At 44.1% G+C, this 230,686-nt stretch carries 203 protein-coding genes, 2 tRNA genes and 1 riboswitch (1 of these 206 cut by a window edge); of the genes, 89 read left to right on the plus strand and 116 right to left on the minus strand.

Annotated features, from left to right (window positions below; all coding sequences use genetic code 11):
* Positions 1 to 110: 110 nt before the first annotated feature.
* On the minus strand, positions 111 to 893 hold the full coding sequence (truC, locus tag KJB35_RS21400; protein WP_005391793.1) for a tRNA pseudouridine(65) synthase TruC: 783 nt from the start codon (positions 891 to 893) through the stop codon (positions 111 to 113).
* Positions 894 to 897: 4 nt separating this feature from the next.
* The gene (locus KJB35_RS21405; protein ID WP_042521408.1) at positions 898 to 1,212 is read right to left on the minus strand and encodes a YqcC family protein; all 315 of its coding nucleotides are present in this window, start codon (positions 1,210 to 1,212) and stop codon (positions 898 to 900) included.
* 76 nt (positions 1,213 to 1,288) lie between these two features.
* On the opposite strand from KJB35_RS21405, the gene KJB35_RS21410 reads away from it, so the two are divergent.
* Both KJB35_RS21410 and KJB35_RS21415 read left to right on the plus strand, forming a co-directional pair.
* Complete coding sequence (locus KJB35_RS21410; RefSeq protein WP_085569849.1) at positions 1,289 to 2,326, plus strand: DUF3549 family protein; 1,038 nt, start codon at positions 1,289 to 1,291, stop codon at positions 2,324 to 2,326.
* Positions 2,327 to 2,339: 13 nt separating this feature from the next.
* Positions 2,340 to 2,639, plus strand: coding sequence for a DUF3301 domain-containing protein (locus KJB35_RS21415; RefSeq protein WP_005380315.1), 300 nt, complete (start codon positions 2,340 to 2,342; stop codon positions 2,637 to 2,639).
* On the opposite strand, the gene KJB35_RS21420 is transcribed toward KJB35_RS21415, so the two are convergent.
* A complete protein-coding gene (locus tag KJB35_RS21420) occupies positions 2,599 to 3,084 on the minus strand; it encodes a GNAT family N-acetyltransferase (protein WP_025768243.1) in 486 nt (161 codons plus the stop codon). The two genes, KJB35_RS21415 and KJB35_RS21420, sit on opposite strands and share 41 nt — an antisense overlap.
* A 931-nt stretch (positions 3,085 to 4,015) precedes the next feature.
* Here KJB35_RS21420 and KJB35_RS21425 point away from each other — a divergent pair.
* The 8 genes from KJB35_RS21425 (at position 4,016) to KJB35_RS21460 (ending at position 11,180) form a co-directional block, all read left to right on the plus strand.
* Positions 4,016 to 4,309 (plus strand): hypothetical protein, encoded by a 294-nt coding sequence (locus tag KJB35_RS21425; RefSeq protein ID WP_033905520.1) that lies wholly within the window; start codon positions 4,016 to 4,018, stop codon positions 4,307 to 4,309.
* Entirely contained in the window at positions 4,306 to 4,755 is a 450-nt protein-coding gene (locus KJB35_RS21430) for a YaiI/YqxD family protein (protein WP_005380310.1), read from the plus strand. Before KJB35_RS21425 ends, KJB35_RS21430 begins: the two co-directional genes overlap by 4 nt.
* Before the next feature lie 194 nt (positions 4,756 to 4,949).
* The gene (locus tag KJB35_RS21435) at positions 4,950 to 5,939 is read left to right on the plus strand and encodes a ketoacyl-ACP synthase III (RefSeq protein WP_005385334.1); all 990 of its coding nucleotides are present in this window, start codon (positions 4,950 to 4,952) and stop codon (positions 5,937 to 5,939) included.
* Positions 5,936 to 6,922 carry an NAD(P)-dependent oxidoreductase gene (locus KJB35_RS21440; protein WP_238843111.1) on the plus strand — a complete coding sequence of 329 codons (987 nt, stop codon included), beginning with the start codon at positions 5,936 to 5,938 and terminating at the stop codon, positions 6,920 to 6,922. Before KJB35_RS21435 ends, KJB35_RS21440 begins: the two co-directional genes overlap by 4 nt.
* The gene (locus KJB35_RS21445; RefSeq protein ID WP_017820759.1) at positions 6,891 to 7,754 is read left to right on the plus strand and encodes an MBL fold metallo-hydrolase; all 864 of its coding nucleotides are present in this window, start codon (positions 6,891 to 6,893) and stop codon (positions 7,752 to 7,754) included. Before KJB35_RS21440 ends, KJB35_RS21445 begins: the two co-directional genes overlap by 32 nt.
* Positions 7,742 to 9,010: a F390 synthetase-related protein gene (locus KJB35_RS21450; RefSeq protein ID WP_182016220.1), complete on the plus strand. Its 1,269-nt coding sequence runs from the start codon at positions 7,742 to 7,744 to the stop codon at positions 9,008 to 9,010. Before KJB35_RS21445 ends, KJB35_RS21450 begins: the two co-directional genes overlap by 13 nt.
* Entirely contained in the window at positions 8,998 to 10,110 is a 1,113-nt protein-coding gene (locus tag KJB35_RS21455; RefSeq protein ID WP_182016221.1) for an ATP-grasp domain-containing protein, read from the plus strand. Before KJB35_RS21450 ends, KJB35_RS21455 begins: the two co-directional genes overlap by 13 nt.
* Positions 10,107 to 11,180 (plus strand): hypothetical protein, encoded by a 1,074-nt coding sequence (locus KJB35_RS21460; protein WP_213908247.1) that lies wholly within the window; start codon positions 10,107 to 10,109, stop codon positions 11,178 to 11,180. Before KJB35_RS21455 ends, KJB35_RS21460 begins: the two co-directional genes overlap by 4 nt.
* Before the next feature lie 106 nt (positions 11,181 to 11,286).
* On the opposite strand, the gene KJB35_RS21465 is transcribed toward KJB35_RS21460, so the two are convergent.
* From KJB35_RS21465 to KJB35_RS21475, 3 genes are all read right to left on the minus strand, one after another.
* Positions 11,287 to 12,873 carry an AbgT family transporter gene (locus KJB35_RS21465; RefSeq protein WP_182016223.1) on the minus strand — a complete coding sequence of 529 codons (1,587 nt, stop codon included), beginning with the start codon at positions 12,871 to 12,873 and terminating at the stop codon, positions 11,287 to 11,289.
* A 229-nt stretch (positions 12,874 to 13,102) separates the two neighbouring features.
* Positions 13,103 to 13,228 (minus strand): type B 50S ribosomal protein L36, encoded by a 126-nt coding sequence (gene ykgO / locus KJB35_RS21470; RefSeq protein ID WP_005380299.1) that lies wholly within the window; start codon positions 13,226 to 13,228, stop codon positions 13,103 to 13,105.
* 3 nt (positions 13,229 to 13,231) lie between these two features.
* On the minus strand, positions 13,232 to 13,492 hold the full coding sequence (locus KJB35_RS21475) for a type B 50S ribosomal protein L31 (protein ID WP_005380295.1): 261 nt from the start codon (positions 13,490 to 13,492) through the stop codon (positions 13,232 to 13,234).
* A gap of 123 nt (positions 13,493 to 13,615) precedes the next feature.
* On the opposite strand from KJB35_RS21475, the gene tsaA reads away from it, so the two are divergent.
* The 5 genes from tsaA to KJB35_RS21500 all read left to right on the plus strand — a co-directional run bounded on the left by tsaA (position 13,616) and on the right by KJB35_RS21500 (position 17,493).
* Positions 13,616 to 14,311: a tRNA (N6-threonylcarbamoyladenosine(37)-N6)-methyltransferase TrmO gene (tsaA, locus tag KJB35_RS21480; RefSeq protein ID WP_025768239.1), complete on the plus strand. Its 696-nt coding sequence runs from the start codon at positions 13,616 to 13,618 to the stop codon at positions 14,309 to 14,311.
* A 111-nt stretch (positions 14,312 to 14,422) separates the two neighbouring features.
* Positions 14,423 to 16,138, plus strand: coding sequence for a proline--tRNA ligase (locus KJB35_RS21485; RefSeq protein ID WP_025768238.1), 1,716 nt, complete (start codon positions 14,423 to 14,425; stop codon positions 16,136 to 16,138).
* A gap of 177 nt (positions 16,139 to 16,315) precedes the next feature.
* Positions 16,316 to 16,984, plus strand: a complete 669-nt coding sequence (locus KJB35_RS21490; RefSeq protein ID WP_005380291.1) for a tellurite resistance TerB family protein — start codon at positions 16,316 to 16,318, stop codon at positions 16,982 to 16,984.
* A gap of 111 nt (positions 16,985 to 17,095) precedes the next feature.
* Entirely contained in the window at positions 17,096 to 17,302 is a 207-nt protein-coding gene (locus KJB35_RS21495) for a YaeP family protein (protein ID WP_005391765.1), read from the plus strand.
* Entirely contained in the window at positions 17,302 to 17,493 is a 192-nt protein-coding gene (locus KJB35_RS21500) for a DUF4250 domain-containing protein (RefSeq protein WP_005380289.1), read from the plus strand. The genes KJB35_RS21495 and KJB35_RS21500 overlap by 1 nt, the downstream gene beginning before the upstream one ends.
* A gap of 104 nt (positions 17,494 to 17,597) precedes the next feature.
* Here the strand turns inward: KJB35_RS21500 and KJB35_RS21505 are convergent, their stop codons facing one another.
* The gene (locus KJB35_RS21505; RefSeq protein ID WP_005391763.1) at positions 17,598 to 18,962 is read right to left on the minus strand and encodes a sodium-dependent transporter; all 1,365 of its coding nucleotides are present in this window, start codon (positions 18,960 to 18,962) and stop codon (positions 17,598 to 17,600) included.
* A 378-nt stretch (positions 18,963 to 19,340) separates the two neighbouring features.
* Between KJB35_RS21505 and KJB35_RS21510 the strand changes: the two genes are divergently transcribed.
* Positions 19,341 to 21,887 (plus strand): Ig-like domain-containing protein, encoded by a 2,547-nt coding sequence (locus tag KJB35_RS21510; RefSeq protein WP_033905532.1) that lies wholly within the window; start codon positions 19,341 to 19,343, stop codon positions 21,885 to 21,887.
* Between the two features lie 90 nt (positions 21,888 to 21,977).
* Here the strand turns inward: KJB35_RS21510 and KJB35_RS21515 are convergent, their stop codons facing one another.
* Together KJB35_RS21515 and KJB35_RS21520 are read right to left on the minus strand one after the other, a co-directional pair.
* On the minus strand, positions 21,978 to 22,721 hold the full coding sequence (locus KJB35_RS21515; RefSeq protein ID WP_005380283.1) for a YggN family protein: 744 nt from the start codon (positions 22,719 to 22,721) through the stop codon (positions 21,978 to 21,980).
* Positions 22,722 to 22,782: 61 nt separating this feature from the next.
* Positions 22,783 to 23,262 carry a GreA/GreB family elongation factor gene (locus KJB35_RS21520; RefSeq protein WP_005380280.1) on the minus strand — a complete coding sequence of 160 codons (480 nt, stop codon included), beginning with the start codon at positions 23,260 to 23,262 and terminating at the stop codon, positions 22,783 to 22,785.
* Positions 23,263 to 23,338: 76 nt separating this feature from the next.
* On the opposite strand from KJB35_RS21520, the gene KJB35_RS21525 reads away from it, so the two are divergent.
* Positions 23,339 to 25,264 (plus strand): ATP-dependent DNA helicase RecQ, encoded by a 1,926-nt coding sequence (locus tag KJB35_RS21525; protein WP_005380279.1) that lies wholly within the window; start codon positions 23,339 to 23,341, stop codon positions 25,262 to 25,264.
* On the opposite strand, the gene dinB (KJB35_RS21530) is transcribed toward KJB35_RS21525, so the two are convergent.
* Both dinB (KJB35_RS21530) and dinB (KJB35_RS21535) read right to left on the minus strand, forming a co-directional pair.
* Positions 25,261 to 26,262 (minus strand): DNA polymerase IV, encoded by a 1,002-nt coding sequence (gene dinB, locus KJB35_RS21530; protein WP_242612560.1) that lies wholly within the window; start codon positions 26,260 to 26,262, stop codon positions 25,261 to 25,263. The genes KJB35_RS21525 and dinB (KJB35_RS21530) overlap by 4 nt on opposite strands.
* Positions 26,263 to 26,442: 180 nt before the next feature.
* Positions 26,443 to 27,504, minus strand: coding sequence for a DNA polymerase IV (gene dinB, locus KJB35_RS21535; RefSeq protein ID WP_285357421.1), 1,062 nt, complete (start codon positions 27,502 to 27,504; stop codon positions 26,443 to 26,445).
* 655 nt (positions 27,505 to 28,159) lie between these two features.
* Between dinB (KJB35_RS21535) and KJB35_RS21540 the strand changes: the two genes are divergently transcribed.
* From KJB35_RS21540 to KJB35_RS21550, 3 genes are all read left to right on the plus strand, one after another.
* Entirely contained in the window at positions 28,160 to 28,372 is a 213-nt protein-coding gene (locus tag KJB35_RS21540) for a cold-shock protein (protein WP_005379019.1), read from the plus strand.
* Positions 28,373 to 28,491: 119 nt separating this feature from the next.
* On the plus strand, positions 28,492 to 28,692 hold the full coding sequence (locus KJB35_RS21545) for a hypothetical protein (RefSeq protein WP_005379017.1): 201 nt from the start codon (positions 28,492 to 28,494) through the stop codon (positions 28,690 to 28,692).
* A 238-nt stretch (positions 28,693 to 28,930) separates the two neighbouring features.
* Positions 28,931 to 29,089 carry a hypothetical protein gene (locus KJB35_RS21550; protein WP_005379015.1) on the plus strand — a complete coding sequence of 53 codons (159 nt, stop codon included), beginning with the start codon at positions 28,931 to 28,933 and terminating at the stop codon, positions 29,087 to 29,089.
* A 155-nt stretch (positions 29,090 to 29,244) separates the two neighbouring features.
* On the opposite strand, the gene KJB35_RS21555 is transcribed toward KJB35_RS21550, so the two are convergent.
* The 4 genes from KJB35_RS21555 to KJB35_RS21570 all read right to left on the minus strand — a co-directional run bounded on the left by KJB35_RS21555 (position 29,245) and on the right by KJB35_RS21570 (position 30,880).
* Positions 29,245 to 29,475: a hypothetical protein gene (locus KJB35_RS21555; protein WP_285357424.1), complete on the minus strand. Its 231-nt coding sequence runs from the start codon at positions 29,473 to 29,475 to the stop codon at positions 29,245 to 29,247.
* Between the two features lie 414 nt (positions 29,476 to 29,889).
* Positions 29,890 to 30,045, minus strand: coding sequence for a hypothetical protein (locus KJB35_RS21560; protein ID WP_162836310.1), 156 nt, complete (start codon positions 30,043 to 30,045; stop codon positions 29,890 to 29,892).
* A gap of 201 nt (positions 30,046 to 30,246) precedes the next feature.
* A complete protein-coding gene (locus KJB35_RS21565) occupies positions 30,247 to 30,456 on the minus strand; it encodes a cold-shock protein (protein WP_005380677.1) in 210 nt (69 codons plus the stop codon).
* Between the two features lie 265 nt (positions 30,457 to 30,721).
* A complete protein-coding gene (locus tag KJB35_RS21570) occupies positions 30,722 to 30,880 on the minus strand; it encodes a hypothetical protein (protein ID WP_285469850.1) in 159 nt (52 codons plus the stop codon).
* Positions 30,881 to 31,180: 300 nt separating this feature from the next.
* On the opposite strand from KJB35_RS21570, the gene KJB35_RS21575 reads away from it, so the two are divergent.
* The 3 genes from KJB35_RS21575 (at position 31,181) to KJB35_RS21585 (ending at position 35,578) form a co-directional block, all read left to right on the plus strand.
* Complete coding sequence (locus tag KJB35_RS21575; protein WP_285357427.1) at positions 31,181 to 32,212, plus strand: P-loop NTPase fold protein; 1,032 nt, start codon at positions 31,181 to 31,183, stop codon at positions 32,210 to 32,212.
* Positions 32,213 to 32,256: 44 nt separating this feature from the next.
* Positions 32,257 to 34,467 (plus strand): hypothetical protein, encoded by a 2,211-nt coding sequence (locus KJB35_RS21580; protein ID WP_285357429.1) that lies wholly within the window; start codon positions 32,257 to 32,259, stop codon positions 34,465 to 34,467.
* Between the two features lie 865 nt (positions 34,468 to 35,332).
* On the plus strand, positions 35,333 to 35,578 hold the full coding sequence (locus tag KJB35_RS21585; RefSeq protein WP_062730570.1) for a DUF1040 family protein: 246 nt from the start codon (positions 35,333 to 35,335) through the stop codon (positions 35,576 to 35,578).
* A 62-nt stretch (positions 35,579 to 35,640) separates the two neighbouring features.
* Here KJB35_RS21585 and KJB35_RS21590 read toward each other — a convergent pair whose 3' ends face one another.
* The 5 genes from KJB35_RS21590 to KJB35_RS21610 all read right to left on the minus strand — a co-directional run bounded on the left by KJB35_RS21590 (position 35,641) and on the right by KJB35_RS21610 (position 40,780).
* Positions 35,641 to 35,817, minus strand: a complete 177-nt coding sequence (locus KJB35_RS21590) for a hypothetical protein (RefSeq protein ID WP_153904563.1) — start codon at positions 35,815 to 35,817, stop codon at positions 35,641 to 35,643.
* A 305-nt stretch (positions 35,818 to 36,122) separates the two neighbouring features.
* Entirely contained in the window at positions 36,123 to 36,590 is a 468-nt protein-coding gene (locus KJB35_RS21595; protein WP_053307026.1) for a Mov34/MPN/PAD-1 family protein, read from the minus strand.
* The gene (locus tag KJB35_RS21600) at positions 36,580 to 38,358 is read right to left on the minus strand and encodes a ThiF family adenylyltransferase (RefSeq protein WP_053307027.1); all 1,779 of its coding nucleotides are present in this window, start codon (positions 38,356 to 38,358) and stop codon (positions 36,580 to 36,582) included. The genes KJB35_RS21595 and KJB35_RS21600 overlap by 11 nt, the downstream gene beginning before the upstream one ends.
* A 5-nt stretch (positions 38,359 to 38,363) precedes the next feature.
* Positions 38,364 to 39,689: a cyclic GMP-AMP synthase DncV-like nucleotidyltransferase gene (locus KJB35_RS21605; protein WP_053307028.1), complete on the minus strand. Its 1,326-nt coding sequence runs from the start codon at positions 39,687 to 39,689 to the stop codon at positions 38,364 to 38,366.
* Positions 39,686 to 40,780 (minus strand): CBASS cGAMP-activated phospholipase, encoded by a 1,095-nt coding sequence (locus KJB35_RS21610; RefSeq protein ID WP_053307029.1) that lies wholly within the window; start codon positions 40,778 to 40,780, stop codon positions 39,686 to 39,688. Before KJB35_RS21610 ends, KJB35_RS21605 begins: the two co-directional genes overlap by 4 nt.
* A gap of 698 nt (positions 40,781 to 41,478) precedes the next feature.
* On the opposite strand from KJB35_RS21610, the gene KJB35_RS21615 reads away from it, so the two are divergent.
* Complete coding sequence (locus tag KJB35_RS21615; RefSeq protein WP_054574412.1) at positions 41,479 to 41,772, plus strand: hypothetical protein; 294 nt, start codon at positions 41,479 to 41,481, stop codon at positions 41,770 to 41,772.
* Positions 41,773 to 42,034: 262 nt separating this feature from the next.
* Here the strand turns inward: KJB35_RS21615 and KJB35_RS21620 are convergent, their stop codons facing one another.
* Positions 42,035 to 42,445 (minus strand): hypothetical protein, encoded by a 411-nt coding sequence (locus tag KJB35_RS21620; protein ID WP_285357440.1) that lies wholly within the window; start codon positions 42,443 to 42,445, stop codon positions 42,035 to 42,037.
* A gap of 72 nt (positions 42,446 to 42,517) precedes the next feature.
* Here KJB35_RS21620 and KJB35_RS21625 point away from each other — a divergent pair, with 72 nt between their 5' ends.
* Positions 42,518 to 43,591, plus strand: a complete 1,074-nt coding sequence (locus tag KJB35_RS21625) for an SUMF1/EgtB/PvdO family nonheme iron enzyme (protein WP_285357442.1) — start codon at positions 42,518 to 42,520, stop codon at positions 43,589 to 43,591.
* A gap of 33 nt (positions 43,592 to 43,624) precedes the next feature.
* On the opposite strand, the gene KJB35_RS21630 is transcribed toward KJB35_RS21625, so the two are convergent.
* From KJB35_RS21630 to tssI, 3 genes are read right to left on the minus strand one after another with little or no spacing between them, the layout of a single operon-like run.
* On the minus strand, positions 43,625 to 46,186 hold the full coding sequence (locus KJB35_RS21630) for a LysM peptidoglycan-binding domain-containing protein (RefSeq protein ID WP_285357444.1): 2,562 nt from the start codon (positions 46,184 to 46,186) through the stop codon (positions 43,625 to 43,627).
* Between the two features lie 12 nt (positions 46,187 to 46,198).
* The gene (locus tag KJB35_RS21635; RefSeq protein ID WP_065645817.1) at positions 46,199 to 46,792 is read right to left on the minus strand and encodes a DUF4123 domain-containing protein; all 594 of its coding nucleotides are present in this window, start codon (positions 46,790 to 46,792) and stop codon (positions 46,199 to 46,201) included.
* Positions 46,774 to 49,032: a type VI secretion system tip protein VgrG gene (tssI, locus tag KJB35_RS21640; protein ID WP_285357446.1), complete on the minus strand. Its 2,259-nt coding sequence runs from the start codon at positions 49,030 to 49,032 to the stop codon at positions 46,774 to 46,776. Before tssI ends, KJB35_RS21635 begins: the two co-directional genes overlap by 19 nt.
* Positions 49,033 to 49,444: 412 nt before the next feature.
* Between tssI and KJB35_RS21645 the strand changes: the two genes are divergently transcribed.
* Entirely contained in the window at positions 49,445 to 50,272 is an 828-nt protein-coding gene (locus tag KJB35_RS21645; protein ID WP_285357449.1) for a restriction endonuclease, read from the plus strand.
* A 239-nt stretch (positions 50,273 to 50,511) separates the two neighbouring features.
* Here KJB35_RS21645 and KJB35_RS21650 read toward each other — a convergent pair whose 3' ends face one another.
* A complete protein-coding gene (locus tag KJB35_RS21650) occupies positions 50,512 to 50,997 on the minus strand; it encodes a hypothetical protein (RefSeq protein ID WP_285357451.1) in 486 nt (161 codons plus the stop codon).
* A gap of 125 nt (positions 50,998 to 51,122) precedes the next feature.
* Between KJB35_RS21650 and KJB35_RS21655 the strand changes: the two genes are divergently transcribed.
* Entirely contained in the window at positions 51,123 to 51,392 is a 270-nt protein-coding gene (locus tag KJB35_RS21655; RefSeq protein WP_085344056.1) for a helix-turn-helix domain-containing protein, read from the plus strand.
* A gap of 1,071 nt (positions 51,393 to 52,463) precedes the next feature.
* On the opposite strand, the gene KJB35_RS21660 is transcribed toward KJB35_RS21655, so the two are convergent.
* Positions 52,464 to 53,633 (minus strand): MFS transporter, encoded by a 1,170-nt coding sequence (locus KJB35_RS21660; protein WP_285357453.1) that lies wholly within the window; start codon positions 53,631 to 53,633, stop codon positions 52,464 to 52,466.
* Between the two features lie 191 nt (positions 53,634 to 53,824).
* Complete coding sequence (locus tag KJB35_RS28455; RefSeq protein WP_080992724.1) at positions 53,825 to 54,160, minus strand: IS1-like element transposase; 336 nt, start codon at positions 54,158 to 54,160, stop codon at positions 53,825 to 53,827.
* Between the two features lie 328 nt (positions 54,161 to 54,488).
* On the opposite strand from KJB35_RS28455, the gene KJB35_RS21665 reads away from it, so the two are divergent.
* Positions 54,489 to 55,463, plus strand: a complete 975-nt coding sequence (locus tag KJB35_RS21665) for an alpha/beta fold hydrolase (protein ID WP_285357455.1) — start codon at positions 54,489 to 54,491, stop codon at positions 55,461 to 55,463.
* Between the two features lie 209 nt (positions 55,464 to 55,672).
* Here the strand turns inward: KJB35_RS21665 and KJB35_RS21670 are convergent, their stop codons facing one another.
* Positions 55,673 to 56,566: a LysR substrate-binding domain-containing protein gene (locus KJB35_RS21670; RefSeq protein ID WP_005378547.1), complete on the minus strand. Its 894-nt coding sequence runs from the start codon at positions 56,564 to 56,566 to the stop codon at positions 55,673 to 55,675.
* Positions 56,567 to 56,778: 212 nt separating this feature from the next.
* On the opposite strand from KJB35_RS21670, the gene KJB35_RS21675 reads away from it, so the two are divergent.
* Positions 56,779 to 57,546: a carbohydrate deacetylase gene (locus KJB35_RS21675; protein ID WP_285357457.1), complete on the plus strand. Its 768-nt coding sequence runs from the start codon at positions 56,779 to 56,781 to the stop codon at positions 57,544 to 57,546.
* A gap of 108 nt (positions 57,547 to 57,654) precedes the next feature.
* Complete coding sequence (locus KJB35_RS21680) at positions 57,655 to 59,502, plus strand: hybrid-cluster NAD(P)-dependent oxidoreductase (RefSeq protein WP_285357459.1); 1,848 nt, start codon at positions 57,655 to 57,657, stop codon at positions 59,500 to 59,502.
* Between the two features lie 123 nt (positions 59,503 to 59,625).
* On the opposite strand, the gene KJB35_RS21685 is transcribed toward KJB35_RS21680, so the two are convergent.
* Positions 59,626 to 60,549, minus strand: a complete 924-nt coding sequence (locus tag KJB35_RS21685) for a LysR family transcriptional regulator (RefSeq protein WP_005378550.1) — start codon at positions 60,547 to 60,549, stop codon at positions 59,626 to 59,628.
* Between the two features lie 119 nt (positions 60,550 to 60,668).
* Between KJB35_RS21685 and KJB35_RS21690 the strand changes: the two genes are divergently transcribed.
* From KJB35_RS21690 to KJB35_RS21700, 3 genes are all read left to right on the plus strand, one after another.
* Entirely contained in the window at positions 60,669 to 61,421 is a 753-nt protein-coding gene (locus tag KJB35_RS21690; protein ID WP_238966624.1) for a 3-oxoacyl-ACP reductase family protein, read from the plus strand.
* Between the two features lie 357 nt (positions 61,422 to 61,778).
* The gene (locus KJB35_RS21695) at positions 61,779 to 62,552 is read left to right on the plus strand and encodes a TerC family protein (RefSeq protein WP_285357464.1); all 774 of its coding nucleotides are present in this window, start codon (positions 61,779 to 61,781) and stop codon (positions 62,550 to 62,552) included.
* A gap of 232 nt (positions 62,553 to 62,784) precedes the next feature.
* Positions 62,785 to 63,381 carry a tyrosine-type recombinase/integrase gene (locus KJB35_RS21700; protein WP_285357467.1) on the plus strand — a complete coding sequence of 199 codons (597 nt, stop codon included), beginning with the start codon at positions 62,785 to 62,787 and terminating at the stop codon, positions 63,379 to 63,381.
* A gap of 188 nt (positions 63,382 to 63,569) precedes the next feature.
* On the opposite strand, the gene KJB35_RS21705 is transcribed toward KJB35_RS21700, so the two are convergent.
* The 11 genes from KJB35_RS21705 to KJB35_RS21755 form a co-directional block, all read right to left on the minus strand.
* Positions 63,570 to 63,827, minus strand: coding sequence for a YjhX family toxin (locus tag KJB35_RS21705; RefSeq protein WP_268672957.1), 258 nt, complete (start codon positions 63,825 to 63,827; stop codon positions 63,570 to 63,572).
* Positions 63,828 to 64,081: 254 nt separating this feature from the next.
* The gene (locus tag KJB35_RS21710; protein ID WP_239449865.1) at positions 64,082 to 64,588 is read right to left on the minus strand and encodes a GNAT family N-acetyltransferase; all 507 of its coding nucleotides are present in this window, start codon (positions 64,586 to 64,588) and stop codon (positions 64,082 to 64,084) included.
* 89 nt (positions 64,589 to 64,677) lie between these two features.
* Entirely contained in the window at positions 64,678 to 65,220 is a 543-nt protein-coding gene (locus tag KJB35_RS21715) for a TetR/AcrR family transcriptional regulator (protein WP_285357474.1), read from the minus strand.
* A 223-nt stretch (positions 65,221 to 65,443) separates the two neighbouring features.
* The gene (locus KJB35_RS21720; RefSeq protein WP_285357476.1) at positions 65,444 to 65,893 is read right to left on the minus strand and encodes a GNAT family N-acetyltransferase; all 450 of its coding nucleotides are present in this window, start codon (positions 65,891 to 65,893) and stop codon (positions 65,444 to 65,446) included.
* A gap of 169 nt (positions 65,894 to 66,062) precedes the next feature.
* Positions 66,063 to 66,605 carry a GNAT family N-acetyltransferase gene (locus KJB35_RS21725; RefSeq protein ID WP_285357478.1) on the minus strand — a complete coding sequence of 181 codons (543 nt, stop codon included), beginning with the start codon at positions 66,603 to 66,605 and terminating at the stop codon, positions 66,063 to 66,065.
* Between the two features lie 10 nt (positions 66,606 to 66,615).
* Positions 66,616 to 67,794 carry a methyltransferase domain-containing protein gene (locus KJB35_RS21730; RefSeq protein ID WP_285357480.1) on the minus strand — a complete coding sequence of 393 codons (1,179 nt, stop codon included), beginning with the start codon at positions 67,792 to 67,794 and terminating at the stop codon, positions 66,616 to 66,618.
* Between the two features lie 391 nt (positions 67,795 to 68,185).
* Complete coding sequence (locus tag KJB35_RS21735) at positions 68,186 to 68,728, minus strand: hypothetical protein (protein WP_171345840.1); 543 nt, start codon at positions 68,726 to 68,728, stop codon at positions 68,186 to 68,188.
* A complete protein-coding gene (locus KJB35_RS21740; protein ID WP_285357483.1) occupies positions 68,715 to 71,522 on the minus strand; it encodes a hypothetical protein in 2,808 nt (935 codons plus the stop codon). The genes KJB35_RS21735 and KJB35_RS21740 overlap by 14 nt, the downstream gene beginning before the upstream one ends.
* An 11-nt stretch (positions 71,523 to 71,533) precedes the next feature.
* Entirely contained in the window at positions 71,534 to 73,780 is a 2,247-nt protein-coding gene (locus KJB35_RS21745; RefSeq protein ID WP_285357485.1) for a hypothetical protein, read from the minus strand.
* Entirely contained in the window at positions 73,773 to 74,993 is a 1,221-nt protein-coding gene (locus KJB35_RS21750) for a site-specific integrase (protein ID WP_171345837.1), read from the minus strand. The genes KJB35_RS21745 and KJB35_RS21750 overlap by 8 nt, the downstream gene beginning before the upstream one ends.
* Positions 74,994 to 75,212: 219 nt before the next feature.
* Positions 75,213 to 75,446 (minus strand): DUF2789 domain-containing protein, encoded by a 234-nt coding sequence (locus tag KJB35_RS21755; RefSeq protein ID WP_005380277.1) that lies wholly within the window; start codon positions 75,444 to 75,446, stop codon positions 75,213 to 75,215.
* A gap of 187 nt (positions 75,447 to 75,633) precedes the next feature.
* On the opposite strand from KJB35_RS21755, the gene KJB35_RS21760 reads away from it, so the two are divergent.
* Complete coding sequence (locus tag KJB35_RS21760; RefSeq protein WP_064368726.1) at positions 75,634 to 76,851, plus strand: response regulator; 1,218 nt, start codon at positions 75,634 to 75,636, stop codon at positions 76,849 to 76,851.
* 158 nt (positions 76,852 to 77,009) lie between these two features.
* On the opposite strand, the gene nqrM is transcribed toward KJB35_RS21760, so the two are convergent.
* From nqrM to bolA, 9 genes are all read right to left on the minus strand, one after another.
* On the minus strand, positions 77,010 to 77,243 hold the full coding sequence (nqrM, locus tag KJB35_RS21765; protein ID WP_005380273.1) for a (Na+)-NQR maturation NqrM: 234 nt from the start codon (positions 77,241 to 77,243) through the stop codon (positions 77,010 to 77,012).
* Positions 77,244 to 77,265: 22 nt separating this feature from the next.
* Complete coding sequence (locus KJB35_RS21770; protein ID WP_005380272.1) at positions 77,266 to 78,270, minus strand: FAD:protein FMN transferase; 1,005 nt, start codon at positions 78,268 to 78,270, stop codon at positions 77,266 to 77,268.
* Positions 78,271 to 78,427: 157 nt separating this feature from the next.
* Positions 78,428 to 79,651, minus strand: a complete 1,224-nt coding sequence (gene nqrF / locus KJB35_RS21775) for an NADH:ubiquinone reductase (Na(+)-transporting) subunit F (protein ID WP_005380271.1) — start codon at positions 79,649 to 79,651, stop codon at positions 78,428 to 78,430.
* 33 nt (positions 79,652 to 79,684) lie between these two features.
* A complete protein-coding gene (gene nqrE / locus KJB35_RS21780; protein ID WP_005380270.1) occupies positions 79,685 to 80,281 on the minus strand; it encodes an NADH:ubiquinone reductase (Na(+)-transporting) subunit E in 597 nt (198 codons plus the stop codon).
* Positions 80,282 to 80,288: 7 nt separating this feature from the next.
* Positions 80,289 to 80,921, minus strand: coding sequence for an NADH:ubiquinone reductase (Na(+)-transporting) subunit D (locus KJB35_RS21785; protein ID WP_005380269.1), 633 nt, complete (start codon positions 80,919 to 80,921; stop codon positions 80,289 to 80,291).
* Positions 80,921 to 81,691, minus strand: coding sequence for a Na(+)-translocating NADH-quinone reductase subunit C (locus KJB35_RS21790; RefSeq protein ID WP_005380267.1), 771 nt, complete (start codon positions 81,689 to 81,691; stop codon positions 80,921 to 80,923). The genes KJB35_RS21785 and KJB35_RS21790 overlap by 1 nt, the downstream gene beginning before the upstream one ends.
* Positions 81,681 to 82,925 (minus strand): NADH:ubiquinone reductase (Na(+)-transporting) subunit B, encoded by a 1,245-nt coding sequence (locus KJB35_RS21795; protein WP_005380265.1) that lies wholly within the window; start codon positions 82,923 to 82,925, stop codon positions 81,681 to 81,683. Before KJB35_RS21795 ends, KJB35_RS21790 begins: the two co-directional genes overlap by 11 nt.
* Before the next feature lie 5 nt (positions 82,926 to 82,930).
* Positions 82,931 to 84,271 (minus strand): Na(+)-translocating NADH-quinone reductase subunit A, encoded by a 1,341-nt coding sequence (locus KJB35_RS21800; protein ID WP_213908246.1) that lies wholly within the window; start codon positions 84,269 to 84,271, stop codon positions 82,931 to 82,933.
* Between the two features lie 473 nt (positions 84,272 to 84,744).
* Entirely contained in the window at positions 84,745 to 85,053 is a 309-nt protein-coding gene (gene bolA, locus KJB35_RS21805) for a transcriptional regulator BolA (protein WP_005380262.1), read from the minus strand.
* Between the two features lie 243 nt (positions 85,054 to 85,296).
* Here bolA and KJB35_RS21810 point away from each other — a divergent pair, with 243 nt between their 5' ends.
* From KJB35_RS21810 to KJB35_RS21825, 4 genes are all read left to right on the plus strand, one after another.
* Positions 85,297 to 86,451, plus strand: coding sequence for a methyltransferase (locus KJB35_RS21810; protein ID WP_005380260.1), 1,155 nt, complete (start codon positions 85,297 to 85,299; stop codon positions 86,449 to 86,451).
* A gap of 32 nt (positions 86,452 to 86,483) precedes the next feature.
* Positions 86,484 to 87,053, plus strand: coding sequence for a YajG family lipoprotein (locus tag KJB35_RS21815; RefSeq protein WP_005380259.1), 570 nt, complete (start codon positions 86,484 to 86,486; stop codon positions 87,051 to 87,053).
* Positions 87,053 to 87,598, plus strand: coding sequence for a peptidylprolyl isomerase (locus tag KJB35_RS21820; RefSeq protein WP_005380258.1), 546 nt, complete (start codon positions 87,053 to 87,055; stop codon positions 87,596 to 87,598). The genes KJB35_RS21815 and KJB35_RS21820 overlap by 1 nt, the downstream gene beginning before the upstream one ends.
* A gap of 71 nt (positions 87,599 to 87,669) precedes the next feature.
* Positions 87,670 to 89,022, plus strand: coding sequence for an MFS transporter (locus KJB35_RS21825; RefSeq protein ID WP_005380257.1), 1,353 nt, complete (start codon positions 87,670 to 87,672; stop codon positions 89,020 to 89,022).
* 63 nt (positions 89,023 to 89,085) lie between these two features.
* Here the strand turns inward: KJB35_RS21825 and KJB35_RS21830 are convergent, their stop codons facing one another.
* Genes KJB35_RS21830 through KJB35_RS21845 form a run of 4 tightly spaced genes read right to left on the minus strand, consistent with a single transcriptional unit; the run spans position 89,086 to position 92,322 of the window.
* Positions 89,086 to 89,745, minus strand: coding sequence for a ChrR family anti-sigma-E factor (locus KJB35_RS21830; RefSeq protein ID WP_005380256.1), 660 nt, complete (start codon positions 89,743 to 89,745; stop codon positions 89,086 to 89,088).
* Positions 89,742 to 90,326, minus strand: a complete 585-nt coding sequence (locus tag KJB35_RS21835; RefSeq protein ID WP_285357491.1) for an RNA polymerase sigma factor — start codon at positions 90,324 to 90,326, stop codon at positions 89,742 to 89,744. Before KJB35_RS21835 ends, KJB35_RS21830 begins: the two co-directional genes overlap by 4 nt.
* Positions 90,327 to 90,370: 44 nt before the next feature.
* Positions 90,371 to 91,729 carry a DUF4397 domain-containing protein gene (locus KJB35_RS21840; protein ID WP_005380254.1) on the minus strand — a complete coding sequence of 453 codons (1,359 nt, stop codon included), beginning with the start codon at positions 91,727 to 91,729 and terminating at the stop codon, positions 90,371 to 90,373.
* Entirely contained in the window at positions 91,726 to 92,322 is a 597-nt protein-coding gene (locus tag KJB35_RS21845) for an LON peptidase substrate-binding domain-containing protein (RefSeq protein ID WP_005380253.1), read from the minus strand. Before KJB35_RS21845 ends, KJB35_RS21840 begins: the two co-directional genes overlap by 4 nt.
* Before the next feature lie 323 nt (positions 92,323 to 92,645).
* Between KJB35_RS21845 and KJB35_RS21850 the strand changes: the two genes are divergently transcribed.
* From KJB35_RS21850 to csdA, 4 genes are all read left to right on the plus strand, one after another.
* Positions 92,646 to 93,443, plus strand: coding sequence for an outer membrane protein OmpK (locus KJB35_RS21850; protein ID WP_005385292.1), 798 nt, complete (start codon positions 92,646 to 92,648; stop codon positions 93,441 to 93,443).
* 108 nt (positions 93,444 to 93,551) lie between these two features.
* Positions 93,552 to 94,442 (plus strand): 2-dehydropantoate 2-reductase, encoded by an 891-nt coding sequence (gene panE / locus KJB35_RS21855; RefSeq protein ID WP_017820775.1) that lies wholly within the window; start codon positions 93,552 to 93,554, stop codon positions 94,440 to 94,442.
* Positions 94,439 to 95,038, plus strand: coding sequence for a DJ-1 family glyoxalase III (locus tag KJB35_RS21860; protein ID WP_006742560.1), 600 nt, complete (start codon positions 94,439 to 94,441; stop codon positions 95,036 to 95,038). The genes panE and KJB35_RS21860 overlap by 4 nt, the downstream gene beginning before the upstream one ends.
* The gene (gene csdA / locus KJB35_RS21865; RefSeq protein WP_213908245.1) at positions 95,038 to 96,249 is read left to right on the plus strand and encodes a cysteine desulfurase CsdA; all 1,212 of its coding nucleotides are present in this window, start codon (positions 95,038 to 95,040) and stop codon (positions 96,247 to 96,249) included. Before KJB35_RS21860 ends, csdA begins: the two co-directional genes overlap by 1 nt.
* A 33-nt stretch (positions 96,250 to 96,282) precedes the next feature.
* On the opposite strand, the gene KJB35_RS21870 is transcribed toward csdA, so the two are convergent.
* The 5 genes from KJB35_RS21870 to KJB35_RS21890 all read right to left on the minus strand — a co-directional run bounded on the left by KJB35_RS21870 (position 96,283) and on the right by KJB35_RS21890 (position 100,702).
* Positions 96,283 to 97,203, minus strand: a complete 921-nt coding sequence (locus tag KJB35_RS21870) for a GGDEF domain-containing protein (protein WP_238843113.1) — start codon at positions 97,201 to 97,203, stop codon at positions 96,283 to 96,285.
* Between the two features lie 309 nt (positions 97,204 to 97,512).
* Positions 97,513 to 97,941 carry a cysteine desulfurase sulfur acceptor subunit CsdE gene (gene csdE, locus KJB35_RS21875; protein ID WP_064354248.1) on the minus strand — a complete coding sequence of 143 codons (429 nt, stop codon included), beginning with the start codon at positions 97,939 to 97,941 and terminating at the stop codon, positions 97,513 to 97,515.
* A 19-nt stretch (positions 97,942 to 97,960) separates the two neighbouring features.
* The gene (tcdA, locus tag KJB35_RS21880; protein WP_005380241.1) at positions 97,961 to 98,770 is read right to left on the minus strand and encodes a tRNA cyclic N6-threonylcarbamoyladenosine(37) synthase TcdA; all 810 of its coding nucleotides are present in this window, start codon (positions 98,768 to 98,770) and stop codon (positions 97,961 to 97,963) included.
* Positions 98,771 to 98,869: 99 nt separating this feature from the next.
* Positions 98,870 to 99,973 carry a murein transglycosylase A gene (mltA, locus tag KJB35_RS21885; protein WP_012841480.1) on the minus strand — a complete coding sequence of 368 codons (1,104 nt, stop codon included), beginning with the start codon at positions 99,971 to 99,973 and terminating at the stop codon, positions 98,870 to 98,872.
* Between the two features lie 273 nt (positions 99,974 to 100,246).
* Positions 100,247 to 100,702 carry a DUF2850 domain-containing protein gene (locus tag KJB35_RS21890; RefSeq protein ID WP_213908243.1) on the minus strand — a complete coding sequence of 152 codons (456 nt, stop codon included), beginning with the start codon at positions 100,700 to 100,702 and terminating at the stop codon, positions 100,247 to 100,249.
* 162 nt (positions 100,703 to 100,864) lie between these two features.
* On the opposite strand from KJB35_RS21890, the gene argA reads away from it, so the two are divergent.
* Positions 100,865 to 102,202 carry an amino-acid N-acetyltransferase gene (argA, locus tag KJB35_RS21895; protein ID WP_136976875.1) on the plus strand — a complete coding sequence of 446 codons (1,338 nt, stop codon included), beginning with the start codon at positions 100,865 to 100,867 and terminating at the stop codon, positions 102,200 to 102,202.
* A gap of 416 nt (positions 102,203 to 102,618) precedes the next feature.
* Positions 102,619 to 102,807 (plus strand): hypothetical protein, encoded by a 189-nt coding sequence (locus tag KJB35_RS21900; RefSeq protein WP_005380230.1) that lies wholly within the window; start codon positions 102,619 to 102,621, stop codon positions 102,805 to 102,807.
* A gap of 48 nt (positions 102,808 to 102,855) precedes the next feature.
* Here the strand turns inward: KJB35_RS21900 and KJB35_RS21905 are convergent, their stop codons facing one another.
* The 5 genes from KJB35_RS21905 to recC all read right to left on the minus strand — a co-directional run bounded on the left by KJB35_RS21905 (position 102,856) and on the right by recC (position 113,425).
* Positions 102,856 to 103,227 (minus strand): hypothetical protein, encoded by a 372-nt coding sequence (locus tag KJB35_RS21905; RefSeq protein ID WP_031780957.1) that lies wholly within the window; start codon positions 103,225 to 103,227, stop codon positions 102,856 to 102,858.
* 26 nt (positions 103,228 to 103,253) lie between these two features.
* Positions 103,254 to 103,628, minus strand: coding sequence for a hypothetical protein (locus tag KJB35_RS21910; RefSeq protein WP_170890496.1), 375 nt, complete (start codon positions 103,626 to 103,628; stop codon positions 103,254 to 103,256).
* A 156-nt stretch (positions 103,629 to 103,784) separates the two neighbouring features.
* On the minus strand, positions 103,785 to 105,932 hold the full coding sequence (gene recD, locus KJB35_RS21915; protein WP_213908242.1) for an exodeoxyribonuclease V subunit alpha: 2,148 nt from the start codon (positions 105,930 to 105,932) through the stop codon (positions 103,785 to 103,787).
* Positions 105,932 to 109,606 carry an exodeoxyribonuclease V subunit beta gene (gene recB, locus KJB35_RS21920; RefSeq protein ID WP_213908250.1) on the minus strand — a complete coding sequence of 1,225 codons (3,675 nt, stop codon included), beginning with the start codon at positions 109,604 to 109,606 and terminating at the stop codon, positions 105,932 to 105,934. The genes recD and recB overlap by 1 nt, the downstream gene beginning before the upstream one ends.
* Before the next feature lie 327 nt (positions 109,607 to 109,933).
* On the minus strand, positions 109,934 to 113,425 hold the full coding sequence (gene recC, locus KJB35_RS21925) for an exodeoxyribonuclease V subunit gamma (protein ID WP_285357507.1): 3,492 nt from the start codon (positions 113,423 to 113,425) through the stop codon (positions 109,934 to 109,936).
* Between the two features lie 252 nt (positions 113,426 to 113,677).
* Between recC and KJB35_RS21930 the strand changes: the two genes are divergently transcribed.
* Positions 113,678 to 115,501 carry a DUF3413 domain-containing protein gene (locus tag KJB35_RS21930; RefSeq protein WP_285357510.1) on the plus strand — a complete coding sequence of 608 codons (1,824 nt, stop codon included), beginning with the start codon at positions 113,678 to 113,680 and terminating at the stop codon, positions 115,499 to 115,501.
* A 75-nt stretch (positions 115,502 to 115,576) separates the two neighbouring features.
* Here KJB35_RS21930 and KJB35_RS21935 read toward each other — a convergent pair whose 3' ends face one another.
* The gene (locus KJB35_RS21935) at positions 115,577 to 116,551 is read right to left on the minus strand and encodes a TDT family transporter (RefSeq protein ID WP_285357511.1); all 975 of its coding nucleotides are present in this window, start codon (positions 116,549 to 116,551) and stop codon (positions 115,577 to 115,579) included.
* Between the two features lie 109 nt (positions 116,552 to 116,660).
* Here KJB35_RS21935 and KJB35_RS21940 point away from each other — a divergent pair, with 109 nt between their 5' ends.
* The 5 genes from KJB35_RS21940 (at position 116,661) to dapD (ending at position 121,434) form a co-directional block, all read left to right on the plus strand.
* Positions 116,661 to 117,587, plus strand: coding sequence for a LysR substrate-binding domain-containing protein (locus KJB35_RS21940; protein WP_017636009.1), 927 nt, complete (start codon positions 116,661 to 116,663; stop codon positions 117,585 to 117,587).
* A gap of 128 nt (positions 117,588 to 117,715) precedes the next feature.
* Positions 117,716 to 118,015, plus strand: a complete 300-nt coding sequence (locus KJB35_RS21945) for a YebG family protein (RefSeq protein ID WP_005380208.1) — start codon at positions 117,716 to 117,718, stop codon at positions 118,013 to 118,015.
* 156 nt (positions 118,016 to 118,171) lie between these two features.
* A riboswitch (Fluoride riboswitch) is annotated at positions 118,172 to 118,247 on the plus strand.
* A gap of 132 nt (positions 118,248 to 118,379) precedes the next feature.
* A complete protein-coding gene (locus KJB35_RS21950; RefSeq protein WP_005380206.1) occupies positions 118,380 to 119,072 on the plus strand; it encodes an iron-sulfur cluster assembly scaffold protein in 693 nt (230 codons plus the stop codon).
* Between the two features lie 23 nt (positions 119,073 to 119,095).
* Positions 119,096 to 120,079 (plus strand): GGGtGRT protein, encoded by a 984-nt coding sequence (locus tag KJB35_RS21955; protein WP_213907992.1) that lies wholly within the window; start codon positions 119,096 to 119,098, stop codon positions 120,077 to 120,079.
* Between the two features lie 323 nt (positions 120,080 to 120,402).
* Positions 120,403 to 121,434, plus strand: coding sequence for a 2,3,4,5-tetrahydropyridine-2,6-dicarboxylate N-succinyltransferase (gene dapD, locus KJB35_RS21960; RefSeq protein ID WP_017636007.1), 1,032 nt, complete (start codon positions 120,403 to 120,405; stop codon positions 121,432 to 121,434).
* An 81-nt stretch (positions 121,435 to 121,515) separates the two neighbouring features.
* Here dapD and glpQ read toward each other — a convergent pair whose 3' ends face one another.
* Together glpQ and glpT are read right to left on the minus strand one after the other, a co-directional pair.
* A complete protein-coding gene (glpQ, locus tag KJB35_RS21965; protein ID WP_005380201.1) occupies positions 121,516 to 122,571 on the minus strand; it encodes a glycerophosphodiester phosphodiesterase in 1,056 nt (351 codons plus the stop codon).
* 56 nt (positions 122,572 to 122,627) lie between these two features.
* On the minus strand, positions 122,628 to 123,992 hold the full coding sequence (glpT, locus tag KJB35_RS21970) for a glycerol-3-phosphate transporter (protein WP_005380199.1): 1,365 nt from the start codon (positions 123,990 to 123,992) through the stop codon (positions 122,628 to 122,630).
* An 896-nt stretch (positions 123,993 to 124,888) separates the two neighbouring features.
* Between glpT and KJB35_RS21975 the strand changes: the two genes are divergently transcribed.
* The 5 genes from KJB35_RS21975 to KJB35_RS21995 all read left to right on the plus strand — a co-directional run bounded on the left by KJB35_RS21975 (position 124,889) and on the right by KJB35_RS21995 (position 131,238).
* Positions 124,889 to 125,743, plus strand: a complete 855-nt coding sequence (locus KJB35_RS21975) for an MIP/aquaporin family protein (RefSeq protein ID WP_005380195.1) — start codon at positions 124,889 to 124,891, stop codon at positions 125,741 to 125,743.
* A gap of 59 nt (positions 125,744 to 125,802) precedes the next feature.
* Entirely contained in the window at positions 125,803 to 127,320 is a 1,518-nt protein-coding gene (gene glpK / locus KJB35_RS21980) for a glycerol kinase GlpK (protein WP_213907993.1), read from the plus strand.
* A 159-nt stretch (positions 127,321 to 127,479) separates the two neighbouring features.
* Entirely contained in the window at positions 127,480 to 128,271 is a 792-nt protein-coding gene (locus KJB35_RS21985; RefSeq protein ID WP_005380192.1) for a DeoR/GlpR family transcriptional regulator, read from the plus strand.
* A gap of 177 nt (positions 128,272 to 128,448) precedes the next feature.
* Positions 128,449 to 130,008, plus strand: coding sequence for a glycerol-3-phosphate dehydrogenase (gene glpD / locus KJB35_RS21990; RefSeq protein ID WP_005391703.1), 1,560 nt, complete (start codon positions 128,449 to 128,451; stop codon positions 130,006 to 130,008).
* 276 nt (positions 130,009 to 130,284) lie between these two features.
* A complete protein-coding gene (locus tag KJB35_RS21995; RefSeq protein ID WP_005391702.1) occupies positions 130,285 to 131,238 on the plus strand; it encodes a CorA family divalent cation transporter in 954 nt (317 codons plus the stop codon).
* Between the two features lie 73 nt (positions 131,239 to 131,311).
* Here the strand turns inward: KJB35_RS21995 and KJB35_RS22000 are convergent, their stop codons facing one another.
* Positions 131,312 to 132,496, minus strand: a complete 1,185-nt coding sequence (locus KJB35_RS22000; protein WP_213907994.1) for an NnrS family protein — start codon at positions 132,494 to 132,496, stop codon at positions 131,312 to 131,314.
* Between the two features lie 182 nt (positions 132,497 to 132,678).
* On the opposite strand from KJB35_RS22000, the gene KJB35_RS22005 reads away from it, so the two are divergent.
* Positions 132,679 to 133,230, plus strand: coding sequence for a gamma-glutamylcyclotransferase family protein (locus tag KJB35_RS22005; RefSeq protein ID WP_025768214.1), 552 nt, complete (start codon positions 132,679 to 132,681; stop codon positions 133,228 to 133,230).
* 38 nt (positions 133,231 to 133,268) lie between these two features.
* Here KJB35_RS22005 and KJB35_RS22010 read toward each other — a convergent pair whose 3' ends face one another.
* On the minus strand, positions 133,269 to 133,856 hold the full coding sequence (locus KJB35_RS22010) for an outer membrane beta-barrel protein (protein ID WP_017820436.1): 588 nt from the start codon (positions 133,854 to 133,856) through the stop codon (positions 133,269 to 133,271).
* 420 nt (positions 133,857 to 134,276) lie between these two features.
* Here KJB35_RS22010 and ebgR point away from each other — a divergent pair, with 420 nt between their 5' ends.
* The gene (gene ebgR, locus KJB35_RS22015) at positions 134,277 to 135,263 is read left to right on the plus strand and encodes a transcriptional regulator EbgR (protein WP_025768213.1); all 987 of its coding nucleotides are present in this window, start codon (positions 134,277 to 134,279) and stop codon (positions 135,261 to 135,263) included.
* A gap of 170 nt (positions 135,264 to 135,433) precedes the next feature.
* Here ebgR and KJB35_RS22020 read toward each other — a convergent pair whose 3' ends face one another.
* Positions 135,434 to 136,375, minus strand: coding sequence for a LysR family transcriptional regulator (locus tag KJB35_RS22020; RefSeq protein ID WP_213907995.1), 942 nt, complete (start codon positions 136,373 to 136,375; stop codon positions 135,434 to 135,436).
* 88 nt (positions 136,376 to 136,463) lie between these two features.
* Here KJB35_RS22020 and chrA point away from each other — a divergent pair, with 88 nt between their 5' ends.
* The gene (gene chrA / locus KJB35_RS22025; protein WP_017820434.1) at positions 136,464 to 137,603 is read left to right on the plus strand and encodes a chromate efflux transporter; all 1,140 of its coding nucleotides are present in this window, start codon (positions 136,464 to 136,466) and stop codon (positions 137,601 to 137,603) included.
* Positions 137,604 to 137,726: 123 nt separating this feature from the next.
* On the opposite strand, the gene KJB35_RS22030 is transcribed toward chrA, so the two are convergent.
* A complete protein-coding gene (locus KJB35_RS22030) occupies positions 137,727 to 138,371 on the minus strand; it encodes a helix-turn-helix transcriptional regulator (RefSeq protein ID WP_005380169.1) in 645 nt (214 codons plus the stop codon).
* 568 nt (positions 138,372 to 138,939) lie between these two features.
* On the opposite strand from KJB35_RS22030, the gene KJB35_RS22035 reads away from it, so the two are divergent.
* From KJB35_RS22035 to KJB35_RS22050, 4 genes are read left to right on the plus strand one after another with little or no spacing between them, the layout of a single operon-like run.
* A complete protein-coding gene (locus KJB35_RS22035) occupies positions 138,940 to 139,869 on the plus strand; it encodes a hypothetical protein (protein ID WP_005391691.1) in 930 nt (309 codons plus the stop codon).
* 20 nt (positions 139,870 to 139,889) lie between these two features.
* On the plus strand, positions 139,890 to 140,213 hold the full coding sequence (locus KJB35_RS22040) for a hypothetical protein (protein WP_005380167.1): 324 nt from the start codon (positions 139,890 to 139,892) through the stop codon (positions 140,211 to 140,213).
* Between the two features lie 5 nt (positions 140,214 to 140,218).
* Positions 140,219 to 140,896 carry a C39 family peptidase gene (locus KJB35_RS22045; RefSeq protein ID WP_033905563.1) on the plus strand — a complete coding sequence of 226 codons (678 nt, stop codon included), beginning with the start codon at positions 140,219 to 140,221 and terminating at the stop codon, positions 140,894 to 140,896.
* Between the two features lie 54 nt (positions 140,897 to 140,950).
* Positions 140,951 to 141,517 carry a hypothetical protein gene (locus KJB35_RS22050; protein WP_005380163.1) on the plus strand — a complete coding sequence of 189 codons (567 nt, stop codon included), beginning with the start codon at positions 140,951 to 140,953 and terminating at the stop codon, positions 141,515 to 141,517.
* A gap of 224 nt (positions 141,518 to 141,741) precedes the next feature.
* On the opposite strand, the gene KJB35_RS22055 is transcribed toward KJB35_RS22050, so the two are convergent.
* A complete protein-coding gene (locus KJB35_RS22055) occupies positions 141,742 to 142,737 on the minus strand; it encodes a transporter (protein ID WP_005380160.1) in 996 nt (331 codons plus the stop codon).
* A 477-nt stretch (positions 142,738 to 143,214) separates the two neighbouring features.
* Here KJB35_RS22055 and KJB35_RS22060 point away from each other — a divergent pair, with 477 nt between their 5' ends.
* A complete protein-coding gene (locus KJB35_RS22060; RefSeq protein ID WP_005391687.1) occupies positions 143,215 to 144,906 on the plus strand; it encodes an AMP-binding protein in 1,692 nt (563 codons plus the stop codon).
* A gap of 68 nt (positions 144,907 to 144,974) precedes the next feature.
* On the opposite strand, the gene KJB35_RS22065 is transcribed toward KJB35_RS22060, so the two are convergent.
* A complete protein-coding gene (locus tag KJB35_RS22065) occupies positions 144,975 to 145,184 on the minus strand; it encodes a DUF1127 domain-containing protein (RefSeq protein WP_005380156.1) in 210 nt (69 codons plus the stop codon).
* 97 nt (positions 145,185 to 145,281) lie between these two features.
* Between KJB35_RS22065 and KJB35_RS22070 the strand changes: the two genes are divergently transcribed.
* Positions 145,282 to 146,229: a LysR substrate-binding domain-containing protein gene (locus tag KJB35_RS22070; protein WP_017820432.1), complete on the plus strand. Its 948-nt coding sequence runs from the start codon at positions 145,282 to 145,284 to the stop codon at positions 146,227 to 146,229.
* 118 nt (positions 146,230 to 146,347) lie between these two features.
* Here KJB35_RS22070 and fusA read toward each other — a convergent pair whose 3' ends face one another.
* Both fusA and radA read right to left on the minus strand, forming a co-directional pair.
* Positions 146,348 to 148,438 (minus strand): elongation factor G, encoded by a 2,091-nt coding sequence (gene fusA / locus KJB35_RS22075; protein WP_005386444.1) that lies wholly within the window; start codon positions 148,436 to 148,438, stop codon positions 146,348 to 146,350.
* A gap of 215 nt (positions 148,439 to 148,653) precedes the next feature.
* The gene (gene radA, locus KJB35_RS22080) at positions 148,654 to 150,033 is read right to left on the minus strand and encodes a DNA repair protein RadA (RefSeq protein WP_005386443.1); all 1,380 of its coding nucleotides are present in this window, start codon (positions 150,031 to 150,033) and stop codon (positions 148,654 to 148,656) included.
* Between the two features lie 136 nt (positions 150,034 to 150,169).
* On the opposite strand from radA, the gene KJB35_RS22085 reads away from it, so the two are divergent.
* Entirely contained in the window at positions 150,170 to 152,518 is a 2,349-nt protein-coding gene (locus tag KJB35_RS22085; protein ID WP_149192407.1) for a PilZ domain-containing protein, read from the plus strand.
* Positions 152,519 to 152,581: 63 nt separating this feature from the next.
* Here the strand turns inward: KJB35_RS22085 and serB are convergent, their stop codons facing one another.
* Positions 152,582 to 153,562 carry a phosphoserine phosphatase gene (gene serB, locus KJB35_RS22090; protein ID WP_005386439.1) on the minus strand — a complete coding sequence of 327 codons (981 nt, stop codon included), beginning with the start codon at positions 153,560 to 153,562 and terminating at the stop codon, positions 152,582 to 152,584.
* Between the two features lie 91 nt (positions 153,563 to 153,653).
* Here serB and KJB35_RS22095 point away from each other — a divergent pair, with 91 nt between their 5' ends.
* Positions 153,654 to 154,259, plus strand: a complete 606-nt coding sequence (locus KJB35_RS22095) for a YtjB family periplasmic protein (protein ID WP_005391677.1) — start codon at positions 153,654 to 153,656, stop codon at positions 154,257 to 154,259.
* 95 nt (positions 154,260 to 154,354) lie between these two features.
* Here KJB35_RS22095 and deoD read toward each other — a convergent pair whose 3' ends face one another.
* The 4 genes from deoD to deoC all read right to left on the minus strand — a co-directional run bounded on the left by deoD (position 154,355) and on the right by deoC (position 158,709).
* On the minus strand, positions 154,355 to 155,074 hold the full coding sequence (gene deoD, locus KJB35_RS22100; protein WP_005380140.1) for a purine-nucleoside phosphorylase: 720 nt from the start codon (positions 155,072 to 155,074) through the stop codon (positions 154,355 to 154,357).
* A 143-nt stretch (positions 155,075 to 155,217) separates the two neighbouring features.
* On the minus strand, positions 155,218 to 156,438 hold the full coding sequence (locus KJB35_RS22105; RefSeq protein WP_085569826.1) for a phosphopentomutase: 1,221 nt from the start codon (positions 156,436 to 156,438) through the stop codon (positions 155,218 to 155,220).
* A gap of 68 nt (positions 156,439 to 156,506) precedes the next feature.
* A complete protein-coding gene (gene deoA, locus KJB35_RS22110; protein ID WP_213907997.1) occupies positions 156,507 to 157,835 on the minus strand; it encodes a thymidine phosphorylase in 1,329 nt (442 codons plus the stop codon).
* A gap of 97 nt (positions 157,836 to 157,932) precedes the next feature.
* Positions 157,933 to 158,709 (minus strand): deoxyribose-phosphate aldolase, encoded by a 777-nt coding sequence (gene deoC / locus KJB35_RS22115; protein WP_005380133.1) that lies wholly within the window; start codon positions 158,707 to 158,709, stop codon positions 157,933 to 157,935.
* Between the two features lie 90 nt (positions 158,710 to 158,799).
* On the opposite strand from deoC, the gene KJB35_RS22120 reads away from it, so the two are divergent.
* Positions 158,800 to 158,934, plus strand: a complete 135-nt coding sequence (locus KJB35_RS22120; protein WP_005391675.1) for a hypothetical protein — start codon at positions 158,800 to 158,802, stop codon at positions 158,932 to 158,934.
* Positions 158,935 to 159,292: 358 nt separating this feature from the next.
* On the opposite strand, the gene KJB35_RS22125 is transcribed toward KJB35_RS22120, so the two are convergent.
* The 6 genes from KJB35_RS22125 to KJB35_RS22150 all read right to left on the minus strand — a co-directional run bounded on the left by KJB35_RS22125 (position 159,293) and on the right by KJB35_RS22150 (position 164,577).
* A complete protein-coding gene (locus KJB35_RS22125; protein WP_005380131.1) occupies positions 159,293 to 160,576 on the minus strand; it encodes a NupC/NupG family nucleoside CNT transporter in 1,284 nt (427 codons plus the stop codon).
* Between the two features lie 204 nt (positions 160,577 to 160,780).
* Positions 160,781 to 161,554 carry a TatD family hydrolase gene (locus tag KJB35_RS22130; RefSeq protein ID WP_005380129.1) on the minus strand — a complete coding sequence of 258 codons (774 nt, stop codon included), beginning with the start codon at positions 161,552 to 161,554 and terminating at the stop codon, positions 160,781 to 160,783.
* The gene (locus KJB35_RS22135; RefSeq protein ID WP_005380125.1) at positions 161,541 to 161,738 is read right to left on the minus strand and encodes a DUF5363 family protein; all 198 of its coding nucleotides are present in this window, start codon (positions 161,736 to 161,738) and stop codon (positions 161,541 to 161,543) included. Before KJB35_RS22135 ends, KJB35_RS22130 begins: the two co-directional genes overlap by 14 nt.
* Before the next feature lie 94 nt (positions 161,739 to 161,832).
* Entirely contained in the window at positions 161,833 to 163,422 is a 1,590-nt protein-coding gene (gene prfC, locus KJB35_RS22140; RefSeq protein ID WP_005380123.1) for a peptide chain release factor 3, read from the minus strand.
* A 285-nt stretch (positions 163,423 to 163,707) separates the two neighbouring features.
* A complete protein-coding gene (gene rimI, locus KJB35_RS22145; protein ID WP_005380122.1) occupies positions 163,708 to 164,163 on the minus strand; it encodes a ribosomal protein S18-alanine N-acetyltransferase in 456 nt (151 codons plus the stop codon).
* A gap of 12 nt (positions 164,164 to 164,175) precedes the next feature.
* The gene (locus KJB35_RS22150; protein WP_005380121.1) at positions 164,176 to 164,577 is read right to left on the minus strand and encodes a DNA polymerase III subunit psi; all 402 of its coding nucleotides are present in this window, start codon (positions 164,575 to 164,577) and stop codon (positions 164,176 to 164,178) included.
* Positions 164,578 to 164,736: 159 nt separating this feature from the next.
* Here KJB35_RS22150 and KJB35_RS22155 point away from each other — a divergent pair, with 159 nt between their 5' ends.
* Positions 164,737 to 165,183 carry a hypothetical protein gene (locus tag KJB35_RS22155; RefSeq protein WP_213870452.1) on the plus strand — a complete coding sequence of 149 codons (447 nt, stop codon included), beginning with the start codon at positions 164,737 to 164,739 and terminating at the stop codon, positions 165,181 to 165,183.
* Between the two features lie 62 nt (positions 165,184 to 165,245).
* Here KJB35_RS22155 and KJB35_RS22160 read toward each other — a convergent pair whose 3' ends face one another.
* Positions 165,246 to 165,749 (minus strand): GNAT family N-acetyltransferase, encoded by a 504-nt coding sequence (locus KJB35_RS22160; RefSeq protein WP_005380119.1) that lies wholly within the window; start codon positions 165,747 to 165,749, stop codon positions 165,246 to 165,248.
* Complete coding sequence (locus tag KJB35_RS22165) at positions 165,733 to 166,260, minus strand: SCP2 domain-containing protein (RefSeq protein ID WP_005394645.1); 528 nt, start codon at positions 166,258 to 166,260, stop codon at positions 165,733 to 165,735. Before KJB35_RS22165 ends, KJB35_RS22160 begins: the two co-directional genes overlap by 17 nt.
* Positions 166,261 to 166,623: 363 nt before the next feature.
* Here KJB35_RS22165 and KJB35_RS22170 point away from each other — a divergent pair, with 363 nt between their 5' ends.
* From KJB35_RS22170 to KJB35_RS22180, 3 genes are all read left to right on the plus strand, one after another.
* Entirely contained in the window at positions 166,624 to 168,663 is a 2,040-nt protein-coding gene (locus tag KJB35_RS22170; RefSeq protein WP_005380112.1) for a bifunctional diguanylate cyclase/phosphodiesterase, read from the plus strand.
* Between the two features lie 133 nt (positions 168,664 to 168,796).
* Positions 168,797 to 169,810, plus strand: coding sequence for a peptidase U32 family protein (locus tag KJB35_RS22175; RefSeq protein ID WP_213870455.1), 1,014 nt, complete (start codon positions 168,797 to 168,799; stop codon positions 169,808 to 169,810).
* 20 nt (positions 169,811 to 169,830) lie between these two features.
* Positions 169,831 to 170,709: a U32 family peptidase gene (locus KJB35_RS22180; protein WP_213870471.1), complete on the plus strand. Its 879-nt coding sequence runs from the start codon at positions 169,831 to 169,833 to the stop codon at positions 170,707 to 170,709.
* A 51-nt stretch (positions 170,710 to 170,760) separates the two neighbouring features.
* On the opposite strand, the gene KJB35_RS22185 is transcribed toward KJB35_RS22180, so the two are convergent.
* From KJB35_RS22185 to rlmE, 17 genes are all read right to left on the minus strand, one after another.
* A complete protein-coding gene (locus KJB35_RS22185; RefSeq protein ID WP_005386425.1) occupies positions 170,761 to 172,107 on the minus strand; it encodes an MATE family efflux transporter in 1,347 nt (448 codons plus the stop codon).
* 123 nt (positions 172,108 to 172,230) lie between these two features.
* Complete coding sequence (locus KJB35_RS22190) at positions 172,231 to 172,653, minus strand: MarR family winged helix-turn-helix transcriptional regulator (RefSeq protein ID WP_005380103.1); 423 nt, start codon at positions 172,651 to 172,653, stop codon at positions 172,231 to 172,233.
* Between the two features lie 99 nt (positions 172,654 to 172,752).
* Complete coding sequence (gene nlpI / locus KJB35_RS22195; protein ID WP_005380101.1) at positions 172,753 to 173,673, minus strand: lipoprotein NlpI; 921 nt, start codon at positions 173,671 to 173,673, stop codon at positions 172,753 to 172,755.
* A 178-nt stretch (positions 173,674 to 173,851) separates the two neighbouring features.
* Positions 173,852 to 175,987, minus strand: coding sequence for a polyribonucleotide nucleotidyltransferase (gene pnp, locus KJB35_RS22200; RefSeq protein ID WP_054574827.1), 2,136 nt, complete (start codon positions 175,985 to 175,987; stop codon positions 173,852 to 173,854).
* A gap of 292 nt (positions 175,988 to 176,279) precedes the next feature.
* Entirely contained in the window at positions 176,280 to 176,549 is a 270-nt protein-coding gene (gene rpsO, locus KJB35_RS22205) for a 30S ribosomal protein S15 (RefSeq protein WP_005380094.1), read from the minus strand.
* Positions 176,550 to 176,690: 141 nt separating this feature from the next.
* The gene (gene truB, locus KJB35_RS22210; RefSeq protein WP_017820421.1) at positions 176,691 to 177,644 is read right to left on the minus strand and encodes a tRNA pseudouridine(55) synthase TruB; all 954 of its coding nucleotides are present in this window, start codon (positions 177,642 to 177,644) and stop codon (positions 176,691 to 176,693) included.
* Complete coding sequence (gene rbfA, locus KJB35_RS22215; protein WP_005380087.1) at positions 177,644 to 178,039, minus strand: 30S ribosome-binding factor RbfA; 396 nt, start codon at positions 178,037 to 178,039, stop codon at positions 177,644 to 177,646. Before rbfA ends, truB begins: the two co-directional genes overlap by 1 nt.
* Before the next feature lie 114 nt (positions 178,040 to 178,153).
* Positions 178,154 to 180,865, minus strand: a complete 2,712-nt coding sequence (gene infB, locus KJB35_RS22220; RefSeq protein WP_005380086.1) for a translation initiation factor IF-2 — start codon at positions 180,863 to 180,865, stop codon at positions 178,154 to 178,156.
* A gap of 22 nt (positions 180,866 to 180,887) precedes the next feature.
* A complete protein-coding gene (nusA, locus tag KJB35_RS22225; protein WP_005380084.1) occupies positions 180,888 to 182,375 on the minus strand; it encodes a transcription termination factor NusA in 1,488 nt (495 codons plus the stop codon).
* A 36-nt stretch (positions 182,376 to 182,411) separates the two neighbouring features.
* Positions 182,412 to 182,867 carry a ribosome maturation factor RimP gene (gene rimP, locus KJB35_RS22230; RefSeq protein WP_005386424.1) on the minus strand — a complete coding sequence of 152 codons (456 nt, stop codon included), beginning with the start codon at positions 182,865 to 182,867 and terminating at the stop codon, positions 182,412 to 182,414.
* A 225-nt stretch (positions 182,868 to 183,092) separates the two neighbouring features.
* A tRNA-Met gene (locus KJB35_RS22235) sits at positions 183,093 to 183,169 on the minus strand.
* 56 nt (positions 183,170 to 183,225) lie between these two features.
* Positions 183,226 to 183,309, minus strand: a tRNA-Leu gene (locus KJB35_RS22240).
* A 16-nt stretch (positions 183,310 to 183,325) separates the two neighbouring features.
* Positions 183,326 to 183,664 carry a preprotein translocase subunit SecG gene (gene secG, locus KJB35_RS22245; RefSeq protein ID WP_005380080.1) on the minus strand — a complete coding sequence of 113 codons (339 nt, stop codon included), beginning with the start codon at positions 183,662 to 183,664 and terminating at the stop codon, positions 183,326 to 183,328.
* A gap of 220 nt (positions 183,665 to 183,884) precedes the next feature.
* Positions 183,885 to 185,225, minus strand: a complete 1,341-nt coding sequence (glmM, locus tag KJB35_RS22250; RefSeq protein ID WP_005388992.1) for a phosphoglucosamine mutase — start codon at positions 185,223 to 185,225, stop codon at positions 183,885 to 183,887.
* Between the two features lie 19 nt (positions 185,226 to 185,244).
* Complete coding sequence (gene folP / locus KJB35_RS22255; RefSeq protein WP_017820419.1) at positions 185,245 to 186,075, minus strand: dihydropteroate synthase; 831 nt, start codon at positions 186,073 to 186,075, stop codon at positions 185,245 to 185,247.
* A 52-nt stretch (positions 186,076 to 186,127) separates the two neighbouring features.
* On the minus strand, positions 186,128 to 188,101 hold the full coding sequence (ftsH, locus tag KJB35_RS22260; protein WP_017635895.1) for an ATP-dependent zinc metalloprotease FtsH: 1,974 nt from the start codon (positions 188,099 to 188,101) through the stop codon (positions 186,128 to 186,130).
* A gap of 108 nt (positions 188,102 to 188,209) precedes the next feature.
* The gene (rlmE, locus tag KJB35_RS22265) at positions 188,210 to 188,839 is read right to left on the minus strand and encodes a 23S rRNA (uridine(2552)-2'-O)-methyltransferase RlmE (protein ID WP_005388985.1); all 630 of its coding nucleotides are present in this window, start codon (positions 188,837 to 188,839) and stop codon (positions 188,210 to 188,212) included.
* A gap of 138 nt (positions 188,840 to 188,977) precedes the next feature.
* On the opposite strand from rlmE, the gene yhbY reads away from it, so the two are divergent.
* Positions 188,978 to 189,274, plus strand: coding sequence for a ribosome assembly RNA-binding protein YhbY (gene yhbY / locus KJB35_RS22270; RefSeq protein WP_005380066.1), 297 nt, complete (start codon positions 188,978 to 188,980; stop codon positions 189,272 to 189,274).
* An 84-nt stretch (positions 189,275 to 189,358) separates the two neighbouring features.
* Here yhbY and greA read toward each other — a convergent pair whose 3' ends face one another.
* Positions 189,359 to 189,832, minus strand: a complete 474-nt coding sequence (gene greA / locus KJB35_RS22275; RefSeq protein ID WP_005380065.1) for a transcription elongation factor GreA — start codon at positions 189,830 to 189,832, stop codon at positions 189,359 to 189,361.
* Between the two features lie 545 nt (positions 189,833 to 190,377).
* Here greA and KJB35_RS22280 point away from each other — a divergent pair.
* Positions 190,378 to 191,400, plus strand: coding sequence for a porin (locus KJB35_RS22280; protein ID WP_005380064.1), 1,023 nt, complete (start codon positions 190,378 to 190,380; stop codon positions 191,398 to 191,400).
* Positions 191,401 to 191,586: 186 nt separating this feature from the next.
* A complete protein-coding gene (dacB, locus tag KJB35_RS22285) occupies positions 191,587 to 193,008 on the plus strand; it encodes a serine-type D-Ala-D-Ala carboxypeptidase (protein ID WP_005380063.1) in 1,422 nt (473 codons plus the stop codon).
* On the opposite strand, the gene KJB35_RS22290 is transcribed toward dacB, so the two are convergent.
* Together KJB35_RS22290 and tyrS are read right to left on the minus strand one after the other, a co-directional pair.
* Entirely contained in the window at positions 192,987 to 193,832 is an 846-nt protein-coding gene (locus tag KJB35_RS22290; RefSeq protein WP_005380062.1) for a magnesium transporter, read from the minus strand. The genes dacB and KJB35_RS22290 overlap by 22 nt on opposite strands.
* Positions 193,833 to 194,250: 418 nt before the next feature.
* Entirely contained in the window at positions 194,251 to 195,438 is a 1,188-nt protein-coding gene (gene tyrS / locus KJB35_RS22295) for a tyrosine--tRNA ligase (protein ID WP_005380061.1), read from the minus strand.
* Between the two features lie 130 nt (positions 195,439 to 195,568).
* Between tyrS and KJB35_RS22300 the strand changes: the two genes are divergently transcribed.
* Positions 195,569 to 196,861, plus strand: coding sequence for a peptidoglycan DD-metalloendopeptidase family protein (locus KJB35_RS22300; RefSeq protein WP_005386530.1), 1,293 nt, complete (start codon positions 195,569 to 195,571; stop codon positions 196,859 to 196,861).
* A gap of 64 nt (positions 196,862 to 196,925) precedes the next feature.
* Here the strand turns inward: KJB35_RS22300 and vmeK are convergent, their stop codons facing one another.
* The 3 genes from vmeK to erpA all read right to left on the minus strand — a co-directional run bounded on the left by vmeK (position 196,926) and on the right by erpA (position 201,602).
* On the minus strand, positions 196,926 to 200,030 hold the full coding sequence (gene vmeK / locus KJB35_RS22305) for a multidrug efflux RND transporter permease subunit VmeK (protein ID WP_042521357.1): 3,105 nt from the start codon (positions 200,028 to 200,030) through the stop codon (positions 196,926 to 196,928).
* Positions 200,031 to 200,039: 9 nt separating this feature from the next.
* Positions 200,040 to 201,155, minus strand: a complete 1,116-nt coding sequence (locus KJB35_RS22310; protein WP_005386537.1) for an efflux RND transporter periplasmic adaptor subunit — start codon at positions 201,153 to 201,155, stop codon at positions 200,040 to 200,042.
* 105 nt (positions 201,156 to 201,260) lie between these two features.
* On the minus strand, positions 201,261 to 201,602 hold the full coding sequence (gene erpA / locus KJB35_RS22315; RefSeq protein WP_005380031.1) for an iron-sulfur cluster insertion protein ErpA: 342 nt from the start codon (positions 201,600 to 201,602) through the stop codon (positions 201,261 to 201,263).
* A gap of 246 nt (positions 201,603 to 201,848) precedes the next feature.
* Here erpA and hemL point away from each other — a divergent pair, with 246 nt between their 5' ends.
* The 14 genes from hemL to KJB35_RS22385 all read left to right on the plus strand — a co-directional run bounded on the left by hemL (position 201,849) and on the right by KJB35_RS22385 (position 224,623).
* A complete protein-coding gene (hemL, locus tag KJB35_RS22320) occupies positions 201,849 to 203,144 on the plus strand; it encodes a glutamate-1-semialdehyde 2,1-aminomutase (protein ID WP_005380032.1) in 1,296 nt (431 codons plus the stop codon).
* 345 nt (positions 203,145 to 203,489) lie between these two features.
* Positions 203,490 to 204,575 (plus strand): AI-2E family transporter, encoded by a 1,086-nt coding sequence (locus KJB35_RS22325; protein ID WP_005386541.1) that lies wholly within the window; start codon positions 203,490 to 203,492, stop codon positions 204,573 to 204,575.
* A gap of 76 nt (positions 204,576 to 204,651) precedes the next feature.
* Positions 204,652 to 205,677 carry a 16S rRNA (guanine(1207)-N(2))-methyltransferase RsmC gene (gene rsmC, locus KJB35_RS22330; RefSeq protein ID WP_025768200.1) on the plus strand — a complete coding sequence of 342 codons (1,026 nt, stop codon included), beginning with the start codon at positions 204,652 to 204,654 and terminating at the stop codon, positions 205,675 to 205,677.
* Between the two features lie 226 nt (positions 205,678 to 205,903).
* A complete protein-coding gene (locus tag KJB35_RS22335) occupies positions 205,904 to 209,290 on the plus strand; it encodes a response regulator (protein ID WP_005380036.1) in 3,387 nt (1,128 codons plus the stop codon).
* 781 nt (positions 209,291 to 210,071) lie between these two features.
* On the plus strand, positions 210,072 to 211,754 hold the full coding sequence (locus tag KJB35_RS22340) for an ABC transporter substrate-binding protein (protein ID WP_005380037.1): 1,683 nt from the start codon (positions 210,072 to 210,074) through the stop codon (positions 211,752 to 211,754).
* Positions 211,755 to 211,924: 170 nt separating this feature from the next.
* Positions 211,925 to 212,911: an ABC transporter permease gene (locus KJB35_RS22345; protein ID WP_005380038.1), complete on the plus strand. Its 987-nt coding sequence runs from the start codon at positions 211,925 to 211,927 to the stop codon at positions 212,909 to 212,911.
* A 2-nt stretch (positions 212,912 to 212,913) separates the two neighbouring features.
* The gene (locus KJB35_RS22350; protein WP_047102642.1) at positions 212,914 to 213,939 is read left to right on the plus strand and encodes an ABC transporter permease; all 1,026 of its coding nucleotides are present in this window, start codon (positions 212,914 to 212,916) and stop codon (positions 213,937 to 213,939) included.
* Positions 213,940 to 213,941: 2 nt separating this feature from the next.
* Positions 213,942 to 214,925: an ABC transporter ATP-binding protein gene (locus KJB35_RS22355; protein ID WP_005380040.1), complete on the plus strand. Its 984-nt coding sequence runs from the start codon at positions 213,942 to 213,944 to the stop codon at positions 214,923 to 214,925.
* Positions 214,926 to 214,972: 47 nt separating this feature from the next.
* Entirely contained in the window at positions 214,973 to 215,968 is a 996-nt protein-coding gene (locus tag KJB35_RS22360) for an ABC transporter ATP-binding protein (RefSeq protein ID WP_005380041.1), read from the plus strand.
* A gap of 63 nt (positions 215,969 to 216,031) precedes the next feature.
* Positions 216,032 to 217,771 carry a glycoside hydrolase family 9 protein gene (locus KJB35_RS22365; protein ID WP_017635902.1) on the plus strand — a complete coding sequence of 580 codons (1,740 nt, stop codon included), beginning with the start codon at positions 216,032 to 216,034 and terminating at the stop codon, positions 217,769 to 217,771.
* A 2-nt stretch (positions 217,772 to 217,773) separates the two neighbouring features.
* Positions 217,774 to 218,664 carry an N-acetylglucosamine kinase gene (locus tag KJB35_RS22370; RefSeq protein WP_104979667.1) on the plus strand — a complete coding sequence of 297 codons (891 nt, stop codon included), beginning with the start codon at positions 217,774 to 217,776 and terminating at the stop codon, positions 218,662 to 218,664.
* Between the two features lie 8 nt (positions 218,665 to 218,672).
* Complete coding sequence (locus KJB35_RS22375; RefSeq protein WP_104979669.1) at positions 218,673 to 220,592, plus strand: beta-N-acetylhexosaminidase; 1,920 nt, start codon at positions 218,673 to 218,675, stop codon at positions 220,590 to 220,592.
* An 84-nt stretch (positions 220,593 to 220,676) separates the two neighbouring features.
* Complete coding sequence (locus KJB35_RS22380; RefSeq protein ID WP_213898799.1) at positions 220,677 to 223,085, plus strand: GH36-type glycosyl hydrolase domain-containing protein; 2,409 nt, start codon at positions 220,677 to 220,679, stop codon at positions 223,083 to 223,085.
* Positions 223,086 to 223,210: 125 nt separating this feature from the next.
* Positions 223,211 to 224,623 (plus strand): phosphoglucomutase/phosphomannomutase family protein, encoded by a 1,413-nt coding sequence (locus KJB35_RS22385; protein WP_017635906.1) that lies wholly within the window; start codon positions 223,211 to 223,213, stop codon positions 224,621 to 224,623.
* 157 nt (positions 224,624 to 224,780) lie between these two features.
* Here the strand turns inward: KJB35_RS22385 and KJB35_RS22390 are convergent, their stop codons facing one another.
* From KJB35_RS22390 to KJB35_RS22415, 6 genes are all read right to left on the minus strand, one after another.
* A complete protein-coding gene (locus tag KJB35_RS22390; RefSeq protein ID WP_005380055.1) occupies positions 224,781 to 225,812 on the minus strand; it encodes an ABC transporter ATP-binding protein in 1,032 nt (343 codons plus the stop codon).
* Positions 225,812 to 227,437 carry an iron ABC transporter permease gene (locus KJB35_RS22395; protein WP_005386564.1) on the minus strand — a complete coding sequence of 542 codons (1,626 nt, stop codon included), beginning with the start codon at positions 227,435 to 227,437 and terminating at the stop codon, positions 225,812 to 225,814. Before KJB35_RS22395 ends, KJB35_RS22390 begins: the two co-directional genes overlap by 1 nt.
* A 99-nt stretch (positions 227,438 to 227,536) precedes the next feature.
* Entirely contained in the window at positions 227,537 to 228,550 is a 1,014-nt protein-coding gene (locus tag KJB35_RS22400; RefSeq protein WP_005386566.1) for a Fe(3+) ABC transporter substrate-binding protein, read from the minus strand.
* A 152-nt stretch (positions 228,551 to 228,702) separates the two neighbouring features.
* Positions 228,703 to 229,932, minus strand: a complete 1,230-nt coding sequence (locus KJB35_RS22405) for an ammonium transporter (RefSeq protein ID WP_149192416.1) — start codon at positions 229,930 to 229,932, stop codon at positions 228,703 to 228,705.
* A gap of 27 nt (positions 229,933 to 229,959) precedes the next feature.
* Positions 229,960 to 230,298 carry a P-II family nitrogen regulator gene (locus tag KJB35_RS22410; protein WP_005386570.1) on the minus strand — a complete coding sequence of 113 codons (339 nt, stop codon included), beginning with the start codon at positions 230,296 to 230,298 and terminating at the stop codon, positions 229,960 to 229,962.
* A 188-nt stretch (positions 230,299 to 230,486) separates the two neighbouring features.
* Positions 230,487 to 230,686 carry the 3' portion of a YacL family protein gene (locus tag KJB35_RS22415; protein ID WP_149192417.1) on the minus strand. It continues 169 nt past the right edge of the window, so the window shows 200 of its 369 coding nt (coding positions 170–369); its start codon lies beyond the right edge, outside the window; its stop codon occupies positions 230,487 to 230,489.

The following is a 230,686-nucleotide window of genomic DNA, read 5'->3' on the forward strand; positions in this document are numbered from 1 at the left end:
ATAACACTCTCCAATTTTGGGGGTGGAAAGTGTCAACTTTATTTAGGACGGCACATAAATATTAAAAAGGGTTAGCATTGATGCTAACCCTTTTTATTTGTACTCAATCATTATCTAGATCTAACTGCGCCGATTATCGGTTCATCCCACTCAAATCGAGTAAACAATTGCTGCCAAGTTTCATCAAGATTGGCCGTCATGACAATCTCTTGATCGGTAAATGGATGGACAAACCGTAACTCTGAAGCATGCAGTAGCAAACGATGAGAATCAAACTCTGTGCGATACAGCTTGTTGTGCTTTCCATCCCCGTGCGTTGTATCACCCACGATCGGATGGCGTAGATGTGCCATATGACGACGAAGTTGGTGCTTACGCCCCGTTTTAGGTTTCATCTCAACTAAGCAATAACGCGTTGTAGGAAATTTACCCGTCGAATAGGGAACCTCCACTTTAGCCAACGGCTTATATTCCGTCACCGCTTCTTGCGCTTCTTTTTCTTGTGAAGCGAACTTATCAGCAATCTTGTCTAACTCCACTTTGAGTGCGTAATCCAAGACGCCCTCTTCCTCAATCCAACCGCGTACTATCGCGTGGTATGTCTTTTCCATTTTATGTTCAGCAAACATCGGCATGACTTGTGATGCGACTTCACTCGACAAAGCAAACACGAGCACACCAGATGTTGGACGATCCAGACGATGCAATGGGAACACATGCTGACCAATTTGGTCGCGCAAAGTTTGCATGACAAATTGAGTTTCGTGCTTATCTAACCAACTGCGATGCACTAACATGCCGGCAGGCTTGTTGACCGCTACAAAATATTCATCCTGATAAACGATCTCCAGCTCAACTGGTTCTGAAGATCGCGCTATTTTTTGTTCTAGCATTAATTTACTTACACAGTTCGTCAATGGTTCGGATTGTAACGAGCAGCTCGGCGAACTGCGGTTCCTGCTTCCACGCTTCTGAAAAATAGGGCTCGAGAGAAAACCCTCTTGGCAGTGGTTGGTTATTTTTCACTAGTGCGTGCATTCTGGCTATAAAAATCCACTGCAACCACTCATGAGGGTGCAACGTATCAATCGCAAATGGCTCCGCACTTTGTAAGGCTTGCTCTGAAGGCATAGTGTATTGCCACAATTTATGCTCTCTAAGCTGCGTTTCAAGTTGGTGAAGTAAGTCGACCAATTGAGTATTTGTTACCATTAATTCTATCTCGAACCTTGAATTAGCCGAGAATGATACCATTTCTTGTGAAAAGAACGTTAGGACGTCGTATTTAATGGAAAACATTCAAACCCTCACTCAACTGTTGAACAACAGCCACTGTGATTATCAAATCTTCGATCTTGGTCGCCGTATCAAAACCATCGCTAAGAAAGAGTTTACCGATGTAGAAAAAGGTCAAGCACCTTACCCATTTCCAATGCAACGTAAAGCACACCTAGCCATCGCGTACTGGAATGAACAAAAGCAACCTTGGATTTGGTTTCTAAAGTTTGAATTGGACGAGCGCGGTTTGTTAAAGCAAGCGGATATCGGCAATTTCATTAAATACGTAGTGGAGGCTATGGGAACACGCCTCAATGATGATATCACTGAAGAGCAACAGCAAAAGCTGTCTAACAACCCATACACTTTCAAACCTTCCGAAGATAAAATGGCCGTGTTTCATAGCCAGGTCCGCGCAAACCTCAATCTTCCTACCAGCCAATATTACGAGCATACCCAGCATTACTTCTCTGGAGGTTTAGGCTGGGATAATTGGCAAACTGTAGGTCTGCAAGGGATCACAGACATAGCCGCTCGCCTGGACAAAGAGCAAAACGGAGTAATGATACGCAAAGCGTTGAACCACCTACCAAATGAGCCACTTTATGCCCTATTAGGTGCGCTTGAGCATGTAGAGCTACAAGAGCGTTTAGCAGAACGTATCGCAGAAAAGGCACAGCAAGAAATCGCAAGTAGCGAACCTGATCTCTTCCTACTTTCAGCACTTATCCGAGCCCTTGCTGGTGCACCAACAGAAGTCGCCTCTCCAGTATTAGATGCGATATTGCATAGCCCTCGTTTAAGCCATCAGGAGGTATTGATTGGTGTGGCGGGCCGCGCTTGGCACTTACTCGCCAATGAAAAGGTAGCGGAACAGTTTTTGCTGCGTTTAGCTCAAACCGGTAATCAATCCCTATTTAATCAGTTATTTGCCGATTTAGTGATGCTGCCAGAGTTAAGAATGGTGTTATTGCCTTTGCTGCATTCAAACCCATCAGAGGAACTAGCAAATGCGCTAGTCAGCTTACAACAAGCAACAAAAAGCTAAGAAAGGTTCAGGAATGATTGGTGATCTTTTAGCAATTTTAGGGCTCTGCTTTTTCTGTTACCTGTTTTGGCAACAGCGTCGCCAAGCCGAACTCGCAAAAGCGGCCATCACGCGTAAATGTGAGCAATTGGATCTCCAATTAATCAGCATCGCCTTTGGTGCCCATAAACTAAAAACGCCAGACGGAGTCTGGCGTTGGCATACGGTGTATCAATTTGAGTTTTCATCTCTTGGTGACGATTGCTACCAAGGAGAGTTAACCATGGTCGGTTTCAGGCCGCAGAACTTTCACCTACCACCGCATCGCTTGTAAATTCCATTTCAAAGTAAGGACCATATACATCCTTACTTTCTTTTGTTTTAACAAATCCCAGCTTTTTCAGTACCGCCATAGAAGCCTGATGATTGCTATTCACGTTAGCTTTCACCTTATTCAAGCCCAACTCACGGCACGCTTTGGGGAAAAATGCTTTTAGTGCTTCTGTTGCTAACCCTTTACCCCAATATGATTTATCAAAAATAAACCCTAATTCAGGTTCGGAATCGAGATTAGCAATAAACACGTGCCCCATATAGTCACGACTGGTGCTCTCTAGCACTGCCATACTATAAATGTTCTCATCATCCAGTATTTTCTCAAACATCTGTTTGGCAGACGCAACTGTATACGGACCATTCAATTCAGCACGGTTTTTCGCACAGCAATTCAGCATGACGAATTCTAGTTGCAACGACTCATTGTAGGGTAGAAGAAGCATTCTTCTGGTTACTATGGCCACATCTGTTCCTTGATTACAACAAACTTAATCTATCCGCAGATCACAAACTCGATGAGCTGAACATGCTCAATGATTGCGGGCTAACACCTTGTAGAGAAGCCGAAAGTTAAACCAACTGGTTGGAAAGGATATTGATCTGAGTTGTTTTTTATTAAGTGTTATTAGGAATTTATATATTTTGTGATATTGATATCCCCAAATAACATCGAGATGCTTAATTCAATGAGAACACTGGATATCGTTTTTATATAAGAAAGACCCCGACACATAAGTATCGGGGTCATGGTCTTACTCGCAGCAGTCCGGCTACTAAAAGTGCTCCATGCATCATCCATAATAGTGGCTGATTCCGTCAGCTTATTCCTTACGTCGCCGTCCTAGCGGTGTCCTTATCATCCTGACTGCTAACATTCCTCGTTAGCACACGTCACTTGTTCCTTGAGCGGTGTCCCTTGCATCTTCCTGATGCTGTCCATAACCTCAATCCTAGAGGGGTCCATTGTCTATCCTTAGTCATCAACATCCTATTGATGATCGTATCCTTACAATGTCCTACGCTCCATGCTTGATTAATCATCCTGACCAACCAAATCGTCTTCCTGACGATAACCAAATCCTTGGTGCTTTCCTGTTCCATGTCTGCTTCCTGCTGACAACTCTCAATTTACGCCTTTTCCAAAAATAGACAATCTATCTAAGATAAATATTTGGCTCCCACATTGGTTAACAAGTTGTTAAATCATTATTTATCAGAAACTTAAGCTCTTCAGCTTCTCTTTTTCCGCTTACGAAATCGTTTTCTCTCACAACCTATGTAAGAGATCTCTCACACTACACTCTCCAAAATGCCATTCGCCAAATTAGCGCACTCAACGTATGATGATAGATATATCGTTGTTAAGGATTAAAAATGTTAACTCAAGACGTTACTAAAGAATTAGAAGCGGCAATGGAACAGTTGCAACAACAAGGAAAAGAGCCAACCGTAGCGTTAGTGAAAGCACGATTGAAAACGCCAGTTCCAATGCCAGCGTTAATCACCGCAATAAAAAGTTGGAAGAGTGCTCAACGCGTACCCAAGGTTGAAATCGCAGCACAACACCACACCGATAATGATCGTCTTGAAGCCCTAGAACACACCGTAAAAATGCTAGCCATTCGTATTGAAGAGTTAGAAGCGAAACTCAGTGAGAAATCATCATGAAGTTATGGGTAGATGCAGACGCGTGTCCGAAAGTTATTCGCGAAACCATTGTGCGTGCCGCCGAGCGTACGGGGATTGAATGTACGTTTGTCGCTAACCACGTTGTCCCTGTGCCGAAAAGAGACAACATCCACTCGCTACAAGTCCCTGCGGGATTTGACATCGCAGACAACGAAATCGTCAAGCGTGTAGAAGCCAACGATTTGGTGATCACGTCAGATATTCCGCTTGCAGATGAGGTTATCTCTAAAGGCGCTCAAGCCCTCAGTTCTCGTGGCGAGCTCTATACAAAAGACACCATCAAAGCTCGCCTAAATATCCGCGACTTTATGGAAACCATGCGTTCAAGCGGAATTCAGACAGGTGGGCCCGCCGCGCTTTCTCAAACCGATCGACGCGAATTTGCAAACCATTTGGATCGTATTTTGGCGAAATTTAAGAAGTAACCCTCACTCTATTCATATTGAGCCAGCAAATAAAAGCCTGGCTCATTCCTGAAAATTCATTCTCAGCATTGCACCCAAAGCGTGCTCTTACTCCCATTTGTTTTGTTCTGTTTATTTTTCATCTCGCTCACCATAGCTTCAATATGCAACGTGGTTTATTTTGAACGACGTTTTTAATAAGTGTATAGAGAATAATGGGCTTTAACATCGTTTCCAGTGGAAGCTACCTGCCAACGAATCAATGGTCTGATCGAGAGATGGATCACTTCCTAAAATTAGCGCCAGGGACCTGCCGAAATAAATTCGACGTTGAATATCGTCATGTAGCCAATACAAAAGAGACCGCTATTTACATGGCGGTGCAGGCAATAGAGCAGTGTTTAGGAAACACACATACCTTAAGCTCCGTTGATCTCCTTATCTACGCTAGCGGTACACACCACCAGTCTCTACCCTACGACGCTTCAGCGGTTCTCGCCGCGTTAGACGCTCCAACATGGCTAGAAAGCTTTGATTTGAACAGCACCTGTTTATCCTTTCTCTCTGCGCTTGATCTTGCTCAGAGTCTATTCTTAGCAAAACGGTACCGTCGGATTCTTATTGTCACCAGCGAACTCGCCACTGGCATCACACTGAATCGAAATTTTACGCTCAAACCAGAAGTTGCAACCTTATTCGCGGACGGTGCCGCCGCATTTTTGCTCGAAGAACACAACGATGATGGATTGCTCACCAGTCACTTTGAAACGCATCATACCGGGTATTCATTTTGTCAAATTAAGGGCGGAGGTAGTCATATCAATCCGCATACCTCCGAGCATCAAGCCTATTTAAAAAGTTGCCAGTTTGAGATGGAGGGCAAAGCACTCTTTAAGCATGTGCGTAAAGCCTTACCAGCGTTTCTAAAAAAAGGGTTTGACGCCTCTCCGGTAACACTCGGCGATATTGATTATTTTCTTCCTCATCAAGCCAGCGCGCACGGATTAAAAAAACTGCCTTCACTCACCGGGCTACCAACAGAGAAAACCGTTAATCACTTTTCGACTTTGGGAAACCAAGTCGCCGCCTCACTCCCAATTAACTTACACTGGCTGCGTAATCAGCCAGAAACCGCAGGAAAACATGTGTTATTAGCTGGCACCGCCGCAGGGTTGTCGCTAGGGATGGGAGTGCTAAAACTATGAAGATATTGGTCACTGGTGGCAGCGGGATGTTGGGTAGCGCAATTCTGAGAATGTTTCACCAGCAACATGAACTGCACTTTACAGCACGAAACACAGTCATCGCTAAACAACTCGCCGAGCAATTCGATGTTATCCCACATATAGTCGATTTAAGAGACCACTCAGCAGTTCATGCGGTATGCCAAGGTATGGATGCAATCATCCATTGTGCCGCTCTCTCAAGCCCATGGGGAAAGTGGCAGGCGTTTTATCAAGCCAATGTAGATGCCACCAAAAACCTCGTCAATGCGGCTAATACCCATCAAATCTCGCGTTTTATCCATATTTCCTCCACCAGCGTCTACTTTGACCATCAAGACCGTTGGAATATTCGAGAAACCGACGCCATAGCTTCATACTGGTGTAATGATTACGCACACACAAAATACCTATCGGAAATTGAAGCCGTAAAAGGCCAAAGCAAAGCGATCATTTTAAGACCGCGTGGCATTTTTGGACCCAATGATCGCGCGATTATCCCAAGAGTGCTTAAGGCGATAAAAAACAACACTCTGCTTCTGCCATCGGGTAGAAATCCTGTGGTTGATCTGACCTATGTAGACAACGTTGCCCATGCAGCGATGCTCGCTTGCACTCAGGCAGGCCAACTTCAGCATGGTGATGTGTTCAACATTTCCAACAACGAACCAATGCCAATTGAGACTGTTCTGCAAGCTTTATGTGAGGGGTTAAACCTAAAAGTAACGTTACAATCATTACCATACGGCGTTGTATCACCATTATTAAAGCTCAGTGAGCAAATACGAAGGCACTTACCACATCAGCCAGAACCAAGGCTCACCTCATACAGCGCAGGATTGTTTAACTATCATCAAACTCTGGATATCAGCAAGGCGAAACAAACACTGAATTACCAACCGCTTTTTTCAATTCAAGAAGGAATACAGCAGTATGCAAACTGGTCTAAAAATAAAAATCTTTGAGGCTGGACACTGCGTACACCCAGGCTTTGTTGTCAAACCAGGTTCTGGTATCAAGCCTAGAGCATTTCCGGCAGCCGTTGCGTTAATTCAGCACCCAACACAAGGCAACATCCTGTTTGACACGGGATATCACGAGCATTTTTTTAGCGCGACTCGCCCCTTCCCTGAACGTTTTTATGCTTGGACAACACCTTGTCGCTATAAAAAAGAACACGGAATTGTTGCGCAGTTAGCAAAAGAAAGTCTCAAACCTCATGATATTGAACACTTAGTACTTTCCCACTTCCATGCTGATCACATTGCTGCCGTGTCTGAGTTTTCCCACTCTCAATTGCATTGCCAACAAAAAGGGGTGGATGCAATTACTAAAAGTGGTCGAATTGGAGGCGTAAGAAAAGGATACCTAAAAGCTCTACTTCCTCCACAACTTGAATCTAACTTATTCATTCATAGTGACTTTTCTGTATCAATCAGCCAAATTCTTCCTCAGTGCCAAGGTGTTAATTTGCTCTGTAAAGACATGTTCGACGATGGATTTATTTATATGGTTAGCTTGCCAGGCCATGCAGCTGGCCAAGTGGGCTTGCTGGTTAAAAGAGACCAAGGTTGGCTGTTCTTACTCGCCGATGCATGCTGGTTAATCGAGAGCTTGAGTGAAAATATCGATCAACATTGGCTGGCGAACATGCTTTGCGATGATACAAAAGCCTATAAAAACACCCTCTCCGAGTTGAGAAGTTGCTACCAACAAACCCACCACTTTGTTCGCTTCGTGCCTTCACATTGTCAGGAAACTATCCAGCAGCTAATCAAAGAAGGATGGATGAAGTGAGAACGCTTATCTCAGAATTCTGGCGAACCCGCTACCGCCCCTTCGGCTCAAGGGAACAAGTCGAAACATGGCAGCAACAACACTTAACGCAACACTTGGATTGGGTATGCCGCCATTCACCGTATTACCGCTCACTTCAAGGTGCACCACTCAGTGATTTCCCTATCATGAATAAGCAAACCATGATGGAGAACCTTTCAGAGTTGAATACGAAGGGCTTAGATGCTGAACAGTTAATGCAGCAGGCACTCAAAGCAGAGCAGTCACGCAACTTTGCCGCTTCGAAAGTTGGCGATGTTACGGTTGGGCTTTCTTCGGGCACATCAGGCATGCGCGGGCTGTTTCTTGCTGACAAGCAGGAAACACAACTGTGGGCCGGCAATATATTGGCTCGCCTTTTGCCCAGCCTATGGCAAAAGCACCGAATTGCACTAGCCTTGCGGGCCAACAGCCCACTGTATAAATCCGTCGCGAAAGGGCCTGTTACATTCTTTTATGCCGATTTAACCAAACCTTACCAAGAATGGATAAAAGAGCTAGATGAGTTCCAACCCACGCTTTTGGTTGGTAGTGCGCAAGCTCTTCAGCTCTGTGCCCAGTTCAGCGGTCAATTTGGTCAACCCGAAATTCAACCACAGCGGATCATTTCTGGTGCAGAAGTCCTAACTGAGAGTGACCGTCACTTTATTTCTCAACGGTTCGACAGCGAACTCCATGAAGTCTATCAATGTACCGAAGGTTTTCTTGCATGTACGGATCAGCATGGACAAATGCGCTGGAATCAAGATGTTGTTTACATCGAAAAACATTGGCTGAATACCGAACGTACTCATTACAGCCCAATCATTACCGATTTTCGTCGTAAAACTCAGCCAATTATTCGTTATCAGCTCGACGATATTATTGAGAATAAACAGGATAATGGCGTATTTGAACCTCTTGGCGCGATTGCCGGACGATGTGGTGATCGCCTCACGCTAAACGCAAACCAGGTCCCAGTGACGGTGTTACCAGATCTCATCTACCGCGCTATAACACTATCCGCCCAAAGTCGCGTGGATTACCGAATCACCCAAACAGGGTCACAAGCCATTCAAATTGAAGCGGATTTTCACCACCATCGGGTTATACATCAAGCCTTGATAAAGTTGTTTGACCAATTGCGGCTTGATCCTGTCAGATTTAGTTACCGCCCTGCGCCTATTTGGACGCCAATGAATAAACAACGACGTGTGGTGAACATATGCGGGTCTTAATCACCGGAGCCCGAGCACCAGTTGCACTAGAGTGGGTAACCATGTGTATTCATCATGGACATGACGTAATTCTCACCGATTCGCTAAAAAAACCTCTAGGATCGTTTTTGCGAGGCATCGAGTCTTATATCCCCACCGCTTCACCTCGATTTGCGTTTCCCACCTATCAACAGCAGATCCTAAAAATCATTACTCAGATGCGTATTGATATAGTGATACCCACTTGTGAAGAAGTTTATTACTTGGCTCATGTTGCCAAACAATGCCCAGAAGTAGATTTTTTTCTGCCCAATGTGGGACTACTCAATGCCCTGCACAACAAGTTGACCGTCTTTGAACAGCTTCAAAGTTTGCCAGAAATCACACTTCCAAAAACTCGTTTGGTCGCTGATAAAAGTGAGATTGAAATTAATAAGAGAACCGTTCTAAAGCCCGTTTACTCTCGGTTTGGCGGGCAAGTCATAAGAGATGTGACAACTCAGTCTATTTCTGCCGCCACGATATCGCCCCTTTACCCTTGGGTTCAGCAACAAAAAATCCATGGGACTCCGGTGTGTAACTATGCCATTTTTGAACATGGTGACCTTAAAGCACACCAAGCTTATGTGCCGAAATACTGTGTAAACGGCTCGGCCGCCAGTGCTTTTCAGCCGATCTCGTGCGAACGACTAGATACATTTATCGCAGCTTTTGGTAAACGTCATACTTATCATGGGCAAGTGTCGTTTGACTTCATCAAATCACAAGATGAACTCTACGTGATTGAATGTAACCCAAGAGCCACCAGTGGTTTGCACCTACTCTCGTCTCGATGCAACCAACTGCTTCCTAATATGGAGTTTACCAGTCCTTCCAAGCAGCGATTGCATCATTTAGGTCCAATAACACTCATCGCGGAAGGTGGATTATCCCTGTTCAAGGCTCGAACTTGGCAAGATTGGTGGTCTGGAGTGAATGTGATGCAACAGCATAACTTACCGGCCGGGAGCCAAATCCGGAGTATGTTTGAATTACTCCGGTTAGCTAGGCAGAACAAGACGAAGTGGAGCGACGCTTCTACCGTTGATATTGAGTGGAATGGAGAGGCATTGAACTCATGACACTTTCCTCTCAAGAATGGCATAAAACTTTTTTCACTCTTATGCAGTCGAATCCCATTGATGAATGCACAGCAAGCTTTGGTTGCTACTATATCGATGATGTTGCCATTCCCTACTCCGTAACACCAAAAATACCAAACAACTGTTATGCCGTGTCCCCTATGACACTGCTTAGTGGCTACGCCGAAGAAGAGCTTCACAAAGTCAAAAATGTGGCTGTTCGATGGGTATGTAAGTTACTTATTAATATGACTAAACCAATCTTATCACTGGCTGGATTGGATCAAGTCCAAACGCTCAACAATCAGTGCTTGTCCACCAATATGTATAGCGAACAATGGGCAGCCTTAAATCTCGATGAACTGCGTCGCGTCGCACTCGATCAATACCCCACCTTTCCCTTGGTGCTTCGCTCCCTCAATCAGCGTCAGCATTTACACTTAATTCAGCGATTGAAGCAGCCAAAATGGCAAAGCTTGGTAACACGACAAGTGTATTTACTTGATGATTGGCAAGCGTTCAGCTTCAACCGAGATTTAACGAAAGACTTCAAACTGCTTAATGATAAAGATTGGCAGTTTAGGCCACTGACCACTGATGAAGAATTTCAGCGTGCCAAAGAGTTATATGACATGCTTTACCTTGATAAATACAGCCTCAATAACATCCAGTTTTCAAGCCAATATTTAAAACAGGCGAGCCAGAACAAATTAGTACATTTAGTGGGACTGTTTTATCAAGAAGAGATGCTGGCTACGTTAGGCATTGTAGAAATTGATAATGATATGACTTGCCCATTTTTTGGCTACGATACCAATAAGCCACAACGCCTCGCATTGTATCGTCGAATATCGGCCTATACCATCCGCCATGCCATGATATACCAGCGTCGCTTTAATATGAGCTCAGGCGCTCCGGCTTTTAAACGCAACAGAAAAGCCCGGCCAGAAATTGAATTTAGCTATGTTTATATTGCGCACTTACCTTGGTACAAACGCATAATTTGGAAAAGCTTGTGCTGGCTCACTCAGCACTTTTATCGCCCTTTGTTGATACGTTTTCAGCTATAAACCGACATCTATAATCAGGTAAGCCTGCGTACACAGTCTCAATCGATAAAAAAGCCTGCGACGTTCGCAGGCTTTTTATAATGGAGCTGTGTGAGGTAACCGTTTTCTACGGTGTGTAGTATGTTGCTGCGCCAGGGCCTACTGGTAAACCAAATACGAATACCCATAGGTAGAACAGCACACTCCAACCTACAATGAAGCAGATTGAGTAAGGTAGCATGGTCGCGATCAGCGTACCGATACCTAAGTTCTTCATGTAACGAGTCGCTACGGCAAGAATCAAACCAAAGTAGCTCATCATTGGAGTAATGATGTTTGTCGTCGAGTCACCAATTCGGTAAGCAGCCTGAATCGTTTCCGGTGCATAACCAACAAGCATCAACATAGGAACAAAAATCGGAGCCGTTACTGCCCACTGTGCCGATGCCGAACCAATCATTAGGTTGATAAAGCCACACATCAGGATGAAGGCAAAGAACAACATTGGGCCAGTTAAGCCAATTTCTTGCAGGAAGCTAGCGCCAGCAACCGCGAATACCTGACCGAAGTTAGTCCATTTAAAGAAAGCAACGAACTGAGCCGCAAAGAAAACTAATACAATGTACATGCCCATAGAAGACATAGATTTCGCCATTGCATCAATTATATCGCGATCCGTCTTCATCGTGCCCACAACTTTACCAAACACAAAGCCTGGAATAGCAAAGAACACAAAGATGAATGCCACGATACTTTTCAGGAATGGTGAACCTGCAATTGTACCTGCATCAGAACGTAGGATGCCGTCTTCTGGAACAACCGTCCAAGCAAGCAGCGCTGAAACAACCAGTACAGCAACACCTGCTAGTTTTAGGCCTTTCTTCTCAATGTCTGTTAAGCCACCCATTTTGTCGTTCGACAAATCTTCTGAGGCTTCTTCTTCACTGTATTTGCCAAGCTTTGGCTCAACAATTTTTTCAGTAACAAACGCACCTGTGATTGCAATGAAGAATGTCGACACAAACATGAAGTACCAGTTAACTTCTGGACCAACAGTGTAAGTTGGGTCGATCATTTGCGCCGCCGTTTCAGTAATGCCTGACAACAGCGGGTCAACCGTACCAATAAGTAGGTTTGCTGAGTAACCACCAGATACACCAGCGAACGCCGCAGCAAGACCGGCAAGTGGGTGACGACCTAAAGAATGGAACAGCATTGCAGCCAGTGGAATAAGTACCACATAGCCAAGCTCTGATGCCGTATTTGAAATGATACCCGCGAAAACGACCGTCACTGTTACCATGCGTTGAGATGCACCCATGACTAAGCCACGCATTGCTGCAGATAGCAAGCCTGAGTATTCAGCAATAGCAACACCCAACATCGCAACCAATACCGTACCCAAAGGTGCAAAGCCGACAAAGTTTTTCACTAGATTGGTAACGATTAGCTCAAGGCCATCAGCGTTAAGCAAGCTAACGACATGAATCATGCCATCCGCGGCACGACCTTTTGCACCCTCAGGACGAGGGTCAACTACGGAAACTTCGAAGTATCCTGCAATACCCGACATCACCAGAATGGCTAAACAGAAAATGGCAAATAGTGTGATCGGGTGGGGTAATAAGTTCCCCAAATATTCGACAGTATCCAAAAAGCGCGTAAACAGCGGCTTCTTAGGCGAGTTTTGTTTAATTGAATCAGATGAACTCATCTGTTCCCTCCTTGTTTTTATTCCTATGCAAATGTGACAAAAATGTCAAAAAGCGTGCGAAGGGTACTTGAGTAGAAGGTCAAATAAAAGCCCTAAATGTTACAAACTGTGACGAACAGAGGCATTTATAACCAACATTGAATAAAAATGTAGATATTTCATCCATGTAAGATAATTAACTCAATATTATCAATTAAACAAAACCATAAGTTAGATATATGCAGGTTGATTACTTTTGCACAGCTTTGAATCTCGGGTTCGTTTTACAAATGACATAAAGACGCCCTCTCCGTTTTACAATCTGGCAATCCGGATGACGACTTTTTGCACTTTTTAATGATTTTACTACCTTCATGATTTATTCCTTTTCGCTCTTAAATTGACCAAAACGACGGTTGAAGTTCGCAATGCGACCTTCGGTTTGTACAACGCGCTGTTTACCGGTGTAGTACGGGTGAGAAGCTGACGACACATCTAACGTAAAGTAAGGGTAAGTTTTGCCATCTTTCCATTCTATGGTTCTCTCCGTTTTCAACGTAGAACCAACGACAAAGTACTTATCTACACTGGTGTCGTGGAACACCACAGGACGATATTCAGGGTGGATTCCTGGTTTCATAATACTTTTCCTTTTAATTGAATTGTTATGTTATAACATTTTAATTAATAATCATTATCAACAAGAAAAGCAAGAGAAATTTGTGATACTTTTCATCTCAATGAATTCTTAAAGATGTCCACCATGTATTCCATCGAACCCATCGGCGTCATTGAGACACCGTACAAAGAAAAGTTTGCAGTTCCGCGCCAACCACGCTTAGTACCAGAGGCTAAAGCACGCGTAAAACTGTTAGGTGCAGCAAATAGCCCTGAAGCAGTGCGTGGGCTAGAACAGTTCTCTCACGTTTGGTTGTTGTTTCTATTTGATCAGAATCTGGAAGCTGGTTGGAAACCAACTGTACGTCCGCCACGATTAGGCGGCAATGAACGAATTGGTGTCTTTGCCTCGCGCTCGACTTTCCGTCCAAACGGAATCGGAATGTCAGCCGTTGAAGTGAAAGGAGTCACTAAGCAAGGCGATCAAATCTATCTTGATTTAGGCAGTGTAGATCTCGTGGATGGGACACCGATTGTGGATATTAAGCCTTATATTCCCTATTCGGATTCTATTTCGGAAGCACAAGGCGGATACGCAGACCAAGAACCAGAAAAGTCACAAGTCACCTTTTCTGCTCAAGCATTAGCAACGATAGAAAATCGACCCGATACTGACTATGTAAGATCAGTCATTGAACAAGTTCTGGCACAAGATCCTCGCCCTGCATATAAGAAAAACAAGCCGGACGACAAAGAATATGCGGTAAATTTGTTCGACTTGAACGTAAAGTTCACAGCAACAAGCAACTTAATAACGGTTACCGCTATTGAAAGCTTTTGACAAACGCAATTGGCTGATATTATAGACGGCTAACAAATTTCCCTTTAGGGAACTCCCATACTCCTGCTTATTCAAGCTTGAGTATCTAACTTAAATAAACGGATAAATTTAATGCGTACCAGTAATTATCTTCTTTCTACTCTGAAGGAGACTCCAAACGACGCAGAAGTAGTGAGCCACCAGCTCATGCTACGTGCAGGTATGATCCGTAAGCTGGCTTCAGGTTTATACACCTGGCTACCTACTGGTCTACGTGTACTGCGTAAAGTCGAAAACATCGTTCGTCAAGAAATCGACAATGCAGGCGCAGTCGAAACTTTGATGCCCGTTGTTCAGCCGTTTGAACTATGGGAAGAGACAGGCCGCAGCGAAAAGATGGGCCCTGAGCTACTTCGCTTTACTGACCGTCATGTTCGTCCGTTTGTACTTAGCCCAACCGCTGAAGAAGTGATCACTAGCCTTGTTCGCAATGAAGTGAGCTCTTACAAACAGCTTCCGCTAAACCTGTACCAAATCCAAACTAAATTTCGTGACGAACGACGCCCACGTTTTGGCGTAATGCGTTCACGTGAATTCTCAATGATGGATGCGTACAGCTTTGACATTGATAAAGACGGCCTACAAAAGTCATACGACGCAATGCACGATGCTTACTGTAAAGCATTCGATCGCATGGGTCTGGATTACCGTCCTGTACTTGCAGATAGCGGTGCTATCGGTGGTAGCGGCTCTCAAGAGTTCCACGTACTGGCTGAAAGCGGCGAGGATATCATCGCATTCTCTAGCGAGTCAGATTACGCGGCAAACATTGAAAAAGCAGAAGCACTAGCTCCAGCCTCTGAGGCTGCGGCACCAACACAAGAAATGACGTTGGTTGATACGCCAAACGCGAAAACAATCGCTGAATTGGTTGAGCAGTTCGAACTACCAATTGAAAAAACAGTGAAAACACTGTTTGTGAAAGCATCTGACGAAGTTGATGCGCCAATCATCGCGCTTATTATTCGTGGTGATCATGAACTGAACGAAGTGAAAGCAGAAAACCTTCCTCAGATTGCAGCTCCACTGGAAATGGCATCTGAAGAAGAAATTCGTGAGCTTATCGGTGCAGGCCCTGGTTCACTTGGCCCTGTTGGCCTTAAACTGCCGTTCATTGTTGACCGCAGCGTTGCGGTAATGAGCGACTTCGGTGCGGGCGCGAACATCGATGGCAAACACTACTTCGGTATTAACTGGGGTCGTGATGTAGAGCTTGGTCAAGTTGAAGACCTACGTAACGTTGTGGAAGGTGACCCAAGCCCATGTGGCAAGGGCATTATCCAGCTTAAGCGTGGTATCGAAGTTGGCCATATCTTCCAACTAGGTAACGCTTACTCCGCAGCGATGAACTGTGGTGTACTGGGTCCTGATGGTAAGAACGTCATCCTAGAAATGGGTTGTTACGGTATCGGTATCACTCGCGTAGTAGCGGCTGCTATTGAACAAAACCACGACAAATACGGCATCATCTGGCCAGATGCAATCGCACCATTCCAGGTAGCGATCGTTCCAATGAACATGCACAAGTCAGAAGAAGTGAAAGAAGCCGCTGAGAAATTGTACGCTGAGCTAACAGCAATGGGCATCGAAGTGCTATTTGACGACCGTAAAGAACGCCCAGGCGTAATGTTCTCTGACATGGAGCTTATTGGTGTACCGCATACCATTATTATCGGTGACCGCTCAATGAAAGAAGGCAACTTCGAATACAAGAACCGTGCTACTGGTGAGAAAACAGCAGTCGCAATGACTGACATTGTTGAGCACGTAAAAGCTCAACTAAAGTAAGCACTAGACGAGTTCGCATTTGAGGTAGTTTCAAATAGTTAAAAAGGGTTGGCTTCGGTCAGCCCTTTTTATTACAGCTCAACGCCCCCCTCCACCTTTTTCGAACTATTCACTTTGTTAATCTTTGGTTCAGCTTCTTGCTATTAAACTGATTTCATCATCTAAAGGAGGTCAGTTATGGATTTAAAAAGTCTTCTAAACCAAGCACTCAAATCAGACTTACTTAAGCAAGGTGCAGATGCATTGGGCAAACAAACCAACAACATCAAATCCTCATCAAATTCAAGTAGCCTAAAAACGCTAGGAGCAGGTGCTGTAGGCGGAGGCCTCATCGGTATGCTGATGGGCTCAAAGAAAAGTAAAAAAATGACTAAAAAAATAGGGTCAAGCGCATTAAAAGTCGGTGGCGCAGCTGCGCTTGGAGCCTTGGCCTACAAAGTGTATAACGACTGGCAAGCCAAGCAATCCGGTCAAGGTGTTCAAGAAACCTTTGACCCCGATGACAGTAAACACAGTGTCTTAATTTTAAAAGCAATGATTGGAGCTGCAAAAGCTGATGGTCACGTTGATGAAGAGGAAATGGCGCGCATTGAACAAGCTCTCGCGGATATGGGCGCAGATGAGCACGTTCGTCACCTCGTTCAGCAAGAGTTAAACAAACCGCTTGATCCTGCTGAAATTGCTAATCAGGCGACCTCTCCTCAACAAGCGTCAGAAATTTACCTGGCGTCTTTGATCGTCGCTGATGAACAAAACTTTATGGAAAAAGCGTATCTGCAAGAACTAGCAAAACAACTTCAACTTTCACCAGAAGTCACTCAGCAGTTAGAAGCACAAATGCAGTGATTAAATCTCGCTCAAGCAAACCTTCAACTTGAGCCAAAACAACTCTGTACTTTGAGTTTCAAATCCGCTGTGTGTATATTGAGATAAGTTATCATTTAGTGGAAAGAAAACATGCAAGTATACGGCTGTTGTGAACTGGTTCGTGAGCTTTATGCTCAGATTGGTAGTGGCGATCAAGCTTATATTCCCCAAGCAATTTCATGTGCAGTTAAAGCACTGAACGATGTTGCAGCGGATGAGTCCCTGCCTAAAGAAGTGCGTGAAAAAGCGGCATTTGCTGCGGCAAACCTACTGATTTCAGATTTTGAGGATAAGTAATGAATCTAGCGAACTTTGAATCCATGGACCCTGTCATGCTGATGAGCATTGTGAATATGAAGCTACGCGATGACTTCGGAGGTGATCTGGACAAACTGGTGGCTTTCTTCGATATCGAGCGCACAGCACTGGAGACAAAACTGGCTTCTGCTGGTTTTGACTTTCTTCCAGAAGCAGGACAATTCCGTTAATCCACACCATGCTTGGCGGATAACCGAAACGAGAATAACCAATATGAAAAAGGGCTTGATGAGTTACCATCAAGCCCTTTTCTTTTATTCGATAGACGTCTCGGTTAGCCAAATGAAGCCCAGATGACTGTCGCCACAAGAATTGGACATACAAACTTCACATACGCAGGCCATAACTTACCAAACCAACCTTGCGTAAACTCCGGGCAACCTTGCTCAAGCTCTTTGATTTTTGAGTTGCGATTCCATACCCAACCACCAAATAAGCAGAATAAGAGCGCAGCGGTTGGTTGTAGATACTGAGTAGCAACCGTCGCGACCATACCAAATAGAGCACCAAAATTATAAACAATCACCACACTGAACAAAGCAATGAGACCACCTAAAACCCAGCTCGTTGCGCTGCGCTTAGTATTGAAGCGCTCACTCACTAAAGCCACTGGACACTCTAACATTGAAATGGAAGACGTTAGCGCCGCAATCGTCAACAATAAGAAGAACACAATAGAGAATAATTGACCAAGCAAACCTAAACTATCAAACATTAGTGGCAATACCGTAAACACTAACGTATCTGAGCTTAAGAGAGAGCCATCTTCTGCATAGATTTGAACGCCCTTTTGCATTGCTACAAACATCGCTGGCATCACCACTAACCCTGCAATGAAAGCAACGGCAGTATCTACCATGGTCACGTTCATCGCCATCTTTGGTAGGTTCTCTTTCTTACTCAAGTAAGAGCCATAAATCAGCATTGAACAGCCACCGATCGTAAGCGAGAAGAAGCCCTGTCCCATTGCAGCAAGAATCAACTTGCGGTCCCATACCTTTTCAAAATCCGGCACTAGGTAATGTTTCAGACCTTCCATCGCACCGTTTTGCGTCATGATGTAAGCAAATAGCAGAGCAAACAAAACAAACAATGCTGGCATCAAACGTGTGGACCACTTCTCAATACCTTGTTTTACGCCACCTTGTACGATGAGAATCGTCAGTACATAAAAAGTAATGGTTCCGAACAAGTTACGTTCAACACTAAAGCCCTTTAGCCATTGAGTTGCAGCTTCTAACCCCATTAGATCTGTGATTGCACCCAGTAAAAAGCAGATCAACCAACCACCAACAATTGAATAAAACGCTAAGACAGCGCTTGGTACGCTTAAACCAATCCAACCCACAATGCCGCCGAGCTTTTTACCGGCAGGGTTATCTGTGATTGCACGCATACTGTCTACAGGGTTGGCTTGACCATGGCGACCAATCGCCATTTCAACCACCAGCATCGGAAATGCGACGATAAGAATCATCACCAAATAAACTAACAGGAAAGCACCGCCACCATTACTGGCTGCTTGAGTTGGGAAGCCCCAAATATTGCCAAGGCCAACTGCGGCACCTGCGGCAGCTAAGATGAACCCGAGACGAGAGCCAAAATGCTCGCGAGGCTGAGAAGAGGTTTGCTGTGTCATACTACTCACACAAAAATATCATTGAACTAGCTAACTAGTACACTATAGCAATATTCACTATTCAACAAGAGCACCTCGGTTAAATCCTCGACAGTTGAAACAATTTGTAGTCATTCAGCTTGTAAATTTTAACGTACATCTCATATTCATCGCTCAAAAGCCTCGCGACTGTTGTTCGTTTTACGTGGCTGAATTTTACCAATCCTTCTGCCGTGAAGTGAGCCGAAAAATAATGAGCTCTGGTGTAAGGGACGAACTGTTCCTCGTGATACTGTGTCGAAAAGCAGAATATTGTGCTTCGCTTTTTCCCCCTAATGTCTATTTATCAGCTAGTTATTACTCTGTTCTCATTTATACCCATGATTCAAGGAGAGGAAAATGAAGGTCACCCTACTTCACGGAGCGATGGTTGTAGCACTCAGCGCCAGCTACCAAGCTCAAGCCTATAACTGTCAAAGTTTACCCGACTGGGACAGCACTGCGACTTATACATCGGGCGCTTTAGTAAAAACGCAAGGAGCCGCTTATGAGGCTGCATATTGGACGCAAGGCAATGATCCCGTGACCAACTCAGGATCTTGGGAAGCATGGAAAGCGTTAGGGCAATGTGATGGTGGAAGCAACAATTTATCACCAACGGTGTCGTTCTCCTCTCCAATAAACAACGCACAAATTCCCGAAGGCAGTGCGATCACTTTGTTAGCCAACGCAACTGACGAAGATGGCCAAATCACACAAATTGAGTTTGTTGCAGGCAACCAAACCGTTGCTGTGGTAACTCAAGCACCATTCGAAGCTTCTTGGACCGCTATTGAAGGGATCTCGCAATTGACCGCAATTGCGACAGATAATGAGGGAGCTGTTAGCACCACGACGATTTCTATCCAAGTTCAACCACAAGTCGAATTACCGCCACCAAGCATTTCATTGACAAGCCCAGTAGGCACAGAAGTGCTTAATGTAGGCGATAACCTAACCGTAGCCGCTCAAGCTGACGATATTGATGGTGTGGTCACACAAGTTGAGTTCTTCGTAAACAATCAATCTGTCGCCATTGATACTAGCGCACCTTACGAATATCAATGGACCGCTAGTCCAGGTACATACTCGTTCAAAGCACAAGCGACTGATGATACAAACCTCGCAACGATGAGCCAAGAAGTAGCGCTGGTTATTAGTAATTCAGAAACCGGAACGGGCGGATGTGCAGATGCAGTACCTTATGTGGCAGGCACAAGTTATCAAGCTGGCGACCTGATTTCTCACTTCAACCAAAAATATCGTTGTGATGTTGCTGGTTGGTGCTCCTCGGATGCGACATGGGCTTACGAGCCTGGTGAAGGGCTATACTGGCAAGATGCTTGGAGTGGCCTAGGTGCTTGTTCGACACCACCGCAAGTTACCATTACGGCACCAACGGATGGACAAGTCGTGCTCGCTGGCAGCAATAACGAAATCACGGCAAACGCAAGCGATGCTGATGGCACAGTCACGCAAGTTGAGTTTTTTGCGAACAACACCAGCTTAGGGGTCACCACTCAAGCGCCATATTCCGTTACTTGGAACGCCACACTTATTGGCGCTAACCAGCTTAAAGCCGTCGCAACCGATAATGATAACAACACGTCAGAGTCCCTGGTTGGTGTGGAAGTCAGCGATAAAGATTTGGTCGTCTCTCTGACTTCACCAAGCAGCGGTCAAACCGTCGGATTAGGCAAAAGTCTCGCATTAAGCGCCGATGCAACGTCTTTAACTTCAGGCATTAAACACGTTGATTTCATGATCAACGGCTCTATTGTTGCAACCGATACCACAGCACCTTACACAGCCAACTGGACACCAACTGCACTTGGTAACTTTACAGTTAGCGCCCAAGCTGTGGATTTGTCAGGAAGCAATGCACTGTCTGACGCCGCAGCAATAACGGTGGTTGAGCAAGTAGAGAAACGCCATAACCTCATCGGTTACTGGCACAATTTTGTAAATGGTGCGGGCTGTCCAATTCGTCTAGCAGATATGGCAGATGCTTGGGATGTGATTGATATTGCCTTTGCTGAAAATGATCGCAACAGTGATGGCACTGTGCACTTTAATCTATATTCAGGCGATATTTACAGCGATTGTCCAGCACTCGATCCAACACAATTCAAGCAGGACATGGCAGCGCTTCAAGCTAAAGGTAAGAAGTTTGTTCTCTCTCTTGGCGGCGCAGAAGGCACGATTACGCTGAATACCGACCAAGATGAAGCCAACTTTGTCTCTAGCCTAACAGGTCTTATCGCTGAGTGGGGCTTTGATGGTCTAGATGTGGATTTAGAGAGTGGTTCTAACTTAGTTCATGGCTCGCAAATTCAAGCTCGCCTTGGTCGTGCTTTGCTTCAAATAGAGCAAAACATGGGTGGAGATATGTACCTAACCATGGCGCCTGAGCACCCTTATGTTCAAGGCGGCTATGTGGCTTACAGCGGTATTTGGGGAGCTTACATTCCTGTGATAAACGAGACACGCAGCACGCTCGACTTGCTTCACGTCCAGTTATATAACAACGGCGGTTTGCCAAACCCATACCTGCCAGGCAGTGCACCAGAAGGCTCTGTGGATATGATGGTAGCGCAATCTAAAATGCTTATCGAAGGTTTTGAGTTGGCCGACGGCACTCAATTTGCACCATTGCGCGATGATCAAGTCGCAATCGGTTTACCTTCAGGTCCTAGCTCGGCAAATTCAGGGCAGGCTCCAACACAGAATATTATCAACGCACTAGATTGTTTAACCAAAGGCACTTCATGTGGCACCGTAAAACCAGCGTACCATTACCCGAATTATGCAGGAGTAATGACATGGTCTATCAACTGGGATCAGCATGATGGCTTTAACTTCTCAAAACCTGTCGGCGATAAACTCACCGAGATGAATGCGCAATAAGCTATCAAAGAATAAGCGAGTAAAACGCAAAGAGAGCACAATAGTGCTCTCTTTCTTTATCTCATCGAGTTTTTGCTTTTTAATGAGTAATTAAATCGTAAATACTCGGTAATCTTTTAGCTCAGGGATTTTCTTCAACAGATCGTTTTCTTGCCCTGCCATGTCATCCAGCGAATCGCACAAGTCTTCTGCTTGTTGTTCTACCTCTTTTGAATGCTCGGCTAAACGCTCTTCTACTTTCGCGCTGAGTTCAGCCATACTCTCTGATAATGCAGTGAGGTTTATCCCTCCCTCTTCCTTCATTTTTTTCGATAAAGCATCCAACGAACTGGCTAAAAACTCTTTATTGAAGATCTCTTGTGCTTTTGCAAAGTCTTCAGTCCACCCTTGTGTCATAGACTCAAAACTCTCCGCAGGCAGGATGAAATCACCATCTTTGTAGTAACGTGATTCAACATCAGCGAAAAAGTCCTTTACTGCGACTTTTACATTATCAAACGCACCAGGTGCATCGAGGCTTTCCGCAACATCATCAATAATATCATTCGCAAGCGCTAAACCATCACTCGCCAATTGCTTTGCTTGTGGAATATACGCGTTCATTTTTTCGCGATAGTCTTCAATTGCCGCTTTTTGGTCGGCATTGAGTTCAATTAGCTCACCTTTGATGAAGAGGTTGTTATCCTCATCCACGACAGCTTTATCACCTGTCGTTTGGCGAATTTCCAAGCTTTGCCCATCCATACGGACTTCATTATTGATGTCCACACGACACTGCGCTGCATAACCAGTAGCACTGACCATCAGCAATGAGAGTGTAAAAAGCTTTTTCATGTCATTCTCTTTTATTTAACATTACTCGTGTTAAACATAACACTGAGTGATACATGAGATGTCAGCAAATCGTCACGACTTCGTAACAAGTTGTTTTATCTCCTATTTTCACGTCAACCTCATCACCCTCTTCTTTCCCGAACAACGCTCGACCCAGAGGAGATTTGGCTGTTAAGACAAAGACTTCCAGAGTCTGATATTGAACAGTCAAACCACCAGAGCAAGGGCCTACAAAGAAGTGCTTTTCGATCAAATTCTCATCTGCGAGAACAACGTAAGCACCAACACCAACAGGCGCATTCTTAAAGTTACGAGTCACTAAAGAACGATATTGACGCAACTCCTCTTCACTATCTTGAATTCGCATGGCTTGTCCATGAGCAAGATACGCGGCTTCAAGTGCCAATGTATCGTACTTGTGCTCGGGAACAGTTTCTTCATCTGTGGCGGCATCGATAGCTCGCTGAGCCGATGAATGGGCAACTTGAAGTTTTTCTTCCAGATGTTGGATGATAATTTGGACTAAGTCAGCTTTGTTCATACTTTTAGGACGCGCGTTTAGTATTCGGGGTGTGTTAATGTAGCCAAGTTTACCATCAAAGAAAGGTTTCCCTATTATGCAAAGTGACTCGCTGCATCAAACACTTCAATCTGTATTTGGTTTTGACTCATTACGCCAAGGTCAGCAACCCGTTATTGAAGCCGTTATGAATGGTTACTCTGCTGCGGCAATCTTTCCTACAGGCTCGGGGAAGTCACTCTGTTATCAACTACCTGCAACCATATTACCCAACCTTACGTTGGTGATCTCTCCGTTGTTGGCGTTAATGAAGGATCAACTGAGCTTTTTACAAAGTAAAGGAATCGCGGCCGCTTCTATCGATAGCAGTCAAAGTAGAGAAGAAGCACAACAGGTCATGGCTGGCGTGAAGAATGGACAAATCAAAATCTTGATGATTTCTGTTGAGCGACTAAAAAATGAGCGTTTTCGTGAATTCATTCGCCAAGTACCGATTTCTTTGATGGTCATTGATGAAGCGCACTGTATTTCCGAATGGGGGCATAACTTTCGTCCAGATTATCTCAAACTACCGCAATATCAACGTGAACTGAACATCCCACAGTCTTTACTTCTCACCGCAACGGCAACGCCTGCAGTTATTGAAGACATGCAAAAAAAGTTCGATATTTCCAGTGAACATATTACCGTTACAGGCTTCTACCGCTCTAATCTGGATATCTCGGTGATCCCGTGTGAGGAAACAAAGAAACAAGAACAGCTCAGTGAGATCATCGCCTCTTCACCTAAGCTTCCGACCATCGTATACGTGACGCAGCAGCAAACAGCAGAACGAGTAGCAAAGTCATTAATCCATATTGGCATTAACGCTCACGCATACCACGCTGGCATGAAAAGCGACGTTCGTGAACAAATCCAACAGCAGTTCATGGATGGCCAAATTGACTGTATTGTTGCAACGATTGCATTTGGTATGGGGGTCGATAAATCTGATATTCGACGCGTCATTCACTTCGACTTACCCAAATCAATCGAGAACTACGCACAAGAGATTGGACGTGCAGGCAGGGACGGGCAACGCTCGGAGTGCATTCTGCTAGGCAATACGTCCGGCCTAACGGTGTTGGAGAATTTTGTCTATGGTGACACACCAGAATTTACGTCAATTAACTATGTAGTCGAGCAAGCGAAAGAACATGCTCCACAATGGGAGGTAGTGCCACTGCGTTTGTCGCGTGAAAGTAATATCCGCCAATTGCCACTCAAAACCTTGTTGGTTTATTTGGAGCTACATAACGTCATTGAAGCAAAGTACAGTTACTTTGCGGAATATCGGTTTAAGTTTTTGCACGATCAGCAATTTATTGTGAATCAATTTCAAGGCGAGCGACGTCAATTTGTGGAGGCTATTTTTTCCTGCTCACAAAAAGCCAAAGTGTGGTGCCAAGTTGATCTAGAAGCGCTATGGATGAACTATCAATCGGAACGCAGCCGAGTTGTCGCAGCGCTCGACTATTTTCACCAGAACGGCTGGATAGAACTAGAGAGCAAACAACTGACGGACGTGTACTCAGTTATGCCAACCAAACAGAGCTCGGATGTTTTAATCCAACAACTGTATGAACTGTTCCAATCCAAAGAAAGCAAAGATATCGAAAGAATCCACACCATGCTGCACTTGTTCCAGTCCGAGCACTGTTTGAGCTCACAATTGGCGAACTACTTTGCGGATCACGATGCACCAAAGCAATGTGGTCACTGCTCCGTGTGTCGTGGTCACGTCGCCACATTCACAGCACCAGAACCTGAAGATATTGAACAATCTCAAGTATCGATATGGGCGCGGGAGTTTATTCAGCTTTCCCCATCGGCCATCAGTAATGATGCCGTTGCTCGCTTCTTGTGCGGAATCAGCACTCCTTTGATTAGCCAGCTAAAAGCCTCAAAGCTAGCAGGTTATGGTGCAATGGCAAATGTAAGTTTTGAGCAGGTATTAACGCAGGTAGAAACGGTAAGGGCCTAAAAAAAGCTCAATTGACGCGCTTGGTCTTCGGGCTTGAGCATCACGTTCAAGCCTAAAAGGCGAATTTCCCGTCCATTTTGGCGTTTAAGAATATCTCTTAGCAAGATCTTGAAGTCCTCAAGCTCTAATTGCGGATGGATGTGCTCAATTGTTGTCAGTTGAAAGTCGGCAAATTTGACTTTAATACCTTGTTTAATAATCGACTTATCTGGGCTTGCACGCTCTAAACGTTTCTCGAGTTCAGGATAAAGTTTCTCCTCAATCACTTGCCAACATTCATCATAGGTTGCGATGTTCTGGCTGAATGTCCTTTCCACACCGACGGACTTTCTCTCGCGCTCAACAACGACTTCTCGATTATCAATTCCATGGCTTCGCTGCCATAAGGAGGCACCCTGACGACCAAACTGCCTCAACAACTCTCGATAGTCACTGTTTTTAATGTCCTCACATCGATAAAAACCGGCTTGGTGGAGCTTCTCAAGACTCACCTTCCCCACACCAGGAATGTTCTCTAGCGGAAGACTATCGATAACCTCTTGGACTTTCTCTGGCGGAATCACAAACTGACCGTTGGGCTTGTTCATGTCTGACGCGACCTTGGCAAGAAACTTTATCGGAGCAATGCCCGCCGATGCCGTCAACCCAAGTTCACTCCAGATATCGCGGCGAATTGACTCTGCGATCAACGTAGCGGAGCCACGGCAAGCTGTCGAGTCCGTGACATCGAGGTATGCTTCATCCAATGAGAGAGGTTCAATGATAGGCGTATAACGCTCAAAAATAGCACGAATCTGCTGAGAGACTTGCTTATATACATGCATTCTACCGGGCACAACCAACAAATGAGGACAGAGTTGCAGCGCGCGCGCCGTTGACATTGCACTGCGAACACCATATTTACGCGCATCATAATTACAGGTGCTAATCACTCCACGCTGCTTTTCATGTCCGCCAACAGCGAGTGCAATGCCACGGTAACTGGGGTTATCTCTCATCTCTACGGCAGCATACGCAAACTATCGGGTAAAAAATGTAGTTCTTAGTGGGTGAGTGAGTGAATAACTTTTTAAAATAGATAGTTAAGCTAAAAAACGCACTTACATAATTCACTTACAGAAAAATCACGAAAATCGCAAGGTAAATGCCTCGTAAACGCTTCACTCGCACTTACATTTTCACCACTTAAGGGTCATCTGAGTGTTGGCTTGCCCCTCCCTAGGTTCTAACCCAACACTTAACCCTATCAAGCGAATTCCTCGTCCATTGGCACGCGCCAAGGCTTCTTTTAATAAAGCAGAGAAAAAAGCTTTATCAAGGTTAATTTGTTTATGCTCAACCGTTGTTTGCTGGAAGTCATCGAATTTAAGCTTAAGTCCCTGACGGATTATTCTTTTATCATGAGCAATCTTACTGAATCGTCTCACTAATTCATCATATAGTGATTCAATAGCCTCAAGGCATTCTGATTCAGTCCGAATATCTAGAGCAAATGTCCGCTCAACACCAAGGGACTTTCTAATTCTTGTTGCTGTTACCTCACGACGATCAATTCCATGGCACCTCTCCCATAGGGAACTACCAAATTTACCAAACTGTTTAAGTAACATGTGTTGATCATAATTTTTGACATCAATGCCTTTGTACAGACCAAGATTATTCAACTTTTCTAGGGTTACCTTCCCTACACCTGGAATCTTGCCTAATTCCAACTCATCAACAAATCCCTCAATTTCATCTGGTGTTACGACGCAAATACCATTTGGCTTATTAATATCGGAGGCGACTTTTGCAACAAATTTGATAGTGGCTACACCTGCACTGGCCGTAAGATTTAGTTCTGATTCAATTGCCTTACGTATATCCTGCGCGATTAATGTTGCCGACCCTCTGAATAATTGTGAGTCAGTTACATCAAGGTAAGCTTCATCAAGTGATAGAGGTTCAATAAGATCAGTATAACGAGCAAAGATTGCATGAATCTGTTTGGATACAGCCTTATACTTCTCCATGTCTCCACCTATAACCCTTAGGTTTGGGCACAACTTGAGTGCATGAGCGGTCGCCATTGCCGAGCGAACACCATATTTTCGGGCAATGTAGTTACATGTTGAAATCACCCCACGTCGATCCGAAGAACCACCTATCGCCAAAGGTATATCCCTTAACTCTGGGTGGTCTCTCATCTCAACTGCGGCATAGTAACAATCAAGATCTATGTGTATGATTTTTCTCTGCATTCGCATTACACCCAAAACACAGACAACTAAATACCTAAAGTCGCCATTAGCTTTCTGTTACCCAAAAGCTCATTACAAACAAACTAAATTCCACAAATATACCTTCTTATTGTACTGTATATCCAACCAGCAATCGAGAGATATATCTGCAAAAAGCGTCTGTCTGGGTGAGTGAGAATGCTTACCATCACAGAGTTTGTGGCTAAGTCACTAATACCGCACCGATAGCAAAAAGCCCGTTAAGAGCCAAGGCTTTACCCTACGTGTTGATAGGTCATAGATGCTGTGAAGGTGTAACTCGCTTTTGCCCCATTCAAAGTTAGAAATAGGGATGATGCTTGTATCGAATATCTGTTTTGCAATAATTATTTTAATGATGTTGTTGATTTCAATTCAGCCTTTTACTTTTCATGGGCTTACTTTTAAGCTATTGATTTTATAGGCAATAAAAATCAATCAAAAAATAGATATCTATTATGTTCATATAGTGTATAGTGGCAGCAGCTCAAACGGTGAGCTATTAGTAAAATATTTAGTTCAAGCTCTTCTCAGTTTTTATTCGATTAAATTCGTCATATTTATCCTGCGATACCTTTTTCTTCATTCCTTATTTAGTAGCTTTCTTTTTAACTTAATCAATGTATCGAGATATATTATGTCAAATAAATCAACAGGCTCAGTAAAATGGTTTAACGAATCCAAAGGTTTTGGATTTATCACCCCTGATAACGGCGGTTCTGACCTATTTGTTCACTTCAAATCAATTGTTAGTGAAGGCTTCAAAACATTATCTGAAGGCCAAAAGGTTTCTTTTGTTGTTGAACAAGGTAACAAAGGCCCTCAAGCGGATAATGTTACGTTAGTATAAAATATTTCTAAAAAGTCTCTTCTGTCGAGGAGACTTTTTTACTTTATGTTTAATAAAGATTCTGAACGTTCGAAATACGAATAAAAATAAATATTGGGATCGATAAGATAAGAAGCAACATGAGAAAACCAGTAAGAAAATCAAGCAAGAAAACACAGAAAAACAACTTCGAAGAACGATTCGCTGCGATGGTAAAAGAATATCAAGAAGCGAAAGGAATTCTCGACTCTATGGCTGAAGGTTCATCAGAATATTTAGCACAGAAAAAAGCATGCGATAAGCTTTTTGCAAACGCGGAACGATACATCAATAAGAGATAATGAATTCTAACCTGAATAAAATCACCTAAAATTATTTTTCTTAGCATCGCTACATTTTTAAAAGCCTGAGTCTCAGTTTTCTGCAATCGTTGGTTCAATCCGTGTTGATCTCATTTAGAAAAGCCATTGAATTTACTATTGCCCATTTATGTTCTGACTTGTGTAGTATCATTGTTGTTTTCATAGCCAATATGAACGCGGGGCGGAATTCAGTAAACCACCAAAAATAGGATGATATATGAGCAAGTTACCTAAACCGACACAAAAGCAGAAGCAATTTAGTATTAATCAGAAAGGGATTAAACGGACACCAGAAGAGTTGAAAAAAATGGGTGTTCGCAAACGCATAGAAGAGATTGAAGAACAAAAAGAGTGGGATAAAGAGTGGGGACTGTGAGTTCACGAAACCTCTCTGAGCTTATCAATACGACACTCCTCTTACATTCCGAAAAGCTGAGCAACTTAGATCGAGACATGCTGACAGGTTTACGAGATCAACTTAATCGTGAGCAAGCCTTGTCAGACAAACAAGCTAAACTGTGTCAAAGGCTACTACGAAAAACGAATCATGATTGCTAACCAACGTAAGTCTTCACAGCTATCATCCAGCGTCATTCGACTTAGCATCTGATCCATTAAATCTCTAATCTCAATTAGTATTGCCCCCTCTGGCGCATGATGCTCAGCTGAGCGCTTGGCGTTCGTTAGACTTTTCATGAAGATAGCTTCGCTATCTATCACGGCGTGTTTCGCGTTGAAGTAAGTGACCTGATAGGTCGGCATGGTCCTATTCCTTTTGAGAGTGGGTGACGCTTTCAATATAGCATTGTTTCACGCTTAAACGTTCGAACTGACTTGGTTTCTCCCCAAAAGTTGACTAGGCAAGCAACTGATTATCAAGGAGTATGGACGGCAAAGACCCATCACACAATGGTTATTACCTCATCTAACAAGCCTGAGCACTACGAGTATGTTTCATCGCTCCCTACTGTTTAAGCAACTTAACGTTCCACTTGTCATAATATGATGTGTGCCCCAGATATTTCGTGGTTGCTATTCCCAAAGCTCATCTGTTGAAGAGCATAGTCTTTCTATGAGCAACCTTTTACAAACCTTACATTCGATATGATAAAAAATTTTTAGTGTATGATTCGCACTTTTTTAACTGAAACCAGATCTTCTTTCTACCGTGATTTTTCAAAGTAATTCCTCCAAAACAACACCAGTCTCACCATTAGCAATCCTTTGGAGAAAGCTATTCATCTTTGTTTTTTTATGTATTGATTTTTCTTTATTTTGAATAGATTTGTTTTTATTATTTCTATTCTCATTATTAAATATTTGATTAGACATATTATGCCCCTTTATAAAAATTATAATTAAGGTGCACTGAACATAAGTATTTTTAGGATAGGTAATTAAGGAGATTACAGAGAGAAACTTGCTAGGGATTACGCTGGAAAACTATCTTTATATTTTATCTTGAAACAAATCTTTGTCAGAGCAACTACCTCGCCAGGCGTATGACGAGGCAGTTTAAATTCAATTGTAAGACTAAATAGTTGTTACATTTTCTGCTTGAAGGCCTTTAGGGCCTTTACCTACAGTGAAGGAAACCTGCTCGCCTTCAATAAGCTTCTTAAAGCCATCACCTAAAATGCTTCTGAAATGAACAAATAAATCATCGCCATTTTCTTGAGAAATAAAACCAAAACCTTTAGTTTCGTTAAACCACTTTACTGTACCAATTACTTGATTAGACATATTATGCCCCTTTATAAAATTAAAATTAAGGTGCACTGAACATAGGTATTATTTTAGGATAGAGCATTAAGGAGATTACAGAGAGAAACTTGCTAGGGATGACGCTGGAAAACTTTCTTGATATTTTATCTTGAAACAACTCTTTGTCAGAGCAAAGACCACTATACAGACTAATTAAAAAAAATATACCTTTATTTTAAATTAATTATTATATCATCTATCTACACGCGTTTTATCACAAAGGGTTCATCTTGATTCCAACGTTTTACAGTTGGGACATTAAGCAATAAATCAATACTGCTAAACGGTCTTTTTTGAGAGAGACTTGCTTGTGGCTGTCAAACTCGCCTTTGTCCAGAGATGTGCCAGAACTATCACTGCTGGCACACTTATGCCCCATTTCGTGTTGGTGCAATAGCTTCATCCATGGCCTGTTAAAGTCGATTTCCCATAATTTGACTAATCTGGAATGAAGAGTCTAGGTCATACCTTCTTTAGGGGCTGCCTTTTCAAGGGAGTGGCATCTTAGTGGCTCGGGGCGACAACGAACAGCCCAAAGCAAAGCAGACTGGACGGTTTTCCAGCGTGCAGGCTAAGTACGGATAATCCTGTTTTCTGTTGCATGAAAATGTGATGTTAAGGATGAGTTCTTGGTATCGTTATTTTCTCATAACGGGCTTGATGCTAAAGTAGTAGGGTTACGCTTTTTATGAGGGATTCCAGTTTGTTACGTAAATACCAAAGCGAAGCACCTGCTGACAATGACATGTTTTCTGGCAAGGGGCACCAGCAAGTCGCCAATGCTATCGCAAATGTCCTGATCAGTGATGCCTCACAGCACATTATAGGGATCGAAGGATCTCTCGGAGCGGGCAAGAGCACCGTAATCAATATTCTTGCCAGTCAGCTGGAGGACAAGGGTTTCCACCTAGTCACCTTCGATGCCGACCAGTACCACACCGCCCTCAAGCCCGCACTTATCCAGACCATCGAGCGGGAGTTGATACCGATGCTCAAAGGTGACCGCTACAAACTGGCGAAGCTGGCCGCTGCTGTAGAAACCGCGCTAGGCAAACGACTCACTTATACCAAAGTGACAAACAGCCATATTCCACTCTCGGCTATCAGCTTTATGTTCCTGCTCGGGGTCTCAGCATTGCAGCTCCGCCCTTTCCTTGCTTTCCTGTATGACAGATTCAAAGACACACCAACCATACCGATGATCGAGGGCATCTTATCCGGTGGACTGCTTGCCCTACCGTTTGTCGGTTATGGCCTGATCAAAGCTTGCGGTAGTAATCTTCAGCTAGGAGATCTACTCAAACGCAACAGTCGTGATACCATCAATGAAACCCTCGATGTTAACCGCGAGGTCGGCGCCATAGAGTTGCGCCAAGCTTTCAAAGTGTTCGCGCATCTCATTCCCAAGGGCAAAACCATCATACTGGTGATTGACAATATCGATCGCGTTTCGCCGGACATTGCCCGTGAACTATGGAGCGATATCGATACCCTGATCTCGCTCGGCAGTAAGCGTTTCCGTATTTTGCTGCCTTATTCCGAGAAGCATTTGGCCAAAGCGTTGGAGCAAAGTGCCATCGAAGCCAATCGGTCTGGTAAGGAGTTTATCTCCAAGCGCATCCCTATTCCCTTTACTGCTCCGCCTATTGCTTCGACTGGTTGGCGCGAGCGTTTCAACCATTATTGGGATGAAACTCTCTCTGATATCGACGGCAAGGAAGGAGCTACGAGCTGATTGATATCTGGCAACGCAATATCACTCCCCGGTATCTGAAGAATTTGGTCAACCGAATCGGCACGCGTATTGACAGCTGCCCCGAAGATAACAATACCCTTAATGGTGCATCTTGTGCTGCTTACCTGATGGCGGTTCATGACAACGATATCCATCTCCGGCAATTGGTCGGTGAGCCAGCAAACCTTGAAGTAGAGCAATCAAGGAGAATTAAAGCCACACAAAAAGTGCTGCGCAAGTATGCAGGTACGACGGAAGAGTGGCCAAAGCACATCGCGGCGCTCCACTACCAGACTTCGTTTACGATCGCCCAAAGTGAACTTATTGTCGAACCTTTGCGTGCAGCATTTACGGGGATGGATGCAGAGCAAATCGTAACGCTCTCGGCTCTACACGGTTTCGATGTCTTTTTCAAAAAGCAGATGGCCGTCACCGATGCCCCAGATTTAGTGAAGCTCATGGCCGAGTTGGTCGAACTATCCGATGGCAAAAAGCTGTTGGAACATTATTTGGCCGATTTCAACCATGAACTCTTAGACAATCCCGTTATACCGGATGAGTTTGACAAGGATTTAATCATTGGATTTCGGACGATACTTGATCATGGCATATGTATTGATCTGTCTATCCCTGAGAAGGAGCAGCGAAAAACAGCAGCGATGGTTTTGCGTCTAGCACGAACATTACAGAGCTCAAACGATCCCAAAGACCTTTCCCCAAGCAACGAAAAGTGGGAAGAGTTAATGCAAGCTGTCCGTAATACCTATAGCTATTTTACAGTCACTGGCAAGCGTCCCTCTTTCATCGAAAAGCCCTCCGCCCCAATGGTGGTTAATGTACTCTATCCAATGCGAAATACAATCCCCAACTGGAAGATAGACAGTCTTGTCCTGTCATTGCCTATAGGCAAGGTCGTCACCGCAGCCTGCAAACGTCAAAACGTACTGAACGAAAAAGATACCCTGTTGCCGTTACTGCACGGGGGAATGCGTTGTGGCGATTTGGGTAGCTTTGAGTCAATGGATTTACTCAACGATATACCAGTTGCTAACAGTGAGATAGAGGACGTTTTGACCCAGCTACCGTTTAGTGTGGGTTGGCACCAACAAAACAATATTGGCTTAACACAGCAACTAACTCAGATGCTGCATAATACCAGCCAACAAAGCCCAGAGGACAAAACGACTATCGCTAGACTGGTCGCCTTAACCGCTGCTACACTTTTCAATCAATTCGAACCGTCACAGACGAATACTTCGCTTCCCAATTCAAACGGCCAACTCCAAAACCAGAACATTGCAAGTTGGGTCGCACCGTATATCTCACAGCATCCTGATGCCTCTAAATATTTACCCAATTACCTTAGCTTTGTTCAATTCGATCGCCTTCTCAAGTGGAGCCAAACTGGCGCAGTTTCTGAAGCCCTGTTTGAATCTATGGCCAAGCTTATCCGTGATGGGCGGATATATCGTATGTCACCAGAAATTTTGTTGAAATCATACTACTCAGTACTTAAAAACAAACTACCTGAACTCAACTCTTACGAACTTCTGTCATGGCTTTCTGATTGGCCATTAGATAATTCCTCTCCAGCACAATGGCAAGATGAGGCGGTCGATGACATTCTCAGCAATGATGAAGGCGAACTAAGGAAGTTACTAAATATTCTTACCGATTACTTCGACAACCCTGACTTGACTGATAACGATTGGATGTTAAGGCTGAGTGAAATGCATTTGGTGGATAGGAAGATTGCCGAGCATTTTGCAGCCAATGAAAATACACTCAGACACTCTTCAGCCTTATCGAGTGCCCTAGTTAAGGCCCTCAGTGACCAACGCGTATTCAATTCTGAATGGCTGCGTACTCTGTTTAAGCTGCTCGGTAAAGAGAGACAGAGTCAGTTGTCATCAATAATCCGTGTACAGTTTTTTAAAACCACTACCTCTAACGATATCAAATACCGGAGCATCCAGTACTACGGCGACAGCTTTTCCATGCCAAATCTCAGCGACGGGGATACGGTTGAAGAAGCGCTAGCCTTCCTAGAAGATGCTATCGCTAATAACAAGCAATATGCGATTGACTGGCTTGTTAATCAACCTTCGGCTAACTGCGGTTGGTGTCTGAATGCATGGTCCGAACTTAATTTACGCAGGCTGAAAGATTGCTTGTCAGGATTGAAAGAATATCCACTCACCCAAGCAATCGATACTCTCTTTGATAAGGAGAGCAGCACTGAAGATGTCACTTAGTAAAGTAGCAATGCCTCTTTTCTGGTAAACACTGATGTGACCGCCTGCGCCACATCCTTTTCCATGCGGAAGATATTGCTGTCGTCTAAACAGATATGCTGTTACATGAAGAGACCAAACACCATAACAATGTTCATTTTCAGCCGTTGGTCACAGCTAGCGAGAATATTGGGCCTATAGTACAACAGTTCCCAGTTTTCCCTATCACTCGTCTAATCGAAAATGGGTTGCCATGTTTCAAGATACTTCTACTCATAGGTAGGAGAGAAGTTAGAGCAAAAGCCTTAACACGAAATGCCCAAGAGTGTGCTGTGCATTAATGGCAAACCTTTCTTGATTCCTTCTCCGAGCTAAAAAGCTCATCACGCAGGTTGCGTGACGCAACTTGCGTGATACGTTTGCTTTTATTTGTGGAAAAGACCAAGTAATAACTAAGTAAAGATATCGTTCCAATCAATCAGGTTTATATTGTCTTTTTATCTATGGGGCACGTCCTCTAGACTAAAGCGCCTCCAACGCTTTAGGTGCTAACAGGTTCCTGCACAAACAAAATTGATACAAATTGGTTGAAGGGAGATTGCATCCTGCATTTTCTACATGCAATACCAAAATTTATGCATATTTTTGGTATATATACTAAATTCAACGTTACTTTTGGTATTTGAGCTCAAATACACGACCAGAAAAGTGTGAAATACCAAAACTAGAGTTAAATTTTGGTATTGGTTTTAAACAGTAATACTTTGGGGAACACCTCAATTAAGATGTATATCCGCTAGACGTGTTGCCCCTTGGCGCTGATAATTAACATCATAAAAATTAATTCAAATATGTATTTTGACGTTAGACCACAAGGAGCACATCAATGCGCGACCCTAAAAGAATAGAAACTACGCTTTCACTTTTGAAGGAACTTTGGAGCAACAATACTGACCTTCGGTTCAATCAGTTGATATATAACCTTCAACGAGAGTTTTCACTCGAGAACGATGGTAAAGGGCAAATCACGGAAATCTCGCAAGAGGGTATTCAGCATGTTGGTTATGATCTGTTTTACATAGAAGATGACTTTTTCATTCAATTTCTAGAGAGGAAGCTAACGCAACAATAGCGCTAGTTTTTGGCTAGATAACAAAACACCTTTGAAGGCTGTGAAAGAATTACTAGTGATTGCTATTCAGCGTGAACTGCCTTAGTAAATGCAACGCACATCTGTTGTATAACATTACGGCGGACTTTCTTGATCTTGGGGGCACGATGCTCACTGACAATAACTCGACTCATCAAGCGAGTAACTGCTTCACGACGCTGTTGGTCGGAAAGGTGAATTTTTTTAGTTTCTTGTTTCATGTCGTATATCTTAGATGACGAGCCGCGGATTTCATCCGATGACGATGATAAGTAAATATAGCTTTGACATTGTTACGTGTCTACACTCATCTAAACAGGTTCAATAGGAAGCGTCTCCATTAGTTTAAAGTCCGTGATATACCATTTTTTGTCAAAGCTCATCTACATCACTTAAGTTTAGGTTCGACAATTGGATTTTTTGTTAATTCAGCGTGAAAGTTATTGATGCAGTAGTACATGCATCGTCTTTCGTAAATCTTCTTTGCTCCAATCCAAGCTTCAGTGCCTTCTAAGAACTTATTCAATTACCTGCGAGAGGAGAGTTTTGATAAACTAGCCCCTTTCATCTTTCCGATCCAAAAATCTTTTATCCCGACAATGATAACTATCTTAGGTGTTCCCCCTTTGAGGTGTGTTGACCATGATGACCTATCTTGTTGCGATGGTTGAGGGAAGTCCTCGGGATGAGTATGCCACTCTCCGACATAATTAACCGTTCCTCCAGACAATTGGAAACAATCATCTACTTTCTGTTGATGGTGTTTGCCTCGCCTATCCACTAGGTTTCTCTGTCTAAGATCACCAAATCCGGGCTCAGACAGATCAGTAATAACTATATGCTGGCCTCTTTCTTCGCCAAGTAGCACACCTGCTGCTTCATTATCCTGCATTTCAGTTTGTTTATATTTTTCTAGAACGGCTAAAACATGTTCAGTAATGACGACGAGGTGTCCATTGCTATCTTGATACGTAAGCTCTCTGTCAAACTTCATTGCATACCACGCATTGCTTTTGAGGTAGCAGTACCTTTCTCTTTCCGGTGCGATGGCGAGGGTCTAAGATAAACTCACTGTAAGTCCAAGGCGTGCTTACATTAAGCGTATTTAATACAGCCTCCAACGCCATAGCAGCAGAAATCTGGCTTACTCCAGCGTCATAAACTGTATAAGTATTTCCACAGCTGACTTTTTTTTCTTTAGACAGATCTAGGTCTTTAAAGCGCATATCGATATGGTCTTGATGGATGCTCTTATCAACCGTCATACACCCATAGCAACTCAGATTGTCATCAACTAAAACCTTAGCTGCTCTACCATTACCATCATTGAACACATGAACGATAGTAGGCCGTTTGACGGACATCTGACGAACAACAAATGCTAGCCTCTTTGATACAGGGGGGCGACCAGTTGCATCAATAACAATATCGTACTTACTAAGCGTTCCTTCATTGATAGGAAAATTACTATCAAATCCAGAAATACTTTTAGCTAAGTGTGTTGAATTATTAAGCTTTTTAGCTAAAGCTGAGGCTTTATTGCTCCCAAAGTCTGATACAGAAAGTGTATGCCGAGAAAAGTTATGAGGCTTTAGAGTATCTCTATCGTAGAGATGTAAGCATTTCGCACCTAAGCCAGCTCCGTTTCGAACGAGCAACTCTGCTAAATATCCCCCTATTGTACCGCACCCAATTAGAGCAATGCTTTTTGAGCTTAATTCAAACTCCCTCTGTTGATTACGGCTTAATAAGGCGGATTTATCCGCTCTAGTAATTGATAACCGAGCGAACTTGGAGCAAAAACCTTTTCTAGACAAAATTCCGATCAGATTTTTGAAAGACGTTTGCTTCCTCTTTCTTCGGGTTTTCCGCGAACTAAACTGGCACTCAATACTATTTACATCTATCTCTAGATAAAGGGAAACCGGATCTTGCTTCTCAATATCAAGCACAACAATATTTCTTTTTGCTTTTGAGTTAGATAGGCATCGAACAAGATGATCTCTTGCGCTGAAATCAACTAGCTCAAGCCAAGATAGCACCTCTTTAAGATCTTGAGGCGGCCACTCTACACCGGATAACCGACTTGGACGAACCCAGACATAATGAGTTTTTATCGCGGGGCTCTCAGGACGAACCAACTCTAAGTCCCTTTGATTTAGCCAGCTTTGTAAGTACTGATTGGTCCGTAAGTCATGCTCTTTTTTGTCAACCTCTACGGTAATATACTCGCTTGACCGTAGCTTTTCTTTACCTGTCGCTCTTGCTAAAACGGATGTGTAAGTGGAGTGTCTTCGAAGTTCGCTGAGTGAATATAATTCGGCAGTGGAAGACCAGTAAGATACAAATTCATTATCAAGCTCCTCGTCTCCTTTGACTTCATTGTCCATAGCATTTACTGCAATATCCAATGTTGTCTTTATCTGAAGATCTACAGTTTTGTATAGTTCAACTAAGTTATTCGGATTCCAGTCAGCTTCCATTTGTTCGACGTAACACAGGTAGCCTTCATGAGATATATGAGGGATTAGCCGCCCTTGGAGAGCTAGCGGCATATCAATTACAAAGACAGTTGGAAGCTCAATATGCGGGTCACTCGCTTGTATCATTGCAACTTCAAACGCACCATACTTTGTATCGTGTCTTTTTATATAAACCCCACCTAAAATGAAGTATCTCTGTAAAAAGGACTCTTTTTTTAAACGGTTTATAGGTCTGTAACTATAACCAAGCTTAAGTAGAGCCTGATGAGTAATATTCACTATGCTTATCCACTCACCATTGAAGAACTGATTTGTGTAGAAGAGTTTGCTTTGGTTGGTTCCTGACTAAATGCAGGAGCGGCAGCCTTATGCTTAATAAGTTCTGGGTCAAAAACTCGCTCTCCGAAAACTAAAGACAACTTAGATAGAGCATCACTTTTTGATTCAGCTCTTTCTGCTTCTCGTAGTTGTTCGGGTAATAACCTCAACTTGCCAACAATGTCCCGTTCTCTATTAGTATGCTGACTTTCTGGCGGAAACAATGGTCTTTCATCAGTGCTATCTGGACTTTCAACCCCTTTAAGAAACTCTTGGTATAAGTTGTCAGCAACAACCTTCATTGTCTCTCCCATATCTTGAGCGTCAACAAAGTGTTGCTGCAAGACTTCAACCGTTGCAGCCATCAAACTGATGGATGAGGGACCACCTACTTGCCACTGTGCATCACGCCAAGCTTTCATATACCTACATACTTTTCGCAAATGTTTACCTATACGGCGACACTCGCCTTCAAACCAATCTTCAACAATCTTTGGGTCGCTATTCATCCACTTAGCGCTACCAGGTTCTCCATCTCTAAGAGCAAGGTTTACATTTTCAGAGTCTAACTTTTCATACTCGAGATCATCTGCCGAATCTTGTATAAAGCCATATGCTTCCGTCCCTACTGACTCATACATTCCGCGACGATTAAAAGCCTTAAGTACAGCGGCTTCTTTTTCCAAGAACTGTTCTTTTGGGATAGCATACATTGGAACATCAATGTGTGTACGTTCTTGAGGGATTTTTATACGGGCACAAGTTCGTTTGCTATCGAACTCCCAGCCAACATTTTCTTCAACTAATGACATAAGGGACGCGTCAACTAGCAGAGTTAAAAGTTGGTGACCAATCTTTGGCTCTGACTCAAAGAAAGTCATTGGAAGGTAGGTCCCATCATCAATATCCATTTCTTGGCCTGGGTGAAAAGGGCGGTTTAAAGTTCTGTATTTGAAGCTACCCTGAGTCCAAAATCTAGGCTTCAAGGCGGAAAGTTCCTTTAAAGTATCTTTGTCCATTTGACTCAACAAACTACTTGCTTCAGTGATTTGTTGATTAGTAAGATACCGAAGCTTTGTGTTTTGTAGACGTGAGTACAGATATTCACTTTTTTGGCTAAATGCTGCCTGATCTTTGGCGACAGCCCCAATCTCCTCAAAGACATTTGTAATACGCTTCCGGATAGTATTACGAAGATACAAGAGCTTTTCATCTTCTTCTTTACTGAGAAGAAGTTTACCCATTAAGCCATCTTTTCGATTAGTGTAGTAGTGGTGTAGATTCCAATTCATGCTAAAGATCCCTTTTCATTTGAGGTATCAGATGTCACTTTAGATTTAAATGGCTCTGCCGGTCTAGAAAAGATCAGCTTCAGTCGCTTATCTTTTGCAAACTCTTCATTTGCCAACTGCTTGCCTCTAGAAGCTAGGTTGTCTAGTGCTTCAATACTAGAGTTATCAAGTGTAATATCTCCTGCAGCTTCATTTGGGACCCTACTATCTAAGTTAATATAGTTGCCGACGGCACCATGTACACTCAACTCCCTTTCTAGCATAAACTGATGTAAAATTTGATTAGCAGTCATAGTGGTGAGAACTAATCGCTCTCCTAATCCCCACATTCCTACGTAGCCCTTTTTAGCACTCAATATCTTCGGACTAAGTGCATACTCTTCCCCCATAGTCCCAACATTCAGAACATGAATATCTGAGTATGAAGCATCTGGAAAATCAGTTTTCATATCACCAAAAATCTCATGCAAACCTACAAAGCTAGGATTGTTCGCTATTAATCCTCCATCAGCAAAGTATGCTTTAAGGTCATCGCAAAAATATGGTTCGAAATAAGTAGGTGCAGCAGATGTGGCTAGAGCAGCATCCACTAACTTCAAAGGCCCATCACGAGTGAAGTTTGGGCTATGGGGCGTCTTAAAAAACTGAGGACGACCCGTTGATAAGTTGACGGTAGGTATCATCACTCGCCTATTAAGATCGTTAAATGTTGTGTTTTCACCAATCATTTCAATAATGGCTTCTTTCAATGGTTCCGTTTTATAAGTGGCACCAAATGCTTTCTTGATTGTTTTCAGTGAATTATTGAACCATTTATACCGAGGGAATATCTTATCGCCCTTGCTATAAAAAACATCCTTTAGCTCTCGTGCAGATTTTCCCTCGGCTAATCCTAAAGCGAGAAGTCCTCCAATGGATGTACCTGTGATCAGATCAAAGTAGTCACCAATCTTAATCGTCTTCTCGTTTGAAGACTCTTCAAGGATCCGCTCTAATTCAGCTAACACGCTAATAGTAAACAGGCCTCGGACGCCCCCGCCATTGAGGCTTAAGACTCGGACTGCATTTGAGGGAAGGAGGTTGTCGCTCATTTTTTTTCCTTAAATTTGATGTTACTGGAGCGCTTGATAAATGCCATCTGCATTTATAGTATTAACTCCATATATTGACACCTAAACAGTGAGTAAACACAAGATATGGGCATAAAAGGTATTTTTCAATAGCTTGAAAAGGACAAAATGAACGATAATTCCAAAGAGGGAGCTTTCTTGTTAGCATCCGCTAACCCTTGGCCGTAGGAAATGCCTTTTGTTAATATATACAGTGAGCATATTTGTGCATTAATTATCTGAGAATAATTTTGTATTGAATTTATATCGGCGCAGACGGGCCTCATGGATCATCAGGCTTGGTTAGAATTGTATAGACACGATTGTGTGCTTTTCGATACCAAAAGTTATCCACACTGCTCTAATTTAGCAAATTCCCTAACACAAAAATGTCCAGAGATGTGCCAGAACTATCACTGCTGGCACACTTATGCCCCATTATGTGCCAGCGTCAATTGAGTCTGTTCCCTGTTGCTCTGCCTCATGACTGAGTTTTGCTAATACGTTTAACATGTCTACATAAGAAGGATACTTCGCTGAGTAACAATAAAAATTCAGTGACCTTGTTAATTGCTCAGTCGCCTATAGGGCAGCTATAATTTTCAGCTACTACTTAGTTGTTATTTGGTACTGGCTAACATTCAAGTAATGAATAATCTTATCAGCGACAGGAGTTCACAATGAAAGTTTATGGGCAAAAAACGATAGAGGTCGTTGTCGATCGCTATTGTGATATCTGTGGTGCTAGCGTGATGGTCGATTCAAATGGTGTTCAGTTACAAGAAGTTGGTGAACTGACTGCTAACTGGGGATTTGGGTCAAAAATGGACGGTATTAATCACCACCTTGATATGTGTGAAAGTTGTTTTCAAGTTGCATTATCTGCTCTAAAGGAGCATCGCCGAAGCATTGTAATGTTCGATGATGAGCAAGACCTTCCAGATGAAAAATTTGGTCAACAACCTGTTGGCTAAAATCAGACTCGCTTGTTAGTGAAACAAGCCGTTTCCTAATTGTGCAACAGCCTGTTGCACAAATCAGTCAAAATCAAAAATGCCCCAAAATGTGTTTAGAACGCAGTAAAATCTCATAAGAACAATTTGTTCAACAGCCTTTTGACTAAATTCAGGGCATGAAATTCAAGAATCAAACTGTTTCGCAATTGCGCAACAATGGCGTGGTATCTTAAACCTGATTTAAGCACTTAAGTGTTACACAGACTCTCATGATCTTGATTTACAGTATTCGGGGGAATTTCATTTTTCTAACGGTAACTTTTGAGTACGTCATAGAGGATTGCTTAAATGCCTGCTTAAGACGTTTGTTAGCCATCTTTATTTTACTGAGTATACGTTGTTCAATTACTTCTTTCACATCAATCTTTGGCGCATCTTCTGATTCAACTTTTTCCACTTTCAATTCCCAATAACCGATCCCGTATAGGACAAAATCATGCAGTTCTTCGTCCCAATATAAGCGTTTCTGTATGCAATTTAAGCATCTATCCATACAATAGGCAAAGTCACAGGTCATTTGGGGATCGATACGTCTGCTATTGAGATAAAACCTAACAAGGCAGCATGCTTTAGAATTCGCAACAACCAGACTCTTTCCTAAAACAGGAACGCAGTCGTTATAACTAGTCATACAGTGCCTTTGAAACTGTTCTCATCTTTTATTTTTGCGTAAAATATGCACATAAAGTAAAAGGAATGCCAAATGAAAAACAGATGGTTAGGTATGGCTTGCTTGCTTCCCTTATTGGTTGCGTGCAACAGCGAAAGTTCAGCAATTAAGGTGTCTAGCGAGACCGTCTCACAAAAGCAAATAGATACGATAACGTCGAATATCAATAAGCTCTACCCAGAAGCAACTCCAGAGCAAAAGCAGAAAGCGGCAGAAGTGGTGGTTCGAGCAATCGAGGATATGGTGTTCGTTGAAGGAGGAAGCTTCGATATGGGCGATTTCAAGATGGATTGTGATTTCCCAACGAAAACGGAAAACCGCTTAGATTGGTCTCCTGACGTGCAGTGTTTTAACTTTGCAACCAACCTCTCTGGAGCGCAATATTTACACAAAGTAACTCTAGATTCGTATTCGATTTCTAAATATGAAACCAGCTTTTTAGATATGGAATGGATGCGTCAGATAAATGGATTACCTGTAGCTGCGAATAAATGGGAAGGCTACGCACAACTTAAAGATATCGTCCAACGCGACACAGAAGAGTACTCTGAGTTAATGAAATGGCATTATAAAAACCACAAACCGGCTCAAACAAAAGCTTGGCAAGAGAGTAAAGACTATTGCCAGTGGCTTGGGAAAGTTTCGAATTTACCTTTTGATCTTCCCACAGAGGGGCAGTGGGAATATGCCGCACGAAGCGGTGGACAGCATTACTACTATGCGACCAATGATGGCTATCGTTCTCTTGCTGAAGGACAATATTTTGATCCAGACTCAGGTAAATATGTAGATATACTGCCTTCAGAAGTGAATAGCAGTGCGAGTAGTGAAGAGTATATTGGTCAATGGCCTGCAAATCCTTTGGGTATATATGGGATGAGTAATGGTATTCGGGAGTGGGTCAATGATTGGTACGCAAAAGAGTATTACCTAAACTCACCAGAGCACAACCCGAAAGGACCGGAAAATGGTGTTCAAAAGGTTGTTCGAGATGGTGGTGGGATCAAAACTTTTGGTCGCAAAGGACAAGCTATAGAGTCAGATACGTATAGCCCTCTAAGTAGTTTTCGCTGCTCTGTTCAACGGCCACAATCGCTTACAAATTAAAGCTAAACTGGCCCTTGAGGGCCAGTCATCCAGCTAGACGTAAGGGTAAGTGTTATGATCGTTGTTTAGCGAAGCATATTGCTGGTTTACTTGTGACCTCTTACGTGCGAAATCCGTGCTGCTGTATGGAGTAAAAGGAGTACATGCTACTTCAACAGATGAGTTTGTTTCTGCCAAGGTAGTTACCCAGAGATTAAATTGATTCTGCTGTTTTCCATCAAGTATGGCATTAATACGTTGAATGTTTTCAAAGAGAACTCGTTCACCGGCAGCTTTTTTTCCTTTTTCATTCATTCGTGCAAGAATTTCTTCAAACTTATGCCAACTGTAGGTACTTTCCTTGAGTAGTTTACAAATCGCTGCCTCTTGTTTCTCTTCCCAGTTGAATGTGAAAGTCCGAGTTAATGTATCTAGCATTCTGCCTATCGCTTCGGGAAGAAGTTGATCAAAAGGTACTCCACTACGTGCCGAATCGTTCAACACTCTGTCAGCTAACGTAATTGCCTCTGCTTCTAGATCAAGCCTTTCTTGCCTAGCAACCCTAATTTTTTCTATAGTTTCCCCGCCTTTAGCAATGGCCTTTTTTAATGCATCGTGTGGGGCGACAAAACCTTCAGCAAGGGCAAACGCAAAGTAAGTCGCATTCACTAAGTACTCATAAGCATCATCATTGATATTCTTTAGGTGTCGATAGTCTACGTACTGGAGTCCTTGCCAGATTACTTTCACTAAATTCCAGATTTCTTGAGCATTGATAGCAACCGCAAAACCGCCGCCACCGCCTGCCCCCCAAACCAACTTCGCAGATAGTTTTAAAAAAAATTGCCCCCCACGAAGGTAAAGCTCGAAATCTGCGTTATAACCACCACCAACGGAAACATTACCTTCGGTCTGAATTTCAGCCAAAGAGTTAAAGTTTGTGATTTTATCGTTTTCTGGTGCTTTCCATTGAACACCACCTGCAAACTCACCACTTAACTGGCCACCACCAAAAACACTGGCCTTGATGCCTATTTGACCGCCTCCTGCGTTGCCCATGCTCACATGAGGGTCAAACAATATCCCTACATCATCACCAGTTTCCGGTCTTCTGTTACTGATACCTGCTTTTGCTTGAGCAACTACGCCCACAAAACAACCCACTTTCATTTTGGCATTAAAGCGAAAACTGCCAAAGGAGTGTAAGGCTGGCTGACCATTCGCATCGGTGTAATTTAGGCATGGCGTATAACCCGCATCGCTAGGTAAGAAGACTTCTGCCGTAATGGCCGTTTCAAAAGCAGAAAAGCCCGCAGAAGCACCTACACCTAAATCTACGTTTCCTTTCGCATTACCGTGCTCATCCTTCTCAAATGGGTTTAACTCAGCATCGACAGCCGCTTGCATTCCCCAGCGACCAAGTTGCGCCTCAGAACTCACCGCAAACATTGTATTGCCTTCATCGTCGCGTAAGAGTGTATCCGTCGATTTCCATTCAGCAATTTTTCCACCGGGCGCCTGCCACTTCGCAAGGTTAGCTTTAATATCAGGAGCAAGCTTTTTCTGCTCAAGGTCGCTGGTGATATCGTCAGCGATAGCTTTACCAAATTCTTTGATATTTCCCGTACGTAATGCTCGGTTTGCGTTGTTGGTATTAGAGGTGTTTCGCCAACTATTACGAACGGTAGTTTCCTCTTGAAAGAATGCTTCTCGAACATAGGTGTAAACGCCACGATTAATCGAGTACAACTCTCTAACCCCAGTATTTGTTACAATGCCATCCAATGCTCTCTCTTTTACCGCCATTTTTTTAGCATCAACAGGCTTGCCAGAAGAGCTCTCTTTGGTTGGTGGGACTTTGGCCATCTTTTCCCACGTCGCAAGCTCTTTCTTAAGGTTTGGTACGACTGTCGCAGTCAAACGCTCTTTTAGCTCAATGGTTGAATCTTCGGAGCCAAACCAATTTGAGTATTCCTCAATGTAGCGGATACGCTTTTTCAACTCGGTTACTTTAGCGTTAGCCATTCGCTGGTTTTCTAAAGCTTTTTCTCTCTCAGCCTTTTCTTTTCGAGACTGTTCTGCTTTGACACTTGCTGGATTCTTACGGCTGGGATCTGGCAATATGCCTGCGTATATCAGGTCGGCGCATAGGGCTTCTCGCTTTTGCGTATGCTTTTCCAACTCAGCCCATGTTTCTTTGCCCGTTGGAGCTTGATGAACTAGGTCACTGTAGCATTGAAATAACTTCGTCGTTTCTTCGATTTCCTTATCAAGCTTTTCCACCGATTCTTTCGTTAGGCAATAGAATCGGTTCGCTGATTCACCCGTGGCAAAAATGATATCTTCAATTTCCTTTGGTTCACACAAAGGCGGCGCAACAATTGTCCCTTTCTCTTTTGGACACATTTTGGCGATTGGCTCTACCGGAAACTCGACAGGGATAGGCTCTTCCTCTTCCTGACTAGGAAGGATTAACGTATCGCCAACTTGGATTAAATCAGGATTTGGTTGGTACTTGGGGTTTAGTTCTAACAAGATGTTGAAGTTAACACTTTGCTCGATACCGATGCCAATAAGGGTGTCACCGGGTTTAATTACGTAGGTTTTGTTACTCATGAAACGCGTCCATTACCATTGCTGCGCAATGTTTTGCATTGTGCTCAGTTGTTCTTGCGAGAGTGTCCAAGGTTGAATTGACGTAGTAGCCTTATTAGCGTGGAATAAGTTAATACTTAGCCATTGTTTGCTATGCCAATGCAGAGATGAGAGTAAAGGAAACATTTGTCGTCGCTCCTCATCACTTAATGCTGCCATTAAAGGTACTAGAGTTCTGGGCTCATAAAATCGAAACAATGCTTCTCCTTGATTGCGCGATACAAAGAGACGCTGACGCAATGAGGTTGCGACCTCCGAAGAAGAGTAAGATGGCGAACTCCAAACCAAACAACCACAAGGGGTCTGGCTCATCTTAGCTACGCATGCCTGAAGAGCCTCTTCTGATGATCCGATAGAAACTAAGACAGGCCCCTCATTGAGGTGTGATAGACGAGTACCAGCCATCAACGGGATAACCTCGAATGACTCAAGATGCGCCTCCAATTTCTTTTTCCATTCAGGCCAAAGAAGAGGTTCGATAATCGCGTACGCTTGTTGATTCGTAATTAGGTTCGGTTGGGCATTACCTTGAATTCGCCAGTTTGGATTTAGCTGTGTATTTGACATGTTTTACCGCTCCCACAATCACACAGTTCTTGCATTAAGCCACCATCTTCAACAAACCCTTTATAAGCGGCCGGAGACATAACAGGTGGTGTTTTCTTCGCTATAGATAATCCTTTAGGACGCCTTGTAGAAACACTGCTGTTGCCGTTTGCCGCGCCGCCCGGATTGATATCTACTTTTCCACCCGTTGCGGTGACACTACTCGCACCATCAATCGTAATGGAGGTGCCGTTTAAATGGATGTTGCCGCTGCTCTTTAGCACTAAGCTGGATGCGCCAACGAGGAGCTTGATTTCATCCGCAGAGACCACCGCTGTTTCGCCATCAGAGCGGATAGAGGTGTTGCCGTTGACTTCGACACTGAGGTTATTGCCGATGCTATGTGTATCGTCAGCCCCCACATCAATAGAGCGCGATGCCATGATTACCGTGTTTTGGTCTTGCCCTACATCCAATGAATCGTCTTTACCAATCAAAGTTTGACGATTTTCGTCGATGTACAAGTCTCGGTTGTTAGCTATTTTCTCGGATTCGTTGGCGTTGTAAGTAACGTGAACATCTTCATCAACTTGCTCCATAAAGGTTTGCTTAGTGATGGAGGTTTTATGCCCATCAATGACTTCTTTACGGTCGCCTAAAATGTTGTTTTCTTGGTTGTTGCCGACTTTTAACTCTTCATCATTACCGATATCTCGGTAACGGTTATTGAGCACTTTGGTCTTCATGTCTTTTTGAGCACGGAAGTGAACCTCTTCTTGGTCACTCTCATCCTCAAAGTACATTTCGTTGTAACCTTCAGCCTTATGGCTTTGGGTTCTGAAAACGGTGCGCGTTTTGTTTTCTGGTAATGGGTATGGCGGCGTGTGTAGACCGTTGTACACCGCGCCCGTCACTAATGGGCGGTCTGGGTCGCCTTCTAGGAAGGTCACAATCACTTCATGTCCAATGCGAGGTAGATAGACTGCTCCCCAGTTTGGTGCTGCCATTGATTGACTAACACGCAACCAACATGAACTATGTTCATCACTTTGTGCGTAGCGATCCCAATGGAACTGAACTTTGATGCGGCCATATTCATCGGTGTAAATTTCTTCACCCGCAGGACCAACCACAACGGCAGTTTGAGGACCATCAACGACAGGTGACGCCATTTTAGGTGCTCGGAATGTTACGTTTCGTGGTAAGCAGACAAACTGATTGTGATAAGTCGTAGGCTCATCGCTCGATTCTTCTTCGTGTACACGAGGGTTAAAGCCTGTGTGCATCACCGTCAACATGAGATAATCACGGTTGATGTTGGAACGAGGATGTTGGCTGATATCGAAGCTGTAACCTGCGGTGAGACGCATGATATCGCTCGCGGCTTCAATCTGATGACTGTCCACCGTGTATTCGGACATCCACTCTGTTGCACGCTGCTGACCTAATTCTGGCGTTGTGTAACGACCAAGATAGTCGTAGCGCTGCAAATCAAAGTTTGGGCCTTCATCGGCGCTTGTACCTTGCGGAATTTTTGGCGTGAGATAGTTGTAATCGCCGTAACTCACTAACCCAGTACAAGTTCGATGGGTTTGCTCAAGGTCGAAAATATGCTCTCGGTCTGGCGTGCCCCCACCTTGAGTTTGATAAATCACTGGTCCTAGGTAAGAAGCATTGATAGGCGAACTGATAAGCTCTGGTATCGCATCATTGCTATCGACAATGACCATGGAATGTCCAGCGTCGCTATGTTCGAAATAGTACCAAAGCCCGTGCTCTGCCATTAATCGCTGAACAAAGTGCTGGTCATTCTCACGGTATTGAAGAACGTACTCTTTCGCTTCGTATTGCGCTGACAACTCAAAGCGGTAATCTCTCATGCCTGCATCATCAAAGACCTGACGAAGGATGTCCGGAGTGGTTTGCATTTGGAAAATACGACAGTCTTGGCGCTGAGTGAGAAACCAAAGGTGTGGAACCAAGGTAATATGATAGCGCGAGAAGCGGCGACCAGAGCCTAAGTAGCGGAGCTCAGAGATGCTGCCGTTAAACTGACGAGCCGTTCCCACCCCTTGACCAAACAGGCTCAGAACACCCATTTTTCGACTTAAGGCATCAAACGTGATGGTATCGTCATAGGACAATACCGTTAGATTCATTTCAAAGGGAGAAGAGACTGTTTCCGTGACCCGGAAGCTTTCGACTTTAAATGCACCGGAGAATCCAGAAACATCAAATGTGAAGTTTACATCATTAACCATACCATTCGGCTCTCATGACAACGAGGAAATGAGCGGAAAAGGGTTCACCGCCACATGCTAAATAGTCGAACTGTATCAAGCTCTATGATACTCATCACCGTGGTGATTTGACGGGAAAATTGAGCATTCACTAGTGCATTTGGTTGAGTAGGCAGCGAGATTGAATGTCCCAATCTAAAAGTTCACACTTTGCATAGTGATATGAGCGGATTTAGGGCGCCTCTATTAGTTCAGTTTTGTGACGTTGGTCGGAAAAATATTTGGAGTGACACGATCCTTTAAGGAAGTCGCTCTAGAAGAGGTAAAAATTGGAGGCTGTAACGAATTGTTTTATGGATTAATGCTCATCATGATTTGCCTACCCCCCAAACTATGATTGAATACATTTCAGTGCATATTCAAGGAAAGGTTAATGGCAAGGAAAAGTGATGGCATCGTCTGGCATTTGATGGATGCACCGTGGTGGTTAAGTGTGATTTTATCGATAGGTGTGTATGTCGCCCTTTCATACGTATTACCAGAGCTTGCTGCCAGCAGTAACAACTTTGTTTTTAATGCTGTCGCCCCAAATCTTTCCATGTTCGCACCGTATTTTGCGTTGTTGTTTTTCATTCCCCCGCCGATTGCTTTTTTTAAACAATTTCAGAGAAGGCAGAGGTATCGGGCGACCACCTCACATATTCGCTCGAAACAAGCAACCACGCCATTCCACCAATTAAGCTGGCTAGAGTTTGAATCCTATGTCGGCGAGTACTTTAAGCATCAAGGCTATACGGTGAAGCAGTCTTTTTCACAAAAGCCTGACGGCGGCATTGATATTTGGTTGACGAAAGATGGTGAATTGACCCTAGTGCAATGTAAACACTGGAAGGCTAAGAAAGTTGGCATTCAAGTACTTCGAGAAATGTACGGTGTCATGATAGAGCACCACGCAAGCAAAATGATTATCGTCACGTCAGGAGACTTTACATCGGAAGCCATTGCTTACGCACAAGATAAACGCCTGTGGTTGGTCAACGGCTCAGAGTTGGTTCATATAATTGAGGATGGACGGAGCTTTGAAAATAAACCACCAAAGCCAACGAGCGACGCGAAACCGGTACCGAAAGTGTGTCCAAACTGTCAGTCTATCCTTGTAAAACGAGTGGCGAAACGAGGAGTAAATACGGGGAAAGCATTCTATGGCTGCACTTCGTTTCCAACGTGTCGATACACGATTGATTATTCAAAGCCTAATTAGCGTGTTTTGCTGAAAAATAAAAATGGGATAAATGCAACCTGTGGGCGGCTTTTCACATCCTTGTACGTCCCTATAGCTGTACTCAATGCTCTCACTTTAACCCACAGCTCAAAAAGCCGCATCGCTAGTTTAAGAGGCTTCTAGAGCACCAACAAGTGGGGGTTGTCGTCATACTTTGAAGTTATAGCGAGCCTCCCAAAACAGGGATAGGCTACTGATAATTCGAGGGATAACGTTTGTTATCTTGGTTTGGCTATTTTGTTACTTTCGGTCGCTTGCCGCAATACTTGCCAAATGTCGGGTAGGCGGTGACCTAGCCTTTGTAACGTCATCACAATTTGAGACTGGTGATGCTCATCCGTTGGAGCGCCATGACCAAAGCGTAACTCTTTACAATGCTGAGCTTGTGCTAGATGGTCAAAATCAGCCGTCAACTCTAACAAGGCTTTTTCTACTTGCCGGTAGTTAAAGCAACCGGTCGACAAGGTTTGCGCGATGATGCTCAGCCCTAAGTGCATCGACATCATTTTTTTTAGCTCGCGCCGAATATCGGCACTATCATCAATGCGGTACTGCTCGTAGAAGGGTACTAAGTGCGGATATATGTGCGATGGCTTTAGATTTGACATTAGACGCTGGCGCACGACTAAGGACGAGGCATTAGGATGGCGCTCTAAAATATGTTCGATGCGACGCTGTAATTGTGCATCATTGAGTTTTCCCATCTCTTCCCAACGTTGAGCATTCAGATAGCATCATTTTGCCATATTGCGTCTCAAGCTTGATCAAGTATTTTGAGAGTTGTGTCGTATAATTAGGGCATTCATCGTCATAACACAGCAATACCATCATGCCTTGTAAACCTATTGATAATAAACTCTTTCTAGAACACCTCAATGCACTTCTTTCGCACACTCGCGACAGCCGGACAGCTACGCCGGATGTGTCTGCTCTTTTGCCATTTGTTCGAGACGTTGTGCTTGAGGAAGTCGTCATACATTGTCGAGGCAATCAAGCGAAAGCTTCAAGAATACTAGGATTGAATCGAGGTACGCTACGCACCCACATGAGTCGAATAAACAAACAAAACGTAACTATGGCGCACAATGACAGCGTTTGAGTACCTCTTCTAACCGCAGGACTAAGCCACTCTTTGATTTCGAATTGGAATGCTTTATTAGGCAAACGGTACAGCTATTTTTCGCTCTCTCAGATACGACAAAGCCACAAGCAGGACCTGTGGCTTTGTATAACAGCGACAGAATGTTTTTCATTCAATTTGAAGAGGGAACGCATTCTGTGTGCAGCGCTGGGTGTTTTATCACCACAATAGGGAGGGAAGACACCTAAGCTTATCGGATGTCCTCGGTGGGCTACTTTGCAGTTATGCCAAGCTCAAATCGAAACTATTACTTCTGGCCAGACAGTAAATAGTAACTCAAAGAATAAGCAGGAATACCCGAGGCTCTCAAGCATAGTCTAAAATTGAGCGTTGAAAATCGCAAGCTTACTATGGTACCAAAACGAAGAAAATGGACTTTGTTTTCCTTGAAAGTGTCCTGAAATGTGCTTTTAGTAGCAAGCCGACATAGGGGTAGTTTGTCCAACAGGCTGTTGGACAATTTCTCGTACCTAATTATGCAAGAGGCTCTTGCATAATTGCGAAACAAGTTATTTCGTAAAACGCTTACTCGTCACATCGTTTTGGCAGTAGGACTAACATGGGCATTGTTAATCAATCAACTACCGAGTATTCCTCGGCAGTTGGATTCGGGAACTGTTGCAAAATGTGCAATAGTTGCCTGAGAGGTGAGAAACTTCAGTTGTTGCAAAATCAGCAACAACTGTCACTGCTCCAATTGTGCAGCAGCCTGTTGCACAAATTAGCCTTAATCAAAAATGCCCCTTTTCGTGCTGGCAACTAGGAAGGGATCCTTCTCGGTTGCTTTCCAGCTCTAAGAAACACTTAGTCATTGCGTCCTCGATAGCTGTAACGAGCCTATGCCCCAAACTTTGTTAGAACTAATAGACACTTCAAAGTAGCGACATGCACTTTGAATAACGTAATCTAATGCAAAATGAATGGCTGATTGGACTAACATGTTTAACCCAATCAGGAATGAGCAAGTAATAGAAATAGTGCTGGCCTTTGTGGTTATGCTTCTCTCATGAAAGCCAGCACTTTCGCGGATTAATTCACTTCTGAAAGTTTAAGAGCGGGACTTTTTTTCTGATTTAGTAAGATACTAATCAACGCTAATACCGTAAATGCTAAGCTTGATAGGAATAGATTTTCTACACCGAACTGAGCGATAAACCATCCAGCTACGATAGAGCCAATGGTGATCCCAAAGTTTGAAAAAGAGATGTAAAGACTATTCGCAAAAACTTTCGCATCACCGGCGTTATCCATCACCCATGTTTGACTCACAACCAAGCCAGCAGAGTGTACTGCACCCCAAAATGCGACCATGGCTACCATAAATGAGAATGAGAAACCCATGAAGTATACGGTAACAAAGATAAGCCCAAGTATGACAGGGTAAAGCATCACGGTCTTTTTCATGTTTTTGCCAAGTAGCTTGCCAAAGATGAAGTTACCAAAGATACCAAATACACCGAACACCATCAGCATGGCACTAATCCACGTGCCGTTCATATTCGTTACTGTGCTTAAGTATTGAGTAATAAAGCTGTACGAAGAAAACATCGCTGCAAATACGAATATTACAGTCGATAAAGACAGCCACATGGACTTGCTACGTAAAATAGTCACTTGAGAGCCGAATGACATTTTTTCCTTTACAGGCGCGCTTTCCATCAAGAACATCACACTCACTAACGCAATGGCACAAGCAGTTAAGCCAAAGTAAAAGGCATAAGCGAGAGAATACTGTTCAGCTAGAAAAGCACTAATCGGAATACCGAAGACCAAACCTACCGCTACCCCACCGAATACTTTTGCTGCGGCGTTGCTTTGTTCTTCAACTGGAACCATAGAAGTGGCTGCTACTAATGCAACGGAAAAGAATACAGCATGCATCAAGGCTGGCAGAATTCGAAATATCATCATGGTTGTGTAATCTTGCGTTATGGCGTACACAAGGTTCGAGAGTACGAATAAGGAAAGTATGCCAATTAAGACGTATTTTCTATTCCACCCTGACATCAATAATGTAATAAATGGACCACTCACCGCCACGACGACAGCGTAAACACTGACTAACAGGCCTGCTTCTTGTACGTCAATATTAAAGTCTTTCATGGCTTGTGGAAGGAGACCGATAATGCCCAGCTCTGTCGTGATAACGCCAAAAACGGCTAAAGATAGAGCAAAGATAAACAAGCTTTGTTTTTTCATTGTTTCAACTCAAATGATTATTAACGTATGGAATATATGTACCGTTAACATTGGTTGTTGTTAGAACACTCAATCCATGCTTTGGATAGGTGACGCAAAAATGTTGTTTTTCGTCCAATAAAAATGCCGTTATCAATACAATTGAATTCGGCAAATTATCGGAATTCGCATTTTCAAAGGAGGAATAGCTTTTATTTATCCCGATGACATGCGCTTAGAACCGTGTTGTACGAAACTTGCAAGTGACGACTGGTTGCTCGCTTTCCATGATTTTGTGCGGTCATTTCAATAATTCTGCTCCTAATGCCTGGTTTGCAGGCTTCGTAACAATAATTCACTTGAAACGTGCGACAGCAACTCAGGCAGCGATACCTTTGGTGACCTTTAGGGCCATAGCCATGTTTTACCACGCTGTCACTCTTACAACAGAAGTGGCAATGGGGGTTATTCGTCGTCACATCGAACCTCAAAGTCTCAGTGAGAGATACCGAGAATCTTTTGAATGTAATTATCAAGTTGGATTGCATGATAGGGGATAACCCATGCCGAATTGAGTCCCTTAAATTATTAATACATATTCCCACTAGGACTTAATGTGTTTTTTTGCAGCGTTAGATTGAACATCAAGCTCAGAAGAAAGAAAAACAAGTGTCTGTTTTTAAATGATTTATTCTCTGGTCTCTTTCGATAAATAGAAAGTGTGATGAATGCACACAATTTAGCCGTTACGTTGATTTACTAAAAAACACCTAGTTGACGACTCGAACATGCCATGACACATTTTGCGCCCTGCTTCGGTATGCCATTTAATGTGAGGGCATATCGGTATAACACGTTATGAGATGATTTAACCTTATGAAAAAATGGAAGAAAACACTTTTAGCCACATCGGGTATTTTACTTTCCTCAATGGCTTTTGCGGGTAATGGGCAGAGTCAAGCGAACAGTGAGTTTCCAATCCCTTCTGGCTTTGAAAGTAGCTTTAAAGACGTGAATGGTGTAAAGCTTCACTACGTAGTTGGAGGTGAAGGACCTTTATTATTAATGGTTCATGGTTTTGCTCAGTCATGGTACGAGTGGCACCAATTAATGCCTAAATTAGCTGAAGAGTATCAAGTTGTAGCCATGGACCTGCCAGGGTTGGGGTTGTCTGAGCCGCTCAACTCCTCTTATACAGGACAAGACGTATCACCTTATATCCATTCTTTAGCTAAAACCTTTAGTCCGGAAGAGAAATTTAATGTTATCGCTCATGACATTGGCGGTTGGGTGACCTACCCAATGCTGGCTCAGCATCAGAATGATATTGATAAGGTCGCTTTATTAGAGACCATCGTACCAAGCGACCTCATCTATACGTTCCCAGCCTATACACCTCAGGGAGAGTCGACCGCGTGGCACTTTAGTTTTTTCTCTGCTAAGAATGAATTAGCTGAATCACTTATCTCCGGTAATGAAGATAAGTTTTTTAAACATTTCATTCTTGAGCATGCAGAAAACAAGAATGCATTTTCAGAAGAACTCTTCGGTATGTATGCTGACTCTTATAAAAAGCCTCAAACGTTACATGCCGCTTTTGAATATTACAGAGCGCTCCCAGAGTCTGTGATTCAAAATGACAATCTATCAGAGAATAACTTGTTGAAAATGCCGATTTTGGCAATATCAGGTAACGGTCAAGGCAGTTTAGGTAAAACTCAAATTAATCAAATGAAAGAGTATGCCAACGACGTTCAAGGTCATGTGTTGGAGTCATGTGGCCACTGGTTGATGGAGGAGTGCCCCGTCCAGGTTGAAAGTATTGTTACTGACTTTTTTGACAAAAAATAATTTACAAAACTGAGCTGAGTTTTGTTTCTATTGCGGTCTTCATTGCTGCTATAGACTGCCTATCATTGTTGTTAATACATACCCTAGAGTGAACGCTAGGGTATTTTTTCATTTGAGCGGTGATGAGCCTAAAGCGTTGGAGAGATTCAGAGAACAATGGCGATTGAGTTGATTCGTGCTCAGTCATATCGCGATACAACGAGCACGCATTATTCGCTGTCTAGTTCAGAATGTACCCAGCGAGAAAACGCTTGAAATTTTGCTCTCGTTTCCATGCCTTTAGGACAAACCAAATCGTAGCCCTTTCCTGATTCAATATGTGGAAATGGCGCGACTAACCTCCCCGCTTGGATTAAAGGCAGCGCAAATTCATATCGAGCGAGGAATACACCAAGCGATAATTCCGCTGCTTCCATCGCCAGTATGTTATCACTATAGAAATCACATCGCTTTTCGCAGTCGATGCCGACATTCATCTCATCTAACCAATACTGCCACGCACTCGTATCCCCTCTATGGATAAAATTAACGTCAGATAGAGCGCTCAACCCATTGTGAAGGTCATGCTCAGCGGCGTAATCAACACTGCACACAGGTGTTCTTTTCCCTGAAAACAGTCGCTCACTGTAATGGTTTGGATACCGCCCTTGGCTATAAAAAATCGCCACATCGTAAGGCTCAAATTGAAAATCAGATTGATTTTGTTTGGTTTGCAGCTTGATGCTTAGATTGGGGTATTGCTGACGAAGTGAAGGGAGTTTCGGGATCAGCCAAGCAGAGGCGAAATAAGGTGATGTCGCTATATGTAAGCTACCAGTCAGCTCTCCGGTTTGAATGTCAGAAAGGGTGGAAAATATGGACTCAAATGATGAGTTCAAAACACTCAGAACTCTTTGTCCCTCCGGCGTGAGCTCTAACTTTCGGGTTTTTCTAATGAATAGATTGAATTGAAGCTGCATTTCCAGTTTTTTAATTCGCTGGCTAACCCCACCTTGGGTCAGAAAGAGCTCTTCTGCTGCCTTGGTAAAACTCAAGTGGCGCGCTGCAACGCTAAAAGTATGAAGCAGAGAAAGCTGCTGTTGTTGATTGGTTATTGAGCCCATGCATTACTCTAGTTAATTCATTTAGAGGTATTGTTCGTTTGTCCGAAGCTGTGAGTCATTATAGATTAATTTGTGTAATGTCATATTACAAGGACGTTAATGGTGACTCAATCAAGAAGCGCAACGTTGTCGATGACGGAAAGCTCAATACGGGCATCGGAACTGATAGCGCTATTACGAGAATCGATAAGATATAACTTGGATGAGATACGATGAAACTTATATTAAATGCTGATGATTTTGGGCTGATGGAGTCGGTGAACTTGGGGATTGCGGATTGTTTTCGTGCCGGAACCGTAAAATCGACCACCATCATGATGAACCAACCTGGCGTCGCTCATGCGTCACAGCTCTATCAACATGGCCTTATTTCTGAAGTTGGACTGCATTTTACAGTGACATCTGGTCAACCCATTTCAGATCCTACATTGGTTCCAACACTGGTCGACGAGAATGGACATTTTTTTGATAGAAAAACCCTATTTAATAAATCAGATGTCTCCTCTAACGAAGTGGCGAGAGAGCTAAAAGCGCAATATCAAGCCGCTATGGACGCAGGCTTTAATATTAATCATATCGATAGCCACCATTTTGCAGGCGCCTATCGCCCTCTTAAAATAGGTTTTACACAAGCAGCCAATGAAATAGGCCTCCCCGTCAGGCGTATTGATAGCTTTATACGAGGTCAAAAATTGTTATCGGTCCCGACCCCAGATGCGTTTGATATGGGATTTCATGCCGAAGGCGCTAATATTGAGTACCTCAAAGCCATGTTGCTGGCTTATCAAGACAGCATGCCTAACAGCACGATTGAATTGATGTGTCACCCTGCCAGAACGCTTAATGAAGAGCTAGAGGACATCTCTAGCTATGCTCATGCTCGCGTTGAAGAGTGGAAGATTTTAACCAGCAATGAGTTTTCTCTCTGGCTAAGAAAAAATGGTATTGAATGCGTTGGCTTTGACGCGCTTCATGCTTAATTCAGCGAAGCAACCTACCTCCTCACAAGATAAACCATCAGCCTTGCTCGGTCGTTAAAATCATCGCTTGCGGTTCAATCAATCAACACAATAATAAAGGGTGACATTGTGGTAATTCCTACCGTACTTTCCCAAATCACTATCTATCCAGTCAAATCCATTGGCGGGCTTTCACTCTCTTCTTCGTGGACTGAAAAGCAAGGCCTTGCTTTTGATCGTCGCTTTATGCTGGCGCTGACTGGCGAAGCGGTTTCCGCCTTAGCTAAATACCCAACGATGGTGACGGCGCGTCAGTATCCCAATATGGTTCAAGTGAGTTCCAGTCTACTGCCTACTGGTATCATTTTTTCTTACCCTGGGATGGAGCCGCTAAAATTGCACTATTCTACGTTTAAAATGCAGGCGACAGATGCCAGTGTTTGGAGAGACCGTTTTTCCGCCTATACAACAACCGATGAAGCGAACGATTGGTTTAGCCAAGTGATAGGAAAGCGAGTTGAGTTACTGTTTACTGGCGAGCAATCTAACCGCATGAGAGAAAACCTTGGTCATAATGTGAGCTTTGCCGACGGTTTTCCTATCTTGCTTATTAGCTCTGGCTCATTAGCGGAGCTGAATAGACGCAGCAGCGAAGTCCACACCATGGAACAGTTTCGTACTAACCTCGTGGTGCAATCAGACGAACCTTTTATCGAAGACTCATGGAAGCGTATCAAGATAGGTGACGTCGAATTTGAAATTGTAGAGCCGTGTGAGCGGTGCATTTTAACGACACTTGATCTGGGAAATAGGGAGTTTAGGGCCAGTAAAGAGCCATTGACAACCTTTTCGCGCTTTAGAGCCAACGAGCAAGGCAAAATATTTTTCGGGCAAAACCTTGTAGCTAAAAACGAAGGGGTTATCTCCATCAATGATGCTATCGAAGTGCTTGAGTATAAGTCCAAGGAGTTTTATGAAGATCTCGACGCAAAAAAACAAGAGTTGATTTGCGTTGAAAGAGAACCTGTCGCAAGAAACTTCGAGACATTTTGGTTTGAGCCTAAAAATGGCTTGGTGCCTGAGTATAAAGCGGGACAACACCTCCCTATTGAGATCACGGTCAATGGCAAACTGACCAAACGAATGTATACGCTGTCATCTAGCCCCTCTCGGCCAGAGCGTTTGTCGATTTCAGTGAAGCGAGTCAATGGTGGTGAAGTCTCCAACTGGTTATTCAACCACTTACAAGTTGGCAATACTATCATTGCGGATCAACCCAAAGGCACATTCCATATTACTAAAGGCTCGAATGATCCGCTGTTGCTGCTTTCTGCCGGTAGCGGTGTGACACCCATGATATCCATACTTCGGTACTTGACTGACCAACGAGACACTCGTGATATTGCGTTTTATCATCAATGTTTGACGGAAGCAGATATTCCATTCATGGAAGAGCTCGTTATGCTAGAAAAGCAACACGCCAATGTGACTGTGACTATAGCCCTTAGCGAGCCATCAACTGGTTGGATAGGCGAAAAGGGGCATTTTAGTCGTACTCATTTAAATCAAATTTCAGAGTTTCACAAGCGTCAAGTTTTTGTATGTGGTCCTAGTGGTTTCATGGAAAGTACAAAGCGCTTAATGATAGACAGCGGGCTGCCTGAAGAACAGTACCATCAAGAGACGTTTGGCGTTGCAAGAGTGGCGGACGGGAACGAGAAAAGGGTTCAAATTAACCTTGATGGTGTCGTGTTTGAGGGAAGCAACCAGCGCACCGTTCTGGAGCAAGCTGAAGCAGCAGGGCTTTCTATTTCGAATAACTGCAGAGCTGGTTTCTGCGGCGCCTGCAAAGTCACGGTGAAATCAGGAGAGGTTTACCAGCCCGATGCGCCTGGAATTGAAGACAGTGACAAGGAGAAAGGAATGGCACTAGCTTGCTGCGCGGTACCTAAGACAAATGTAAATATTGTTAGCTAGTATGTAGGTTTTATGATGATTGAGGCCACCATCAAACTTTGATAGTGGCCTCAATATCGTTGGACTATCTAAAACACAATAACACCCAAATGACCTGCAATGTCATGCTTCGATTAGTCAACATTACAAAGAAGCCTCAAAAATATCTGGATGACGGCTCGATAATGCAATGATTTCATCTATGATGACTCTTATTTTAGGCAGAATGTAAGGTGTTTTTAGCCAAACAATACTGATGGGTGCTCCTTCGCCATTGAGTTTCTCTAATACAGGGCATAATTGTCCATCATCAAGGTATTGCTTCACTAACCATACTGGTAGTTGAGCTAAACCAGCACCAGATAAAGCCGATTGTAAAATGCCTTCACAGTCGGCTATCTCATGACGTGCTGAAATATCGACTGATTCGGTTGCCCCCTTCGCATTTTTCAGTAGCCAGCTATGCCTTTGTCCTATAGGCCAGCCGACGATGCAATCATGTTGGGCTAGATCTTCTTTTTTGGTAATCGGCCCTCGAGTTGCTAAATAAGAGGGAGAGGCACATATCACCCTTTTTTGCTCCCCAATTTTACGTGCAACAATATCGCCCGAGTTTTCTAAGTGCCCAACGCGGATCGCAAGATCAATCCCGTCACTGACTAAATCCGTAGGACGGTCATTAAAGGTAATAGATAGATCTAATTGCTCGAACTTGGACGTTAATTCTAGCAACTTGGGTAGGATTGCTCTTCTACCGAGAACTGCGGGTAAATCAATACGCACACGCCCTGATGGCAATAACTGTTGATTGCTTAAGCGCTTCTCTGCTTCCTCTAAAATAGTCATCGCTTTAAGGCAGTCGGCTAAATAGGAATCCCCATCATTGGTCAACGCGATGCGTCGAGTTGTTCGATGAAGGAGTTTGGTGCCTAGCTGCTTTTCTAGTCGAGCAACGCTTTTACTTAAAGCTGAACCGGTCATCCCAAGCGCTTGGGCCGCAAGGGTAAAACTCCCCAACTGCGCAACGGTGACAAAGTGACGAACTTCCACAAACTGGCTTTTTAACATCAATTGATTCCCTGTAGGACTTTATGTTTGTCATTATATGGACTTAATAAGCAGATGTGAATCGATTATTCTGCGTACATCAACGAGATGATTACATCGACTTTTCAATAAAGGTAAACATGATGAATAACTTCAATAGATTCAAAGGTAAGGTCGCTTTTATCCAAGGTGGCAGTCGCGGTATTGGTGCCGCCATTGTTGAAAGATTGGCATTGGAGGGAGCGTCTGTTGCTTTTACATTTGTGTCATCCCACGGAAAAGCTAAAGCGCTTGCGGAGAGCTTAACTTCACAAAGTGGCAAAGTCATCGCAATAAAGGCGGATAGCACTAAACCTGAAGATATCAGAAATGCAATCAGCGAAACCATAGAACAACTTGGTCAAATTGATATTGTCATCAACAATTCAGGTACGCTGATCTGGGACAGTATTGAAAATTTGACGATGGATGATTGGGACAAGACCATCAATACCAACGTACGAAGTGTGTTTGTGGCGATTCATGAAGCCGCGAAGCACATGAATAATAATGGCAGAATAATCAATATCAGTAGTACGAACGCTCAGCGCATTCCTTTTGCTGGCGGTTCTATCTATGGAATGAGCAAGTCTGCACTAACCGGATTGGCCAAAGGTCTCTCTCGCGATTTAGGCCCTAGAGGCATTACCGTCAACAACATTTTACCAGGTCCGGTAGATACCGACTTAAACCCAGACAATGGTGATACTTCAGAGCCTGTAAAAGCTATTGGTGCACTTGGTCGTTATGGTCAAGTAGAGGAGATTGCGAGCTTAGTAGCATTCGTCGCTAGCTCAGAAGCGGGTTACATCACTGGTGCTGACTTGATGATCGACGGTGGCTTTTCCTCTTAATCGAAATACACGGTCGAGTCACTCACGATTGATCAACCCAACCTCAAGCAATCATCACTTCATGATGAGCAAAGAGAGATACGATGATTGGCCTACATCCAAGGTCAATCATTCAGCACCTATCAGTTTTGAACAGTTTTGCACGCTTGCTAATGACATCCAGTTATTACCACATAAACATCCGATGTTAAATATCGAGCTCCCCAATAAAACAGATAGCGTATTAAAAAATTAGCGTTATTAAAACGAATGCTTAGTCTTATTCCATTTCTAAACAGAGAGGTAAATTACTTCTATGGACGACCCCTTTAGGTGCCGTTTTATCTCATTGTCTTCTTGTATTAAGGAGATAAGCACATGCTAGAGCTCTTTCTACAACCTGAACTCTGGGTTGTATTTGCAACCTTATTGATCCTTGAAATTGTTTTGGGTGTCGATAATGTCGTCTTCATTTCTGTTCTATGTGAACGACTCCCAGCACAGCAACGCAAAGTTGCACGTAATTTAGGTATTGCTCTGGCGGTGTTAACGCGAATAGGTCTTGTGTTTTCTATTTCGTGGGTGATGTCTCTGACTAATCCTTTGCTGAGCTTCGCCCATACAACGTTCACCGGACGAGATATTATTATGATATTGGGTGGTGTTTTTTTGTTGGCTAAAAGTGCGAAAGAACTTTGGTCATGGTTAAGACATACACCATCGTCATATTCGACTCGAGCTAGGACTGGACTCGCCGTCGTGCTTCTCCAGATTGTAGCGATAGATGCCGTTTTTTCTATGGATTCAGTCATAACCGCCGTTGGTTTAACATCTGAAGTGCCAGTTATGATAGCTGCTATTTTGACATCCGCGATTTTTATGATTTTAACGGCGGAAAAAATCAACGACTTAGTTACTCGTTATCCTGGATTTAAAACATTGGCTTTACTGTTTTTGGTTTTATTGGGCGGACTACTAATTACGGAAGGTTTAGCCATTCATATCAATAAAGGCTATGTGTACTTTGCTATGGTTTTCGGACTAACGCTTGAGTTATGTCATATACAAATAAAAAACAAACAGAAGCGAACCTTAACCATCCAACAAATCAAAGAATTTCAGAAAAAGCGAATCGGGTTACGTTTTAACTAGATACGTCTCATGTACAAGGAGCCTGTAGGCTCTGATGATTCGTAATGTACAAACCTAGCCTACACGATCAGCACTAGGCAAAGCGGCTTTCTATACACAAGGGGTATTCATTAATTGCTAATTTAGGAAGGGTGAGAACTCGTTTTTCCCATAGGCGTTTCAGCTAACCCATCCCCTATAAAATTTGATTGCCAAACTTCATGTTGACCACAAACACTGAGAGGAGGTCATCATGAGAAAGTCATCTTCTGGAAAATGCAGTGGCATCAAAAGGCCATTTAAGCTTGAAGAGATCTGGCGGATCAGAACTAGGCTGGAGATTGAAAACGATTTGATGCAGCTCGCGTTACTGAACCTAGCTATAGATAGCAAGTTAAGAGCGAGTGATTTGCTAAAGTTACACGTTTACGATGTTTCTTCGCAAGGAGTTATCTATGACAGGGTTCAGTGCACCCAGCAAAAAACGGGCACCGATGTCCACTATGAGATTACACCAAGAACACAGCAAAGTATTAGCCGATGGATTTTTGCAGCATCCCTAGAGGCAAGCAGTTTTCTATTTCCGAGTAGCCGCCGCTCTGGGCAACCTATCAGCTACTCATTCTATCGAGCAATTATCAGGAGCTGGGCTGTAAAGCTTGGATTGAATGCTGACTATTACGGTACTCACTCCATGCGTCGCACCAAAGCCACTTTAATCTATGCCAGAACGAAAAACATCAGGGCTGTACAGCTCTTACTTGGACACTCGAAGCTTGATAACACAATTCGATACCTTGGCGTTGAGCTAGAGGACGCTCTGAGGTTGTCTGAGAAAACAGACTGCTGACAGATAGAAGCTGCTACAGGCTTTTCTCCTGAAAAGCCTGTGCCCCAAAGTGTTTTAGGAACCATGTTATTAACCCATCCACTGAATAGCCACAAAATCATTATATAGATGCTAAATCTACTACTTTCTTATCGCTGCTATCGATTCAGCATCTATGCTTTGAAATTACTATTGTTAGTCTTTAACTATTAACGCTGATTCATCTGAGCTTGTACAGAAGTTGCTCCTAACATCGTAATTCGATAAGGCTTTCCACCTTTTGAGCTGATCAATCTCTTACTTTTCAGCTTTTTAAAGACTTCCATATTGCAATTAGATAAACCATAACCCTCACGGGTGAAGCAAGTGATCTCAACTAATTTTTTATTCTCATTTCGGTAGCAACGAATTTCTCCGCCCAATGCCAGCGTATGAAGTACACGTTGTTCTTGTTTCGATATGTTCAAAGGATCTCTCCACTTATATTTAAAAATTGTTCCTTATGGTTAGTTTGAATTTGTGCTTGTCGAACTCTGCGCCAAACACGCGTTTATACAATGCTAAATTGTGTTTTATTCAAAAATTACCTTGTTATTTATTTTTAATTTCATAACTACAAGTCGATCGTGGCGATACTCAATCGTATACAGATCGCTTGCGGTATGAGCTGAACCTCATACCTAAATCACTAGGTTTTAGGTATGAGGGGGTTCCATATTAATTACACTTGCTCACTTGGATGTCCCCACATCACTGGTTCAGCGTAAGGACCTTTCAGAGTTGAAGTCGATTCGCCAATACCATCTAGTGCGCCTTGTGTTAGTTCTCTTGCAAACCAACACTCTAAAGGTGCTTGAGTTTTTACTGGTGGCAACACATTGTGAGGCGTGTTGTAGCGGTTTCCATAATGGAACGGTTCACCCATAACAAAGATCACGTCAGCGTCCAATTCCTTTTCTGCTTCTTCCATCAATCGTGTTGCGTAGCCTTTCCCTTGGTAGTCAGGCAATACTGCAAGTGGTGCTAGTACATAGCATTTAAGATGCGGTGCCTTATCAATCGTGATTGGTGTATAGCAGGCGTGAGCTACTCCCTCATACACAATCGAGTAACTACCGTCTGCAATAAGGTTATCAGCAAACTCTGCATATAACTTTGCATGTCTTTCATCGTATAGACCACCTGCTTTAGCGAATGCCTCATATTGAATTTGATATGGTGTTTTCATTTTTTTCCGCCTCTTAGTTCAAATACCGACTGGTTGGTATGTTGGTTTTTGTTAAAAAAATCACGCAGTCAGACGTGATTTCTAGATGCTTAACGACAGTACTTTTTAATGAACTCGAACTTTATTGATTCAATAGGAAAGTCGTCATTTAATAAGTAGTTCATAGCTATACCGTCAATCTCAGCAATAAACATCTTTGTAATTATCGAAGGGTTGTCGTGTCCTAAAGTACGAAACACCTCTTCTGTAGTGGTTTGCAACCCCTGATATCGTTCTTTGATTAAATCAGCAACGATAGCTCGTGTTACAGGGTGAACCATCACATTAAAGTTGAACTGGTACATCTGCCTATGTTCTGGAATCGTCATTCCGTCAAAGATGGACTCAATCAACGAGGGTAGCAAAAGCTCTTCACTTTCAATGTGTTCATCTTTCTTATCAGCTTCTTCAATAAGCTCAGTTATATGTATAAATACAGCTCTTAGAATTTCATCTTTATTTTTAAAATGATGAAATACCGTACCCTTTGAAACTTCCGCTACTTCACAGATAAGAGAGATAGGTGTCTTCTCAAATCCTTGTTCAGCAAACAACTGAGTTGCTGCTTCAATCACTCTTTGCTTTCTACTCATTTAATCACCAAAACCGACCAGTTGGTATGTAGTGTATTGGCTGTTTTAACAAGTGTCAAATGAATAGATAAATTTTCCTATTTTGAATATCGGATCTCAGAGTTACTCAAACACGTTTCTGTCCAAAACCTTTCTAACCTAAGAGTCAGGATACATATATCTTGTTATAAATTGACCTATTTGGGGTAATGTTAAAGTGGGTACGATACTGATAGCAATTCACTCAATTGCTTAAAATCATGATTTCGTAATCGGACTTTGAAAAATGAGCATTTCGATAAGCTCTAACAGCCGTACAGTTGTCTTTGTGAACATATAGGCGCAGCTCTAAGCCTTTTTGTACTTTCATTTCATGTTTTAACGCATCCAAAAGCAATGACATACGACCCTTGCCTCGCTGTGATTTGGATAAGAACATGCTTTGAATCCACCAGTAATAACCAGCGTTCCAGTCGCTCCATTCCCGAACCGCAGAGACACTCCCTACGGGAGTATCGTTCTCATCAACTAAAACCCAATAGGTAGCAATTGAAGGGTCACGCAGCGCAACCAGAATGCCCTTTTCAAGTGTTTCTGGGATCTTAATACTCCCCTCAGCCTCTCTTGCTTCTTCAGAAGTGAAGTTAACAAGGTAGGGTAAGTCATCTAAAACGGCTTTTCTTACTTTCATCATAGCCCTCAAATTTATCAGTGGTTTCTAAAGGTTATCAAAGAATAATTGCTTAGAACATACACGGTATGTCCATTGTGACTAGGTGAGCATGGTAAGAGCGCCGCTTAGAAAATAGCGTTTAAGCATAGCCATCTAAATTCAGAAACGAAGGAATTTTCACGCCAATTAACTACCAATAATATGGATTGTCGATAGCGGGTAAGCATGTTGGTTTTCCCTCAATGTTAGGGAGCGCTTTACTGACTAAAGATTGTGCAATCCAACCTTCAGGGTAGGACAAGTCTAGTGGAGCTTGAATTATGTCCTGACTGATTGGAGCGAATCCTGTTTTTGAGTAAAAGTTGATATCCCCGTAAGTAATGGCAACGGTGACGCCTTTTTCTTTCAGTGCCGCTAACCCGAATTTGATCAATCCTTGACCTACACCTTGCCCATGACACTCTGTTGCAACGGCCACGGGGGCTAAAAGGAATATGTTTTCACCATTAGGAAACGATAGGCGAGAGAAAATGATGCTACCGACAATGCGTTCACTTTCATCTTGAGCAATAAACACATAAAGATCCTCATCTTTGGTTGGTAAAGTGAGAAGGTCTTCCACGAGTTTCGCAATTAATGCACCTTCTTCTTTACCCTCTGAATCCGAAAATGTGTTATTGAACAGTGTAATGATTTCTTGAGCTTGTTCTTGTTTGTACAAAGCGTATTTCATATATCTATCTCTAGTTTGCAATTTTTAAAATAAAGTACTGATAGGTAAAATCTTTTGCAGCACTGCGCTCGTAAATCGAAATCTCTTTGTTAATGTCTAATAACACTTGGGACGCAGGCATAGCAGCTTGTAATTCCTCAACTCGGTCTTGCAGAGGTTGCCAGTAGTTTTGCCATGCATCGACGCCTAATGAGAAGTGTTCGATCACGTCGTAGCCATGCTTTTGGAACAGAGCGAGTCGTTTAGGTATCGATTGAATGTCTGGGTAGTCTGCCAGCCAATACTGTTTTGTCTCTTCGTCGGGAGAGTCAGTCAGCCACACCAAGTCACTCACCATCAAAACGCCATTATCTTTTAACAGCGGCTTCCATTGTTTTAGTGCGTTCTCCATTCCCATAATGTACACACAGCCTTCCGCCCAAATGGCATCAAAGCTCTTTGCCTGAAATGGCAGTTCCGTCATGGAGGCACAAACAGGAGAAATGCGCTCATGCAACTGTGCGTTTTGTATTTTTTTATCGAGCTGCTTAATGGCAACAGGCTCATTATCCACTGCTATTATGTGTGCGTTACTGTTGTCAGCTAGTAGTAACGTTGAGATGCCAGTGCCACAACCAATGTCTAAAATATCGGTCATTGTCTGAGGTGACATTAATGAAATCGCTTTTAAAGAGTCCTTGTGACTCCCTGGCCCCCATCTTTCTAATGTTGCATAGACCGTCATAAAGTCTTTCATGTAACTCTCGTGTTCGTTCATATCTTTTGATAGCCACTTCAATCTGAGCGCTTCTTTTTCACTGTAACCCTGCGTACATAACCAGTTGAAGTAAGCGCGAGGCGCACTTTGACTAAGAGAGTGGTGTAACTCTCTTTGCGGACGTTCCCCAAGTAATGCCAGTAGCAACTCGCGAGCGTGGATTTTTTTATCAATTTCATGGTTGAGTTGCGTCAGCCGATTTTCTAATAAGCTTCTACTTAACTTCGCGTCCAAGCATTGTTCGCACTCTTTCAATGAGAGTCCTGCGCTTTGAAGTTGCTGAATCAATAACAGTCGCTGCAAATCGTTTTCGCTGTAATAGCGATATCCATTGTCAAGACGCTGACCGTTAATCAGCCCTAACTTCTCGTAATAGAGTAAGGTGGTGCGAGAGATACCCACCTTCGTCGCCAGTTCAGAAATCAAATACATGTGCGATTTGACCCAGTGTTCTTAGTATTTGGATAGTATGAACTGTAGAGTAGTAGACAGGTCAAGTAGACTTGTTCGAATTTTTCACCAACAGTGGCAGAAGTGAGATGATGGTAGTGAGGACTGCGGATGATTTTGAGATATTAGTCGGTAGCTAGTAGCCAGTTTTCAATACCAGAACTTATTTATGAATAGCTAAATTAGCAAACACCCTAAAACAGAATTGTCCAATAGCGAGTTACTGTAACCACTGGTCGCCTGTGATGACAGGCTGCATGCACAAGGGACAGTCTGTACGACTACGTGGCTTCATTTTGTAATAGGAATATTGCTATCTTTTTGTTGCTGTAGGCGTTCTTGCCATATTAGCCCCTGTAGTTCTTGATTTGATTCACAAACCCAGTTTCGCCTTTAGATCTATAGGCATCATCTCAATTGAAAGGTTAAGCACCTCTGCTGTTTTGAGTGCCTTGAGGTCGTTGTATCTCTTCTCAATGCTTTGGTGCCTGACCACCAACTCTTCCTTTTTCTTTCTCCTAATCCCCGTGTTTTTTCGTTTTAATTGCTTTTTCTGTTGGGTTTGATGCCGCTTTAGAAGCTCATCATTAATATCATCGAAGAACACTCGAATATGAGGGCTGAAAGAGGATGTATTAAAAATACTTTGTGCTGATATGCCCACTTTTCTAGCCACCTGTGATTTCTTCAACTGGTAGAATTTCGGTGTTTTATTTGTTTCGACTTCACCAAAATTATCAATTGCCTTCTCTGCCTGTACCTTCAGTTCAAGAATCGCATGGTAAGTTTTATAAGTGGTATGGTCTTTATTATGAACCACCCATGATGCAGGGGCGCTCTGCTCAACCGTTGTATCATCACCCAACGCATCAAGGAAGTCATCGGAAATCAAATCATCCAGATCATTCGTAGCCATACAGTTTTGCCTCCGCTGCCATTTTTCGCTTAATGGAATCAACCGCGTCCTCTATCGCTGACAATATTATGTCTACGCTTTCCCCATTCTTACTATTACGAAGATCTTTGATCCGTTTCCAACTCGATGTTAAAGCAGGAAGATGAGATTCCAGTAAAAAGCCGATCCCATTTGGTTGCATTGCCTCTTTAACCATTGGTTGAACTGTTTGCCAAATTCCCCGGATATTCCCCTCCGAAATATAAGCATTCATACAATTTAGACAAAATTCGAGTTTTGCATCCTGTGGATTTAAGCTTCCCATTTGGGCGCACTTGGCACGGCTCTCGCCACCATCACGAGGAATACACGTAGCAAATCGACTCGGTTGAATATCAATGATCCTCCCAGCAATCGCCTCGCTTAATGCACGCCGTTCACTCTCAGTGAGCTCGTTCTCATCTCTAACCTGTGTTAAGTGGACAGCCTTTTTGACAAACTGGGCTATCCCGCCGATATACCGCTCACCAATGTGGTTTGATTCGATAATCAGCGTTTCAACAATGGTATTTAAATACCGTTGTTTTGCCGATGCCATCAGCCCCCGTGCGTCTTTGTCTCTCAAGTACGCCATGAAGAATGAATTGTCTAAATGAGCAAATTGGTGGCGAATTACTGCCCCTACATCACCCTGATAGCGCGTTAATACCGCTTCAGCCCAAATGTGACGAAAAGCATGAGCAGATGGATAGCGAACCTCCTTTAATATTTCAGAGGTTATATCCATAACTGTTTTTCTATCATTTAAGTCTATCGAGTTACTCATCAATAGCTTTTTAGTTTCATCAGAAAGATAATTATCTATTATTTGCTGATGTTCAATGTTATCGACTTCATTATCTTTCGTATATTGAATTAAAGAAGATTTAAAACGCTCTTGCGCTCTAGCTCCATTGAATGAGGAATTTGATAGACGAAGCCAATCTTTTTTCACCTCTTTGGCACAAGTTAATAAGTTCTCATAACGCGCGCTACCGACCTCATACATCAAAGATAATTTCCTAAGCTTTTCTTGTTCTGTGTTCGTTAACTGACAAATCTCTTTTTGAATTAATCTGTCTAACAAAACTACGTCATTAAAGGGTGAATAAGAATCTACAAACCCTTCCCAATTTGCGATAACTCTATTATTAATACAAACATCATAATTGTTTAACTTTTCTTTTTTAAAATTATTATTTGCAAACCTAAACAAGCAAGGTTTATTACTTGAACTCCCAAACACATCATTCAACTGTGCCGCAATTTGATAGCACTGCGATGTTATTTCTCGATTAATTTTAGTTGACCCACTCGTTTTAGGAACAAGCCATTTTAATTTAAAACGAAATGGTACATGAGCATTATCTAAAATATCTAGGTTAGGTTCTGTGCGTATAGCACTCAATGGAAATCCAAATTCTGATCTTCGATAACCAGTCCACGCAACCACTAAACTTGTCATTGCATATAGTGTAATGTCGAGTGCCGTTTTAAATTTGTCATACGTTTTATTCTCCGAATAGGGGATTTGCTCTATTGCCCACTTTTGAATATCTACTAAAAACTGAGTTTTTTCTAATTTCTTCTTGTCGATGATTAATTGCATTTTTTTATACAGATCTTCCACCAAAGTTTCATTCAGGGACTCACTTCCTAAGAAAGTCTTATCCAGTGACAATAAATAGCCTTGCCATACCTCATCTGGTGTCTTATGCCCATCCAACCCTAAATGCTTTTGTAACATCAGGACTCGAATTAATTCCATTGCATCGCTTCGAGTAGATAAACCTAGTTCGTAGACCAAAGCTTCAATATTACTATCTTTTAACGACATCACTGCTTCAAAATGCTTCAGATATTCATTAAACAGGATATTTTCAGCATTAACTTTAAGTGCTATATGATTGATACCTCTAGTATGAGAATTAGGCGCATAATCCTCGCCGCCAAACACAGAAGAAAGCATTACATTAAATAGACGATTATTCGTTTTTGATTCAAAACTTCCGATAGAGTACTTATTAATGCAATGTTCAAAGGTTTTTTTACACACTAAGACATAAAGAAAATTCTGCTGATAAACACCATTCAAGTAATCGACATAATATTGTCCAAGCTCTAAGCCAAGAAAGTTAAAGCTACCTCCTTTTTTGTACTCAGCTAGAGTAATGCTATACTGCGTTTGGCATACATCATCTAAGCTTTTTTCAACTATTTTAGGAGTGAGTTTAGGTTCAATCACCCCCACCACACCTAATGCTTTTAGTGAATTTCTTATTTTATGAAAAGACACTCGTCTGATAGAGGCACGATATGAAGGTGTTGATACACGATTCACTAAACCATGTTGGCTTATCGTTCGTCCCATGAATGATGTCCAGAAAGGTTCCATTAGTGATATATTTAGGATAGAAACATTATTCTCTTTAAAAAAGGCAAATAAATGAAGCATCATTTGGTAGGTCGGTTGGACATACGCAATATTAGATGGCGTCAACATTTCCAGACAGGCCAACTTCGCATATGCTTTACTGCTTAACAAATACTCACAATTATCTTTGATATAAGTTGCAATTGAACTTAAGCTATATACAGGTGAATCAAACCATGAAAAATCAATCGTTGTTATATTGCCATATTGTTTTCTTCTAAAACTCCAAACATCAGAGTAAAAATCACCTCTTTCATTTATAAAGAACGGATTCGCCTTTAATTTTAGATTTTTCTCATGCCAAAAATTATCAATTGGATAATTTAGTACACTTAATGTCATATAACCTCCAACTACATAGAATTAAAGACGCTAATCACTACACCATTCTTAATCATTAAATCAAATTGATCTCTACCCTTTCGTAGTGATGGTTTACTCATCTTTTTGAGCGTACCCTCGATCCATTCAACGGTTGGTATAACAGTCTTAAACAAAAAATCTGGATTATTCGCAAGTATCTTTTTGTAATTTTTTTTAAATTCATGGAGGTAGTTATACATCTTTAGAACTGTGATTGAGCTATCAACTACATAAATAGGAGATAAAGGTTCGCTTTCATTTTTATCATTCAATGAGAGAACTCCTACTTCATTCACTTTTCCTTTTTCCTGTCCAGTTATCATACGAAGTCTTGAGTTCATTTCTTCATGCCTATAAGAGATACTTTCTGTCACCGCCATAAATTCACTGTTAAACCGTTTTAATTGTTCTGCATCATCACGCTCAAAGCCCAAATTAAACACATTCTGAATTAAATCAAACATTACCTCACGAGTAATTCTTCCTGAGTTATTAATCCACGCTTCATTATCTTCAGTAAGGTAGTTAACTTTCTCTGTCTGGTTTGAATGAGAGTTACGGTTAATGAGGTACTCTAGAGTATAAGGATCGCTAAAGGCATGAACTGCGCTATTTTTTATTAATTGAAAACCAAACAAACTTGACTGACAAGGAGATTGTGATTGCCTTACCAATTTTTTTCTGTCTTCTAATGCCACTTTATTAGCGTTTTCAACACAATTATTAGTATGAATCCCATTCGATATCAGAGAGCAAAGTGTTAGGGGCATTAGACAAGGTATATTTTGCTTTGAGTGTACAGTTTTTAACACCATAGAAATACTACTTGATTGAAGCAGTAAATTTAAATTCCCTAAAAGTGAGTTAATACCATTACTTATAAAAAGCTCCACCTTAGTATAAAAAGGTAGGCTTTCTTCTTGTTGCCCCATTACAACCAATAATGCCTTTCCTTCTCGCGTTCGAGTTGAAAGGGAGCGTGTAGCGTGAAAAAGCTTTGACCTCCCTTTAAAGTATTCACATTCGATATGCGTCACTCGACCACCGACTTTCACTAACCTGAAGTCAGAATGAGTAAGTTTAGGTATATCTGTCGGCTGTACCGTTAACCCTGCCATTAACCACGCAAACATAACTTCTTCTATTTTTGTGACAGCTTTTGATACATCATTACGCAATAAATTTTTAACTACATCAATTGAGAAAAGAGTTCCATCTCTCATAGCGGTGAAATTATCTCTACAAGATTCAGAATTAACTTTGTTCGTGTAAAATTTTTTATTTAAAAATAAACTATCGCATTCAGTCTGACTCTTTAATACATTTAATAGATTGAAGTAGCTACTTTGACTAGATGCATTCGACAATAGTAAAACTCCTAGAGCGGATTGAAGAGTATATGATGGTTTATCTAGTCGATGATAAGCACACACAATTAAATAAACCACCTCCCCAATTAAACATTGCTTTTTACTCCGTGAAAGAGTTTTCAAATTCAAATCTAACAAAGGTGCTAACTGAGGTTCGATACTCTTGATCAATGTTTGAAGTTCATTTTTATACTCTTTAAGTTCAATAATCAAAGTTGCAGCTGTCAAGCTTAATGAATTGATGGCTAACTTCGGTGAAGCTAAAGCCGAATATAACTCACTCCCAATGCCAATATCTTCTCTTCTCAACCAGTCTAACGAACCGAAATAACTCGCTATGGATTTTTGTGATTTGTTTAAGTTAGGTGCAGGTTTCGTCTTTCTTAGTTCAATAAGAAATGTATAATCTTCGCTACTCAACTCTTTACTAAGAGCTTCCGATTCAATTGCATATCCAATAATACAATTGAGGGCTCTTAGTGGGCTATAACCACCATGATTATCAAGCTCATCCATACGATCAGATTCATAACGCTTTAAAATTTCGTAACGATTATTAATTTTGTAAGAGTTTAACCATGAAATGAAGGGTTTTACTGCTGATGAGAAAACATCTTTAGCTGTTACAGCTGCACTTTTATCAAAGAACACATAATTATAAACAGCAATCATTGCTTTATATATAATCACCTTATCAGACGTGTTAATATCATCGAATAATAGTATGTGCGAAGCATATTGTTCCGTTTTAGGCACTATTATTGAAGTAGCTGTAAAAGGTAATTCAAATGCAGTAACTGGTTGTTCTTTTTTAAAGTCATGCTTTAGTCGCTCTTCTATCTCAGAACTTGAAAGTGCTTTATCCATTAACCACCTCCATTAATAGAGCTTCTCGCTCTCCACAAGCATGAATGTAGATTTTCGTTGTTTGGTTAGCGTGCTTACCATCTACCTTATGGCCAAGACACCGAGCGGTTTCAATATAAACTCTTGATTCCGTTGTGATTGACTCGTAATTTTTTTTAGCAGTAACACATAAATCGTGGAAAATATCTGTTCCAAACGAATGCCTTAAATGATGGTAAACATTGCCCTCATCTAACGTTTGATAACCTGAATAAGCCTCTGGGTTTTCACTCATTACCTTTAACAGCTTCTTCAGTGTCTTAGAAAAAGTAGCACTTCCGTACCTTCTGCTAACCTCTTCTCCTTTCGTGTAATTGCTAGAGTTAGAAACAAGCAAATGATTCGACGCTGACTCTGGGCGCTCCGTATTGCAGTAACGCTCCATCAATTCTAGGTGAGTACGAGGAATATAGAGTGTTCGGGCAGAGCCGTATTTCGCATCCAAAGAAGAGAGGTGGTACTCAAACTCTTCCTTTTCAGGTGATTCTTTCAATTGCTTAAATAAGCTCTGTAAACCCAGACGGATTTTGCCGTCAGCTTTAAAATCAGCCAAATAAAACCCTCGGTTCTCAGAAGTCCTGCATCCTAACTCCCCACCATTTCGAAGAACAATTTCCTCTAGCAAACTGTCTGTATGTCGATAAAGGAGCTCCCTTGTCGCAGGAAGAAGGTATTTGACAATGAGATTAGACTTATTATTTCCTCTAGCTAATGCTCTGTATTCAGAGAAAATAAATATCTTTTTAAAGTTTGTATCGAAAAAGTAAGTCAACCAGTGGTAATAGCTACAAAGGGAAGTGATGGCTTTGTTCACAACGACTTCGCTTTTTTGCATTTCTACAATGAGGTATTCATTTATATATTCATTAATGAACTCGGCAGGAAGTGCGGTATGCCACGCAAGGGTAACTGAAGGGTGGTTATAATCTTCTATCCACTCTAAGAACAGGCCAAGTTGATGCCCACGTACATATTGAGCATCACCTCCAATCTCATCCTCTTTGAGTAAGAACTCGAAATCGCCTTTGCCTTCAATACGTTTTTTTTCATGAACAACCGAAAGACCAGTCACATAAGTGTATCGACAATATAAACAAGGTAGAAGAATAGGAACATCATTATCGTAAAGATAAATCCAATGACCATTATGTGATTTATCATGAATACGCTGCATACACTTTCAACCCCAAAATTGCAACCTTTTGGTTGAAGTGTAGTAGGCATTAATTCAATTACAACTTTCCCCAACAATTAACACCTGCTAGTTTAAAAACAATCCATATCGACATGAATAATTTTTCTAATTCGATCTGACATAGCCACCAAAGCACTGTTCAAAAAAACAGTATAAATCAAATCTACCTGAAGAGAAATGGGCGTGTTTAAGCGAACGTCAATCTCGAAGCATTACGTCCAATTGATCGACTAATTCGGCCCAATCTGCATCTTCTTCGATGGCTTGTTTTAGAAAGTTCGCCTGTGACATCGTCCAAAAGCTAGCTTCATGTAAAGGCGCAGAATCTCTTTTGTGTCGATGTTGATTAATAAAATCTTTCATTTCTTGAGGAGAGCTACCGAGGCCCAGTTGTTGAAATAGCTCAGCCATACCATGTTGATGCATTTCCATACTACTTTCTCCCTACGTTAGCTAAACATAATTATATAACTAAGACAGGAATAATGATGTGATGTTAACGGATGCGTGTCAAACATTTGAGTAGTTGTTCTACTTTTGGTTGACATGTGTTTTTTGATGGCGATAAGTTTAATTTTAGTTATCATTGATTTTAAACAATTAATTTTGGGGACTGCGCTTGAGTAATAAGATTCTGGTTGTTGAAGATAGTCGTGCATTTAAAAACTTTCTTTGCCAAACAATAAGCCAAGCTGGTTATGAGGTCATCGCAGCGGAAAGCTACGCGGAGGCAAAGAACTTGTTATCTTCAGCACAGGACCTCTTCTGTGCGGTTTTAGACTATTGTTTACCGGATGCTCAAGATGGCGAGATTATTGACCTCGTTTTGGAACATGGTCATCGTGTCATTGTTTTAACGGCTCGATTTCAAGAAGACACTCGCGAAAAGATGCTTGCAAAAGGTGTCCTCGACTATATTTTGAAAGACAGCATGGCGTCCGTTTCCTATCTATTACCACTCCTCAAGCGACTAACCAACAATCAACAACACAAATGTTTAGTCGTTGATGATTCACACACCGTAAGAAGACACATTGCCCAACTTTTGGAGCATCAATATATTCAGACGTTGGAAGCTGACAATGGGCAAAAAGCCCTAGAGCTTGTCGAGCAAAATCCAGATATCACTCTCGTTTTAACCGACCATGATATGCCCGTTAAAGATGGCATTACTATGGTGCGTGAATTACGTCGGAAGTGGGATAAAAATCAATTAGCCATTCTCGGCTTGTCGGGTAGTAACTCTAAGACCATGACGGCTAGGTTTCTAAAAGCAGGGGCCAATGACTTTTTATACAAGCCATTTAATCAAGAAGAATTTTTTTGCCGTATTCACCAACTGTTAGATATCAAAGACGCAACATCTGAACTGTTTAAAATGGCAAATCAAGATGCGCTAACGGGCTTATGGAACCGCCGCTTTCTGTTTGAGCAACCCCATGTAGAAAACGCTCAAAGAAACATCGCGATGCTTGATATCGATTTCTTTAAGCAAGTAAATGATACACACGGACATGAGGGCGGCGATGCAGTGTTAGTCATGATAGCGAATATTCTAAAAATCTATTTTCCAAATGATATTGTCGCTAGGCTTGGTGGCGAGGAGTTTTGTATTCAAGCCAGTGGCGACTATGACGGCTTTCTAACACGCTTAGAACAAATGAGACAGCGCATAGAAAAAACGCCAATAACTTATTTGGACAAAAACATTCTTGTGACCGCGAGTATTGGTGTAAGCAACATCGAGGGGGAGCTGGAACAACAAATAAAAGTGGCGGATGAGCGACTTTACATGGCCAAAGAGAACGGACGTAACCAAATCATTGCTTCGTCCTAATGATTATCGATGTAGTCTTGCTCTATAACATGAGAGAAAGAAACAACAAAACACGGTATTGGGCTCTTTCTCGGACATCTGAGCTTTGGTTAGCTGCCTAAAAATAAAGCTCAGCAGAACGCTGAGCTTTATCACTTTCTTAGTACGATTAACCAATACTAAGCAATTCTATCTTTTTCCCACGCCGCCAATTTCTCAGCACGCGCAGCCTCACGCGCTTCACGTTTTTTACGCGCATCGCAGGGTTCTGGACAATTACACACTTTTTCGATGCCAACTGCCCCTAAGCCACCACAGCTACCTTTCACGACTTTCTTTTGGAAAATGTATCCGACAGCCATTGCAGTGATTACCGCGACAAACACAGCAAAGGTAATTAGAAATGTATTCATAAAAACATGCTCACTTCTGTTGTTATTTCTTCATGAATGGCTTGTATGCTTCCGAAGCCAACTCTTTAAAACCATCTTCCGTTTTCACAATCATGAAAACAGGAATATTATTTTCGTTCGCAATTGCCATGCCTTTGTCTTCACCTAGCACCATAAGACCAGTTGCAAGACCATCAGCAGTCATCGACGATTTATCTAATACCGTTACAGACACCACTTTATGATGAATTGGTTTGCCTGTTCGTGGATTAATAATATGAGAGTATCTCACACCATTACTCTCAAAGTAATTACGATAGTCACCACTTGTTGCAATTGCCATGTCGCCTGGTTCAATAATTTCTTGAATTGAACGTTCATCAACGGTCGGTTTTTCAATTGCGATACGCCAAGGCACACCTTCACGATTGACACCTTTGAGACGCATTTCACCGCCAACTTCGACCATAAAGTTCTGTACCCCTTCAGATTGAAGGTAGTCAGCAACCACGTCAACCCCCCAACCTTTCGCAATCGTCGATAGGTCGACGTACAAGTTAGGAAGGTCTTTGGACAGTGTATTACCATCAACAGATAGGTGGTGAATACCGGTATTTGCTTTGCGAGCAGCGAGTTCTTCATCGGTTGGAACTACATCTGGACGAGCTTCTGGACCAAACCCCCACAGGTTAACTAGAGGGCCGACCGTCACATCCAATGCACCTAAAGTAAGACCGTTAAGGCGAATTGCTTCTTTCACTACCGTTGCTGTTTGTGTCGAAACTGTAAATGGCTCGCTCGTTTGATGCTGATTAAAACGACTTAACTCTGAGTCGTCACGATAGGTCGACATTTGGTCATTAACCTCTTCCAATAAGCGATCAATTTCTGTCTGCATCGCTTTTGGCGTTGGAATACCATCTTGCTCGATATACTTGATGTTGTAAGAAGTCCCCATGGTAGGGCCACTTAAATGAATTTGATCTGCAGGCTGCTCACAGCCAGCCAAAATCAATAGAGAAGCGAATGCAACAAGCCACTTTTTCACTTGTTAACTCCCAATGTTGTTGAATTGATATGGGAAATAGGACCAATCCTTTCAATCCGATTACCTATATCAACTGTTGCGTATCAGTTTTATGTCTATAAAAAACAATGGCTAGCTCTCTTGGAGAGCTAGCCATAGATTCAATCACTTGGAGGAATTAACCACCGAAGTCATCTAGTAGGATGTTTTCATCCTCTACACCTAGATCTTTTAGCATGCCGATTACAGCTGCGTTCATCATAGGTGGACCACACATGTAGTATTCACAGTCTTCTGGCGCTTCGTGATCACGTAGGTAGTTCTCGTAAAGAACGTTGTGAATAAAGCCAGTGTAACCATCCCAGTTATCTTCTGGAAGTGGATCAGACAGTGCACAGTGCCATACGAAGTTGTCATTCTCAGCTTGTAGCATATCGAAATCTTCTACGTAGAACATTTCACGCTTAGAACGTGCGCCATACCAGAAAGACATCTTACGCTTAGAGTGCAGACGCTTAAGTTGGTCGAAGATGTGTGAGCGCATTGGAGCCATACCAGCACCACCACCAACGAATACCATTTCTGCATCTGTATCTTTCGCAAAGAACTCACCAAATGGACCAGAAATAGTACACTTGTCGCCTTCTTTTAGAGACCAGATGTACGAAGACATGATGCCTGGTGGTACGTCTGGGTTGTTCGGCGGCGGAGTTGCGATACGAACGTTAAGCATGATGATACCGTGCTCTTCTGGGTAGTTAGCCATAGAGTATGCACGAATGGTCTCTTCATTAACTTTAGACTCGTAACGGAAAAGGTTGAACTTCTCCCAGTCTTCACGGTATTCCTCAGGAATATCGTAGTCTGCGTATTTCACGTGGTGAGCAGGAGCTTCAATCTGGATGTAACCACCAGCACGGAAAGGTACTGATTCGCCATCTGGAATTTGTAGCTTAAGCTCTTTGATGAATGTCGCTTTGTTATCGTTAGAGATAACAGTACATTCCCACTTCTTAACGCCGAAGATTTCTTCAGGAAGCTCGATATCCATGTCAGTTTTCATTGCAACCTGACACGCTAGACGCTCACCTTCACGCGCTTCACCTTTAGTAATATGGTCAAGCTCGGTTGGTAGGATGTCGCCACCACCTGATTTAACTTTTACGCGACACTGACCACATGAGCCACCGCCACCACAAGCAGAAGATACGAATACGCCAGCACCTGCTAGAGCACTCAGTAGCTTACCACCTGGTTGTGTAACGATCGCCAGAGAAGGGTCATCGTTCACAGAAATTGTAATGTCACCTGTTGGTACAAGCTTAGACTTAGCGAAAAGAATCACTAGTACTAGTGCAAGTACGATCAGAGTAAACATCACTACACCAAGAATAATGTCCATTGACTATTCCTTAATTGTTGCGGTTTACCCGACTTACAGTTGAACACCAGAGAAAGACATAAAGCCTAACGCCATAAGACCTACAGTGATAAATGTGATACCAAGACCACGTAGACCTGGAGGTACGTCAGAGTACTTCATCTTCTCACGGATACCTGCAAGAGCAACGATTGCTAGCATCCAGCCCACACCAGAGCCGAAACCGTAAACGATCGATTCAGCAAAGTTGTAGTCACGTTGTACCATGAAAGATACACCACCGAAGATTGCACAGTTTACTGTGATCAGCGGTAGGAAGATGCCTAGCGCGTTGTACAAAGGTGGGAAGAAACGGTCTAGGACCATCTCTAGAATCTGTACAAGTGCTGCAATTACACCGATAAAGGTGATGAAGTTTAGGAAGCTAAGGTCCACGCCCTCAACTAACGCGTTCTCTCTCAGAACTAGGTTGTATACCAGGTTGTTCACAGGAACAGCGATAGTTAGTACTACCACAACTGCAACACCTAGGCCGAAAGAGGTCTTAACCTTCTTAGATACGGCAAGGAAAGTACACATACCTAGGAAGAAAGACAGAGCCATGTTTTCGATGAAAATCGATTTAACTAACAGACTAATGTAATGTTCCATGACGTCCTTACTCCTTCGCTTCTACTTGTTCTGGTTTCAGAATACGGATTACCCAGATAAGGAAGCCGATTAGGAAGAATGCTGATGGTGCTAGTAGCATTAGGCCGTTAGGCTGGTACCAACCACCGTTGCTCACTAGAGGTAGAACTTCTAGACCAAATAGTTTGCCTGAGCCAAATAGCTCACGGAAGAAACCTACAGTGATAAGAACGAAGCCGTAACCTAGACCATTACCAATACCGTCAATAAGAGATGGTACTGGCGCAGACTTCATTGCGAATGCTTCAGCACGACCCATTACGATACAGTTAGTGATAATCAGACCAACGAATACAGATAGCTGTTTAGAGATATCGTATAGGTAAGCTTTTAGCACTTGGTCTACCACGATTACTAACGATGCGATGATTGCCATCTGAACGATGATACGCACACTGTTAGGAATGTGGTTACGGATCAATGAAACAGAGAAGTTAGACAACGCAGTTACAAATGTTACCGCTAGTGTCATTACAAAAGCTGTTTCTAGTTTAGTTGTTACTGCAAGAGCAGAACATACACCAAGAACTTGTAGCGCGATTGGGTTGTTATCCAATACTGGCGCTAGAATGCTCTTTTTAACGTTTTGTGCACTAGACATTAGTTAAGTTCTCCGTCACGAACTTTTGCTAGGAAAGGACCAAAGCCCATATCACCTAACCAGAAGTCAAATGTGTGTTGAACACCATTACTAGTGAGCGTCGCTCCTGATAGGCCATCAACACCGTGCTCAGAACCTTGCGGTGCGCCGCCTTTCACGACCTTAATCGCTGGCTGGTGATCTTCATTGTACAATTTCTTGCCAATGAATTGATCGCGCCATGAAGGGTTCTCTACTTCACCACCAAGTCCAGGAGTTTCACCTTGCTCGTAGTAAGTAATAGCAGACACAGTGTTACCATCAGTTTCAACGGCTACAAAGGCATACATCATCGACCATAGTCCTTTACCGTGCATAGGCAGGATAACTTTTTGGACTTCATCTTGATCTTTTACAAGGTACACCACTGCTGTATTCGCGCGACGACGGATATCAGCTACGTCTTCTTCTGGTGTCAATGCGATTGAACGTTCTGCATCTTTTGATGCTTCACGTTGATCGTACGTAGATGCATTACCCTCAGTAAAGTTACCTGTTTCAAGGTCTACTAGACGAGGTTCGATGTACTCAGCAAATAGCTCTGGTACTTTCTTACCGTTTGCGTCAATGCCTGCAACTTCAACGATCTTTGATTGCTTATCTAGGACAGCGTTAGCTTTTTGCTTATCACGCAGACCTACTGCTGCTGTTGATACGATGATTGAACAAACAAGGCTCAACCCGATAACAACACCCAGCGTCTTTTTAATGCTGTCGTTATTACTTGCCATAGCGTGCTAGTCTCCGCTTGATGTTCTTCTCAATCACTACATGGTCGAACAGAGGTGCGAATAGGTTCGCGAATAGAATCGCCAGCATCATACCTTCTGGGTACGCTGGGTTAACTACACGGATCATCACACACATTGCACCAATCAGGATGCCGTACCACCATTTACCTTTGCTAGTAAATGACGCTGATACTGGGTCCGTTGCCATGAAGAACATACCGAATGCAAAACCACCTAGAACAAGGTGCCAGTGCCATGGCATATTAAACATTGGATTAGTGTCAGAACCGATCACGTTAAACAGAGTCGATACTGCGATCATACCGATCATTACACCCGCAATGATGCGCCATGAAGCGATTCGCATGTAAACGATCATCGCTGCACCGATCATTAGAGCTAGAGTCGATACTTCACCAATTGAACCAGGGATGTTACCGATGAACGCGTCCATCCAAGTGATAGGAGCGCCAGTTACTGTGTTAACTAGAGCACCGTTACCACCTTGAGCCCATTGGCTAAGAGCAGTTGCACCAGAGAAGCCGTCAGCTGCAGTCCATACTACGTCACCCGAAATTTGCGCTGGGTAAGCGAAGAATAGAAATGCACGACCTGCAAGTGCAGGGTTAAGGAAGTTACGACCTGTACCACCGAAGATCTCTTTTGCTACAACAACACCAAATGTGATACCTAGTGCCGCTTGCCATAGAGGTAGCGTTGGTGGAACGATAAGTGCGAATAAGATAGAAGTTACAAAGAAACCTTCGTTAACTTCGTGTTTACGCACCATACAGAACAACACTTCCCAGAAGCCACCAACAATAAATACTGTTGCGTAGATTGGCAGGAAGTAAGTCGCACCTAGTAGCATCTTACTGCCAACACCCGCTTCCGCACCGATAGTGCCGCCAAGCATTTCTGTTAGCCAGTAGTGCCAGTTACCTGCGATAACTGTCGCTAGTTGGTCACCAGCGTACATGTGGTTAAGTGCTGCAATAGCTTGGCCACCTGCGTTGTACATACCCCAGAACATTGCTGGGAATACCGCAAACCAAACCATGATCATGATACGTTTTAGGTCAACGCTATCACGAACGTGCGAGCTTTTATTTGTTACGATACCTGGCGTGTAAAAAACTGTTGCTACAGCTTCGTACAGGGCAAACCATTTTTCGTGTTTGCCTCCAGGCTCAAAATGATGCTCGATGTCTTCAAGAAACTTTTTAAGAGCCATGAAAATTACCCTTCCTTCTCGATAGTATCTAGGCATTCACGAAGTAACGTACCGTACTCGTACTTACCTGGACATACAAAGGTACACAATGCTAGATCTTCTTCATCCAGTTCAAGCGCACCCAGTGCTTGAGCACTGTCTGTGTCGCCGGCACATAGATCACGAAGCAGCAAAGTAGGCTCCATATCTAGAGGCATTACGCGTTCGTAGTTGCCAATTGGAACCATTGAACGATCACTACCATTGGTCGTCGTTGTCATATTGAACAACTGACCTTTGAATACGTGACCAAGGAAAGAGCGAGTTACCGAGAACTTATTCTTACCAGGCATTGCCCAGCCAAATAGTTCTTTTTCACGGCCTTCACGTAATACAGAAACCTGTTGATGGTAACGGCCAAGGTATGCGTGTGGACCAGTTGCATGTGTACCTGTTAGTACTGAACCAGAGATCACACGAACTTCGCCAGGCATCAGCTCGTTATCTGTTAGGTCATCTAAGCTTGCACCCATTACGGTACGAACTAGACGAGGGTTATTCACAACTGGGCCAGCTAGAGACACAACACGATCTGTGCATAGCTCACCAGTTAGGAACAGCTTACCGAACGCGATAACGTCTTGGTAGTTGATGCTCCATGCCACATTATCTGCATTTACTGGGTATAGGAAATGCATGTGGGTGCCAGCAAGACCTGCTGGGTGAGGGCCATCGAAGACGTGTTCTTCTACGTTAGACTGTGAAGAGCGTGGCAAGCTAGTGCCAGATTTACATACGTAAACCTTGCCTTCTGTCAGGGCTGAAAGAATGTCTAGACCAGCAATGAATGCTTCTTGTTGCTCATTAATGATCAACTCAGGCTTAGCTGCTAGTGGATTAGTATCCATTGCAGTTACGAAAATAGCCTTAGTAGAAGACTCGATTGCAGGAACCTTGCTAAACGGACGAGTACGTAAAGCGGTCCATAAGCCAGAGTCAACCAACTGAGTCTTGATCACTTCACGATCTAGACCTGAAAGTTGAGCGGCTTCGAACTTATCAAATGTCACCTGCTCTTCACCTGCCACTTCAATCACTACAGATTGAAGGACACGTTTAGCGCCACGGTTAACTTCGATCACTTTACCGGCTGCTGGTGCAGTAAATTTCACGCCTGGGTTCTTTTTATCTTCAAAAAGAACTTGCGCTTTTTTCACTTCATCACCAACGCGGACATGCATGGTAGGTCGCATGCCAACGTACTCTTCGCCAAGCAAGGCGACTTTTTTGATGGTCTTACCATCATTAATCACCTGGGATGGAGTTCCTGCGATAGGAAGATCCAAGCCCTTCTTTATTGTAATCATACGCACTTGCACTACTTTTATCGGGAAAAAGATTCTTTTGATTGCGTAACTTTTAGACACGACATCAGTGTCCGGTTTTGATGTTGTTTTAAACATCAAAATCGCAACATCCTATTAAAAATCTCGTCACAAGGAATACGCGAGATTTATCAGGTGCCGTAGTCTAGCATTTTTTAGGAACTTGATGCCATGATCAATCATTAGAATAGAGGGGTTATTTCGGTAGAATCAGGTCTAAAAGGTCAAAGAATAGTCATAACTTTGACCCATCGCACAAATGCCATATTCCATACATATCTTATGGAAAAGTGATATTCATCGCCTGAAATATTCTGCAATTTCCATTCATTTGTTGAAACACTGTTAACACATTTTTTAACCAGAATTTGTGCCACGTTAACGTCCCTAAAGAATGTAAAACGAAAAAAGATGGCCTTAAGCCACCTTTCTCTGCACCTTTATATCTTGCGTTTTTAGTGACCGCCACCCATACACATCGGGCTATCAGGGGCGCCATCTTGTTCACGCTTCCACTCTTCATCAGTGTATGTATGAATAGCTAATGCATGAATGTGGTTATCCAGTTCATCTGCCAAAATTTGATGAACTTGACGATGGCGCCCAATCAAACGCTGTCCCGCGAACGAATCACTCACAACAATCACTTTGAAATGACTCTCTGAGCCTGGTGGCACATTATGCATGTAGCTCTCATTAATGACTTTGAGATAGCTGGGTTGCAGCTCACTGTGTAGTTTCTTCTCTATGATTTCTTGGATCATATTCGTTCCTCATTGATGCGAATTCCATAAGTATATACCTAAGTAAAGCAGACATGCATCACTCAAACGTCACTCTCATTATTGACGCACTTTGTAGACATATTGTCTCAAGGCGCTCGACTCCATGAACATGCCTAGAGAGCAGCCATCACTGAACTCGTAAAATTTGACAGCTTTTTGTATCTCGACACGTCATCATTTGCGACAATAACACTTAATTTCTAAATCAACTTACATTTAGCTATGAAAACCGAACTGAACCTTCACGAGCGAAGCTTAACACTTCATCGTTTCCCAAAACGTAGTAACGAAACGCTACAAGCGTGGGATGCCGGTGATGAGTATCTTATTAATCATGTTGAAGAGCTTGCTTTGCCAGACAATCAAAACATCCTCGTGATTAATGACAGCTTTGGTGCCCTCTCCTGCTGGTTTTCGGAAAAGCACCATGTAACGCTAATGAGTGATTCATTCATCTCACATAAAGGTGCACAGCAAAATCTCGAGCAAAACCAGTGCAATAAAGTAGCGTTTGCCACCACGATGGACCTCGTTCCTGCCAATATTGATCTCGTCTTGCTGCAACTGCCCAAAAGTAACCGCCATCTAGTGTGGATACTAAGCCAATTAAGAAAGGCGCTACCGGCTTCCTGCCCCGTCATTGCAGTCAATAAAGCGAAAGACATTCATACTTCGACGCTAAAACTGTTTGAAAAATACTTAGGCGAAACAAAAACATCTTTGGCCTGGAAAAAGCACAGATTGGTGTTTTCTCAAGCAACAGTTGAGCCTACGATTGAAGTAATGCCTTTCACGACTTGGCGCGTTGATGGCGAAGATATCGAACTCAAGAACATGCCAAATGTCTATTCAGGAGAAAGTTTAGATTTAGGTGCACGCTTTATGCTGCAGCACCTGCCTCAAGACCCTTCAATAGACAATGTCATCGACCTCGGCTGCGGCAATGGTGTTCTGTCTGTTAAATTTGGTCAGTTGAATCCAAATGCTCGGCTAACATGTGTTGATGAAAGCTTTATGGCGCTTGAGTCGGCAAAACAGAACCTACGCGACAACCTTGGTGAAAATAGAGACATACAGTGCATAGCGAACAATTGCTTGGACGGTTTTAAACACAGCAGCAGCTCTATGGTTATGTGTAATCCACCGTTTCATCAACAACAGGCAATCACCGATCATATTGCTTGGCAAATGTTCTGCGATGCTAAACAAGTATTAAGTGAAAATGGCCGTTTACTGGTTATCGGAAATCGTCACCTCGGGTACGACGCAAAACTCAAACGTCTGTTTGGCGATAAAAATGTGAAACTTATCGCTTCCAACAATAAGTTTGTGATTTTACAGGCTACAAAAAATCCTGCTAAATTAAGCGCAAAATAAGCTTTAGCAAAATAGTTAAAAGGAATAATAAAATGAGAAAATTGGTACTTGCGGCTTCGGTTGCGTTGCTTGCTGCGTGTTCAGCCCCTCAACAACCTCAGCTGAACCTGATGCCAGAAAGCACATTGAGCACCAATCCAATTGTTCAAGGCAAGACTTACAGTTTGACCAGCAAAGATGTACGTGCAGCGCAGTACGTGGCGTTGGTGGATAACGGCCGTTCGAACATTCTTCCTCTTCATGCTAAACAGAATTTACGTATTGCGTTAGAAGAAGCATTAGAGAAGCAATTCTCATCTCAAGGTTTCCATGCGGATCTAAACAGCAACAACGCGATTGAATTGAGCGTTCAAGAAGCGTTGGTCAACGTGAAGCATTCGGTGATGGAAAATGAGATGGATGCTAAAGTTGTGCTGGAAATCACAGCAGAGACACCTGAGGGCAAGCTAGTCAAAACTTATACAGGTACAGCAAAGCGATCTGGCACATTGAGTGCTTCTGATGCCGATATTGAAGAGACATTGAATGATGTGGTGACATTGACGCTTAAAGAGATTGCCAATGACCCTGAGCTTCGTCAATACATGCAGGAGCGTTTCTAATGTTACGCAAAGCGATTCTGTCCTTAGCACTACTCAGCTGCAGCGTTTGGGCTGGACCAAAAGTAGCGTTTGAAACGACACTTGGTTCATTTACGGTTGAGTTAAACGAAGAGAAAGCACCTATCACTGTCGCTAATTTTCTAAAATATGTAGAAGATGGGAGCTACGAGGGTACTATTTTTCATCGTATTATCCCAGGCTTCATGGCACAAGGTGGCGGCTTTAACCAAGATATGCAGATGGTGAAAACATACGCGCCAATCAAAAACGAAGGAAATAATGGTCTAAACAATGACCGTGCTACCATCGCCATGGCACGAACCAATGCACCAAACTCTGCAACTCGTCAGTTTTTCGTCAACTTAGTCGACAATGACTTTCTCAACTATGGCGCTCGACCACCAGGTTATGCTGTATTTGGTGAGGTTACTGAGGGGTTCGACGTTATCCAGAAAATGGCTCAGCAGCCGACCACGACGGTAGGCCGAATGCGTGATGTACCAGAGACGCAAATCGTCATCACCAAAGCTACACTACTTAAATAGCCAAAACGATAAGCCCTTTGAATAATCGAAGGGCTTTCTCTTTCAACGGCTTCATTTTATTGGATTGATTTATGTCTTCATTACCTTCCATCACTTGGTTGGAAACGGTAAAAAGTTACCTCGATAAACGACTCATGTGGGTTTTCATGCTGGGCTGCTCTAGCGGCTTTCCGTGGGTTCTTATCGGCTCAAACATGTCAGGTTGGCTAAAAGATGCCGGCTTGACCCTCTCCGCAATTGGCTATTTTGGTAGCGTTTTTGCGGTCTATGCGATCAACTTTCTGTGGGCACCTCTGGTTGACCGCGTGAAGCTGCCAGTCCTCTTTAGACTGCTGGGGCAAAGACGTAGCTGGATTTTCTTTTGTCAAAGTATCGTACTCGTCGCTACCCTATTTATTGCCGGCGTAAATCCAGCGGAAAACTTGGTGTTTGCGTCACTACTCGCCTTGTGTATTGCAACGGCTTCAGCGACACAAGACATCGCAATTGATGCTTTTCGTATTGATACTTTCCCAAAGTCAGAAGAGTCTAAACTGCCTCAAGCTTCTGCAATGGCGGTCATTGGCTGGTGGACAGGTTATTCACTACCGGGTTATTTAGCGTTTGTTAATGCTGATAGCGTCGGTTGGAATGGTGTGTATTACGGGATGGCGGTGATAGTCGGCATTCTAATGGTCTTTACGATTTTAGTCGGTGAGCCGAAGACTCAACGCGAACAACTTCAGTCTGCCGCTGAACAACGACACAAAGAAGTGGTTGGTTCAAAAGTCGTAGCTTGGTTTACCGTGACTGTTGTAGAACCTTTCCTTGATTTCTTTAATCGCAATGGCGTCCGTGTCGCGATTACTCTGTTGCTGTTCGTTTTCCTATTTAAAATTGGCGAAGCGTTTTTGGGCAGGATGTCGATCGCGTTCTATAAAGATATTGGTTTTAGCAATGAACAAATTGGCTATTACTCCAAACTGATTGGTTGGGGAGCCACCATCTTCTTTACTTTTGTCGGAAGCATGTTCAACGTTAGGTTTGGTATTGTACGTGGATTAATGATCGGCGGTATTGCTATGTCTGCCAGTAACTTGATGTTTGCATGGATTGCTTCGGTAGGCCCAAACGAGCACTTGTACTTAGCCACGATTATTGTCGATAACTTTACGACTGCTTTCTCAACCGTCGCTTTTGTTTCATTTTTGACGATTCTAACCGGGCAAGCATTTTCGGCAACTCAGTATGCATTGCTTGCCTCTCTAGGAAACTTCGGACGGACGACTCTTGCTTCTTTCAGTGGTGAGCTAGTGGATTATCTTAATGATTGGAGCACATTCTTCGTGCTTACCGCTGTCATGGTCGTGCCAAGCTTGATTATGTTGTACTCGCTACGACATTACTTTGATGCTCTATTGGAAAAAGCACGTCACAAGCATTAACGAAGCATATAAAAAACCACCGAATTCGGTGGTTTTTGTTTTGCGATATATAAGATAAGAGGTCTATGGGTATAACCCTTTACCAAACATATTAAATATACGTGCCACGCCTTGAGTAAAGATCATCGGCTCAGTCAATACGGTTAAACACAAGCAGTCTTCTCCGGCCTTAGTGTAAGGGCTATGCTTCACTGATGCGTCTCTAATCATCAAATCGCCTTCTTCATATTGGCCATCCTCGTCACTAAATCCGCCATGTAGGATCAATGTAGACTCCAGGCCTTTGTGCGTATGTTGAGGAATTTGCACATCTTCCCCGATGTACATTAAGCTGACACGAGCGTCTTCCCCTAGGTCAATCTGAGCACTGAAAACCTTGCCTCCGTAACTTCTCCATGACCCTACGAGGTCAGAGAAACGCGCTAGAGTTTTAGGAAGAGCGAAACTTTTTCCTGCGACATTAACAGCAGCAGAGTCGCGGATCACGATATTATCAGTCGCTGGCTCCGCATTGATGATGTCATTAAACATGTCGTCAAATTCAGAAACATACTCAGAAGGTATGTCACTTACGATGTTCGCTTGACTTGCTTCGACTTGGTTCACATAAGCTCGGCACTTGGTGCATGTTTCTAAATGGGTTGCGACCACAAGACCAGAAACCGCATCAATGCTTCCCGAAGCGTATGCTTCTAACAAGCTGTTATCTGGGTGTTTGTTCATAGTTGCTCCGTATGCATTGAATGCCTTAGCTTTTCTACTGCAAGCCTCAGCCTGGATTTTACAGTACCGAGGGGTATATCAAATAATTCCGCGACCTGTTGATGAGGTAGCTCTTCAAGATATACCGCTTGTAAAACATCTCTCTGGTTTTTCGGTAAAATATCTAAAAACTTAACCACCTGTTCTTTCAACATATCTTGTTCTGGTGAATAGTGATCAACAAGATCAGGTGGATAATACTCTGACGGCCAAATGTCATCAGAATGAATGTGTAATTCTTTACCTTTCTGTTTTCTCAGCAAATCAAAACAAAGGTTTCGAATTATGGTATATATCCAAGTCGATAACGCGCTCTTTTCACCATCATAGAGGTGCGCTTTCTGCCAAACTGTCGCCATGGTCTCTTGCACTATCTCCATAGCAACTTGCTCATTACCAACATGTTTGTAAGCGAATTGCTTCAGCTTGGGTGCGTAAAAACGGAATACAAAAGCGAACGCATCTTTGTCTCGAGCCTTCACTTTATCCATGTAATCGTTCCAATCACTGCGCCCCAGTTTTTTCGGGCTATCACTCATCATAATCGGCCTTAATTTGTGGGAGGAGTCTCCTCCTCCCATTCGTCCTAATCGGTCACGTCATCGACCAACAAGTTGAAACCACCGTTGTTCCCATCATCAATGGCAACGACTTGGTACACAACACCGTTCATTACATTGACTGGTGCTGAGTCAACCGCAACAATACTTGGGTTACCAGCCACTGTTACCGTTACATAATATGTACCTTCAGCGACATATAATCCTTGTACGCTATTTTTATACGCAAAATTAGCAATAGTTGGATCACTTCCATCTATTCCTGCACTCGTAGTGAGGTAAATATCCACCATTTCCGCTATAGGATTAGCCGCAGCGTGTGTCACATTCAATGTCGCGCTAGTCGCCACAGCGCGTCTCATATCTTCAACAACCAGAGCTTCGATATCAATCGCTGGGCTAACAACACCGACTGCATAAACACTGTAATCCATTCCACCTGCAACCATTAACCCGTCAACATCTATGATCGGATTGGTTGTTGTGCCATCCACGTAAACGTCAATATCGTAAGCGCCAGCAGCAAGATCCAAATAACCACGAATCTCTTTGAACGCTAAGTCGGCAAGAGGAGCGAAGGCCGCCCCGTTAACGTTAACATCGACGACTGGCGCTCCATCGACAAGGTGTCCGACTCTTACTTCAGCTTGGCTGCCCATATCTTCAATTATAGAAGAGCCCGAACCGTCCAACACCAAGAGTTTGACAGGTGACGTGCTATTCGAATCTCCTGTGCCGATAGCGGCAATCGTCAAGTTGGAATTAGCCGCAAGAGGTACTGTGCCGGAGTCAAAAGCAACGCTGTCTCCTACGGCAAGTCGAACTTGATACTCACCAGCTGGGATGTTCAATACGTCGGTAGAAGCTTTGTAAGCAAGGTTAGTTATTGGAGTCGCGCTAGCAAGAGCAACACCTGGCTCAGTGACATAAAGATCAACAGCAGGAACGCCTGAAGCTGCATGAACAACTTGAACATCTAGACTATTGGCATCAGCCATTGAATCGGCGCTGCGAGTCACAACTAAAGGCTCAACTGGGTTTGGCGAACCATCGGCATCGCCAACAACGAACACGTTATAATTGAGGTCGGAATCAAGATCTAGTTCTGTTTTAGGTATTACGGTCGCGGTTTCATTACCTGGGAGCTGAACATCGACCTGAATCGAATTCATCCCCTCTCGCAATTTAACGTAGCCAGATCCCACACCATAATCAACATTCGTTAATGATGGTTTATCGTTGATCCACACATTTGCAAGCGGCGCATCAGAAGACGCGTGCACTGCTTGTAAATTGGAATACTCGATAGTGTCACTGTCGGAGCCACACGCCGCCAGTCCTAATGCCGCCACCATAGTTAGCGCAGCTCTGCCAAATCCTTTCATATCCTTGCCTCTTTGTTAGTCGGGGCTTCTATGGCTTCTGTCAGAAATTGCAACGCAGGAATGCAGTTCTCTGCGCCAACGAGCTGTTCGAACAGATTGCAGTCTAAAGGAAGTAATTCAAGCCAGCGCTGGGTCACCCAAGCTGAGTCATCGTAAAAACGATGCTGGTAGAGGTTTCCAAGTTGAGGAAACTCTTCATAAACATGGGATAACTGCTGGCTTAAATAGAAGAAATCTGGTGAGTTGTCTGGATGTTGCCAATTGTCTAACCATTCGACCTCTGCATGGCGTAAGCCGTCCGCATCTGCACGAACTCGTTTGACAACAAAGCGTTTCTCACCAGCGACTGTAATACCAAGAAGACCATCACTGAGTGTTTCAAAATCAACAATCCTGACCAAAGTTCCGATAGATGAAACGTTACCCACGTCTTTAGGGTCACCTTCACTTCCTACTAGGCAAACTCCAAAACCCACATTTTGTAGGCTGCATTCCTTTACCATTCGCTTATATCGTGGCTCAAAAATGCGCAGATTCATTTTACCTTCAGGGAGTACAACTGAAGTGAGTGGGAATAACATGACTTCTTTCATTCAAACGTCCTCTTTGATTCACGGATACATACGAATCCCTTATCACTCCGATCACTAACGATTTATGTTGGTTAATCGACTGGCTTAAAAAGTCATAAAATCGCTCACGCAAACGATCCAAATCACACATTTATTGCAATAAAATGCAACAAACAAAAAGTTCCGTAAATAAAGATAATTTCGTGATGCAACTCACCAAAAACGTTTCATTTTGCACCCTTTATCACTTTCATTTGGGATTTTTATCGCTATTATTCCCGCCAATTGGAAAGCGCAGCACAGATTGCGTGTTCTAAATCATTACAAACATAGAGAGTCCCCTTATGCGTAAATCACTTTTAGCTCTTAGCCTTCTAGCGGCTACTTCAGCTCCAGTTATGGCGGCAGATTACTCTGACGGCGATATTCACAAAAACGATTACAAGTGGATGCAATTTAACCTAATGGGTGCATTTGACGAACTTCCAGGTGAGTCTTCACACGACTACCTAGAAATGGAATTCGGCGGCCGCTCTGGTATCTTCGACCTTTACGGCTACGTTGATGTATTCAACCTAACTTCTGATCCAGGTAGCGACAAAGCTGGCGCAGAGAAGATCTTTATGAAATTCGCTCCACGTATGTCTCTAGATGCGGTAACTGGTAAAGACCTATCTTTCGGTCCAGTTCAAGAGCTATACGTTGCAACTCTAATCGAGTGGGGTGGTAACTCTGGTGTTAACTCTCAAAAAATCGGTCTAGGTTCTGACGTAATGGTTCCTTGGTTTGGTAAAGTTGGTGTTAACCTATACGGCACTTACGACGGCAACAAAAAGGATTGGAACGGTTTCCAAATCTCGACTAACTGGTTCAAACCATTCTACTTCTTCGAGAACGGTTCATTCATTTCTTACCAAGGCTACATCGATTACCAATTCGGTATGGATGATGATGCTGGTAACAAGTTTGGTTCAACCGCGTCAAACGGTGGTGCAATGTTCAACGGTATCTACTGGCACTCAGACCGCTTCGCAGTGGGTTACGGTCTAAAAGGTTACAAAGACGTGTACGGTATCAAAGATACTGATGGGTTCAAGTCAACTGGCTTTGGCCACTACCTTGCTGTAACTTACAAGTTCTAATTGAACCACTAAGTTTGCTCAAAAATGGCGCCTTTCGGCGCCATTTTTATTTGCTTTCCTTTTTTCCCTCATTATCCTTGCAGCAAACCTTTTTAATGAGAGCGTTTGGTGAATATCCTTATCCTCGGTCCAGGTGCGGTGGGCTCACTCTGGGCAACAAAATTTAAGCTTGCCGGGCACAATGTTTCATTGTGGGGAAGAAGTTCTGAAAGCCAACAATCACTTCAGTTGGATGACACACCCGCAATCGTATTCAGTAATCAAGATATTTCCTCCGTAAATAAAGCAGATCTCATTTTGATCACGGTAAAAGCTTGGCAAGTGGAAGACGCCATTCAGCCTTTGCTCCCTCATATCAATACAGACACGATTATCATGCTGATGCACAATGGTATGGGTACTGCCTCTGCCTTGGAGAAGGTTGTGCCAAACAATCCGATAGTGCTCGCAACAACGACGCACGGCGCATACAAACCAGATAACCAACACGTATTGCATACCGGTCACGGAACAACGCAAGCGGGTGGTTATAATGACAAAGGAATGCAGTGCGCTTTTCTGCAAGATGTTATGCATCATGCTCTTCCAGAGGTCATTTGGAATCCACACATCCAATCTGCGTTATGGACTAAGTTAGCAATTAACTGCGCGATTAACCCACTGACTGCGATTCACCAGTGTAAGAATGGTGAGCTTGCGCAGCCCGAGTTTAAGATACAACTCGAAAGCATCACTCAAGAACTGGTTGAAGTAATGAGTAAAGAAGGTATTGCTATCGAGTTTCGCTCTCTTTTCGATACGGTAATGCAAGTGGTGAACGCCACAGCTGAGAACTATTCTTCAATGAGGCAAGACGTATTCCATCAACGTCGAACGGAAATTGATTTTATAACCGGATACTTGTTAAAGGCTGCCGAGAAACATCGTATCAATACGCCTGAGAATTTAAAACTTTACCAACGCATCAAACAAATAGAACAAAGCTGGACAGAACAATGAGTAAGAAAATCTTAGTGCCAATAGCTCCAGGCACCGAAGAAATGGAAGCCGTCACCGTTATCGACATGATGGTTCGCGCGGGTTATGACGTTACAGTAGCGAGTGCTGCTTTTGATGGCTCATTGACGATGAAAGCTTCTCGCGGAGTCACACTAACTGCCGATTGTAAGCTAGTCGATATCGCTGATGATGAGTTTGACGCCATAGCGCTTTCTGGTGGTGTTGGTGGTGCAGAAATTTTTCGTGATAGCACGGTGATGATAGAAATCCTTAAGCAGCACATCTACGAGGGAAAATTGGTCGCTGCTATCTGCGCAGCACCGGCGTTGGTATTGCAACACCATGATCTTTTCCCACAATCACTGATGACCTGTCACCCGAGCTTTCAGTCACATATCCCGGAAGAGAAGTGGCGCAGCAAACGCGTGACCTTTGATATCAACCACAACCTGATCACCAGTCAAGGTCCGGGTACAGCTTTAGAGTTCGCGATGGAAGTAATCATTCAACTCTCAGGTAAAAAACACGCATGGTCAGTTGCTGAACCAATGATCCCTCTGCCTACTCTGCACTACCACAAGCTTGGTGAGGAATAATGTTTGACGTAAATGCTGTACGCGAGCAATTTCCTGCTCTAAACCAATCCGTCAACGATACGCCCTTAGTGTATCTAGATAGCGCAGCGACAACGCAAAAACCGCAATGTGTGATTAATGTCATCAGTCATTACTACAGTGCGCAAAATGCCAATGTTCACCGTGGCAGCCATAGTTTAACGGCTAATGCCACCAGCCAATTTGAAGCGGCACGAGAACGAGTGGCAAGCTTTATTGGTGCAAACAGCTCTAAAGAGATCATTTGGACACGGGGCGCAACCGAAGCACTGAACTTAATTGCTCAAACCTACGCCCGTAGCACGTTACAACCAGGTGATGAGATCTTGATTAGCGAGATGGAGCACCACGCCAACATCGTGCCCTGGCAAATCGTGGCAGAGCAAACGGGTGCTAAAGTCATTAAAGTTCCGATGACATCAGATTGCCAGTTCGACATCAGTGCATTTGAGGCGCTTCTGTCTGACCGCTGTAAAATTGTTGCTTGCGCGCAAATAACCAACGTAACAGGCACACGCCAACCTATAGAAAAAATCACTGAACTGGCGCACAACGTTGGCGCGGTTATTGTAGTTGATGGCGCGCAAGGCATCGTACATGAGCAACTTGATTTATCGGCATCAGATATCGATTTCTACGTTTTCTCAGGTCACAAACTTTATGCACCAGCAGGCATTGGGGTTTTATACGGCAAGCTTGAACTTTTGGAAGCCATGCCACCATGGCACGGCGGCGGTAAAATGGTTGAACGCGTTTCTTTCGAAAAAACGACGTTTTCTGCACTTCCTGGAAAATTTGAAGCGGGCACACCAAACGTTGCGGGCGCGATTGCTCTAGCGAAAGCCATTGAGTGGTACCAAGGTTTTGACCATCACGAAGTAGAGACTCATCTCCATGCGCTTCAGGATAAGGCCTACCAAGCACTAAGCGCTTTGGATGACATTCATATTCTAGGCTATCAACCGAATGCCTCTGTACTGACGTTCGTCATGGACGGCGTTCATCACCAAGATATTGCGACGCTGCTCGATCAACAAGGCATTGCGGTACGAGCAGGGCACCACTGCGCTCACCCATTGATGGATGCGCTAAATGTGAAAGGCACGGTACGCGTCTCTTTTGGTATTTATAACACGACGAACGATGTGGAAAGACTCATCGCCGCCGTAGAAAAAGCCGTCGACATGCTATAACGCCAACGGTTTGATTTGGAGTAACCAACAAGGTTACTCCATCTGCCTATCCAGAGTCGCCACGCAATTTCTGCCATTTCTTTTCGCAGCATAAAGCGCTTTATCTGCATGCGCATACAAACGTTTGGTGGTTTCATTTCTGCCTATTTCCACCACGCCTACACTCACCGTGACCGGAATTTCAATCTTTTCAAATTCGAACTGACAATTTTGAATGTGGGAACGTACTTCCTCTCCTACCTCTTTCGCCGCCGACAGAGAAGTTTCTGGCAAAATAATCGCAAACTCCTCCCCTCCGACTCTTGCGAAAATTTCATCTTTGACGAGTAAGTGAGAAACCAAATCAGCTAACGTTTCTAAGACATGGTCTCCCGCATCATGACCACGTTTATCATTAATGACTTTAAAAAAGTCCAAATCAAACAATAACAACGCGGAGTGATAGTTCGGCTCTTGAGCTTTAATGACCTCTTCTGTGAGCTTTTCGAAAAAAACACGTCGGTTGTAGATATTGGTGAGAGCATCTATTTGGCTTTGATGGCGAAGAAGGGTTTCAACTCGGTGGCGATTGGAGATGTTGCGTGTAAGAATAAGGACAACGCGACGACCCCGGTATTTTATAGCGAGTGGGCAGATCTTGCCTTCGTAGTATAGGTCGCCTCTTGGCCCACTGTTAGCATCTATTCCCTGAATGCTGTCGGCGCACATCTTGTACTCGATCGTCACAATACTGTCTTGTTTCAGTGATCGACTGATCTGCTCGATAAACCAGTCAGCTTTATCTTTTTCAAGTACGCCGTGAAGTGTCTTACCTATCAAATTGCTTCCATCGTGATAGGCTTTTTTATCTGTTCCTCCAAAAACATCAATATAGATACCATCTTCACTCAGAATAAAAGTGGGGTCTGGCATTCCGGATAACACGTCTTGCGCATGTTCCAAGGTGAATTGCATATAGGGAGGTTCCTAGCATTTGTATCTAAGTAACCCAATCGCTTCCAAGTGTGTTTCCACATTGGGGAATAGGAGCGAATGGGGCATATGTCTATTATCTAATATAGACAAATTTTAAATACAATTGAGTTTATAAAAACCAAGTGGGCAATATAATGAACCAGGATCAATAGAATGGTTAATTAACGCTAAAATAGTCGACCATTTGCATACTTTTTATCCATATGCAAAAAATATCTCAACTCAGATACAAAAAACGCCAAACAGCTAGGCTATTCGGCGTTTTTTAAGAATTGGGAAAATGACTCGTTACACGGCGGTTTGCTTAATCTGCTCTACAATAGCTTTCAAGCCATTACCACGTGACGGGCTTAAATGGGAGACAAGCCCCATCTGATCAAAATAAGCATCAATATCAAAAGCTTGAATTTGATCGGCCGTTTTTCCGTCATAAGCCGCCATCACCAAGGCAATCAATCCACGGACGATACGCGCATCGGAGTCCGCACAAAAATGCCAAACGCCATCTTGCTCTTGGCTCACTAACCACACCAAGCTTTCACAACCCGAAACGGTAACTTGTTCTGATTTCAGCTCTTCTGGCATTTTTGGCAGCTTTTTACCCCACTGAATAACCTGACGGTAACTATCTTCCCAGCCTTTAAATTGCTGCATAGTCGCTACAATGTCTTCGCTGGTGATATCTGTACCAAATGGAGAAACGGGAAAATCTGTCATGATGCGCTCTTCTTCTAGTTTACTTCTTATATTTTGAAATCAACTTCTCAACGATTCGCGATACTGCGACAAAGCCAAACGTTGCAGTTACCACAGTCGCCGCCCCAAAGCCGCTAGCACAATCCATACGTTTTGGACCTTCCGCTGTCGACTTCACACCACACACTGAACCATCTGCTTGAGGGTACTTCAGCTGCTCGGTTGAAAATACGCAATCAATACCAAACTTACGAGCCGGGTTCTTAGGGAAGTTATGATGACGACGCAGGGTGTCTTTGATTTTCTTCGCTAGAGGATCTTGGATCGTTTTCGTTAAGTCAGCGACCATGATCTGCGTTGGGTCAACCTGACCACCAGCGCCCCCCGTAGTGATCACTTTGATCTTGTTGCTGCGGCAATACGCCAACAAAGACGCCTTCGCTTTTACGCTGTCAATCGCATCTAGCACGTAATCAAACTCTTTGCTTAAGTACTCATGTTGATTGTCTGGCGTGATGAAATCATCAATCAGATTGACTTTACACTCTGGGTTGATCAATTTGACACGCTCGGCCATCACTTCAATTTTGCTTTGGCCAACGGTGCCCGTCATCGCATGAATTTGGCGGTTAATATTCGTGACACAAACATCGTCCATATCAATCAGAGTCAGCTCACCGATCCCGGTACGGGCCAGCGCTTCGACCGCCCATGAACCCACGCCACCAATACCAATAACACAAACGTGTGCAGCGCGAAGAATGTCCACTTCACTGTTGCCATAAAGACGACGAGTGCCGCCAAAGCGTTGATTGTAGCTGTCAGATGCTGGGGTATCGAGTTCACGCATATTGAAGTCCAGATGATCGATAGAAAAACAAAGAGTGCGATTTATACGCACTCTTTGATGAAATGTCTAGATAAGAGGCGGTTCCTCTTTCTTGGGTCGCTATTGTAGCTTTTCTGGCGGTAAAGCCCAAGGCGCTTGAGTTGGTGAGTTTTCCAGCCCAAGTTTCCACACTCGACCAAAATGCTTGTAGTGCCCTGCTTCCGTTCCCGCTCTCGCACCAATACCATGATACAGATCCAAATGGTTCTGTTTTACCGCACCACCAGTGTCTAAAACGATCAGCATTCGCAGTTGATGCGCACCGCTCCACGTACCATCCGCATTCAGCAATGGTACTTCCGCCAAGATTGGTGTGCCCATTGGTAAGATAGAACGGTCACCCGCGACCGCGGCCATTGGCAACAAAGGAATACCAGCCGATCCCGTTACTGGCGCTTCCGCTTTTGGCGCAAAGAAAACGTAAGAAGGGTTTTGCTCCAACAACTCGCGTACTGTTGCGTCGTCGTTGTCCATCACCCACTCTTTAATCGCTTTGAGAGACATTTTTTCACGCGGCACTTCACCACGTTCAATCAAAATGCGGCCAATACTAACGTAAGCTTTATTATTTTTCCCTGCGTACGCGAAGTACTCCAACGTATCATCATCTTCAAAATGCACATAGCCACTGCCCTGCACTTCCATCATAAACGGGTCAATACGATTAGGCGCATAACCTAGCACTAAACCTTGTCCATCTAGTGCTCCATTGTAGATCTCCGCGCGAGTCGGACAATCTGATGAGCAGTTTGGCTTGCCATAAACTGGGTACTTAAAAATGTCGTTTGGTGTATGACGCAGTTCCATCACGGGAGAGAAGTATCCGGTAAACAACACATTACCTTTTTTATCACCACCACCCAATTGCGCGGCTTGAATGCCAAACGCACTCAACGCACTGGTATCTCCGCTCTGTTGCGCCCACTCACTTAATCGTTGATATAGCGGTTGGTACATCTTCGCCATGGATGGTGACTTTATCACCACTTGCTCAGCTTGCTTGTTAAATTCAGTAAAATCGCGTGGTTTGTTAGACTCAACCACATCCACTTGATTGAGGATCTGAGGAAACTCACCATCAAGATATTGCTGAGCACGATCATTTTGTTGAGCACAGCCAAAGAGTAGGCTCAAAGAGATAATAGGAAGGAGTTTTTTTAACACGTGTCTTTTCCGTAAAAGAGAATAGCAAAAGGATGGCAAACAAATGCATACGGTGCAATTGAAAAGCAACGACAAAATGTTTCAACGCTAAGCCAATCCGTTTACTCGTTGTGAATTCATTCAGTTAATACAACATGATAGCAGCGGAAGAATTACGGAATTGTCCGGATTATGTTTGAAAGTAAGATTTACTGATTGAGAGATGAAATTGTGATCATCCATGTGACTCACAGACGCAAGAGATCTCTGCTTAACAGACAAAGATAAAAACGACTATCTTACCGCAATCCTTGCACGCCCCTCTAAACGGAATACAGGTAGATAATGTGCATTGGCATCCAGCTTCATTTCTGCATGCTGCTTACCCACAAAATTGAAGTTCCGCTCATTTGAACCCACTCGATACGAAAACGAATCCCCATCGAATTCAAAACTGGTCGCCACTGTAGAACCATTTACGGTAACACCGCGCTCACTCAACACAAATTCTTCACGAGCATAAGGCGCAACATCTTGCTCAACCCAGCGACCATAAATTGTCGATTTGGGAATGGGCGGATTAATGGTTCGAGTAATCAAATCACTATACAGCATGCACACGACAACGGTTCCAACTATCGCTATAAGCATGAGAGAACGCTCTAGCCACTTACGAAGCATTGATTTAGATGACGTTTTTGACAGATTTGAAGCAGTGATCGCAGCATTCTTATTAACAGCAGAAGACATGAGGTTCACGTATTGAGGAAAGACGCCACCATTGTAACCTTCCCTCTTAACGGGACCAAGAACCTACCTCAATATGTTTGTGCTTTATTCCAAAATTTCACCTTGCCACCGAGTGAATAAAAAGGCATCATTTTAACATAATTAAACAAAGGAATGGCTGTAGTGAAAATTCGTAGTACTGCTCTCGTAAAAGGATTCCGTCAATCAACACCTTATGTCAATGCTCACCGCGGAAAAACCATGGTGATCATGCTGGGCGGAGAAGCCGTCGCACACAAAAATTTTGGCAATATTATTAATGATATCGCACTCATGCACAGCCTCGGAATCAAAGTCGTGGTGGTGTATGGTGCACGTCCTCAAATTAATCAGCTGCTAGAAAAACAAGACCTCACTACGCCTTACCACAAAAATATCCGCATTACGGATGAATCGGCTTTATCTTTTGTTATGCAAGCTGCCGGACAACTTCAACTTGCGATTACTGCGCGCCTATCAATGAGCCTCAACAACACTCCGATGGCAGGCACCCAGCTCAATGTCGTTAGCGGAAACTACATCATTGCTCAGCCACTCGGCGTTGATGATGGTGTGGACTATTGCCATAGTGGACGCATTCGCCGCATTGACACCGATGCTATCAACCGCACTCTTGATCAAGGTTCAATTGTTCTGCTAGGTCCCATTGCTAGCTCTGTGACTGGCGAGTGCTTCAATTTATTATCGGAAGAAGTCGCCACCCAACTAGCGATAAAGCTGGGTGCGGATAAGCTGATTGGTTTTTGCTCCGAACAAGGTGTCATTGATGACAACGGCAATGCTGTCGCCGAGTTACTACCAATTGAGGCGGAGCATGTCATCAAAACGCTCTCTGAAAATACGTCTCCTGACCTAGATTACAACACTGGAACACTGCGCTTTCTTAAAGGCTCTATTGCCGCTTGCCGTGCCGGAGTACCTCGTAGCCACTTGATCAGTTATAAAGTAGATGGCGCCTTAATTCAGGAGTTGTTCTCTTTCGACGGTATCGGTACCCAAGTTGTTATGGCGAGTGCTGAACAAGTGAGGCAAGCTAATATTGACGATATTGGCGGTATCTTAGACCTCATTCGCCCGTTAGAAGAACAAGGTGTACTGGTTAGGCGCTCTCGAGAACAGCTAGAGCAAGAGATTGGAAAATTTACCATCATCGAAAAAGACGGCTTGATTATTGGCTGTGCTGCCCTTTATCCATACCCAGAAGAGCGTAAAGCTGAGATGGCTTGCGTAGCGATTCACCCTGACTATCGTGATGGAAACCGAGGTTTGTTACTGCTCAACTACATGAAACATCGTTCTAAATCCGAAACCATTGATCAGATTTTTGTCCTCACGACACACAGTTTGCATTGGTTTAGAGAGCAAGGTTTTTACGAAGTCAGTGTCGACTATTTGCCTGGAGCCAAACAAGGGTTATATAACTTCCAGCGTAAGTCAAAAATCTTAGCGTTAGATTTATAGCTTAACCTTAAACCAGGGAGCGAAACTTAACGTTCCGCTATACCAAAACCTCAAGGTGCGGGATTCAGTTCATTCACGCTCAACCCTGCACATCGAGCTTGTTTAGGAACGAGTTTGTTGAGGAATAAGGCCACACATAAACCCTACTCCGGACTAGCGGGTCATCATGTAAACCCAACTTAGAAATGCGCAAACCATTGCTTGATTTTTGTTCCAATTTTATCTTTTAAATATACATTTGGTTGGCTATACTCTGCTCGCTAGTGATTGGTTTTTAACCAATACGAAATGGATCTAGGTGATGTAATGTAGCCTTCACCCTAAAATACTGGGCAATTGAAAAACTAGTTAGCTCCGTATTGCACACCAAGGACAGTTGTTAATCTGACTTTAAATAAGCCGAGACGAGCACTGTTATGAGAACAATCATTTGTAATTCGCTTCAAAGCTTCTGGGATATGGCTGACAATCAGTTTTTAGAAGGCCTAGACGTCCACTGTGTTTTCCCCGTAAATGACGCTATCCGAGATTTTATTCTTGCTTATCAACAGCAATACAAAATACGCAGCGTGTCTTTTACCAATGCGTTTGCAAAACATGCATAAAAGAAGACCGAGCCATAAGCTCGGTCTTCTTTTACGTACGTAATTAATTCAAAACAAAATCATAGCTAACAAAGATGCAAAAATAGTGACTACGATAAAGATTAAAATAGTCCAGTACACTAGCCCAATACTTATGAACCACTTTGGGCAAACTCTACGAATATCTGTTAGCTTTCTTTTTTTGGCCAACTTAGGAAATGCAACTGCGGCAACAAGAGCTAATCCATGTATTAAGGCCCCAAAGTGAAATCCAGAAACTAAAGCAAGCTCAATATCTGTATAGTGCTCACTAGTATACGCATAGTGCTTTACTTTTTGCGGCGTGATAACAATAAGCAAAATACCTACTATCAGGTACCAAAAAACTAACAAAGCACCTGCAACAAAAAATGTAATAAAAGAAACTTCTAATAACTGCAAACTTCACCGACCTTCTATTCCAGCTCTCAAGTAATAGACATCCAAACCACCATTGAGCCTAAAGTGATCATAGCTAGAAGCAATAAAACGCTTATATAAATACGGCAAATTCCGATGAATAGACCGGAGCAAACTTGATGAATATCAGCAAAGCCCCTTCTCCTCGCTAAAGTTGGTAAAGCGACCGCCGCAACTAAGCCTACACCATGTACTAAAGCACCAAAGTGAAAACCCGAGACTAAAGCTAACTCTACTTCTGAATAATGTTTCGGATAAAAAGCAAACCGCTTCACCTTTAGTGGTATAAAAAATATAAAAATTGCTCCGATAATAACGAACCATAAAAACGTACCTCCTCCGGCGATAAAGAAGGTTAGAAAAGACGAGTCGAGCAATCCCATATTCAGCTGCCTTTGATATGTGAATGAGAAAGGAGAAATATATCGCTAAGAAAGAGCCTTACTCAATAACAATCCATTTTGCATGAAAACGAAATGGCAAATATAAGACCCGCCACAAAGAATCATCTTCGAAAATGTCACAATCACAAGTAAAAATTAATTCGTAAGCCGCTTTACTAACCCACTCGCACGAGTGGTTTTCACCTTAATGCCTCGCTTCAGAACATTAAGTTCGGCGTAAAGAGCTAAACGCTTTTTCGCGCGGGTAATGCCTGTGTAAATCAACTCACGGGTTAATATCGGGCTAAAGTCTGGTGGCAAAATCATCAGGGTGTAATCAAATTCACTGCCTTGCGATTTATGGATGGTCATGGCGTAAGCCGTTTCATGTTCAGGTACTCGGCTCGGTAAGACCGATTTCACACTGCCGTCAGGTAACTCAAAAAAGACTTTCAAACGCGGTTCTTCTTCAGTGTCATCTCGCATGCAAATACCAATATCACCGTTATACAAACCTAAACCGTGATCATTACGCGTAACCATGACGGGTCTGCCGTGATACCAAATTTCATCCTGAACTTGAATGAACTTGCGCGCCGCGAGCGCTTTCTCGATGCGTTGGTTTAGCCCAGCCACACCGAAGTCACCTTCACGGATCGCGCACAGCAATCGGCATTGGTTGAAGGTATCTAACACCGCTTTGGCTTTGTGCGTTAGCGACTCTGGCTCTCCGGTTTTAGGATCAGTTTCCTGTTGTCCAATGCGTTTGAGGTAACGACCGTATTCCTGCACCAACGTCTGCATCAGTTGGTTGTAATGTTGACTACTTAGCGCGAAATGTTCGATGTCAGAAAAGTCACGCGCCCAGACGTTATCTACGCTCGCAGCAGAACCTGAGTTAACCGCTTTTGCCAACTGACCAATGCCTGAGCGAGCGTCAAATCGGTAACTCTTTTGCAGCATACATAAACTATCGGCAATGCTAGATGCACTGTTACCCGTATGGGCTAAAGTATCGAAGCCCGTCAGTTTTGCGATGGCTGACGCCTGCTCTTTGCCATAACCCAACGCATGGAACGAACAGATATCACCCAACACTGCCCCTGCTTCAACTGAGGCAAGTTGATCTTTATCACCTAGCAAAATCAGCCGCGCATGTTTCGGTAAGGCATCGACCACTTTATACATCATTGGTAAATCGACCATCGACGCTTCGTCGATAACCAAAATATCCAAATGCAGTGGATTTTGCTTGTTGTGACGAAATTCTGCGCTATTAGGAATCGCACCCAGCAACCGATGTAAGGTACTCGATTCAGTCGGAATTTTGGCTTTTAGCTCCGGAGAAACTGGCAGCTCTTGCACCGCTTTACCAATGGACTCGGTTAATCGCGCCGCCGCTTTCCCCGTCGGGGCCACCAGCTTGATGGTTAGATTTTTCTCTTGCGTCGCCTGTTCAATCAAAGCAGCAAGCAATTTGGTTACTGTCGTCGTTTTACCCGTACCAGGGCCACCAGAAATCACAGCAAATCGACGAGTTAACGCAACCGCCGCCGCGACTTTTTGCCAGTTCACACAAGCTGAGAGTGGCACGAGTTCATCCAGTATTTGCAAATCTTGAACCTTGCGCGCATTGCTAAGCACGGAATCAATGGCGTGCCAATCCAACGATTCGCTTGCGACCACATCAAGGTGGTCACACACCAATTGCTGACGCAACACTTGGTTGCTGCTTCCCGCTTCTACTGCTTTGCCCAACGCGTTAAACAGAAAATGGTATTGGCGTGCGAACAGATGGTTGAGCAACTCCGATAATCGCGCAAACTCTTGTGGTTGCAAGTTAACTGCGGCGCCCAGCTGATTGAGCTTTTCCGCCAGTGTCACTTCATAATGCCAATAGCGATGCAGATACAGACGCTCACCATCGAACATTAAAGGCAAGGCTTCTCCTTGCGCGCCGACCACGCTGGAATTTTGTAATACTTGAATCCAGTCTATGCCTTGCAACTGTGTGTTAAGCGCCAATGCCGACTCACCAAACAGCCCTAGCTTACTGGCTAAATCCGTAGTTTGCCCTTGTGCATCGCACAGAGACAGACAGATATGTCCTTTACCAAGCTCACTACTGACAACACCAGCGATAAACGCCAGTGCTTGGCTGTCCGACTGTTCATCATGCGTTTGAGAATCAATAAAACAGGCGAATTGGTAGTCGAGCTGACGAATAGCACCTTTGTGCGCCAAGCGTTCCAACACTACCAATAGGCTATCTTGGTCAGAATGAAGATTGTGATTTGTCGTCATTAAAGTAGCTCCATCTGCCCGGCTTGAGTTGAGCGCGTTTCAAGTACTTGACCATCAATCAAACGATCCATCTCTTGTAAGAACTCGAAAGTTGGTTTCGCGGCAAAAATGCCGTGGTCACTCTGCCCATCCATGCCGCGCAAGAACAAGTAATACACGCCACCAAAGTGCTGTTCATAATCATAATTGGCCAATCGGCTGCGTAGGAAACGATGCAGGGCTAACGCATAAATCTGGTACTGCAAATCGTAGCGGTGATCTGCCATCGCCGATTTCAGAGCCTCACCATGATAGTGCGTCACATCGTCGCCAAGATGATTCGATTTCCAGTCAAGCACGTAGTATTTACCTTGATGTTCAAACACCAAGTCGATAAAACCTTTGAGCATGCCTTGCACGGTTTGGAAACCTAAATCCCCCGCTTTCGCCGACAACGGATCGTGACGTTGAATGACTCGGTTTAACGCCGGTGCAGACAAAACTTCAATCGGCAGCAAAAATTCCATCTCCACCAAACGTTGCGACGGTGCTTTTTGATTCAGCAGCAAAGACTTACCATCCAACGGCGTTGCGAGTACGGTATCAATCAATTGCTGTAAAATAGGTAGCCACTCTTCATCGAGCTGTTCGCTTTCCATCAAGCCAAGGATGATTTGTGTATTCTCTTCCGTAGTGGCTGGCTGAGTAAATTCAACTTCCTCAAACAAGCTGTGCAGGAACGTACCCGGACGCGCACCACGAGGGAAGGTAAAAATAGAGCGCTCTGGCTCCACCAAATCCGCTTCGTCTTGCTCTTCAGATGAGTCGATATCAAAACCCGTAATCTCAATCGTGGCATCATGCTCGGCGTGATGAGAGCCTTGCTTGACCAAGCCAGAATAACTGGTGATGCGCCAGTTTCTATCGATAGGGTTTTGCAGCTCTTTCGCGCTAAGATCGTGTATTTCTTCTTGTGGCGCTACGTACTTCTCTTCGAGTTGCTGCGGCGGATCGGCCACAACGACACAATCAAGCTCGTCTTGTTGCTTTGTTAAACCTTGTTGCAAATCGTTAATGCCACCTTCTTGACCATTTTGAATCAAATAGCCAATCGCACTGCGGTGTACACCAGTTGGCTCTTTGGTCGAACGGCCATTGCGCAAAGGTGAGGCACCGATAAAACACGCATACACAGCTCGCGTTAGTGCTACGTATATCAAGCGTAAGTCTTCCGCCAAACGCTCTTTATCCGCTTGCTTCATGGACGCATCGTTGCCAGTAATATCCAGTACCGTGCGGTCATTGGCTGCATCGTAATATTTGGCTTCACTGGCTTCTCGATAGCTGAACACAAACGGCAGAAATACGAGGTCATACTCCAAGCCTTTTGATTTGTGAATAGTTACGATCTGCACTAAGTTACGTTCCGATTCTAAACGTTGGATTTGGTCATCACTGCCACCCAAACAGTTTTCCGCATCACTGATAGACTGAGCGAGCCAACGCAGTAGACCGTGATCGCTGTCCAGTTCATTACTGGCTTGTTGAAGCAGTTCACCGATGTGCATTAAATCGGTAAGCACTCGCTCACCATTTTCACCCTGTGAACTCGCGCCTTCTTCTAGTAATCGCTCGGCAATATGGCGTTTGCTGATCACCGCCCGCAGCATCGGCAGCACACCACGCTGAACCCAAAGTTTGCGATATTCTTTGAATTCGTTTACGGCGTTTTCCCACACAATTTCATCGTTATTAAGTGCATCCAAACTTGCTGCATCAAGGGCAAACAGCTCAGAAGCAAGACTTGCACGCAGCGCACGGTCATTTTCTGGAGTCAGCACCGCTTGCAGCAAACGCTGTAAATCCTGCGCCACCGAACTGGTAAACACACTGTCTCGGTTAGACAGGTACACGCTGGCAATGCCTTGATCAGCCAACGCTTGTTTGATCATTCGACCTTCGCTACCTGTTCGAACCAATACCGCGATATCGCCCGCTTGAACCGCTTTCTGTTTTTCGCCATTCACCAGACACGCTTGCCCCTGTTGAGCCTGCGTCAAAATGGTTTGGATTTGGCTTGCGGTCGCCTCTGCCATTCGAGTCAAATACTCGCCTTTTGGTAGCGGTTTATCGTCCGCTTCTTGCAACCAATAAGTCAGCGCTGGTTGCTTTTGGCCACCCATAGTCCAAATGCGTTTTTCGGCATTGGGACTGTACTTAACGGGTAAGAACGGAATATCCGAATCGTAGATAAATGGACTGTCTGGCAAAGCAAATACTTGGTTTACCGCCTGCACCATATCTGCGCTAGAACGCCAGTTGGTTCCTAACGTGTAGTGGGCACTTACTTGGTTACGCGCTTTGATATAAGTGAAAATGTCTGCGCCACGAAAGCCATAAATCGCCTGCTTGGGGTCACCGATCATAAACAAACCACATTCCGGGTTGTTCAGATAAATACGGCTGAAAATACTGTATTGAAGCGGGTCGGTATCTTGGAACTCGTCAATCATTGCGACAGGGTACAAAGTACGAATACGCGCCGCTAAAAGCTCGCTTTCGTCCGTATCGATAGAAGCAGAAAGTTGCGTCAGCAAATCATCGAAAGAGAGCCACTGTTTTTGATTTTTCGCGTTGGCCAGCATCACACGACAATGCTCAATCGCATGAGCAAGCAGTGGCGCTTTTAAGCTGATTGGATTGGCAAGAAATGTTTCAATGGCTTCAAATACCGCATGCTGCGGCGCACTGCCTTTCGGTGTTTTTTCCAACAAGACGTTTTGCGCGAATTTCTCCAGCTTGTCTGGATAATCGTAACCTGTGGTTTCCGTTGCCGCCCAAGCATTCACCGCCTCCAACCACGTCGGCAGAGACTTTTTGGTGTAGCTGCGTTTGTTAATATCTGAATCTGAAATCAGCGTTAAGAAGTCATCTTGGCTTTCTCGCCACTGTGCTTTTAATTCATCAATTTTTTTCAAATTTTCAGTATGAAGATCAGCCAAACTACCTTTCATAGCAGGAACAGAAAGGCTTAGCGGCGCACCGGTTAAGTAATTGCTGATGTTAGACAACAACGCAGATGGAGAGCTCCATAGCTGGCGAATTTCCCCAGCCAAGGTAAATGGCAACGGGTAGAAATTGCGGCGCCAGTAATCGGCTACAACTTGCGCTTTTAGGTGACTTTCATCGGTCACAAACTCGTTATTAAATCGGCTGCCAGATTCAAACGCATTTTGCGTTAGCATACGTTGGCAAAAACCGTGAATGGTGTAGACCGCCGCCTCGTCCATCTGACGCTCTGCCTGCAATAAAATTTCTGCGGCTTGCTTGTGATCGTCAAACTCATTAAGCAAAGGTTGGATCACCGGGTCGGAACTCTGTCCACGCGCAAACGCGATTCGCGCATCATGGATTCTTGCCCTGATACGATCGCGTAATTCCGCAGTTGCCGCTTCGGTAAAGGTTACAACCAGAATTTGGTCGACCGTAAGCGGTACGCGATGTCGAGTTTCCGCGCTGCCATGACCAAGCAAAAGACGCAGATATAAACCTGCAATAGTGAAGGTTTTACCTGTACCTGCTGATGCCTCGATTAACCTCGCACCGTGCAGAGGAAACGTCATCGGTTCTAGTGGCGTTGGTTGAGGTTGCTCTGTGCGGTCTAACGTATGTAGAGGACACTCTGCACCTGACATTTGATCCATAACGCTGAATCTCTCCGGATTATTTACTAGGACGTATCACCTAATAAATGTGATCTATAGTTAAAAATTCTATTAATATGTTTAACAAGTTGGATAATTTAGAGCTTTGTGAGATCTTTCTCACGGTTATCCATAAGACGTACCGTTAGTATGCGCCCCACGAGATAAGCCAAACCTTTTTGGCGGCACAACTCAAATGAATTAAACAAAAGTATCATGGTCCCTCTGACCTTGTGGCCGTACAGCGAACGCCCTACAAAAAATAATGATTTTCTGGCGGCCACCCTACTCTTCCTTCTCTTTATCCAGCTGTCTTTATTACGCTTTCACATCATCAGCGTCTTGAACCGCTAAGCGCGCACCTTGCAGTACTAATGCTGTCAGCAAACGAACTTCTGAGGCCAACTCATCATTCCAAGCAGGCCAAATTCGAGAGATGTACGCATTACTGCCTTCGCCCGGGCTCATGAAGCCATCATTGAATGCGTCAGCCATTTTCTTCAAAGATTTCTCTTCGTAATCTACCCACTGACCGCGGCTAAAGCCCGCTTCAACACAAGCCAACGCCGTTTTCGGGAAATAAGGCAAAGGCTTAGTCATGCCTTCGAAAAATAAGCGAACTAATTCAGTCAGTAGCTGTTTGGCATACTGCGCATCGGCAATTTCTGGGTAGATCAAATGCAGCGCGCCTTCTTTACGATCGTAACCAATGATGTGAGTTTTCTTAGCATGACCCGACGCCGACATGGCAAGGTGATCGATCCACGCAGCAAGGTAATCCTGCGAGCGAATCTTACCGCTTCGATAGCGAATCAAACCGGATTGGTAGCATTGAGTTAGCCAACCTGTTAGGCGAACGTTTTTCTCTTCGCCTTCATTTCGCTCAAACAAGGAATCAAACGTCAGGTCGATTTCCAAATCGTCTTGAGGCGCACCAGATAAAAACGCCAGTTTATCCACCAGCTCTTCCGCCTGAACTCGGTTGGTTTCAAATTCGATATCACCAAACGCCCCCACCGGCAGTTTGCCTTGCGCGCGCTGTTGACTCATAAAGTGTTTAAGCACCTCTGTTTTTTTCTCTGGCTGCATCAATGTCGCTTCAAGCAAGGTTTCTAACAGCTCATCACGCATTTGATAGCTTTCCAAACCACCTAAAACAAAGGGTTCGTCGTCTTCCATCACCGGTAGTGGCGGTTCAAAGATTACTTTTAAACGACGATTGAAAAAATACTGCACTGGTAAACGCCAGAAACGTTGCAACTCGACTAAGTCGAGCTCAAGCGGGAACGTCGCTCCCAACAGATAGTCGTCTAATGCCCGATTAAAATCACGACGGACATAGCCTTGCGATTGACTGCTTTGAGTCAATGCCGCTGGAATCCACTCTTTCGCGTAGCTAGCATGCATGCCTTGGAACGCACTTGGGCTAAACGGCACCATGGCGTGGGTATTCACCAACGCATTTAATAAGTTGTCGCCAGACTCATCAACGGGCAACGCTTCATCACCACTTAAACAATAGTTTTGGTGGCAGTATTCCATCAGCTCAGAAACCAGAACCGAAGGCACTCGCTCGGTGTTGTCTTGGATTGAACGGCCAACATAACTGATGTAGAGCGTTTGCTGTGCAGACAACATCGCTTCGAGGAATAGGTAACGGTCATCATCTCGGCGCGAACGGTCGCCCGGCTTGGTTCTTCCTGTCATCAAGTCAAAGCCTTCTGGCGGCATAGAACGCGGGTACACGCCGTCATTCATCCCCAGTAGACATACGGTTCTAAACGGAATAGAGCGCATCGGCATCAGGGTACAAAAGTTCACTTGACCAGCAAGGAAGCGCTGGCTGACTCGTGTGCCAGATAATTTATTTTGAAGGTATTGGCTGATGATCGACGGCGATAACGCATCATCAAATGCGGCATCAGCTAACTGCTCTTTGAGTTGGCTGAGCGTATCGCGAATGGATTTGAGCGCCATTTCGCCTTCTAACTCAACTGAGAAGAAGTCATCCAGCAGTGAAACCAAAGTCTCTCGCCAACCATCGATAGTTTGAACATGAGAAAGTTTGCTTCGATAAGTGCTAATTTGTTGGATAAAGTGTGCCAACTTGCCCGCCAGCTCTGCGCCCATGCCTTGCACTTCGTTGTACGGAGACAAACTGCCTTGCTCGGTTTCAAACAAGCCTGCGGATTCTGGCATCGCGTAGCCAAGCAACATGCGTTGAATACCAAATTGCCATGTGTTTTGACGGGTTTCCGGCAGTTCAAATTCGCGTCCGGTATTGGCGTCCAACCCCCAGCGAATTCCCGATTCCTCAACCCATTGTTTAGCTTGTAAGAAATCACCTTCGCTGAGTTCAAAACGCTTTAATATCGCCGGAGTTTCCAGAAGTTCGAGTAGTTCTGATGCCAAACAGCGCGTATTGGGTAAGTTCACCAACTGCATAAATGCGGCCAGAATTGGGCTCTCTTGATCGGCGGTTCGGTCAGAAATCGAATATGGAATAAAACGCTCACCCGGCGCGTTACCAAAGACCGCCTGAATCGCAGGGCTGTAAGCGTTGATGTCCGCGACCATCACGATAATATCGCGCGGTTTTAACGTTGGGTCAGCATCGAACATAGCCAACAGTTGATCATGCAGCACTTCAACTTCGCGCATCGGGCTGTGACAAGCGTGTAGGCTCAGTGATTTATCACCCAAGCTAACCACTTGTTTGTGATGACTGTTTTCAATCTGTTGATCATCTTGATGTTCTTCAAGATTGAGAATATCCGCTTGCAATTGATGGAGCAGACTGTCGCGCTCAACATCAACAAAGGCTTCGATTTCATGAGATTCCAGCTGAGACAACAGATACATATTGTCGCGCCCGAGTTTACCCATGGATGCCAACAGACTGTTTCCGACCACATCGGTGTGCAGCTCATCGATCACATTATCTTCCAGTGATCCTTTCAGTTGCTCAGTTTCACCTTGCACTTCCGAGTGATCGTCCTGCCACACAACGTGCTGACGATGTTTCGCCGCCAAACGAGCCAGATATTTGCGATCTCGAACTTCACCCCAGTAATAATGACACGGGTTGGTGAACATCAGATGCACGTCGATGTGTTCACCAATTGCTTTTAGCGCATCCATATAGCGAGGCGGCAACGAAGAAATGCCAAAAACAAACAAACGCTTGGGTAAATGGTCAAAATTGCCGTTAAAACTCTCTAACGTGTCGATAAAGTGCTCATAAAGGTTGGCACGGTGATATGGAGACTGTCCTAATGACACAGTGTGATCATACAACGCTTGCCATAAGATCGGCTGCCACGGATGCTCATCTTCCAGCTCTGGCACACTCTGCCCTGCTTCCCAACTTGCGATCCACTCCGGACGATACACCAAGTAACCATCGAAAATATCGGCAATTTTCTCAGCCAGTTGATACAGCTTAGAGTGATCACTGTCATCTTTGAGGTACTGCGCTAACGGCGAAAACACGTCTTGGTTGAGAAGCCCCGGCAGCAGATGCATCAACTTCCAAGTCATCGCTTCTTTGTTAAACGCACTGCGTTTTGGCACGTCTGGCAACACCTGCGTAAACATTTCCCAAATGAAGGTAGCAGGAAGCGGAAAATCAATGTTCGCGGCAACACCAAACTCTTTGGCCAATTCCATTTTTAGCCACTGGGACATGCCCGGACTTTGAACCAGAATTTGTTCTTTTTCGAACGGGTTTTCCAGCGGACTGATTCGAATCAGTTCGACAAGGAGTGATTTAAGAACGTCAACTTGGTTGGAGTGATAAACAGTAAACAAATTGGGAATACCGAGCGCCGATTGAAACTGTTAGCTAGCTTAGCACAGCCCCATTTAAACCCGCAGTGATCTCACGTTCGGAAAAAACAAAAGGTTATATATCACTCAAATAGAGTATGAATCTTCTGAATTTTCACATGTCAATCAAGTCTGACACTTCCATACAAAATGTGACATTCGTCGCAACTATTCCATAATAAAAAACACTGTTTTATACTCCCTCTACCCATAATTTATAAACAAACAAAAAGTATGTTTCGCAAACTGTCTTCCAACAGCGCTTGGCTGATTGCTTTTTTTGCTTGCTTTGCAGTGTACCTGTCGATCGCTTGTTATCCTTTTGTGTTGTCTAACAATCAGAATGAACCGCTAACCTTGTTGCAAGGTTACTATTTGGTTTCGACTCAATATGGCTGGCAGGGCTTGATCGCTCTTCCATTTATGTTGTTGAGTTTATTGCTCTCTTTTCTACCGACTCGAGCATTCAAAGGTATCGTGATCGCTATCGCGATCTGTCTATTGATCATGTTTAAAGTCGATATCCTCGTTTTTCAGCAATACAAACTTCACATCAACGCCCTATTAATCCGTATGTTTTTCGAAGGTGGCGGTGATGTCTTCGATATTTCTTGGATGAGTTGGCTTATCTTCGTCAGTGAAGTTGCCGTTCTGGTGATCGGGCTCGCCTGTACCGTTTGGGTAAGTAATAAACTGGCACAAAGCCGAGCTAAGTTCGTTTTGATCAGCGTTTGGTTTGCTGTATTGCTTAGCACGCAGATGATTCATGCGTACAAAAACGCACTTTACGACGATGAAGTCAGTCAGTTTTCGAATAACTGGCCACTTTACTACCCGCTGACGGCTCGTAAATTTATTTACAAACACGACCTAGTGGATGAGAACATTGCATCGAAGAACCGCGTAGAGTTAACCAACATTGAACGTAGCTCACTCAACTACCCGCTTGCGCCGATTCAAGTGCAAAGCAAAGAGAAACAGCCCAATGTTTTGTTTATCTTGGTTGACGCGTGGCGCTACAGTGATGCGACGCCGGAAGTCATGCCAAATGTCAGCAAGTTCGCCGAAAAAACGGTGAATTTCACACAACATATGAGCGGCGGCAACTCAACTCAAGCGGGTATTTTCAGCCTGTTTTACAGCTTGCCAGCGACCTACTGGGAAAGCTTTTACGCAAGTCAACGCTCTCCTGTGTTTATGGATACGCTGCAAGCAGAAGGCTACCGCATGGGCATTTTTGGCTCAGCACCGCTCACCAGCCCGCCACTTTCTCGCACGGTATTCAAAAAAGTGTCGGACTTGACCCTGAAACAAACTGGAGAAACAGCTGTCGAGCGCGATCAGCAGATAACAGACAAGTTCATCGAGTTCCAAAAGCAGGACAGCGACAAGCCGTACTTTGGTTTTCTGTTCTACGATGCCGCCCACGGCACGGTGTTTCCTGAACCTGAATTTGCGAAATTCAAACCATACTGGGAACGCGTTGACCACATTTTGCTCAACAACGATTTTGACGCTTCGCTTTACCACAATCGATACAAGAACTCGTTGTACTACATCGACAGCTTGATTGGTGATGTGCTGAAAAACGTCGACTTAGACAACACCATTGTGGTGATTTCATCAGATCATGGTGAAGAGTTTAATGACCATAAGATGAACTATTGGGGCCACACGGGTAATTACAGTGACGTTCAAGTGCATGTGCCTCTTTACGTGTACATGCCAAATCGTCAGCCAGAGCAAGTTGATTACCGCACGACCCATTTTGACGTCGTGCCAACCATGATGAATACGCTGTTTGACGTTCAAGGCACAACGAGTTCATACAGCGTTGGTCATAACTTGTTTGATAGCTCTGCCTCTCGCGATTGGTATATTGCAGGCAGCTACTACAACTATGCATTGGTCGGCAAAGAACTGATGCTTGTGGTCAACCCTGGCGGGCACTCTCAGCAACTGAATCGCCAGTTAAAAGTCGAGAAAGAACAGAAAGTTCCTGTCGATATCATTCGTCATTCTCTGGATGAGATGTCGCGATTTTACAAAAAAGGCTAGCGTCCAACATCGACGCCGATTGAAATAAAAAAGCCTCTTGGTTGTAAGACCAAGAGGCTTTTTCCTATCTGCTATTTAAGCGTGATGAGCGTGCATCAAGCGTGGCTGAATCAACAAGTTGCTGATGTATTGTAAGGCCACATAAGAGACAACAAATGTTGCCACAATCAACTCAAGACCAGCTAAGCCTCGCACTTGTTGAACATAGTGCGCAGCCAATCCTTGCAACTCCATCCAATTCGCCATTTTAAACAGCGCCGTCGCACCGATCACCATCGGGAAGGTAAACGCTGCATAGCCAGGGCTGAATGGCAGTCTAAGCAATTTAAAGAACGCGAGATATATGATGGCTGTCATCAATACCGCGATACCAAATAGCATAGCGATGATCACTGGTGATGGTGTCGCAGTGACCGTTAAGTACCCTGCCAATGATAGACTTGCTGGCGCTGCCATGATTGCCATTGTTGGTTTCGCTGCATCCGGAATTTCATGGGTGAACATGAAACGGTAAATCATCATCGGCAACATGATCGCGTACGCCACCATACCAAACATCAATGCACCTTGTGCCACTGGTGCTAGCATCGGGTTGCCAGAGAAAGACACATCCGCAACGATGATACCCACAGGCGGTACAAACCAACTAGGAACCATGTGGTGCAATTCAAAATCTTTGGCGCGATGGTAAACAAAGCTCACCAAGAATACGATGTGCAAAACCACCGCAATCAGCCAAAGCGCATCGCCAGCTAATGGGTAAAAATGGCCGAGAGAGTTCGATACCACCATAGTGCCCATCGCAAATGTCGGAACCACGCTGCCCACAACCGGATGAGCAAGATCTTGTCTCAATAGATGATTATGTAGCAAAAACTTGGTTGCCAATATAGCCAACAATATGCTCGCGATACCCGCACTAATCCACTGTCCGTAGCCATGTAATTCGGCGAAGTTTTCCCAACTCCAGCCCAAGCTTGCAATACCAAGAGCCAAACCCGCCATTGGAGTTGGCGCTCCCATTACTTTTGCTTTTGTTCTTTGAATCATGATGACCTCAACCAGACTCACTCTTGATGAGACGTATAATACGCTTGCACTTCGTTCCGATATATCTAATTATTTAAAACAAACGTTCAGAATTACTTAACGGTGGGGTATGGCAAGTCACATTTCTCTTAAACAACTGAAAGTGTTTACGACGATCACGCAGCACAAAACGCTCACAGCGGCTTCTGATAGTCTCTTTTTATCGAAAGCCGCAGTGAGCATGGCACTCTCAGAATTAGAAAAGCAGATCGGCCATCACTTATTTGATCGTGTTAATAACCGACTGATTTTGAACCAAGAAGGTCAAAAACTACTGCCACTGGCGGATGAATTACTCAACCGAGCCAAGGACATCGAGAGCATTTTCGATGGTGACCAAGCGCTATCGGGCCAACTTCGCATTGGTGCCAGCGACACCATTGGCAACCAAGTCGCGCCCTATTTGCTTAGCGAATTTCGTCAGCAAACGAACCATCGTTCTCAAAGTCTGTTCATTTCTAACTCCGCACAAATCTGCGACATGCTGACCGATTACGAGTTAGACATAGCCCTCATTGAAGGCAAAACACTTCACCCTGAATTGCAGTCTACCCAGTTTAGCGAAGATGAAATGTGCGTGATTTGCGCGCCCAATTCCCCAGCCGCGCACGAAGGGCCAGTAAACTTAACCGAGCTAGAAAACAGTGAATGGATATTGCGAGAGGCAGGCTCTGGTTCACGCGAATTTTTTATGCGCGTTGTCGCGCCGCGCTTGGAACATTGGCATGAAGCTTTTCAGCTCAATACCACCGAAGCGTTGATCAACTCAGTATCGGCAGGGTTAGGCTTGGGCTGTTTGTCACGTTTGTCTGCAGAACCTGCTATTCGTGACGGCCGCGTAAAACTGCTCGACATGCCTTTAGATATGAAACGTCGCTTCTGGTTACTGGTTCATAAAGAGAAATATCAAAGCCCATTGCTCAAAACGTTTATCGAATTTTGCCAAGATTGGGAGCGACCAACAAACCTTCCTTTGGCGGACAAATCCGCAAAGTGAAACCAAGATAGTTTAAATGCTAGTCAGTTAGTTGTACGTGTCTCTCATTCTGAGGCTTGTCGCTAGACTTGATTGGTCAAAAACTGTATAAAAAGCCAGTATCAATACACCAAATTAGGGGACCAACCATGGCTGTAATCGTCAAGTACGTGGTAGAACGCAATGGAGAAGAGAAAATGACTTTTACCTCTAAAGCGGAAGCTGACGCATACGACAAAATGCTGGATATGGCAGACGAGTTATTCTCACTGCTGGGTAAAAGTGAACTTCTAGAAGACGAAGGTAAGCAAGAAGATCTTGCAATGTTCCTTGCGCAAAACAAAGAAGAAGTGCTTTACGCTCTTGGTGCAAAACGTAAACCTGCACCAAAAAAAGCAAAGAAGCTTGAAGCTGTTGAAGAAGATAGCGAGCAAGAAGACGCTGCATAAGCCTCTCATTTGTTTAGAAAAAACGTCGCATTATGCGGCGTTTTTTTATTCCTTCCGTTTATCTCCATATATCTCTGAGAATATAAAGAACCGATTTAATATCCCAAATTGCTCTAAATTTCATGTTGCAGATTAGTGTGACTTAGATCTAGTCTAAATGGGTTCGGTGATGGGGTACCACCGGAATCGAAAGATTCGAACCGCTGTTAAAGCTAATGACTCCTACAGAAACGAAAACAGGTCAGCCCTGTTGGAAGTGCTTTCGCTTATGTTGTGAAAGCGAGAGTTCTGTAGTGAGCAATTCAACTCTTCTCCAACCCCGCTCCTGTTTTCTCAAAAATTAAAAATACACTGGGAAAACATTATGCAATATTCACACGAAATCCAATCAATGTGCCCGATTCAACGCGGCGATCTTCATGCATCTGCACCGATCCCTGTTGAAGGCGCAATGATCAATCCAAAAGACGTTATCGCGATTTCTGGTCTTAGCCACGGCGTTGGCGCTTGTGCTCCTCAACAAGGTGCAGCAAAACTGACTCTTAACATCAAAAACGGCATCATCGAAGAAGCTTTGATCGAAACGATCGGCTGTTCAGGCATGACTCAATCAGCCGCGATGGCCGCAGAAATTCTAACAGGCAAAACCATTCTGGAAGCACTGAATACCGACTTGGTATGTGATGCTATCAACGTCGCGATGCGCGAAATCTTCCTTCAATTTGTTTACGGTCGTACTCAATCTGCTTTCTCTGAAGGTGGCTTGGAAATTGGTGCGGCATTGGAAGACCTTGGTCAAACTCAACGTAGCCAAGTGGGTACTAGTTACTCAACTAAAGCAAAAGGCGTGCGTTACATGGAGTTAGCAGAAGGCTACGTAACAAAACTCGCGCTAGACGAAAACAAAGAAGTGATTGGTTACCAATATCTCAACCTAGGCAAGATGATGAAAGCCATCAACGAAGGCGTATCTGCAGCAGAAGCCGCAGACAAAGCAACGGGGACTTACGGTCGTTTTGACGAAGCCGTAACGACCATCAACCCACGCCAACAATAATTGCCACCAAGAGGAAAGAGATTATGAACACTCCAATTACTGAATCTGTACGTCGCACATTAGACGAAATGCAACTTTCTTCTCCGGAAGAGGCTTACCAATACTGTATGGATCGTGGTATCGACCCTAAAGCACTAGTGATGGACACTCAACCTATCGCGTTCGAAAGCGCGGCCGATGCCTACACACTGGGTACGGCTTTGGCGATTTTCCGCGGAGCAAAAACAGCAGAAGAAGCTGCAAACATCATCGGTGAAGGTCTTCAGGCGTGCACTAAACCCGGCAGCGTGGCAGAGCAACGCCAAGTGGGTATCGGTCACGGTGCATTGGCGGCTCGCCTACTGAATGAAGAAAGTGGCTGTTTTGCTTTCCTTGCTGGCCATGAGTCATTCGCAGCGGCAGAAGGCGCAATCAAAATCGCATTGAACGTGAACAAATCACGCAAAAATCCGTTGAAAGTTATCCTAAATGGCTTGGGTAAAGACGCCGCTTACCTAATCTCACGCATCAATGGTTTCACTTACGTACGCACTCAGTACAACTACCAAACTGGTGAGTTAGTGGAAGTAGAACGTCGCCGTTTCTCCCAAGGTCCACGTGGTGAGATCCTTTGCTACGGTGCAGACGATGTACGTGAAGGCGTGGCTATCATGCATAAAGAACAAGTGGATGTGAGCATCACTGGTAACTCAACCAACCCGACTCGCTTCCAACACCCAGTAGCAGGCATCTACAAAGCAGAACGTAACCATGAAGGCATGCCTTACTTCTCTGTGGCATCAGGAGGTGGTACTGGTCGTACTCTACACCCAGATAACGTGGCGGCAGGTCCTGCCTCTTACGGTATGACCGATACCATGGGTCGCATGCACGCTGATGCTCAGTTCGCGGGTAGCTCTTCTGTACCAGCGCACGTTGCAATGATGGGCTTCATCGGCATGGGTAACAACCCAATGGTAGGGGCAACGGTTGCACTTGCCGTAGCCGTCGGTGAACTTAGCCTTTAAGCCGATTTAATCGCTTTCTATCCAAAGCGATTAAATCCAACAAACCCAGTGTAGGGGGAGTGACTTCGGTCCTCCCCTTATTTTTTGCTGCGCCCCTTTTCCAACTTCACTTTGTCTTTACCCCAAATCGGTCTGAGAAGGCTTTTGCGACACATTTCTCATCAGACAAACATATCTCTAAAAAGACAAAAGGTATCCATCTACAGACTTTCTCCATTTCCCCTCTTTAAACTCCCCAACACTCTCTTTATGATGACTGACAACTTAATTATTTCTTGTCAGTGAACAGACGAGACACAAGACTCAACACATGGAGATCAACTATGGCTTTCTTCTCTCTAGCCTTTGGTACGGCAACTAAAAACCGCGACGGCAAAATCATCGAAGCGTTTTTCCCAAACCCAGTTCTTAACCCAAGCGAAGCGCTTGTTAACGCACTAGCAGCAGTAGCAGGTTATGAGCAAGGCAACCAAGCTATCGAGATCTCTGCAGCACAAAGCGCAGAACTGGCAGCAGCATTTGAAGCAAACGGCGATGCGGCAAACGCTTCTTTCGCAGCAAAAGCAGCAGAATCAGCACAACCACTTGTACTGGTTATCCTTGCAACTGACGAGCAGCCACAAAGCGTTGCTGAAGGTTTCCTAAAACTTCAACTTATCTCTAATCGCCTAGTTCAACCACACGGTACGGTACTAGACGGTATCTTCGGTCTACTACACAACATCGCATGGACTAATGAAGGTCCAATCGACCTACCTGAACTAGCAGAGCGTCAAATCGAAGCTCGCCTAGCGGGTCGTGCACTAAGCGTAGATTGCGTAGACAAGTTCCCTAAAATGGTGGACTACGTGGTACCAACTGGCGTTCGTATCGCTGACACTTCTCGCGTACGTCTTGGCGCACACGTTGGCGAAGGCACAACGGTAATGCACGAAGGCTTCATCAACTTCAACGCGGGTACAACAGGCGTGAGCATGGTTGAAGGTCGTATCTCTGCTGGCGTAGTGGTTGGTAACGGCTCTGACATCGGCGGCGGCGCATCTATCATGGGTACGCTATCTGGCGGCGGTAAAGTTGTGGTTTCTATCGGTGAAAACTCTCTACTAGGCGCGAACGCAGGTCTTGGCTTCCCAATGGGTGACCGTTGTACTATCGAATCAGGTCTGTACGTAACTGCTGGTTCTAAAGTGCGCATGCTAGATTCTGAAGGCCAAGAAGTAGAAGTTGTGAAAGCCCGCGATCTTGCTGGTGTTTCTGACCTACTGTTCCGTCGTAACTCTGTAACAGGTCAAATCGAGTGTCTTGCAAACAAGAGCGCGGTTGAACTGAACAGCGAACTGCATAAAAACAACTAGTTCATTCGTGAATTAGCCCTACGAAAAATCCCCCAGCAGGAAACTGTTGGGGGATTTTTTAGCTTACAGCAAAATGCGTGATTACTGATTTAAAAAGCTGACCGCTTTATCTGGGAAATCAGTAAACAAACCATCCACTTTTACTTGGTTGTAGTACACATCCATCATGCCTTCAAAGCTGTCAGTGTACGCTGGAATGCGTCCTGGATCGGCGCGGAACGTGTATGGATGCACTTGCAAGCCAGCGTCTTTTGCAGCCTTCATCAACGGCTTGATGATGATATTGTCTTTGGTTGACTTATCATCCACCAGCATCGGCTTCCAAGGTCCAATTCCTTCCGCGTAACTCGCTACTTTCTTCATTCCGTCGGCTTCGAACATCCAGTCATAACTGTATGGTGTTGCCTTGTCGCCTTTGTACACCATAGTTTCGTTCCAGTCCGTGTAAGCCATAAGCTGAACGAGCTTTAAGTCCATGTCCATTGCAGGCATGAGTTCACTGTTGATGCGTTGAAGTTCATTCGCATCAAAACACTGAAGGTAGACTTTGTCGTCTTGAGAGCCGTAACCGTACTGCTTCAAGACTTTAAGTACTGCTTTAGAAATGTCCTTACCTTCATGACGATGGAACCAAGGCGCTTTAATTTCTGGGTAAATACCGATGTCATAACCCAGCGTTTTGTTTAAGCCTTGGATCAGCTCAATCTCTTCAGCAAACGTCGGCACGGTGAAGTCAGATTTCCACATAGGGAATCGGGTTGGATAGCCCGCTACTTTGTTGCCTTTCTCATCGATGTTGAACCCTTCGGTAACTCGCAAGGATTTGATTTCCGCCAGAGTGAAATCAATCGCGTAATAACGACCATCTTTACGTGCACGATCAGGAAAACGCTCCGCAACATCCGTTACGCGATCGAGATAATGGTCATGCAACACAACCAACTGGTCGTCTTTCGTCATTACCACATCTTGCTCTATGTAGTCAGGTTTCATTGCGTAAGCAAGTGCTTTGGCTTCTAGCGTGTGCTCAGGCAAGTAGCCCGATGCGCCACGATGCGCAATGACAAGCGGCTTCGCAATCGCACCAGCAGAGAGGCTAAGTGCTAAAAAAGTAAGACATACTGACTTTGTTTTCATTGTTATTTCCTTGATAAAGCGAAGAGGCAGTATTCCACTGCCTCTTTAAATAAATATTACGCTAGCGCTTCCTTCTCGCGCTCTTTTTGCTCGTGGTGCGCACGTTCACCTAAAAAGGCGTACATCAAACACACGATAGAAGTAATACAAGAACCCACTAAGATGATAAAGCCACCATCCCAGCCAAAGTGGTCTACGGTGTAGCCCAAAATCGCGTTTGCGGCAACTGCCCCACCCAGGTATCCAAACAAACCAGTAAGACCAGCGGCAGTACCTGCCGCTTTCTTCGGAGCGAGTTCAAGTGCGTACAAACCGATCAGCATAACCGGACCATAGATTAGGAAGCCAATTGCAATAAGCGCCATCATATCTACTGTTGGGTTGCCTGCAGGGTTAAACCAATAAACCATCACTGCAACTGTCACTAACACCATAAATAAGATACCAGCAGGTGCACGACGACCTTTGAACAATTTGTCAGAGATCCAACCACACAATAGTGTTCCTGGAATGCCAGCCCATTCGTATAAGAAATAAGCCCATGACGATTTATCTACCGAGAAATCCTTCGCTTCTTTTAGGTAAACAGGTGCCCAGTCCAGTACGCCGTAACGAATTAGGTAAACAAATGCGTTTGCAATTGCAATCGACCAAAGAAGTTTGTTGTTGAAGACGTATTTGAAGAAGATTTCCTTCGCTGTCATTTCTTGTTCATGGGACTTGTCATAGTCATCTGGGTAATCGTCTTTGTATTCTTCAATAGGAGGCAGACCACAAGACTGAGGGGTATCGCGAACCGTCATCCAAACAAACACAGCAACTAACGTGGCGAAAAATGCAGGAACATAAAATGCAGTGCGCCAATCATCATTAAATGCCCACAGGCCAAGAATAAATAGTGGACCAATCAAACCGCCACCCACGTTGTGCGCCACGTTCCAAACCGAAACGATCTCACCACGCTCTTTACGTGACCACCAGTGCACCATGGTTCGGCCACAAGCAGGCCACCCCATCCCTTGGAACCAACCGTTTAAGAAAAGCAAAATGAACATCGCAGTGACGCTACCAGTCGCCCATGGCATAAAGCCAAAGCAAAACATCACTAATGCAGACATCAATAGGCCGCCACTAAGGAAATAGCGAGGGTTGGAGCGGTCTGAAACGCTGCCCATTAGAAACTTAGAGAGACCATATGCAATGGAAACAGCTGCCAAGGCGACACCTAAGTCTCCGCGGCTAAAGCCTTGCTCGATAAGATAAGGCATCGCCAAACTGAAGTTTTTACGAACTAGATAGTAACCGGCGTAGCCAACAAAGATACCGATAAAGAGTTGCCAACGGAGGCGAGAGTAGGTGCTATCGATGCTGCCAGGGGACAGACGATCAATGTGCGCCTTAGGTTTGAATATTCCAAACATAGGAACCTCATTATTTTGTATGCGATGGTAAAAACACAAAAGGAGCGAACGAAACAAAATAAATCTTCGTTCGAAAGTTCATGAATTGTATGGAGTTAGGATTTTATTTCTGTGACAAATGTTGCACATGGATTAAATATAAGTAAATACAGTAAATTATATGAGCATTAATTAGATCATCGTTCAACTTTACTCAAGATTCGTTAATATTAAACTGATGTTCAAACCTCTCACTTGAGCATTCCAATTCGAAACCTTTGAAACAAAGGCTCGAATTAGAACATAAACTAACCGTAAAAAGGGCGATTTACGCCTGCCCTACTCGCTCCGAACCAACTAATAACTAAAAAGCTGAAAAACGATCACGTTTAGCATCAAACGAAATAAAAAAAACAATTTTTATTTGAATACAAGCCGAAGCAATGATTCACAAACACAAGACATTAACAGCGTTTATTCTCTTATCAACTCATCCTATTGGTACCAATGGGATGACGATTTTTTCTAAAAGTCCAAACATGACAGCGTATTTTTTATATCACTGCTATCCCTTGATACATTTGACATTCCGCTACTCCTTTAGGGTTAATTGCTACACAAGTTCTGTGCAATAAGTCTCCAAGCACGTAGCAGCTTCACAAAACTCCTCTTACCAGTTGTGCATTCTTTTTCACATCGGTAATTTGAGCGCTCTCATCACTGGCCTCGTGACAAATAAATTATTTTCGTTGTGTTCTTTTCCGGTTAAAAGATGCGCCATTTAACAAAAACGAAGACTTTGATTAACAAATTTATGCTCAAACGCTCATTTTTAACGCTCGTTTGTTTTCGCAAACGTTTATATATGCACAATAGTATCGTGCTAGACAGGCAAAAATGATCAAAGGACTTTTAACATGACAACGAACAAACACCCCTCTCTGCTCGGAGAATGTTTGGCCGAGTTTATCGGTACAGGACTACTTATTTTCTTCGGCGTAGGCTGTGTTGCAGCCTTAGTTCTAACAGGCGCATCATTTGGACAATGGGAAATCAGTATTGTATGGGGCTTCGGTGTCGCCATCGCTATTTACTGTACGGCTGGCGTCTCTGGTGCACACATCAACCCTGCCGTTACCATCGCACTTGCTATGTTCCATGGTTTTGATAAGGCGAAAGTGGTGCCATACATTATCGCTCAAATGCTTGGGGCATTCTGTTCTGCTGCATTGGTATACAGCTTATACAGCAACCTTTTCACCGACTACGAAATCGCTCATAACTTCGTTCGCAGCAGCCAAGATGCACTAGCAACTGCTGGTATCTTCTCAACCTATCCGCATGCCTCCCTCTCTTTCTTTGGTGCTTTTGCTGTGGAATTCGTTATCACTGCTGTGCTGATGTTTGCGATTCTGGCTCTGGGCGATGAAAATAACGGCGCGGCACGTGGCGCAATGAACCCTCTATTAATCGGTATTTTGATTGCCGTCATCGGTGGTTCACTTGGTCCACTAACAGGCTTTGCGATGAACCCTGCTCGTGACTTTGGACCAAAGCTGTTCGCTTACTTCGCAGGTTGGGATTACGCTCTGACAGGTGCTAAAGACATTCCTTACTTTATCGTGCCTTTACTTGCTCCGATTGCAGGTGCGTGTTTTGGTGGTTGGTTGTATCCAAAAGCGATTGCCGCTTACCTTCCACAACAAGGCCACGGTTGTACGATTCCAAACCAATGTGAGACGGAAGAAGAAACAGAAGAAGCTAGAGCTTAAAACTGACGTAACTCGAACATTTACTAAAATATAAATAACGAAACAAAAGGATTCTTACCATGACTGAGCAAAAATACATTGTTGCCCTAGACCAAGGTACAACAAGCTCTCGCGCAGTGATTCTTGATCATGATGCGAACATCGTAAGCGTCGCGCAACGCGAATTTACTCAGATTTATCCAGAAGCTGGTTGGGTTGAACATGATCCAATGGAGATCTGGGCAACACAAAGCTCTACCTTAGTAGAAGCTCTAGCTAAGTCTGGCATCCGTAGCGACCAATTAGAGGCTATCGGTATTACTAACCAGCGTGAAACGACCATCGTCTGGAATAAAGAAACAGGTAAACCCGTTTACAATGCGATCGTATGGCAATGTCGCCGTACTGCTGATATCTGTGAAGATTTAAAAGCACGCGGTCTCGAAAACTATGTACGTGACAACACTGGTTTGGTGCTTGACCCTTACTTCTCCGGTACCAAAGTTAAATGGATTCTGGACAATGTTGAAGGCGCACGAGAAGACGCAGAAGCAGGCAAGCTTTTGTTTGGTACTGTCGATACTTGGTTAGTTTGGAAGATGACTCAAGGTCGCGTTCACGTAACCGACTACACTAACGCATCGCGTACCATGCTGTTTAACATCAACGATCTATGTTGGGATCAAAAAATGTTAGATGAGCTTGGCATCCCAGCATCTATGATGCCAGAAGTGAAGCGCTCATCGGAAATTTACGGTAAAACCAACATCGGTGGTAAAGGCGGTACTCGTATTCCTATTTCTGGAATCGCAGGTGACCAACAAGCGGCGCTTTACGGCCAAATGTGTGTTGAAGCGGGTCAAGCGAAAAACACTTACGGTACGGGTTGTTTCTTGCTAATGAATACTGGCCAAGAAAAAGTCACTTCGACACATGGCCTTCTAACTACTTTGGCTTGTGGTCCTGCAGGCGAACCAGCTTATGCACTTGAAGGCGCCGTATTCATGGGTGGAGCTTCTATCCAATGGCTACGCGATGAATTGAAAATCCTAAACGGTGCAGAAGACTCTGAATACTTCGCGACAAAAGTGGATACATCAAACGGCGTTTATGTCGTGCCTGCATTTACTGGTTTAGGCGCTCCATACTGGGATGCCTACGCACGTGGCACGATTGTCGGCCTTACTCGCGGTGTGAATTCAAACCATATCATCCGTGCAACATTGGAAGGCATCGCTTATCAAACTCGTGACGTACTGGATGCGATGCAAGCTGACTCAGGCATTAAGCTTGCGAACCTTCGCGTCGATGGTGGTGCAGTAGCGAACAACTTCCTAATGCAATTCCAATCCGATGTATTGAACACAGAAGTACACCGCCCTCAAGTAACTGAGGTTACCGCTCTTGGTGCAGCCTACCTTGCCGGCCTTGCAGTTGGTTACTGGGATAGCATTGATGAGTTGCAGAATAAAGCGGTACTTGATCGCACCTTTGAGCCACACGATGATGAAGAAAAACGCAATCGTCGTTACAAGGGCTGGAAACGTGCAGTGAAATGTGCACAAACCTGGTCTGAACTTCACGACGAAGAAGATTAATCTCATCTCCATAAGAAAAAAAGAGCGCCATTTGTGCGCTCTTTTTGCGCTTTATCCCCGATTCCTGAACTCGCTTACTTCTCACAACGAGCAAATTCGAGCACAATAGAGCTTCGAATTTGAAGCATTGGCCGTTACCAATGCACAAGGGAGTGGTAAGTGAAGCAAATACCTCGACACCAGCAGATTGTTGAGCTGGTGAAAAAACAAGGCTATGTCAGCACGGATGAGTTAGTAGAAAGATTCAATGTCAGCCCACAAACCATCCGACGCGATCTCAATGAACTCGCCGATGACAACAAAATTCGTCGTTATCACGGTGGAGCCACTATTCCTCTCAGTTCTGAAAACACATCTTACAACACGCGTAAAGCGCTCAACTTCAATGAAAAAGATGTCATTGCAGACGAGGTAGTCAAACACATTCCAGATGGTGCCACACTATTCATCGATATCGGCACCACACCAGAAGCAGTTGCGCGAGCGCTCAATAAAAACCATAAACAGTTGCGTGTTGTCACCAACAACATCAATGTTGCGACCATTCTTTTCCCTAACCCTGAAATCAAAGTTATCTTAGCGGGTGGAGAAGTCCGCAGCAGAGACGGCGGTATTGTTGGCGAGGCTACCCTCGATTTCGTTAAACAGTTCCGTCTCGACTTTGGTATTCTCGGCATTAGCGGTATCGACTTCGATGGCTCGCTATTAGACTTTGATTACCACGAAGTCCGGGTCAAACAAGCGATCATTGACAATAGCCGTAGTGTATTTCTTGCCGTAGACCACACCAAGTTCGGGCGCAATGCTATGGTGAAACTAGGCAATATTGCACAGCTCAACATGATCTTTACCAATAAGCAGCCACCAGAAGAAATCTTGTCAATTTTGAAGGAAGCTTCTATCCCACTTGAAGTGGTTGAAGCTAACGAATCAAACTCCGAAAACGAGTAACGTCAATCGTATAACTCCCCCTCAAATGACCTCTGTCTTAATTAGACAGAGGTTTTTTTTGTGTCTAAATCACACAAAACGCTCACAAACGAAAATAATAGATGATCACAAACGAAACCTGAGCTAGGATTACATTATGTTCTAAAATGCTCGTTCGCTCACCAAGAGGTCAAATTTATGAGTATACAAAATAATGCTTCCACTACTAGCTCATCCACTACCTTAGACTTGATCGTAATCGGTGGCGGCATTAACGGAGCTGGTATTGCAGCAGACGCAGCTGGCCGAGGTTTGAGTGTTGGCTTATATGAAGCACATGACTTCGCATCTGCGACTTCTTCAGCAAGTTCTAAACTGATACACGGCGGTTTACGCTACCTTGAACACTACGAGTTTCGTTTAGTTTCGGAAGCGCTCGCAGAGCGTGAGGTTATTCTTCGTAAAGCACCACACGTCGCATTACCAATGCGTTTCCGTTTACCGCATCGCCCATTCCTACGCCCAGCTTGGATGATTCGTTGTGGCCTTTTCCTTTACGATAACTTGGGTAAACGTACGACGCTGCAAGGCAGTAAAACCGTCAACCTTGCGAAATCTGGCTTGCTAAAACCAGAGATGAAAACGGGTTTCGAATACTCTGACTGTTGGGTTGATGATGCACGTTTAGTATTACTGAACGTTCTTGCGGCTCGCGAAAACCATGCTGAAGTGCGTAACTACTGCCGCGTGGAAAAAGCACACCGTGAAGGTGGTATCTGGCATGTTACTATTCACGATGTGATGACAGACCAACGTTTCGAACGTAAAGCGAAAGCGTTAGTCAATGCTGCGGGGCCTTGGGTAAAACAGTTCTTTGATGATGGATTAGAGCAAGCCTCTCCTCGTAACATTCGCTTAATCAAAGGCTCGCACATCGTTGTTCCTCGTATCCACAACGAACCGCAAGCCTACATTCTTCAAAACAAAGACAATCGCATCGTATTTATGATTCCTTACTTAGATAAGTTCTCAATCATTGGTACAACAGATGTGGAATACAAAGGTGACCCACGTGAAGTGTCGATCTCAGATGACGAAGTCGATTACCTCATTGATATCGTAAACCAACACTTTGTCCACCAGTTGACTCGCGAAGATGTAGTTTGGACATACAGCGGTGTTCGTCCTTTATGTGACGATGAATCTGACTCTCCGCAAGCAATCACACGAGACTACACGCTAGAGCTCGATGCGGAATACGACCATGCACCTCTGCTTTCTGTTTTTGGTGGTAAGTTAACGACCTACCGTAAGTTAGGTGAAGCAGCAATGAAGAAACTTGCTCCGTTCCTACCTGAAATGGGTAAAGACTGGACGGCCAACCAAACCCTTCCTGGTGGTAACTTCAGCTGTAGTCGTGAACAATTAGCGAAACAAATTCATGCTAAATACACTTGGGCGCCAGAAGCATTGATTCTTCGTTATGTCACTCAGTTTGGTACCCAAACGTGGAACTTAATGGAAGGTACAACAAGTGAAGCTGACTTAGGACAAACGTTCTCGACACAAGCCGGTGGTGTTTACCAACGTGAGATCGATTACTTAATGAACCATGAAATGGCAATGACCGATGAAGACATTTTATGGCGCCGTACTAAGCTTGGTCTTTACATGAACGAGGAAGAAAAACAGGCCTTAACGGACTATTTAAAGAAAAAGCTACAACAGAAAGTGGTTAATCTTTCTCAAGTTGGCTAACAGCTCCCCTCCCTCCCCCCACAATAAAGCCTGCTTAGTTGCAGGCTTTTTGTTTTGTTGTTTAAGCACAACACCTTGGTGCGCTCCACTCGATTGCAAATAAGAACAACTATTCATAGACATTTGGCGTTAAATACAATCATACTCATTTGAAAAATAATGCATCAATGACTTCAGAGTACCGTACTTAGAGTATTGCCTCTGTATGGCAATGCAATTCTCGCGAAAGAAGTATCTTGAGGTTATTTTGGTATCGGCTCAAACAAGGAAAAGAAAATGGGTTTTATGATTGAACATTGGGACTTCTCAACCCCAGAAGCAACTCAACAATCCACCACGGCAGAGCAAATTCAAGCTAAGCATTGGTACCATTGCGAACGGCTGCATCCTGATATTCGTGGTTGGCTGGAGCAGAACCAAGTGCCTCGTGCAACGGTTGATCATCTATTAGCCGACGAAAGCCGACCATCTTTCCATCCTTTAGATGACGAGAACTTCATGTTGATTTTACGAGGCGTCAATATGAACGGCAATGCATCACCAGAAGATATGCTTAGTATTCGAATTCTCTACTTTCAAGGCGCACTCATTTCAACTCGTAAAATTCCATCACGCGCGATCATGGAGATTCGCCAAGCATTAGCGGAACACAAAGGCCCAAAAAGTCTTGCTAGTTTACTTCATCAGATCATTGAAGGATTAAACAGTAAAATAGACATTTACCTTGATACAATTGAAGAAACACTAAACCAGTTCGACGTGAATGATGAATCGACGTACAAACATATGGCGACTCAAAAAGCACTGATTTCTATCAAGCGTTTTATTCGCCCTCAGCAGTACGCTATCCGTGATCTTGTGGAGTCAGAATCAGAATTGATTGCTTTGAGACCTCATCAATATCGCTTCGCACACAATAATATTACGCGCATAAATGAAACACTTGAGTTTTATCTTGGAGAAGTGGCGCTTTTCCAAGAAGAGATCAAACATCATCGTGATGAGAAAACCAATAAAAACAGTTACCTGTTTACTTTGGTAGCAACGATTTTTCTACCAACCAGCTTCTTAACAGGTTTACTCGGTATCAATGTTGGTGGAATGCCAGGTGTGGAATCCACCATGGCATTCACCTGGTTCTGTATCGCCTTAATTGTCATTTTTGGTCTAGAGTGGTGGCTATTTAAACGCTTGGGGCTCACGAATAAAGCGGACGACGAAGACGAGTAAACACTAAACCTATAAAGAACAAAAACCAAAAGAGGAGCACGCGGCTCCTCTTTTCTCTACTCACATTAGAATCTTATCCGGGGTGACCATCCACACGAGGGGTCACAAGCATCACACCAAAGCGCCACACAAATAGCCCAAACGCAACAATCCATAATCCGCCGCTGATATCAATCCACAGCATCATGTTCGCTGGGTCAAAGATCACGGCGAAACTGCGAACCAAAGCTGCCGCGGTAATCGCTGCAAACGCAAGGCTCATGTTTGGTCCTTTGTAGATCATGCGACCAGTATGTCCCATCGTCACCCGTGCAATCATCGCTAAAATCAAACCGCCTAACGCACCTATCGCAAACAGGTGAATGAGGTTATGGCTGGCAAATGCATCTCCCCAGACGCCTCGCAAAATTAAGCTTAGTGGTAAACACAAATACGCAGCATGCAGCGACCACACTAAAGGCTCGCTCAGGGTTAACCAAGGTTTCCAGCGAACAAAACGCACCAACTGAGCAACACCTGCAAACAACATCAAAGGACTACCTAGTTCTGCAAACGTCACAGGGAAAAAGCTCAGCACAAATAGCATTACCAACGGCAAATTCGCGAGCCACTCTAACCAAGCCAATGGTTGCGCTTTTTCGAAATTAAATCGACGCGCAGTAAAAAATGGAATCACACGTCCGCCCATCACTGACAACAGCAAGGTAAACCACCACAGCATTGCTTGCCACACCGCTGAAGAGCTAAAGGGCGGCATACCTTTTATCGTTGCGTAGCTTGCAAAGTTCGCAAAGATGGCCAAAAGAAACAGTGGAACGAAAAACAAATTACGCCAACCTTTGGCTCGATACACACGAATGCCCACCTCATAGGCGACAAACAGTAAAAATACCGCTTCGATACTGCTGGTTAACCATAACGGTGCTGGTGTCCAAAGCAATATGCGGGGCACTAACCACAAGCCAAATAAAGCCAGAAGCATGTAATGCTTGGTACCATTAATGCCAGTCCAGTTTTGTACCGCGGTCAGTACAAAGCCAACTACAATGGCCATCGAAAAACCGAACAACATTTCATGTACGTGCCACCACAATGCAGGCACGGCTAATGCGTTTGGCTGTCCGCCTTGGAACATCCACACCCACAACGCAATCGCAACAATGGCGTAAATCGACCCAAACAGAAAAAACGGCCGAAAGCCTAATCGCAGCCATGCGGGGATTTTTTCTTCTACTTTTTTATCGGTGATATTCAGCATTATCTTGCCCTCAAGCGTCTCTCGATGCTGGTTAACTCAACTACATATTGATGCTACCATAAACATGTATAAAAAATACATGTTTATAATTAAGATTATACTTAAGAGGTAAAGTTGTGCTTCAGATGCGGGTTAGGTATAAACATGAGAGGCACAACTATCAGTTAAGGGATGCAACGACAATGTACATATTTGGCTATGGCAGTTTGATTAATTCTGCGTCGCGTAAGTTAACCGGACAAACGGGAGAAGCCATTCCCGTCATAGCACATGGGTTGGTTCGCTACTGGGGGAAGATTGACGACAGCTACAGCCTCTCTCCATTAGTGGTGAACCAAGGCGATGGACAGGTTAATGGCGTTTTACTCGAAGTAAATGAAGAAGCGCTCGCAGAATTCGACCGCCGTGAGCGAGGTTATCATCGTATTCAACTTCAGCCAGATCAAATCGAAACAGATGCGAGTTTTAACCAAGAACATGACATTTGGGTTTACGTAAAAGACGAGCCACTACCACCATGCGAAAAGAGCCCAATCATGCAAAGTTATGTTGATACCGTACTGGCAGGTTGCTTGGAAGTTTCCCACGCGTTTGCAGAGCATTTTGTGCGTCACACCATTGGCTGGCAACACGCGAAAGAAAATGACCGCCACCAACCCAAATATGGCAACCTTGCAGGCGTACAAGATCACCATTATGAGTTGATTGATAATCTAATAAAAAAAGGAGCCTAACGGCTCCTTTTTAGTATCTATGTTTTGCTTACGCGAGCTTAAAACTTGTAATCAACACCAACGTACAGGCTGTCAAAATCAAAATCTTCGCTGCCACCGTTTTCGGCATCAATACTTACCGAAGAAGCACGGTAGCCACCAGATACAACCAAACCTGAAGCGAACTCATAACCAGCCTCAACACCGTAGTTAAAGCCTACATCACGACCATCATCGGTAACAGTGCTAGATGATTTCACTTCATAAGAAACACTCATTACACCAAGGCCAGCAATCGCACCAACATAGAAGCCTGTACCTGCAAATTGGTATTTAGGCTTCGCATTGAAATTGAACGCAGAAGCATCAACACTAAATTTAACCGGCCACCCCATGTAAGAAAATGTTTCTTCAAAGTCGCCAAAGTATATGTACTCACCTTCAAAAGCTAGTTTGAAGTTTTCTGAATATTGAAGCTCTTTACCTACAGCAAGGCTAAGACCTGTCGCAGAAAGATCTTTTGACAAGCTTTTAACTTTAAGATCTGAATTTACCAAATCAGCACCAACATACCAGTTACCTTTTGCTTGAACTGATGCTGAAGCAACCACTGCACCTAAAGCCAATAATGGCAATACTTTTTTCATTATAATTTCCTAATTTTTCATACTGTTAGACAGCTTTTAAAAGCGCGGAGATTATAAATAGAGTTGAATACTTTCCTATTGATTTGTTTATAAAATGAGACACAAAACATAAACATGAACAATAAAACGTTTGCTTGATTAAACTCTAAACAGCTCGAGTCCTATTAAGTACTAGAGTTACCACAAGTAGCAAGTTTCCAAACCAGTCGCGTTTTTCAGTATTTTTACAGCAATATAATCCTTACGTTTACGGCTTTATTTATTACTCAATAGAGTCTATTTCATGAAAACAATTTGGCTTGATATGATGATTTAAAGTGTTTAGGACTGTCTTACTAAAGGTTTGTGCATATCTAAGTAGCTGTTTAAAATAGTCAGATTATTGAGCTCACACTTGGGCAGTGCCAACGGGAAATTTACATGGCAAAGCTAAAAGATATCGCCATTGAAGCAGGCGTCTCACTTGCAACCGTATCGCGGGTTTTGAACAACGACCCAACGTTGAGCGTTAAAGAAGAAACCAAATACCGCATTTTGGAAATTGCAGAAAAACTGGAGTACCGCACCAGTAGCTCGAAGAAAGGCATCAAAGAAGCTAAGCAAAAACATCACTTTTTAGCCTTATATAACTACAAACAAGAAACAGAGGTGAATGACCCTTACTACTTATCAATTCGTCATGGGATTGAAACGCAATGCGACAAATTAGGTATTACGCTAACCAATTGCTATAACAGTGAAATTGATGTTGAAACGAAAAAGATAACAGGTGTCCTTTTAGTCGGAAATGTCGACCAAAAGGTAGTAGATAAATTACCTAAACGTCTAGCCGATAGCATTTGCTACATAAACTTTTCAGATCCAACCTGCCCTTATGATTGCGTTGATGTCGACCTTATTCGAATCAGTAGGCAAGTAGTTGATTTCTTTGTACAACGAGGCCACCGCCGCATCGGTTATATTGGCGGTCAAGACAAGCACGACGCAGCTGACACTCGTGAAAATGTGTTTTTGGACTATGGCTATCTAAAAGGCGTGGTCGCAGAACATGATATACACTATTGTGCCTGCTCTAGTTTGTCCGGTTATAACTTAGCGAAAGAGATGCTAGCCAAAGGTGACTTCCCGAAAGCAGTATTCATTGATTCAGACTCCATCGCGATTGGCATAGTACGTGCAATCCATGAATTTGGCTTAAAGATACCAGAGGATATTACGCTGATTAGTATGAATGATATTCCTACTGCTCGCTTTACCTTTCCGCCGTTGTCTACAATTCGTATTCACTCTGAGTTGATGGGAACTCAGGGAGTGAACTTACTAGTGGAAAAATACCGAGATGGACGCTTACTCCCTCTTCATGTATACGTTCAAACAGAGCTTAAACTACGTGGTACAACTCAATGATACCTTTTCCATTAATCTCTTTTATGAATTAAATCTGGAACATCCCCCCCTAACCCAAGATATTCATTTTGCACAATCAGTACTGTTTCGGCGTAACGCCGATAACTCAGCGGGTAGTAAGAAGTTCAACAACAAATCACTCTAAGCACCATGAGTGCCCCTAATGTTTATCATTTAGAGGTGATGGTCGAAGAAACCAACTCGCGTAGCCAAATGCCTTTGTCTTCATTGTTTCGGCTGGAATGCCACAGCATGGCAATATCAAAATCCGCAACGGCGATCGGCGGCTTAACAGTAATGAGATCGTCCGAAAAGCCCTCCGCCAACGCCATTTTTTCTGGCACGATGGCAATGAGATCGCGCTTTTTCAATAGATGCCGAATAGTGAGAAAGTTGCGCGACGCCACGGTGACTTTGCGGCTCAAGCCATGTTCTGCGAGCTTTTGGTCTACTTGTGTCTTTAAGCTCCCATCGGGACTTACCATAGCTTGCTCGATGTTCGCGAACGCTTCCAGAGACAGCTGTGTTTCCCCTTTCAACACCTGTTTATCACACATGCACACGTGTTTTTCGGTGTACAAGTACAAGCTCTCAAAGTTGTCATCCAACACCGGCATGCTGCCAATAATGACATCGAGCTTTTCGTGCTCAGTTAATGCCACGTAGTTGCTACGATTGACGTTAATAAAACTGATCTGCGCCTCTGGGGCGCGCTGGCGTATTTCGTCATAAAGCCGAGGAGCAAAGATAAACTCGGCATAATCCGTTAACCCGATGCGACATACACCCGCGTAATTTTCAGGTTGGAAGGCAGACTTAGTGAGCAAGTCTTTGGCGATAGAATCCAACAAGTGATGCACAGTTGGCGCGATGTGGTGAGCGTGCTCGGTGGGCTCCATATTGTGCCCTTTTCGCTCAAAAAGCGGGTCGTCAAACAACAACCTTAAACGAGACAAACTATGACTCATCGCCGACTGGCTAACGTAACTTTTCTCTGCCGCGACGCTAACGCTTCGATAGCGATACAAGTAGGAAAACGTCACCAATAAGTTCAAGTCAATGTTGCGCCACTGAATGTCCTCTTTCACTCCAACATCCTCATCCCATTTCATTCATAGATGAAATTAAAATCATCAATTTGAGTCATTTTAGAGCATTCGATAAATTAGCAACAATGCTTTTTAGATAAACAGGCTCGACATGTTCACCATATTCAAAACTTTTTTCTGGCTGGGTTGGTTCAGCTTCGGCGGCCCGGCGGCTCATATTGGTTATTTTCGCCAAACCTTTGTTGAGAAACTGAAATGGCTTGATGACAGCGAGTACGCGCAAATTGTCGCACTCAGTCAGTTTTTGCCGGGACCGGGCTCAAGCCAAGTTGGCTTTGCTTTAGGTTATAAACGCGGCGGTTTAGGTGGCGCATGCGCAGCATTTGTCGGATTCACTCTTCCTTCGGTGATCATCATGTTGGCGCTGGCGATGGTGAGCAGCCAAATCACCGACACCGCAGTGTTCCAAAACATCGTTCACGGCCTAAAACTGCTCGCAGTCGTCGTCGTGGCGGATGCGACTTGGGGCATGTACAAAAACTTCTGCCAAAGTAAACTGACCGCGGGTTTGTGCGTCGCGACTGCGATTGCGTTGCTGGTGGCACCAAGCATCATGACGCAAATGTTCGTGTTGATCGCAGCAGGTTTTGTCGGTACGCGATATCTGAAGAAAGACTCCGCGTCATCAGCCGAGCCGTTTAAACCGTCTATCGCGCCATTGGCTCTATTTGCGGTGCTTTTACTCGGCTTACCATTAGTGGCTCATACGTTACCTTTGCTTGGGCTGTTTAGTGATTTTTTCCAAGCTGGTAGTTTAGTGTTTGGTGGCGGTCATGTGGTGCTGCCGCTTCTGCAAAACATTGTTGGCGACCAGCTCAGCCAAGATGCATTTTTAACAGGCTACGCCGCTGCACAAGCTGTACCGGGGCCAATGTTCACCTTTGCGACTTTTATCGGTTATGAGCTTTCGGATACGCCAATTTTAGGCGCTCTGATCGCAACGCTTGGCGTATTCCTCCCAGGGTTTCTTTTACTGCTTGGCGTTCTTAAAAACTGGCAAGCACTGGCAGGCAAACCGCTGGTCTCCGGCGCCATCAACGGTGTAAATGCCTCGGTAGTAGGGTTGCTACTCGCGGCACTTTACCAGCCAGTATTTAGCAGCGCAGTTGTTGCTCCCATCGACATGGCGTTAGTGATTGCGGGTTTCTATCTACACAAAAAGCTCAACCTTTCGGTACTATGGATGATCGTGTTTTTTGTGGCAGCAGGCCTTGTCACGGGCATGATGTAGCCTGCTGATACGCCAACTATTGAATCTAGATAAACCACGGGCACTCAAATACGAGTGCCCTTGCTTAGATTAGATAGTGAAAACGGAACAGACCCCGATAAAAAGAGCATCACAAATTATGACTTAACTTCTCTCGGTTAAGCCATTGTTCATTCTTACCAACTTAACTGCATCATGACGAGAATGGACATCGAGTTTTTTGTACAACTTGTATATATGGCTTTTCACTGTACTTTCAGATAAAAAAAGTCTTGAAGCAATTTGTTGATTTGAAATGCCGTACACAAGTAGCTCTAGAATCTGTTTTTCTCTGCATGTTAACTCATCATGCTGCTGTTCTTCGGACAAATTTGCATGCCGATAATTGAGGACTAACTTCTCTAGGTACATTCTTGGTAGCCACAACCCACCTTTCAGTACGTATTCCGCGCCATCACATATATGTGTCACTGATGCACTTCGGAGCAAAATTCCTTTTAACAACTTCCAATGCAGTAAGTCCGTTTGTACTTTTTCACAAGGGACGTTGTGAAGCATAAAGGACCACCCAAATAGATCAAAATCTGGTAACTTTCCTTGTACTTCAAGCTGACGCATAAAATCGTAATCAATAAACATCAAATCGATACTGAGTGAGTGACTTCTGAACACCACTTCATCTGGTTGCATTATCTTTACATCGACATCATGAATGGAAGACAGCTGTTTTTTTATTAAGTTACTTTGTAAATTACTCTCAGCTAGCAGTATCAAGTGCTTCTTTTCCATAGTCCCACCACATTAACTTACCTGTTTCACCAACCCCCGTTAGAAAATTAATTGGGGATAGCAAAGAGAATTTATCTTCATTTTAAGTAGAAAATATAGCACTTCAGAATGATATCGCATTGCTTTTCAGCACCGAAAAAGACTTAAAAAGTATGAACATGTTATATTTTTATCCATACTTTTCAACCTGTGTTAGCATAAGGATATGATTTATAATATTAAATAATAAAGATAATAATTGGATAAAATACCATTTATAAAAAATGGATGACTGCTCCGCTCAGTGCAATAGAACGAATTACTTCTTTATATTGGCTTCATTTCATACTTGATGAGTACTTAAAGTAAATACAAAAAATAACATTATGATTATGTTATTTTTTTCTTTAACACCTTAAAGAGACGCACCTAAATACTCCCTTCCAGCCTGAATCATTCTCAATAATGAGAACAGCTTTCACTGATCCTTTCTTATAATTTCATCGCTTCCCACAACATTTGAAGGAAGCAGCAAGAAGTTAAGTGCAGTCATTTTTAATCAGGAATAACAGGAAATGGAGTAATCGTTATGACTCTAAACAAAACAGGGCTTGCTTTAGCAATGTCAGCAATTTTATTTAGTGGCTCTCTAATCGCGAATGAGATCGATGATGGAGACGACAACATGCAATGGACTGACAGCGCTAATACCGATATCGGTTTATCTGGCAGCTTCAATGATAACAGTGACAATAGCGCATCTCTCGGTGTTGGTGATAGCTTCAACGACAACAGCGATAATAGTGCGTCACTAGGTATTGGTCATAGCTTCAACGACAACAGCGACACTGACAACAGTGCAACTCTTGGTGTTGATGACAGCTTTAATAACAACAGCGACAACTCAAACTCGAGCACTAACACAGCTCAAAGCCACAACGACAATAGTACGTCTAACGCTAACGACAACAGTACCAGTGCTGATCTTGATGTGAGCCTAAATAGTGATAGTAGTGATTCAAGTACTAACACAAATAGAAGCCACAACGACAACAGCGACTCTAGTACTACTGTAAGACGTAGCAACAACGACAACAGTGACTCTAGTATCAACAGTAGCTTTAACGATAACAGCGATAATCGTAATCAAAGCGACAACCGTAACCAGAGTGATAACCGTAGCTACGCTGATTCAAGCACAACAAACTCGAACAGCTTTAACGACAATAGTAACTATCAAAGTGACTCGAGCTCAACAAATGTTGATAGCTTCAATCAAGTCCATATGGATACAGATATGGTTGTTGCGAGCTCAAGCCTAATGGGTGGTGTTACAGGTGCATCAGTTATTTATGCAACTAACGCGGATGATACTCGAGTTCGAGTTGAAAACATGAACACCCTTGGTGGTCTTGGTGGTGCGGCTGGTATTACTACCGTTGGTCAGAATGCTGGTTCAAATTCACTTGTACAACAATCTGTTACAACTAATGCAAGTGTGTTTACTGGGGGTGAGTAACCGACTAGTAGGAGAAAGCGATGCGTTTGGCAATCTGTACTTTGAGTATGATAGTTGCCTGCACTGCACTCGCTGATGACATTGCATTATCTGGCGGAGAAGTTAGCTTGGATATCATGAATGAATCAAGAGGTGGACAAAATGTTGAACTCGACTTGGTTTATGCAGAATCAGATATCAATGGTATTTCGTCAGATAATGTCGCGTCAAACACCGTGAGTGGTAACAATATACTATCAAGTGGAGCGTTCGCAGACAGTTCGGGTATATCCAACGTAATTCAGAACAGCGGAAACAACGTTTTAATCCAGAACTCTACCGTCGTTAACCTGACACTCAAGTAAACAATATGAAAGTATTAAATAACGTAATTTGGCTGATGCTCGTTTATTCAGCATCAGCCATTTCATTAGAACTGCTACCTTACCGAGCACATTACTCTGTTCCTGTTAAAAGCTACAAAGAAATAGTGTTCGGTGATGTTTTTCGCCAACAGTATGACTTCAGCTGTGGCTCTGCCGCCCTGGCTTCTCTTCTCACTTTTCATTATGCAACAGAGTCATCTGAACAAGATATCTTCAAAAGCATGTTTGAAAAAGGTGATAAAGAAAAAATCAAAGAGAAAGGTTTTTCTTTGTTGGATATGAAGTTTTACTTGGATTCCATAGGGTTACGTTCTGACGGCTTTCAAGTAGGATTGGAGAAAATTAAAGAAGTCGGCGTCCCTGGGATTACTCTCGTTAATTTCGATGGGTATATGCATTTTGTTGTCATCAGAGGTATAAACAATCACTCAGTTATTCTAGGAGACCCTTCTAGAGGAACCATGATAATGAAACTGGATGAGTTTGAAAAATATTACCAAGGAATTGTGTTACTGGTCCGTAACGAAGCGGAAATGGGAAGGTCTAGCTTTATAACCAATGATAATTTCACCGTATATCAAAGATCACCATTAAAAACAGGAGTGTCTAGAGATTCCTTAGGGGTATTTAGCATTACTCTCCCAGTTTCCGGTGAAAATTAATGTAACATTGTTTTAAATAACTTTAAGAACTAAACAACCTGAAAGGCCTGCATTATGAACTACAATAAATTTTTGTTAGTGCTTTGTATGCTAATACCTCATTTTAATGTGAATGCTAAAGATGTTGGCCTGCAAGAACTTACTCCTCTTTCAAATTTATCTTTAGAAGAATATCGAGGTGGCTTCCAGATTACGGACGAGTATATTATTAATATTGGATTAAGCATTACTACGACTATAAATGGCGATGATATTTTGAACACAAACATTGCCAACTTAGTAATTGAAAATGGTAATTTAAAAAACATTAGCGCAAATAGTGAAAATCAAAGTGGAGATATTTTCAACCAGGGTATTGTTAACATCATACAATTTGGTGAAGGAAATATTATTGGAGATGATTCTATAGATTCACCCAAAATGCCTTCGTCTCAAAATCCTAATATAATAAGTTCAGACTTTATAAATTCAAGTATTATCAATATTATTCAAAACACGAAAGATAACAGTATTATTGGACTTAGCACGCTCGTAGACATTGATGCTCAAGTAAATGGGGTAATACGGGAAATCAAAGCAAACCAACAATTAGAAGACGCCTTATTGAACCACCTTCAATGAGCATTTCCATTTTTATCTGAAAAATTGTCACGTTAAGCTTCTTTGATATTAGAAACGACTGATATCTATGATTACATACCAAAAGAAAGGTAGATATATCAATAGGCCACCATCATTTTAAGAATATATACCTACTTTATCCAATATAATCCAATCAATTTATAATGCGAACACTAGGCGCTAACGATAAATTAGGCCCAAGACTCAAGGGCCTAATATCCATTTTACAAATTAAAAGGTACTCGTACTGTTAATTGAAAGTCGGGAGTATCTTCTGTAAGACCAGCTTGAGCACTAACATTGATAGATGAGCGTTCACTAAAGGCATAGTTTATACCAAAAGTTAATGCATCTAATTGAAGCAACTTAGCATCATCTGCCGATCTGCCATTTACTTTGCTTTTTAAAATAGTTTTATGGCTAAGTCCTAAAGAGAATGAAAGATCAGGATTCACCGCAAACCCCATTCCTCCTGAAAGAGAAATAGTGTCTCCAAGTTCAACATCAGCTTTTGTGTCGCCAACTGTAACAGTATCCTCTAAGTTATAAATATAACTTAGACTAGCGAACAAGACCGCAGGATCAACAGGGTGAATAAGAGATAAATTAGGCTCAAAACTCCAAAAACCCGAACCTGTAGGGACATCACTAAATGAGTTGCTTCCATCTTCAATAGAAACATCATAAGGCGATCGTCCTGTATCCGACTTTACTCTAAGGCCACCTACCCAGTATGGCGCAGACTCAAAGTTAAACTGGTGCCTCAATGCGAACTCTACATCACCAAGCCCTCCGCCATCCACCGTTGTGTTTACTACTTCACTGTTTGAACCATCTTGAATGGGGCGCGTAGAAACTTGGTCATTACGATACACATACGGCACTCTAACTTCTAACTCTGTGGCGTTTGTTAAACCGTACCGAGCAGTTAATCCAACGGTTACTGTAGTCCTATCCGAATCACTCACTTCAATTCGCCCAACAATCAGAGTTGGTAAGACTGTATACCCAACAACAGATACTTTGTTTGAAGAGTTTTGTGTATAGCTTAAAGACGAATCAAATGACCATTTACCTTTAGGTGTGAGAACGCCTGGGCGCTCAATAACATCACCAACCGTTTGGGCACGCTGAGGAATATCATCTCCTTCAGCACCATATGCATTCCCCGCAATGAATAAACTACAAAGATAGGTACCCAGTAAAGTCTTCCGTAACATCACATCTTTCCTTTTGCTGATGATCGTACCCAAGTAATCTCAGGCAATAGCTTGAGGTGAAGCTCCTAACTTTCCAAAGTAAGATTAGTATAACTACTTCAAAACCACGACATACCTTTAAGTTTGGCGCTTTGAAGAAATTAGGAGACATTTATACTTATCTTCAACACTAAGCCACTAGTTAATAAATAATTAGGATAGATTCTATGTTTTCGCAATATTATTAATAAAATAAATTGCTTACCTGTGCTCTTAGTATGAAGTCGATATGACATAACAGCTGAAAAGCCTGTTCTCTTTTGCGTAGCATCAATCACATTGCTTTTTTAGATCGAGTCGCTCCGACTTCAACCATAACTAACGCTATCTTCCCCACATATTTCATCAAAATGCATTCCCGTGTCGCGATTTAACATGCTAAAGTTAACAATGCGTTAACAATTATAAATACAATGAGAAGACATGGAGTCACTTAAAATGAATCAGCCGAATCTAAATAGCGCTGCTGGTTGCGCTCTCCCACCACCAAATGAAATGATCCTCAAATGGGCTCAAGAGCGTCCAAATGAGGTCTACCTAAAACAAATTATTAACCGACAATTTGTTGAGTACACATTCTCTGATGTTGCAGATCAAGCCTTAAAACTTGTCAGCGCACTACGCTCGCTTGGTGTAAAGCCTGGCGACAAAGTCGCGTTAGTATCTAAAAACTGTGCAGAATGGTTTATTTGCGATCTTGCTATGATGCTTGGTGACTATGTCAGTGTGCCAATCTTTCCTACCGCCGGTGCAGACACCATCGAATACTGTGTGACTCATAGTGAAAGTAAAGCGATCATTGGCGGAAAACTCGATGATCCCAAAGCAACTCAGCAAGTCATTGATGCTATGCCTGAACTCATTAGCATCGCTCTACCTTATGACACGGCACCTAAGTGTAAGCACGAATACCAAGCGCTCATTGCAGATGCAATGCCAAGTGAAGAGCGTCCGCAGCATTACGATGACAAGCTAATGTCGTTGGTGTATACCTCAGGCACATCAGGGTTACCGAAAGGCGCGATGCTAACTTACGGCGCATTCAGTTGGTCTGTTCAGCAACTGATCAATCATATTGGTATCCAAGAAAACGACCGATTGTTCTCTTATTTACCGCTCGCTCATATTACAGAGCGTGTTTATATCTTCGGTTCATCGATTATGGGTGGCGTGCCAACAGCATTTCCAGAGTCACTGGACACTTTTATCGAAGATGTGAAGATGCACCGACCAACTCTGTTTATCTCCGTCCCACGATTATGGACGCTATTCCAGCAACGTATTCAAGACAAACTTCCACAGAAGAAGCTCAATATTCTGTTGAAAATCCCATTCGTCAATTCTTTGATCAAGAAAAAGCTAGCAGATGGTCTCGGTTTAGATCAGGCTCGAGTATTAGGCTGTGGCTCTGCACCTGTCTCGCCAGCGCTGTTGGAATGGTACCACTCAGTGGGCCTTGATATCACAGAGGCTTGGGGGATGACGGAATCATTTGCCTACAGCACGCTCAACTACCCATTTAGAGCTGACAAAATTGGTAGTGTCGGTAATGCAGGGCCAGGCATTGAGTTAAAAATCGCAGCCGATGATGAAATCATGGTGCGTGGCAAAGGGCTATTTTCTGGCTACTACAAAAATGATATTGCCACCCAAGAGTCTTTTGATTCAGAGGGCTGGCTACACACAGGCGATATCGGCGCTATCGACTCAGATGGTTATCTAACGATTCAAGGCCGTAAAAAAGATAACTTCAAAACCGCCAAAGGTAAATTTGTCTCTCCGGTTCCTATCGAGAAAAAGCTTTTCGAGTACAGTCGCGTAGAGATGATGTGTCTCATCGGTTTAGGGCTACCCGCTCCGATTCTTTTGGTTGTGCCACATGACTTCCCTAACTTTGATCGAGAGCGATACGCACGTACCACACGTAAAGTTATTGCCAGGATGAATCAAGAACTCGCCTCTCATGAGCAAATCAAAGGTGTGTTAATGATTAAAGAACCTTGGAGTATAGAAAATGGCGTACTGACGCCAACGCTTAAAATTAAACGTCATGTGCTCGAACAAAAGTATCATGAGATAGGCCACAATTGGCCAAAAGATGAATTGGTCGTGTGGGAAGAAGACTTGTAATTTTGCTTGCACTCCTCAACACCATTGGGGAGTGCAGCTTAACTTTGAGCTTGAATCAAACTCATAGACTACTCTCTCCAGAATGGCTTACTCACTTCACAACTAATCTCCCTTTCACCTAATCCAATATCGTCCCAAAGGTGCTTTGGTAACTCTCTCAAGTGACGACGTGTCTTATAGTTCCTTCTCCAAGCCGCCAGTTTAGAATAAATTAACTGTAACCCGCTCTGATGGGCAGTAGGTATAGTACGCTCACAAGTGTGTGTCATGTTTTCCATTTCAAAGATCCCTATACAATGTTGACCACTTAATAATCAGCGACTACGCTGATATCCTCAAACGATAGAATCTGCCATAGAGTTAAGGAAAACTAATGTGAAAGATCGAATGCCTCCCTTACAGGGCTTGTATTACTTTTTCGTTGCAGCAAAGGAAGGAAGCTTTAAAACGGCAGCAAAAGAACTGTTTGTTACGCCAGCGGCCATTAGTCAGCAAATTCGTCATTTAGAAGAGTTCTTAGGCACGGACCTATTTGTTCGTCAGCACAGAAAAATCGTGCTCACACCAGAGGGAGAGCTACTGTTTAGTCAGGCAGAAAGAGGGTTTGCTCATTTGCAGCAAGGGGTTAGATTAGTCAATCAAGATCCAAACCCGAACCACCTTTCGATATCAACACTCCCCTCTTTCGCTCATCATTGGTTAGTCCCGAAAATTACGGCTTTTCGCCAGCGTCACCCTGATATCGCCTTGCTATTAGAACCAACCAATGATTTGGTGTCTTTTCAAGATAGTCAGATAGATTTATGTGTTCGTTACGGTTTAGGAAAATATCCCAATTTAGAATCACAATGGCTGATGGACGAAGCTTTTTATCCTGCTTGTCATCCGGTGTACCAGAAAGAGCACGGGATCTATAACATCGAGGATTTAAGCAAAGCTGAGCTGATTGAAGATGTTTGGCCTGATCTTGATTGGAATATGTGGTTAGCAACCTTGGGTCACTGCGCAGCAAAGCCTACCTTAAAATACAGTGGATCACATCTCGTGCTTGAGGCTGCACTATCACTTCAAGGCGTGGCATTAGTAAAACACAGTTTAGCTCATCAATATTTTCGTTCTGGCAAATTGGTCCGAATTGGAGATATCGCTATCAAGCCCAACTTTGCGTATTACTTGTGTGCGCCAAAAGGCTACTTAAAAAGACCTAAAGCTCAATTGTTTGCGCAATGGTTGAAGGAAGAAATAGAAATATTTGAAAAGTCAGTGGTACCAGACTTTAAGACCATTGACCTAAAAGGCAACAGCACTAGAACGGCATCATAACAATCATCAAAACAAACGCTAAATAGGAATAAAACAAACACGCTCTGCGTATAAGACTGCTAAATACAAAAAGCCCCGCACTAAGCGGGGCTTTCAAGTTATAGAGTTAACTTAAGAATTACTTCTTAGCATTACGCTCTTTAACGTCAGCAATTACTTGCTCTGCAACGTTTGTTGGACATGGTGCGTAGTGTGAGAACTCCATAGAGAACTGACCACGACCAGAAGTCATAGTACGTAGAGTACCGATGTAACCAAACATTTCTGATAGAGGTACATCACCCTTGATACGTACGCCAGTAGAAGCTGCTTGTTGGTCTTTGATCATACCACGACGACGGTTAAGGTCACCGATTACGTCACCAACGTGATCTTCTGGAGTGAACACGTCAACTTTCATGATTGGCTCAAGAAGTTGCGCGCCAGCTTTAGGCATAGACTGACGGAATGCACCTTTCGCTGCGATTTCGTAAGCGATAGCTGAAGAGTCAACTGCGTGGAAACCACCGTCGAATAGTTCAACTTCAACGTCTAGAGTAGGGAAGCCAGCTAGAACACCGTGCTCCATCATTGACGCAAAGCCTTTCTCAACTGCAGGCCAGAATTCTTTAGGTACGTTACCACCAACAACTGTTGATTTGAACGTGAAGCCAGAGTTTGGCTCACCTGGTTTGATGCGGTAGTCGATCTTACCGAACTGACCAGAACCACCAGACTGTTTCTTGTGCGTGTAGCTATCTTCGATTGCTTGAGTGATAGTTTCACGGTAAGCAACCTGTGGAGCACCAACTTCTAGCTCAACGCCGTAAGTACGCTTAAGGATATCTACCTTGATGTCTAGGTGAAGTTCACCCATACCTTTCAGGATAGTTTCGCCTGAATCTTCATCAGTCTCAACTTGGAATGATGGATCTTCTGCAACCATTTTACCGATCGCGATACCCATCTTCTCAGAACCGCCTTTATCTTTAGGCTTAACTGCGATAGAGATTACTGGATCTGGGAAGATCATTGGCTCAAGAGTACATTCGTGCTTAGGATCACATAGAGTGTGACCAGTTTGAACGTTCTTCATACCAACTACAGCGATGATGTCACCAGCTTGTGCTGAATCGATTTCGTTACGCTCGTCCGCGTGCATCTCAACCATACGGCCGATACGCTCTGTTTTACCAGTTGCAGAGTTAAGGATTGTGTCACCTTTCTTCATCTTACCAGAGTAGATGCGGATAAAGGTTAGAGCACCGAAGCGGTCATCCATGATCTTAAATGCAAGAGCACGTAGTGGCTCGTCTGCAGATACAGTCGCAACTTCACCAGTTGGCTCACCAGTCTCTGAATCAGTTAGAGGCTGTGGATCAACTTCTGTTGGAGATGGTAGGTAATCAATTACCGCGTCAAGAATAAGTTGGATACCTTTGTTCTTGTACGCTGAACCACAGTAAGTTGGGAAGAATGCTAGATCACGAGTACCTTTACGGATACAACGTTTGATGTCTTCTAGAGATGGCTCTTCGCCTTCTTCTAGGTAAGCCATCATTAGATCTTCGTCTTGCTCTAGAGCAGTTTCGATTAGCATTTCACGGTATTCAGCAGCTTTCTCTACCATGTCTGCTGGAATATCTTGAACTTCGTAGTTCTCTGGTTGGCCAGACTCATCCCATACGTAAGCTTGTTGGCTTAGTACGTCTACAACACCTACGAAATCTTCTTCGATACCGATAGGTAGAGTCATAACTAGAGGTGTAGCACCTAGTACGTTCTGTACTTGATCTACAACTTTGTAGAAATCTGCGCCCATACGGTCTAGTTTGTTAACGAAGATCAGACGTGATACGTGTGATTCGTCAGCGTAACGCCAGTTAGTTTCTGACTGAGGCTCAACACCACCAGAACCACAGAATACACCGATACCACCGTCAAGTACTTTTAGAGAACGGTAAACTTCGATAGTGAAGTCAACGTGTCCAGGAGTATCGATGATGTTTAGACGGTGATCGTTCCAGAAACAAGTTGTTGCTGCAGACTGGATTGTGATACCACGCTCAGCTTCCTGCTCCATGAAGTCAGTAGTAGTTGAACCGTCGTGAGTGTCACCGATCTTATGGATCTTACCAGTTAGCTTTAGGATACGCTCTGTAGAGGTAGTTTTACCCGCGTCTACGTGAGCAAAAATACCAATGTTTCTGTATTTTGATAAATCAGTCATTGTCTTACTCTGTTAATAAGGTATAAAGTGCGCGCAGAGTATATCACATTCTGTCAATACTGATACCCTTGCGTGCGGATGGAAGAAAAAAAATTTTAACGTGAAATTTCCGTCCCCAAAGCATAGTCAAACACAGCAATTTATGTACTTTATTCGCATTTTATTGAGGACGGATAGAACAGTTTGTGATTGCACAAATACCATTCTTATGAGCATTACAGCTCGTCAAAAGCCTCTATCGCTTCCGACAATTTCTTAACGCCGTGAATTTGCATGCCAGGGATGCCACCTTTCGGCATGTTGGCTGCTGGCACGATGGCTTTCTTGAAACCATGTTTGAACGCTTCATTCAAACGCTCTTGCCCACTTGGCACTGGACGGATTTCGCCCGCAAGCCCTACCTCACCAAAAATCACCACATCTTTAGGGAGTGGACGGTCACGAAAACTCGATAAAAGCGCCATAACTAAAGCAAGATCAGCGCTTGTCTCCGTCACCTTAACACCGCCAACCACATTAACAAAGACATCTTGGTCTGCCATTTGTAAGCCACCATGCTTATGCAACACAGCGAGCAAAAGTGATAGGCGGTTCTGCTCCAAGCCGACCGCAACACGACGAGGGTTGGCTAACTGCGAGTAATCCACCAGCGCTTGAATCTCTACTAGTAGAGGGCGCGTGCCTTCCCAAACCACCATGACTGAAGAGCCTGATGTTTCTTCTTCACCACGAGAAAGGAAGATCGCTGATGGGTTACTCACTTCCTTCAATCCTTGGCCTGTCATTGCAAATACACCAAGCTCATTCACAGCACCAAAACGGTTTTTATGACTACGCAAAGTGCGGAATCGGCTATCCGTTCCACCATCGAGTAGTACCGAACAGTCGATAATGTGTTCAAGAACTTTGGGGCCCGCAAGGGTACCATCTTTTGTTACGTGACCAACAATAAATACCGCAACATTATTCTGTTTTGCGTATCGTGTCAGAGCCGTCGCAGATTCACGTACCTGAGCAACACTGCCAGGCGACGATTGAACATCAGAAACGTGCATCACCTGAATCGAGTCTATTACCATTATACGAGGCTGCTCTTTTTCGGCGATTTGGCAAATTTTGTCGACGTTCGTTTCCGATAGCATTTTTAAATGATCTTTCGGCAAGCCCAATCGGGAAGCACGCATTGCCACCTGCTGTAACGACTCTTCACCGGTTACGTAAAGCGTTGGCATTTGCGCAGATAAACTACACATGGTTTGCAACAGAAGGGTTGATTTACCTGCACCAGGGTTACCACCAATCAAAATTGCGGCACCTGGCACAACACCACCACCCAACACGCGGTCAAGCTCTTTAAACCCACTGGTGAAGCGAGGTACTTCTTGCAGATCAATTTCGGATAGCGTTTGAACCGTAGCTTCTGTTGCGGAACCAGCGTAGCCGCTTAAGCGTTCATTGCGAGCAACGGTTGGCGATGCAGCGATACGTACTTCTGTTATCGTATTCCATGCACCACATGCGTTACACTGCCCCTGCCAACGGGGAAAGTCCGCGCCACAATCATTACAAACATACGCTCGTTTTGCTTTCGCCATGATGCCTCAATTTTTTCTACAAATGTGACTAAGCACAGCCAAGTCAGACCTGAACTGAAATGAACTATTGATATACTTAAGTATTACTTCGCTTAGCCGATACAATTTAAAGTAACGACATACTCTAACAGAAATAATGCAGCAATCTGAAATTCTCTCGCTCGCAGAACGACTCATTCCCGTTTACGGTACGAATGACTTTGACTTTGTCCTTGGCCAACTGACCGAGGAAGAGCCGCCTTCGGCCAAAATTTTGGTTAAAATGGAACTTAACCGCTTAATGGCTCCATGCAAAAAAAGCATTGATTTGCGAGGTCGCGTTCAAGGCGAATGTCGCGAGTATATTTTGGATGGTATTCCACATTGGTTGGATGATGTTGCTTTCAACGCTTACCATAAAAACATCAAAAAGTTTGGCTGCTACACGGAAGGAATGTGGGAAGCATTGGTCAACACGCGAAATAACTTTCGCGTAATGAGCAAGCGCCTTACTCAGCAAAAAACGCAATCGTTAACGGATCCTAAAAGCCCGTTCTTAGCAGAACCCGTTCACCTAGGCTACGATTTAAAGCGCCAAGAAAAACGCTTGAAAGTCCAATCTCAAGTTGAAATTTGCCGTTCTAAAGGACAGCTTCTTCATGGATTAAGCATTGATTTATCTAGCTCTGGCGCAAAGTTCAAAGTCCCTAGCGCATTTAAATATAACCTTGGGGAAATTATTCAGGTCACGTTTACTGAATTTGCCAGCAAATCTAACGTTGCAGGTATAGAGAAACCGCTTGCATACCGCATACTCGCGGTTGATGACTGTTACGAAAATGACTCAGTTCGATACCTCAGAACCATACGCTTAACTGATACCAATGTCGTCACCAAAGTGATAGATGAAGCGCTCAACAGTGCTGCTAAAAGGGCTCGTCACGACAATCAAGACAAGATTATTCGAGCTCGAACTCGCGGTTATGAGCACATCGCACTAAAGCACACCAGCAGCTTGCCTCTATTCTTTGATGGTAGTGACCTAAAATTAGCAATGTTAACGCCAAACAATCAAAAGCTTTGGCAATACTGGCACGATGAGAGAAACCAGCAAATGTTTGGTTCCTTATTCAACGAGCAACGCATCGCGTCACTCATTAAGCCTGGTGTTAAAGGAACAACCAATGTCCTTTATTCATTTACTCACGAGCACGAGAATCGAACCTATTTCTATTCGATGTTTCGCCCTGAAGCAACTCGCGAACAGCGCCAGCTATTTTGGCATTTAGGTGGCAAACGAGAGAGTTGGCGCGCCTTTAGAATTTCAATCTTTGAACTATCAGAGCAAGAACAGGAAGACCTAGCAGCATTCTCTCCAGAGTTGGCAGAAACGTCTCAATCACTGACTCATATTGGTATTTTGCAAGAAATTGCTGACGAAAAATCAGGGCAGGATTACCTGCTAACTGAAAAGCCGCGCTTACCCGCTAATACATTAAACGCGTTTCGCCATCCGAGAAGAGTTATCGGCAATCCAAAGGGCATTTATTTTGATGCAAAGTCTCGTCGTAAAGAGCCTCGTTATCGTTTTAAAACACCTTTAGAGTTGTACTCAGGACAAACTAGAACCGGCGGTTGTACTGTTGACCTTTCCAAACGAGGACTCGGAATTAGGCTAAGTGAGCCCACGATGTTACGTTCTGGGCAAGAGGTAAGAATCAACTTTCGAGAATTACAACTCTACGACAAAAAATTGCCGTTAATGTCGGTGCCATATCGAGTAATTCGTGTAAGCCCAGATGGTTGTAGCGTGCAGCTAGTTATTGATGAAAGCAGCCAAACCATGAAGGTAATCGCTTTTTTCAACAGCATTATCGAGCACAATCAAGACAAGCTAATCCCGCAAAAAGAGACGCTACCAAGTAATGCTCTACTTGAAAGGCTGCACTGCATGTTGCTCTCGCGTACGCTGAGCACGCCCATTTTTATCAGTAAGAGTACGTCATCTTCAATAAAAACCCCCGTTATCGGGGTGAACTTGCCGCTACCTAAACACATTGAGCTTTTTGCCCGTCTTGGGCATGATCAACTGTTGTCACTTGAACCTATCTTTAAAGGCCGGACAAGCACATTAATCGCAGAGCCAATAAAACGTGTAGAAGGTGCTCAAGCCAGACATCAGGATATCTACATAAGCGCCGCAAAAGTAGGCAATAAAATTACAGGCATTGAGTCAAAGCTTCATCAAGAGTTCAACAGCGTAAAAGAGCGGATTCAATTTATAAAGAAAGCGCGAATGATGGGTGACTTTTACGTGATTCGCCTTTCTACTGCGCCAATTTTCGATCCGATGACATCATTACTGCAACAAGATTTAAGTGACTTAACCCAATTTGGTGTACATCAAGCAAGCAAGTTAGAAAAAGAGTTGACGGCGCTCGTTGGTTACAGTGAATTTGAAGACATTACTGAAGAGGTAGTAATTAGATTGGAGTTAACCGAGTAAATTCAAAGTCATACCAAATTGAAAAAAAACACCGCCTTTCTGGCGGTGTTTTTGAATGGATGGTTAAGGTTTAGCTTTCCAGCTGACCTTTTGCTGCTTCACCAATGCGCCAGATAAAATACAGAGCACACCGCCCAACCCTGCAAAGCGAATCGCTGATTGCGCTTGAGCTTCCACTTTTGGTTTTGCGTGATACGCAATCCCTAATCCTGCCACCGACATCATCACAAGATCATTAGCGCCATCACCGACAGCAACCGTGTTGTGCTGCTCAATTTCATATTCATCCGCCAGTTCCACTAGAATGTCAGACTTCATCTGCGCCGTTACCACATCACCAAGTACGTTACCCGTGAGTTTGCCGTCAATAATTTCTAATTGATTGGAGCGAGCAAAATCTAAGTCGACTTTATCTTTGATGTAATCAGAGAAGTAAGTAAAACCACCGGAAGCAATCGCTGTTTTCCAGCCCAAGGCTTTCAACGTCGCAATTAGCGCTTCAAAGTCCGGCATGAATGGTAACTGGGAACGAACTTGTTCAAGAATTGATTCATCGGCACCTTTGAGCTTACCAACTCGCTGACGTAAACTTTGCTCAAAATCCAGCTCACCTTGCATGGCACGTTCAGTGACTTCAGCGACTTCATCCCCTACTCCTGCCAGTTTCGCGATTTCATCAATACACTCTATCTGGATCGCCGTTGAATCCATATCAAATACAATCAACCCTTGGGTTGATAGATCGGGCACTTCATTAAGCGAGGCGTAATCTAGGTTGAGACTTTGTAAGATCGTTTCATGTTGAGGAGTCAACTCTCCGGCCATCAGGGCTACTTCATATTGGCCAACTTTCCACGTTTCTAGTATCGGGTTGTAAAAGCCGGTGAAGAAATCAATGTCTTCGAAGTGACTTGGCGAAAGGTACTCAGCAAATACGATCCAGTTTGCTTTTGCTTTATCTAATTGGGAGGCAAATCGAGTCTCGGGTAATCGTTTTAAAAGTGTCGTATGTTTTCTGATAGGCAAGCTTTTTGACGCGTCCATGTATATAATCCCTTATGACTTTGCTAAAACGTTACCTCAACAAACTAAAAAGGCAAGTCTTTGTTTTATTTTAAATGGATGAGTAAAGAGCATGAGTGAATCTTTGTTCTCAGTAAGGAATGCCCTAAGAATTCTGGCACTAATCCTACTGTGTGTGATGTTGTTTATCACAATAAAAAACAGTGTTGTGATCAGTAAGGGTAATGAGAAAATTCAAGCACAACAGCTTGAAACACTCACCAAAGTTTTGATTTCACAGGCGTCTCTTTCTGCCAGTGAGATGATTTTAACTAAAGATCAAGAACGATTACTTCAGCTAACAAACCAGCTAGCACAAGACCGTTTAGTGTTTGATGCAACAATCTACGATGCACAGGGTGTACGTTTAGCGTCTAGTGAAGAGGCATTATCGGTACGCGAAGTTCTTGGCCTAGATACGCCTTTGGCAACAGCTTCCATTGGTCGCCAGCAGTTGGTTGAACCAGTTTTTGCAGATGGTGCGCTTATCGGTTTTGTTCGCGTGACCTTTGAGACGGGCCGGGTGACGGCTATTTCTGACCACCACTATCGCAAGAGCGATCGTTATATGTACATGATGGTCTTAATGAGCTTTGTCTGTGGTATGTTGTTCATCTTGATTTTACGTCGACAACCGATACGTCGTAAAAAAGCGCCAAACCTGCTGCTAACCAAGTAACTAGGTAGCGCTAACAACTCATATAAAAACAGCCCGCAATGTGCGGGCTGTTTTTTTAGCTCTTGAGAGCGAAAAATAGAATGACTCTTCGTCGCTTACTCTTCGTCACCAAGCAATACTGAATCTAGTGCGATTAGCATCATGTCGTTGAATGTCGTTTGACGCTCGTCAGATGTAGTCTGTTCGCCAGTCTTGATATGATCAGAAACCGTACAGATTGTCAGAGCTTTTGCACCGTATTCTGCCGCAACACCGTAAATACCAGCAGCTTCCATTTCAACACCAACAATGCCGTACTTGTCCATTACATCGAACATTTCTGGATCTGGCGTGTAGAAAAGCTCTGCTGAGAATAGGTTACCAACTTTAACGTCAATACCGCGAGCTTTTGCAGCGTCTTCTGCCGCACGAACCATGTTGTAGTCTGCGATTGCCGCGAAGTCATGACCTTTAAAGCGGATACGGTTCACTTTAGAGTCAGTACATGCACCCATGCCGATCACAACATCACGCACTTTGATGTCTTCATTCACTGCGCCACAGCTGCCAACACGGATGATTTTCTTCACGCCGAAGTCTTTGATTAGTTCAGTCGCGTAAATCGAGCATGATGGGATACCCATACCGTGGCCCATTACCGAGATCTTACGGCCTTTGTATGTACCTGTGTAACCAAACATATTACGAACGTCACACACTTGAACGACATCTTCAAGGAAAGTCTCTGCGATGTATTTTGCACGTAGTGGATCACCAGGCATCAGTACGACGTCTGCAAATGCACCCATTTCAGCATTGATATGTGGAGTTGCCATTTTCTTTTCCTTAACCTTTCTCTAGCGCTCCGCGCTTAAGGCGATATAAGCCAGAGTATTCTCATTTCCGACAAGCAGCATTTACATACTGCAAACATAAAACTAGGAGCTATCAAGCTCCTAGTTTTCAAAAACCTAACTAATTATAGGAAGTTCTTACCGTAATCCATTGGAGAAGTACCGAAGTAACTTGCCAATGTTTGACCGATATCTGCGAATGTTTCGCGGCGGCCAAGAGAACCAGCTGGTACTTTTTGACCATAAACCAATACTGGGATGTGCTCACGAGTATGGTCAGTACCTGGCCATGTTGGGTCACAGCCGTGGTCTGCCGTTAGGATAAGCACATCGTCTTCTTCCATAATCTCTAGCACTTCGTTGATACGATCATCGAAGTACTCAAGTGCCGCTGCGTAACCCGCTACGTCACGACGGTGACCGTAAGCTGAGTCGAAGTCTACAAAGTTAGTGAATACGATCGTGTTGTCGCCCGCTTCTTTGATTTGCTCTAGCGTTGCTTCGAACAATGCAGGGATACCTGTCGCTTTCACTTTCTTAGTGATGCCGCAGTTTGCGTAGATATCAGCAATCTTACCAATAGAAACCACGTTGCCTTGCTTCTCATCAACGAGCTTCTGAAGAACCGTTGCTGATGGTGGCTCTACAGAAAGATCACGACGGTTACCTGTACGCTCAAATTGACCTTTACCAGCACCAACGAATGGCCGCGCGATAACACGACCAATGTTGTAATCTTCTAGCTCTTCACGTGCGATTTGGCAAAGCTCTAGTAGACGGTCTAGACCGAAAGTCTCTTCGTGACATGCGATTTGGAATACAGAGTCAGCAGACGTGTAGAAGATTGGTTTGCCAGTCTTCATGTGCTCTTCACCAAGATCGTCAAGAACTTGAGTACCAGACGCGTGACAGTTACCTAGGAAACCGTCAAGACCTGCACGCTCAAGAATGCGGTCAGTCAATTCTTTCGGGAAGCTGTTTGCTTTGTCAGTGAAGTAACCCCAGTCAAACAGAACAGGAACACCTGCGATTTCCCAGTGACCAGACGGCGTGTCTTTACCTGAAGAAAGCTCTGCTGCATGACCGTATGCACCAATGATTTCAGCGTCTGCGTCTAGTCCAGGTGCGAAGCGACCTGTCGATTCTTTATGCGCCATTGCCAAACCAAGTTTCGATAGATTTGGAAGGCGAAGTGCACCTTGGCGATTGTCGTTATCTGCTAAGCCTTTTTCACATTGGTCAGCGATGTGACCTAGTGTGTCTGAACCTACATCACCAAATTCTTTAGCGTCGGCAGTTGCACCGATACCGAATGAGTCTAGTACTAAAATAAATGCTCTTTTCATTGCTCGTTCCTTAGGCCCACTCGGCTTTTTATTATGGTTGAGTAGGCCTTGTGTAATTACTTGTTCTATTAGATATCTTCTGCACGAATTTGGCGGTAAACCTCTGGAGTTGGTGTGTATTCACCACCTACTTTGATTGCACTGCGCAGTGCTTTTGCCGCTTCTTCCCATTGCTCTTCAGTGCGAGCGTGGATGACCGCAAGAGGTTTATCACTGTCTGCGACCTCACCTAGGCGGATGAACTCGTCGAAACCAACTGCGTAGTCGATTTCATCAGTAGCAACACGACGACCACCACCCATAGCAACCACAGCCATGCCGATAGAACGTGTATCCATTGCAGAGACAATGCCCGTTTCTGTTGCGTAAACTGGCTTAATGATTGCTGCTTTTTCTAAGTAGTTGTCGTAGTTTTCTACGAAGTCCGCAGGGCCGCCTAAACCGGCAACCATCTTGCCGAAGCACTCAGCCGCTTTGCCGTTATCCAGCACTTCCATCAGTTTTGCGCGTGCGTCTTCTGTGTTCTCAGCAAGCTTGCCAAGTACTAACATTTCAGCACATGAAGCCATGGTCACTTCAAGTAGACGAGGATTACGGTATTCACCCGTTAAGAAACGAACCGCTTCACGAACTTCCACTGCGTTACCCGCTGAAGACGCCAATACTTGGTTCATGTCCGTAAGAATTGCCGTAGTTTTAGTGCCAGCACCGTTTGCTACCGCAACGATTGATTTTGCTAGCTCTTCAGACGCTTCGTAAGTTGGCATAAATGCACCTGAACCCACTTTTACGTCCATCACTAGCGATTCCAGACCCGCCGCCAGTTTCTTAGAAAGGATCGACGCCGTAATCAGGGAGATATTGTCTACCGTTGCGGTAATATCACGAGTCGCGTAAACACGCTTATCCGCAGGAGCAAGGTCACCAGTTTGACCGATGATCGCCACACCAGCGTCTTTGGTTACTTGACCAAAAACATCGTTGCTCGGCGTAATGTTGTAACCAGGGATAGATTCAAGTTTATCCAGCGTACCGCCTGTATGACCAAGACCGCGGCCAGAGATCATAGGTACGAAACCGCCACACGCTGCCACCATTGGGCCAAGCATTAAAGAAGTTACGTCACCCACACCACCGGTTGAGTGTTTGTCGACAATTGGACCACCGAAGTTCATGTGGCTCCAGTCGATAACCATGCCCGAATCACGCATTGCACACGTTAAGGCGATGCGCTCATCCATGGTCATTTCATTAAAGAAAATCGTCATAGCAAACGCCGCAATCTGACCTTCAGATACCGTGTTGTTCGCTACGCCTTGAATAAAGAAGTTGATTTCGTCTGCGGTAAGTACTTCACCGTCACGTTTTTTACGAATGATTTCTTGTGGTAAATACATTAGTGCCTCCCAAGCTCTTTTGAGCCATGGTTGTAGTAGGATAGAAGAGGTTTGGTAGCACCCGTTTAGGTGCTACCGTTCAGACGTATTATTGGAATTAGTACGCTGTTGGATCAGCGACGTCGTCCGATACTTCTAATGTATTTAGTAGGTTGGTTAGCAGGCTAGACGCACCAAAACGGTAGTGACGAGCATCAACCCAGTTGTCACCTAGGATTTCGTCAGCCATTGCTAGGTATGCTGCTGCGTCTTCAGCAGTGCGCACACCACCTGCTGGTTTGAAACCAACAGTTTCTGCAACACCCATGTCGCGAATAACTTCAAGCATCATGCGAGCGTATTCTGGTGTTGCGTTTACTGGCACTTTACCAGTTGAAGTTTTAATGAAGTCAGCACCTGCTTCAATACAGATTTGAGATGCTTTCTTGATTAGTGCTTCTTCTTTTAGTTCACCTGTTTCGATGATCACTTTAAGAAGAATGTCACCACAAGCTTCTTTACATTGCTTAACTAGTTCGAAGCCTACTTTCTCATCACCCGCCATTAGCGCGCGGTAAGGAAAAACTACGTCAACTTCGTCTGCACCGTAAGCAACCGCCGCTTTTGTTTCAGCAACTGCGATTTCAATGTCGTCGTTACCATGTGGGAAGTTCGTTACTGTTGCAATACGAACCTCTGGCGTACCTTGCTCACGAAGTGTCTTCTTAGCAATAGGAATAAAGCGAGGGTAAATACAAATTGCAGCTGTGTTGCCTACTGCTGTTTTCGCATCATGACATAGTGAGATCACTTTTGCATCAGTGTCATCGTCATTCAACGTAGTTAGGTCCATAAGTTTAAGTGCACGTAGCGCTGCTGCTTTTAAATCGCTCATTTCTATCTCCGATCAATATTCAAAAAATTCACTACTCAGCCTTACATCACGTCTTTAACTATAATCAACAAGTCGAGACAATGTGAGTAAATGGCTAAACAGTCTATTAATGAACGGACTTGGTTCCCTGAAGACTCGGCATATACAGCGAAAATTTATCATATGCCAATTGCTATCCTTGTCACCGCACAGTACCAGTTTGGCCTATGGCACAACAATCTATGATTGCGGTGTCTTTAATATCACATCACAAAGCAAAACGCCTATTAGATCTGATATTGCAGGGCAATTCATTTGCCCATCGATTATGTAATATTCATTACGTGATTAAGAATCAAGCTTAACCACTATCCTGTGATTAATACATTATAGAGTTTCACCGCAAAACTGTAGCACCAAATAGAGCGCAAACGGTTTGTATCTCAAAATTTCCTAGCCCCTATTCCATTGACTGCGTAATACCTCGACTAAGGCAAACACCCGATGAAATTTTGGAGCCCGAAAAACGAAAAATGCCCCGCAGCAATCTCTTGCTACAGGGCATGATGTAAAACGGCGTCTATATATTAAGAACCGATTCTAATTATAGTGCTGCAAGGCTTAAGCAGAAGCCTGCAATTGTCGCTGCCATAAGGTTAGACAACGTACCTGCAAGAACTGCTTTAACACCCATGCGAGCGATGTCACTACGACGGTTTGGTGCAAGGCTACCTAGACCACCAAGTAGAATCGCGATAGAAGAAAGGTTCGCGAAACCACATAGTGCGAATGAGATGATAGCTGTTGTCTTCTCAGACATTACTTCACCAGTTGCCGCGATTACTTGAGCGTTTTCACCTAGGTATGGTGTGAAGTTCAAGTAAGCAACGAATTCGTTCACTACGATTTTCTGACCGATGAATGAACCAGCTGTTACAGCTTCTGCCCATGGAACACCGATTAGGAATGCTAGTGGAGAGAACGCGTAACCTAGGATTAGCTCTAGTGTTAGTTCTGGCATGCCGAACCAACCACCGATGCCACCTAGCATACCGTTGATTAGCGCGATTAGACCAACGAATGCGATTAGCATTGCACCTACGTTAAGCGCAAGTTGTAGACCAGAAGCCGCACCGCCCGCAGCTGCGTCGATTACGTTAACTGGTTTGTCGTCACCGCCGTCCATCGCTTCTTCGATACTTTCGTGAGGCTGGTCAGTCTCAGGGTGAAGAATTTTAGCGAACAGTAGACCACCTGGTGCTGCCATGAATGATGCCGCAACTAGGTACTCTAGTGGAACACCCATAGATGCGTAACCAGCTAGTACACCACCAGCAACAGAAGCTAGACCACCACACATTACCGCGAATAGCTCTGATTGAGTCATTTTTGGAACGAATGGACGAACAACTAGAGGTGCCTCAGTTTGACCTACGAAGATGTTAGCTGCCGCTGACATTGATTCCGCACGCGAAGTGCCTAGCGCTTTTTGTAGTGCACCACCAAGAATCTTGATAACCCATTGCATAACGCCAATGTAGTAAAGAACTGAAATCAGTGCAGAGAAGAAGATCAGTGTAGGAAGAACACGGAATGCGAAGATGAAACCGCCGCCGCCGAATACTTCGAACATCTTGTCAGAAACAAGACCACCGAACAGGAATGATGAACCATCGTTACCGTAGTTGATAACGTTAGAAACACCTGAAGAGAAACCGTTTAGTAGATCACGGCCCCAAGGTACATACAGAACAAATGCACCTAATGCGAATTGGATAGCGAATGCGCCACCCACAGTTCTAAAGTTGATAGCTTTTCGGTTGTTAGAAAATGCCACTGCAATCGCAAGAAGCACTACCATACCGATTAGGCTCATAAACAGGCTCATAGTTTATGACTTCCTTATAAGTTATTTATTGGCGTGTTACAAAATGGAGCTATAAAGCGGGGGCAATTATACTCATGCAGAATCAATTAAAGTAATGCCAGCCTCACACTTTCCTATAAGATTCATGATTGATTCAACCAGCTTTGTGAGTTAATTCACAATAAGCAGGAAAACGTTTTCGATTTCAAACCACATCTTTAGATTTTATTCACATATCGAGAAAGCAAAATTGCTATTTTTCCACAGTTGAGAGGCAATCGATTGCTTTCGGCCGTTATGCAACTCTACGAGCTCATTAAAGACGTGAATGAGTTTGGCTGGGTGATTTGACTCCCCTTGATATCCAAGTATAGGCATATCTGGTGCGTCTGTTTCGATTACTAGGTTTTCGAGTGGTAATTTTTGAATTGCGTCGCGTGTTTTCTTGGCTCTTGGGTAGGTAATCGTTCCTCCTACACCGATAAAAAAACCTAATTTGACCCACTCCATGGCTTGCTGATAACTCCCAGAAAAAGCGTGTAGCACACCACCTCTAGGGAGATTCGCCGCTTTCACCATTTGAATGAGGCGATTGTGCGCTTTTCGGCTATGTAAAATAACTGGGAGTTCGAAGCGTCTAGCCAGCTCAAATTGAACTTCAAGTATCTTTTCTTGCAACTGTGGATCAACATCAATGGCAAAATCTAAACCACACTCTCCTATTGCCACGCACTGCTGCCCTTTTTGATTTAGATAGCCTTCTAGCTCTGTAAGGTGCTGCTCAACGTTATCTTCAAGAAAATACGGATGAAAGCCGAGCGCATAATACAAATTGGCATGTTGCTCTGCCAAAGTTTGAATACGAGCCCAGTTTTGCGGACCGACGGAAGGAATCAAAATTCTTGCGACGCCTTGCGTTTGAGCAAGCTCAAGTTGATGTGCAAAGTCATCTTGAAACACATCAAAATCAAAGTGGCAGTGCGTATCAAAGAGCTTCATCTTGACGCTTTTTATCTGTATCTGCGGGCAGAAAATCAGAGGATGGTTGGGCTTCACTCTTCTCTTCAGTTTGATGGGCTGGGTCTTTTCGATATGGGACACAACTGCGTTTCTGATCGGGAGTTAACCCCATCTCTTTACACCAGTTGTCGTAACGCTTTAGCCCACGTTTAAACCAATTCATATCTTATCCTTATATAAAAACGCCCTTGGCTAAGTTTATAGCCAAGGGCGTTTTAAAATCTAGTTTGCGTTAAGGCTTACCCTAACCGCGCAAATTAGTGCTCACGCGTCGCACGGAAATCAACGTCAGGGAAACGCTCTTTCGCCAAGTTTAAGTTAACCATTGTTGGAGCGATATACGTTAGGTTATCACCACCATCCAATGCTAAGTTCGCTTGATTCTTGCGTTGGAACTCATCCAGTTTCTTCGCATCACCACACTCAACCCAACGAGCAGTTGCAACGTTAATGCCTTCATAAATCGCTTCAACGTTATACTCAGATTTCAAACGAGCCACAACAACATCGAACTGAAGTACACCAACGGCACCAACGATCAGATCGTTGTTCTGTAGAGGACGGAATACCTGTACCGCACCTTCTTCTGATAGCTGAACCAAACCTTTGAGAAGCTGCTTCTGCTTTAATGGATCTTTCAGGCGAATACGACGGAATAGTTCCGGAGCGAAGTTCGGAATACCAGAGAACTTCAGTGATTCACCTTGCGTAAAGGTATCACCAATCTGAATAGTGCCGTGGTTGTGTAGACCAATGATGTCACCGGCGTAAGCGTGTTCTGCACGTGCACGGTCACCAGCCATAAAGGTTACTGCATCAGAGATACTCACTTGCTTGCCAAGACGAACGTGGTTCATCTTCATACCTTGCGTGTAAGTGCCCGATACAATACGCATGAATGCGATACGGTCGCGGTGTTTTGGGTCCATATTCGCTTGGATCTTAAATACGAAACCAGAGAACTTCTCTTCAGTCGCTTCAACTTCACGTTCAACCGCTTGACGAGTTTTCGGCGCTGGAGCCCATTCAGTTAGACCGTCTAGCATATGATCCACACCAAAGTTACCTAATGCAGTACCGAAGTAAACTGGCGTCAGGTCACCTGTTAAGAACATTTCCAAATCAAACTCAGGGCAAGCACCCATGACAAGCTCAAGCTCTTCTCGAACACTTTCCGCAAGGCCTGCACCAACTTTTTCATCAAGCTCTGGGTTATCGAGACCTTTGATGATTCGAACTTCTTGAATCTCATGACCGTGACCTGATTCGTATAAAATCGTTTCATCACGGTGAATGTGGTACACACCTTTAAATTCTTTACCACAGCCGATTGGCCATGTAATTGGCGCACACATCATGCCCAACTCGTTTTCTACCTCGTCCAATACTTCCATTGGATCACGAACGTCACGGTCAAGTTTGTTCATGAAGGTTACGATTGGCGTGTCACGCAGACGCGTTACTTCCATCAGCTTACGTGTACGATCCTCGACACCTTTCGCCGCATCGATAACCATCAAACACGAGTCTACTGCCGTTAACGTACGGTATGTATCTTCCGAGAAGTCTTCGTGTCCAGGCGTATCAAGTAGGTTTACCAGACAGTCATTGTAAGGGAACTGCATTACAGAAGTGGTTACCGAGATACCACGTTCTTTTTCCATTTCCATCCAGTCTGATTTTGCGTGCTGTGCGTTACCACGACCTTTAACCGTACCTGCTTTTTGGATCGCGTTTCCGAATAAAAGGACTTTTTCAGTAATGGTGGTTTTACCCGCATCCGGGTGAGAAATAATAGCGAACGTTCTGCGCTTAGACACTTCGCCTAAAAAAAGGGGATTTGACATTAGTTAATCTTCTAAATTACTTTCATGCTCACAAAATAGGCAAGCATATCTACTATTCGATATTGTGCGGTATTCTCGCTTATTATCGCTGTGCTAGCAAACTGGAAAGACATGAACTGAATTTACTCGGCTCACCAGCCTTTACCTGCAACTAACAAGGGAAAGCCAGCTCCACACAAAGAGATGTAAAAATTCAAAAAATTATTATTACATATTCAAAAGCCTCGAATCCGGATACGCATTTAAAGCATAAGTGTTGATGAGGTAATTAGTAACGGCCTAAAACTAACTCAAAAATAAGTAACTCATGATAATGGCGTCTTCCTTACCATTTCCCGATTTAGCTGGGTAATAGTTGTAACGACGGTCCACTTCATTAAAACCTGCTTGCTCATAAATATGGATAGCTGGGTGATTACTTTCACGCACTTCTAACCAAGCACTCTCTGCTTTGGCTTGTTCACAGTATTCAATAAACGCGTCCAGCAATTTTTGCCCTAGCCCTCTGCCCTGTTGAGAAGGCGCTACTGCAATATTTAATAGTGTCACTTCTCCAACAATATTCTGTCCATAGAAGTAACCAACCACTTGAGAGCCTTCCAGCATCACATGATGGCAAGCACCGCGACTGGATAAGTCACGAACCAAAGATTCGGCCCAAGGGTGAGAATGTGCTTGCTGCTCGATTTGCCAAACTTGGTCGAGGTGCTCTGCACGCATCGGCGTAATTTCAATTGTCACGCATTAGCTCCGTTAAGAAGAGTACGAACAGATTTGTTGCCACAATGCGCGGCGCTGTTCGTTATTACCATCAATATCTTGTAATAGTGGCGAGGTCAGGTGCTTTGCCTTGATGCTTTGATCAGCCTCACAGCCTGCAAACCACACCCACTCTAGCTGATGTTCACCCAGCATGGATAAGCGCTCAGGCTCTAGGTGTAGCGCATCATCAAGCGTGAGCTTAATGCTTTTTAATACGCGCTCAAACATCAATGCCGTCTCGTTTTCTGGACATATTGGCGATACCAATAGGAGTTTACATGAACTTTGCAAATCCAATAATGGCGATTGATAGCCTTCCAGTCTTTCAGGGTGTACCAGCTCCCATGTGCTGATCCCCATTTCACGTAAATACTGTTTCTCGTTAATTGACATTTTCCGTCACCTATTTGAACGAGGGCAATCCTATCAAATTATCGCGATTATACCTAAAGGACTTCAAGGAACACCTGAACACAATGAGATGATTTGGATATTCCTGAACATAGCGTTTTGCCAACGGCCACACATTGGGTATGACATATGAGGTACATTATGAAATTCTTAAATACGCTACTACTTTGCACACTGGTAGCCGCCACCAGCATGAGTGTTTTTGCTAATAACAGCGATGAGTGGGAGCTGATTGCAACGAAAACCGTTAACTTTCATACAGAAACAGATACCGTGACACCAAATAGCCTATTCCGAAACCGAAGCTTCAGTAAAATAAAACTAAAATGTGTGCAAGGAACGGTAGACATTAATGGTTTAAAAGTCGTCATGACAGATGGTAGTGAGAAAAAGCTTTCCTCTATGGGCGTACTAACAAGCGGATTGTCGACTCGTGCCTGGAGCCTTCCAGGTACAAAAGAAGCCAAGCTAAAACAGATTGAAATGACTTACAGTAGCAGGGGGAGCACAAAACTCAGCCTGCTAGGGGTAAGTAAAAAAGCGAAAATAGAGATCTGGGGCAAAAAGAAAAGTAACCAGTCATCCTAACCTCCCTATCTCAGTTTTCAGTGAATAAGAAAGAAGCCCACTTAGTCGTGGGCTTCTTTCATTTACAGTTCAGAGAACTCTGGCGCATAGTCTATGCGTCCGGAGCGTCCAGCACATTGACCTTCGACCAACTCTGCGACTCGAAATGCACCTTTAGGGACATCCCAAGCACATTCAAAGCCCATCTCGTCGCATGATTGAAAACCCTGGCGCGCGTAATAATCAGGATCGCCCAACACCACACACACTGGGTAGCCAAAATCACGCAGTGAATCAAAACCTTCTTTGATCAACTCTGCAGCGATGCCTTGGCGACGGTAATCTTCATGAACAGCTAATGGCGCTAGCCCTTGCCATGACAAATCTTCACCATTTAAGGTCACAGGGCTAAATAAAGCATGGCCTATAACCTCTCCCTCATCTGTACACGCGACTAAGGAAAGCGTGAATTTGCTGTTTTCGCGCAAACGCATCACAAGCTCAGCTTCAGCTTCCGTCGGGAAGGCGTGTTTCAATAAGCGGTCAATGGTAAGAATGTCCGCTGGGGCTTCAGTTCGAATAAGCATTCGCTACTCCGGTTGGTTGTGCAGGCGCTTGAACTCCTTTCTGAACAAAATCAGCCAATTGATTCAAAGCGACTTGCATTGCTTTCGGTAACTGCTCTAAGTCGACACTGTCCATTAAGTTTTTCACTTCTAAGCCAAGCTCAGTATCACCTTCAATTGAAAGGCGACGTTGGAAGAACAGTGTGTCAGGGTCTTCTTTACGACCAGCAATCAGTACTAGGTCGTTTAGATTACCACTAAAACTCACATCTTCCTGAACTGGTTTTTCAGCTACCACCAATTTTTCGTCTTGATAGCTGATGTACCATGCTAAGTTCAAGTCTTTAATCGCAACTTTTAACCACTTGTCTTCAAGGAACTCAAAGTCACCATCTTCCAAGGCTTCTTTAAACACCATTTTTAGCCCTTCCAGCAACGCTTTTTGCTGAATTGGCTGTGGTAATAACTGGACTGGAGAACGCAAAATGTTAGCTGCGTTCTTTACTAGTTGACTGCGAATCTTGTTTAACACGTTCATTATCCGTTACTTTGTCATTAGGTTGCTTATATTAAGCAATCGTGGCGATGAGATTACTGTTATGTATCAATAAAGTGCTTATTTTAGATTGGTGGTTTATTGTTCACTAACGCTTCTTTTTTTGAACTTACGTGTATTATTGATGCGAACAGGTGGATAAACACTTTTACAACCGTATTTTCAAAGTTATAGTTATCTGAGCGTATCCATGTGATTGTCGACTGCACAGCTAAAACCGCGAGCCCTTTAATGGCAGGTAACACTTTAGCTTGGTGGTAGACCGCCGCAGGCTTATCAGGGTGTCGCTTTTTATACACGGACGAATAATCTGGCTCATTGGAGATCGGTAATACCCTAATGCCTTCCCAGCAATTAAAACATTGGTTTGCCACGCTAACCTCAAATAGCCCTTTCTTCTTTGCCATTCTTGATAAAAAACACAATTATCGAATGGTAAGTGACCGTTACTGCGATATCGCAGGTTTAAGTCATGAGGAAATCGTCGGCTTAAACGATTGCCAAGTGCTGGGTGAGCAGTTTTATAAGAAGCTTGCACCATACTATCAGCGCGCGTTCAAAGGGGCACATGTCGAAGCCGAAATCACGCTCGATGAAACCGACCTTGAAACCAGTCTTCACTTTAGTCTTTCGCCAGTTTTTGAAGGTAACGACATTCGCTTTGTTGTTTTTCACGCTGTCGATACTTCAGAAAAGCAGATACTCGTTCGCTCCTTAGAAGAGTCCGAAAGTAAGTTTGCGAAGTTAACACAACTGCTACCAGACGGCTTACTGCTTATCGAGGATGATATTGTCATCTCTGCGAACCCCGCATCAGCGCGCCTTCTCGGACTTAACTCTCCTCATGAATTGTTGGGCGAAGAGCTAAGTCGTTTATTCATCGATGAAAACAGTAAAAAGGTATTTAGTCATCGATTGAGTACATTAATTTCTGACAAACCTTTTGTCTGCTTAACCAGCGCAAGATGCGGCTTTGAACGGAAAGTTCAGCTACACGCGGATTCCACGGCGATATTAGGTAGCGAATCTCAAATTATCCTAATCCAAGATGCTGATGATGCGCCCAAAAACCTATCTTCTGCATCGAATGAAGACATACACATTGACTCACTCACCAAACTCTACAACCGCTTTGGCTTCACCAAACGTTTGGAACAGCTGATCAAAAAGCAAACACCGCTTCTGGTGTTCTATTTGGATATCGATAACTTCAAAAACATTAATGACTCACTTGGTCACCATATTGGCGATAAAGTGATTCAAGAGGTATCGGCCCGTCTTAAACGGTTACTACCAAACCAAGCGATTATTGGTCATTTGGGTGGCGATGAGTTTGGCGTCATTCTGCCGGAGCCAGAAAATACCCGCATGGCTGAAATTTTGTCCGATCGCATTATCTCGTTGATCAACCAACCTTTCGACTTGCACCACTTCAGCAAACGCCTTGCCTGTTCAATTGGTAGCGTTCGATACCCTGAAGACGGACAAGATGCGCGAATCCTACTACAAAATGCCGATACTGCGATGTATGAAGCCAAAGATCGTGGTAGAAATCGTCTGATCAAATTTAACGATCAAATGAACAAAGAAGCGCGTATGCGTTTGTGGCTTGAAATCGAACTGCAAAAAGCATTGCAGCAGAACGGTTTGGAAGTGTGGTATCAACCTAAGGTTAACGCGCGAGACTTCAGTATCAACGGCGCAGAAGCGCTCGTTCGTTGGAAGCATCCAGTCGAAGGGTACATTAGTCCTGGCTCATTCATTCCTGTCGCCGAGCGCGCTGGGTTAATAGAACACCTTGGACGTGTCGTGATGCGTGATGTTTTCAATACGGTAAAACGTTGGAAGCAACAAGGCATACTGCCAGGCCGTGTCGCCATCAACCTCTCTCCCGAGCAATTTGGCAACCCACAGCTGATCGACTTTATGGAAAAGCTGCTTCGCACTACCGAGCTTGATCCAAGCTGCATTACCTTCGAGCTAACCGAAAGTGCCGTGATGAGTGATAGCGAACATACACTGCAAATGTTGAATGCGATTAAAAAGCTTGGCTTCGCTCTCTCTATCGATGACTTTGGTACCGGCTACTCTTCTCTTTCTTACTTAGCGCGTTTCCCTATTGACGAGCTAAAAATCGACCGCGCTTTTATTAATGATATCGACACACTACCGAAACAAGTCACTGTGATTGAAAACATCATTAATCTGGGTAAGTCGCTCGACTTAACTGTCGTTGCCGAGGGGGTGGAAACCCATCAGCAAGCGACCCTGCTCTCTAACCTTCAATGTAATGCGATTCAAGGATTCCATTTTTATCGCCCACAGCCAAAACATGAAATTGAAGAGCTGTTTGTACAGAATCGTCGTCACAAGAACTAACCCCGACCCGATACCCTTACTCGCAAGGGGTAAATATCGACTTTATTGAGCTAAACCTAACTTAGGTCAATTTCGCTATTCATAATTCTTCATAAAATGCGGACACCTTTTTATTCTCAATGATTGTGAGCATATGGAACTCTTGTGTCCCGCGGGTAACCTGCCTGCGTTAAAAACTGCGATTGATTGCGGTGCCGATGCCGTCTACATTGGTTTCAAAGATGATACCAACGCCCGTCACTTTGCTGGCCTCAACTTTAACGGCAAAAAGTTAGAAAAAGCGGTGCAATACGTTCATGACCGCAATAAAAAAATTCATGTCGCGTTGAATACCTTCGCTCATCCCAATGGCTTCGAGCGCTGGACGAACGCAGTAGACAATGCAGCGGCACTGGGTGTAGACGCGCTGATTGTTGCAGACATTGCAGTGCTGGAGTACGCGGCTCGCAAATATCCCGATCTAGAACTACACCTTTCAGTGCAAGCATCAGCGACCAACGTCGCAGCCATTGATTTTTACAAACAAAACTTCAACGTAAAACGGGTAGTGCTACCCCGCGTTTTATCGATTCATCAGGTCAAACAGCTTTCACGCAACATCACTAGCGATGTCGAGTTAGAAGTCTTTGCTTTTGGTAGCCTTTGTATCATGTCTGAAGGTCGCTGCTACCTATCGTCATACATGACAGGTGAGTCTCCAAACACTGTGGGAGCATGCTCTCCAGCTAAGTACGTTCGCTGGCAAGAAACAGAAAATGGTCTGGAATCCCGCCTTAACGACATTTTGATCGATCGCTACAGCACCGGTGAAAATGCGGGCTACCCTACCTTGTGTAAAGGCCGTTTCGAAGCAGAAATCGAAGGCGAGAAAAAACGCTACCACGCACTGGAAGAACCAACCAGTTTGAACACCCTCTCTATGCTGCCAGAACTATTTGCTGCAAATGTGGCGTCTGTAAAAATTGAAGGTCGCCAACGTAGCCCAGCTTACGTAGAACAAGTCACTCGAACATGGCGAGCCGCGATTGAACGTTACCAAGCAAACCCAGAAGCTTATCAAGTCGAAGCGGCTTGGGATGCCGCATTGGCAAACGTGTCTGAAGGTACGCAGACCACACTTGGTGCTTATCACCGCAAATGGCAGTAGAGGTTAAGATGGATAATTCAATGAAATACGCGCTTGGCCCGCTGTTGTACTTCTGGCCAAAACAAGACATCGAAGCGTTTTATGAACAAGCGAAATCAAGCTCCGCGGACATCGTCTATCTTGGGGAAACCGTATGTTCAAAACGTCGAGAAATGAAGCCTTCGCATTGGCTTGAAATCGCAAAAGAGCTGTCTGCATCTGGCAAGCAAGTGGTGCTATCAACGATGGCACTACTGGAAGCTCCGAGTGAAGTAAACATAATGAGGAAGTACATCGACAACGGTGACTTCGCGATTGAAGCAAATGACGTATCTGCTGTTCAGTTAGCATCAGAGCATAAAGTGCCTTTCGTCGTTGGTCCTGCAATCAATACTTATAACGCACACACGCTCAACTTATTTTTGAAGCAAGGTATGATGCGTTGGTGCATGCCTGTCGAGCTCTCTCGCGAATGGTTAAACGATACTTTAGTTCAGTGTGACGAGCTTGGTATTCGTAACAAGTTTGAAGTTGAGGTATTTAGCCACGGTTATTTGCCTTTAGCGTATTCCGCTCGCTGTTTCACAGCCCGAGCTGAAAACCGAGCGAAAGACGATTGCGAAACCTGCTGTATCAAATACCCTACGGGTATCCAGGTCAGCAGCCAAGAAGGGCAAGAAGTCTTTAACCTTAACGGCATTCAAACACAGTCAGGGTATTGCTACAACCTCATCAATGACTTACCAAGTATGAAAGGGCTGGTTGATGTGATCCGATTAAGCCCTCTTGGTATCGATACTTTTTCAGAGTTAGAGCGTTTTCGCTCAAACGAATACGGCGATAATCCTGAAAAGCTCGAAAGCCGCCAATGCAATGGCTATTGGCATCAACTAGCGGGCTTAGAAGTAAAAAACATTTAATCCTTAAAGAAAAAAGCGAGGTCTACCCTCGCTTTTATCTGTTAGCTTTTGTTAGCAGGCTTGCACCCTTGGTTCGACAGAACTCTCATTAAGCAGCTTTTTCACATCTCGCCACAACATACTGATCACGACCAAACTCAATGCAATGTTAGACAATGGGAAAGCTAACCAAATGCCTGTCACGCCGAAAAGTTTCGGCATAATGAATAAGAATGGCAACTGGACCAGCATGTTGCCTAGTGTTACAAACATGGCTTTGCTGCCTTTGTTTACTGATTGATAGTACGCGGCCGCCACAACTAAAAAACCATCTAAGAACAACGCAAACATGTGTAAACGAATCCCGATCACCGTGCTATCAATCAACTGTTGGTCTGCATTATTAAACACCGCAACCAGTTCGTACGGGAAAAGGTTCATCAAAACAACGAACGCCACCCCGCCAAGCACAGATGTCCCCATCGCGACCTTTAATAACTTTCTAATGTTATCCTGATTACGTGCACCGTGGTTGAAGCTCACTAAAGGCTGCATACCATTCGCAATTCCTTCGGCTATCAGATAGTAAACCGTCACGATGTACCCCAAAATCGCGTACGCTCCGATCAACATTGCACTTCCGTATTGAGCAAATAACGCGTTGTGCAGTGCCACCATCACAGAGCCGTAGGCGTACATAAAGAAACTTGATGTACCTATCATGATAATCTTTGGTGCAGCATCAACCTGAACTTTGAAGTCGCTGATACGAAGGCGTAATGTTGCTTTTGAAGTAAAGAAGTAACCAATACCGAGCACAGTGACCACTAATTGTGCAAGTGCAGTGGCAATAGCGGCTCCGGTTAACTCCCACTCCAACCAAGCAATAAATACGTAGTCTAATGCAATGTTAATAACGGCACCGATGACCATCAAAATCGTTGCTAAGTTCGGGCTGTCGTCATTGCGTAACAGAAACGGAACCGCGATAGAACCCAACGTGAATACGCACGCGACAATCAGAATATGCAAATATTGCAGCGCAAGTTCAAACACTCGCCCTTCCGCACCTTGCCAGCGAATAAATTCATCCGAAAACAAGAACAATATTGTAGCAACGACCGGCATCAATGCCGCTAACAACGTCAATCCGGTCGTTAGGATTCGCTTAGCGCCTTCATGATCGTTCTCTCCTTGCTTGATCGAAGTCAGCGCGCCAGTCCCCACCCCAATCATCATTCCTATACCTAGGATCGAGCCGATAATAGGCCACGCAACATTGATCCCAGCTAATCCGTCAGCGCCAACATAACGGCCAATAAAAATGCCATCAACTATTTGATACAAACCGTTTACGAGCATTGCTGCGACGGTTGGAATCGTATATTTCCAAAACTGTCTATAAATTGAGTTTTGCATGACTGTCACCAGTAGTTAGCAAAGCTAACCATTTAATTAGCAAGACTAACTAAATGGTTAAATTAAATAAAAAAAGATGAAACAACAAAAACTAAACCATACAGCTGAGGTCTTTGCTTTAGTTTAAAATGACTTATTACTCAATGCTTTATTCAGTAAAGCTTGTAACTGCTCAGCTTCTTGCTGATTTAATTGTTGCATCATTTGGTCAGAGATATCTTTGTACACTACCTGCTCCAAAGACATTTTTTCTGCGACTTCTTCCGTAAGCAACACACGCTTAGCACGAGCATCCTCATTACATGCGATGCGTTTCACCAAACCCTTTTTTTCCAAACGCACAACCATTGTCGATGCGGAAGGCTTAGTCACTTGCAGCTCTTCTGCAAGATCGGTTATTCGCACACCCTCAGGGTAAACCTGAATCACACGTAAATAATCGAACTCATTAAAGCTTAGATGTGATAATGGATCTTCTTTGGCATAGACACGCCAAGCTTTGGCGCAAAAACGCTCTAAATCAATCAAGCTTTCTTCTAATGCCATAAAAGCCACCACCACTTAGTTAGCAAGACTAACTATTTTAAATGAGTCACTCATCAAGTTCAATCATAAAAAAAGCCGCTCTCATCGAGCGGCTCTAAATCATTCAATTTCCAGCTTCTTGGCAGCCTTTAACTTGGCCAATCTATCTTGCTGTAATTGATCGTAAATTTGCGCCAGCTCCAAGAAAGAATAGCGATGCTCAACATAATCGTAAACGTTGAACGAAATCGCGAGCTTATAAAGTGAGATGGCACTTGCGATATCACCTTCAAGCTGATTACGCTTTCCAAGGTAGAAATACGTTTCCGTCAATCGTTCAGCTAGGCGATAGTTCTCTCTCGTTCCATCCATAATTGCTTTAAGCGCGTCTTCGTCCGAGACGTCTCGTAGCATGATGGCAACAAGAACCCATCCCCACTCTTCACTACGATCTCGTAAATAACGCTGTTGAAGATTGGCTTTTGCTTGCTCTGGATTTTGCTCAGCTTCGATGATGTACAGCCATAATGAACGAAAAGGATCCGTTGGCATTTCTTGATAATGCTTGGTCATATCTTCTAAAGCGAGATCGATTCGGCCACCATAATACAGTGCAATCGCACGGTTGCGCTCAGCATAGGTATTATCAGGAGCCAACTCTATGGTCGAGTCAAACGCTTCATATGCCGCATCAAACTCTCCTACTTGGGTAAAGTATACTCCCAAAAGATTGAAGATGTCCGGCTGAGCAGGATTCAACTGCAAAGACTGGTTAAAGTCCAAACGGGCAAGATCACGTAAACCAACGCTGTCGTAGTAGCTACCGCGCTCATAATGCATTTTAGCGCGCACTTCATCACTAAGGTCGGGACGTTGTAGCAACTGCGAGAGACGCGCGATTTGTACTTCTTGTTGAACACTAGGCTGAAGTGGCACCGCCATCGGTGGATATAACCACTTTTGTGCTGATTGTTGAGAAGTATTTGCACAACCGGTCAGCGCGATAGCAACACATAAAATTGCGGTTTGAAACCATTTCACTAATTGATACTCCTGTTTGGACCGCTCAAGATTTATTTCTCTTAATGCAATATAGGCGATAACCTCGTTTGAGGTTAATACATCGAAACAAACCAAAAAAGGGGAGCGAAAATGCTCCCCTTTTATAACATGCTTTCAGGCCCTTAATCTAATAAAAGGCTGAAAGTCTCATTTTGTCTTACTCGTCTTTAGCAGCTGGTGCTTCAGCAGCAGCTTCTTCAGCTGGCTTTTCTACCGCTTCTTTCATGCTTAGACGTACACGGCCTTGGCGGTCGATTTCAAGAACTTTAACTTGAACTTCTTGACCTTCAGCTAGGTAGTCAGACACTTTCTCTACGCGTTTTTCTGCGATTTGAGAAATGTGTACAAGACCATCTTTGCCTGGAAGAACCGTTACGAATGCACCGAAGTCTGCTAGACGTGCAACTTTACCTGTGTAGATACGGCCCACTTCAACTTCAGCAGTGATCTCTTCGATACGGCGGATAGCTTCTTTCGCAGCAGTGCCTTCAGTTGCCGCAATCTTGATAGTACCGTCGTCTTCGATTTCGATAGTTGTACCAGTCTCTTCAGTTAGAGCACGGATAACTGCACCACCTTTACCGATAACGTCTTTGATCTTCTCAGCGCTGATCTTCATCGTGTGAATACGCGGAGCAAATTCAGAGATGTCTTCACGAGCACCAGAGATTGCTTCATCCATTACAGATAGGATGTGCTTACGTGCGCCTTGAGCTTGGTTAAGCGCAATTTGCATGATTTCTTTAGTGATGCCTTCGATCTTGATGTCCATTTGAAGTGCAGTGATACCAGTGTTAGTACCTGCTACTTTAAAGTCCATGTCACCTAGGTGGTCTTCATCGCCAAGGATGTCAGAAAGTACAACGAAATCGTCACCTTCTTTAACAAGACCCATTGCAATACCAGCAACAGATGCTTTGATTGGTACACCTGCGTCCATAAGCGCAAGAGAAGTACCACATACTGAAGCCATTGAAGATGAACCGTTAGATTCAGTGATTTCCGATACAACACGTACTGTGTATGGGAACTCATCAACAGAAGGCATTACTGCAGCAATACCACGCTTCGCCAGTTTACCGTGGCCGATTTCACGACGCTTAGGAGAACCTACAAAACCAGTTTCACCTACACAGTATGGAGGGAAGTTGTAGTGCAGTAGGAAGTGATCTTTACGCTCACCAGTTAGCTCATCGATGATTTGAGCATCACGCTGAGTACCTAGCGTTGCCGTAACGATCGCCTGAGTTTCACCACGAGTGAATAGCGCGCTACCGTGAGTACGAGGAAGAACACCAGTACGTACATCTAGTGCACGAACCATGTCTTTTTCACGGCCATCGATACGAGGGTTACCTGCAATAATACGGCTACGTACTACTGTCTTCTCTAGATCATGGAAGATAGTGTGGATTTCTTTTGTATCTGCTTCAGGATCTTCAGCAAGAAGAACTTCATTTACTTCCGCAGCGATCTCATGGATGCGGTCGTAACGAGCCATTTTCTCAGTAATTTGGTAGGCTTCAACAAGTTTAGCTTCTGCTAGATCAGCAATCTTATTTTTAAGCGCTGTGTTCTCTTCAGGAGCAACCCAATCCCAAGCAGGAGTTGCAACTTCTGCTTTGAATTCGTTGATAGCTTTAATAGCAACTTGTTGTTGGTCATGACCATAAACAACCGCCGCTAGCATTTCTTCTTCAGTTAGGTTGTCCGCTTCTGACTCAACCATCAATACTGCTGACTCTGTACCTGCAACAACAAGGTCAAGCTTAGAAGTTTCTAGTTCAGTTTGGCTAGGGTTAAGTACAAGCTGACCATCGATATGACCAACACGCGCCGCACCGATAGGGCCGTTGAATGGAATGCCAGAGATAGCAAGAGCAGCAGAAGTACCGATCATTGTAACGATATCTGGCTGAACATCTGGGTTTACAGACATTACTGTCGCGATAACCTGAACTTCGTTTTTAAACGCGTCTGGGAATAGCGGACGGATTGGACGGTCGATTAGACGAGCTGTTAGCGTTTCGCCTTCAGAAGGACGACCTTCACGTTTGAAGAAGCCGCCTGGGATTTTACCCGCAGCGTAAGTACGCTCTTGGTAGTTAACCGTTAGTGGGAAGAAGTCTTGACCTGCAACGGCTTCTTTTTTACCTACAACAGATACGAATACAGACGTATCATCCATTGTGACCATAACTGCTGCTGTAGCTTGACGTGCAATAACGCCAGTTTCTAAAGTAACTGTGTGGTTACCGTACTGGAACGTTTTAACAACTGGTTTTTCGAACATTGTTATTCCTTGTTTCTAATCTTCCTTTAGTGCTTAAAGAAATCTTAGATGTGTTAATTGACACTCAAGGCATTACGAATCGCGACTAGTAAAAAGAAACTCGGAAGTTCCTTTTGAATAGTCGCGACCTTTTGGTCGACGTGGTTGACTGTAATGCTATGAGCTTTTGAGAAAACCTCTTACAAGGTTTAGCCGCCAGTATTATAACGGCATAAGTCTAATTTGGCTAAATTTAGGCAACAAAAAAGGGGCATAAAGCCCCTTTTTAGACAAACTGCTATGCAGTCGCTGATTAGCGACGTAGGCCTAGACGTTTGATTAGGTCTTGGTAGCGAGCTAGGTTTTTACCTTTTAGGTAATCTAGAAGCTTACGACGACGAGAAACCATGCGTAGAAGACCACGACGGCTGTGGTGATCGCCTTTGTGCGCTTTGAAGTGACCTTGTAGGTGGTTGATAGAAGCTGTAAGTAGAGCTACTTGAACTTCTGGTGAACCAGTGTCGCCTTCGCCTTGTGCGTATTCTGCAACGATTGCTGCTTTAGTTTCTGCATTCAGAGACATAATTCTCTCCTAATAAGAGTAGGTTTAAAGTTGTAGCAGCCAATCTCTGATTCAGCCGCTACGCGAAGCGCGGATTATAGGGAAATTTCCTATCTCGTGCAATATAAAAATACCGACACTCAGGTCGGTATTTTCAATCATTTACTTGGATGCAACGTCATCTCGGAACACGACCAATCGCTTAGGAGCGATTTTGCCATCTTCGTTCATTTCGCCAACGCCAATAAACAAGCGTTCTTCACCCATAGTAAGGCGAAGTGAGCCCTCTGTCGGAGCACCAAATACTTGAACGGGCTGCCCATGTTGGACCATATCCGCCAGTTCAGGCACCAAGTTGACTTCTGGTAAGTCTTCTACCGCTGTATCCATTGGCAAAAGCAGTGGGTCCAGTAGTTCTCGAGGCGCTCGTTCCTCGCGGTGAGCTTGCTCTAGCAACTCATTTAGTTGCTCAAGTGTTACCATATTCTCGTAAGGGTATTTAGCAACACCAGTACGACGAAGCATAGTTACGTGCGCACCACAACCTAACATTTCGCCCAGATCATCAACGATAGTACGAATATAGGTACCTTTAGAGCAGTGCACTTCCATCTCTACTTCATCGCCTTCAAAACGGTGAAGAACAATCTCATATACCGTGATCTTACGAGATTCACGCGGAACTTCGATGCCTTTACGAGCGTATTCATACAAGGGTTTACCTTGATACTTCAACGCAGAGAACATGGAAGGCACTTGATCAGATTCACCACGGAACTGATCGATGCACGCTTCTAGCTTGTCTAACGTAACATCGACTGGACGCGTCTCTACAACTTCACCATCCGAGTCAGACGTATTGGTACGTTCACCCAGCTTTGCGATCACACGGTAGCGTTTATCAGAATCAAGAAGAAACTGAGAAAATTTTGTCGCTTCACCCAAGCAAATTGGCAGCATGCCTGTCGCTAATGGGTCCAAGGCTCCAGTGTGGCCTGCTTTCTCAGCAAAGTAGATTCGCTTTACTTTTTGCAGTGCATCATTGGAAGAGATACCTGTTGGTTTGTCCAACAGTATAACGCCATTAATTGGACGACCTTTACGACGACGAGCCATTATTCTTCGTCCTCACGACCAGAATCTTTTTGCTTTTGTTTGTCTGAACTAACGACTTCAGACACTAGGTTAGACATACGCATACCTTCAACAAGCGTATTGTCATAGTGGAAGCGGATTTCTGGCGTTAAACGTAGACGAATACGCTTACCTAACATCATGCGAATGTGCACTTCGTGCTCACGTAGCGCTGCTAGACATGATTCAGGTGTTTGCTCACCCACACACAGGAAGGTCACAAATACTTTTGCGTAAGCTAGGTCACGAGAGACTTCTACGTCTGAGATCGTCACCATGCCAAGGCGAGAGTCACGAACTTCACGTTGAAGGATCATCGCTAGTTCTTTTTGCAGCTGCTGTGCAACGCGCTGCGTGCGGCTAAATTCTTTTGACATATCTTTACTCTTATATAGAAAGAATGGGGGGTTGGTCAAAGCCAGCCCCCCATGGTGTATTCAACAACCAATTACTACTTATCTTTCAAAGACAATATTAGTAATTTTAGTCAATTAGTCTAGAGTACGTTTAATTTCAACGATTTCGAAGACTTCGATTTGGTCACCAACGCGAACATCATTGTAGTTCTTAACGCCGATACCACATTCGTAGCCATTCTTAACTTCTTGAACGTCATCTTTGAAACGACGTAGTGACTCTAGTTCACCTTCGTAAATAACAACGTTATCACGTAGTACACGGATTGGGTTGTTACGCTTGATCACACCTTCTGTAACCATACAACCAGCGATAGCGCCCAGTTTCGGTGACTTAAACACGTCACGAACTTCAGCAAGACCAATGATCTCTTGCTTGAATTCTGGAGCAAGCATACCGCCCATTGCTTGTTTCACTTCATCAATCAATTGGTAAATGATTGAGTAGTAACGTAAGTCAACAGCTGCGGCTTCAACAGCACGGCGAGCAGAAGCATCTGCACGAACGTTAAAGCCAAGGATGATTGCGTTTGAAGCTTCCGCTAGTACTACGTCAGTTTCCGTAATACCACCTACACCAGAACCAACGATGTTCACTTTAACTTCGTCAGTAGATAGCTTAACTAGTGAGTCAGCGATTGCTTCTACAGAACCTTGAACGTCTGCTTTAAGTACAACGTTAAGTTCAGCAACTTCACCGGCAGTCATGTTAGAGAACATGTTCTCTAGTTTAGATTTCTGCTGACGAGCAAGTTTCACTTCACGGAACTTACCAGCACGGTAGTTAGCTACTTCACGCGCTTTACGCTCGTCACGAACTACTGTTGCTTCATCACCTGAAGATGGTACACCTGAAAGACCTAGGATCTCTACAGGGATAGATGGGCCAGCCGAAGTAATTTCTTTACCTAGCTCATCACGCATTGCACGAACACGGCCGTATTCTTGACCACAAAGAACGATGTCGCCTTTGTTTAGTGTACCTGATTGAACAAGTACTGTTGCAACTGGACCACGACCTTTATCTAGGCGAGATTCAACAACAACACCAGATGCCATGCCCTCAGCTACAGCTGTAAGTTCAAGAACTTCAGACTGAAGAAGGATTGCTTCTAGAAGACCATCGATGTTTGTACCCTGTTTAGCAGAGATGTGAACGAACATGTTCTCACCGCCCCACTCTTCAGGAATAACGTCGTATTGAGCAAGCTCGTTCTTAACGTTATCTGGGTTCGCGTCTTCTTTATCGATCTTGTTCACAGCAACAATTAGAGGAACGCCTGCCGCTTTCGCGTGCTGAATCGCTTCTACTGTTTGTGGCATTACGCCATCGTCTGCTGCAACTACAAGAACAACGATATCTGTTGCTTGAGCACCACGAGCACGCATTGCAGTAAACGCTGCGTGTCCAGGAGTATCAAGGAACGTGATCATGCCGTTGTCTGTTTCAACGTGGTACGCACCAATGTGCTGAGTAATACCACCCGCTTCGCCAGAAGCAACGTGTGTGCGACGGATGTAGTCAAGTGTTGACGTTTTACCGTGGTCAACGTGACCCATGATAGTAACAACTGGAGCACGTGGAACTGCTTCCGCGTTAGTGTCACGGTCAGATAGTACCGCTTCTTCCAGTTCGTTCTCTTTACGAAGAACTACTTTATGGCCCATTTCTTCAGCAACAAGTTGTGCTGTTTCTTGGTCGATCACTTGGTTGATAGTCGCCATAGCGCCCATCTTCATCATTACTTTGATAACTTCTGTCGCTTTAACCGACATCTTGTTAGCAAGTTCTGATAGAACGATCGTTTCGCCAATTACAACGTCTTGCTTAGCAACCGTTGCTGACTTATCAAACCCGTGCTGCATTGAAGTCGGCTTAGCAAGTTTGCCCTTACGACCTCTACCGCCACGTTGGTTGTTACGGCCACCGCGAGCTTGGTCGTCTTTACCCGAAGCTGCTTTTTTCTTCTTACGACGACCGCCTTCTACTTTGCGATCTGCTTCATCTTCGGCTTCACGTGCGTATTGTGAAGTCGTTACATGGTAATCTGTATCTTCCATATCACCCTTTTTCTCTTCTGCAGCAGACCAACGCTCTTTATTCTTTTCAGCCAATTCGCGAGCTTCTTCAAGCTTGCGCTGACTTTCCTCTTCAGCCTTACGCTTAGCTTCTTCTTCCTGACGACGTTTAAGCTCGTCGGCCTCTTTTCGCGCTGCTTCTTGCTTAATTTTCTCTTCAGCATCACGCTTTGCTTTTTCTTCAGCATTACGTTGTGCATTCGTATCTACGTCTCGCTTCGCTTTTTCTTCAGCTTCACGTTTCGCTTTTTCTTCCGCTTCACGTTTTGCAGCTTCTTCAGCTTCACGTTTTGCAGCTTCTTCAGCTTCACGTTTTGCAGCTTCTTCTGCTGCACGTTTTGCTGCTTCTTCTGCTTCACGTTGTGCTGCTTCTTCAGCTTCACGTTTCGCTTCATCTTCAATTGTGCTGCGCTTCACGTATGTACGTTTTTTGCGCACCTCAACCTGAACATTCTTACTCTTACCACCACCCGCGTTCACACTAAGTGTACTACGAGTTTTACGCTGAAGCGTAAGGCGAGTCGGCTCTGAATCACCTGATTTATCACCGTGTTCTTTCTTTAAATGAGAGAGAAGCTTCTGCTTCTCTTCATCAGTAACATTGTCAGAGCTCGCCTTTTTAATGCCAGCGTCAGCAAGTTGTTCAATCAAGCGGTCGACTGGCGTACCAATCTCATCACTCAGTGCTTTAACTGTTAATTGTGTCATGCCGCTTCCTCCTTGCCGAAAATTATGCTTCTTCGCCGAACCAACAGATGTTACGTGCGGCCATAATTAGCTCACCTGCACGTTCTTCGGTCAGGCCTTCGATACCTTCTAAGTCGTCAATACCTTGGTCAGCAAGATCTTCCAGTGTCGCTACACCTTTCGCTGCCAATTTAAATGCCATCTCACGCTCAAGACCTTCAAGTGCAAGTAGGTCCTCAGCTGGTTCTAGACCTTCAAAAGACTCTTCTTGTGCTAGTGCGATCGTCGTTAGTGCATCTTTTGCACGTCCACGAAGCTCTTCGATTAGTTCTTCATTCAAACCATCGATTTCTAGTAGCTCGTTAACTGGCACGTATGCGATTTCTTCTAGCGTTGAGAAACCTTCTTCAACAAGAAGTTGAGCGAAGTCTTCTTCAATATCTAGGTACTTCATGAAGTTTTCAATAGATGCTTGTGATTCTTCAGCGTGTTTCTTCTGAAGATCAGCAACTGTCATAACATTCAGTTCCCAACCGGTTAGTTGAGATGCTAGACGCACGTTTTGACCGTTACGACCAATAGCTTGCGCTAGGTTGTCAGCTTCAACTGCGATGTCCATTGAGTGTGCATCCTCATCAACGATGATAGAAGCAACATCAGCTGGCGCCATTGCGTTGATAACGAATTGAGCTGGGTTATCATCCCAAAGAACGATATCGATACGCTCACCACCAAGTTCGCCAGAAACAGCTTGTACACGTGCACCACGCATACCAACACACGCACCTACAGGGTCGATACGTTTGTCATTTGTTTTGACAGCGATCTTAGCGCGAGAACCAGGATCACGTGCTGCGCCTTTCAACTCGATAATATCTTCTGCGATTTCAGGCACTTCAACACGGAACAGTTCTGCCAACATTTCTGGCTTAGAACGAGTGATGAACAATTGGAAACCACGTGCTTCAGGCGCGACTTTGTAAAGAAGGCCACGTACGCGGTCGCCTGGACGGAAGTTTTCACGAGGAAGTTGGTCATCACGCAGGATTACCGCTTCAGCGTTATTACCAAGATCAAGCACGATTGTGTCACGGTTTACTTTTTTCACGACACCAGTGATTAGATCACCTTCATTGTCGATGAACTGTTCAACGATTTGTGCGCGCTCAGCTTCACGAACTTTTTGTACGATAACTTGCTTAGCAGTTTGAGTCGTAATACGGTCAAACGTTACTGATTCGATTTCGTCTTCTACGTAGTCGCCAAGCTCGATTGAATCATCTTCGTATTGCGCTGCTTCTAGTGAGATCTCTTTTGTAGGGTTCTCAACGTCATCAACAACTAACCAACGGCGGTAAGTTACAAATTCACCGGTTTTACGGTCAATGGCAACACGTACGTCGATTTCGATTTCGTATTTTTTCTTTGTAGAAGTTGCTAGAGCAATCTCAAGAGCCTCAAAGATACGCTCACGAGGTACCGCTTTTTCGTTCGATACCGCTTCTGCTACCGCTAAAATTTCTTTACTCATTGTATTTAGCCTCTAAGCTTAAACTTTTTTAGGGAACTAAAATTTAGGGATCAGGTTAGCTTTGGAAATGTTACTTAGAGCAAACTCTTCTTGCTGACCGTCTACAGTAATTGTCACTGTTTCGCCATCAACACCGTGGATAATACCTTTCCACTTACGACGGTTTGCTACAGCCATTTTCAATACGATGCTGACCTCGTGACCAATAAATTGCTCGTAATGTGCTGCTTTAAAAAGTGGTCTTTCTAAACCTGGAGAAGACACTTCTAGGCTGTAAGCAACAGAAATTGGATCTTCAACGTCTAAAACTGCACTAACTTGGTGGCTAACTTCTGCACAGTCGTCTACGTTAATACCATTTTCATGGTCAATGTAGATACGTAACGTTGAGTGCGCGCCTGCACGAATGAATTCTAATCCAACTAACTCATAACCTGATGCCGCTACTGGCGCGTCAAGCATTTCAGTAAGTTGTCTTTCTAAACCAGTCATTTAACCACTCCAGAAACAAAAAAAGGGCTCAGAGCCCAATCAAAAAACCAAGCAGTATCTGAGCTATTTCAAAAAGCTCAGATAACAAAAAACCCCGATAGTCGGGGTTTTATGCTGCTGGACCCTGATACGTTAAGAATAGCCAACAATTGCTTTTCTTAACTCGTAGTGTGGTTAGCACTACGCAAACTTGCCAATCTACGATTTCCTTTTAAAGAAAGAGATTGGTTGCGGGGGCCGGATTTGAACCGACGACCTTCGGGTTATGAGCCCGACGAGCTACCAAGCTGCTCCACCCCGCGTCCGACTTGCTGAGCATTATACTCGCAAACAAGTGATTTACAAGTTTGTAAATACATGGTGCCGAGAGAGGGACTCGAACCCTCACACCTAAGGCACTAGCACCTCATGCTAGCGTGTCTACCAATTTCACCATCTCGGCATCAAAACCTTACAGCTTATTGAGGAATTTCATCACCCGCTGGGGCAGGAACTTCACTCGCTGCATCCTTAACTTGTTCAACAACTGGTTGACCTAACGTTGGGTCTACCCATTGTGATTCAGTCTGGTGCGTAGACATACGACCAAGTAACAAGCTAACGATAAAGAATACGGTTGCTAAAATAGCAGTTGTTCGGGTTAAGAAATTACCTGAGCCGCCAGCACCAAACACTGTGTTTGAAGCACCAGCACCGAACGAGGCTCCCATATCTGCGCCTTTACCTTGTTGAATCAACACAAGGCCAATCACACCAAGCGCTGCCAACAGGTAAATCACAAGTAGAACTGAAAACATTTTTTCCACCTATGTTCCAAATTGTTGAGCCAGCGCCGTTCAAAAGAATAAATCATTATGAACAAGGCTAGCGACCTCCTAACGGGAGGCGGAGCAATACTAGCGAAAGCCAGTAACGCTGACAAGGGAAAATTAGTAAAAAATCAATGCCAATGCGTTAAGCGCTCAAAAAAAGGGCAAAAGATGCCCTTTTCATTCAAGACATGCTTTAACGCAATGATTAACAACTTGCTTTAACAGCCTCAGCGATTTTCAATGCTGAGTGTTGAACTAGTTCACCATCTTCGCCTTCCACCATAACGCGGATCAAAGGCTCAGTGCCAGACTTACGCAGCAGTACACGCCCTTTATCACCAAGTGTCGCCTCTACTTCAGCGACAGCGTTTAATACAGCTGTAGCTTCAAGAGGGTTACTTTCTCCTGAGAAACGGACATTTTCTAAAACCTGAGGATATAATGTCATTCCTTGCGATAGTTCATATAAAGACATATCGCTGCCAATTACAGAAGCAAGTACTTGAAGTGCAGCAACAATCGCATCGCCGGTTGTGACTTTATCTAATAAGATCACATGGCCTGAGTTTTCAGCACCAATTTTCCAACCTTTTTCTAGCAGTTGCTCCATGACATAACGGTCACCAACAGCAGCACGTACAAACGGAATGCCTAGCTGCTTTAAACCATTTTCCATACCCAAGTTAGTCATTAGTGTACCAACAACACCACCCTTTAGCTCACCACGACGAAGTGCATCACGAGCGATGATATAAGCAATTTGGTCACCATCAACTTTGTTACCTAGGTGGTCGACCATAATGATGCGGTCACCATCACCATCAAATGCGAGACCAAGATGCGCTTGCTCTTCAACAACACGCTGTTGAAGAGCTCGTACGTCTGTTGCGCCCACTTTTTCATTAATGTTGATGCCGTTAGGCTCTACGCCCATAGCGATAACTTCTGCCCCAAGTTCTTTGAAAACATTTGGAGCGATGTGGTACGTTGCACCGTGCGCACAGTCTACTACGATCTTAAAGTTCGCAAGGCTCAACTCAGATGGGAAAGTACTCTTACAGAATTCGATGTAACGACCAGCTGCATCATTTAGGCGGGTTGCTTTACCAAGCTCAGCAGACTCCACACATTCAATTTCTTTATCTAACTCAGCTTCGATCGCCAATTCGATATCGTCAGGTAGCTTAGTACCCTCAGAAGAAAAGAATTTAATGCCGTTGTCGTAATATGGGTTATGTGATGCAGAAATCACAATACCAGCCTCGGCACGGAAAGTCTGAGTTAAATATGCCACAGCTGGAGTTGGCATGGGACCAGTAAATGTTGCTTTAAGTCCCGCAGCTGCAAGGCCAGCCTCTAGTGCAGATTCAAGCATATAACCTGAAATACGTGTATCTTTACCTATGATAACTTTCTTTGTGCCTTGTTTCGCTAGTACACGACCAGCAGCCCAGCCAAGCTTAAGTACGAAGTCTGGAGTGATTGGGTATTGTCCTACTTTACCGCGCACACCGTCAGTACCAAAGTAACGTCTTTCATTCGACATAAACTTTCCTTTATTATTTTTAAATATTGTTTTTCGTCATCTCAACAACTTTCATCGCTTCGATTGTCTCTTCAAAGTCATGCACGCGAATGATCTGCGCGCCTTTCATCGCGGCAATCGTAGCACAAACGACACTTGCGTTCGTACACTCTGCCGCTGGCTTGTCTAACAGTTTGAAGATCATGGATTTACGAGACATGCCAGCCAAAATAGGCAGGCCGAATTCATGAAACTTTTCAAGATGAGCAAGCATATGATAATTGTGCTCGATTGTTTTGCCAAAGCCAAACCCAGGATCGAGAATCAGTTGAGATTTATCAATCCCTGCTGCTTCACACGCCGCGATACGTTCTTCTAGAAAAGCCGACACGTCCCCCATTAAATCATCATAATGAGGGTCAACTTGCATGGTCCTAGGCTGACCTTTCATATGCATCAGACAAATTGGAAGGTTTGCTTCTGCTGCGACTTCCAGAGCACCTGGCTCTTGCAGCGAGCGGATGTCATTGATCAAATCAGCCCCAGCATCAATTGCTTGACGCATCACTTCTGCTTTACTGGTGTCAACGGAAATCCATACATCATATTTTTCACGAATGGCTTTGATTACTGGGACAACACGCCTAAGCTCTTCTTCCAAAGACACATCCGGTGCACCAGGTCTTGTTGATTCACCACCAACATCAACAATACTTACACCAGCCTTTATCATTTTATCAACTTGAGCAAGAGCAAGTTCAATTGAGTTGTATTTACCGCCATCCGAAAAGGAATCCGGTGTCACATTTAGAATGGCCATGACATGTGGACGCGAAAGGTCCAAAGATTTGTTATTTGCTGTAATCATCATCATAAACACAAAAACCCCGAGATAACTCGGGGTTTAATATTATCGATACTCTTTATTCAGAGTCTTTCTTTTCAGGCGCTTCGTTAGAAGTTGTTTCAGAAGAGCTAGGCTGTTCTGCATCTTTCGCAGTCTCCGTTGCTTCTTCTTTAACTTCTTGCTTTGCTTGAGGCTTGTCGCTGTCTTCTGGTTTGCTTGCTGAGTTATCACTCCAGCCCGCAGGCTCACGAATTTCAGCTTTGCGCTCCATTAAGTCATCAATCTGGCGAGCATCAATGGTTTCATACTTCATCAGCGCATCTTTCATCGCATGCATGATATCCATGTTCTCTTGAAGAATCTTCTTCGCACGATCGTAGTTGCGGTCAATGATCTGACGAACTTCGTCATCAATCAACTTCGCTGTATCGTCAGACACATGTTTAGTCTGAGTTACACTACGTCCTAAGAACACTTCGCCTTCATCTTCTGCATACAGCAGAGGGCCAAGCTTTTCAGAGAAACCCCATTGAGTAACCATCTTACGAGCAATATCTGTTGCGCGCTCGATATCATTAGAAGCACCGGTTGATACTTTGTCAGCACCGTAGATAAGTTCTTCTGCTAAACGACCACCGTACAAGCTAGAAATCATTGATTCTAGGTGTTGGCGAGACATACTCACGCGGTCCTGCTCTGGAAGGTACATTGTTACACCCAACGCACGACCACGTGGAATGATAGACACTTTGTACACTGGATCGTGTTCAGGAACCAAGCGACCAACAATCGCGTGACCCGCTTCGTGGTATGCGGTTGACTCTTTCACTTCCTCAGACATCACCATTGAACGGCGCTCAGCACCCATCATGATTTTGTCTTTCGCCAGTTCAAACTCAACCATAGAAACGTTGCGCTTGTTACCTCGCGCAGCAAACAAGGCTGCTTCGTTAACTAAGTTTGCTAGGTCAGCACCAGAGAAGCCTGGTGTACCACGTGCGATGAGAGAAGGCTCTACATCACCCGCTAGAGGGACCTTACGCATGTGAACTTTTAGGATCTGTTCACGGCCACGTACATCTGGAAGACCAACTACTACTTGGCGGTCAAAACGACCAGGACGCAGTAACGCAGGGTCCAGCACATCCGGACGGTTAGTCGCAGCTATAACGATAATACCTTCGTTACCTTCGAAACCATCCATCTCAACGAGCATTTGGTTTAGTGTTTGTTCACGTTCATCATGACCACCACCAACACCTGCGCCACGTTGACGACCTACCGCATCGATCTCATCGATAAAGATGATACAAGGTGCAGCTTTCTTTGCTTGTTCAAACATGTCACGCACACGAGATGCACCAACACCAACGAACATTTCTACGAAATCAGAACCAGAGATAGTAAAGAATGGTACTTTCGCCTCACCGGCAATGGCTTTCGCTAGAAGCGTTTTACCCGTACCAGGAGGACCAACCATTAGAACACCCGTTGGAATCTTACCGCCCAGCTTTTGGAAGCGGCTTGGATCGCGTAGGTAGTCCACCAGCTCTTTCACGTCTTCTTTTGCTTCGTCACAACCTGCAACGTCAGCAAAAGTTGTCTTGATTTGTTCTTCGCTCATCATTCGAGCTTTGCTCTTACCAAAAGACATGGCGCCTTTACCACCGCCGCCTTGCATTTGACGCATGAAGAAAATCCATACACCAATTAGTAAGATCATTGGGAACCAAGAGATGAAGATAGTACCCAGCAAGCTTTGCTCTTCTGGAGGCGTGCCTTGTACTTTCACGTTTTGGTTAATTAGGTCATCTAGAAGCTTTTGGTCATACACTGGCATGTAAGTGACCATTTTGGCACCGCCGCCACGACGAACAAAGCTAATTTCACCGTCTTTAAAAGTTGCTTCTTGAATCTGGCCTTGGCCAACTTCCTGTACAAACGTGGTGTAATCCACGGTTCTGCCATTGCTTTCTCCAGGGCCAAAGCTCTGGAATACCGACATCAATACGACGGCGATAACAAGCCACAGAATTAAATTTTTTGCCATGTCACTCAAGGTGTAAGCCTCTCGATAACTAATTGTAATTAAAGGTAGGGTACTACAGTTCATTAACTGTAGCTATAGTGTTAACACGCTCTCAAGAGAGCAAAATGGTTAACCTTTGTAACCAGTGGCTACGACGAAGACCTCTCGAGAGCGAGCTCGCGATGAGTCTGGTTTTCTAATTTTTACGGCTTTAAACATGTCTCGGACTTCTTTCACATACTGATCGAAGCCTTCCCCTTGGAAAACCTTTACGACAAAGCTACCATTAGGCGCTAGAACTTGTCGACACATATCTAAAGCTAATTCAACTAAATACATAGCGCGAGGTTGATCAACAGAATTGTTTCCCGCGATGTTAGGCGCCATATCAGACATTACTACGTCTACCATGGAAGGTTGGATCCTTTCTAGCAAAGCTTCCAATACCGCATCATCACGAAAGTCGCCTTGTAAAAAGCTAACGCCAGCAATCGGGTCCATAGGAAGCAAGTCACACGCGATGATCTGACCACTGTCCCCTACTATCTTAGCAGCATATTGAGACCATCCGCCCGGCGCAGCCCCCAAGTCGACGACTGTCATTCCAGGCTTTAACAATTTATCTTTCGTTTGAATCTCATCGATCTTGAAATAAGCACGTGAGCGGTAGCCTTTTTTTCGGGCTTCATTCGCGTATTTATCATCAAAGTGTTCTTTCAACCAACGACCAGAACTAGCCGAATGTTTTTGTTTACTCATTTTAATCCCAACAAGGCACAAATTGGAGCTATTGTTTTAATAGGCGCTACCTATTACTCAATAAATTATAGTCTTCAGCAATAGATGGCGTTAAAATAGCTTTTTTCAACCCTTATTTTAAAGAAAATTGGCCGCGTAATGAACCTAAGCACCAAACAAAAGCAGCACCTTAAAGGCCTAGCTCACAGTTTAAAACCTGTTGTGCTAATGGGCGCAAATGGACTTACAGAAGCCGTGCTAGCAGAAATTGAAATCGCTCTTAACCATCACGAACTTATCAAAGTAAAAGTTGCTTCGGAAGATCGTGAAACAAAACAGCTAATCATCGACGCTATCGTACGTGAGACGGGCGCTGAAAAAGTTCAGACTATTGGTAAAGTGCTTGTGCTATATCGCCAGTCTGAAGAGCGTAAAATCGAAATCCCTCGTAAGTAACTCTACTTACGTTGCTGAAGAAAAAAGGTCGCCTGAGGCGACCTTTTTGCGTTTTATCAGAGTAGTAATGCTACTCCAAACGTCTTAGATATATTCTACTCGGTCAATTTCGAAGTCTTTCGCGCCACCTGGAGTTTGAATAGCAACTTCATCGCCTTCCATCTTACCAATCAGGCCACGAGCAATAGGTGAGCTCACTGAAATGCGACCTGCTTTGATATCGGCTTCGTCATCACCAACGATTTGGTACGTTTTTTCTTCTTCGGTGTCGATATCAATCAAGGTTACGGTTGAACCAAAAATAACTTTACCCGTGTTCTCCATCTTCGTTACATCAATAACTTGAGCAACTGACAGTTTGTATTCAATGTCACGGATTTGTGCTTCACAAATGCCCTGCTCTTCACGAGCGGCGTGATATTCAGCATTCTCTTTTAAATCACCTAGCTCACGAGCTTCAGCAATTGCCTCTGAGATCTGAGGACGTAGTTTAAGTAGACGATCGAGTTCTGCACGTAGCTTTTGCTCGCCACGTAGTGTCATTGGAACTTTTTCCATTTTATAACCTCAAGCCCAAATGGGTCTTTGGACAAAAAAAGCCCACCCTGTCATAGGACTGGGTAGTGCGCTTAAAGATGTATTTCGTTTAGTGTAAACAAACTCCCGGACGAAATCATCTTAATTCGAAAGACAGCAAGACTATGCCTTTTCGGCATAATGATATAACTCACTTTTAGAGCGGTTCTAGGGCGAATCACCTTCTCAATTTATTGAAAAACAACACTGTTCATTACACCAAAAACCTCAAAAAAGATAAAAACTAATCAATGTCAGGCCAATGTCATTGCCAATAATTTCAATCAAAAACAGTAATTTAAATAAAAACAACGCACAATTGAACAGTGTTCATCAGTGGGATTTATATCATTTTACTAACTCATACGGAAACTTTAGCAGTAAAACATGTCCAGCGAGTTGTTAGATCAATGGCTTACAAGTACGAACTATATCGCTCAATTAGCCAATTTTGGACCAACAACTTGTGAGAGATCACCTCTCCCCCATACAACAATGATTATGGACAGCTAACTAGGACAAATAAGATGAAAAAGACTCTAATTGCTCTTTCTGTATCTGCAGCAGCTATGGCAACTGGCGTAAACGCAGCTGAACTTTACAACCAAGACGGTACTTCTCTAGAAATGGGCGGCCGTGCTGAAGCACGTCTATCTATGAAAGATGGCGACGCTCAAGACAAATCTCGCATCCGTCTAAACTTCCTTGGTAAACAAGAAATCAATGACAACCTATACGGTGTTGGTTTCTGGGAAGGTGAATTTGAGACTGCTCAAAACGGTACTGTAGACGGCGACGACAAGAGCGATCTAGAAACTCGTCTTGCTTACGCTGGTCTTGGCGGTGCTTACGGTGAGTTCGCATACGGTAAAACTGAAGGTGCACTAGGCGTTATCACTGACTTCACAGATATCATGGCTTACCACGGTAACTCTGCAGCAGACAAACTAGCTGTATCAGACCGTACAGACAACATGATGGCTTACAAAGGCCAGTTTGAAAACCTAAGCGTAAAAGCAAGCTACCGCTTCGCTGATCGTATGGAAAACAAAAACACTGGTGAGTACTACGACAACAAACAAGACGGTTACTCTCTATCTGCAATCTACGCTCTAGCTGACACTGGTCTTGAGCTAGGTGCTGGTTACGCAGATCAAGACAAAGCTAACGAGTACATGCTAGCTGCATCTTACACAATGTCTGATCTTTACTTCGCTGGTGTATTCACTGACGGCGAGAAAATGGAAGATTCAAACAACAGTAACACAGTTGATTACACTGGTTACGAGCTAGCGGGTGCTTACACTCTAGGCCAAACAGTATTTACAACATCATACAACAATGCAGAAACTAACAACGAAACTTCTGCAAACAACTTCGCTGTTGATGCTTCTTACTACTTCAAGCCTAACTTCCGTGGTTACATTTCTTACAACTTCAACCTGATTGATGCAGGTGACAAGTTTGGTTCAACTGACACGAGCAAAACAGTTGCAACTAAGATCGATGCTGAAGACGAGCTAGCTCTAGGTCTACGTTACGACTTCTAATTCCGGTCTTTGACTAGAATATCGAATGCCCGCTTTAAGCGGGCATTTTTTATACTTAATTTTAAGCAGCGCGCCTTTCTCTCGTGTCTCATTCATGAAGACATTTGAAGCATTTCTTTAGTTACCTAGCATATTGAAAGGACTTGCGTATACTCAATCACATAACTCACCTTAGAAAGTATCATTATGCGTTTACGTTGGCCCTTGCTCATATTCTCTTCATTACTTTCTGCTTTTTCACAAGCGTACCCTCATCAAGAAGTGCTGCCTGAAGGCGCCCGCATCAGTTTAGTTGCGGAAAAACTCAGTGAAAATGCTGAGCTTGACGGTGTTCATCCTACCGAACAACTGTTCCCACCAGCGAGTACATTAAAAATCGTCACCGCATTAGCCGCAAAGCTAGAACTGGGTGATAATTTCCGGTTTCGAACCAAGCTGGAAACGTCGAACTCAGATGCAGTGATTTACTTTGTCGGCGACCCAACACTCCAAACCAACGACTTAAAATCACTCCTCACTCTAGCTAAGAAAAATGGCTTAAAACGGATTAACGGTGACCTATGGCTCGATAACAGCGCATTCACTGGTTATAACCGTGCGGTGGGCTGGCCATGGGATATCTTGGGAGTTTGCTACAGCGCTCCGGCATCGACCATCACACTCAATAACAACTGTGTACAAGCCTCTATCTATACACAAAAAGATGGTGGAACGCGGGTCTACGTACCAGAGCATCAACCTATTCGTGTCACAAGTACCGTAGAAACAGTTTCTAAAACCATTAAGAAAAGTCGTCATTGTGACTTAGGTTTAGTTGCAAATCCCGATAACAACTACAAGCTAACAGGGTGCTTGGTTGAAAGAGACAAACCATTGCCACTGAAATTTGCGGTTCAAGACCCTGAGCGTTACACCAGTCAAAGGTTGGCGGCTTTGCTCAAGGAGCTCAACATTGGGGTATCAGGACAGATTAGGGTCGGTACGGCGCCAGAAAAGCAGCGAAAACTCATCGCAATGCATCAATCAAAAGCCTTACCAGACATTCTCGAAGATATGCTCAAAAACTCTGACAACTTGATTGCCGACACATTAACCAAAACACTTGGTGCTAAATTTTTCGTTCAGCCAGGCAGTTTTACTAACGGTACAGAAGCGATCAAGCAGATCATTTTCGCCAACACTGGTATTGATATTCGTAATGCGCGCCTAGAAGACGGCTCAGGACTTTCGCGAAATAACCGGATCTCCGCGACCAAGATGGCTGAAATGCTGCGCTATATTTGGAAGCATGAAAACGAACTCAAATTGATTGCCATCATGCCGAAATCAGGTGAATCCGGCACATTAAAGTACCGACAAAGTATGCGAAAACTTCCAATTAAAGGACAGCTGATCGCGAAAAGTGGCTCTATCTACGGGACTTACAATATGGCTGGATATGGCTTGGACAAAAATGGTCAACCTAACACCATTTTTGTTCAGTTTGTTTCAGACTACTTCCCAGAAAAAAGGGACGACAACACACCTGTCATCGCCCCGATTACACATTTTGAGCAGCTTTTTTACAATGACATTGTGAACTTTAGTCAGGCAATACCTAAGAAATAGTTCACCACGTTAAAGTAAATCCACATTCCTGAAATATCGACGATAGATGCAAGAACTGGACTCACCAATACGGCTGGGTCCAACTTGCAAGCTCGTGCAATAATTGGCAACAGCCCGCCCAATGTTGTAGAAATGGTGACTTGAATGAACAGCGCAACTGCTATTGCCAGTGCGATATCGGTCAGTTCAAAGCCTCCTGTTGATTGTCCTGCACTAAATAACATAATGCGTCCAATCATCACGATAGCGATCGCTAGCGCAATAAATAGAGCGACTCGGCTCTCTTTCCACAAAACTTCTAACCATTGGCGCTTTTTTAACTCTCCAGTAGCAAGAGCACGAATCACCAAAGTTGCTGCTTGTGTTCCTGTGTTACCACCAGCAGCTGCAATCACTGGCATGTACACTGCAAGTAAAACAAGCTGACTAAGGGTGTCCTCATACTGAGCGATGATCAAGCCTGACACTATCCCTAAAAGAGCCAGCGCAATGATCCATCCAATACGCTGTTTTACATGCCCTAAAACACTAGTTGATAAATAACCATCGGGTGTATCAACTTCAGACATATGCAGACCCAGTTGGTGAGCATAATGACGTGCGCGTTTGTCATGACCTGCTTGCTCAAGTTGAGCAATAAGACTATTCACATAGCCGACAGAGCAATGCTGTAAAATACCTACAGCCTCATCAATCGGCATAACCGTAAGCAAATGGACTTGTTGCTCTTGCTCGTACTGCAAGAATGCATTGCGAGCTGCACCAATTTCTACTTCAGAAAAGTTTGGTGTTGTTTCAATAAAAGTGTTGTTCATTACCGTCATGGCGAATCTCCCGATTGGCATTGGTAACGACCATCGACAAAGCATGAAAAGCCACTCTTGCACGCTAAAAGTCAGACAACAATTAAGATGCACAGAGAAAACCAATGCGAATGCACTGTCTATTCAGAATGTATGAAGGAAATAACGAGAAGAAAATTAGAAAAGATGCCTCACCACTTAGGTAAGGCGGAGATCGCCAATACCGAAGCGGGTTATTTCGCTCCCTTAATCTTACTCACCCAACGACTGGGAGGATGGTCGGTATTGTTCATGTAAATCTCCGATAGCGCTGCCATTATTGGCAGCGCAAGTATAGTAGCAAAGTTCATCAGGTATGGAAGTTTTACTTTGCCGTTTTTGCTAAATTTTCATACAAAAAAAGCGCCCTTCGGACGCTTTCATTTGCAGTCATTATGAATTACTGAATAGTAATACGAGCAAATTTACGTTTGCCTACTTGGAACACGTAAGTACCCGCTTCTGGAGCAAATTTGCTGTCCGCAATTTTTTCACCATCAATCTTCACAGCGCCCTGCTTAACCATGCGCATCGCATCTGACGATGATGGACATAAGCCTGCTTCTTTCAACAGATTACTCACTGGGCGACCTGCGTCAAAGTCAAACTCTGGCATTTCATCAGGAATTTGGTTCTTCGCAAAACGGTTTACGAATTCTTGCTCTGCTGCATCGGCATCGGATTCACTGTGGAAACGAGCAATAATTTCTTTTGCTAGCAATACTTTGATGTCACGAGGGTTTTTGCCCGCTTCTACATCAGCTTTGAATTGAGCAATCTCTTCCAGAGGACGGAAAGAGAGCAGCTCGTAGTAGCTCCACATTAGGTCATCAGAAATAGACATGATTTTACCAAACATTTCGCTTGGCGCTTCGCTGATACCGATGTAGTTGTTTGCTGACTTAGACATCTTCTTCTCGCCATCAAGGCCCACTAGAAGCGGCATCATCAGTACAACCTGAGGTTTTTGACCGTGAGACTTTTGCAGTTCACGACCCATTAGAAGGTTGAACTTCTGGTCTGTACCACCTAATTCAACATCCGTTTCCATTGCTACTGAGTCCCAACCTTGTAGAAGTGGGTACATGAACTCATGAATAGCAATTGGCTGACCACCCGCGTAACGCTTTTTAAAGTCGTCACGCTCTAGCATACGAGCAACGGTTTGGTTTGCCGCAAGGCGAATCATACCTTCTGCGCCTAGTTCAGACAGCCACTCAGAGTTAAACTGAATTTTAGTCTTTGCAGGATCGAGAATTTTGAACACTTGCTCTTTGTACGTTTCAGCGTTACGCAATACGTCTTCACGACTTAGCGGTGGACGAGTTGTGTTTTTACCTGTTGGGTCACCAACCATTGCAGTGAAGTCACCGATTAGGAACGTCACTTCATGACCTAGTTCTTGGAACAAGCGAAGCTTATTGAAAATAACCGTATGTCCTAGGTGAATGTCAGGTGCTGTTGGATCAGCGCCCAATTTAATACGTAGAGGACGGTCTTCTTTTAGTTTTGCGATTAGCTCTTCTTCTGGAATCAGCTCTTCAACACCGCGCTTAATCTCGGCTAGTGCAGCTTCAATGCTCGCCATTCTTGTTCACTCCCACAGATTTGGCAAAAATATAATAGCTGAACATATTACTTGAATAGCGATGCATTTTGAAACACGTTAGACTAGGTAGTTGTCACTTTTTCCGTTTAATTTAGCAATCAAGTACCTCATGCATTCGATTTTTGTCCGACTTCCACTCTTGCACAAAGTATTGATCGGTTTTTTTAGTGCGCTGATTATCTTCGCGCTATTCTTTTTACCTGATCCGCAAGACCTAGACCCGCAGCAGAGCCGATTAAAAGTTGGTCAACATTATCCTGTGCCAGTTTCCCTCGAACTCAGTGCACTAAATAGTTCATCGCCTGCGGTTCCTGCCGTGCTGCGCTGGGAAACATACAAAGTAAAAAATGGCGAGAGTGCTGCCATCTTATTTAGTCGCGTAGGACTTTCTGCTCGTCTATTACATGAACTGGTCTCATCAGACAAAGAAGTGGAAAAACAGTTAACTCGGCTTCGACCTGGTGACCGATTGCAATTTGGTTTTGACGAAAATAACGACTTGGTGCAGCTAAGAAGGACACTAAGCGCGTTCGAGACTTTTCGTATCACATTAAAAGACGGCAAGTACGTTTCTGAAGTTGATAAGAAAGAAGTCGACTTCCAGTACAACTACGCAGAAGCCACCATCAAATCAAACTTTTGGAATGCAGGAATATCTTCTGGATTAAATGGTAACCAAATCATGGAACTGGCTGGCATATTTGGTTGGGACATCGACTTTGCTTTAGATATTCGTAAAAACGACAGCTTCCGAGTACTTTACCAAGAGGAAGTGGTAGAAGGTGAAGTAATCGGCCGTGGAAAAATCATTGCTGCGATCTTTAAAAACCAAGGCGATACCTTTACCGCAATATTGGATCAGAAAAGTGGCAAGTATTACGACGAAAATGGGCGTGCAATGAAAAAAGCATTCTTACGCGCGCCGTTGGACTTCCGTCGAGTTTCGTCTAATTTCAACCCACGCCGCTTACATCCAGTGACGGGACGCGTTCGTCCTCATAGAGGCACGGACTATGCGGCACCAGTGGGCACCCCGATTTGGGCGGCTGGTGATGGCGTTGTTCAAAAATCGTCTTACAACAAATTTAATGGTAACTACGTTTTCATTAAACATAGCAATACTTACATTACCAAGTACCTGCACTTAACCAAACGTACTGTACGAGCTGGTCAACGCGTTAAGCAAGGCCAAACCATTGGTACGCTTGGCGGAACTGGCCGTGTAACTGGCCCTCACCTGCACTATGAGTTCCTTGTGAATGGTGTCCATAAAAACCCGCGCACGGTGAATTTGCCACAATCTAAATCCCTGACAGGCAAAGCGAGACAAACTTTCATGGCAAACGCGAAAATTAGCATGGACAAGCTTGAACGCTACAGCAAACTGCTAGCAATGAAGTAAGCCAGGTATTGAAAAGGGCAGCGAAGCTGCCCTTTTTGTTTTGTCGATATCATCACGATAAAGCTTACTGTTCGGAGTGATGCTCTCTCCCGAGCATAAGCAAACACGGTGTCAGAACTAACGTTAGCAAAGTCGCAAACGCCAAACCACCCGCGACAGCGGTCGCAAGCTGAGACCACCATTGAGTGCTTGGTGCGCCAAACTCCACTTTCTGATTAACTAAGTCGATGTTCATTTCTAACACCATTGGCAATAAGCCTAATATGGTGGTCACCGTCGTAAGTAAAACGGGTCTTAAACGCTGCACACCCGTACGCAAAATAGCCTCAGATTTTTCTAAGCCACGTTTACGCATCTGATTATAAGTATCGATTAAAACAATATTATTGTTTACCACGATACCAGCCAACGCAATCACTCCAATTCCCGACATAATGATGCCAAATGGCTTTTGGAAAATAAGTAACCCAGCGAAGACACCAACGGTAGAAAACAGCACTGCACTAAGGATTAAGAAAGCTTGATAAAAGCTATTAAACTGCGTAATTAAAATCAAAGCCATGACACCAAGCGCGACAATAAAAGCATTTTGCAAGAATGCTGATGAGTTTTCCTGCTCTTCATTTTGACCCCGAATCTTATATTCAATGCCTTCCGGTAAGTCGAGCTGTTCCATTCCAGCGGCAATCTTAGGTAACTCAAGCGCCAAATTGTAACCTTCCACCATATCCGCTTTAATATTGATAACTCGATGACCGTCGACCCGACGAATAGTGTCTTGCTTATGATCTGGTTTGATTTGAGCAAAATTCGTAATCGGTACCAGACCAGCTGCCGTTTTCACTCTCAGTTGATCAAATCGACCTATGTCGCGCTTATCTTGCGGATAGCGCACCAAAATATCGACTTCTTCATCCGCATCATCGGGCAAATAATCGCCTATTTTCAAGCCGTTCGTAACAAACTGGACGGTATTCCCGACTAAAGTAGCATCCGCTGCAAAGCGAGAGGCGTCATCTCGCTGGATATCAATTTGCCAATCAATCCCTTCCTTATTAGTGGTATCACTCAAGTTGGTCAGTGCAGGATTACCATCAGCCCAATGTCGTACTTTTTTGGCTGCTTCATCTAACGCACTAACACTCAAATTTCGTGATGACACTTCAATCACGAGATCATGCTCGACAGGCGGTCCTGCGTCCGGGAATTTATACTCAAGTTCAACACCATAAAAGCGGTCTGTCGTCTCTTTTAGTTCCTCAATAATGGTTTTCACTTTGCGTCGATACTGCCAATCCACAGGCGTTATTTGAATCTGGCCAATCTCGTCCCCATTATCGCTCGATCCTGTGCGCGTGTAGACACTTTCAAACTCGTCATGACCGAGCATCACCTTCTCGATTTCGCGCATAACAACATCTTTTTCGTGAATAGACAGGTCACCATAAGAACGAACTTTAACGGTAAAAAAGGCAGGGTCCACCTCAGGGAAAAACTCTGCACCCAAGCCAGCTTTGTTGTAAGTGAAGCCGACACCTGCCGCTAGCAGTATCGCGCTGAGCAAGACCTTCCATGGATGACGAATCGCTACCGACAGAGTCTGGTAATAAAGCTTGGTAATGCCTGTCGCTTTTTCAAAGTTGCCGTTATGCAGCTCAACCATTTCTCGCTGAGCTTTCTGATTGACTACTTGAGGCTTGCCAATGATCCCACCGATGACAGGAACGAACAATAAAGCCATCATCAGAGAAGCGGCCAAAGTAGCAATTAAAGTAAGTGGTAAGTACTTCATGAACTCACCAGTGATGTCTGGCCAGAAAAGTAACGGAGCAAACGCAGCCAATGTGGTTGCTGTGGATGCGGTAATAGGCCAGGCCATTCGCTTTGCGGCATCTCGATAGGCTTCTTTACGTGGCGTTCCTTCTTGCATGCGCCGATCTGCAAACTCTGTCACCACAATGGCACCATCCACCAACATGCCTACTGCCATAATTAAAGCAAACAGTACGACGATATTGACCGTCAGCCCAAATACCGATAACACCAACAACCCAGTCAAGAACGATCCTGGAATAGAAATCCCCACGAGAAGCGCGGTCCTAACCCCCAATATGGCAATAATGACGATAACTACGAGGATAATTGCGGATAAGATATTGTTTTGTAGATCACTGAGCATCAATTTGACATCGTCGGATTGATCCCAAGTGTATTTAACTTGCAAATTGTCGGGCCACTCGGCGCGCTTCTGTCCCTGAGCCAGTACTTCTTTTACCAGCTCAACCGTTTCAATGATGTTTTCCCCTGCCCGTTTTTTTACGTCCAAAACGATGGCAGATTCGCCATCTAAACGAGCAAAACTTTCAGGATCGCGAAATGCACGCCGTACTGTCGCCACATCGCCAAAAGTGATCACCTCTTTTCCATTCACCTTGATAGGTAGTTCAAGCACATCTTTCAGTGAATCAAAAACCGATGGGACTTTTACCGAAAAGCGTCCATACCCAGTATCGACAAACCCCGCAGCCACAACTCGGTTATTCAAGGCAATTAAATTATAGATATCCGCTTGATCGAGACCGTAGCTTTCCATCAATAGCGGATCGACAACTATCTCCACGATGTCTTCGCGATCTCCTGCGATTTCAACCTCAAGAATCTGACGGAAACTTTCCAAACGATCACGTAACGTTCTGGCAATCTGAACAATGGTTCGCTCTGGTACGGTGCCATAGAGCACAACGGTCAAAACAGGCTCTTCAGATGCAAACGTGACTTCGTTTACCGTTGGCTCATCACTGTCCTCTGGTAACTTTGGCTTCGCAAGATCAACCGCATCACGCACATCTGCCATCGCTTTATCAAGATCCACTCCGACACTAAATTCCAGCGTCACCGAAGCATGACCTTCTGATGCCACAGAGGTCATCTCTTTTACGCCTTCAATAGAGCGCAACTCTTGCTCTATTGGGCGAACCAATAAACGCTCGGCATCGACAGGAGAAATGCCTTGATGTCCAACAGAAACATAAATAATCGGAATGGTAATATCAGGGCTCGATTCCTTGGGGATTGTGACGTAAGTAATGACACCAGCAATTAATATCATCACCAACAATGTCAGCATAGTGCGAGCGCGAGATAACGCAGCATCAATCAGAGTGTACATAAGTGCTCCTTACTGCTCACTAGCCGCTTCAACAACTACGTCATCAACTTTATTGGCCAGTACTTGATCACCATCTCGCACAAAACCTTGTCCCAGCACGATAATGTCTGCACGCTCTCCTAACCCAGAGAGCCACACACCATCATCCTCGGCCTTAACGAGTTGAATTGGAACAAACTCAACATACTCATTACGCAGTGTCTTGACACCTAAGTTACCTTCTTCATCTAGTGCTAACATGGCAGCCGTAATCTTTACTGCCAACACTTCACTCAAAGGCAGCTGTACTTCTGCGCTCATACCGGCAGGAATTCTTGCGTCTTGATTATCAATTTCGATTTCAATTGGAAATGTATTAGTAGAAGCAGAAGAAACACGTCCAATGTAGCGCACACGACCTTGATGATGCTGTTGGTTAATGGTTCTTACGTCGGCTTCTAGGCCTTCCTTAAGGTATTGTATATGCCGTTCACTGACATCGGCTTCAATCACTAAAGTATCCAAATCAATGACCGTCGCAATAGGATCGCCAATCCCGACAAAATCACCTAACTCAACAAAGTGGTGATCTACGATGCCATCAAATGGCGCTTTAACCTCAGTATTTCTTAAAGCCGTTTGCACGTTACTCAAATTCGCACGTGCATCTACCAACGCTGCTTGCGCTGTCGCAAATGCAACCTCACCTTGCAGTCCACGACTTTTTAGCGATTTAGCTGCATTAAACTCTTTCTCTTTAACCAACAGCATCGCCTGGGCCCGTTTAAGTTGAATGCCAAGGTCGCGCTTATCGATGTTTGCGATCACTTGTCCCTGTTTGACCGCTTGGCCTTTCTTTATGTTAAGACTGACTATTTTACCGGCAACTTCGGCGCCAAGACGCGCTTGACGATTGGGCGCTGTTCGTCCATACAATTCAATGGTTTTACTGGTAGGTTCGGCAAGAAAAGTATCAAACATCACCTTTGCAAGTGGTGTCGTGTTCGTGGATGTTGAAGAGTTAGGATGATCATCTTGTGCTTTGAGTTGGCCGATGGTTAGCCATGCAACAAGAAGTAAGACGAGGATAAGAGATACTAGCCAAGGGCGCTCGACAATTCGGCGTCCAAAAGAAAGTCCAGACATATAAAGTCCTTTTTATTATTTCTCTGCATATCTGCGAGCGTGTGCTTTACGTGACATCCTTCTACATAAAGCACAGGCAGCCATTAGCTGCCTGTTAGGTGTTAATTACACACTGAACGATGCACCACAACCACATGTTGTCGTTGCATTTGGATTATTTACGAAGAAGCGCGCTCCTTCCAACCCTTCTGTGTAGTCAACAATACCGCCAACGAGATATTGCAGACTCATAGGGTCTACAACCAGTGTTACACCACTGTTTACGATTGTCGTATCGCCTTCGTTTACATTTTCATCAAAAGTAAAGCCGTATTGGAAGCCGCTGCAGCCGCCGCCAGTAATGTATACGCGCAGTTTCAATGCTGGGTTTTCTTCTTCAGCAATCAATGCTTTAACGCGAGATGCTGCTGCGTCAGAAAAAGATAATGGTACGTTTACTTCGCTCACGAAGACCTCTCTCACTCGTGTAATGCGTCAAGCCTGAAGCAAGACGTCAAATTTGTGCTAATTGAGACGATTATCCAATACCTGACAAACTCGTTCAAGTATTCGCCGCCGATTCTTTATAACAGATGCGGATATATAAGATTACACTGCGAAACAACACATAAATTAAGCAAAACGTTTCTAACTTGATTATAGCTAGGTACAATGCGCTCCACTTGGTCCGAGCAATCAAAAGAGGATAACCCCATGACCAAATCATCAGAGCTGTATCAAAAAGCTCAGCAAACCATCCCTGGCGGTGTCAATTCACCAGTTCGTGCATTCAACGGCGTTGGCGGTTCTCCGCTATTTATCGAACGAGCAGACGGTCCACTGATTTTTGATGCCGATGGTAAAGCGTATATTGATTACGTTGGCTCTTGGGGTCCAATGATTCTTGGCCACAACCACGCGGTTATCCGCGAAGCAGTAATTGATGCAGCGCAACGCGGTCTCAGCTTCGGTGCGCCAACAGAACTTGAAATCGCGATGGCAGAATTAGTTTCTGAGCTTGTTCCATCAATGGAGCAAATCCGCATGGTAAGTTCTGGTACTGAAGCTACTATGAGCGCGATTCGCCTTGCACGTGGCTTCACCGGTCGCGACAAGATCATGAAATTTGAAGGTTGTTACCACGGCCACGCTGACAGCTTGCTAGTAAAAGCAGGTTCCGGTGCACTAACTCTAGGTCAACCAAGCTCTCCTGGCGTTCCTGCAGATTTTGCTAAGCACACGCTAACAGCAACATTCAACGACCTAGATTCTGTACGCGAGCTATTTGCTGCTAACAAAGGCGAAATTGCTTGTATCATCGTTGAGCCAGTAGCAGGCAACATGAACTGTATTCCACCAGTGGAAGGCTTCCACGAAGGGCTACGTGAAATCTGTGATCAAGAAGGCGCGCTACTAATTTTTGATGAAGTAATGACAGGCTTCCGTGTTGCTCTAGGCGGCGCGCAAGCACACTACAACATCAAACCCGACCTAACGACACTGGGTAAAGTGATTGGTGGCGGTATGCCAGTAGGTGCTTTCGGTGGCCGTAAAGAAGTGATGCAATACGTTGCACCTACAGGCCCTGTTTACCAAGCTGGTACCCTTTCCGGTAACCCTGTCGCAATGGCAGCAGGCTACGCATGTTTGAACCTTCTAAAAGAAGAAGGCAACGAAAAGCGCCTAGCTTCTAAAACGAAACAACTTGCTGAAGGTTTTAAGTCTCTAGCAGAAAAACACGGTATTCCGCTAGTTGTTAACCAAGTGGGCGGTATGTTCGGCTTCTTCTTCACTGACCAAGAAAAAGTAACTTGCTACGAAGACGTAACGAAGTGCGATGTAGAACGCTTCAAGCGTTTCTTCCACTTAATGCTAAAACACGGTGTCTACCTTGCGCCATCTGCGTTTGAAGCGAGCTTTACTTCACTCGCTCATGGTTCAAAAGAGATTGATGCCACACTAGAAGCGGCTGACCGCTGTTTTGCTGTTCTTGCAGAAGAAGCGAAATAATCGCTAAAAACGGCGATAACGCATTTAGAAAAGGACCGTAACGGTCCTTTTTTATTGCCAATTCAAAATAACCAATATCGCTAATACCCCAACGACAATGCCAAACCACGGTATTCGCTTAGCTTTTTTCTCAGTTTGACACTTTTTATCACCGTTGCAACAACCCATAGCTCATCTCTTGATTGATAACCGACTGATTTGTAGTCATTATAGCAAGGTACATCGCCCTGCTCTAATTCGGCATTGTCATAAGCTTGAAAGAGTTAAGAGTGCAAAGTAATAAAGGTTACACGCCATCATTGAAGGCATAAACCGTAAACGTCACCTGTAAGTTGGACTAATACCATGCCAAATAATGTAAAAATAACGTCGAGTCACCGAGTACTAATGGTTGCTTTACTCGCCGCTGCTTTTGCTTGCTACTTATTGGTTGAGCCATATATCAATTCAATTGTGATGGCTTTTATCATTTCTTTGCTCATGTTTCCGATACACGAATGGTTTGAGCAGAAAATTCCCAAGCACCCCAATATGGCGGCACTGCTGTCATGTGTCGTCTTGACGTTTATTATTGTTATCCCGCTTTTATTTGTGTTTGCAGCCATTGTTCAGCAAGGCTCTGTTTTCTCACAAAATACATATAATTGGGTTACCAATGGTGGCATCCAAGATATATTCCAACATCCTTTCGTTATCAAAGGCTTAGCGATTGTTAATGAGTACTTACCTTTTGATAAAATCGAGCCCAAAGCCATTGCTGAGAAAATTGGTCAATTTGCTACATCGTTTGGCTCTAACTTAGTTGCTATCAGCGCAAAGATTTTAGGAGACGCAACCAACTTCCTAATGAACTTCTTCCTGATGCTGTTTGTGCTGTTTTTTCTGCTTCGTGACCACGACAAAATTATCTCTGCGATTCGTCATATCCTGCCACTCTCACGTAGCCAAGAAGACCGCATATTGACAGAGATAGAGCAAGTTTCTAAATCAGCCGTGATGGGCTCATTCATGACAGCGATTGCTCAAGGTTTGGCTGGCGGTATCGGTATGTGGCTCGCCGGCTTCCCTGGGTTATTTTGGGGAACAATGATGGGCTTTGCATCATTCATTCCAGTGGTAGGAACCGCACTAATCTGGATTCCTGCAGCAGCGTACTTGTTCTTAACAGGCGATATGACTTGGGCTATCTTCTTGACGGTGTGGAGTGTAGTTGTCGTTGGCTCTATAGATAACCTATTGCGTCCGTTGCTAATGCAAGGCAGCGCCGGCATGAATACCCTTATGATTTTCTTCTCATTACTGGGTGGTCTGCATCTGTTTGGTTTGATTGGTCTTATCTACGGCCCACTTATTTTTGCCGTGACCATGGTACTGTTTAATATCTACGAGGAAGAATTCAAAGACTTCCTTAACCAACAAGACAACAGCTAGTCACCGCTTAATCACTTCAAGCTTGGGGCAGATTGTGCGAAAATCTGCCCCAAATTATTTCTGATGAACCAAATTTATGTCTGCTTATATCGCTCCTAGCCAAATAGCTCAGCGCCAACTTGAATACTTCAACGGAAAACACGTTTTAGTCGCTGGTGAAGTTGAAGACCTATTTCCTCTTGAGTTAGTGGCTCATTGTGAGTCTGTTGAAGTGTTTACTTCCAACTATAGCTACTACCGCCAAATTCAAACCTCTGACAAAGTGAAAAGTCATTTTGGCTCTGTGTTTGATGTTGAAACAAAAGCAGACATGGTCCTTTTATACTGGCCAAAGGCAAAAGCTGAAGCAGAATACTTGCTGGCGATGTTGATGGCGAAACTGGGCATTAACACCGAAATCGTCATCGTTGGTGAAAACCGCTCCGGCATCAAGAGCATCGAGAAGATGTTCCAAGAATACGGCCCTGTGAACAAGTACGACTCTGCTCGTCGCTGCTCATTTTACTGGGGTAATTGCCTCAATGAACCAAAACCTTTCAACCAAGCAGATTGGTTTAAGTCTTACACTGTTACACTCGGTGAGCAGTCGCTAGCGGTTAAGAGCCTACCTGGCGTATTCAGCCATGGCGAGTTCGACTTAGGTAGCCGATTGCTGCTTGAAACCTTACCTAAGCTGTCGGGCAAAGTGCTCGACTTTGGTTGTGGTGCAGGTGTGCTCGGTGCGTTTATGGCGAAAGCGAATCCAGAGATCGCGATTGAGATGTGTGACATTAATGCTTATGCGATCACTTCTAGCCAAGCCACATTAGAAGCGAATGGTTTATCCGGACGCGTATTTGCATCAGATATATACTCGGATACCGCAAAAGACTACCGCTTTATTATCAGCAACCCGCCATTCCACAGTGGTTTAGACACAAATTACAACGCAGCGGAAACCTTGTTGGGTCAGGCACCACAATATCTAACCAAAGACGGCGAAATGGTGATTGTCGCGAATAGCTTCTTAAAATACCCACCAATTATCGAGCGGGCGTTTAATAATTGCGAGACGCTAAATAAGACCAATAAATTTTCTATCTACTACGCGAAAAAATCATAACTTCCCCCCGCGCAGGCACAAACCTGCGCGATTTTTTCTCATAAATTCAACACTCATAAGAAAAACTGCGTCACCCTGCACGCTTTACAACTAACTTTCTTGTCAAAGAAAAAAAACTCGTTAATTTTGTTAATTCTATCTAGTTGAACATCTTATCCGTTTTTAACGAGAACCTCGGCAGCGAAGTATGTTTTAGAACTGCCCATTATGAGTTGTAATCTTATCCATGTTTAAATTCTACAAAAAACAGAAATTTAAGCGCCTTCAGAGTACACTGATGACCGCATTTCTGGTGCTCAGTATCACACCTCTTACCATTACTGCGATCTTTTTCTTGCAGTCCCACAGTAAAGATCTGCAAGAACAAAGCACCTCACACTTACTGTCTGTTCGAGATACAAAACAGCAGCAAATCATCGACTACTTTGAGGCACGAGAAACCGAAGTCATGGGCTTTGTGCGCTCAGAGTTGGCTTACGCCAGTGGTGGCCGATTCTACGGTCTCGTCAATGCTTTTAGTCGTTTAGGCAATGATATTGAAGAGTCTCGTAAAAACGCCCAACAGCGCTACATCGAGGGCAGCGGAGACCAAATCAAAACCTCAACGTTACCCGAGTCATCCAACTATGTAGGAAGTGAACGTTACCGGCTTTTACATAAACGCTATCATTGGGCCTACTTAGAGCTCCTCAAGCGCTCTGATTTTAATGACATTTTGCTGGTAGACATCAATGGTAACGTCACCTACTCGATCAACAAAGACGATAACTACGGAACGAACTTGTTATCAGGCCCCTACAAAGACTCGGCACTTGGCAAAACTTTCAAGCGTCTCGCCGATGATGTGACTGAACGTCGAAAAGTAAACGAAGACTACACTCCTGTGATTGTGTCTGACTTCGAGCTGGAAGGGGGGAAATCAGTCGCTTGGCTAGGTGCACCAATTGTTCAGCAAGGTTATCTACACAGCTATGCCATGTTCCGCTTGCCAAATAATGGCATCACTAAGTTAGCCGCAGACGCCAACCGAGAGTCATCAATTAACACCTTGCTGGTTGGAAATGATCACCAACCTCGCACAATTAACACGAAACAAGACGACATTAAGAACAGTTTAGAAGTGATCGATAAAGCACTCTCTGGTGCATTTGGTGTCGGCACTTACACAAACGGTTTAGGTGAAGAGATCATCGCGGCTTATGCACCGATTGAAACTCGTGGTGTGATTTGGGCGCTCGTCGTACAGTTACCAGAAAACGAAGCTTTCGCTCGTATACATCAACTCGAAAAACTATTCGTTATCGCTATGTTGATCGCCATTATCCTTGTGGTGATCGCTTCTCACTATTTATCAAACTTTATCACTTCTCCGTTGCTGAAATTGACTTGGGTTGCCGAAAAGGTCTCTGCAGGGGATCTTGATGACACGTCTTTTAATACGGTTCGTAAAGATGAAATTGGTCGGCTTGCGTTAAGCTTTGAACGAATGCAACGCTCTATTCGAGAGAAGATTCAAACCATTAAGAAGCAAAATGAAGAACTAGAAAGCAACATACAGATCATTCAGAAACAGAATGAAGAACTGCAATTGGCCGATAAATTAAAAGATGAGTTCTTAGCCACGACTTCTCATGAACTTCGTACACCGTTACACGGCATGGTCGGGATTGCTGAAACCTTAGCGTCCGGCGCCAATGGCGCGATCCCCGCTAGCCAGAAATATCAGCTTGATATCATCATTAAAAGTGGTCAGCGTCTCGCTAATCTAGTCGATGACTTGTTGGATTATCATAAAATGCGTTATGGAAGCATGGATATCCAGAAATCAGCAGTGAGTTTGGGCAGTGCAACACGATTGGTTTTAGAGCTTTCTAGCCATTTACTTGGAAGTAAAACCATCCGCATCATCAACCAAGTCCCAGCGGATTTAAAAGCAGTGTCAGCTGACCCGCAACGCCTTGAACAAGTGCTATATAACCTGATTGGCAATGCGATTAAATACACCTCAGAAGGTAAAATTGTTATCTCCGCTAATGTGGTAGATGATCATGTACGCGTACAAGTCGTGGATACTGGACAAGGAATTCCCGCAGAACAACTTGAACATATTTTTGAACCACTTATCCAAGCAGGGCAAGACGCGAGCCGTTATCGTCAAGGTGCAGGACTTGGGCTCTCCATTAGCCGTCAATTGATCGAATTAATGGGAGGCTCGTTATACGTCAGTAGCCAACCAATGGTCGGAACTACCTTCAGTTTCACTTTACCGCTCGCCAGTGAAGAAGAAATCCAAGCAACCCAGACTCTAGCTGCGCACGGGCACTTCCAAATTCCTGAAGTTAATGTAGAGAACAGTGAAGACTTATCACTTCCAGAGAACCCAGACGGCCCGTTACTGTATGTTGCTGACGATGAACCAGTAAACTTACGCGTGCTTGAAAGCTTTTTACGTTTAGAGGGCTATCGTGTGCGTACTGTCTCCGATGGGCCAGAAACGTTAGCGCTCGTCGAGCAAGAGAAGCCGGAACTTCTGTTATTGGATATCATGATGCCAGGCATGAGCGGCTACCAAGTTTGTAGTGAACTACGTGAAACCTATGATCATGCCGAGTTGCCAATCATTATGCTCACCGCACTCAGTCAAACAGAAGATCGTGTAAGAGGTTTTGAGGCAGGAGCCAACGACTATTTATCGAAACCATTTAATAAACAAGAGTTGGCGGCACGTATCCAAGCGCATTTAACGGCAAGTAAAGCAGAAATGCGCCATATGGAAAACAAAGTGCTAGAGTCTGAACTTAGACAGCGTGCAGTCGTTGAAGCAAGCTTACTTGAGACTCAAGGTCGTTTGTTGGAACAGCTAGAATCGGCTCCTGAAGCTATCATCTGTCTACGTGAAGACAAGCGTATTCGCTTTGCTAACGAAGCTGCTTGTAAGCTATTCAAGCGCAGCTTAGAACAGCTAAAGCGTTCATCTGCTGATGAGCTGATTGCCCCTAAATATCTGACCGTCAAACAACCTCATTACTGTGGCAAGATTGATATCTATATTGAAGATATTCGTCAGAACATCGAAGCAGACATTCTTAAGCTCCCTGAAGGTTCAGGGTTAGATATCATGTACATCTTTAATGTCGGCGGTGGAGCCAGTGCCGCTCGCATACATAATCTAGAAACCGCCGTAGAAGTGCTTTCAAGTTATGCATTTGATGGTGACAAAGACCAATTGCAAAAGCTAAAAGAGCTTGGCGGAGAATTTACGCGCCTTGCAGACAAAGCGCTCGGTAATAAAAAAGACAAGCAAGAACTTATGCGAGAAGTTCTAGTAGACGCAATGACACATGCTTTAGAGTATTGGGAATCTGTAACGGGTGAAAGTAAGTTCGCATTTGCAGAGCAAAGTGGCTTGTGGCGCGTTTATCTAGACCGTAGTACTTTGCAAACACGCACTTTAGATAAATACATGCGTATAGAAACATTACCCAAAACACCACGTTGGAGAACGGTGCTAAGCTCGATAGAGTTCATTCTCGAACACTGCAAAGAACAGAGCCCCGAGAGAGCATACATAGAAGCACAACGAGATAAACTACAGCGACTATTGACCAGCTAATATTTATCAAAAAAACTAGCCTAGCGTGCATGCTGGGCTTTTTTGTTATTCGAGTATTCCCTTCCTAGAGATAAAAGAGACCGCCTCTTCCTACCCCATTAACATATTTCCAATAACGAACATTCGGTTAGACATCGCTATCTATTGTTGGTCTTCAAAACGTACGATCTTATCCATTTAACTGGCCTTAATTAGGTAAGTTCGAGCAACCAAAAAACTTCATTCATACAATAAAAAAAGGACGACAAACGGAAGAAAACTGTCGATAAAAAAGGCCATTTTTCAGATAACAAGCGGATTTTGACGAACTATTGATAGAGATTGCGAACTTAATCACAACAGAACGGCAGATTAATTTTTAGCTGATTAATTAACACCATTTCTGCATGTGAGCGAGATCTCCGAACCTAGAAACCAAGCAAGAAACGTATATTTTAAATGGATCACCAGGTTAGTAATCACCAACACTCATTATTAACAAGGATATAAACTGCGACGCATATCAACGTTTATTTTTTGTCCCTCTACTGGTTAAAATTAGCCAAAATAACGTTTATAACGGAGAGCTCAGAGATTTTAACGTTTTTAACGGGAATCAAGTTTGATTATTTTATGGATAAGGTGTTTTCTTACTCCTGCCTAAGGCCTACAGGCCACTCTTGGCGAAACTCAATGTTGTAATGAGTAAGGCATGTACAAGAGGTAGGTCTTAGAGAGTGTTTATCAATTGATGACATTCAATTCCATTTAGTGAAATGAAAGCAAATAGTAAGGAACAGCTATGCTTGCCAATATTAAAAAAACAGCACTAGCAACAGCAATTATTGCAACGGCTACTACAGGTTTTGCATCGGTAGCTACTGCGGCTGAACGCAGTGAACTGACTATCCACCCTAAAGAGTTTACAACTTTCGTTCGTAACTTTAACCCTTTCTTGGGTGCAACTAACCTGCACACAACAACCGACTTTATTTACGAGCCGCTCGTTGTTTTTAACGAAATGCACGGTAACACGCCTGTATTTCGTCTAGCAGAAAACTTTACCATGGCTGATGACCTGATGAGCGTAACCTTCGATATCCGTAAGGGCGTAAAATGGTCTGATGGCAAAGCGTTTACCGCTGATGATGTTGTTTACTCTTTCAACCTAGTTAAAGAGAAGCCAGAGCTAGACCAATCTGGTATCAACTCTTGGGTGACTGGCGTAGAAAAAGTTAACGACTACCAAGTTAAATTCCGTCTAAGCGAAGCAAACTCAAACGTTCCTTACGAAATTGCGAAAGTACCAGTCGTACCTAAGCACGTATGGAGCAAAGTAAAAGATCCAGCAACATTCACAAACGAAAATCCAGTAGGCAGTGGTCCATTTACTGAAATCGACACTTTCACACCGCAGCTATATATCCAGTGTGAGAACCCGAATTATTGGGATGCTGACAACCTAGATGTAGATTGTCTGCGTGTGCCACAAATCGCGAACAACGACCAATTCTTGGGCAAAATCGTTAACGGCGAAATGGACTGGACGTCTTCATTCGTACCAGACATCGACCGTACGTACGCTGCAGCAAGTCCGAATCACCACTACTGGTACCCACCAGCGGGTACTCAAGCATTTGTAGTGAACTTCAAAAACCCAGACGCTGCGAAAAACGAAGCACTAACTAACGTTGACTTCCGTCGTGCGTTCTCTATGGCGCTAGACCGTCAAACTATCATTGATATCGCTTTCTACGGCGGCGGTACAGTGAACGACTTCGCATCTGGCCTTGGCTACGCATTTGAAGCTTGGTCTGATGAAGAGACGCACAACAAGTACAAAGGCTACAACACATACAACGCGGAAGGTGCGAAAAAGCTTCTAGCTAAAGCTGGCTTCAAAGATGTAAACAAAGATGGCTTTGTGGATACACCATCTGGCAAGTCTTTCGAGCTTCTAATTCAATCACCAAACGGTTGGACTGACTTCAACAACACGGTACAACTAGCCGTTGAGCAACTAGCAGAAGTGGGCATTAAAGCTCGTGCTCGTACACCGGACTTCTCGGTATACAACCAAGCTATGCTAGAAGGTACTTACGACGTTGCTTACACCAACTACTTCCACGGTGCAGATCCACACTTGTACTGGGATAGTGGCTACAACTCGAAGCTACAAGCTGGTGACGGCATGCCTCGCTTTGCAATGCACTTCTACAAGAACGATAAGCTAGACGGTCTTCTTAACAGCTTCTACAAGACAGCAGATAAGCAAGAACAGCTAGAGATCGCTCATGGCATTCAGAAGATCATTGCTCAGGACCAAGTAACTATTCCTGTGCTATCTGGCGCGTACATGTACCAATACAACACAACTCGCTTCACTGGTTGGTGGAACGAAGAAAACCCTAAGGGCCGTCCAAACATTTGGGCAGGTATCCCAGAGCGTCTACTTCACGTACTGGACCTAAAACCAGTTAAATAAGTAGAAGTTCATTTCAAGCGGCATACATCCCGTGTGCCGCCTATAAAAATCCCTTGTTAACGAAACCAATATGTGGCGCTCGTCGTCAGGGGATTTTTCGCTCTAAATTTCGCTAGGAGCGACCTGAAACCAGAAACAGGGAAAAAATCTGGGTGAGTAAGGTGTGAGTTATGGGTTATTTTTTAAGACGTTTGTCGTTCTATCTTGTCGCGCTCTTAGTTGCAGCGACGTTAAACTTTATTATTCCGCGAGCAATGCCTGGTGACCCAGTTACCATGATGTTTGCTAATGCTTCAGTACAGGTGACTCCAGAACGAATCGCAGCAATGAAAGAACTGCTCGGTTTCGTTGATGGGCCAATTTACATTCAGTACTTCTCGTACATTAAAAACATTCTAAGTTGGGAATTGGGCACCTCAATCCAGTTCTACCCACTTTCAGTTAATTCTTTACTAGGTAGTGCATTTGGCTGGTCACTATTTCTAGCTGGTACTGCGGTTGTACTTTCTTTCTCCATCGCTTCTGTCCTTGGTATTTTTGCCGCCTGGAAGCGCGGTAGTAAGTACGATGCATTCGTAACGCCTGGTACATTGATCATTCAAGCTATTCCACAAATGGTTATCGCAATGTTAGCGCTGTTTACCTTTGCGATTGGCCTGAAATGGTTCCCATCTGGCTATGCTTACACGCCAGGTACTATTCCTGATTGGACAAGCTGGGAGTTCATCAAGAACGTGGGTTACCACGCTGTATTACCTCTATTCTGTGCAACCATCGTTCAAATTGGTGGCTTCCTAGTTAACATGCGTAACAACATGATCAACCTTCTCGCCGAAGACTATATCACGATGGCTAAAGGTAAAGGGCTGAGTGAAAACCGCGTCGTCTTTAATTACGCCGCACGTAACGCACTACTTCCAAGTGTTACCGCACTGTCTATGTCTTTAGGTATGGCCATTGGAGGTCAATTAATCATCGAGATGATTTTCAACTACCCAGGCCTAGGTACTGTTCTATTGAACGCAATTCACGCTCGTGACTACCAAGTACTTCAAGGTCAGTTAATTATCATGACGATGTTCATGCTGTGCTTCAACTTAATGGCTGACATGCTGTACATGATTCTAGACCCTCGCCTACGTACGGGAGGCAAATAATCATGAAAGAACTATTCAAACTTATTTTAGGTAACGCATTTGCTCGCATTGGTCTTGGCATTGTTACGCTGTTCGTGTTCGTTGCGATTGCCGCTCCTTTACTTACAAAGCATGCGCCAGACAAGCGAACCGGTAACCCACACGAATACCCAAGCTTTGTTGTAAAACAGGCACAAAACAACCCTGATGGTTGGGTCGCTAAAAACCTAGCAGACGATCGTCGTACACTGCTTATGTCTAAAAAGGCCGACCACGTATTAGGTACTAGCCGAATGGGTCGCGATATCTGGTCGCAGGTGGCTTACGGTGCACGAGTATCACTGGGTGTAGGCTTTGGTGCTGGCATCATCGTGTGTTTCTTAGCAACAGTCATTGGTATATCGGCAGGTTACTTCGGCGGTAAAGTGGATGACGTATTGAGTGCCGCGATGAACATCATGTTAGTAATCCCGCAGTATCCATTGCTATTCGTGTTGGCGGCCTTTATCGGTGAAGCAGGCCCACTCACCATTGCCTTGATTATCGCTGGTACTTCTTGGGCATGGGGTGCACGTGTTGTCCGCTCTCAAACTATGGCACTACGCGAGAAAGAGTTCGTTAAAGCTGCCGAAGTATTGGGAGAGTCTTCATTCCGCATCATCTTCGTTGAGATTTTACCAAACCTTATCCCAATTGTCGGTGCGAGCTTCATTGGCTCAGTAATGTTGGCGATCAACACTGAAGCGGTCATTTCGTTCCTAGGTTTGGGTGATGCCAACACGATCAGTTGGGGCATCATGCTTTACAACGTGCAAACCTCATCAGCCATGCTGATTGGCGCATGGTGGGAAGTACTAGCACCTTGTATTGCCCTAACACTACTGGTTACTGGTCTTGCTCTGTTGAACTTTGCCGTTGACGAAATTGCGAACCCTCAACTTCGTTCTCACAAAGGCATGAAACGCTGGAAAAAACTAGCAGCAAAAGACAAGAAAGAGCGTGAGCCTGAACTGGCACCACAAAATGCACTATGGAGCGGAGATAAATAATCATGACTGCACCACTAATTTCCATCCGTAACCTATGCGTAGACTACATCACAGACGCGGGCGATGTCCGCGCCTGTAACAACGTGAGCTTCGACATTGCACCAGGTGAAGTATTCGGTCTGGCTGGTGAATCTGGCTGTGGCAAATCCACTGTTGCCTTCTCACTAATGCGCCTTCATAAGCCACCAGCGTTTATCACAGGTGGTGAGGTTATCTTCAACGGTGAAGATATCCTTCAGTACAGCGATGATCGCATGCAAGCGTTCCGCTGGAGTGAAATGTCGATGGTATTCCAGAGTGCGATGAACGCTTTGAACCCTGTTCTAACCATGGAAGAGCAGTTCTGTGACGTCATCATGCGTCATACCAATATGACTCGCGCTCAAGCAAAAACACGCGCTGAAGGTCTGCTGGAAATCGTTGATATCCACCCTAGCCGATTGAGTGATTACCCGCACCAGTTCTCTGGTGGTATGCGTCAACGTCTAGTAATCGCAATCGCTTTGGCTCTGAACCCAAAAATGATCATCATGGACGAACCGACTACCGCATTGGATGTAGTGGTTCAACGTGAAATTCTACAAAAAATTTACGCGCTTAAAGAAGAGTTTGGTTTCTCAATTCTGTTCATCACACATGACTTGTCATTGATGGTCGAGTTCTCGGATCGTATCGGCATCATGTACTCAGGTGAGTTGATTGAAGTCGCGCCTTCTAAGCAAATTCTGGAAAGTCCTTACCACCCTTACACCAAAGGTTTGGGTAGCTCTTTCCCTCCACTAACTGGACCAAAGACCAAATTGACTGGTATTCCAGGTAACCCGTTGAACTTGCTAGAAGTACCACGGGGCTGCCGCTTCCAAGCTCGTTGCGATCGCGTACATGAAGCATGTACACGTGTACCAACCCAATTACGTCAAATTGAACCAGGTCGCCTCTCAAATTGCCATTTGTACGGCGACACCATTGCTCAAGCTAAGGTTTAACAACAAAAAAACGTTAGCTAAGAACAAAAATTACACTGGAGAGAATTATGAGCAAACAATTCGGCGAACTGCTGATTGAGGGTAAAAATGTCGTTAAGGACTTCCCTTTAAACAGTAACTCAATCAAACAATCTAAGATGCGCGCAATCAACGACGTCTCTTTCAAAATGTACAAGAGCCGCGGCTTGTCAGTGGTAGGTGAATCTGGTTCAGGTAAGTCTACTACTGCAAAAATGATTGCAAAAATGTACGCACCAACCGATGGCATCATTGAATACAAAGGTCGTGATATCCAAGACATCACCTCTCGTCACGATTTAATGACCTACCGTGAAGGTGTACAAATGGTGTGGCAAGACCCGTTTGGCTCGCTAAACCCAACGCACAATATCTTCCACCATATTGCGCGCCCGCTGCTGATTCATAAGAAAGTAGCACCGGGCAACAAGAAAGAACTGGAAGAGCGTGTGTACGACCTACTTGAACAAGTTGGTCTTATTCCACCAAAAGAAACGGCGCAAAAGTTCCCGCACCAGCTATCTGGCGGTCAGCGTCAACGTGTAAACCTAGCTCGTAACATCGCAGTTGGTGCTGAAGTGGTATTGGCGGATGAGCCAACATCGATGCTCGATGTATCAATCCGTGCCGGTGTTCTGAACTTGATGGAAGAGATGAAGTTCGAGAAACAAATGTCTCTGCTTTACATCACTCACGACATCGCAACAGCGCGTTACATTGCTGAAGATCTCGCGGTCATGTACGTAGGTCACATGGTTGAATGGGGCGATACTGAAGAAATCATTCACGATCCTCAACACCCATATACGCAACTGTTGGTATCTGCGGTTCCAGATCCATCGAAGTCTATTCACGAGAAACTGAAAGGCAACAAAGGGGAAATCCCACTTTGGACACCAGAATCTGTCGGCTGTCCATTTGCTGGACGTTGTGTACACGCTACCGACAAATGTCGCGAACGACTACCGGGCGTCACTCAACTGTCCGACAACCACTTTGTCCGCTGTTACTTATTTGAAGATTAATCATAACGAGGGTCAGGTTCAGCCTGACCCATTCCTGTTTTTATCGTTTCCCGGAGACATTGAATGCTGCTACTGACTAACCACATTGGTTATGAACGTCTGGGCCCAAAGAAAGCCATTATCCAGACCGAACAACCACACTTGTCTTCTTACACTGCTCAATTGATTTGTGCCACTAGCGAGCAAACCGTGGCAACTTTTGCGGTTGAAGAACAAGGTAAAGTGGCGAACTGGCATCAGGGCTATTTCTACCTCATCGACTTTTCCTCTTTCACAACGTCAGGTGACTATTTCTTGCAAGTAGAAGATACGCGCTCTTCCTCTTTCATCGTTGGCGAACACATTCTGTTGGATCAAACTTTGTCAGATGTGATCCACTACTTCAAATCGCAACGTTGCGGCGGGATCTTCGATAAACAAGATCGACAACTTCCAGTACTAAACTCCAATAAAAAGGTTGATGTACACGGCGGCTGGTACGACGCATCAGGAGACGTTAGCAAGTATTTAAGTCACCTTTCATACGCGAATTATTTGAATCCTCAACAAACCCCAATGGTGGTTTGGAACATCCTAAAAGGGGTTTCATTGCTTGAAGGAAGCGAAGACATTGCAGCTTTCACACGTACACGTCTGATTGAAGAAGCCCTGTTCGGTGCAGACTTTCTTGTGCGTATGCAAAACGAAAAAGGCTTTTTCTACATGACGGTCTTTGACAAGTGGAGCAAAGATACTGCGCAACGCGAGATTTGCGCGTACGAAACTCAACTTGGTCACAAATTTGACGACTATCAAGCAGGCTTTCGACAAGGTGGCGGTGTCGCCATTGCAGCGCTAGCGGCAGCGTCGCGTTTAAGTGTTCACGGTGAATACGATCAACAAAAATACCGCAACGCTGCCGAAAATGGTTACTGGCACTTAAAAGAGCACAATACGCAGTACCTCAATGATGGGGAAGAAAACATTATCGACGAATACTGTGCGCTACTGGCTTGTGTAGAACTGTTTAAAGCAACCAAAGAAACTCGCTACTTGGAAGAGAGCCGTTTGTGGGCGCAACGTTTAGTTGCACGCCAAATGAGCGACGAGCAGATTCAACACTTTTGGTCAGCAAACCAAGACGGCAGCCGTCCATATTTTCACGCAGCCGAAGCTGGTCTACCAGTTATTGCCCTATGCGAATATCTATCAATTGAAGACGACTCAGCACGAGCGGAATCGGTAAAACGTATCGTCAACCTAGCGTGTGAGTTTGAGATCACAATATCGAATAAAGTGATCAACCCATTCGGTTACCCTCGCCAATATGTTAAAGGCGTAAATGAGTCAAAACGCGAGGCATTTTTTGTCGCACACAACAATGAATCCGGCTATTGGTGGCAAGGCGAGAATGCTCGACTGGGCTCACTCGCGACCATGGCGTACCTTGCTCAACCGCATATAGCGTCGCAAGAAGTACAGCAACAACTTTCTGTGTTTGCTCAAGATGCATTGAACTGGGTTGTAGGCTTAAACCCATACGACATGTGCATGCTAGATGGCCATGGTCGTAACAACCCTGATTACCTCCCTCAATATGGTTTCTTCAACGCAAAAGGTGGCGTGTGTAACGGAATCACTGGCGGCTTTGAAGACGAGGAAGACATTGCATTTAACCCACCAGCACAAAAAGAAGACGTGTTACAAAACTGGCGCTGGGGCGAACAATGGATCCCGCATGGCGCTTGGTACTTACTCGCGATAATGAGTCAAGCTCAGCATGTTTCTCAGTTGGCGACCTCTAAAAATATGAAGGAAGAATAATCATGGGAATGTATTTTGTCGGTATCGATGGTGGCGGCACGTCATGTCGAGCCAGGATTAAAGATTCACAAGGTAATTTTCTTGGCGAGGCCAAAAGCGGCAGTGCCAACATCATGCTAGGTGCTGAAATAGCAATGGCTTCGATTCTTGAATCCATCACTTCGGCTACCGAGCAAGGCGGTCTAACACAACAAGATTTCGCGTCGATGCACGTCGGCTTAGCCCTTGCTGGCGCAGAGCACAAAGCATCTTGGCAAGCCTTCATGTCTCTTCCTCATCCATTTGCCAGTATAACTCTGAATACCGATGCTTACGGTGCGTGCGTTGGTGCGCACAATGGCGAAGATGGCGCAATCATGATTGCGGGAACCGGTTCTTGTGGCATCTACCTTAACGGATTGGAGCAACATGTTGTCGGTGGTCGTGAGTTCCCTATTTCGGATCAAGGTGGCGGCGCAGCGATGGGGCTACGCCTAGTTCAGCAAGTTTTGTTAGCTGAAGATGGCATCAGAGAAAAAACGCCCCTAGCACAACACGTTATGACGCATTTCGAAAATGAGGTCGACAACGTGGTGGCGTGGTCAAAACAGGCGCTTCCTCGTGATTATGGGCAGTTTTCTCCGGCTATTTTCCAACATGCGGAACAAGGCGATGCACTGGCCATTGAAATGCTGAAGCAAACCGCAGCGGATATAGAAATGTTTCTCGTGGCATTAAACAAGCGCGGCGCAACACGTATTTGTTTAATGGGCAGCATAGCTGAACGCATTGTACGTTGGCTTTCACCACCAGTTCAGCAATGGATTGTTGAGCCACAGTTTGACGCGATTGAAGGCGCAATTATGTTTGCTGGCAAACCAGAACATAACCTTTACTCGCTCAGTGCGGCGTAGGAGTAGATATGGAATATCGTGTTGATCTCGTAGTCCTTTCTGAGCAGAAACAAAACTGCCGCTTTGGCCTCACCTTTCATAACTTGAGCGACCAAGACCTAAACATCTGGAGCTTAACTTTCGCTTTCGATCGTTACATTCTTCCAGACAGCGTTTCAAATGGTCAACTGACTCAAATTGGTAGTTTTTGCACACTTAAGCCAGAAGGGGTGGTACTGGCTGCCAACCATCACTATTACTGTGAATTCAGTATTGGTTCGAACCCATTCCGTTATTACTCGGATGGCTTTAACGAAGCGATGATCAACTTTGTCGTTGATGGAAACCCACAGCGCGCACAAGTGGATGTCACGCCTATCGTATTAGCTTCACCATACCGTGAACGCAGTGAGATTCCTGCAAGTTTAACCCATGCACAGCCCTTGCTGCCAAAACCAAACCATATTGAGGTCAGCGATCACTATTTTAGCTTTGATCATCATGCTGGCGTCGCGGTTTATTCAAGCCTGGCCAATTCAGCTAAAGAATGGCTACTTGATGAGCTTAAGCGCATTCACCAATTTGAGTTCGCATCAGACAATGGCAGTCAGATCATCTTCAAAGGCAACCCAACCTTGGATGAAGGCGCTTACAAACTGAAAGTAGCCGAAGAGTCAATCAAAATTGAAGCAGGATCTTCGTCTGGTTTTACCCATGCTTGTGCAACGTTATTACAACTAATCAAAGTTGGCGATCAACCTAACTCAATGGAAGTAGTTTGCTGTTCAATCAAGGACAGGCCACGTTTTCGTTACCGCGGTATGATGCTGGATTGTGCTCGTCATTTTCACTCCGTTGAGCAAGTCAAACGCTTGATCAACCAACTGGCTCATTACAAGTTCAATACGTTCCATTGGCATCTTACCGACGATGAGGGTTGGCGAATTGAAATCAAATCACTGCCTCAACTGACCGATATTGGTGCTTGGCGCGGATTGGATGAGATCAATGAACCACAGTACACGCACTTTGATGAACGTTACGGCGGCTTCTACACACAAGAAGACATCAAAGACGTTATCGAATTTGCATCGCAACGCGGCATCACCATCATTCCTGAAATTGATGTACCTGGTCATTGCCGAGCCGCCATCAAGTCGTTACCACACCTATTGGTAGAAGCGGAAGATACCACCGAATACCGCAGTATTCAGCATTACAACGACAACGTCATTAACCCTGCTCTGCCGGGGAGTTATGAATTTATCGACAAAGTGCTAGAAGAGGTCTCTGCGCTTTTTCCTGCGCCTTACGTTCATATTGGTGCCGACGAAGTACCTAACGGCGTATGGTCAAAAAGCCCAGCATGCCAAGCACTAATGGAACAACTGGGTTACAGCGACTACAAAGATTTGCAAGGACACTTCTTGCGTTATGCCGAAGACAAACTTCGTAAATTGGGCAAACGCATGCTGGGCTGGGAAGAAGCTCAACACGGCGACAAAGTCAGTAAAGATACGGTGATCTACTCATGGCTAAGCGAAGAAGCGGCATTGAACTGTGCTCGCCAAGGCTTTGATGTGGTGCTGCAACCAGCACAAACCACTTACCTAGATATGACCCAAGACTACGCACCTGAAGAACCGGGCGTGGACTGGGCAAACCCACTGCCACTAGAAAAAGCTTACAACTACGAGCCGCTCGCTGAAGTGCCTGCTGACGACCCAATACGTAAGCGCATTTGGGGCATTCAAACAGCATTATGGTGCGAAATTATCAATAACCAACCTCGCATGGACTACATGATCTTCCCTCGTTTAACTGCAATGGCAGAAGCATGTTGGACAGACAAACAACACCGAGATTGGACCGACTATTTATCACGCTTGAAAGGCCATCTACCTCTGCTTGATTTGCAGGGAGTGAATTACCGTAAACCGTGGAAGTAATACAAAACTGATGTCGAAACATCACGCTTGAAGAGTTTTTAAATTTTGGCTGCTGATGCAGCTTCGTAAAAAGGAAAGACACAAATGAAATACGGCTATTTCGATAACGAGAATCGCGAATACGTCATCACTCGCCCTGACGTACCAGCACCATGGACCAACTACCTAGGTACTGAGAAGTTCTGTACGGTTATCTCGCACAACGCGGGTGGCTACTCGTTCTACAACTCTCCAGAATACAACCGTGTTACTAAATTCCGTCCAAATGCGACATTCGATCGCCCAGGACACTACGTTTACTTGCGTGATGATGAGACAGGTGATTACTGGTCAATCTCTTGGCAACCAGTTGCGAAGAGCCTAGACGAAGCAAACTACGAAGTTCGTCACGGCTTGTCTTACTCTAAATTTAAGTGTGAGTACAACGGTATTGAAGCTGAAAAGACGCTATTCGTACCAAAAGGCGAAGACGCTGAAATCTGGGATGTAGTGATTAAAAACACCTCTGACAAACCACGTACGATCAGTGCATTCTCATTTGTTGAGTTCTCATTCAGCCACATTCAATCTGATAACCAAAACCATCAGATGTCTCTGTACTCGGCAGGTACGGCTTACAACGAAGGCGTGATCGAGTACGACCTGTACTACAACACCAACGATTTCGAAGGCTTCTACTACCTAGCTTCAACATTTGACCCAGATTCATACGACGGCCAACGTGACAGCTTCCTAGGCCTATACCGTGACGAAGCAAACCCGTTAGCGGTAGAACAAGGTAAGTGTTTCAATACAGCACAAACGTGTTACAACCACTGTGGCTCTTTGCATAAGCAATTTACTATTCAGCCGGGTGAAGAAGTTCGCTTTGCTTACATTCTAGGTATCGGTAAAGGCAACGGTGAGCGTCTACGTGCTAAGTACCAAGACCTTGCAGAAGTCGACAACGCATTTGCGGGTATCAAAACACACTGGGATGAGCGCTGTGGCAAGTTCCAAGTGAAATCACCAAACGAAGGTCTAGATACCATGATCAACGCTTGGACGTTATACCAAGCGGAAACTTGTGTGGTGTGGTCTCGCTTTGCTTCATTCATCGAGGTGGGAGGCCGTACTGGTCTTGGTTACCGCGATACAGCGCAAGATGCAATCTCAGTTCCTCACGCTAACCCAGCAATGACGCGCAAACGTATCGTTGACCTACTGCGCGGCCAAGTAAAAGCGGGCTACGGTCTACACCTATTCGATCCAGATTGGTTTGATCCAGAAAAAGCTGATGTTAAACCATCTAAATCTCCAACCGTAGTTCCAACACCTTCTGATGAAGACAAAATTCACGGCATCGAAGACACTTGTTCTGATGATCACCTATGGCTAGTTCCAACCATCTGTAAGTACGTGATGGAAACCGGTGAGCACAGCTTCTTCGACGAAGTGATCCCTTACGCCGACGGTGGCGATGCAACGGTTTATGACCACATGAAAGCCGCGCTAGACTTCTCGGCTGAATACGTAGGTCAAACCGGTATCTGTAAAGGTCTGCGTGCAGACTGGAACGACTGTCTGAACCTAGGTGGCGGCGAATCGTCAATGGTGTCGTTCCTACATTTCTGGGCACTGCAGGAGTTCATCGACCTAGCGAAATACCTAGGTAAGGAAGCCGACGTTGAAAAATACACCGAGATGGCAGCAAACGTGCGTGAAGCGTGTGAAACACACCTTTGGGACGAAGAAGGCGGCTGGTATATCCGTGGTCTAACGAAAAACGGCGAAAAGATCGGTACAGCGCAACAAAAAGAAGGTCGTGTACACCTAGAGTCAAACACACTTGCGGTACTTTCTGGTGCGGTATCTCAAGAGCGCGGCGAAAAAGCGATGGACGCTGTCGATGAGAACCTATTCTCTGAATACGGCCTCCACCTAAACTCACCATCTTTTGCAACACCGAATGATGATATCGGCTTCGTAACTCGTGTTTACCAAGGCGTAAAAGAGAACGGTGCGATCTTCTCGCATCCAAATCCATGGGCTTGGGTAGCTGAAGCGAAACTGGGTCGTGGTGATCGTGCAATGAAGTTCTACGATGCACTGAACCCATACAACCAGAACGACATCATCGAAAAACGTATTGCAGAACCTTACTCATACGTACAGTTCATCATGGGTCGTGACCACCAAGACCACGGTCGTGCAAACCACCCATGGTTAACAGGTACGTCAGGCTGGGCTTACTTCGCTGTTACCAACTTTATCCTTGGTGTGCGTACAGGCTTCGATGGCCTAACTATCGATCCATGTATCCCAACGAACTGGCCTGGTTTCGAAGTGACTCGTCAATGGCTAGGTGCAACGTACAACATCAAAGTAGTTAACCCAAACTCAGTAAGCAAAGGCGTTAAGTCGATTACTGTGAACGGTGAAGCAGTGAATGGTGCCTCTGTCCCAGTTCAAGCGGAAGGTTCAGTAAACGAAGTTATCGTTACTCTAGGTTAATCATCTTTTGGGGGAGTCCTTCTCCCCTTTTGATTTATCCGGTGCATTTATGTTTTACAAGTGCATCGGTTCGCTAGCAAAGATTTAAGACGCGGTGGGATGCCGCTCTTATCGAGGATCGAATCATGATCAAATTTGGTACAGGCGGTTGGCGTGCATTTATCGGTGAGGAGTTCACCAAAGATAACGTACGCTTGGTTGCCCAAGCAGTTGCAAACATCACGAATAACGAATCGGTTGCTGATCGCGGTTTTGTGATTGGCTATGACCGTCGTTTTCTTTCCGATAAAGCAGGTCGTTGGTTCGCTGAAGTTCTAGCAGCAAACGGCATTGTGGTCAGCTTTATCGACAAATTTGTCCCAACACCTATCGTAATGTTTAAAGCGAAAGAAATGGGCTGCGCATACTCGGCATGTATTACCGCATCACACAACCCTGCCGATTACAACGGCATTAAAGTCTTCATTGAAGGCGGTCGTGACGCAGATGAAATCATCACCCAAAAAATCGAATCACAAATAGACGCGCTCACTGCGCAAGATGTAAAAAGCGTCGACTTTGAACAAGCGGTTGAAGATAAGCTGATTGAAATCATTAATCCGATGAACGAATTCGTTGACTCAATCATCGACTTTATCGACATCGAAGCGATCAAGAAGGCGAATTTACGTGTTTTGATCGACCCAATGTTTGGTGTCGCGAAAAACGCACTGCAAACCGTATTAATCAACGGCCGCTGTGACGTTGATGTGATTAACGATGGCAAAAACCCAGATTTCGGTGGGTTAATGCCTTCGCCAAGCGCTGCAACACTCTACCGTTTGATGCACCTAGTGAAAGAGCAAGGTTACGATATTGGCATCGGTACTGATGGCGATGCGGACCGTCTTGGTATTATCGACGAAAAAGGTAACTTCATTCATCCAAATGAAGTGCTACTGCTGCTTTACTACTACCTACTTGAATACAAAGGCTGGAAAGGCTCCGTGGTACGTAACATCGCAACCACACACCTTCTCGATAAAGTCGCCGAAGATCATGGCGAGAAATGCTTTGAGGTTCCTGTAGGCTTTAAGCACATCAGCTCCAAAATGGAAGCGGATGACTCACTGATTGGCGGGGAAAGCTCTGGCGGCCTAACCATTCGCGGCCACATCAAAGGTAAAGACGGCGTATTCGCATCAAGTCTATTGGTAGAAATGATTTCAGTAACCGGCAAGAAGCTGTCTGAGTTGCTGGATGAAATCTACGGCAAGTACGGCTATGCCTACATGGCAGAAGGCGATTGCAAGTTCAAACCAGCGCAAAAAGACGTACTGTTCAACAAGATTTATGTTGAAAAGCAGTTGCCTGAGTTTGAGTTTGAAATCGAAAAAGTCAGCTATGAAGATGGTGCGAAAGTCTACTTCAAAAACGGCGGTTGGATCATCGCTCGCTTCTCTGGCACTGAGCCACTGCTACGAATTTTTGCAGAGATGCAAGATAAGGACACTGCGGAACGTGTTCTTCAACAGTTTAAAGACTTCTTGTCTTTATAACTGAACCTTGTGCCCGCTTCGAGCACTATGATGAGAGTCAACGCTGTCTGAAAAGGCGCTCATCAACAGGAGAAGAGCACTTGCCCGGCTCCACAGCCGGGCTTTTTTATTGTATGTTGGAAAGTCGTAAACGAGATAGCAAAGATACTCAGGAGCGTTAAGCAAATGCCAGGACGCCTTGCGTTTCAATTTTCACCGCGACGGACTCACCTATATTTAATGCTTGCGAAGCTGTAGCTAACAAACGGTCACCATTCGCGTTAATCACATAACGGCAGTGATCACCCATAAAATGCTGTTCCAATACGGTTACCGAACTATCTTCATCGGATTGAATTTGTACATGCTGCGGTCTTAGCAGTAAAGAGCACTCCGCCTGTACTGGAATATCTTGTTGAGCCGTGGCTTCAACCACGCCCAAGTGGGTTTCATATTCTGAATTCGAAACTCGTTTAGCAGCAAGGTAACTGCCACCACCTAAGAAATCAGCGACAAATTTACTTGAAGGTTGGTAGTAAAGCTCAGATGCTGTGCCATATTGCTCGATGACTCCATTGTTCATCACTGCCATTTTATCGGCGAAAGCAAAAGCCTCTTCACGGCTATGCGTAACAAAAATGGCAGTCACACCTTGGGCCTTAAAAATCTTACGGATCTCACTTATCAACTCATGGCGAACTTGCGTATCAATATTAGAAAACGGTTCATCCAGTAACAGTAAGTCTGGGCTGTAAGCTAATGAGCGAGCAATCGCAACACGCTGCTGCTGTCCACCAGACAATTGATGAGGATAACGATCGCCATAACCTTGAAGATGCACGAGTTCTAACATCTCTTGAACTTTGGCATTTTTCTCTTTCGTCGAGCACTGCTTTAAGCCAAAGGCAATGTTTTGCTCCACCGTCAAGTGAGGAAAAAGTGCGTAATCTTGAAAAATCATCCCTATATTACGCTGTTCTGGCGGCAACCAGTTTTCCCCATCATCAATTGTGACGCAATTTAGACTCATTTCGCCTGACGTTAACGGCAATAATCCCGCAACGGCCTTTAATAGTGTTGTTTTCCCACAGCCACTAGCTCCTAGCAAACAGACAATCTGCCCTTGTTCTACCTCAAGAGACAATGATTCGAGTACGGTTTGATCATCATATTGGCACGTTAGGTTTTTAATTGATAATGCACAGCTCATCAGTGATTTTGCTCCAGTGAACGGTTAACAACAACAAGCGGGATCAACCCAACAAGAACCAACAGGACCGCTGGCAAAGCGGCCAATTCTAAATGCTCATCCGAGGCGAAGTTATAAACGTATGTGGCTAGTGTTTCAAAGTTAAACGGACGAAGTAACAAAGCCGCATTGAGCTCTTTCATTGACTCGATAAACACTAATAAAGCCGCAATCAGTGCACCGCGCTTAACCAGCGGAAAGTGCACGCGCCACAGCATGGCATTGGGCTTACAACCCATAGTGCGCGATGCCATATCTAACGACGGAGAAATTTTATTTAAATTACTTTCGATACTACCAATCGCCACCGCTGAAAAGCGCACAACCATGGCAAAAACCAGGGCGAACATGGAGCCAGAAAAAATAAGTCCCGGTCTTCCCCACTCCATGGCTTTAGCAACGTCGTTGACACGATGATCCATAAACAGCACAGCGACCATCACACCGATGGCTAGTACCGTTCCTGGTACTGCATAGCCCATAGAAGAAAGACGCATAAATGCCAAGCTTTCTCGTTTACCATTGACTCGATGGGTAAAGTTAACGATCAGTGCGACAGCAACACCAATAATCGCAGCAATAACAGACACAACTAAGCTATTCCATGCGTATTCACGAAACTCTGAGGTCCAACTCTGCGCAAAATAAGTGATCGCATAATCAATCAGCTGTAGTAGCGGCAAAATAAACGCGACCGAAACCAAGCCCCAGCACCAAACTAGTGCGGTCCACTTTTTCCAGCCCGTCAACTCGTAACGAAAATCTTCGTGACTGTTAAATTGGCTTTGAAAAAGCTTTTGTTTACGGCGGCTGTATCGTTCGGCACTAAGAAGCAGTACTACAATGACGAGCATCATGGCAGAAATCTTGGCTGCCGCATTAAGATTAGAGTACCCCAACCAAGTATCGTAGACCGCTGTGGTTAACGTATTCACCGCGAAGTAACTTACCGTACCAAAGTCACCGATGGTCTCCATTGCAACCAATGATAAACCCACTGCGATAGAGGGTCTTACTAACGGCATCGAGATGCGCCAAAAGCTTTCCCATGGAGAGCACTTGAGCAAACGCGCGCTTTGCAATAAAGAGACATTTTGCTCCATAAACGCAGCCCGGCACAATAAATACACGTAAGGATACAACACCAAAGCCAACACAAAGGTCGCACCAGGCAGCGTACGAATGTCAGGGAACCAATACTCGCCAGGTCCCCATCCGGTTACATCACGCAAAAAGATCTGAATCGGGCCTGCAAAATCAAACCAATCAGTAAAAATATAACCAATGATATAACCTGGCATTGCAAGAGGTAGCACCAATGCCCACTGCAACCATTTTTCGGTCGGCAGTTTACACATGGCCATTATCCAAGCGCTTGGAATACCAAGAATTAAGGACAGCACCATTACGCCAACAGTTAGCGCAACCGTGTTAAAAATATAAGTCGGCATGACCGTTGCCATTAAATGAGCAAACAAATCATCCGTTTCACCAATTGCGGTGTAGAAGATCGCTAAGATCGGCAAAACCAGTAGCAGAGTTATTACCCCACTACTGGTTTTCCATAAAGAGTGTTTATCTTTCATCGCCTAATTACTGCAAGGCTGTATGAAATACAAATGCTGTTGCAAATACATCTCATATCCTTTAATCAAATGGGGGTACTGTTATACCCCCACAAGGAATTAAAGGTCAAATTTCACTTCGTCTAATAGCTTAATTGCCGCTTCGTGGTTGGCTGCAATATCGTCTAGAGAAAGCTTGTCTGCTTTAAAGTCACCCCAAGATTCCACAAGCTCAGAACGCTTCACGCCTTCTTTAACTGGGTACTCGTAATTAACTTCTGCGTACATTTGCTGCGCTTTGTCACCCGTTAGGAATTCCATTAGCTTCACAGCATTGTCTTTGTTTGGAGAGTACTTCGCCATCGCCATACCAGAGATATTCACGTGAGTGCCTGTAGTCTCTTGGTTAGGGAAGTTGATGTAAACTGCATCAGCCCAAGCTTTTTGCTCTTTGTCGTTAACCATTTTACCTAGGTAGTAGCTGTTACCTAGAGAAACATCACATAGGCCTTCTTTGATCGCTTTAACTTGTGCACGATCGTTGCCTTGTGGTTTGCGAGCAAGGTTTGCTTTCACACCTTCCAACCACTCTTTGGTTTCTGCTTCGCCATTGTGAGCAATCATTGCTGAAACTAGAGAAACGTTGTACGGGTGCTTACCGCTACGAGTACAAATTTTACCTTTGAACTCTGGCTTAGCTAAGTCTGCGTAGTTGAAATCTGCGCCTAGTTTACCCACGCGATCACGTGATGAATAAACGCTACGAGAACGTAGAGTTAGAGCAAACCACTCATTCTCTTTATCTTGGTATTGAGCAGGTACGTTTTCTTCAATGATTTTGCTATCGACTTTCTGAACTAAACCTTTGTTTGTCAGTTCAGCTAGACGGCTGATGTCTGTCGTAAGAATAACGTCAGCAGGGCTGTACTCACCTTCTTGAGCTAGCTTTTCTGCTAAGCCTTTTTTAGCAAATTTTACGTTTACTTTGATACCAGTTTCTTTAGTGAACTCATTGAACATAGGTTCAACTAGAAAAGGTTGACGGTAAGAGTAGACGTTCACTTCTTCAGCAGCCATTGCTGTTGGAGCTAGAGTAGCGCAAGTTAGTGCTGAAAGAGTTAGCAGTTTTTTCATTGTTTAATCCTTTACCATGCTAATGATAACGTTTATCAGTTGCGTTATTATATGTATGTTCAATAAGAAGACAATGACGAATATTAAAAAACCTGCTCATCGGAGCAGGTTTTATTGTGTTAAGTGTGTAACCATTTATTACAAGCTAATGATTATTTCACCGTAACAAACTCTGGGTAAGCACCAACACCACAATCATGCATGTCCATACCTTCCATTTCTTCATCTTCTGTAACGCGAATCCCGACGGTTGCTTTCAAGATTGCCCACACAACTAGGCTGGCACCAAATACCCAAGCAAAGATAACTACGGCACCTAAAAGCTGAGCACCAAACGTTGCATCACCGTTGCTCAGTGGCACTACCATTAGGCCGAAGAAACCACACACACCATGAACTGAGATAGCACCTACTGGATCGTCAATTTTAAGTTTATCTAGAGCAATGATACTGAATACTACTAGTGCACCCGACACCGCACCAATCGCAACCGCGTACAGTGGTGATGGCGATAGAGGGTCTGCAGTGATGGCAACCAAGCCAGCTAGCGCGCCATTGAGAATCATCGTTAAATCGGCTTTACCCCAAGTAGTTTTACAAACGAATAGCGCCGCAATTGCACCGGCAGCCGCTGCTGCGTTAGTGTTTAGAAAGATCTGACCTACCGCTGTAGCATTCTCAAAATCTGAAACCATCAACTGAGAACCACCGTTAAATCCAAACCAGCCAAACCAAAGGATAAAAGTACCCAACGTTGCCAAAGGCATGTTAGAACCTGGAATCGGATAAATTTCACCATTTTTACCGTACTTACCCTTACGCGCGCCAAGCAGTAACACACCAGCTAGAGCAGCAGAAGCACCTGCCATATGTACGATACCAGAACCCGCAAAGTCACTAAATCCAGCTTCTGCTAGGAAGCCTCCACCCCATGTCCAGTAACCTTCCATTGGATAGATAAACGCAGTTAAAATCGCAGAGAAAATCAAGAAAGACCAAAGCTTCATGCGCTCAGCTACCGCACCAGAAACGACGGACATGGCAGTTGCAACGAAGACAACTTGGAAGAAGAAGTCAGACTCTAAAGAGTGGTCGGCCCCTTCACCTTGAGTACCAATTAACGTGCCAAATGAAGGTAACCAGCCTCCTTCTCCATTATCGACATACATGATGTTATAACCGACAATCAGAAACATCGTACATGCGATGGCGTACAAACAGATGTTCTTCGTAAGAATTTCTGTTGTGTTTTTAGAGCGCACAAGGCCAGCCTCTAGCATCGCAAAGCCTGCTGCCATCCACATTACCAACGCACCGGAAATGAGGAAGAAAAAGGTGTCAAGTGCGTAACGTAAGTCGGTTACTGTTGTTGCTAATTCCATAATAAGTATCTCCAATCCTTTGAATTCTTAAAGTGCTTCTGCGTCCATTTCGCCAGTTCGGATACGCACCGCTTGGTTCAGATCGTAAACAAAAATTTTACCGTCGCCGATTTTTCCGGTTTGCGCAGCTTTTGTAATTGCTTCAACAACGCGATCTACATTGTCTGCGTGAGTCGCGATTTCAATTTTCACCTTTGGTAGAAAATCGACTTGATACTCTGCACCGCGATACAATTCCGTGTGACCTTTTTGACGACCGAACCCTTTAACTTCTGATACTGTCATCCCTTCGATACCGACATCAGCCAATGCTTCTCGTACATCGTCTAATTTAAACGGCTTAATAATGGCATTGATTATTTTCATTGAGTTATCTCCGAAGCTTTCATCCTGAAACACTTCTTATAATCCAATCTACGTGCCAAGTTTTTAAGTTATTGAATAATAAAAACTAACCTCAATTTACATATCTATAAACAAAAAGAGCGCACCATATCGGTGCGCCCTTTTCACAAATTTAAAGCAACGGCAGAGAAGTTACCCAAAACTGTGCATTAAATGTTCAAAAAGTCTTTCCACTGTTCGATTAGTGCCATGAAATCCTCTATCCCACAACTTGCTGTACTTTCTGCATTGTAGAAGTCGAACTCACTTTCCATCTCGACACCATATTCATGGGCTAATGCGTTTTCTTGTACAAGAACTTCGTCGCCCTGAATCATCAAGCTAATTTCCGTGCCTGTTAGGTTATGCT

Origin of the sequence: Vibrio sp. D431a (genome assembly GCF_030248655.1) — a bacterium.
Taxonomy (GTDB): domain Bacteria; phylum Pseudomonadota; class Gammaproteobacteria; order Enterobacterales; family Vibrionaceae; genus Vibrio; species Vibrio alginolyticus.

Excerpts from the sequence above, each read along its gene's own strand:
- nqrM (WP_005380273.1), bottom strand. The coding sequence starts at position 77,243 with ATGAATACATTTCTAATTACCTTTGCTGTGTTTGTCGCGGTAATCACT.
- rbfA (WP_005380087.1), bottom strand. The coding sequence starts at position 178,039 with ATGTCAAAAGAATTTAGCCGCACGCAGCGCGTTGCACAGCAGCTGCAA.
- KJB35_RS22155 (WP_213870452.1), top strand. The coding sequence starts at position 164,737 with ATGAAATTCTTAAATACGCTACTACTTTGCACACTGGTAGCCGCCACC.
- glpK (WP_213907993.1), top strand. The coding sequence starts at position 125,803 with ATGACTGAGCAAAAATACATTGTTGCCCTAGACCAAGGTACAACAAGC.
- KJB35_RS21910 (WP_170890496.1), bottom strand. The coding sequence starts at position 103,628 with ATGGGATTGCTCGACTCGTCTTTTCTAACCTTCTTTATCGCCGGAGGA.
- KJB35_RS21495 (WP_005391765.1), top strand. The coding sequence starts at position 17,096 with ATGCAAGTATACGGCTGTTGTGAACTGGTTCGTGAGCTTTATGCTCAG.
- recB (WP_213908250.1), bottom strand. The coding sequence starts at position 109,606 with ATGTCAGGTGCAGAGTGTCCTCTACATACGTTAGACCGCACAGAGCAA.
- KJB35_RS21560 (WP_162836310.1), bottom strand. The coding sequence starts at position 30,045 with ATGTCTAATCAAATATTTAATAATGAGAATAGAAATAATAAAAACAAA.
- rpsO (WP_005380094.1), bottom strand. The coding sequence starts at position 176,549 with ATGTCTCTGAATGCAGAAACTAAAGCAGCAATCGTTGCAGAATACGCA.
- dacB (WP_005380063.1), top strand. The coding sequence starts at position 191,587 with ATGCGTTTACGTTGGCCCTTGCTCATATTCTCTTCATTACTTTCTGCT.
- KJB35_RS21670 (WP_005378547.1), bottom strand. The coding sequence starts at position 56,566 with ATGGGCTCAATAACCAATCAACAACAGCAGCTTTCTCTGCTTCATACT.
- KJB35_RS21490 (WP_005380291.1), top strand. The coding sequence starts at position 16,316 with ATGGATTTAAAAAGTCTTCTAAACCAAGCACTCAAATCAGACTTACTT.
- KJB35_RS22005 (WP_025768214.1), top strand. The coding sequence starts at position 132,679 with ATGTACATATTTGGCTATGGCAGTTTGATTAATTCTGCGTCGCGTAAG.
- glmM (WP_005388992.1), bottom strand. The coding sequence starts at position 185,225 with ATGTCGAATGAAAGACGTTACTTTGGTACTGACGGTGTGCGCGGTAAA.
- KJB35_RS22000 (WP_213907994.1), bottom strand. The coding sequence starts at position 132,496 with ATGCTGAATATCACCGATAAAAAAGTAGAAGAAAAAATCCCCGCATGG.
- KJB35_RS21935 (WP_285357511.1), bottom strand. The coding sequence starts at position 116,551 with ATGATTCAAAGAACAAAAGCAAAAGTAATGGGAGCGCCAACTCCAATG.
- nqrF (WP_005380271.1), bottom strand. The coding sequence starts at position 79,651 with ATGGACATTATTCTTGGTGTAGTGATGTTTACTCTGATCGTACTTGCA.
- glpD (WP_005391703.1), top strand. The coding sequence starts at position 128,449 with ATGAGTATACAAAATAATGCTTCCACTACTAGCTCATCCACTACCTTA.
- dinB (WP_285357421.1), bottom strand. The coding sequence starts at position 27,504 with ATGCAGAGAAAAATCATACACATAGATCTTGATTGTTACTATGCCGCA.
- KJB35_RS21505 (WP_005391763.1), bottom strand. The coding sequence starts at position 18,962 with ATGACACAGCAAACCTCTTCTCAGCCTCGCGAGCATTTTGGCTCTCGT.
- bolA (WP_005380262.1), bottom strand. The coding sequence starts at position 85,053 with ATGATCCAAGAAATCATAGAGAAGAAACTACACAGTGAGCTGCAACCC.
- KJB35_RS21725 (WP_285357478.1), bottom strand. The coding sequence starts at position 66,605 with ATGAAATACGCTTTGTACAAACAAGAACAAGCTCAAGAAATCATTACA.
- rsmC (WP_025768200.1), top strand. The coding sequence starts at position 204,652 with ATGTCTGCTTATATCGCTCCTAGCCAAATAGCTCAGCGCCAACTTGAA.
- KJB35_RS22180 (WP_213870471.1), top strand. The coding sequence starts at position 169,831 with ATGAAATACGCGCTTGGCCCGCTGTTGTACTTCTGGCCAAAACAAGAC.
- KJB35_RS22095 (WP_005391677.1), top strand. The coding sequence starts at position 153,654 with ATGAGTGAATCTTTGTTCTCAGTAAGGAATGCCCTAAGAATTCTGGCA.
- vmeK (WP_042521357.1), bottom strand. The coding sequence starts at position 200,030 with ATGTACACTCTGATTGATGCTGCGTTATCTCGCGCTCGCACTATGCTG.
- yhbY (WP_005380066.1), top strand. The coding sequence starts at position 188,978 with ATGAACCTAAGCACCAAACAAAAGCAGCACCTTAAAGGCCTAGCTCAC.
- KJB35_RS21620 (WP_285357440.1), bottom strand. The coding sequence starts at position 42,445 with ATGACTAGTTATAACGACTGCGTTCCTGTTTTAGGAAAGAGTCTGGTT.
- KJB35_RS22085 (WP_149192407.1), top strand. The coding sequence starts at position 150,170 with ATGCAGCAATCTGAAATTCTCTCGCTCGCAGAACGACTCATTCCCGTT.
- KJB35_RS21540 (WP_005379019.1), top strand. The coding sequence starts at position 28,160 with ATGTCAAATAAATCAACAGGCTCAGTAAAATGGTTTAACGAATCCAAA.
- KJB35_RS21405 (WP_042521408.1), bottom strand. The coding sequence starts at position 1,212 with ATGGTAACAAATACTCAATTGGTCGACTTACTTCACCAACTTGAAACG.
- KJB35_RS21460 (WP_213908247.1), top strand. The coding sequence starts at position 10,107 with ATGACACTTTCCTCTCAAGAATGGCATAAAACTTTTTTCACTCTTATG.
- KJB35_RS21465 (WP_182016223.1), bottom strand. The coding sequence starts at position 12,873 with ATGAGTTCATCTGATTCAATTAAACAAAACTCGCCTAAGAAGCCGCTG.
- KJB35_RS22400 (WP_005386566.1), bottom strand. The coding sequence starts at position 228,550 with ATGAAAAAACTGCTAACTCTTTCAGCACTAACTTGCGCTACTCTAGCT.
- deoC (WP_005380133.1), bottom strand. The coding sequence starts at position 158,709 with ATGAGCGATTTAAAAGCAGCAGCGCTACGTGCACTTAAACTTATGGAC.
- pnp (WP_054574827.1), bottom strand. The coding sequence starts at position 175,987 with ATGTTCGAAAAACCAGTTGTTAAAACGTTCCAGTACGGTAACCACACA.
- KJB35_RS22410 (WP_005386570.1), bottom strand. The coding sequence starts at position 230,298 with ATGAAAATAATCAATGCCATTATTAAGCCGTTTAAATTAGACGATGTA.
- KJB35_RS21545 (WP_005379017.1), top strand. The coding sequence starts at position 28,492 with ATGAGAAAACCAGTAAGAAAATCAAGCAAGAAAACACAGAAAAACAAC.
- KJB35_RS21450 (WP_182016220.1), top strand. The coding sequence starts at position 7,742 with ATGGATGAAGTGAGAACGCTTATCTCAGAATTCTGGCGAACCCGCTAC.
- KJB35_RS21510 (WP_033905532.1), top strand. The coding sequence starts at position 19,341 with ATGAAGGTCACCCTACTTCACGGAGCGATGGTTGTAGCACTCAGCGCC.
- dinB (WP_242612560.1), bottom strand. The coding sequence starts at position 26,262 with ATGAGAGATAACCCCAGTTACCGTGGCATTGCACTCGCTGTTGGCGGA.
- KJB35_RS21590 (WP_153904563.1), bottom strand. The coding sequence starts at position 35,817 with ATGAAACAAGAAACTAAAAAAATTCACCTTTCCGACCAACAGCGTCGT.
- tcdA (WP_005380241.1), bottom strand. The coding sequence starts at position 98,770 with ATGCGTGAACTCGATACCCCAGCATCTGACAGCTACAATCAACGCTTT.
- KJB35_RS22380 (WP_213898799.1), top strand. The coding sequence starts at position 220,677 with ATGAAATACGGCTATTTCGATAACGAGAATCGCGAATACGTCATCACT.
- KJB35_RS21900 (WP_005380230.1), top strand. The coding sequence starts at position 102,619 with ATGAGAACAATCATTTGTAATTCGCTTCAAAGCTTCTGGGATATGGCT.
- KJB35_RS21695 (WP_285357464.1), top strand. The coding sequence starts at position 61,779 with ATGCTAGAGCTCTTTCTACAACCTGAACTCTGGGTTGTATTTGCAACC.
- deoD (WP_005380140.1), bottom strand. The coding sequence starts at position 155,074 with ATGGCAACTCCACATATCAATGCTGAAATGGGTGCATTTGCAGACGTC.
- KJB35_RS22040 (WP_005380167.1), top strand. The coding sequence starts at position 139,890 with ATGCGTTTGGCAATCTGTACTTTGAGTATGATAGTTGCCTGCACTGCA.
- KJB35_RS21415 (WP_005380315.1), top strand. The coding sequence starts at position 2,340 with ATGATTGGTGATCTTTTAGCAATTTTAGGGCTCTGCTTTTTCTGTTAC.
- chrA (WP_017820434.1), top strand. The coding sequence starts at position 136,464 with ATGTTCACCATATTCAAAACTTTTTTCTGGCTGGGTTGGTTCAGCTTC.
- KJB35_RS21520 (WP_005380280.1), bottom strand. The coding sequence starts at position 23,262 with ATGAACAAAGCTGACTTAGTCCAAATTATCATCCAACATCTGGAAGAA.
- KJB35_RS22035 (WP_005391691.1), top strand. The coding sequence starts at position 138,940 with ATGACTCTAAACAAAACAGGGCTTGCTTTAGCAATGTCAGCAATTTTA.
- csdA (WP_213908245.1), top strand. The coding sequence starts at position 95,038 with ATGTTTGACGTAAATGCTGTACGCGAGCAATTTCCTGCTCTAAACCAA.
- ebgR (WP_025768213.1), top strand. The coding sequence starts at position 134,277 with ATGGCAAAGCTAAAAGATATCGCCATTGAAGCAGGCGTCTCACTTGCA.
- KJB35_RS21515 (WP_005380283.1), bottom strand. The coding sequence starts at position 22,721 with ATGAAAAAGCTTTTTACACTCTCATTGCTGATGGTCAGTGCTACTGGT.
- KJB35_RS21715 (WP_285357474.1), bottom strand. The coding sequence starts at position 65,220 with ATGAGTAGAAAGCAAAGAGTGATTGAAGCAGCAACTCAGTTGTTTGCT.
- KJB35_RS22150 (WP_005380121.1), bottom strand. The coding sequence starts at position 164,577 with ATGTCAATTAACGAGAAACAGTATTTACGTGAAATGGGGATCAGCACA.
- KJB35_RS21665 (WP_285357455.1), top strand. The coding sequence starts at position 54,489 with ATGAAAAAATGGAAGAAAACACTTTTAGCCACATCGGGTATTTTACTT.
- KJB35_RS22355 (WP_005380040.1), top strand. The coding sequence starts at position 213,942 with ATGACTGCACCACTAATTTCCATCCGTAACCTATGCGTAGACTACATC.
- KJB35_RS21595 (WP_053307026.1), bottom strand. The coding sequence starts at position 36,590 with ATGAAGTTTGACAGAGAGCTTACGTATCAAGATAGCAATGGACACCTC.
- tsaA (WP_025768239.1), top strand. The coding sequence starts at position 13,616 with ATGTATTCCATCGAACCCATCGGCGTCATTGAGACACCGTACAAAGAA.
- KJB35_RS21720 (WP_285357476.1), bottom strand. The coding sequence starts at position 65,893 with ATGATGAAAGTAAGAAAAGCCGTTTTAGATGACTTACCCTACCTTGTT.
- KJB35_RS22065 (WP_005380156.1), bottom strand. The coding sequence starts at position 145,184 with ATGGAAAACATGACACACACTTGTGAGCGTACTATACCTACTGCCCAT.
- KJB35_RS22375 (WP_104979669.1), top strand. The coding sequence starts at position 218,673 with ATGGAATATCGTGTTGATCTCGTAGTCCTTTCTGAGCAGAAACAAAAC.
- KJB35_RS22160 (WP_005380119.1), bottom strand. The coding sequence starts at position 165,749 with ATGCTTATTCGAACTGAAGCCCCAGCGGACATTCTTACCATTGACCGC.
- KJB35_RS22105 (WP_085569826.1), bottom strand. The coding sequence starts at position 156,438 with ATGAAAAGAGCATTTATTTTAGTACTAGACTCATTCGGTATCGGTGCA.
- KJB35_RS21975 (WP_005380195.1), top strand. The coding sequence starts at position 124,889 with ATGACAACGAACAAACACCCCTCTCTGCTCGGAGAATGTTTGGCCGAG.
- KJB35_RS21500 (WP_005380289.1), top strand. The coding sequence starts at position 17,302 with ATGAATCTAGCGAACTTTGAATCCATGGACCCTGTCATGCTGATGAGC.
- rimP (WP_005386424.1), bottom strand. The coding sequence starts at position 182,867 with ATGACTGGTTTAGAAAGACAACTTACTGAAATGCTTGACGCGCCAGTA.
- KJB35_RS22030 (WP_005380169.1), bottom strand. The coding sequence starts at position 138,371 with ATGGAAAAGAAGCACTTGATACTGCTAGCTGAGAGTAATTTACAAAGT.
- KJB35_RS21845 (WP_005380253.1), bottom strand. The coding sequence starts at position 92,322 with ATGAAAGAAGTCATGTTATTCCCACTCACTTCAGTTGTACTCCCTGAA.
- ftsH (WP_017635895.1), bottom strand. The coding sequence starts at position 188,101 with ATGGCAAAAAATTTAATTCTGTGGCTTGTTATCGCCGTCGTATTGATG.
- KJB35_RS21645 (WP_285357449.1), top strand. The coding sequence starts at position 49,445 with ATGGCAAGGAAAAGTGATGGCATCGTCTGGCATTTGATGGATGCACCG.
- hemL (WP_005380032.1), top strand. The coding sequence starts at position 201,849 with ATGACCAAATCATCAGAGCTGTATCAAAAAGCTCAGCAAACCATCCCT.
- KJB35_RS22395 (WP_005386564.1), bottom strand. The coding sequence starts at position 227,437 with ATGAAAGATAAACACTCTTTATGGAAAACCAGTAGTGGGGTAATAACT.
- KJB35_RS21890 (WP_213908243.1), bottom strand. The coding sequence starts at position 100,702 with ATGTCTTCTGCTGTTAATAAGAATGCTGCGATCACTGCTTCAAATCTG.
- KJB35_RS21825 (WP_005380257.1), top strand. The coding sequence starts at position 87,670 with ATGTCTTCATTACCTTCCATCACTTGGTTGGAAACGGTAAAAAGTTAC.
- KJB35_RS21955 (WP_213907992.1), top strand. The coding sequence starts at position 119,096 with ATGAACACTCCAATTACTGAATCTGTACGTCGCACATTAGACGAAATG.
- tyrS (WP_005380061.1), bottom strand. The coding sequence starts at position 195,438 with ATGGCGAGCATTGAAGCTGCACTAGCCGAGATTAAGCGCGGTGTTGAA.
- KJB35_RS21745 (WP_285357485.1), bottom strand. The coding sequence starts at position 73,780 with ATGGATAAAGCACTTTCAAGTTCTGAGATAGAAGAGCGACTAAAGCAT.
- KJB35_RS21455 (WP_182016221.1), top strand. The coding sequence starts at position 8,998 with ATGCGGGTCTTAATCACCGGAGCCCGAGCACCAGTTGCACTAGAGTGG.
- KJB35_RS22125 (WP_005380131.1), bottom strand. The coding sequence starts at position 160,576 with ATGAGCCTGTTTATGAGCCTAATCGGTATGGTAGTGCTTCTTGCGATT.
- KJB35_RS22360 (WP_005380041.1), top strand. The coding sequence starts at position 214,973 with ATGAGCAAACAATTCGGCGAACTGCTGATTGAGGGTAAAAATGTCGTT.
- KJB35_RS22310 (WP_005386537.1), bottom strand. The coding sequence starts at position 201,155 with ATGTCTGGACTTTCTTTTGGACGCCGAATTGTCGAGCGCCCTTGGCTA.
- KJB35_RS22385 (WP_017635906.1), top strand. The coding sequence starts at position 223,211 with ATGATCAAATTTGGTACAGGCGGTTGGCGTGCATTTATCGGTGAGGAG.
- KJB35_RS21950 (WP_005380206.1), top strand. The coding sequence starts at position 118,380 with ATGCAATATTCACACGAAATCCAATCAATGTGCCCGATTCAACGCGGC.
- KJB35_RS21800 (WP_213908246.1), bottom strand. The coding sequence starts at position 84,271 with ATGATTACAATAAAGAAGGGCTTGGATCTTCCTATCGCAGGAACTCCA.
- KJB35_RS22170 (WP_005380112.1), top strand. The coding sequence starts at position 166,624 with ATGCCTTCCCAGCAATTAAAACATTGGTTTGCCACGCTAACCTCAAAT.
- KJB35_RS22390 (WP_005380055.1), bottom strand. The coding sequence starts at position 225,812 with ATGAGCTGTGCATTATCAATTAAAAACCTAACGTGCCAATATGATGAT.
- KJB35_RS22190 (WP_005380103.1), bottom strand. The coding sequence starts at position 172,653 with ATGGCATTAGAAGAAAGCTTGATTGATTTAGAGCGTTTTTGCGCCAAA.
- KJB35_RS22055 (WP_005380160.1), bottom strand. The coding sequence starts at position 142,737 with ATGTTACGGAAGACTTTACTGGGTACCTATCTTTGTAGTTTATTCATT.
- KJB35_RS22120 (WP_005391675.1), top strand. The coding sequence starts at position 158,800 with ATGGCTAAACAGTCTATTAATGAACGGACTTGGTTCCCTGAAGACTCG.
- KJB35_RS22010 (WP_017820436.1), bottom strand. The coding sequence starts at position 133,856 with ATGAAAAAAGTATTGCCATTATTGGCTTTAGGTGCAGTGGTTGCTTCA.
- KJB35_RS22290 (WP_005380062.1), bottom strand. The coding sequence starts at position 193,832 with ATGACGGTAATGAACAACACTTTTATTGAAACAACACCAAACTTTTCT.
- secG (WP_005380080.1), bottom strand. The coding sequence starts at position 183,664 with ATGTTTTCAGTTCTACTTGTGATTTACCTGTTGGCAGCGCTTGGTGTG.
- folP (WP_017820419.1), bottom strand. The coding sequence starts at position 186,075 with ATGATGATTACAGCAAATAACAAATCTTTGGACCTTTCGCGTCCACAT.
- KJB35_RS22345 (WP_005380038.1), top strand. The coding sequence starts at position 211,925 with ATGGGTTATTTTTTAAGACGTTTGTCGTTCTATCTTGTCGCGCTCTTA.
- KJB35_RS21710 (WP_239449865.1), bottom strand. The coding sequence starts at position 64,588 with ATGAAAACACCATATCAAATTCAATATGAGGCATTCGCTAAAGCAGGT.
- KJB35_RS22340 (WP_005380037.1), top strand. The coding sequence starts at position 210,072 with ATGCTTGCCAATATTAAAAAAACAGCACTAGCAACAGCAATTATTGCA.
- KJB35_RS21615 (WP_054574412.1), top strand. The coding sequence starts at position 41,479 with ATGAAAGTTTATGGGCAAAAAACGATAGAGGTCGTTGTCGATCGCTAT.
- KJB35_RS22185 (WP_005386425.1), bottom strand. The coding sequence starts at position 172,107 with ATGCAAAACTCAATTTATAGACAGTTTTGGAAATATACGATTCCAACC.
- KJB35_RS21820 (WP_005380258.1), top strand. The coding sequence starts at position 87,053 with ATGTTACGCAAAGCGATTCTGTCCTTAGCACTACTCAGCTGCAGCGTT.
- KJB35_RS22335 (WP_005380036.1), top strand. The coding sequence starts at position 205,904 with ATGTTTAAATTCTACAAAAAACAGAAATTTAAGCGCCTTCAGAGTACA.
- KJB35_RS22060 (WP_005391687.1), top strand. The coding sequence starts at position 143,215 with ATGAATCAGCCGAATCTAAATAGCGCTGCTGGTTGCGCTCTCCCACCA.
- KJB35_RS21525 (WP_005380279.1), top strand. The coding sequence starts at position 23,339 with ATGCAAAGTGACTCGCTGCATCAAACACTTCAATCTGTATTTGGTTTT.
- KJB35_RS21785 (WP_005380269.1), bottom strand. The coding sequence starts at position 80,921 with ATGTCTAGTGCACAAAACGTTAAAAAGAGCATTCTAGCGCCAGTATTG.
- dapD (WP_017636007.1), top strand. The coding sequence starts at position 120,403 with ATGGCTTTCTTCTCTCTAGCCTTTGGTACGGCAACTAAAAACCGCGAC.
- nqrE (WP_005380270.1), bottom strand. The coding sequence starts at position 80,281 with ATGGAACATTACATTAGTCTGTTAGTTAAATCGATTTTCATCGAAAAC.
- KJB35_RS22045 (WP_033905563.1), top strand. The coding sequence starts at position 140,219 with ATGAAAGTATTAAATAACGTAATTTGGCTGATGCTCGTTTATTCAGCA.
- KJB35_RS21690 (WP_238966624.1), top strand. The coding sequence starts at position 60,669 with ATGATGAATAACTTCAATAGATTCAAAGGTAAGGTCGCTTTTATCCAA.
- KJB35_RS21570 (WP_285469850.1), bottom strand. The coding sequence starts at position 30,880 with ATGAAGCTATTGCACCAACACGAAATGGGGCATAAGTGTGCCAGCAGT.
- KJB35_RS21945 (WP_005380208.1), top strand. The coding sequence starts at position 117,716 with ATGGCTGTAATCGTCAAGTACGTGGTAGAACGCAATGGAGAAGAGAAA.
- KJB35_RS21445 (WP_017820759.1), top strand. The coding sequence starts at position 6,891 with ATGCAAACTGGTCTAAAAATAAAAATCTTTGAGGCTGGACACTGCGTA.
- KJB35_RS21755 (WP_005380277.1), bottom strand. The coding sequence starts at position 75,446 with ATGGAAATGCATCAACATGGTATGGCTGAGCTATTTCAACAACTGGGC.
- nusA (WP_005380084.1), bottom strand. The coding sequence starts at position 182,375 with ATGAGTAAAGAAATTTTAGCGGTAGCAGAAGCGGTATCGAACGAAAAA.
- KJB35_RS21555 (WP_285357424.1), bottom strand. The coding sequence starts at position 29,475 with ATGCCGACCTATCAGGTCACTTACTTCAACGCGAAACACGCCGTGATA.
- fusA (WP_005386444.1), bottom strand. The coding sequence starts at position 148,438 with ATGACTGATTTATCAAAATACAGAAACATTGGTATTTTTGCTCACGTA.
- KJB35_RS21840 (WP_005380254.1), bottom strand. The coding sequence starts at position 91,729 with ATGAAAGGATTTGGCAGAGCTGCGCTAACTATGGTGGCGGCATTAGGA.
- KJB35_RS22135 (WP_005380125.1), bottom strand. The coding sequence starts at position 161,738 with ATGAATTGGTTTAAACGTGGGCTAAAGCGTTACGACAACTGGTGTAAA.
- ykgO (WP_005380299.1), bottom strand. The coding sequence starts at position 13,228 with ATGAAGGTAGTAAAATCATTAAAAAGTGCAAAAAGTCGTCATCCGGAT.
- KJB35_RS21650 (WP_285357451.1), bottom strand. The coding sequence starts at position 50,997 with ATGGGAAAACTCAATGATGCACAATTACAGCGTCGCATCGAACATATT.
- KJB35_RS21830 (WP_005380256.1), bottom strand. The coding sequence starts at position 89,745 with ATGAACAAACACCCAGATAACAGCTTGTTAGAAGCATACGCTTCGGGA.
- serB (WP_005386439.1), bottom strand. The coding sequence starts at position 153,562 with ATGGACGCGTCAAAAAGCTTGCCTATCAGAAAACATACGACACTTTTA.
- KJB35_RS21850 (WP_005385292.1), top strand. The coding sequence starts at position 92,646 with ATGCGTAAATCACTTTTAGCTCTTAGCCTTCTAGCGGCTACTTCAGCT.
- KJB35_RS21430 (WP_005380310.1), top strand. The coding sequence starts at position 4,306 with ATGAAGTTATGGGTAGATGCAGACGCGTGTCCGAAAGTTATTCGCGAA.
- KJB35_RS21630 (WP_285357444.1), bottom strand. The coding sequence starts at position 46,186 with ATGAGTAACAAAACCTACGTAATTAAACCCGGTGACACCCTTATTGGC.
- KJB35_RS22175 (WP_213870455.1), top strand. The coding sequence starts at position 168,797 with ATGGAACTCTTGTGTCCCGCGGGTAACCTGCCTGCGTTAAAAACTGCG.
- KJB35_RS21610 (WP_053307029.1), bottom strand. The coding sequence starts at position 40,780 with ATGAGCGACAACCTCCTTCCCTCAAATGCAGTCCGAGTCTTAAGCCTC.
- KJB35_RS22370 (WP_104979667.1), top strand. The coding sequence starts at position 217,774 with ATGGGAATGTATTTTGTCGGTATCGATGGTGGCGGCACGTCATGTCGA.
- KJB35_RS21940 (WP_017636009.1), top strand. The coding sequence starts at position 116,661 with ATGGCAAGTCACATTTCTCTTAAACAACTGAAAGTGTTTACGACGATC.
- KJB35_RS21730 (WP_285357480.1), bottom strand. The coding sequence starts at position 67,794 with ATGTATTTGATTTCTGAACTGGCGACGAAGGTGGGTATCTCTCGCACC.
- KJB35_RS21550 (WP_005379015.1), top strand. The coding sequence starts at position 28,931 with ATGAGCAAGTTACCTAAACCGACACAAAAGCAGAAGCAATTTAGTATT.
- KJB35_RS21930 (WP_285357510.1), top strand. The coding sequence starts at position 113,678 with ATGTTTCGCAAACTGTCTTCCAACAGCGCTTGGCTGATTGCTTTTTTT.
- prfC (WP_005380123.1), bottom strand. The coding sequence starts at position 163,422 with ATGTCAAATCCCCTTTTTTTAGGCGAAGTGTCTAAGCGCAGAACGTTC.
- KJB35_RS21440 (WP_238843111.1), top strand. The coding sequence starts at position 5,936 with ATGAAGATATTGGTCACTGGTGGCAGCGGGATGTTGGGTAGCGCAATT.
- KJB35_RS21635 (WP_065645817.1), bottom strand. The coding sequence starts at position 46,792 with ATGTCAAATACACAGCTAAATCCAAACTGGCGAATTCAAGGTAATGCC.
- KJB35_RS21735 (WP_171345840.1), bottom strand. The coding sequence starts at position 68,728 with ATGGCTACGAATGATCTGGATGATTTGATTTCCGATGACTTCCTTGAT.
- deoA (WP_213907997.1), bottom strand. The coding sequence starts at position 157,835 with ATGTATTTACCACAAGAAATCATTCGTAAAAAACGTGACGGTGAAGTA.
- KJB35_RS21485 (WP_025768238.1), top strand. The coding sequence starts at position 14,423 with ATGCGTACCAGTAATTATCTTCTTTCTACTCTGAAGGAGACTCCAAAC.
- truB (WP_017820421.1), bottom strand. The coding sequence starts at position 177,644 with ATGGCTCGTCGTCGTAAAGGTCGTCCAATTAATGGCGTTATACTGTTG.
- KJB35_RS21420 (WP_025768243.1), bottom strand. The coding sequence starts at position 3,084 with ATGCTTCTTCTACCCTACAATGAGTCGTTGCAACTAGAATTCGTCATG.
- KJB35_RS21810 (WP_005380260.1), top strand. The coding sequence starts at position 85,297 with ATGAAAACCGAACTGAACCTTCACGAGCGAAGCTTAACACTTCATCGT.
- KJB35_RS21605 (WP_053307028.1), bottom strand. The coding sequence starts at position 39,689 with ATGAATTGGAATCTACACCACTACTACACTAATCGAAAAGATGGCTTA.
- KJB35_RS21700 (WP_285357467.1), top strand. The coding sequence starts at position 62,785 with ATGAGAAAGTCATCTTCTGGAAAATGCAGTGGCATCAAAAGGCCATTT.
- recD (WP_213908242.1), bottom strand. The coding sequence starts at position 105,932 with ATGACGACAAATCACAATCTTCATTCTGACCAAGATAGCCTATTGGTA.
- KJB35_RS21585 (WP_062730570.1), top strand. The coding sequence starts at position 35,333 with ATGCGCGACCCTAAAAGAATAGAAACTACGCTTTCACTTTTGAAGGAA.
- KJB35_RS21475 (WP_005380295.1), bottom strand. The coding sequence starts at position 13,492 with ATGAAACCAGGAATCCACCCTGAATATCGTCCTGTGGTGTTCCACGAC.
- KJB35_RS21410 (WP_085569849.1), top strand. The coding sequence starts at position 1,289 with ATGGAAAACATTCAAACCCTCACTCAACTGTTGAACAACAGCCACTGT.
- KJB35_RS22130 (WP_005380129.1), bottom strand. The coding sequence starts at position 161,554 with ATGAAGCTCTTTGATACGCACTGCCACTTTGATTTTGATGTGTTTCAA.
- KJB35_RS21435 (WP_005385334.1), top strand. The coding sequence starts at position 4,950 with ATGGGCTTTAACATCGTTTCCAGTGGAAGCTACCTGCCAACGAATCAA.
- KJB35_RS22365 (WP_017635902.1), top strand. The coding sequence starts at position 216,032 with ATGCTGCTACTGACTAACCACATTGGTTATGAACGTCTGGGCCCAAAG.
- radA (WP_005386443.1), bottom strand. The coding sequence starts at position 150,033 with ATGGCGAAAGCAAAACGAGCGTATGTTTGTAATGATTGTGGCGCGGAC.
- glpQ (WP_005380201.1), bottom strand. The coding sequence starts at position 122,571 with ATGAAAACAAAGTCAGTATGTCTTACTTTTTTAGCACTTAGCCTCTCT.
- KJB35_RS21625 (WP_285357442.1), top strand. The coding sequence starts at position 42,518 with ATGAAAAACAGATGGTTAGGTATGGCTTGCTTGCTTCCCTTATTGGTT.
- KJB35_RS21750 (WP_171345837.1), bottom strand. The coding sequence starts at position 74,993 with ATGCAGCGTATTCATGATAAATCACATAATGGTCATTGGATTTATCTT.
- KJB35_RS21995 (WP_005391702.1), top strand. The coding sequence starts at position 130,285 with ATGGGTTTTATGATTGAACATTGGGACTTCTCAACCCCAGAAGCAACT.
- KJB35_RS21740 (WP_285357483.1), bottom strand. The coding sequence starts at position 71,522 with ATGACATTAAGTGTACTAAATTATCCAATTGATAATTTTTGGCATGAG.
- infB (WP_005380086.1), bottom strand. The coding sequence starts at position 180,865 with ATGACACAATTAACAGTTAAAGCACTGAGTGATGAGATTGGTACGCCA.
- KJB35_RS22280 (WP_005380064.1), top strand. The coding sequence starts at position 190,378 with ATGAAAAAGACTCTAATTGCTCTTTCTGTATCTGCAGCAGCTATGGCA.
- KJB35_RS21795 (WP_005380265.1), bottom strand. The coding sequence starts at position 82,925 with ATGGCTCTTAAAAAGTTTCTTGAAGACATCGAGCATCATTTTGAGCCT.
- KJB35_RS21860 (WP_006742560.1), top strand. The coding sequence starts at position 94,439 with ATGAGTAAGAAAATCTTAGTGCCAATAGCTCCAGGCACCGAAGAAATG.
- KJB35_RS21870 (WP_238843113.1), bottom strand. The coding sequence starts at position 97,203 with ATGCAATTCACCTTGGAACATGCGCAAGACGTGTTATCCGGAATGCCA.
- KJB35_RS22325 (WP_005386541.1), top strand. The coding sequence starts at position 203,490 with ATGCCAAATAATGTAAAAATAACGTCGAGTCACCGAGTACTAATGGTT.
- glpT (WP_005380199.1), bottom strand. The coding sequence starts at position 123,992 with ATGTTTGGAATATTCAAACCTAAGGCGCACATTGATCGTCTGTCCCCT.
- rlmE (WP_005388985.1), bottom strand. The coding sequence starts at position 188,839 with ATGAGTAAACAAAAACATTCGGCTAGTTCTGGTCGTTGGTTGAAAGAA.
- truC (WP_005391793.1), bottom strand. The coding sequence starts at position 893 with ATGCTAGAACAAAAAATAGCGCGATCTTCAGAACCAGTTGAGCTGGAG.
- KJB35_RS28455 (WP_080992724.1), bottom strand. The coding sequence starts at position 54,160 with ATGCAATCCAACTTGATAATTACATTCAAAAGATTCTCGGTATCTCTC.
- KJB35_RS21685 (WP_005378550.1), bottom strand. The coding sequence starts at position 60,549 with ATGTTAAAAAGCCAGTTTGTGGAAGTTCGTCACTTTGTCACCGTTGCG.
- csdE (WP_064354248.1), bottom strand. The coding sequence starts at position 97,941 with ATGACAGATTTTCCCGTTTCTCCATTTGGTACAGATATCACCAGCGAA.
- KJB35_RS21660 (WP_285357453.1), bottom strand. The coding sequence starts at position 53,633 with ATGAAAAAACAAAGCTTGTTTATCTTTGCTCTATCTTTAGCCGTTTTT.
- tssI (WP_285357446.1), bottom strand. The coding sequence starts at position 49,032 with ATGGTTAATGATGTAAACTTCACATTTGATGTTTCTGGATTCTCCGGT.
- KJB35_RS22300 (WP_005386530.1), top strand. The coding sequence starts at position 195,569 with ATGCATTCGATTTTTGTCCGACTTCCACTCTTGCACAAAGTATTGATC.
- KJB35_RS21815 (WP_005380259.1), top strand. The coding sequence starts at position 86,484 with ATGAGAAAATTGGTACTTGCGGCTTCGGTTGCGTTGCTTGCTGCGTGT.
- KJB35_RS21425 (WP_033905520.1), top strand. The coding sequence starts at position 4,016 with ATGTTAACTCAAGACGTTACTAAAGAATTAGAAGCGGCAATGGAACAG.
- KJB35_RS22405 (WP_149192416.1), bottom strand. The coding sequence starts at position 229,932 with ATGGAATTAGCAACAACAGTAACCGACTTACGTTACGCACTTGACACC.
- KJB35_RS21790 (WP_005380267.1), bottom strand. The coding sequence starts at position 81,691 with ATGGCAAGTAATAACGACAGCATTAAAAAGACGCTGGGTGTTGTTATC.
- KJB35_RS21675 (WP_285357457.1), top strand. The coding sequence starts at position 56,779 with ATGAAACTTATATTAAATGCTGATGATTTTGGGCTGATGGAGTCGGTG.
- KJB35_RS22050 (WP_005380163.1), top strand. The coding sequence starts at position 140,951 with ATGAACTACAATAAATTTTTGTTAGTGCTTTGTATGCTAATACCTCAT.
- KJB35_RS21655 (WP_085344056.1), top strand. The coding sequence starts at position 51,123 with ATGCCTTGTAAACCTATTGATAATAAACTCTTTCTAGAACACCTCAAT.
- KJB35_RS21835 (WP_285357491.1), bottom strand. The coding sequence starts at position 90,326 with ATGATGAGTGATAGCCCGAAAAAACTGGGGCGCAGTGATTGGAACGAT.
- KJB35_RS22020 (WP_213907995.1), bottom strand. The coding sequence starts at position 136,375 with ATGAAATGGGATGAGGATGTTGGAGTGAAAGAGGACATTCAGTGGCGC.
- KJB35_RS21565 (WP_005380677.1), bottom strand. The coding sequence starts at position 30,456 with ATGTCTAATCAAGTAATTGGTACAGTAAAGTGGTTTAACGAAACTAAA.
- KJB35_RS22350 (WP_047102642.1), top strand. The coding sequence starts at position 212,914 with ATGAAAGAACTATTCAAACTTATTTTAGGTAACGCATTTGCTCGCATT.
- greA (WP_005380065.1), bottom strand. The coding sequence starts at position 189,832 with ATGGAAAAAGTTCCAATGACACTACGTGGCGAGCAAAAGCTACGTGCA.